The organism is Mucilaginibacter sp. L196 (genome assembly GCF_009765905.1).
GTDB lineage: Bacteria > Bacteroidota > Bacteroidia > Sphingobacteriales > Sphingobacteriaceae > Mucilaginibacter.
The window spans coordinates 394,541-608,172 of record NZ_LMUO01000019.1 but is presented as its reverse complement, the minus strand read 5'-3'; the positions used below and the strand labels follow the sequence as shown (position 1 = coordinate 608,172).

The following is a 213,632-nucleotide window of genomic DNA, read 5'->3' as shown; positions in this document are numbered from 1 at the left end:
GAAATTGCCCGATCCAAATGAACATATCCGCCATCTACATAAACCAATTGCCCGGTTGTATGGCTCGACACCGGTGACAAAAGGAATGCAGCCATATTAGCTATTTCTTCGGATGTAGTCATTCTCTGCTCCAATGGAATTTTTGAAACTATTGATTGAAGTTTTTCTTCTGGATTCGGCAATGTTTCAATCCATCTCTCATAAAGTGGTGTCCAGCATTCAGCTACTATAATCGCATTCACTCTGATGCCATACGGAAGCAATTCAACCGCCCATTCGCGCGTTAAAGCATTCCGTCCACCGTTTGATGCCGCATAGGCAGATGTGCCCCCCTGCCCTGTCTCAGCCGTTTTAGAGCTTATATTGATAATGGAACCCTTTGACTTTTTAAGCCATGGTAAAGCATGATGCGCTATAAGGTAATAATGCACTAGGTTTTTGTGCAGAGATGCCATAAACTTTTCATAGTCTCCATTTTCTAATCCTACGCCATCGTTAACACCTGCATTATTCACCAAGCCATCTATCCTGCCAAATTTATCAGCAATAGCTTTTACCGCGTTTTCACATGAAGCAGGATCAGTTAGCTCAGCAACCACATGATGGGCTTTTCCTCCCACTGCTTCAATAGCTGATACCACTTTAAGGTTATCCAGTTCATTCCTGCCAAAAATTACCGGGATAGCTCCCTCTTTAGCCAGGACTTGTACAATACCCTCGCCTATACCTTTAGCACCGCCGGTAACTATTATTAGCTTATCTTTTAGTTGCAGATCCATATTTTATTTTTTGTAGGCTACCAATTTTTGTGTAGAGGTACCTAATCCATCTATTCCCAATTCTATCACATCGCCCGCTTTAAGATATACCGGTGGCTTCATTCCTAAACCAACCCCTGCAGGTGTACCTGTAGAAATTATATCGCCGGGTAACAACGTCATAAATTTGCTGGTATAAGCAATTACAAAAGGAATATTAAAAATAAAGTTAGCCGTTGTTCCATCCTGCATGGTTTCGCCATTCAACTTAAGCCACAAACGCAGGTTCCCCGGATCTTTAATTTCGTCGGCAGTGGCTATAAAGGGGCCAATGGGTGCAAATGTATCGCAGCCCTTTCCTTTATCCCATGTTCCGCTGCGTTCTATTTGAAACTCACGTTCAGACACATCATTATGCAGCACATAGCCTGCTACATAATCCATCGCATCAGCTTCATCAACATAACTCGCTTTTTTACCTATAACAATTGCAAGTTCCACTTCCCAATCCGTTTTAACCGAATCTTTTGGAATCATAATGTTATCATTTGGCCCAACTATGGCCGTTGTAGACTTCATGAATATAACAGGTTCTGGCGGAGGGGTTGCATTGGTTTCTTTAGCGTGATCTACGTAATTTAAACCAATGCACACAATTTTTGATGGACGACCAATCGGGCTGCCAAGGCGCACATCTTCACTTATTTGCGGTAGACTATTATTGTCTTTTAAAAAAGCTGCTAAACGATTTAAACCGTCAGTTTCAAAAAATTGTTCGTTATAATCTTCTCCAAAGGCAGAGGTATCATAACGTTTATCATTAATAATAACACCTGTTTTCTCTTTACCGGCTTCCCCAAAACGGATCAGTTTCATATTTTATTATTTAATTATAGTTTGGTAACGTCTATAGCTACTGTTTAATTTTATTTTAATTATTTAAAGTTATAAATCCGCCATCAATTGGATAATCGCAGCCAGTCACAAAACCAGCCTCATCTGAACAGAGATACAAGGCTAATGAAGCAACTTCGCTAGGTTTACCCATGCGGCCAATAGGCTGGCTTTTTGATAACTTTTCGAATATCTCTTCTTCTCTGCCAGCATAATTTTGGGCGATGAAGCCATCTACAAATGGTGTGTGTATCCTTGCAGGTGAGATACAGTTACAACGTATATTATGTTGCAAGTAATCACGCGCTACAGACAATGTCATGGCATGGATAGCCCCTTTACTGGTTGAGTACGCGAATCTGTCGGTAATACCCACACTTGCAGCAATAGACGCAGTATTTAATATAACGCCACCATTGTTCACTTTCATTAATGGTACCGCTGCAAAAAGGCAGTTATAAGCGCCTTTTACATTTACATTCATCACCCGGTCAAAATCATCCTGACCCGTAGTTTCTACATTACCAATATGTGCAATACCTGCATTATTGATCAATATATCTATTACACCGATCGAATTAAAAAGATCCACTACATTTTGCTGTTTACTCACATCGCAGGTATAACTAAAGGCTGTTCCTCCTGCTGATTTTATTTCATCGACAGTTGATGCACCGGCTTCCTTATTGAGTTCAATAATATGGACGTTAGCCCCTTGCTGTGCAAACAACAGCGATATAGCCTTCCCAATACCACTTCCCCCGCCTGTAATTACTGCTGATTTGTTTTTTAGACTGAACATATATTTAGAGTATTTCTTTTATAACGTAAATATCTTCTCCATCATTATCCATTTCTCTCCGGGTTTTGATCCCGGTAGACTTTGTTGATATTTCCACATTAAAGTTTCCCAATCCTGCACTTTTTGATTTGACTGATCAAGTGCATTTTTCTTTTCAAAACTAAAATCATTATCAGCCTCAATTATCATGAATAACCGGGTGCTTAAACAATATATCTCCATATTGTTAATACCAGATGATGTAATGCTTGATAATATTTCAGGCCATACATTTTTATGTTGTTGGATATACTCCTCAATTAATTGAGGATCATTTTTCAGATCAAGTGTTAAACAAAATTTCTGCATGTGCTTAGTGCCTGAATACTACTTTTAATGGTTCTTCTTCTTTTCCTTCGCTCGCCGCGTTGACTTTATATCCCTTCCATCCGTACCAAGCCACAACTAAAAAGCAAAATAATGGCACCACGTACGAAATGGAAGTGGAGTATTTATCAGCAACTAAACCCATAGCAACTGGCACTATTGCCCCGCCAACTATCGACATAATTAAAAATGAAGATGCTTTTTTAGTATGATGCCCTAAATCTTTCAGCCCTAAAGCAAAAATGGTTGGGAACATGATCGATTCAAAAAAGAATATCGCTAGTAACGCATAAACAGAAACCCATTCCTTATTTAGTACAACTATTACACAAAGCAAAACGTTGATCAACGCGTAAGCAGTAAGTAATTTATTAGGGGCAAATACTTGCATTAAAGCAGTACCGACAAACCTGCCGACAGTAAATAATATCAAACCAGCAGATAATAATGCTGCCGCTTTAGCATTTTGAATACCGGTATTTGCTTCGGTACAATAGTTTATAAAAAATGCCGCTATACCAACCTGGGCCGCTACATAAAAGAATTGCGCGACTACTCCAAATTTAAAATTGCTGTGTTCAAACAATGGTTTTTTATCCAATTCTTGTGAAGAAACAATCTCACTTTCTTTTATCTCGGGAAGTGATGTTTTTAGGAAAAATCCGGCGATTAATAGTACCACAACCCCAATTACAACATAGATAATCTTAACAGAATCGAGATTACCCGAATGCCCTTTGTCGCCACCAAAGAATAGAAAAATTGCGATGATAGGCCCAAGAAAAGCTCCAACACCGTTGAAACATTGCGAAAGGTTTAACCTGGTTTCAGATGTTTCAGGGCTACCCAAAACTGTTACATAAGGATTGGCTGCTGTTTCAAGGCAAGCTAATCCTGAAGCTAATATAAATAGCGCAACTAAAAAAAAGTTGAAGCTTAATTGCTCAGCAGCGGGATAAAAAAGAAAAGCGCCAATAGCATATAAGCATAGGCCCAGAATAATCCCTTTTTTATACCCGTATTTATTCATGAATATGCCGGCAGGCAAGGCAACTAAAAAGTACGCCCCGAAATAAGCCCCTTGCAATAAAGTAGAACGGGTTTTTGAAATATTAAGTGTTTCCTGAAAATGCTTATTTAAAACATCGAGCAACCCGTAAGCAAAACCCCATAAAAAGAATAGGGATGTAACCAGAATTAAAGGTATAAGGTATTTGTTCCTTGACATATATCAGGTGATAGTGTATGATAGTTTAATATTTGGTATACAAATAAAACAATTCTTTTAGTTTAAATACTCTACGTTATTACCATATCATTATGCAATATTGTAAAAGACGGGGAATTACTTTTTATAAAAGTATAGAATACCAAACATTGAAAAAATCAAAAAAACTGCTCTGGAAAACAACTACAGGAATTTCTGTTTTTAACTGAAGTTCGGGATATAATCTATTGTATTAATTAATTGATAAATAATCAACACAGAAAAATCACTTGATTAGCAACCCTTTGCCAGCAAGTAGTAACTCTTGTGTAATAGCAGTTGTATATGTTCTAATTTCTGCCTGAAAACCATCCACCGAAGCACCAGAGCGGATTTCCTCTAAACGCTTTTCCCAATTACCTGTAAGTTCTGCTTGTGCAATACGATAATCCTTTACTACATTATATACCGCAAGGCCAGTTTGTGTTGGTAAAAGGTTCTTCTTCTCACGCATCACATAGTCTCTTTTTATTAGTGTCTCAATTATCGCGGCCCTTGTTGCCGGGGTTCCTAATCCGCTATCCTTCATGGCATAACGCAACTCCTCGTCATCTATATCCTTACCTGCTGTTTCTAATGCTTTTAGTAAACTGGCCTCATTATACAATGGTTTGGGTTTGGTTTGCTTCTCCAACAAAGTTTTTTCAGTAACAGGCAAATCTTCCCCCTGTTGTACCTTGGGCAATGAGGTGTTTTCTTCTTCTTTCTTTTCTTCATCGGGCTCATTAAAAACGGCCCGCCAGCCGGCAACACCTATAACCGTTCCGCTTGCAAAGAATTTCGCACCCGATTCAACTGTAATTTTGGTGATCTCTTTGATACAATCCTGATGAAAAGCTTCCAACATACGCCCCGCCACCAAATCATAGATCGCTTGTTTATCCGGCGAAAGCTGATAAGGTGATTCGCCGGTAGGCAGTATCGCGTGGTGATCTGTAACTTTTTTTGCATTAACACTGCGCTTATTCAGTTTGGCATCACTCAAAACATTGGCCTGTTTCCCAAATTCCGGATGATCCTTCAACTTTTCAATCAAATTTGGCACTCCCGCAAAAACATCATCCCCAATATAACGGCTACCTGTACGCGGATAGGTAACCAGTTTGCTTTCATATAAATTCTGTAGTAAGGTTAGCGTTTGGTCGGCGGTAAAACCTTTCTTTTTATTTGCCTCCTGTTGCAAGCTGCTCAAATCATGTAAAAGCGGTGGCGGTTCTTTCCGCGGTTTGGCCTCTACATTCAATATGTTTCCCGTAGGCTGCACCTGGTCAACTATTAACTGCGCTTCTTCTTTCGTTTTAAATTTCTCATCGGTAACTGCCTTAAACAACTGCTCATTTTTATCAAGCATAATACTAACCTGGTAAAATGGTTCGGGTACAAAGTTTTTGTTTTCGAGATAACGTGAGCATATCATTGCCAATGTGGGGGTTTGTACCCTACCAAGTGATAACACTGACCTTGTACCTGAAGACAAGCTTAGCGCCTGTGTTGCATTCATACCAACCAGCCAATCTGATTGCGACCTGCAATGCGCGGAATTGAATAAGGTATCATAATCAGATCCCGGCTTTAGATTCCTGAAACCATCCTTAATGGCCTCATCGGTTTGTGAAGATATCCAAAGCCGTTTAAATGGCTTTTTACATTTCAGATAATAATAAATATATCGAAATATCAATTCCCCTTCCCGCCCCGCATCTGTAGCAACAATAATTTCGGTAGCTTCATCAAATAAGTTTTTAATTATATCCAGCTGTTTCCGCACACCGGGGTCTTCGATCATACCATCCTTAGATTTTATTTTGCGGATAGATAGCTTGAATTTCTGTGGTAACATCGGCAAGTTTTGCACGTTCCAACCATAAAAACCATATTCCTGTGGCGGAGCTAGTTGGAGCAGATGACCAAATGCCCAAGTGAAAGTATATCCCTTGCCCTCCATATAACCATCCTTTTTAGTAGTTGCGCCAAATACTTTGGCAATTTCGCGGCCTACAGAAGGTTTTTCGGCAATGATAACTTTCATATGCGCCGAAAGTAGCTATTTACAGTGCGTGCCGCAATGGGTGTGGAAAAGTGTATGGAATCTTATCAATATCAGCGGAATATCCAATGGTTTGTACAAACTAAACAGATTCACTAAGAAGAATAATTCTCCTTAACGCAAAAAAGCCTTCTAATAGTGATTAGAAGGCTTTTACTAGGTGACCTGGGAGAGGATCGAACTCTCGACCCACTGATTAAGAGTCAGTTGCTCTACCGGCTGAGCTACCAAGTCGTTTTTTACCGGGGGTGCAAATAAACAGTTTTTTTTGTAGTTATAAAAGCTAAATCTTAAAATCTAGTTTGCTGGGTATAAAATAAACCAAACGTAATATCAATTATTACACTTGCAACTATTTTAAAATAAACTTTAACTACTTAGTAACTAAGTAATTCAGTTGCATATTTCATTTATAGTTTATAGATTTAATATAATTTCCAATCACCATATTTCTAAACCTCTTTTATGTACCTATATCTTATTATTCTTTTAATACTAACTATTATCGTTGTGGTTGTTGCAAACAAATCACAAATGCTGCGCAATCAGGTTTTTAATCAGAACAACTATGCTAATATTGCGGCCGCCAATAATATTGGAAACCCCAAACCTGCATTTAGCCTTAGCCGAACACAACTTGCTTTTTGGACGGTAATAATAAGCAGCACTTTTATATATGTTGTTATAAATTTTTCTTCGGGCACATCAATTGTAATTCCTAACCTTCCTCCTGTAAATCTGGTACTTTTAGGAATTGCAGCGGGCACAAGTATTGTAGCCAAAGTGATTGATAACAGTCAGAAAGATAATGCAGGCAACTCAATTTCGCAACAGGATTTGCCCTCAAAAGGATTTTTAACCGATATAATTTCTGACGAAAACGGTATAAGCATACATCGGTTACAAAACGTAATATGGACAGCTATTGTAGGGGTTATTTATATATATTACGTGATAATCAATTCCAAAATTCCTGATGGCACTATAATAAACAACGATTTGCTGGGGTTAATGGGCATTAGCGCCGGAACCTATTTAGGCTTAAAAACAACTGAGAATAGCGGAGGTTCGGGTTCCGCAATAATTGCAGCAATATCTACAGTAACTCCTCAGCCTGTTACAACTCCTGCCCCAACAGTAGTCTCAAACAACAATCAAACCGATCCGACAACGTCATCACCGCCAAAGACTACTGAAAAATCAACCTAAATAAATAGTATGAGGATAATAATGACTGTTCATTACATTTATTAACATTTCTTAAAAACATTAAGATTACTTTTAAAGTTGAATAATGTAATATACTTCTATAATATGAAAACCTATCTTGTTCCTATTGATTTCTCAAAAGCTTCAATTAACGCAGCAGAATACGCCGCTGCATTAAGCCATCAAACTAATGTCGGCCATATTATTTTATTAAATGCATATTATGTTTCTATTTATGAAACCAGCTTACCAAGCCCCGACATGGTTTTATTACGTGAAGAAGATATTGAACAAAATGCTGCAGATAGGATAGAAAAATTAACCTCATTAAAACATAAATTAGCTAAACAAGTTAGGCCGGGGGTTGAGATTAGTGTGCATTTAAACCGAACACATCTGTTACGTGCTGTAATTGAAAATTCAATCTCAAAAAACGTTGATCTGATCATTTTAGGAAGCCAGGGAAACAGCAGTAGTGAAGACAGTCATATCGGCAGCCACGTTATTAAAATAGCCAAAGCAAGCCCTATACCAATTATTGTAGTACCTCCCGCTTATACCTTTAAAAAAGTAAGTAGGGTTGTAGTTGCTATCGATTTTAATAAAGTTAAAGATACAGTGCCGCTGGAGGCATTACAACGGTTGCTTGATAAAAAGAAGGCGGAATTAATGGTGGTGAATGTTGATGATAAAGGCAAACATTTACAGGGAGATGCCGAAAGAATGATTGAAGAAACTACGCTGCATAAAATGTTAAAACAATACGATCCGAAATATTTCTTTTTGGAGGATACAGATGTTATTAGTGGAATTCTTCAATTCGCGGCACATAAGGATGCGCAATTGGTTATTGCATTGCCGCATAAGTACAGTTTCTTTCAATCAATTATGCATACAAGCATTTCTCATCAACTAGCCGCAAGTTCGGCAGTGCCGGTATTATTGTTAAAATAATTTGTGTGATACAATAAGTCAAACTAATACAACTCCTTATTCTAATTATTCAAATACCACGGTTTTATTGTTGTAAACAAATACCCTATCCTCAAATACCAATTTAAGTGCTTTTGCCAGTACCGAAGTTTCGATCTCTTTACCAGCCTGAACCATGTCTGCCGCAGTAAAGGAGTGATTTACCGGGATGATTTGCTGCGCGATGATCGGCCCTTCATCCAATTCATTAGAAACAAAGTGAGCAGTAGCGCCAATTAGCTTCACCCCTCTTTCAAAAGCCTGTCGATACGGATTAGCTCCAATAAAAGCAGGTAAAAATGAATGATGGATGTTTATAATCCTCATCGGGAACTTAGCGACAACAGATGGGGATAATATCCGCATAAATTTGGCAAGCACTATATAATCTGTATTGTACTGATCAATTATCGTGGCAACTCTATCTTCAAACTCGTTTTTGCTAATATCTTCGTGCGATACGTGATAAAACGGCATATCAAATCGCTGACATATCTCCTGCAAAATAGCATGGTTTCCAATAACGCATTGCACAGTAGCGCCAAACGTTCCAAAATAGTTGCGTATCAATATATCTGCCAGGCAATGATATTCCTTGCTTACCATTACAATAACCTTTTTACTTGGTTTGGGGTTGATAGATATGATAGCTCCCGGCGGCAATACATCTTTAATATAGGTTTCCAATAATACCTCATCCTTACTATCATCGATATTAAGACGCATGAAAAACAGGTTCTCCGTTTTGTCGACGTGCTCGCGCATGGAGATTATATTAAGTTGATGCTTTGCGAGTATTGCCGATATAGATGCAACCAGGCCAACCTGGTCTTTACATTGAATTACGATGATCATGAATTGCAGATAAAGAATACGGTAAAGATATAAACCTGTGTGTATTTAAAATCAGTATTTTTCAAATACCAAGTAAATAATACTCCCAAAAAAGCCTTTGAAAAATTCAAAGGCTTTTTTGGGAGTATTATTTATCAGTCACCGGATCAGGTGTTGCCGGGCCCGGTATGGCAATTTATTAACAGTAGATTGGGTAAAAGCGATGAATGACGAAAAAGTCAATAGCAAAACCCAACCTATATTGATTTTATTTTTCATTTAATTGATGTTTTAAAGATTAAACACTCGCGTATAGCTCTTCAATTTTTTCGAGGGGAACACCTTTGGTTTCGAACACATACCTGCTCACAAACAACACCATGCTGATATTGATAATACCATAAATACCAAATGTTACCACTGCACCTAATTGAGCTAACATAACAGGAAAGGTTAAGGACACGATGGTATTGGCAACCCAATTACCAAATACCGCGATAGATGTCGCGTTGCCTCGTATTTTATTAGGGAATATCTCGGCGACGTACACCCATAGTACAACACCCCATGTACAGGCAAAACCACCTATATAAACAAATATGGTAGCCAACACAAAGTAATTGTGCAGCATATCAAAGTAAAATAATGCAGCCAGTGTAAACATACACAAGCCCATTATGCATGAGCCTGCAAGTAATAGCTTTTTACGCCCCAACCTATCGATAAGCGGGAATGCCAGCAATGTGAATATTAGATTTACTACACCTGTTAAAACGGTTTGGAATAGCACACTCCCACCCACATGTGTTTTGGCAAATATCAACGGTGCATAATAAAATACGATATTAATACCTGTAAGCTGCGCGATAGACGCGAATACAAGGCCTATTATCACTACTTTTTTGAAGCGAGGCGACAGCACATCCCGTAATGCGGGTTTCTCTTCTGAGGCTATGTTATCACTTACTATTTTAACCTGCGCCTGGCTTTCCTTATCAGAGTAAATTTTGCCGAAGATCTTTTTAGCATCGATTACTTTATTTTGGGATATTAGCCACCTTGGGCTCTCGGGCACCAAAAGCAATAAGAAAAAGAATATTCCAGAAGGTATCACAGCTGCTGCAAGCATATAGCGCCAGTAATCATCCCCTGAAGATAAAAATGAGCTGTTTACGATCAGATAATTGGAGATAAATGATAGCAATATACCCGTTACAATAGCCAGCTGCTGCAACATACCTAGCCTACCCCTGAATGCTGGTGGGGCAACTTCTGAAATATAAATAGGTGCAAGAGTTGATGCCATCCCTATTGCAACACCACCGATCAGGCGATAAATAACCAGTTGCGCGAAACTGCCTGCGATACCACTACCAATAGCCGCAATAACATACAGCACTGATGTTACTATCATCAGGTTTTTACGGCCGTATTTATCGGCCAAATAACCGGCAAATAATGCACCCGGGATACAGCCTATTGAGGCCGCTGCGACCACCAGTCCAAGTTCAGCATCATTAAGATGGAAATAAGGTTTTAAATATTGCAGGGCGCCGGCTATTACTGCCGTATCAAACCCAAATAGTAGCCCCCCTAAGGCGGCTACTATTGATATTAATACTGTGTAACTTTTCATTTATATGATTTAAGTTTATATAAACACGTCAACCATTATGGTTGCTCCATGGTATACAAAAAGTTTATTTGTGTTGGTGTTAAAACGGTATTATATAAATGTACATCATCTATCCAACCTATGAAATAGTTTGCACCATAAAAGCAGGTAAAAACTTATCACTAAATTATTTAAGGAACCAGGGCAAGCATATTTATGTAAATGCTGAAATGCTGTGCAATGAAAAAAGTTACGTATCCATTGATCCTGAAATTGTATTGATTGGCAAAGAGCGGGTAAATAACCTGAACTTATTAATCAACAACCTGCCTGTAAAATGCCGGATGATATTCAGGTTGATTAAAGAGGATGGCTAAAGTACAAAGAAGCTGCCGCGCTGCTTAACATATCTGTTAAAACAGTAGAAAACCAATTGGCAATAGTCTTAAAAAGATAGCTTTAGCCTTGAAGAAAAGTAATTAATAACGCTTATCCTGCTGCCCTCTTCTCGGGCGTTTTCCTTTTACTACCGGCCTTTGGGGTTGGTATACAGGTTTTACGGGCTCGGGCTTGGCATCAGCTACTCTAACAGTAATTTTCCTGTCGTCTATTTCAGCGCCATTTAATGCGGCAATAGCCCTATCGGCACCGGCCTCATCATTCATATGAATAAAACCATAGCCCTGGCTTACACCGGTTTCTTTATCGGTAATAACGGTAACCAGATCAACCAAACCGTGCAAGCTAAACAGCTCCAAAAGTTCCGTTTTATCCATATCACGAGGAAATCCTACAACAAATAGTTTGGTCATATATTAAGCTACAAGGGGTTTAACCAAATTTACCTGACCAATATGGTAGGCTACATGATTAGCACGGCTTAACAACACACTCAGCCTGTTTCTGGATGGATCTTTCTCAAAATCCTCGTCTGTCATGGCGTTGTGGCGCTTAAACCATTCCGTTGCTGGTAAATTTACAAAAAGTTCGTTTAATTCGGCATGTACTGATTGCCAGAAATTTTTCAGTTCAGCTAATGAAGGAAATTCAGCCTTGTCATTATCAGCATTTTTCAGAAAAACTTCATAAAGTTCAGGCTGGGATGCTTTTCCCAAGCCCAAAGTTTCCTTCAGGGCATCATGGTAAGCGGCTAAATGTCCGTATAAATAAATTATCCGGTTTTTGCCTGGCGCTACCACTGTATAAAATTGTTCGTCGGTAAAAGCATTAAACACTTTTTCGGCATGTGCAATTTGGGTATTCCAGCCTGCAAGTCCCATTTTAGCAAAAAGCTGTTGTTGATCCATGCGCAAAGATGTATATACAGAATATTATAGCGATATATTCAAAAGAAATTTACGCATTGCTGACGCTGTACTGATTATTAAGATTCCATGCTCAATAAAGATGCTCCAAGCGTTGATTCCCGGGCAATAATATCAGCAATAGTAGTTTCGGCTAAAATTTTTAAGGTTGCATCCCTAATGTCAATAAACATCGCCCTTATACCGCAGGTAACTTCGTCCTTACATTCGTCACATTTATGGTAAAAATTAAGACTGGCACACGGTACCATAGCTATAGGGCCATCAGTAAGGCGAAGAATTTCCGAAAGATAAATCTCTTTGGGATCTTTATTGAGCGCATATCCCCCACCCGATCCCTTTTTGCTGTATAAAAAGCCGTGATTACGCATTTCGAGCAGAATAGATTCGAGAAATTTTTTGGGTATTCTTTCCAACTCAGCTATCTGAGCAATTTGCATGGGCGGTTTATCTACATTTTTACCCATGATAATAAGAGCCTTAATGGCGTATTTGGTTTTTTTGGACAGCATAAAACAAATTAACTCTCAAAAATAAGAATAATTTGGGAAACAACGAGACTTGTATTATCAGCCCATTAAATATCACGCTAATAACGATATAAGCTTAAATAAAAACACGTTTACCAACAAAGTTTTCCCTGAATTCTTTTGGCGTTAATCCTTTGTTAGCAAATTGATCAAAGTTCAATTTCCGGCTATACTTTCAGGCGTTTACCTGGTTAGGCTTAATTATTTTACCAGTTTATTTTTCTGCCGGATATTTCATTCTTTCACCCGGAGAAAGTGAATTATTCCTATAAGTTAAATTTAAAAATTACAGCTACAAATCATAATTAAAAATAAATATCAAACTGACCCTGATTTGTTGAATTAGCAATTCTCTTTTATATATATTTAGGCAGTATTAAATTATTTTTTGTTTGGGTTATAATATTAATCAGATGTTAATTAATAATTATTAGCAGTAAACATTTCTATTGATTTAGACGTATAACCCAGCAACTTAACCTTCGGGATTTAACTGACTATATAGGGAGATAAATTTAACATTGAAATTTTTTCTAACTTTTCTTTTTTCGTTTTTTTGCCTGTCGAGTTTTGCTAACGTAGGAGTTGGAGAAATTGACAGCGTTAAAAATTTACTGGCAAACTTAGGGGCCACTCCGGATACTTCAGTTATTAATAAACTGAATAAACTGGCTGAAGACTATTTCCGCATAAACCCGGATAGCAGTTATTATTACGGAAACAAAAGCATACAATTATCTAAACAAATAAACTACAGCGCGGGCATTGCAAGCGGGTTGCTGCAGGTAGGGCATGTAAAATATTTTAAAGGCCGTTCTGAAGAAGCTAAACTGGACTTTGATACGGCTATATCTATTTATAAAAAGCTAAAAAATAAAAAGGGGCTTGCCGCCTGTTATGTTTTATATGGCCGTATGTATAATCTGCTTGCAAATTATACACTCGCGCTTTATTACTTAAACTTAGCCCAACAAATTAACATACAAATCAATAATCAGCTAGGGCTTACTGATACTTATAAAAACATAGGTATAGTTTATTACAGTGAGGGCATTATTCCTAAAGCGCTCGATTTTTACTATAAAGGGCTTTTTATAGCACTTAAAAATCATTACAAAGCTTTATCATCTGAAATATACAATGACCTGGGGGTAATACTGCAAAGTACAGAGGTTTACCCAAATGCTTTGGAATATTTTAACAAGGCAATAAAAATTTCTTTACAGATAAACGACCAGCTGGTTATTGGAACCGTTAATGAAAATATTGGTGAAATTTTATTGGCCGAAGGGAAATATACTGATGCAATTATTCATTTAAAAACTGCTTTAATAACAGCCCGTAAACAAGATGATAAAGACGGTTTAGGTTCAATATATACTGATTTAGGCTTATGCTACGGCCATTTAAATAACATTAAAGTAGCCAAAAGTTACTTGGACACCTCATTACAAATTGCAGCTGATTACAAGTTTGTTAATAACCAGGCAAACGCTGTTATTGGACTTGCTACAGTTTATAATCTGCAAAAAGATTACGCCAGCGCCTATAAATATGCCATACAAGGCCATATATATGCTGTTAAACTAGGAGATCTTTCAGTAAGGGCTAAATCTGCCATGCAATTAAACCAAACGCTGGCTGGTTTAGGTAACTTTACACAAGCTTATAAATATCTGCTTGAATATGTCGACTTAAAAAATCAGCTAAAAAGTGACGAAAGTATTCAAAAGCTAACCTCCTATAATTTTGAGTTGAATTTTGCGGCTAAAGAACATCAGGAGCAACAGCAACAACAAGAAAAAGATCTGCTTTACACACAAAGGTTACACAGTCAACGTTTGTTAAACACCATATTTATTATAATAATTATAGGGATGATTGGCACCCTGGTTGTTTATTACAATCAAAAGCGCAAGCAGCAAAAAATAAACTTGATGCTTGAGGAAAAAAACGATGAGGTGCTAAGCCAAAAGGAGAACATTGACGAACAAGCCCATAAACTTAATGAGCTTAATGTTTTAAAAGACAGGCTGATTTCTGTTCTCGCACATGATTTACGTGCGCCATTGAGTACTTTACGTGGTTTATTCGGTTTGCTGCAGGATGATACGATAACACACCAGGAATTGGTTGAAATGATACCGAGTGTGTTAAAAAAGCTTGAGTATACTTCGGATTTTCTTGATACCCTCCTATTTTGGATAAACAGCCAGATGGAAAATTTTGAAAGCTCGGTAAAAAGCTTCTCTATAAAAGATATTGTTGAGTATGAGATGGAGAATTACCAGGAACAAGCTACCTTAAAAGGTATAACCTTGATTGATAATGTTCCTGATAGCACTATGGCCTCGGCAGATCCAAACTCAATCCGCATTGTGATACGCAACCTGATAACTAACGCCATAAAATTCTCGGGCGAAAAAGACACTATCGAAGTTGTAGCATCTACCAATAATGAAATGATTGAGATAAAAGTTAAGGATACCGGGACAGGCATCCCACCCGATAAACTTAAAAAGCTTTTCAAAAGCAAGGTTGATAGCAGTACCGGTACCCATCAGGAATCAGGCACTGGAATGGGTTTACTATTTTGCAAGGATCTGGTTGAAAAATGTAATGGCAAAATATGGGTTACCAGTCAGCAAGACGTTGGTACCGAGTTTTCATTTACTGTACCTGCCTATATCGCTTAACTTATTCTTTGTGATCTGAAATTTTACTTTCAATTCTCCGGTCAGGTATAAACCAGATACAAGCCACAAGAAAGTATAAGCTAAAACTAATACAAGGGTTTACCCACGCCAATAGAATAGCCACGGCATATATAACAATAGATAACCTGCCTTTACGATCATTACCTATCGCCTTAGCAAAAAGCGAATCCGGGCCTTCGTGCTTCTTTAAAATAATCACCAGTATTGCATAAGCTACCGCGCACATAATCAGCGATACGCCATACATGATAGTTGGCCATTTGGTGAAGTTGTTTTCCCCCATCCATTCCGTAACCAATGGCACTACCGAAAGCCAGAATAGCAGGTGCAAATTTGCCCAAAGCGTTGCCCCGTTTACAGATTTTACTGCCTGCATTAAATGGTGATGGTTGTTCCAGTAAATCCCTACATAAATAAAACTGATCACATAGCAAATAAATACCGGGTAAAGTGGAACAAGCGACTGAAGCGTATCATGTTGAGCGCCTGGCATTTTAATCTCTAAAACCATTATGGTGATGATGATGGCTATTACTCCATCACTAAATGCTTCTAAGCGTCCCTTTTCCATAGAACCGAAAATAATAAATATTATGGATATTGTTTAGAACAGCTTATGCCGCAAATATATCTTGAAGCACTTTTTGGGCTGCATTGTATCCGCACATACCATGCACACCTCCACCGGGAGGCGTTGATGCGGAGCAGATGTAAATACCCTTTGCCGATGTTTTATAGGGCGACCAACGCAATGCAGGCCGTGTAAACAGTTGGCCTATATCAATCACCCCGCCATTAATATCCCCGCCGATGTAATTGGGGTTATATTCTTCCATTTGTGCCGGGCTCATGGTATGTTTAGCTAAAATGAGGTCTTTAAAACCAGGTGCAAAACGTTCTATTTGGTTTTCGATGGCGCTGGTCATATCCAACTTCGATCCATTGGGAACATGACAATAGGCCCAGGCAGTATGTTTGCCCTCAGGAGCCCTTGATGGATCAAAAACACTTTGTTGAGCCAACAGCACAAATGGTTTTTCAGGGTGCTGACCATCCCAGGTTTGCTGCTCGGCAAGGGTAATTTCGTCTATAGTATTACCAATATGGATTGTACCAGCCTTTTTGCATTCCTCTGCCATAAAAGGAATCGGGCCATCCAAAGCCCAATCAACCTTAAAAACACCCATGCCATAACGGTAACGTCCTAACTGCCATTTATACAGTGAAGAAAACTTGTGTCCGGCTATTTGCAATATTTGTTTGGGTGATACATCAAACAAAACCGCGTGAGCCGATGGCAGTTGTTCAAGCGATTTTATATAGATATTGGTTTCTATCTTCCCGCCTATCGATATAAAATAAGAGGCTAAAGCATTTGCTATTCGGTTTGATCCGCCCTTTGGAATTGGCCAGCCTTTTAAATGACCATTGGCCATCAAAACTAATGCCGCCGCCGAGGTTGTCATTTTAGATAATGGCTGCATGGAGTGTGCCGCCATACCTGCTAGTAACCCTTTAACTTCTTCGGTTTTAAAACGTTTAGATAGATGCGTGGCGGATGTTAACGCTGATAAACCAAACCCTGCCATAGCAAGCGGATGCTTGGGATAATGTAACGGCCCTAAAGCATCGGCAGCAATAAGTGGCCAATCATCTACTATAGGCTGCATTAGCTTTAAATAAGCTTGTTCATCGCTACCCAATAATTTTGCTGTTTCGGTAATTGATTGTTTAAGTACTGCGGCGGTGCCATTATCAAAAGGGTGCGCAGCAGCAATTTCTGGATAGATATATTCCAATCCATGATCTGCCAGTGGCAGTTGCTGAAAAAATGGTGAACCAGCTGCCAACGGGTGTATCGCTGAACAAATGTCATGTGTAAATCCCGGCAAAGTCAATTCAGCGGATCTAAGGCCTCCTCCTATTTCACTTTTCGCTTCGAGTATTAATACCGATAATCCGTTTTGCTGCAAATAGATAGCCGCAGCCAGTCCGTTAGGTCCGGAGCCAACTATTATCGCATCAAAATCACGCTTTTCAAGCTTCATCAAAATCCCAACTCAAATATTATACCCTGTGATAATCGCTTTTCCAGTTTTTGATTGCTTTTTTAATATCATCCGGCGATAGGTTTTCTGCGATGACACGCTCTACAAGGGGGATCAATTCATCATCAGGCGCAAAACGCAGGGCCGCAATCTGGCGGATAGTAATTTTGCTATCAATAGGTTTACGGGTGAGTATAAAATAACGCAGGCCTTCTTCCGCACGTATGGCTCTGTCCTGTGCTTTTAAAGGAAAGGTGCGTAGAAAGCCCCATATCAAAGCTGCACATACAAACAATAATAAAATGAGTATCGAACTTAAAAGACCACCTTGATCAGCTATATGCCGAAATATATTTATAATAGAAATTATTAAACCGACGATAAGCACACCGCTTAAAACATAATGATACCCGGCCACATAACGACGATGATTGGCGAAATTCTGATCTTCCATAATCAATTATTTGATGCAATATACATTATTAATGTTACCTGTTACGCCACCTAAAATGACATTGCCATTGTTTTAATATTGAACAAAACGGCTAAAATTGAGTTCTACATAAAACAAATCATCATGGCTGACACAAAAATATCATTCAAAAAAACGTTCACTTTAGGTGGCGATCTTACTATAAATCGTTTGGGTTACGGTGCTATGCGTATTACCGGCAAAGGCATTTGGGGGCCGCCTAAGGATCACGATGAATCCATTCGTGTATTGAAACGTGCTGTTGAATTGGGGGTAAATTTCATTGATACTGCTGATAGCTATGGACCACACGTATCCGAAGAATTGATTGCTGAAGCGCTATATCCTTATAAATCAGACCTAGTTATTGGCACCAAAGGCGGTTTGCTTCGTACAGGACCGGATCAATGGCCGGTTGATTCAAGTCCGGAGCATTTGAAAGAAGCGTTGGAGGGTAGTTTAAAACGCCTTAAACTGGATCAGATCGATCTTTATCAATTACATCGTATCGACCCAAAAGTACCTGCTGAAAAAACCTTCGAGTTTTTACAAAAGGTACAAAAAGAGGGTAAGATTAAACATATCGGCTTATCAGAAGTTAGTGTGGACGATATAAAGAAAGCACAACAATTTTTCGAGGTGGTATCGGTACAAAACATGTACAGTGTTGATAACCGCAAATGGGAATCAGTATTGAATTATACCAAGGAAAACAATATTGCCTTTATTCCATGGTTCCCGTTAAACGCTGCTAATGTCGCGAGCCAGGAAAAACTGCAAAAGGTGGCAGATAAGTACAGTGCGACCGTATACCAGGTGGCATTAAGCTGGTTACTGCACCATGCCGATAACATTTTGCTGATTCCGGGAACATCAAGCGTAAAACACCTGGAAGAAAACATGAAAACAATTGATGTACCGCTTACGGCAGAAGACATGCAAGCCATGGAAGGCATCAGCGCTTCATAAAATGTAAAATTTAAAGCGATGGTTAAACCTTTACGATATTGTTTTATCTAACACGAAACAATATTATAAACTTTAACCATTGCTATTATGAAAACACTCAGATCATTTGCGTTTTTAGGTTTGATTGCAGGTGCGCTACTTTCTTGTAACAAGAATAACAGCACTAATAAACCTAACGCTAATTCTACAGATGAAGCTGCTGATTTAGTTGCAGCTTCAGTATCAACCAACACTCAAGGTGCTTTAGATGGTTTTAATGATGTAAGCATTTCATCTGAAACCAGAATAAATATTGATTCTTTATGTGGTACTGTGTGGACAGATAGCGTAAACCGCAGCATACCGCCAGTGCGTGGAGTCACCGATAGCTATTCCTACAAAGCTGATTATAGCTATGCGTTAAATTGTACTAACGGTGTATTTAATAATAGCGCGACCATTACATCCAGTTACAGCGGATCATTCACTGATGCCTCTCTTTCCTCTACATTTTCCGGAAGTTCTAATTTCACAATTGCGGGTTTAGGAAGATCTTTTACCGCATATACCATCAATGGCGAATACAAACGCAGCGGCTCTTTCCAATCACTAACAGATACCAGTTACCACGGCACCCATAGCGTGGATATAACATTTACCAACTTTACATTAGTTAAACCACTTGGCGTTATCAAAAGCGGCAGCACCGCTTCATTTACCATTAGTGGCAGTATGCCATCAAAAGGATCATTTAACTACACCGGTAGCATTGTATTTAATGGCGGCAATAATGCCACTTTAACTATAAATGGCACTGTTTACCTGATAAATCTGGCAACAGGACAGAAAACAAAACAATAGCCCTATTATATTTATATATGAACAAAAACCCCACAACTCTATGTGGGGTTTTTTATTTGCTTTTATACTTCTGCAACACGATAAGGCTTTATATCAATCGTCTCCCATATTTTTTGGGTGATATAAATCTCGCCTTGTTTCCACGCATCAAGCCCCTCCTCGGTTTCAAACTGCAGGATCATTACTGAGCCAATCATTTTGCCTTCTTCGTTCAATATAGCGCCGCCAATAACGTAGTTGCCATTTTCTTTTAAATGCTTGGCGCCATCTAAGTGATGCTGGCGAACAGCCAGCCGGCGATCAAATGTACCTTCATCTGTGTAATCGTATCCTGTAATAATGTACTGATTCATTTTAGGAAGTTTTAGTTATATCCTGAACAAGATAAAATATATTCTGTTTCGTTTATCAAGAAATTGACACTAACCAAAAACAAGTTTTTCGCATCAAATAATAACTGTAAATTTTACATTAAATAATAAAAATATTTACAATATTTGCGATTCATATCTCTCTTTACATTTATGAATGACCAATTAAAACAGGAATTTGCTAAATTTTATAATCAACCTGCTCAAAACGGCTGGTTTTCTCCGGGAAGGGTAAACCTAATAGGCGAACATATTGACTATAATGGCGGCCTTGTAATGCCTTGTGCTATAACGTTTGGCACTTACCTGCTGACATCCCCTAACGAGGATAATGTTTTCCGTTTCAGAAGTACAAATTTTGATAACTTTCTGGAAATACCTGTCCAACAAGATTATAAAAAAGATGGCGAAGGCTGGTATAATTATCCTTTAGGTGTTATTGAACATTTTGTAAAAGCCGGTCACAAACTAGGTGGCCTGGATATGCTTTTTTATGGCGATATACCTATAGGCTCAGGCTTATCTTCTTCTGCATCAATTGAAGTGGTTACTGCCTATGCATTAAATAAACTTTTTAACGCGACTTACTCTAAATTGGATCTTGTTAAGATTGCGAAATCTGTTGAGAACAACTTTATCGGCGTTAATTGCGGTATAATGGACCAATTTGCGGTTGCCTTTGGCGAAAAGGATAAGGCGCTGATGTTAAATTGTGATACACTGGAATATCAGGCTGTGGATAGCAACCTGGGTGATCATGTATTGGCCGTAATCAATACCAATAAACCACGTAAACTGGCAGAATCTAAATATAACGAGCGTGTGCAGGAATGCGCAACAGCTTTAAAGCAACTGCAACAGTTATTGGATATTAATAATTTGTGTGATATTGATACAGATACATTTAAACAATACGAGCATTTAATTACTGATGAAACTGTTAAAAAACGTGCAACACACGTAATTGAAGAAAATGACCGTGTTAAGTTAGCGGCAAAAGCATTAGCGGCTAATAACCTTACTGAATTTGGCAGATTAATGTATGCTTCGCATGATTCATTACGTGACCTTTACGAGGTGAGTGGTAAAGAACTGGATGCTGTAGTAGAATACGCCAAAACAGATAAAAATGTTGCCGGTGCAAGGATGACAGGAGCGGGTTTTGGCGGTTGCGCTATTGCGTTGGTTAAAGCAAAAGCATTTGATGAATTTAGTGCATCCGTTACCCAATATTACACCGACAAAATAGGTTACGCACCATCGGTATACAGCTCGCTGATTGGTGACGGGGTTGGAGTTTTATTTTAAAGGGAGTCAGGAATCAAGATGTTATATTTGCATCGATGACTGAGAACACCAACCACCGTAAGCTTAAACTTGATGAATTGAACCGTGCCTCGATAGACGAGTTTAAAGCACAGGATAAATTGCCGGTTGCCGTAGTATTGGATAATGTGCGCAGTATGAATAATATTGGCTCCATTTTCCGTACTTCGGATGGTTTTGCTGTTGAACAGATTTGCCTTTGCGGGATAACCGCCCAGCCTCCTCATCGCGATATTGAAAAAACTGCATTAGGTGCTACGCAATCCATAGCGTGGACTTATTACGAAACGCCAGTAGCGGCAATTGAACAGCTGCGCAAAGACGGTTATAAAATCATTGCCATTGAGCAGGCCGAAAACAGCCTGATGTTAAACACCTTCATCCCGCAAAAAACTGAAAAATACGCGTTGATCTTCGGTAATGAGGTAAACGGGGTAAGTGATGAGGCGATGGAGCTGATTGACGCTTGTATCGAGATCCCGCAGTTTGGCACTAAGCATTCCTTTAATATTGTAGTTTCAGCGGGTATTGTGCTTTGGGACTTTTTTGTGAAGATGGTTGATTTGCCTGCATAAACTTCTATTCAAAAAAATAATACCAAATCATTTGCGTAACCAAATGGTTACTTATATATTTGTAATCGAACGGTTACTCATATATTATGCGCAGAGATGTTTTCCAGGCTATTGCCGACCCGACCCGACGTGAGATTATAAACTTGATTGCTCATCAATCATTAAATCTTAATGCTATCGCCGATAATTTCCCGGTGAGCAGGCCTGCCATATCCAAGCATATCAAAATTTTAACGGAATGCGGTTTAGTTACCATTACCCAGCAGGGTCGTGAGCATTATTGCGAGGCCAACTTTAAACAGTTTAAAGAAGTATCAGATTGGATAGAACAGTACCGGGTATTCTGGACGGAAAAATTGGATGCTTTGGGTAAATTCCTAGATAAGGACATATCAGACAATAAATCATCTTAAAATCACAAATAAAATGAAAGCAGAACCATTTGTAATAGAAAGAGTGTACAACGCTCCCATCACCAAAGTATGGGAAGCTATTACCGACAACAACAAAATGAAAGAGTGGTATTTTCAATTGGAGGATTTTAAACCTGAAGTTGGTTTTACCTTTACTTTTAATGGAGGATCGAAGGAAAAAACCTACGTCCACCTTTGCGAGGTGACGGAGGTTATCCCCGGCAAAAAGCTTTCCCATAGCTGGAATTACCAAGGTTATACGGGTGGATCATTCGTAACATGGGAGTTATTTGATGAGGGAGATAAAACTCGTTTAAAGTTAACTCATGCCGGTTTGGAAACCTTTCCACAAGACATCAAAGATTTTTCAAGAGAGAGCTTTACAAAAGGTTGGACTCATATTACGGGTACGTCACTGGCTAACTATCTGGAAAAAGTATAATACCACACTACTAGCTTCCCACTTCACTACTGGCTTCAGTCTGCGACTGAAGCCTAACAGATCAAGAAAGTTTATAACTTTCTTGATCTCGCATTTCTTTTCCAAACAATACTTGTGCCTGTGGGTATTATCAGTCACAGACTGACTTTATCTATGGGCTTCAGTTGCAAACTGAAGCCAGTTAGGTTAGGAGATTATTTGGGAAAAAAATAATTAAAAAAAAAGCCGGGCTGCGTATGCGACCCGGCTAGGTTGGTTTATAATTGGTTGGTAAAGGTTCTTATTAAAATACCTGGTCAAATTCGTTAACCGCGTCTTTGCTTTCCAGGGTAGAGTGCCCCATCAGGAACTCGTCTACCTTGCGGGCTGCTTCACGGCCTTCGGATATTGCCCAAACTACCAGTGATTGTCCGCGGCGCATATCGCCTGCAGCAAACACTTTGCTTACGTTGGTGCGGTAGGTTTTATCGTTGGCATTTACGTTTTTGCGTACATCCAGTTCAACACCTAACTTTTTAAGCATGCCTTCGTGCTGTGGGTTAACGAAACCCATGGCAAGGAATACACGCTGACAAGCGATCTCACGCTCAGAGCCTTCAACCTCAGTAAATTTAATCGGGCGACCTAAAACGTCAACTTCCCAGCTTACATCGGTTACTTTAATGGCCCTTAGTTCGCCATTTTCGTCACCCAAAAATTCCTTGGTGTTAATTCCCCAAAAACGATCAGCACCTTCCTCGTGCGAACTGGTCACCTTTAATACCATTGGGTAAGTTGGCCAAGGCATATGCGCGGTACGAGCCTCAGGCGGGCGAAACATCACCTCAAACTGCTTAACTGATGCCGCACCCTGACGATTTGATGTACCCACACAATCTGAACCGGTATCACCCCCACCTATAACTACAACATCTTTACCAGTCGCGAAAATATCTTCGGCCTCAAATTTAGTATCGCTTACACGTTTGTTTTGTTGCTTTAAAAAGTCCATCGCAAAGTGGATGCCTTTAAGCTCCCTGCCCGGGATAGGCAAATCGCGAGGGATAGTTGAACCACCGCTTAAAACTACCGCATCGTGGTTACGTACCACTTCGTCGGCAGCAAGGTTTTTACCAACTTCAACATTGTATTTAAATTCTACGCCGTCTTCTTCCATGATCTTGATACGGCGATCAATAACCCATTTTTCTAATTTAAAATCAGGGATACCATAGCGCAGCAAACCACCCGCTTTGTCATCACGCTCAAAAACAGTAACCGAGTGACCAGCTTTGCTTAATTGCGCGGCAGCAGCTAATCCCGCAGGACCAGAGCCAATCACGGCAACTTTTTTACCTGTTTTTACTAACGGCGCTACCGGCTTAACCAAATTTTTGGCATAAGCTATCTCGATGATATGTTTTTCAATCTCTTCAATAGCTACCGCAGGTTTATTGATACCTAACACGCATGCTGATTCGCATGGTGCAGGGCAAATTCTGCCTGTAAACTCCGGGAAGTTATTGGTTGACGATAATATCTGGTATGCTTCTTCCCAGTTTTTACGATACACAGCATCGTTAAACTCAGGTATGATGTTACCCAGCGGGCAACCTGAATGACAAAACGGTATGCCACAATTCATGCAGCGTGCCGATTGCTGATTCAGCTTTTCATCCGGATATAAGCCAACAAACTCATTATAATTTTTTATACGTTCAGCTACCGGTGCTTTTTGAGGAAGTTCCCTGTCAAACTCCTGAAATCCTGTTACTTTTCCCATATGATTAGCTTACAGCCTGATATTCTAATTTTTCTAAAACTTTTTTATACTCTTTTGGATAAACCTTAACAAACTTGCCTGATGCTTCTTTCCAGCCGTTTAATAGCTCCTGAGCTACTTTACTGTCTGTTAACTGAATGTGTTTGCGTAACAAAGTAAGGATCTCCTCTTCGTCTTTTATTGATAGTGGATCAAGGTCAACCATTTCGGTATTGCAGTTTTCAGCAAACGTACCGTTCGGGTTATAAACCCAGGCAATACCGCCACTCATACCTGCCGCGAAGTTTCTGCCTGTTTGGCCCAAGATCAACGCACGACCACCGGTCATGTATTCGCAACCGTGATCGCCAATACCTTCAACAACTGTTGTAGCACCAGAGTTACGAACCGCGAAACGCTCGCCCGCCATACCGTGGATAAATACCTCGCCCGAAGTAGCTCCATAAAGGGCAACGTTACCTACGATGATGTTATCAGCGGCAGCAAAAGTTGCGTTCTCAGCCGGGTAGATGGCCAATTGAGCACCGGATAAGCCTTTACCTACATAATCATTCGCTTCGCCTTCCAGTTCAAAAGAAATCCCTTTTGTGGTGAAAGCACCGAAACTTTGTCCGGCAGAGCCTTTGAATTTAATGTTGATGGTGTTATCAGGCAATGCTGCTGAACCATATATTTTTGATATTTCGTTTGATAACAAAGTACCTATTGTACGATCGGTATTTTTAACGTCGTAGCTTGCAAATACCGGCGTTTTGTCCTCAAGCGCAGCTTTAGAAGCTTCCAGTAATTTCCAATCCAGTATTTCATCCATGCCGTGGTCTTGTTTTTCGCTGTTATAAAGCGTTAAGCCTTTGGCATTGGTTACCGGGTGCAATAAGCCCGAAAGATCAACTTTCTTAGCTTTCCAGTTAGTCAAATTATCTTTTACTTTCAGGAACTGTACACGACCAACCATTTCGTTAATGGTACGGAAACCTAATTCCGCCATGATTTCGCGTAATTCTTCAGCCATAAACCTGAACAGGTTTACCACGTGCTCCGGTTTACCACTGAACAATTTCCTTAATTCAGGATCTTGCGTAGCAACACCTACCGGGCAGGTATTTAAATGGCATTTACGCATCATGATACATCCGCCGGCAACTAAAGCTGCTGTGGCAACGCCCCATTCTTCGGCACCTAATAATGCTGCGATAGCTAAATCGCGACCGGTTTTAAGCTGACCATCAGTTTGTAGCACTACCCTGCTGCGCAGTTTGTTGCGAACCAGTGTTTGGTGTGCTTCTGACAAACCAAGCTCCCAAGGTAAGCCCGCGTGTTTAACAGAGCTTATCGGTGATGCACCTGTACCGCCATCATAACCTGCTATCAGGATCACATCGGCATGTGCTTTAGCAACACCTGCAGCTATAGTACCTACACCTGCTTTTGATACCAATTTAACATTGATACGTGCGGCACGGTTAGCATTTTTAAGGTCGAATATTAGCTGCGCCAAATCTTCGATAGAATAAATATCGTGGTGTGGTGGCGGCGATATTAAGCCAACACCCGGTGTTGAGTGACGTGTTCTCGCGATCCAGTCATCTACCTTATGACCAGGTAACTGACCACCTTCGCCCGGTTTTGCACCCTGAGCCATTTTAATTTGAAGCTCATCAGCATTGGTCAAATAATTTGAGGTAACCCCAAAACGTGCAGATGCTACTTGTTTAATAGCAGAGCGCATTGAGTCGCCATTCTCCATTATCTGGTAGCGCATTTCATCCTCACCACCTTCGCCGGTATTGCTTTTGCCACCGATGCGGTTCATCGCGATAGCCATGGTGCTGTGTGCCTCATGCGAGATAGAACCGAATGACATGGCGCCTGTTGCAAAACGTTTCATGATGTTTTCAGCCGGTTCAACTTCATCTATGCTGATAGATTCGCGGTGATGGGTAAAATCAAGCAAACCACGGATGGTGAAATGCTTCTCGCCTTGCTCGTTAATTACTTTAGCGTAGGTTTTATAAACGTTATAATCATTGCTGCGTGTAGCATGCTGCAATAAGTGAACGGTAGTCGGGTTAAATAAGTGAGCTTCGCCACGGCGTTTCCATTGGTAGATACCACCTTCGGTTAGCAATTGGTTATCTGCATTTTTAGAGCTTCCAAAACCAATTTTGTGTTTACAAAGTGATTCGCGGGCAATTTCGTCAAGGCCTAAACCTTCGATACGGGTTACCGCACCACAGAAATACTTGTCAACTACAGCTTTATTTAGGCCTAATATTTCGAAAATCTGTGATCCATGATAAGACTGCAATGTTGATATGCCCATTTTTGAGAATATCTTCAACAAGCCATCATTAACAGATTTTACATAGTTCTTTATTAAATATTTTTCATCAAGGCTGGTTTCCAAACTACCATTACGTTTGATGGTTTCGATGGTCGACATAGCCAGATATGGATTGATCGCGGTAGCGCCAAATGCCAATAAACAAGCAAAGTGGTGAACTTCCCAAACGTCCCCTGCTTCAACAACCAAGCCTACTGAACCACGACGCCCCTTTTTGATCAGGTGGTGATGCACGGCAGATACAGCCAATAATGAAGGTATAGGCGCATGCTCAGAATCGATAGCACGATCTGACAGGATCAATACTTCAAATCCATCATCAACCGCATCTTCGGCATAACGGCAAAGGCGCTCGATACCTCTTTGCAGAGATCCCGGCAAGCCATCAGCTTTAAAATAAGTTTGCAATGTTTTAGCATGGAACATGCCAGTATCAATACTACGCAATTTCTCCAGCTGGTTATTTTTTAATATCGGATGTTTGAGCGTTACGCAATGACAATGCATTTTATCTTCATCCAATAAATTGCCGTTGTTACCTATAAAAGTAGCCAAACTCATTACCAAACGCTCACGAATCGGGTCGATAGGCGGGTTAGTAACCTGTGCAAAGTATTGTTTAAAGTAGCTTGATAAATGTTGAGGCCTGTCGGACAGAATCGCCAAAGGCACATCGGTACCCATTGAGCCAATTGGTTCTTTACCATCAAGCGCCATTGGTTTGATTATGGTATCAATATCCTCGCGGCTGTAACCGAATACCTGCTGGTAACGGAAAACTGAATTTGAAGAAAGACTGGCGAAAGCTAAACGTGGCTCAGCCAGATCCTCTAAACGGATCTTATAATTTTCCAGCCAGCGGCCATAAGGTTGGCGTGATGCTATCTGGTGTTTAATTTCATCATCAGTAATGATCTTACCTTTTTCGGTATCGATCAATAACATTTTACCCGGCTGCAAGCGGCCTTTTTTGATAACTGTTGATTCATCGATTGTTAATACACCAGCTTCTGATGCCGCAATTACACGACCATCATTAGTGATTACGTAACGTAAAGGGCGTAAACCATTTCTATCCAACAAAGCACCTACTAATTTACCATCAGTAAAGGTGATTGCGGCTGGGCCATCCCAAGGCTCCATTAAGGTAGCATGATATTCGTAAAATGCTTTCTTAATTGGATCCATTTGCTCGTTACCATCCCATGCTTCAGGAACCAGCATCATCATTACGTGAGGTAATGAGCGGCCAGAGTGAAGCAGGATTTCGATAATGTTATCCAAACAAGCTGAATCTGATTGGTTGTTATCAATTACAGGCAATAACATATCCATTTCTTCAGCAGTGAAGTAATTGGAAGCATAAGATTTTAAGCCTGAATAGAACCAGTTAAGGTTACCTGTTAAGGTATTGATCTCGCCATTGTGGGCTATTAACCTGAAAGGTTGGGCCAACTTCCATGACGGGAAAGTATTGGTTGAGAAACGCGAGTGAATCATGGCAAAGCCAGATGCGATACGCGGATCGGCAAGATCAGCAAAATATTTACGTAGCTGGTAAGTAGTTACCTGCCCCTTATATACTATGGTTTTACAAGAGAAAGAGGTAAAGTAAAAATGCTCCCCTGCTCCCGGTATTGTTTCAGTAATTGTTTTGTTGATATATCTTCTAAGCACATAAAGTTTGCGCTCAAAGTCATCAGCATTAGTAATATTATGCGGCCTTGATACGAAAATCTGCTCACAATCAGGTTCAGCCTGGCGCGCTGTTTCACCAATTACGGATGAATCAACTACCAGCTTACGATAACCTAAATTGTGTAAACCCAGCTTCTCAATCGCATTGCCAATTACAGTGCGACAAGCTTTTTTTAATGCAGAATCCTTGGGGAAAAATATCATACCTACGCCGTACTCGCCGGGTTCAGGTAAGCTCATTTCCAGGTTTGAGCATTCTTCCATCAAAAGCTCATGTGGCAGTTGAATCAAAATACCGGCGCCATCACCGCTATCCGGGTCACATCCGCACGCACCCCTATGCTCCATGTTTTCTAACATGGTTAAAGCGTTATCAATAATCTGGTTGGACTTGTGTCCGTTTATATTGGTTATAAATCCCGTCCCGCAGGAGTCGTGTTCAAATTCTGGCCTATAGAGACCCTGGTGGCTGTCATCTTGGTTCATCGTAAAATTGCCCTTATTAACTCAGGTGTAACCACGAAGATACAAAAACTGAAAAAAAAATTACGATATTTTCTTAATTTTTGGGATAGTATTAAAATAACAGCCCAATAAAATGCAAAAATTTAGAATTTCATAAATTTTAACTCATTCTTATTAAAATTTTCATAATTAAAGATTGCGTTAATAAACAAAATTAAATTTCAATAAGTGCTTATCTAACCAAATTTGAGCCATTTTAAATCGCTGGAATGAGATATAACGTTATTTTATTTGCTTTGGAATACGCTTGCAACATCTAATCAATAAATGGGTTTTAGGAGTTAAAAGCATTGTTAATTTAACATTACTGGTATAAATGAGTTAACAATTAGAAGTTTAGATGCTCATCAGATTGCGATATTAGTAATAGGGAAATTGATTTTAAAACCTGCCGTATATCTTACCCTATCCTCCTCCTTTCCCTATTCTAGGGAAAGGTATCGCACAAGGCCTGCATTTAAAAGAATAAGATTTATTATTAAATACTATTTTTGCGCAAATACAATAAAGCAGATGCCAGAAAAAAATAAAGCAGTTTTTTTAGATCGTGATGGTGTGTTAAACCATGAAATGGGTGACTATATTAAGCGAATGGAAGATTTCCATGTACTTGATAATTTTGAAGCACTTAAAACTTTACAGGATAAAGGTTATATGCTTATAGTAGCTACTAATCAAGGTGGTTTAGCTAAAGGCTGGTATACCGAAGAAGGTTTGGCCGAAATGCATAACGAGCTAAAAAAACAATACAAGGCACATGGTGTTGAGTTTACAGATATTTATTATTGCCCGCATCACCCCGACTTTACCGGCCCCTGCGATTGCCGCAAGCCTAAACCGGGATTGTTATTGAGAGGAATAGCGGAGCACAATATTGATCCGGCGCAATCCTATTTTATTGGTGACAGGGAGCGCGATGTGGAAGCGGGAACAGCCGCAGGTGTAAAAGGAATTTTAATTGACAGTGACCAACCTATAAGTACTATTTTAGATTTGATTGCTTAATAAATGAAGCGACACCCGTATTTAAAAAACCTTGATTCACTTATTGCTGCCGTAATTGGCTTTATCGCGATAAATATATATACCACATATAGCGGTGTAGGCATCTCGCCGGACTCTATTATGTACGCCAGTACTGCGAAGAATATTTGTGAGCATGGCTCATTGCTTACGTTTAATGGCTCGCCGCTGGTTTTTTTTCCGGTGTTTTATCCGTTCTTTTTAAGTATAATTCTGTTTATTTCGAGGGTTGATACGATTGTTGCCACGCCTGTAATCAATGGGTTATTATTTGCCGGGGTGATATTTACCAGCGGATACATCATCTCAAAGTTCAAGTCATTTTCACTTCTATATAAATGGCTCATCCTTATTGGCATTATACTAAGCCCGGGATTGTTGGAGATATATACCTATTTGTGGTCTGAAACACTGTTTATACTGGAGATCATGCTGTTTGTGCTGGCATATTATAATTATATGCAAAAGCATACTATGGCAAGTTTGATTATGGTTAGTGTGCTGATTGCCATAAGTTGCATCACCCGCTATGCCGGGGTTACGTTGATTGGTGCAGGCGGCTTAATGATGTTATTGGACAACCAATTGGTCATCCGTAAAAAAATAGGACATGTTTTGGTGTTTGGGTTTATATCTATATCGCTATTAGTAGGTAACCTTATTTTAAACCGACTATCTACAGGTTTAAGTACAGGTACACGTGAACCTGCCGTAACACCATTAAGTAAGAATTTGTATTACTCAGGTAATGTAATGTGTGATTGGATGGGGTTGCCACATTCGGCTTATCCTTATTCTATATTGATTATTTGTACGCTGTTATTATTTTTGGTAGCACTTATAGTTTGGAAGGCTTTTACAGGGAAGATCAATTCCATCGAAAACATTGTGATCATGTTCGCGGCGTTTTATGGCATTTTTATACCAGTATTGGCAAGTGTATCCCGTTTTGAAACACTTAACAGCAGGTTGTTATCGCCTATGTTCATTTGCTTGTTGATAGGACTTACCAGTTGGGTGCCGGATATGTTACGAAGGTTGAATATTAAGAAACAGATTATTTTCGCTATTCCTTTCGTCGCATTGATACTGTTTTCTGAATATTCTATAGCGATGACTGACTACCAGCGTTATGATGATGAAAACGATTATGGGGTACCGGGATACTCTGATGACGACTGGAATAAATCGCAATTTATTCCATTTTTAAAATCGCATAAAGCTATTTATAAGGCCGGTATACCAATATATACGGATGCTGATGAGGCTGTTTACTTTTTTACGGGAGCAACATCCAAACTACTGCCCCATCGCTATTTTAAAAATACAGTAGACCAGTTTTTTGGGGTGAAACATTATTACCTGATATGGTTTAACGATTTAAATAATCCGGAGTTAATCGGCTTGCAGGATATTGTTAAACGAGAAAAATTGCACCTACTTTACCAGTTTCCGGAAGGTGGGGTTTATGAATATACAGGCGATAGCAAGTAATTTTTTTGTTCGTTGGGTATAATCAGCTACAATCCAGTAAACTAATTTAACCTTTCCTATTTTCTCAACAAATGGAGCAAAATCTGAAAATTTTGTTACTTTTGTATCCCGTACACAAACAATTTGTTCCGACTTAAAAACGGAGCAAAATTTCACTCAGATCATGACTAAATATATATTTGTTACGGGCGGCGTTACCTCGTCGTTAGGGAAAGGCATTATTTCAGCTTCGCTGGCTAAGCTTCTCCAATCTCGCGGTTACCGTGTAACCATTCAAAAGTTCGACCCTTATATTAACATCGATCCCGGAACGCTTAATCCATACGAGCATGGCGAATGTTATGTTACCGAGGATGGTGCCGAAACCGATCTGGATCTTGGCCACTACGAGCGTTTTTTAAACACGCCTACTTCAAAAGCCAACAATATTACCACTGGGCGTATCTATCAAAATGTGATCAACCGTGAGCGTGAAGGTGCATTTTTAGGAAAAACGGTACAGGTAGTTCCGCACATTACCGATGAGATCAAAAGAAACATCAGGATTCTAGGCGAAAGCGGCGAATATGATATCGTGATCACTGAATTAGGTGGTACCGTAGGTGATATTGAGTCGTTACCATACATCGAGGCTGTTCGTCAGTTTAAGTGGGAAGTTGGATCGGGTAATTCAATAGTTATTCACTTAACTTTGATTCCTTTCCTTGCCGCAGCCGGTGAATTAAAAACCAAACCGACACAACACTCTGTTAAAATGTTGTTAGAATACGGCATCCAGCCAGATATTTTGGTTTGCCGTACCGAGCATCACATCAATATGGATATCCGTAAAAAGATAGCCCAGTTTTGTAATGTGAACATCAACGCGGTTATCGAATCGATTGACGCATCAACCATTTATGATGTGCCTTTGTTGATGCTTAAAGAGCAACTGGATAAAACGGTATTAACCAAATTAAAATTATCACACAAACATGAGCCTGATTTAGAAAGCTGGAAAGACTTTTTAGGCAGATTAAAAAACCCTACATCCGAAGTAAAAATCGGCCTGGTGGGTAAATATGTTGAATTACCCGATGCTTACAAATCAATTGTAGAATCATTCATCCACGCAGGTTCAAAAAATGAGTGCAAGGTGAAGGTTGACTACATCCATTCTGAACAATTAACCCCTGAAAACGCGATTGAACGTTTAAAAGGCTTACATGGTGTATTAGTTGCACCGGGCTTTGGCCAGCGTGGTTTTGAGGGTAAAATTGAAGCGATACGTTATGTACGCGAGAATAATATTCCATTCTTTGGTATCTGTTTAGGTATGCAATGCGCGGTTGTTGAGTATGGCCGTAATGTATTAGGCCTGAAGGATGCCAACAGCACCGAAATGAACCCGGACACCCCTCACCCGGTGATCAATATGATGGAAGATCAGAAAAAGGTTGTTAACAAAGGTGGCACTATGCGCTTAGGTTCATATCCATGCGACCTTAAAAAAGGCAGTAAGGCATTGGCAATATACGGCAAGGCACACATTACTGAACGCCACAGACACCGCTTTGAGTTTAACAACACCTACCTGAAAGACTACGAAAATGCCGGGTTAACACCCTCTGGCATCAACCCGGAAAACAATCTGGTAGAGATAGTTGAGTTGAAAAATCACCCATTTTTTGTGGGCGCGCAATTTCACCCAGAATTAAAATCAACAGTTGCTAATCCGCATCCACTTTTTATTAACTTTGTCGCCGCTTCGATGGCTTACGCCAGGAAGAACTAATTACGTTTAATAGATAATGGATAGAAATACATTTACAGGATTATTCCTGATCATGCTGATCGTTTTCGGATCGTTTTATTTAATGAAACCATCTGCAGAGCAAATTAAAAAAGAGCAGTTAGCCCAGCACCAGGATTCAATAAAAAGGCATCAGATAAAAGAGGCCGAAGTTGCAGCAGTAAAAAAAGCAGCGGATACTTCTAAAACCGTTGCACAACAAGCCGATACCTCACATTTAAAGGGTTTTGATGTCGCTACTGTTGGCGCTCAAAAATTTGTGACCATAGAAAATGAGGACCTGCTCATCCAGTTAAGTACTCATGGTGGCAGGATATACTCGGTTCAGTTAAAAAAGTTTAAAACTTTTAACGGCCAGCCATTGGTGCTATTTACTGGCGACCAGAATCGCTTTGGCTTAAACTTTATAGCTGATAATAAGGACATCAATACCAATAACCTTTATTTCACCTCAAGTGCACCACAACTAAGCGTTGCAGCTAAGGATTCAGGTTCGGTTACGATGCGTTTAAGCTACAGCCCTACCCAATACCTGGATTATGTTTACACTTTAAACGGCACCGGTTATAAAGTTGGTTTTACTGTTAAGCAAACAGGATTAGCTAGTGTAATACCTAATAGCAATACCATTAATATCGACTGGTCGGCAAGTTTGCCTAATCAGGAAAAAGATATTGATCAGGAGCGCAGGTACTCTTCCCTTTATTATAAAACAACTGATGGTAATGTTGATGATTTAAGCGCTACAAAAGATGATAGCTTAACGATATCTAATAAAAAGACACAATGGGTATCATTTAAAGCACATTTTTTCTCGAGCGTATTATTAGCAAAGGATGCTTTCAGTAAGGCAAATATTGCTGAAAGTACTGACACAAGCGAGCATAATATCGTTAAGGAAATGAAAACCAGTGTAACGCTTGCACAAAGCAGCAATGGCACTTTCCCCATGAGCTTTTATTTTCAGCCAAACGAGTTCCATAAGCTTCAGGCAGAAGGTTATGGTCTTGAAAAGCAGATAGATTTGGGTTTTGGCCCATTAAAATATATCAATAGGTTTGCCACGTTACCGGTATTTGATTTCTTAAAACAATTCAATTGGAACTACGGTCTTATCATCCTGGCTTTAACTGTGATACTGAAATTGGTTTTATCGCCATTAACTTATAAGTCCTACCTATCTATGGCTAAAATGAGGGTTTTAAAACCTGAGATGGATGAGATAAAAGCTAAAGTTGGTGAAGACAACCCTACCCTTTTACAGCAGGAATATTTAAAGCTCTATAAAAAGGCGGGCGTAAACCCATTAGGTGGTTGTTTGCCATTGCTAATACAGATGCCAATAGTATTTGCATTCTTCCGCTTCTTCCCGAGTTTATTTGAGCTGCGCGGACAGAGCTTTTTGTGGATGCATGATCTTTCGACTTATGATTCGATCGTAACATTCTCACGTATACCTGTACTTGGCGATCACATCAGTTTAATGTGTTTGTTGATGACTATATCAACATTGATATATACTTACTTCAACAACCAGATATCAGGCGCTACCGGGCAAATGAAATACATAGGATACATCACCCCTATCATATTCCTTGCTACGCTGAACAGCTACCCATCAGGCTTGAATTATTACTACTTTTTGGCCAACATGTTAACCTTCTTACAACAATACCTGATCAGGTTTATGGTTGATGATAAGAAAATACATGCCCAGATCCAGGAAAACAAAAAGAAACCTGAAGATAAGACAAAGAAAAAATCAGGTTTTCAGGCCCGTATGGATGAGATGATGAAACAAAAGCAATTGGCACCTGCCAATAAAAAGAAATAGAGATTAGTCCGGAAGTCAGAAAAGACGGAAGACCGAAAGTTAAATAAGTTGAGAGCCTGGCAAATGCCAGGCTTTTTTGTTGATAGGCATTTCTCAACTTACGGACTTTCTGACTTCCGGTCTTTCCGACTTTTTTAAACAAAACACTAAATATATTAGTAAACATTTTATACATTTACCCCCATGTATGCAATTGTGGATATTGAGACGACCGGGGGGCATGCCAGCGCTAATGGCATCACTGAAATTGCTATTTGCATTCACAATGGCAAAAAGGTAATTGAGCGATACGAAACCCTGGTTAATCCGCAGCGCGATATCCCGATCTATATTCGTGCATTAACGGGCATCAGCAATGAAATGGTGAGCGATGCGCCGCTGTTTAAAGATGTAGCGCATGATATTTATCACTTGCTTCACGGTAAAATATTTGTAGCCCATAATGTTAATTTCGATCATTCTTTTGTGCGGCATCATTTGGCTTCGGTTGGATATGATCTGCAATGCAATAAATTATGTACCGTAAGGCTCGGACGTAAAATACTACCGGGATTGCCATCCTATAGCTTAGGCAAATTGTGCCATCATTTAGGTATCGAAAATGGCAACCGCCACCGTGCGGGCGGAGATGCGGAGGCAACGGCAAAATTATTTACCATGTTGTTGCAAAACGACAAAGAGAGCCACATTACCAAAGCATTAAAGCAAAACTCAAAGGAACAGGTATTGCCGCCTAACCTACCCAAGGCTGATATTGAAAAACTACCGATGCTGCCGGGAGTTTACTATTTTCATGATGATAAAGGTAAAGTGATATATGTTGGCAAGGCGAAGAATATCAAGAAACGAGTTTGCAGTCATTTCACGGGCAACAATACCGGGCAGCAACGCCAGGAATTTATGCGGAATATACACCATGTGAGTTTCCAGGAATGTGGTACTGAGCTGGTTGCTTTTGTATTGGAAGCGGTAGAAATTAAACGACTATGGCCTAAATATAACCGCTCACTAAAGCGCTTTGAGCAAAGCTATGCTTTGTATGATTATATAGATCAGCGTGGCTACGTTCGGTTGGCCGTTGATAAACACCATAAATTTCAATTACCTGTTTATACCTGTAATACTTTGTTTGAAGGTTATAGTTTATTGAATAAACTAATAGACACCTTTGAACTTTGCCCTAAACTCTGCTTTATCCAAAAAAATAATGCGGAATGCATTGGGGCACATAAAGAAAACTGTGCCTGCACGGGCAGCATGTCGCCTGATGAATATAACCAGCGGGTAAATTTGGCAATTGAATCATTAAACGAAGCCTTGCCAACTTTCGCTATCCGCGATGAAGGTCGCAGTGCCGATGAGCATAGCTGTATATTGATTGAGAAGGGTCGGTTTTATGGGATGGGCTATGTGTCACACCATTTTAAGGTTGATGACATGCAGCAGCTTAAACAGCATCTTACGGCCTATCCGGGAAATGATTATATCAGGAATATTGTGACGGGTTATGCCAATAAGTTTCCGGAGCGGAAAGTTGTGTTTGCATAGATTTACTAAACTTACGAAGCTTTAAAAACTTCGTAAGTTTGAACAGTTTAAAAAACTTCGATTTGAATTGTGAAGATTAATTCCGAAACCTATTATCACATCTATAACAGAGGAAATAATAAAGCACTTATTTTCTTTGAAGACGATAATTACATCTTTTTTCTTAATCAATTCAAAAAACATGTAGCACCTTTTTGCAATGTGTATTCCTATTGTTTGATGCCTAATCATTTTCATTTTTTTCTAAGAACAAAAGATAAATTATTGTTTGAGAAAGGGATTAAGAATTTCTTTATATCCTATTCAAAAGCTATAAACAAGAGATATAATAGAGTGGGAAGTTTGTTTCAAGGCAGATATAAAGCCTCAGAAATAACATCTAATAATTACTATACTACTATAATCAGTTATATTCATCAAAACCCTATCACGGCTGAGTTAGTTACTAGTATGGAGGAATATAAGTATTCATCTTACCTGGCCTATCTTTCAAAAAAGCAGACCATATTAAATAAACAAGAAGTAATAGATTGGTTTGGAGGATTAGATCAATTTATAAATCATCATAAAATAATGTTGGATGATAAGCAACTGAATAAGCACGACGATTAAACTTACGAAGTTTTTAAAACTTCGTAAGTTTAACTCTGCGCAATGACATTTTTTATATAATCCCTGCCTTTTCCAGTTCCACCTGCATTTCCTGCTGTATTTTCAGGGCTTCGGCACGTGCAGCATCAGCAAAATCTTCGCCGTTGCTAGCGTATATGATGGAGCGGGATGCGTTAACTATCAAACCACAATCTTTGGTCATTCCATATTGGCAAACCTCTTGTAGATTGCCGCCTTGTGCGCCAACTCCTGGTACCAGTAAAAAATTATCGGGGGCGAATTTACGGATATTAGTAAACTCGGTGCTTTTTGTTGCCCCTACTACATACATAATACGATCGGCACCGGCCCAGGTATTGGCTTTTTGGATTACTGATTCATACAATGTACCGTTTTCGGTAGTCAGGTATTGAAAATCTTTGCTACCTATAGACGAAGTTAAAGCAAGTATGATCACCCATTTTCCTTCAAATGCTAGGAATGGCGTAACGCTATCGTTTCCCATGTAAGGTGCTACGGTTATGGCGTCAAAGCTCATGCCGCTGGCTTCTTTATCGAAAAAGGCTTTGGCGTACATGCTTGATGTGTTACCTATATCTCCCCTTTTCGCGTCTATGATGTTTAAAGTTTCAGCAGGAAGATAATTTTCAGTTGCTATAAGGCTTTGCAAACCTTTTAAGCCACGGCTCTCGTAAAAAGCAGCATTGGGTTTGTATGATATGCATAGATCCTTAGTAGCATCTATTATGCGTTTGTTGAATTCAAAAACAGGATCGGGATAGGATTTTAAAAAAGATGGTATCTTATCAATATCCGTATCGAGGCCTACACATAAAAATGATTTCTTTTGTTTTATTTGCTCTATTAGCTGCTGACGGGAGATCATGAACGGGAGGATTATTTATTTAATCATCAAAAAAACTAAAAATTAGCTTAACAGTTATAGGTATATGTAATATTTATTTAAAAAATTTGTAATCTGAAATAAATTGTCTACAATTGCATCGTTTTCCTTTGAATTTTTCTTGCGCTAAAGAAACAATTTAAAAATCCACGTTATATATTTTAGTACATGGTTTTAGATGTTGCATAGCAAATTTGCAGGATAAACTTCTCTCAGATAGATACTTCCGGGTTTAAACTTATAAAACACAGGAAATATTTATTGTTGCAAAACAAATAAACAATAACAATCTTTTTTGAACTATAATCCATCTCATGTCTGATACAATTGAATTGAACGACAAACTCGTTTCGGAGTTGCGCGAAATTGCAAAAAGTTTAGGTATTGCTGAAGCTGATGACCTTAGAAAGGCTCAGCTAGTTACAGCCATAGTTGAGCAGCAAAATCTGATAGAAGCCGCCCGGGCTCAGCAAAGTACTGTTGACAGTAACTATGCACCGAAACAGGATGAAACTACTGCATCAACCCCTGATAAAGGTGACAAAGCCGACAAAGCTGATAAAAACCGTAAAAGAGTACGCACTATAAAAAACTCTAACGAACCACGTGTTGAGGTTCCGTTGGATGATACCAACCTGTTTGATATGCAGGATGATGAGCCACAGCAGGAAGAAGAGCCTGAAGTAGCTCCAGCACCCGTTGCTGAGGCCGAGCCTGAACAAGCGAATCAAAGTGACGAAGCTCCTGCTAAAACAGAAGAAGCAGCGCCTGAAGCACGCCCTCAAAAATTTGAGCGCCGCATCAACCAAAATAATGTGCAGGCTAAAAACCAGGAGCCGGCTATCAATCTTGATTTTGATAACGTTATTATAAACGAAGGTGTGTTGGAAATTATGCCAGATGGCTACGGTTTCCTGCGTTCATCTGATTATAATTACCTTACTTCTCCGGATGATATTTACGTATCGCAATCACAAATAAAATTATTCGGCCTAAAAACCGGCGATACTGTTCGCGGAAGCATCAGGCCACCGAAAGAAGGTGAGAAATATTTCCCTTTGGTACGTGTTGAAGCTATTAACGGCCGTTTACCTGCCGAAGTGCGTGACCGTGTTCCATTTGATCACTTAGTACCGCTTTTCCCATCGGAAAAACTGAGCTTGTTTACTGATCCGGGGAATTATTCAACCCGTATTATGGATCTGTTCTCTCCTATCGGTAAAGGGCAACGTGGTTTGATCGTGGCGCAGCCTAAAACAGGTAAAACCATGTTACTTAAGGATGTGGCTAACGCGATAGCGAAAAACCACCCTGAAGTTTATTTGATCATATTACTGATTGACGAACGCCCTGAGGAGGTAACTGATATGGCACGTAGCGTACGCGCCGAAGTAGTTTCATCAACATTTGATGAGCCTGCTGAACGCCATGTTAAAATTGCCAATATCGTATTGGAGAAAGCTAAACGTATGGTTGAATGCGGCCATGATGTAGTTATCCTGTTGGATTCTATCACCCGCCTTGCACGTGCTTATAATACAGTTGCACCGGCATCAGGTAAAATATTATCGGGTGGTGTTGATGCTAACGCGTTACACAAACCAAAACGTTTCTTCGGTGCGGCACGTAACATTGAGGATGGTGGTTCACTAACTATTATCGCTACCGCTTTAACTGAAACCGGATCGAAAATGGATGAGGTTATTTTTGAAGAATTTAAAGGTACCGGTAATATGGAGCTACAGTTGGATCGTAAATTATCTAACAAACGCATATTCCCTGCTATTGATATTACAGCATCAAGCACCCGCCGTGATGATCTGTTGCTTGATCGCGATACTTTACAGCGCATCTGGATACTACGTAACCACCTGGCTGACATGAACTCACAGGAATCAATGGAGTTTTTACAGGCACAAATAAGAGGTACAAAAACTAACGAAGAGTTTTTGATATCTATGAATTCATAATATTTTTATATTTATGAAGTTATATTTTAATAATAAGTTAACTTATAACTTCATAAATATTTAAAATAATCCTGATACCTTCATACTAAAATGAAGAAGCGAGTGAAAAAGCATCTCCCAAACGCCATTACATGTTGTAACCTCTTCAGTGGTTGTATCGGTATAGTTTTTACGTTTCAGGAAAATCTGATCTATGCTGCTTATGCCATATTTCTGGCTGCTATTTTTGATTTTTTTGATGGATTTGCCTCGCGTGTATTGCAATCATACTCGGGCATAGGTAAAGACCTGGATTCATTAGCTGATATGGTAAGCTTTGGCGTATTGCCATCAGCTATTATGTATGAATTGTTTTTACAGGCCCCTCCTGTTCATAATTTTAGTCCGTACTTAAATTTTATTGCCTTTTTAATACCAGTATTCTCGGCGTTAAGGCTGGCTAAATTTAATGTGGATGCGCGGCAGGCTGAAAGCTTTATTGGCTTACCAACCCCTGCCAATGCTATTCTGATCGCATCTTTCCCGCTTATTATGGAACAGCACAGTAATTTGTCGACATATATTCTCAACTCATACGGGCTTTCTATTTTCACCGTGGTTATGTGTGGCCTTTTAGTAGCGGAATTGCCACTAATGTCGCTCAAATTTAAGAACCGCGATTTCCAGGAGAATATTTATCGTTATTTACTGCTGTTATTTTCGGCTATATTGATACTATTTTTTAAATTCGCGGCAGTTCCGGTGGTGATACTATTTTACATCGGCCTATCAATAATTCAATTCAAAAAACTAACACATGACCAAATTCCAGGCTGAAATAGATGTAATGCCAAAGAAAGAAATTCTTGATCCACAGGGTAAAGCTGTAACAGGAAGCATGAAAAATCTTGGCTTATCCGAAATTCAAAATATTCGTATAGGAAAACACATCTCACTTGAAATTGAGGCTGCTAATGCTGAAATAGCACATGCTAAGGTTGACGAGGCTTGTAAAAATTTACTGGCTAACCTGATAATGGAAAGCTATAGCTTTAAAATAGAGCAGATTTAAAGATTAACTTCTTTTTCTGCTTTAATTTTTTCCAGCAATAATAAGCTGGCATTTATAATTCCGCTTACTTCGTTAAATTTTGCTGTAACTTCTGCAGGGTTAGGGTTTCCTGTTTTGCAGGCATGTTCAATATCCTGAATTATTGCCTGGGAATTAAGCATACCAAAAAAACCAAGGTTCGCTTTTATCTTATGTGCCGCTGCTGATGCAGTGGCCCAGTCCTGTGCTTTTATAGCAGTATCAATTTCCTGCATTATTTGTGGCGACTGATCTAAAAACATTGTAATTGATTCAACGATGAACTCATCGCTGCCATCAGCAATCTCATATAGGAAAGTCAGGTCGATATCGTTATTGTTCTCTGGCATAAAGGTTTACTGTTTCAAAAGTATATTTTTTTTACAATTAAATCATCGTTAAGCTCATTTTTTAGCTGTAAAATAGCTTTCTTAAAACCTGTGTGTTTAAAATTGGGCGCTATCTCGCTCAATGGCTCCAAAGTAAACCTCCTTTTATGCAATTCGGGATGCGGAATTTGTAAATCAACCTCGTCAATTATCGCATCGCCATAAAATAAAATATCAATATCAATAGTTCTTGATCCCCACTTCTCTTCCCTTTTCCTGCCTAAAACAATTTCTATAGCTAATATTTTTTCGAGTATTAAACGGGCCGGCATATCTGTTTGCAGTAATATTACCTGGTTAAGGTAATCAGGAGCATCACTTTTACCCCACGACTCTGTTTCATAAACCGACGATTTATTGGTAATGGGAGCAATTTGCTCCTCAATAAGTTTTATAGCCTGCTGCATAAACAAGTACCTATCGCCCAGGTTGCTGCCTAATAGTAAATAAACATCATTCATGTTGTAACAAATATTATGGACAAAGCTCTTAATATTATACCATATTGAATTAGTAAATTTGCATAGTTACTTACATTTATAATTTTTAATGAAACAATTTTTCAAATATGTACTGGCTACCATTGTCGGACTTGTATTTACCTCAATTATAATAGTGATAATAGGCATTGCCATTATAGCCTCGGCAAGCAGCGATAAAGGTTCGCATGTAGATGCAAACTCAGTATTACATATTTCCTTTAACGGCACTATACCTGAACGTACACCTAATAACCCATTATCCGGATTACCATTTTTAGGTTTAGATGATAATAAAGATGTTGGCTTAAATGATATTTTGGCTGACATTAAAAAGGCTAAAACTGATAACAACATCAAAGGGATATTTTTGGATGAAAGCTACATAGAATCGCAACAGGCCACTGTTGAAGAAATACGTAACGCGCTTATCGACTTTAAAAAATCGGGCAAATTTATTATTGCTTATGCTGAGGTTTATACCCAAAGCTTTTATTACTTAGCGTCCGTAGCTGATAAAGTATACATAAACCCGAAAGGCATATTTGAATTTAAAGGTTTCAGCTCACAAATCACTTTTTTAAAAGGCGCTTTGGATAAATTAGGAATTGAGGCGCAAATTATAAAAGTAGGCACTTACAAAAGCGCAGTTGAACCGCTCTTCCTTACCAAAATGAGCGATGCTAATCGCCTACAGGTTACCTCCTATCTCGGTTCGCTTTACGATCATTTTTTAACCAATATTGGCAAAAGCCGTAATATCAGTAAAGACTCGCTATTTAACTACGCTAATAATTTGGCTATACAATTCCCCGAGGATGCGTTGAAATACAAATTGGTTGACGGTTTAAAATATAAGGACGAAATTTTAGATGAGTTAAGGGCCCGTACTGGAACCGAGAAAAAAGCGACCATACCAAGTATAGAATTAAAAGATTATACCAAGAGTGATGCAGATAAAGCCGACGATAGTAATGATAAAAACAGTTCATCAAAAAACAGGATCGCTATTATTTATGCATCAGGTGAAATAAACGGCGGCGATGGTGATGATAATACTATTGGCTCCGAAAGAATATCAAAGGCTTTGCGCAAAGCAAGGTTAGACAGCAAGGTTAAAGCGGTTGTTTTACGTGTAAATTCACCGGGTGGCAGTTCACTGGCTTCGGATGTGATATGGCGCGAAGTAATGCTGACAAAAAAGGAGAAACCTATTATTGTTTCTATGGGCGATCTGGCTGCCTCAGGCGGTTATTATATATCATGCGCAGCGGATTCTATTTTTGCTGAGCCGAATACCATTACCGGGTCGATAGGTATATTCGCTATTTTACCTAACATGCAGAAGCTGTTTAACGACAAATTGGGCATCACCTTTGATGGTGTGACTACCGGCAAATATGCCGATCTGGGCGATATAAGCAAACCGCTTTCGCCTGATGAGCGTGCTATATTACAAAACCAGGTAAACCATGGCTATGATGATTTCACCAAAGCTGTAGCTGCTGGTCGTCACAAAACACAGGCCTATATTAACAGTATTGGTCAGGGCCGTGTGTGGACAGGCGAACAAGCTATAAAAATTGGCTTAGTTGACCGTTTGGGTAATATTAATGATGCTGTAGCGAGCGCGGCGAAAATGGCTAAGTTGAGTGAGTATAAATTGGTTGAGTATCCGGAGCAAAAAAGCATACTGGATAAATTCGGATCGAGCTTTAATGTAGAAATGAAAACCCGTGCTATTAAATCAGAACTGGGTGATAATTACAAATATTACGAGGAAATTAAAGGTGTAACACAGATGATGCGCACGCCGCAAACCCGATTACCATATGATATTGTGATAAATTAATCAATGTCATTAACTTAAGAGGGACTAAATTCAAAATACTCCGCCCAGACTTCTTCGCCCAACCCTCCCCGGAAGGGAGGGCTTTAAAAAGAGCGAAGTCAAAAGTCTCCCCTACAGGGGGAGATTTAGAGTGGGGCTAAACCAAAATATATTTAGAAAAGCTGCTTTTACGAGCGGCTTTTTTTATTTTTACGGTTACAATTCTCATGGAAAATAAACCAATAGCCCGCAGACTTCGCCTTTTATCACGACTCATGGAACTGCATGAGGTTAATCCGTTTAAAATAAAATCGGTAGCTAATGCGGCGTTTAAGGTTGATAAACTACCCTTTGCTGTAGCCGGAAAAACACTGGCCGAACTGGAAAAAGTTGAAGGCATTGGCAAAAGTACCGCCGCTAAGATCCATGAATTAGTAGAAACCGGTACTATGACCGAACTGGAAGACCTGTTAGCAGATACCCCGGAAGGGGTTGTGGAGATGATGGGCATAAAAGGTATCGGCCCCAAAAAAGTAGCTGTAATATGGAAAGACCTAGGTATTGAAAACACCGGGGAATTATACTATGCCTGTAATGAGAACCGTTTGATTGAGGCTAAGGGTTTCGGGTTAAAAACGCAGGAAGAAATCAGGAAGGCTATTGACTTCAGGATGGCCAGCAATGGTAAATTCCTGTATGCGCAGATAGCACAGGAAGCTAACGACCTGATGGATGAAATTAAAACCGTTTTTGTTGGTGCATTGGTAGAGTTTGCAGGCGAATATCGCAGGCTTTGTGAAATAATAAGCGAACTGGTTATTGTTTTAGGCAGCAGGGATCAGCAATTGGCGTTTGATAGCTTCTCAGCATCCAATATATTACAAAATATAAACCTGAATGGTAATCATATAAACGGTGAACTGGCGAACGGTTTACTGGTTGATATTGTATGTGTTGAGAAACGGGATTTTTATAAAGAGCTTTTCCTGCAAACAGGAAGCGAGGAGCATATTACAGCAGTTTTAGAAAGAACTACCGGCGAAATTGATCAGCCGACGAGTGAGGAACTCGTTTATACGAAAGCGGGGTTGGAATTTATGAAGCCTGAGTTACGTGAGGGTGATACATTTATTGAAAAGGCTGAGAATAATATGCTCCCTCAGCTGATTAGCTATAATGACCTTAAAGGAACTTTGCACAACCATAGTACATGGAGTGATGGCGTAAATACCATTGAGGAGATGGCATTATATTGTCGGGATACTTTAAAATTGGAGTATCTGGGCATGTGCGATCATAGCAAAAGTGCATTCTACGCCAAAGGGTTGAGCATTGAGCGGGTGTTGCAGCAACAGGAAGAGATAGATCATCTGAATAAAAAGCTCGATGGTTTTAAGATATTTAAAGGTATAGAGTCGGATATTTTGAACGATGGCTCGCTGGATTATCCCGATGAGATATTGAAAAAATTTGATTTTATAGTGGCATCTGTACACTCCAACCTAAAAATGGATGAGGAAAAAGCTACCGCGAGAATTATTAAGGCTGTTGAAAATCCATATACTACCATTTTAGGGCACCCAACCGGGAGGTTATTGTTGAGTCGTAAAGGCTATCCTATCAATTACAAAAAAGTAATAGATGCCTGCGCGGCAAATAATGTGATTATTGAGATAAACGCCAACCCATTACGCCTTGATCTGGATTGGCGCTGGCACCAATACGCGCTTGAAAAAGGCGTTTGGCTATCCGTAAATCCTGATGCTCACCGCAATGAGGGCTTTTTAGATATGCATTTTGGAGTATTGGTGGCCCGCAAAGGTGGCTTATCAAAAGACAAGTGTTTAAATGCGCTATCGCTCCCGGCGATAATACAGGTTTTTGAAAAGAAAAGAGGCTAAATCCGGAAGCGGCAGAATAAAATAAACCATTACCTTTGCAACTATGATTAGTGCGCAATGCAACCGTATTTTTGAGCAGGTAGTTTCTGATTATCATCAGTACAACGAGATTTTCAAGGTAATTGATTCCTCATATGCTACCGGTACAATAGACCACATTTTATATACCAAATGCTGGATTGATACCGCCCAATGGCATATGGAAGATGAGATACGTAACCCAAATATCGATTCATCTGAAGTGATAAAATGGAAACGCAGTATTGATAAATCCAACCAAGACCGCACGGATATTGTAGAAGTGATAGACTCGTACTTTCACGATAAGTTCAAGGATATTGTAGCGTTGCCAACGGCAAAGATCAATACTGAGAGCCCTGCCTGGGCTATTGACAGGCTATCTATTTTAGCGCTGAAGGTTTACCATATGCAGGAAGAAAGCATCCGCAGTGATGCCAGCGAATACCATTTATTGCAATGCAGCGAGAAGCTATCGGTGTTGTTACAGCAGCAGGTTGACCTATCATTAGCTATTGATGAGCTATTGGAAGACATTGAAAAGGGTGAGAAATACATGAAGGTATACCGCCAAATGAAGATGTATAACGACCCCAATTTGAACCCGGTTTTGTACAATAACAAGAAATAATGCCGGGGCCGAAGCATATACTGGTGTCGCGTTTCTCGTCGATGGGCGATGTGGCGATGACAGTACCTGTTGTAAAAGCACTTTTGGATCAAAACCCTGATATTGAAATCACCTATGTATCTAGGCCGCAGTTTGCGGGTTTCTTTAAAAACATCCCTCGTTTAACATATTTTCCTGCCAACTTAGATAAGGAATTTAAAGGATTTGGTGGGATAATAAAGCTATACAATCAGCTTAAAAAGCAAGGAAAATTTACCGGTTTTGCTGATTTGCATGGTAGTTTGCGGACTAAAGTATTGCGCAGATTATTCAGGCTTGCAGGTGTGTCTTATGCCTATATTAATAAAGGCAGGGAAGAAAAAAAGCTACTGACACGTTTTCCAAACAAGGTGCTTAAACCCTTAAAGCGTACTACTGAACGTTATGCGGATGTATTTCGAGAGCTTGGTTTTTCGTTATCGCTGAACTATGAATTGGTTAAGGACTTGAGGCCTTTAACAGAAGATATTCCTAAAATCATCGGCAATAAAACTAAAACATGGATTGGGATAAGTCCGTTTGCTAAGCATACCGGGAAAATCTTTCCGTTGGAAAAGATGGAAGATGTAATCAGTGAATTGAAGAAACAGGATGTTACTGTTTTTTTGTTCGGCGGATCGGATTCGGAGTTGGCAATTTGTAATGAGTGGGCGGGGAAATATGAGCATGTTATTTCGGTTGTAAGGCAATTGAATATTGAACAGGAGCTTGCACTCATCAGTCAGCTTGATGTGATGTTGAGTATGGATTCAGCGGGAATGCATATGGCTTCGCTTGTGGGTACACCAGCAGTTTCTATATGGGGCGCAACACATCATTATGCGGGATTCCTGGGTTATGGGCAATCAGAAGATGATATTGTGGCTGATAGTATTGAATGCAGGCCGTGTTCTGTATATGGCGATAAACCTTGTTTCAGAGGGGATTATGCTTGTTTACATCGCATCGAAACAAAAACAGTGATTGAGCACTTAAGTAAGTATACCACAAAGCCATGAAGAGATTATTGCTGATACGCCATGCGAAAGCCGAACATGAAAACAAGTATTCAGATTTTGAACGACCTCTGACAGAAAAAGGTATGGAGGATGCTACTATAATGGCCCAACGGCTTGTTGCTGAAGACATTAAACCAGCACTAATTATAGCCAGCCCCGCCCTGCGTACGCATACTACCGCCAACATATTTTCGGAGCATCTTTTAAGTCACGAGATTGAAACGGATAAAAAGATATATGATGCCAGTGAGAATACTTTGCTGCATATTATCAACCACTTACCTGAGGATCGTGATTTTGTGGCGATAGTTGGCCATAACCCTGGAATCAGTCAGATATTGTATTATTTAACCGGTAAAATTAAAGATGTACCTACCTGCGCAGTCGCTTTAATTGAGTTTGACGAGGAAGAATGGCAAGCACTAAGTATGGAAATGGGCGAGTTAACTTATTATGACGAACCCAACCGCTAACCGTTGATTTTATTGATTACGCGGATTGCGTTGATTAATTTTCTTTTTAATATCAATCAACGAAATCCGCGTAATCACATAAATCAACTGTCTTAGTTCACTAAATACGTTTTTCCGGGTAGCGATCGGATATAGCCTTGCATCTCCATATTGAGTAAAGTCATTGCTAACTGGCTCATCGGGATATTGGCTTTTATGGTCAGATCATCAATCGCTAAAGGGGATTTATGCTGGCGGATGAGGTCAAAAATCATCAATTCCTCTGTCGATAAATCTATGGGTAAGGTTAATTGCTGGTCTAAACCTGATGAATTCTCTGCTTTTTCCCATCCTAAACTGTTGGCCAAATCAGCTGGATTGGTCAAAATAGCTGCTTTGTTATGGCGGATCAGGAAATTACAACCTTCGGAAAATTCATCGCCTACCCTGCCAGGGAATGTAAATACATCACGATTATAGGAGTTAGCGATTTCCGCGGTAATTAATGCACCACCTTTTACACTTGCTTCAATAACAACAGTAGCATCGGCCATACCGGCAACTATGCGGTTACGCTGCGGGAAGTTTTCCCTGTCGGGGATAGTGCCTGAGGGATATTCTGTTAATAAGCCGCCATTTTCTATCATCTTTTCAGCGATTATCCGGTTTTGGCTGGGGTATAATTTATCAAGACCATGCGCCAGTACCCCTATTGTCGGCACATTCAATTTAACACATTCTTTATGGGCGCAAACATCAATACCATAGGCTAAACCACTTACAATTAATACGTTGTATGGCTGCAATTCCTCTACAAGCTGCTGGCATAGTTGTTTACCATATTCGGTGGCGTTGCGGGTACCAACTACGCTAATGATACGCTGGTTGTTTAAATCGGCATTCCCTTTGGAGAATAGTAAAACCGGTGAGTCATTACAGATCTTCAGTCGTTTTGGATAGCGTGGATCGGTATAAAAAATCACATCTATACCATTTTTCTCTATAAATTTCAGTTCTGCTTCGGCTTGTCGCATGGCATCATCCAGGTTGAGTAGTTCGAATGTTTTTGGGCCGATACCGGGCACGCCCAGCAATTTACCTTTCGGTACGGTGAATATTCGTTCGGCACTACCAAAATGGCTAATCATTGATTTTGCTATTGTTGGGCCAACATTTTTTAAATAAGTAAGGGCAACCTGGTGAAGTATAGACATAAGGAATAAGTACCCCTAAAATAGAAAATCCTATCTATTTAACAGTAAAAAATAAAAAACTATAAAAATAGTTTGTAAACTATAAATATAGTTAATACCTTTATTAAACTATAAAGATAGTTTACATGAAAATAAAAGAGCTTACTAAAGCAGAAGAGCAAGTAATGCAGATACTTTGGCAACTAAATGAGGCTATTGTAAAAGATATAATTGAGCAAATACCCGAACCGAAACCGGCATATAACACGGTATCAACCGTGGTAAGGGTATTGGAGGGTAAGGGATTTGCGGATCATAAAGCCTACGGGAATTCGCACGTATACTTCCCTATCATCAGCGAAGCGGAGTATAAAAAATTCACTTTTGATAAAATGATGAATAGCTATTTCAACAACTCCTACAAAAGCCTGGTATCGTTTATTGCCGATGAAAAGAAGCTGGATATAAATGAACTGGATGAATTAACCAAGCTAATTGATAACCTTAAAATCAAAAACAAATGAACTGGCTGCATTATTTACTAGAGGCAAATTTATACCTGGCTGTATTTTATGCCCTATACTACCTGTTTTTAAGGAACGATACCCATTACGCGTTGAGCCGAATTTACTTGTTGGCAACCTCCGTAATTTCCTTTGTTATTCCTTTGCTGCAACTGGGATTTTTGAAATCTGCTGAGCCAAAACCAATAGCTATTACCCTAATCCCTTTGCCGCAGTCTGCCGTAATTCATTATACTAATGCGCCTGTTGAAGTTGTTCATTTTACCTGGCAAGACGGGTTAATTGGGGCCTATTTTTTAGGTGTTGCTGTATTGCTTATTATATTTTCGATAAAAATTTATCAATTATTTAAGTTGACGAGAGCGTCAAATGCTGAGACAGATGCTTCTTATAAATTGATCTATGTTGATGATTCAAACACCGCTTTTTCCTTTTTCAACTTTCTTTTTATCGGCACAAAAGCAAGCGGAGCTGATACTATTATTCAGCACGAGTTGGTACATATCCGGCAAAAACACTCAGTCGACATTATTTTTATTGAGCTTCTGAAAATTGTTAACTGGTTTAATCCGTTCATCTACCTACTTCAGGCCAGCTTAAAAGCCTTACATGAATATATCGCCGATGAGCAAACCGCTACGGAAGGAAACGATGTAATAGCCTACTCTACATTCCTGGTTAACAATGCTTACGGGCTTGGCGGATCATCAATTACGCATTCATTTTTCAATTATAACCTATTAAAAAAGAGGATCATTATGTTAAACCAACAACGTTCGGGTAATTTAGCAAGGCTAAAATACCTGCTGGCTATCCCGGTTTGCGCCGGTTTGCTTTGCGCATCAACACTGGCTTTTAGTAAAAGTTATGGTTTGGTAGATATTGCCCCGGCAATGAAAACCGACACACCTAAACATGTACATTTTATGGCCAACAATAATGTTATTAATTACAATTATACCTATACAACCACTAAAGGATATCATGTGGTCGAAGCTATCCACAATAGCAATGGTGGCGGTGGTATATCTAAAAAGGTAATTATAACTGATAAAGACGGCAGTAAACACACTTATTATGATGAAAAAATTTCAACTGATGAGCGTAAAATGTTGCTTGACAAATACGGTTATAAATTTCCAAGCGGAAAACTGATGAATGTAAAACTTTTGCCCCCGCCTCCTCCTGTGCCAACTCCACCGGGAAAAAACATCAAGCTTGCACCGCCGCCACCGCCTGCTCCTGTGCAACCTAAAGCAGAAAACCGTCCGCATGCGCCATCGCTATTGAAAAATTTTACGCTTGTGCGTCCTGGTGCAAATAAACTACCGCCCCCGCCACCAACCGTTGCGCCCATTAAAACGACAAAGCTTCTGCTGGCCTGGCCGTCAATCCCCGGTTTCTTCACAAAATCAGAAAAAGGCTGTTAGCCAGGGTGACTTCCTGACTTTGTCAGAATTCTACTTCCTTTGTTAGTGTCCTCACTAACAAACCACACCTTCTCAATTTGTTAGTGAGGACACTAACAAAGGAAAAAAAGTAATATATCACTAATGCGCAAAGTTGTGTAATTTATGCTAGCAGGAAACTAACATACAAGTAAAATAAGCAGATAAAACGACTAAGCTTTTACGTAGATAACCTGCTTGGTTTCGAAAAACTCCTCCTCGAAGTAATTTTTGAGGTGATATTGCTGAACGGCTAAACCCGATTCGGCAATTTCTTCTTCAAGATCTCCCCCTTTTAAATAAAGGATACCGTTAGGTAATGTATTTTTTGATTGATTACTGAATTTTCCTTTTACCCAAGGATAAAATTCCTTTAACCTTGTAACCGCGCGCGATACTACAAAATCGAATTTCTCATCAACTTGCTCGGCCCGTAAATGCTCCGCTTTAAGGTTTTGGAGGCCAAGCGCTGAGGCTACTTCCTTAACTACCTTTATTTTTTTGCCGATAGAATCGACCAAAAAAAACTGTGTTTCGGGAAATAAAATAGCCAATGGTATACCGGGGAAACCACCGCCGGTACCTACATCAAGCACATTTTCGCCAGGCAAAAAGTTCATCACTTTAGCAATACCAAGTGAATGCAGTATGTGGCGTTCATAAAGCTGGTCAATATCCTTCCGCGAAATAACGTTGATCTGATTATTCCAAAAGTTGTACAACCCGGGCAATTGCTCAAACTGCTGCTGTTGCTGCGGGGTAATATCGGGGAAATATTTTAGGAGAATATTAGATGTCATCCCTATTTAAACGATTAAGGATGTTTCCTAATAAATAACGAGCCCTGAATAATTGCGCTTTCACGGTGCCCAAAGGCAAGTCAAGCTGCTGGGCGATCTCCTCGTAAGATAATTCATCAAAGTATCTCAGTGTGATCAGGTTGCGGTAACGTAACGGTAAGTTTTCTATCAATAATTTTAACTCTTCAGTTTGTTGTTTTTTGATAGATGTTTCTTCCGGATTGAGCACATCAGCTTTAATCTGCAAAGTTTTATCCTCGCCATCATCATCCATCATACCATGTATGGAGGTTGTGTTAAGCTTCTTTTTACGGATAAAATCGATACAATTGTTAGTAGCCACGCGGAAAAGCCAGGTACTAAAGGCATAATCCGGTTGGTATTTTTCCAGCTTTTCAAAGGCTTTGGCAAAGGTTTCAACAGTAAGGTCCATAGCGTCCTCCTTGTTGTTAACCATTTTTAATACCATAAAATAGATAGAATCTTTGTAGCGATGCATCAGGTCGGCATAGGCTTTTTGGTTGCCTTCGCGCGCCTTCACCACCAGGTGAAAATCATTCTTCGCGTTCTCGGTAAAGTTTGCGTTTATTTCCATTGGGTGGTCTTAATAAAAGTGGCTAGTAGTCCGAATGTGTTTATATATATGTAATAACAAAAATCAAGCACGGGCAAGTACCACAGTAAATCATTGGATTCCAGCTTCTTAAAAGTTTTGCTATAAATCACTATTTGCAGTATCAGCCTGAATATAAATACCCCCAAAACAAGCATGGGCTCGAAGCTAAATATAAGGCATATAATCAGTAAAACATAAAACAAATAGCCGCTAATCGCATCAATACTCAGCATTCTGCGGTGCTCATTTTTGTAATATTTACCTACCCCAAAGTGGCGTCTTTTTTGTTTATACCATGATGACAAGGTGCTTTTGGCATCGGTATAAGTAAAGGCTTCGGGGTGTAATTCAATCGTTGTATTATCTTCTGTGGCGTGTTGATTCACAAATAAATCATCATCACCGGCTATCAAATGCATGTGCGAAGCGAAACCTTTGGCACTAAAAAATAGGGACTTGGTATAAGCTAAATTACGCCCAACGCCCATGTAAGGATTGCCATTTAGCGCGGCTGAGAAATAATTAATAGCAGCTTTCACAGCTTCAAACCTGATAAGAGAGTTCAAAAAAGCCTTACGCTTATTATAAGGTGCGTAACCTAAAACAATTTGCGCGGATGGGCTAAAATTCGCGGCCATGCGGGTTATCCAGTTAGCCGACCCGGGCATACAATCAGCATCGGTAAATAACAAATGCTCATTTTTTGCAGCCTTAATACCGAGGGTTAATGCAAACTTTTTACCGGTTTTAAAACGATCATGCTCGGTAATAGTAACCACTTTCAAATGGGGATATTTCTCCTGAAAAACCTCTAATACGGTATCGGATGAATCGTGAGAGCAGTCGTTTATTACCACAACCTCGTAGTCGGGATAATTCTGCTCCAGGATAAATGGCAGGTAATGTTGTAGGTTTTTCGCCTCGTTTCGGGCACTGATAATTACCGAAACGGGGATAGTTACGGGCAGCAAATCCTCCAGCGGTTTATACCCGGCAAGCCTACTATAATTGTTAACCAGATAATACAGCTGAATAATAAAACAGAACTGAAAAAGCAGAAATAAGGCTTCCTTTATATACGTTTCCAAACAATGATACAATAAGCAACAAATTTGTTAAAAATCAGTGGATTTATAGTGTTTATAAGTGGGTTAAGTTTCCACAATTGGAGGATTGTATGAACCGTGGTTAAACGGATTGGGGGATTTGCTTGATTTTAGCTTTTTTTCAATTGGTTTATAATGAGCATTGTACTGATGCCGCTCGTATAATTACTCACCCGGTCTTTGCTTCGCTCGACCACCCTCTCTCCGGCAAGCCGGAAAGAGGGTAAAAAAAGTCCCTCCTAATTTACTAGTATTGGATTAAAGCTTATAAGAGAACGGAAAATGCGATATGATTTTATCAGCGGGAATGCCCTTATTACTAGTTAGAGAATAGTTGATTGAAGCATAATTTTTGGTACATCTTAGATCAAAAAAATGGTAAAAACGAGTAAAAAATGGCCAAGAATGAACGAAAAACAGTCATTTTTGAGTGTTTTTGGGTCGAAAATCTGCTGTTTTTGGGATAAAATACGGGTAATTTGACATGTAAAACCGCCCTTTTTAGTACTATTTTGGACATTTTTTGGCCTAAAAGTGTACCAACTGTACCAGGTGTTTCATGCGTACCATGGTACAGTACGACCCAATATGCCCGGCGTACATCCACAAATTTGCACATTCGCACATCCTGATAAATTTGTTAATTTTGCATACTTACATGAAATTTAATTTAACAGCCCAGGATCCGCATTCAAAAGCCCGCGCGGGTGAGATCACTACCGATCACGGAACCATACAAACACCTATTTTTATGCCTGTTGGTACCGCAGGTACCGTAAAAGCCGTTCATCAGCACGAGCTAAAGAACGATATTAAGGCGCAAATTATATTAGGAAACACCTATCATTTATACTTAAGACCAGGACTTAATACCATTGAGCAAGCCGGTGGTCTGCATAAATTTAATGGCTGGGATGGCCCTATTTTAACCGATAGCGGCGGCTACCAGGTGTATTCGCTCACCGAAGTACGTAAAATAAAGGAGGAAGGCGTTACTTTTCGCTCGCATATTGATGGCTCAAAACACTTGTTTACACCTGAGAATGTGATGGATATACAACGCACCATTGGCGCGGACATTATCATGGCATTTGATGAATGCACGCCCTACCCTTGCGACTATAACTACGCCAAACGCTCTATAGAAATGACCCATCGCTGGCTTAAACGCTGCTGTGATAGGTTTGACAGCACTGAACCTAAATACGGTTATAGTCAGACTTTTTTTCCTATAGTACAGGGCTCGGTTTATAAAGATTTGAGGGTGAGATCGGCAGAAGTTATCGCTTCATTTGAGCGTGAGGGCAATGCTATAGGCGGACTTTCAGTGGGTGAACCCGCTGAAGAAATGTACGCCATGACAGAAATTGTGTGCAATATATTACCGGAGCAAAAACCACGTTATTTGATGGGTGTAGGCACACCTATAAATATTTTAGAGAATATTGCGTTAGGTATTGATATGTTTGACTGCGTAATGCCTACCCGCAATGCCCGCAATGGCATGTTGTTTACCAAAAACGGCATTATCAATATTAAAAACGAGAAGTGGAAGAACGATTTTTCGCCAATTGAAGCTGATAGTGACCTGTTTGCAGATAAAGCATATACAAAAGCTTATTTAAGGCACCTGATACATAGCGGCGAAATGCTTGGCGCGCAAATAGCTACCTTACACAACCTACACTTTTACCTGTGGCTGGTGCAGGAAGCACGTGAAAAGATAATAAGCGGCGAGTTTTACAACTGGAAGCAGGTAATGGTAAAAAGGTTGGGCGAAAGGTTGTAGCCCCCCACCCAACCCTCCCCGGTAGGGAGGGCTATTAAAAAAATCACAATAAAGTCTCCCCTACCGGGGGAGATTTAGAGGGGGTTTATGAAGGAATTATATAACAGATACGTTAAAGTTATTGATAGATATATCATCAATAAATACCTGGGTACATTCGTGTTTACCCTGGGTATGTTTATAGTAATATCTGTTGTGTTTGATATATCTGAACACCTTGATAATTTTCTTTCCAAACACGCTACCTTATACCAAATAGCGTTCCAATATTACGCCGGGTTTATACCATTTTACATCAACATGTTATCACCCCTTATTAACTTTTTGGCGGTAATTTTCTTTACCGCGAAGATGGCTAACCAAACAGAAATCGTTCCGATACTGAGTGGAAAAGCCAGTTTTAATCGTTTTTTAAGGCCCTATTTTATTGCCGCTACACTCATATTTATCGTATCATTTTTTGCCAATGTTTACCTTATTCCTTATACCAATAAGTTAAAAATTGACTTTGAAAACTCACACGGATTCAACGGCGACCAGGACCCTACCAAGAGCCAGGTGCATTTAAAATTAGATGCTCATACCTTCGTTTACCTGGAATCATACCAACAGGATGTACATACCGGGTACACCTTTATTATGGAAAAATTCAATGGTGATGAGCTTAGAGAAAAGCTTTATGCCCCAACCATTGTATATGATTCTGTTAAAAGAAAGTGGGATATGAACAACTGTACCATACGTTACGTGAACGGTTTACATGAGCGCCAATTAACGGGCGTAACTAAAGATACGACACTGGATATGATACCAAGCGACTTTAATGTATTACATGACGATAGCTATGATGCAATGAGTTTAAAGACATTAAACATAGCCATAGCCAAAGAAAAAATACGCGGATCTGGGGTTTTAAATAACATGCTGTATCAAAAATACAGGCGTTTTATTTATCCTTTTTCAACGTTCGTATTGATGCTTATTGGCGTCGCATTATCATCACAAAAGGTGCGTGGTGGTATAGGTTTACCGTTGGGCATAGGTATAATATTGTGTTTTTCGTTTATTATAGTAGATAAATTCGCCTTTGTTTTTGCCGAAAAAGGCACTATGTCGTCACTAATGGCGGCATTCATACCTAACATACTATTTGGCTTATTAGGCTTATATTTGCTGTATAAAGCGCCTAAATAATGCCCGAAAATGTTACCACTACAGGTATAGATAAAAACCTTTTAATACTTCATTTTACTGTTTTCATCTGGGGATTTACCAGTATTCTGGGTAAATTAATCACCATAGAGGCTGTACAACTGGTGTGGTATAGGGTTGTAATAGCCGCTATTTCATTGTTTTTATATTTCAAATTCAACAAAAATACCATCAAAGTTGATAGAAGCACGTTGTTAAAACTGATGTTCACGGGTGCACTGGTAGGCGGCCACTGGATATTATTTTTCGCTGCTATCAAGGTTTCTACCGTCTCGGTAACATTAGTTTGCCTGTCATCCATTACACTTTTCACCGCCATATTTGAGCCAATAATTAATAAAAACCGCATCTCCAAACTCGAGATAATAGCTGGTATTTTTATTGTTGTTGGGATATTACTAATATTTAAATTTGAAACACAATACACTAAGGGCATTATATTAGGTTTACTTAGCGCTATATGCGCAAGCCTTTTCTCTATCATAAACGCGCGGCAGGTAAAGCAAATAGAAGCACCTGTTATTGCTTTTTACGAGCTTTCAGGTGCCTTTGTATGGATCACAGTGTACCTGTTTTTCACTCACGGATTCGGTCAGGGTATGGTTTTGCAGAACTCAGATATAGGCTATTTATTGATCCTTGGCACCATATGCACCTCACTTGCCTACGTTGCCGGGGTATCAGTAATGAAAGAATTTTCGGCATTCAAGGTAGCGCTTATCACCAACCTCGAACCGGTATATGGCATCATCCTGGCCTTTATTTTTTTTGGCGAATTGCATAAATTAAAGCCTGGTTTCTGGCTTGGCGCAATGGTAATTTTGTCTACTATCTTTCTTTATCCTGTAGCCCAAAAGCAAATCACAAAACGCAAGGCACGTTAATTCCTATCTTTCCTGCATTAATTTTCCGGCTCTAAATCCTTCCACTTATTTAATAATGTATGCGGACCCCCTAATAGGGGATAAGAAATCCGTATACATCCGGCGCATTTTAAGCGTCCCTAAGCGCTTCATTTCACTAGCATAGGTTTATAACCATCCCACTCAAAACAATCGATTCAAGGTCAATTATAAAAAAAAGTTAGTGTATCGAAATCCAATAGCACTAACAGCTTTATTTTTAGCTAAATCAGGCTAAATTTCCATTAAAAAAAAATAAACAAAATACAAAAAGTCTAATACCTAAATAACATATAACACTTAAAATCAGTATATATACAAACTACAATGAAATAAAATATTGAACAAAAATAACATATCGTAAAAATCAAATTACTATTATTTTTAGCAAACGCCATTCAAATTACTATTTATATATAATAAAATACTAATAATCAACATTTTAAATAATATAAATTAAAGTTTAAGTACACATCATAGAATTTGACCAAACCAATCAACCAAAGTGTATTGAAATCAAATAATGAAGAAATGGTTAAATTGACGGCATGGAGAAAAAAATCTATACAAACAAAAAATGGATTCAAATTCGATCATTTTTTTTCAAATCAGTTTTTGGAATTCCACTCGTTCAATTACTATTCAGCCGACCACCGCCATCTATCAGTCAATATCACCAATCGACATTTTGCAACAATGACGCCTCATTAATCAAAAGGAGAATTATTTAACAGGATTATTTTTCAGGAAAAGAGCAGGCTTGATTAAAAAAACACATTTTTAAAACACCATTAAAAAAGCGGATATTGTAAATAATAGAACATCAAAAAATCATGAGAATAAAAACCATCGTTGTAATCCTTATCACGGTAATGCTCACCATTGTGTTGATGCAAAATACCGAGCCTGTAACCTTTTCATTTTTGTGGGCAACTTTCCGAATGTCAAAACTGGTTATGATGGCCGCCGTCGGTGTCGTCGCGTTTATTTTAGGCGTTTTAGTCGGCAGGCCTTCACGGGTAAAAAAACTGGGCGGAACTTTTATTGAAGGCGAACATCAACGCGAAGACCCTAATACACTAAGCGACGAGGACAAGGAATATATAAACTAACATCATGGAAAAGAAAATAGGATTTATCGGACTTGGTAATATGGGCATGCCCATGGCAAAAAACCTGATAGAAGCGGGTTATCATTTACAGGTTTACAACCGCACTACATCAAAGGCGGAGGAGCTGAACGCGTCATCTATCACCATTTGCAAAACACCGGCGCAAGCTGCCGACGGTGTAAAAATATTGATCACCATGCTTTCGGAAGATGAAGTGCTTAAAGAGACCGTTAGCGGCGAGAATGGCATTTTAACAACCTTCACAGCTGGTGCGGTGCATATCTCTACGAGCACCATCGCCCCAGATACCTCTGAGGAGCTCTATAAGCTTCACAAAAATTCCGGCAGCACTTATGTCGCCTCGCCCGTATTTGGCCGCCCTGACGCAGCCGCAGCGAGGAAATTATTTATCTGCATCTCCGGCGATCTGGAAGCCAAAGAAATTGCCAAACCAGTTTTGGAATGCCTAGGCCAGCGCATCATTGATTTCGGCGAAAAAGTAAGCGGCGCCAACGTGGTTAAAGTAGCGGGTAATTTCATGATCACCGCATCAATGGAGATGATGGCAGAGGCCTACACCCTTGCCGAAAAAAACGGCTTAGATCGTGCGCAGGTGGCCGACTTTTTTGGCACTACACTTTTCAGCGCGCCGATCTTTCAGAACTATGGCAGGCTCATCGCTAACAAACAGTTTCAACCTGTAGGCTTCAAAACCAAACTGGGTTTTAAAGACGCCCGCCTTACCCTCAAAATTGCGCAGGCAAGCCTCACCCCTATGCCAACCGCAATGTTGGTTCATAACAGGCTTCAATCAGCAGTAGCCAAAGGTTGGGGCGAGAGTGATTGGGTGGAAGGCGTATCCCGCGGCGTTAGTGAGGATGCGGGCGTTTGATTTTAGATTTACGATTTCGGATTTAAATTTCACAAATCCGAAATCGTAATTCTCAATTCCGAAATCAAAAATCTAAATATCATAAAACACCTGGTTCTCATCTTCCAGGTGCGACAGGTCGGGTGTATTTTCAAATATCCCAAAAACGGATGCTCCGCTCCCGCTCATGCTGGCGAACAATGCGCCAGCTTCGTAAAGAGCAGCCTTCACGCCGCGTATCATAATATGGTTTTTAAATATCGATTCCTCGAAATCATTTTTGATATGCTTTCTCCACTGGGCAACCGGCAGGTCTATCAATTCATACAAAGTGGTTTTAATGGGCGAAGGTTTCACCCCACGATAAGCTTCAGCCGTCGACACCTGCGTAGGTGGCATCACCAGTACGATTTTATATTTCGACAGATCGAGTTTGATCGATTCAAATTCATCGCCCAGCTCAAAAGCAAACACAGGCTTGCTCTCAACAAAAAAAGCGCAATCAGCACCAAGCTTGCGGGCGTAGTCCTGTATTTGGTCAACACTCAATTTTAAATCAAATTGCTGATTCATCAGTTTAATAAAAAATGCAGCGTCACTTGATCCGCCGCCCAGCCCTGCGCCTATCGGGATATTTTTATGCAGATGGATTTTTACCGGCGATATATTATGATCCTTTTTCAGCAAGTGGTAAGCCTTGATGCAAAGGTTATCCCCCAACCTACCCGGTATCTCCAAACCTGACGATTCAAAGCTCAACTCATCAGCCGGGATGATCTCGAGCACATCGTTTATCTTTACCGGGTAAAAAACAGTTTCAAGGTTATGATAGCCATCGGCGCGGCGTTCAATCACATTCAAGCCGATATTTATTTTAGCGTTCGGGAAAATTACCATACAAAAGATTAACAACGGCATGTATTTTTGCACATCCGTAGGATGGTAAAATTAGAATATTTTTATTTGTATAGGATAATAAGTGGGCGAGGTATTTAAAGATGCTTATCATAATCACTCATTCACCCAATCACTCATTCACTCAATAACATGAAACAATACCTGGATTTAATGCGCCATGTGATGGATACCGGCACGCAAAAACATGATCGCACCGGAACGGGGACGATAAGCGTATTCGGATACCAAATGCGGTTTAACCTACAAGACGGCTTCCCATTGGTAACCACCAAAAAGCTGCACCTTAAATCCATCATACATGAGCTCATATGGTTTTTAAGCGGTGATACCAATATTGCTTACCTAAAAGAAAACGGCGTGCGCATATGGGACGAATGGGCGGATGCTGACGGCAACCTCGGCCCGGTATATGGTTACCAATGGCGGTCGTGGCCTACACCCGATGGCGGCCACATCGATCAGATTAGCCAGGTGGTAAACCAAATCAAAAACAATCCTGATTCCCGCCGCATGATCGTATCGGCATGGAACGTTGCCGATGTTAACCAGATGGCGCTCCCCCCTTGCCACAGCCTGTTCCAGTTTTATGTGCTCGATGGTAAATTGTCATGTCAGCTATATCAGCGCAGTGCCGATATATTTTTGGGCGTACCTTTCAACATCGCGTCCTACGCATTACTTACTATGATGATGACCCAGGTATGTGGCCTGCAGTACGGCGATTTCATCCATACATTCGGCGATGCACACATCTACAACAACCATCTTGAACAAGCCAAGCTGCAATTAAGTCGCGATCCAAGGCCATTACCCACCATGAAGATCAATCCGGATGTTAAGGATATATTCTCCTTCAAATACGAAGATTTCACTTTGGAAAGTTATGACCCACATCCGCACATAAAGGGTATTGTCGCGATTTGATTTAATCATTGTGTCATTAGGTCATTGAGTCATTATGAGCAATCGTATAGAAGATTTAGAGATTTACAATTTGTCTGAAACTTTCTCTAATACAATTTGGGATTTAGTATTGTCTTGGGATTATTTCGCAAAAGATACTATCGGAAAACAACTGGTTCGGTCCGCGGACTCGATAGGTGCGAACATTGCAGAAGGTTTTGGAAGATACCATTATAAAGAAAACAAAAACTTCTGCTACTTTAGCAGAGGCTCGATTATTGAAACCAAAAGCTGGTTAAAAAAAGCACAAACAAGAAATCTAATCGAGGACGACATTTACCAAGTGTTAATTCAACAATTAGAAACTATTCATCACAAGTTAAATATTTACATAAAATACATTGGCAAGGCAAGCATTGGAATGACCCAATGACCCAATGACCCAATGACCCAATGACCCAATGACCCAATGACAGTATCCATCATAGTCGCCATAGGCGAGAACCACGCCATCGGTAAAAACAACCAACTGTTATGGCATATGCCTAACGACCTTAAACATTTTAAGGACATCACCTCAGGCCGGACCATCATTATGGGGCGCAAAACTTTTGATTCTGTTGGCAAGCCGCTGCCACGCCGCAGAAACATAGTGGTAACACGCCAGGACATTACTATTCCCGGCTGCGAGGTGGTTAAATCTATCGAAGATGGATTAGCTTTGTGCAAAGGCGAAGATGAGGTATTCATTGGTGGTGGTGCCGAGATATACAAACTAGCAATGCATCTTACCGATCGCATATACCTTACCATAATCCACAAAAGCTTTGATGCTGACACATTCTTCCCTGAGATAGACAAATCGGAATGGAAAGAAGTTAAACGGGAAGACTTCGAACCGGACGAGAAAAACCCGCTTCCGTATTCATTCATTACATTAGAACGGCTGTAACATTTTTTGTCATTTTTTTGTTTTAATTTAAAATTCCTTGATAGCGAAATTTTATTAGATTTGCCGTCTATTTTAAAAAGGCTTATAAACTAAATAATTACATATATAATTTAAGATGCAAGGTAAAGGGGTTGTTAAATTTTTCGCCATATTGCTGGCGGTGGTGTGTTTGTACCAGCTTTCATTTACATGGGTAACACGCAAAGTTGAAAGTGATGCAAAAGCTTACGCAAAAGGCGATTTGTCTAAAGAAAAGGAATATCTGGATTCTATGTCCACTATTCCGGTATATCCGATATTAGGTCACGATTACCAATACTGCAAAAATAACGAGTTAGCTTTAGGTCTCGACCTTGAAGGTGGTATGAGCGTTACCATGCAGATCTCGTTAAAAGAACTGGTACAAAAATTATCAGACAAAAATCCTGATCCTGCATTTAACCAGGCATTGAACAATGCCGAAGCTGACACTAAAACCAGCCAAAATGATTTCATATCGCTATTTGTAAGTGAATATGAAAAATTAAACCCTAACGGCAAGTTAGCTGCTATCTTTTCAACCAGAGACAACCAGTCGCACATCAAATTTGATGCTTCAAATGCGGAAGTTGAAACTTATTTGAAAGATCAGGGTAAAGCAGCGGTTAAACAATCATACACGGTTTTAAATACCCGTATCGATCAGTTTGGTGTAACTTCACCTACCATCCAGTTACAGGAAGGCTCAAACCGTATCCTTATCGAATTACCGGGTGTAAAAGATGAAGAGCGTGTTCGGAAGCTGTTAAGCGGTACTGCTAAATTGGAGTTTTATCAAACTTTTGAAAACGCCCAGGCTTATCAGGTACTAGCAGGCGTAAACAAAATATTAGCCGACACCAAAAAATCTGCTGCCGCTGCTGATACAACTAAATCGCTTGCTAATAACACATCTGCTAAAAAAGATACTACTGCTGCTCCTGCTAAAGGCGGCTTATCTTTATTAAATAAAGTTCAAAAAACTGCAGGTAAAGATACTTCTGGCCTGGCAGGTAAAAGTAAGTTAGCCGAGCAAAATCCTTTATTCGCTATTCTTGCTCCTGTTACTTACCAGGATCAAACAGGCCAGCAAAAACTTAGGCCGGGCCCAACCGTTGGCTGGTGTGCAATAAAAGATACTGCAACCGTGAATGCTTATTTAAACAATCCGGCAGTAAAATCGGCTATCCCAAGCAACATGAAATTTTTATGGGGCGTAAAACCGATTGATAAAACAAAAATATTTGAATTATACGCTATTAAATTAGTAGGTGCCGATGGCGCTGTACTTTCAGGCGATGTAATTAATGATGCCCGTGCAGATGTTGACCAAAAAGGCAGCCCTGACGTGGTAATGGACATGAATTCACAAGGTGCGCAGAAATGGGCAACTGTTACACGTGAAGCATCAGCTGATCCAAATAACAAACAGTCTATCGCTATTGTACTGGATAACAATGTTTATTCAGCCCCTACTGTTCAGGATGAAATTTCAGGTGGTACCTCTTCTATCTCAGGTAACTTTACTGTAGAGGATACAAAAGATTTAGCCAACATATTAAAAGCTGGCCGTTTACCTGCTCCTGCGCGTATAGTTGACGAAAGTGTGGTAGGCCCGTCATTAGGTCAGGAAGCTATCAATGCTGGTTTATTATCAGAAGGTTTAGGCTTACTGGTAGTATTGGTATTCATGGTTGCTTACTACAATCGTGCGGGTACAGTTGCGGTAGTTGCGGTAATTGTAAACATGTTCTTCCTGATGGGTGTACTTACAGGTTTACATGCGGTATTAACCATGCCGGGTGTTGCAGGTATCGTATTAACATTAGGTATAGCGGTAGATGCTAACGTATTGATCTATGAGCGTGTCCGCGAGGAAATGGCTTTAGGAAAATCTGTTCGTATTGCTATCTCCGATGGCTTTAAGCATGCTTTATCATCAATTCTCGATTCAAACATCAGTACATTCTTAACTGGTTTAATCCTGTTCATATTTGGTTCAGGCCCTATCCAGGGTTTCGCAACCACCTTGATGATCGGTATCATAACTTCATTGTTCTGTTCATTATTAATCTCAAGGTTAATATTTGAATGGATGCTTACTAAAGGCTGGGATATTAAATTCTCAAACCCATGGAGCTCACATACTTTCAAAAATGCTAATTACGCATTCGTGAAAAACCGTTTCAAATTCTATGCATTCTCTGGCTTATTTATCATTGCCGGTTTAATTTCTATGGCAACCCGCGGGTTTAATTATGGTGTTGATTTTGAAGGTGGCCGCTCTTATGTAGTTCGTTTTGAAAACAAGAACGTTACTACCGAAGATGTACACAGCGCGATTGATGCAACATTGGGTCGTGGTAGCGAAATAAAAACCTTTGGCTCTGATATCAGTATCACTACAACCTACCTGATCGACGATACTTCAGCAAATGCTGAGAACAAAGTAAAAAGCACTTTGATCACTGCATTAAATGCATCGCCATCAACCCACGTAGCGAAGGATGGCATTTTAAGCTCACATAAAGTAAGTGCTACCATTGCCGATGAGTTGAAGAAATCAGCTATCTGGACCGTTGTATTCGCTATATTAATTATATCAGCATACATCCTGGTTAGGTTCCGCAAATGGCAGTTCAGTTTAGGTGCGATGATTGCAACAGCGCATGATGCATTAATGGTACTATCCTTCTTCTCTTTATTTAAGGATGTGCTTCCGTTCTCGCTTGATATTGACCAGGCTTTTATAGCGGCCATATTAACAGTTATCGGTTACTCAATTAATGATACCGTGGTGGTGTTTGACAGGATACGTGAATTCCTTGAATTACACCATTCAAAAACTGATGATCCGAAAACAGTTATCAACAACGCGATTAACAATACATTGAGCCGTACAATTATTACCGCTTTAACAGTATTCTTCGTATTGATAATATTATTCGTATTCGGCGGTGAGGTTATTAGAGGATTCTCATTCGCTTTATTGATTGGTGTATGTTTTGGTACATACTCGTCAATCTGTATTGCTACCCCGGTAATCGTAGACTTTGGAAAGAAAGACTTGAGATAACATAACAACTCATATTTTAAAAGGCTCCAAAGAACATTTGGAGCCTTTTTTGTTTATAATATAATCTGATTTTAAATAGCGTACCATGAACACTACAGACCAATCAAAATTCCCATTAGTTGTAATAGTTGGCGGAGGCTTTGGTGGGCTTGAAGTTGCCCTGAGGCTTAAGGATGCACCTGTAGAGATATTAATGCTCGACAAACATAATTACCATACTTTTCAGCCTTTGTTGTACCAGGTGGCTTTAGGTAGCCTCGAATCAGAATCCATCGCGTTCTCTTTTCGCAAAAACTTCAGCGGTCAAAAAAACTTCCGTTTTCGCATTGCCGAGGTAAAAAAAGTGAATGCGGAAAAGAACACTATTGAAACCACTATTGGCGAAATAGCCTATGATTATTTGGTGATAGCAACCGGTTCAACAACAAATTTCTTTGGGAATAAGGATGTGGAGCATTATGCCATGCCGATGAAATCAATTCCCGAAGCATTGAATCTTCGTTATTTGATATTTCAGCATTTAGAGGACGCCGTTTTAAAAAAGGTAAAAGAAGAACGCATACCCTATCTCACCTTTGTTTTGGTGGGTGCAGGCCCTACCGGTGTTGAACTGGCAGGCGCTATCGCGGAGTTCCGTAATCATGTACTGGAACAGGACTACCCCGAGCTTAAAAAAGAAGACGTTAAAATATACCTCGCCGACTTTTTACCAAGAGTTTTAGGCCCAATGTCGGAGCAGGCATCAAGCGCCGCGCATGATTACCTGCAAAGTTTAGGTGTCGAACTTTTATTAAACGCGAAAGTGGAAAGCTACGACGGCCATCAAATAACTTTTGAGGGCGGAAAGGTGATTGAAACTAAAAATGTGATTTGGTCGGCGGGTGTAACGGGCGTAGTACCTCATGGTATTGATAAAAATATATTGGAGCGCGGTAACCGCATCCGTATCGATAATATTTGCCGCGTAGACGGCTCATCAAATATATTTGCCATTGGTGACGTAGCTGCTATGATAACCCCCGAAACCCCAAAAGGACATCCTGGCGTAGCACAGGTAGCTATACAAATGGGCGATAATGTGGGTAAAAACATAATTCATTTAGTGAGAGGCGAAGCAACAGAACCATTTAAATATAACGATAAAGGCTCATTAGCCACCATAGGCCGCAATAAAGCAGTGGCTGATTTGGGCAAGATTAAATTCCAGGGATTTTTTGCGTGGCTGGTATGGATATTTGTGCATTTATTCTCGCTCCTGGGCACACGCAACAAGCTTATTGTATTTTTAAACTGGATAGGCAATTATATGACCTACAATGGCGGTAGTAGGCTGATTATACGTAGATTTGTGCGGGGTGAAGTTAAATACAATGCTGAAGAAGTAACCAAAGGTGAATAATACTGACCAAACTATAAAAATTACCGAGTGCCCGCGTGATGCCATGCAGGGCATCCATGACTTTATTCCTACCAACGTTAAAGCCGAATACATTAATTTATTATTGCAAGTTGGTTTTGATACCATTGATTTTGGCAGCTTTGTATCATCAAAAGCAATACCCCAAATGCAGGATACTGTCGAGGTATTAAAAAAACTCGACCTAAGCGCTACGCGATCCAAACTATTAGCCATCATAGCCAACTATCGCGGTGCTGAAGACGCGGCACAACACGATGAAATAACGTTCCTAGGTTATCCATTTTCCATTTCTGAGACATTCCAACAGCGGAATGCCAATACATCAATAGCTGATGCCTTTGATACCGTAAAACGCATCAATGAGCTTTGTTCTGTTAAGAATAAGGAATTATTGGTATACCTTTCAATGGGTTTTGGTAACCCTTACGGTGATGAATGGAATGTGGAGATCGTGCAAAAATGGACAGAGAAATTAGTTGGGGAAGGAATCAATATTATTGCTTTATCTGATACCGTTGGCGTGGCAACACCTGCGCAGACCAACGAAATTTACGCGGCCTTATGTAATACATTCCTGGATACTGAATTTGGGCTTCACCTGCATGCCACCCCGGATAATTGGCAACCAAAGATTGAGGCAGCCTATAATAGTGGCTGTAAACGCTTTGATGCTGCACTTAAAGGATACGGCGGCTGCCCAATGGCTAAAGACGAGCTTACAGGCAACATCGCTACAGAAAACCTAATATCATACCTCCAATCAAAAAAAGAGTCTCTAGGGCTTGATCTCGGCAAATTTGGCGAAGCGATGATGTTTGCTGATCAGGTTTTTAAATAGGCTGAGAAGATGTCTAAAAACGTTTAAATGTCTTTTTTAGATAAACAAAAAACAAAGCGTCATTGCAAGCCACGAAGCAATCTCTACATAGGCAAGACGATTAGAGAGGTATTGAACCTGTAGAGCAGCTCTATAAAGTATAGAGATTCCTTCGTTCCTCGCAATGACGACACTTCTATTATTTTAGATAGCTTCTTAGAATTAACAAATATTAACACCCATTTCTAATTTTCATTCATAGCTTTATTAAATCAAATTCCTATTCATGAAAAAAGCGATATTCACCCTGCTGATTCTTTTTGCTTTCGGCAAATGCTTTGCCCAGGGTACAGGCTATTCGCTGCCGCTGCCGGAAAAATGGAAATCAGAAACTATCCCTTTCCCTATCGGCTTTGCGCCAAGCATCCCTTATCAAGGCATCGAAGAACTCCGCTTTACACCCGGCTGGGGTGATGCAACCAGCAATGAATATTGGACCTATACCTTTTTATGGTTTGTTGACGGTTCGCCACAAGTAAATGCAGGTCTTTTAAACACCTATCTGACAAGCTATTTTGATGGGCTATATCACAGCAACAATAAATCTTCTCCAGATAGCACCGGATTCACAAAAACAGCTATTGAAAAGGTAGCAGCTGTAACAGGAGACCAGGAAACCTATTCAGGCAAAATATCAACACTGAACTTTTTAACAAAAAAACCAATTTTGCTTTTCACAACGATTCATATTCAAAACTACACCAATGCCAAAGCATCAGCGCTGTTCTTTGAGATCTCGCCCAAACCTTATAAAAACCCGGTATGGCAGGAGTTAGATAGCATTGTACAAGGCTTCCAAATACAACAGTAATTAGGTTTTACTGCTTCACCATTTTATAATGTCTTATACCTGCCTCGGTAAACTCCAGGCCTTCCTTTACAAAGCCAAATTTCTCATATAAGCTCACCGCATCCAACTGCGAATTCAGATAGATGTATTCAGCATCTTTTGGCAAATCATCTAAAACAGTCTTCACCATTTGCTGCCCTACACCCATTCCTCTAAAATCGTTCAACACCGCGAAACGCTCCAGTTTATAACCATTCTCGGTTTTACGCCAGCGGCAAGCACCCACAGGTACGCCATCAATCGTAGCCAAAAAGTGAATTGACTCATCCTCGTTAGCGTATTCCAACTCAGCAGGACAATTTTGTCCATCCACAAAAACCTCATGGCGTATAGCATGAACAATCTTCAGCCTCTCAACATCACTTACTTTATTTACTTCCACATTTTTACTTGTCGGCATGATATATAATTTCCTTTCAACAAAAAAGCGCTAATGTTTATCACATTAGCGCTTTCAAATATAATTATCAGCAATTATAATTTGCTGGTAGCATCAATACAATTTAAATCAGCAAACGCTTCAGTAAGCCTTTTTACAAAGTTCTCTTCGCCCTTACGTAACCAAACGCGTGGATCATAGTATTTTTTGTTTGGAGAATCCTCGCCTGTCGGGTTACCGATTTGGGTTTGCAGGTAGCCTTCGTTAGCCTGGTAAAAATCTTTAATACCTTCCCAGTATGCCCATTGCATATCAGTATCAATATTCATTTTTATAGCGCCATAAGAGATCGCCTCACGAATTTCTTCCTGAGTTGAACCTGATCCACCATGGAATACAAAGTTGATAGGCTTTTCAGCAGCAAGGTTAAATTTCTTCTTCACATACTCCTGTGAGTTATGTAAAATAACTGGTTGTAACTTAACGTTACCTGGCTTATAAACACCGTGCACGTTACCAAAAGCAGCCGCAACTGTAAAACGAGGGCTAACTTTAGATAATTCTTCGTATGAGTAAGCAACATCCTCAGGCTGAGTGTATAAACGTGAGCTGTCAACATCAGAGTTGTCAACACCATCTTCTTCACCGCCGGTTACACCTAATTCAATTTCTAAGGTCATACCTAATTTAGCCATGCGGGCTAAATATTTGGCAGATATTTCAATATTTTCTTCGATTGGCTCTTCAGAAAGATCCAACATATGTGATGAAAATAAAGGTTTGCCTGTTTTAGCGAAGAATTTTTCGCCAGCATCTAACAAACCATCTATCCAGGGTAATAATTTTTTAGCGCAATGGTCAGTGTGTAATATTACAGCAATACCATAATGCTCAGCCAATAAATGCACATGCTCAGCAGCTGATGTAGCGCCTAATATACAGGCCTGTAATTTTGAGTTATCTAATGATTTACCTGCATAAAATTGCGCTCCACCGTGCGACAATTGAATAATAACAGGCGATTTAACCGCCGCTGCGGTTTCCATCACAGCGTTTATAGTGTTTGTACCTATAACGTTAACAGCTGGCAACGCGAACTGGTGTTTTTTAGCTGCTTCAAATAGCTCCTGCACCTGATCTCCGTGCAATACGCCTTTATAATTTTTTAAGTCCATTTACTTTGTTTTGGGCCTCGAAGTTATAAAAATTTTGAATATACGGTATCGATTTTTTAGATATAGCTGCTTCGATATTAGATTTTTGGGGCAAAATTGATAAAAACTATAGAATTTAGATATATTTTGCCATAAATGTAGTTTTTCAGGCTAAAACGCTCCAATTTATGTTCAGGATGTAAATTATCAAAAATCCTATATCTAAATAAAAATTCGTTTCTTTGCATCATATTGAAAGAGCTTGATATTGATATGGCCTGGTTTAAACGCGAGATAAAAGGAATAATTACGACCACTGAGGAAAAGAAGGAAGCACCGGACGGGATATGGAATAAATGCCCTGAATGCAAAAAACCCCTTCACTACTCTGAGCAGGTTGAAAATCAATACGTTTGTCACTACTGCGGTTACCATTTAAGAATAGGATCAAAGGAATACTTCTCCATCCTGTTTGATAATAATGAGTTTACTGAACTATTTAATAACCTGCAATCCGGCGACCCGCTGCAGTTTGAGGATACCAAAAAATATACCGACAGGATTAAAGAAACCATGAAGAAAACTGGTTTAAAGGATGCTATACGCTCAGCAACCGGCAAAATGAATGGCGAAGACCTTGTTATAGCCTGTATGGATTTCAACTTCATCGGTGGTTCAATGGGATCTGTTGTTGGTGAAAAGATCGCGAGATCTATCGACTACAGTATCGCAAATAAAATCCCGTTTTTGATGATCTCAAAATCAGGTGGTGCCCGTATGATGGAGGCAGCTTATTCGTTAATGCAAATGGCTAAAACATCAGCTAAACTAGCTTTATTGTCACAAGCTAAAATACCTTACATATCCTTATTAACCGACCCTACTACCGGGGGTGTAACTGCATCATACGCTATGCTGGGCGATATTAACATTGCCGAGCCAGGTTCATTAATTGGATTTGCAGGCCCGCGTGTTATAAAGGAAACGATCAAAAAAGACCTCCCTAAAGGATTCCAGACTGCTGAATTTGTACAGGAACACGGCTTTTTAGACTTTATTGTTGATAGAAGAGAAATGAAAGAGAAACTGTCATCATTCTTAAAAATGATAGCGGCTTAAAAAAATATCATCCAACAAAAAGAGGCTGTTCTTAATAGAACAGCCTCTTTTTGTTTAGAGGAATTTCAGGCAACTGACCTGCTTATATTTTCAATCCTCCAAAAATGCTGAACAACATAACGCTTAGTACTATAGCGGTAATGATGATGTAAAGCCTGTCTTTCTCCAAAATAAAACCAACCAAGGAAAAGGCAATACGAAGTATGGGAGTAGCTATCAATATCACCACCCCCGCCTGAACAATACCTTTTGCCTCACCCGCCCCAATACCTTTAACTATTTGCGAAAAGCTGGTGTATCCGGCACTTTCGCCCAAAAAGATATGATACGGAGGAATAGCTCCCTGCCCTTGCTGAACCAAATACAAGATGCCTCCTATTAAAACGATAAGACTGGCAATTACTACGCCATATCTCAATTGTAAACCGATGATTTGTTCAATATCTGCATCGGCCAAAAAACTTTTGCTGATTACTTTTTTCATTTCTTTTTATTTTAATAAGATTAAAATTTGTGATTATAACCGTTAAATATCATCTCAGCAGCTACAAAAGTTATGGCGACGCAAAATATATACTTCAATACTTTAGGATCCATGCGGGTTAGTAGTTTTGATCCGGTAAATGCACCGCCTAAAACGCCCAGCATCACCGGGAAAGCTATCCCTGCATCCATATAACCTCTTTGCAGATAAACTACCGCGCTGGCTGCCGCTGTAACCCCTATCATAAAATTACTGGTAGTAGTACTCACCTTAAAAGGGATGTGCATGGTTGAATCCATAGCCAATACTTTTAAAGCACCCGAACCAATACCCAACAAACCTGATAGAACCCCTGCAAGCGCCATGATCGAAAAGCCTGCGCCTACATTTTTTAGCTTGTAGCTTACTTCGCCATCCTTGGTTGGATAGCTGCTATTTAGCTTCAATTTATAGGATAAGGGACTACCTTCGGTGCTAACTTCCTGGTTCTTTTTACGAATGGTCATAGCGGCTGAGAACAAGAGGATTGCACCAAACAGTATAGCAATAGTATTAGTTGGCGTATAAACCGCTATTACGGCCCCTCCTACAGCGCCTATGGTAGTAGCTATTTCCAAAAACATACCTAAGCGGATATTGGTAATTCCCTCCTTAACATACGCGCTTGCTGCTCCTGATGAATTCGCGATAGAAGCAAGCAGCGCAGCACCTATGGCGTAGCGAATATCTACGTGAAACACTAATGTTAATAAGGGGATTACAACAACGCCGCCACCAAGGCCGGTAAGCGAGCCAACTAAACCTGCCAGATAAGCGCCTGCAAGCAATATTAATGTGAATGTGAGTATAGTCATGATATATTAATAGTTATTATCCAATATTTCTTTGATGATGGTTTGAGCCTGTTTGATTTTTTGTGCCCTGATGGTTTTATACAAAGCCTCATGCAAATGGTGGCTCATGGCGAAATGACTTACACCTTTAACTTCGCGTTTCGAGAAGAAGTCACGAATAGTTAAGGTAAAGCTTTGATACAGGTCGGCCAATACGGTATTTAGCGAAGCCCTAGCAATGGACATATGGAAAGCAATATCAGCTTCGATACAGGCGTTGTGGTGCTCAGATAGAATGGCTAGTCGCCTATTCTCCAGGCAACGTTCTATCTCATCAATATGGGCTATGGAGTGATTTTCGACAGCAAGTTTCACAATCTCGGTTTCGAGTAACTTTCGTACCACGTTGATCTCATCAAAATCAGCATTCTTTAGCCGCTGATCAATGGTTTGTTCACTAACTGCTGAGTTAACAATAGTACCAAAGCCTTGCTGAACTATCAATATGCCCGATGTTGCCAGCGTTTTAATAGCCTCCCTTATGGTTGATCGCCCTACACCATATAGTTTCATCAGTTCGGGCTCAGCGGGTATCTTTTCATTTATTTTATAGGTACCGCTTGTTATATCCGCCCTAATTTGGTTTACAATACGATCACCAAGTTTTTCTTTAACGTTCATATCATCTTATTTAATGATACAAACATATGATGTTTATTAAACAAAACATCATATGTTTAAAGAATTATTTTCAGTTTGACAATAACCTTACAAATTGAGGACTTAAGAAGAAGTTATTAAACTATCGTCATTGCGAGGTACGAAGCAATCTCTATACTTTACAGAGCAGCCCTACAAGTTCAATCCCTTTCTAATTGCCTTGCCTATGTAGAGATTGCTTCGTTCCTCGCAATGACACCTTGATTTTGTGTTTATCTAAAATGATTAAAACACAAAAAGGCCCTGATTTCTCAGAGCCTTTTCTATTACCGGTGTTGTGAGCAAATGGGATATGTGATCCCGGTTTAGCCGGTAACTATAACATAGGTCTTCTAGTGCTTTTTCCAACAGATTTGTCCGCATGTTTCTTACGTAATGCCCTTAATGTGCTGGCACCATTATCAATACTACCTTCAGCGCCTATAGTTCCCGAGCTCATCTCGTTGTTATAGTCGTTGCTGTGGGTGTGCGCTTTTGTTTCGCCATCGTTTCCCGAGATTTTGTTTTCGCTTTTCATAGTTGTAATAGATTATAGATTGTTTTCTGTTCCTGGTTCATGGCCTATCATACGGCCTGTAGTACGGCCATTAGGGCGACTAACAAAATCTGTTTCTGCGGGGCCAACTGCCGGAAACTCCTTTTTATTTGGAGGAGTAACATCATTTTTTTCACTATATGACGCATCACTACCTTCTGCTGGTTCAGAAAATTCATTCTCGTGCGGATAGATTGTTTTGTCTTTTTCCGGCTGCTTTCTCTCAGGGGCCTGACCAGGTTTGATATTTTTACTCTTTTCCATGATTGGTATTTATTGTGCAGATACATTTACAACATCTGCGGCTTTTATAACTTAATTATTAACTGATAACTAACTAAAAGCCATTACCATGCCAACAATTTAACCAACCAGGGGGAAATTAAATTCAATACACTAAGGTACCTATTTTACAACAAGTTACAATTAAATAAAAAAAAACTTTCTACAAATAATATTAAGCGCTAACCAAACACAACTCGCGTACTTTGGCTACTGTATAGTCTATCTCCTCTTTTGTAGTGTTTTTTGAAAAGGAAAATCTTACAGACGGCCTTGATGGGCTCGCGCCGATTGCGGTAAGCACATGTGATCCAATATCGCTACCTGAACTACAGGCACTTCCTCCGGATGCAGAAATCCCGGCAATGTCCAAGTTGAACAGTAACATATCAGCCATTTCCATTTCAGGAAAGGAAACGTTTAAAACAGTATATAAACTTTTATCTGGGTCTATCTCGCCATTAAATTCAATACCGGTGATACTTTCCTTCAACTGGTCGATCATATAGGTTTTTAAGCCTTGTATGTGCTGCTGGTGCTGCTCCATCTCGGCATAAGCCATATCCAAAGCTTTAGCCAGTCCAACAATGCCATAGATATTTTCGGTACCACCACGCATATTACGTTCCTGAGCGCCGCCGTAAATAAGTGGTTTAATTTTTATACGGTGATTGATATGTAAAAACCCTACACCTTTTGGCCCATGCAGCTTATGTGCTGAACAAACTACGAAGTGAGCCTTTAACTTACTTAAATCATGCTTGTAGTGCCCCATAGTTTGCACGGTATCACAATGATAAATGGCGTTATAAGTCTCGCACAAATCACCAATACGTTCTATGTCTGACAAAGTACCTATCTCATTATTAGCATGCATTATAGATACGAAGCTACGTTCGTTATCCTTCAATAAAGTTTCAAGATGTTCGTAGTCGATATTACCTTTTGAATCAAGATTGACAAAGCTGAGTTTAATAACACCAGTTTTTTCAAGCGCTTCAAAAGTATGTATAACCGCATGGTGCTCGATACGGCTGGTAATGGCATGTTTAATATTATGATCAACAATACCACATCTGATAGCCATATTATCAGCCTCAGTACCGCTCGAAGTAAAGAATATCTCCGATGGTGATGTACCCAGCAAATTAGCAACCGTTTTGCGTGAACGTTCAATAAGCGTACGGGCTTCACGGCCATGTGAATGGATTGATGATGGGTTACCATAGGTATTTTCCATCACTTTAAACATTTCCTTCATCACTTCCGGGTCTAACGGAGTAGTTGCAGCATTATCTAAGTAAACACGCATAGTTCTTATTTGTGAATGAGTGATTTAGTGAATGAGTGATTTATTTTATTTGTTTGATACTGACTTACGTGCAGTTGAAACAACTTTTAATATTTCATTAGCTTCATTCATTAAACCGTTTATCTCACCCGGTTTTACAATATTGGAGTCAATTAAAATTTCCATCCAAAAACACTTTCGTCAGCTTCTTCTACAACGATGGAAAGTTTAGAATGAAACTCTGCCTGTGATCTTGCCCGGCAGGCAGCCCGGTAATTTGAACCAACCGAAGAAGAGCATCTTAATAACTGTCGGCCTATTATTTTTGCTTCTTCGGTTTTGGGTAATGATCTAAATAAATCTATATTATCAACAACAAATTTCTTAGTTCTCTTTCTAAAGTATTCAGCAAATTCGGATTTTTCCATTCTTTCCATAAAGTGAATATAATTTATTCACCCATAAATAAAAAATCACTCATTCGCTAAATCAGTCCATCACTCAATAAGTAATATTTCTTTTATATCGGCAATAATCTTGTTTGCCAGGCTATTCGCCACCGTTTCCGAGCTTGCTTCCGAATAAATACGGATAATCGGCTCAGTGTTCGATTTGCGCAAATGTACCCATTCTTTATCAAATTCTATTTTCAAACCATCAATAGTGCTATGAGGTTGATTTTTATATTTCTCTTCAACCTTTAACAATAGCGCATCAATATCCATCTCGGGTGTAAGCGTTATTTTGTTTTTTGAGATGAAATAGTTAGGGTATGATGCTCTTAAAGCAGATACTGTTTTGCCCGATTTAGCCAAATGCGTTAAAAATAAAGCGATACCAGCCAAAGCATCACGTCCGTAATGTAATTCAGGATAAATCACCCCGCCATTACCTTCGCCGCCTATAACCGCATTGGTTTCTTTCATTTTGTTAACCACGTTCACCTCCCCAACTGCCGCCGCGTTGTATTCACCACCTGCCTTCTCTGTAACATCACGCAAGGCACGGGTTGATGATAGATTTGATACCGTATTGCCTTTATTATGCTTCAGCACATAATCAGCCACGGCAACCAATGTATATTCTTCGCCAAACATGCTGCCATCTTCACAAACAAAACAAAGACGATCAACATCTGGGTCAACCGCAATCCCTATATCGGCACGTTTGCTTAATACTTCTTTTGATAACGCCACCAAATTCTCAGGTAAAGGCTCCGGATTATGCGGAAACTTACCATCCGGCTCACAATACAATTCATGCACCGTTTTAACGCCCAATGCCTTTAATAAAGCCGGTACAAATATCCCTCCTGTGGAGTTAACGCAATCTATAACCACCTTAAAGTCGGCTGCGGCTATAGCTTTAACATCAACCAATGGCAAAGCCAGTATTACATCTATGTGTTTTTGCAGATAGCTATCATCCAACACCACTTTACCCAAATCATCTACTGCGGCATAGTTAAAATCACTATTTTCAGCAATTTCGAGTACGGCCTGGCCATCAGCATCGCTGATAAACTCGCCGTTACTATTTAATAATTTAAGTGCATTCCATTGTTTTGGGTTATGGCTTGCAGTAATGATGATACCACCAGCAGCCTCTTCAGCAGGAACCGCTATCTCAACCGTTGGTGTGGTTGATAAACCCAGATCAACCACATCAATACCTAAACCTTGTAAAGTACCTACAACCAAATTATTCACCATACTGCCCGATATACGTGCATCACGACCAATAACTATCTTTTTAAGTCCGGATTGTTGAATGGCCCAGGTACCAAATGCCGAAGTGAACTTTACAATATCCACGGGTGTTAAACCATCGCCCGCCGCACCGCCTATGGTGCCCCTAATGCCCGAAATTGATTTTATGAGTGTCAAAGCTGTTGTATTATTTTGATGCAAAATTAAAACAATTAACCAATAGCCACTCCATTTATTGGTTATATTTGGCAATATAAATTATGCCCGAGCAGCTTTTACAATTCGATCGTCATCTGTTCCATATCATAAATTATGGTATGACCAATCCTTTTTTTGATTGGATAATGCCATGGCTGCGTAACCCTAAATCATGGATACCGCTTTATATATTCATTGTGTTTTTTTGTTTGTGGAGGTATAGAAAGAAAGGTATCATCATTATTGTATTGATAGCCTGCTCAGCGGGTTTTGCTGATTTTACCAGTGCAAGTATAGTGAAACCATTGGTGCACAGATTGCGGCCGTGCCGAGATCCAATCACGTCATTGACCGATGTCGAACGTATAAGCTGCGGCTCAGGCTACAGTTTCCCGTCTACTCATGCCACCGATCATTTTGCCATGGCCATTTTTATAATATTGGTATTTTGTATGCGTTGGCGCTGGATTTGTTTTTGGGGGATACTTTGGGCAGGGAGCATTAGCTTTGCCCAAATTTACGTAGGCGTACATTACCCGATTGATGTTTTTTGCGGCGCACTATATGGCGCTTCTGTGGGGTGGTTGTTTTATACTTTATTTAAAAAGCTTCAGCTTAGATTCCCGGAATGGGTGCCAGTAATTTAACCCCTCAATTTATCTAAAAGATCACTTAATTTACCTGCTTCTTCTTCGGTAAGGTTATTTTTAATAAGGTCTTTGGTCTTAAATTCAACCTCTATTTTGGATAATACTTCGAGGCCCTTATCACTAATACGAATATCAACAGCCCTACGGTCGCAAGTATTGGTACATCGCGAAACAAGTTCCTTTTGAACCAAACGGTCAACAATACGTGATGCATCCGACATTTTATCCAACATACGCTCTTTAAGTAAATTTACTGTAGCGGGTTTTGGATACTGCCCCCTTAATATACGCAAGATATTAAACTGCTGCATAGTAAGATTGAACTTATCAAACTCACCACGTAAATGATTACTAAGCCAGTTCTGGGTATAATTTATATTAATTACCGCTTTTTGGTAATTATCCTCAAACTTAGTGCTTTGTATTTCTTCTTCTATTCGCATCGCCTATGTTAAATACAAATATCCTTATTATTTTTTAATTTGTTCGTCCTCTTCAGTTTTTCCGTATTTCCATGGGCAGTGCAGGCATTTGTTTTTGCAACAATAGCCCCGCTTTAAATGGTACGCTTCGGTAAAAACGAAATTACCATCCTCGTTAATATAATAATCAATATTTTCCTCGAGCATCAATTCAATAATTTCACAACAATATCATTCCCAAAGTGTTCTTTCAAATGCTTTCCGTTGCCATGTAATGTCCATAATTGTTTGGGTTCAACTTGTTTTACAGCCTCCAGAATGTCATTCCAATCCACATGATCTGATATAAACAACGTATCATTCAAATTCACCTGCAAATTCTTCCACCCCGAAGCAAACAGGCGCTTCACCCCTTTTGCATTAATATAGCTATCAAACGTAAAAGGCGGCACAATATATACATACTCCTTTTGCTCCTTCATCAATTTACGGCCATACATCTGGTATTTACCCGGCGAATAACCTAGTTTTTCATAAATAGAGTTTATAGGCATAATGCGATGATGCACCAATATCGTTTTCTGTGGGGCATGTTCATTAATCATCTGTATCAACCGCTGGCTTTTACCCAAACCATAAGCACCTAGTAAGATATTGATCTTAATATCATTCAGTTTTTTGATCTCTTCCACAGGGTCGGGGTGCAACACCTCCGGGTCAGCAAAAGTACTTTCGGTAATCAGTACATCGGCCTTAACCCACTCAATTGGCTCACAGGTAGCGTCAGGCTGTATCTTATAATCGCCCGTATAAAGATATTTTACGCCCCCGTATTCCATTAATACCTGCGCAGAACCCAATATATGCCCCGCCGATATTAAAGTAACTGTAACGCCGCTAATATCAAACGATTGATGATAAGGTATTATATTAAAAACCTTAGCTGAGTTTTTGCCATAACGCAGCTGCATAAAAGCAGCAGTAGCTTCAGTACAAAACACTTCGTTATTCCCGCTAACCGCATGATCAGCATGAGCATGTGATATTACTGCCTTTTCTACTGGTTGTTTAGGATCGAGATAGAAATCGCCGTATTTACAGTAAATGCCGTTTATATTGATAGAAAGAAAATCGTCTTTGATATTCATTACTAAGTAGTAATTAACCAACCGTAGGTTGATTAAAATTTAATTTTTACACCTCTTTCCGCCACAGGCGAAGAGAGGTCGACCAGCGAAGCGTGGTCGGGTGAGTTAATTCTGCAACTCGATAAACTGCTCATGCAAAGCCAGCACTTGTGGTATTACCAGCTCTGTATTATCGTTCTTTATAGCATAATCAGCAAGCTGCAATTTCTTCTCTTCAGAAAACTGCCTTGCCTCTCTGTTTAGTATCTCATCTCTACTTAGCCCGTCACGCAACATCACGCGTGCTATACGCAATTCCAATGGCGCTGTAACCATAATGCTTTTGTCGCACATTTTATAGGAGCTGCTTTCAAACAGCAATGCAGCTTCTTTTAGCACATAGGGCGCGCTTTTAAATTGGGGTACCCAATTGTCAAAAGCTCTAAAAACTGCAGGATGTACAATAGCATTCAGTTTATTTAGTTCCGCTTCGTTATTAAAAACTATACCTGCTATATGCTTGCGGTTTAGTGAACCATCTTCAAAATACGATTGCTCACCAAAGGCCTGTTTAAGTTCAGCAATTAGAATAGCATCATTAACCATTACTTTTTTAGCCTCATCATCAGCATAAAAAACAGGGATGCCCAATACTTCAAATATTTTGCTCACCGTAGTTTTGCCACTACCTATGTTACCGGTTATACCTACTTTTAGCATTTATTTTTTTACTATAAAATCAATATTCTGTGGTTCTACGCTTATTACTTTGCAAAATGGCGGTACCCGGGTAAGTTTTACCGGCAAGGTACTATAACCTTGATTTTTCCATAAGTTTAGATCAGCCTCGGCCTCAAAAAAATCTTCATCAGTTTCTGCATACCTTCGTAACGATGTCATAAATGTAACCGTTACCTTTTCCGGAAAAACCTTCACATTGTAAAAGTCGCTGTTGTTAATCAGCTTCACAGGTATTTCAAGGGTTTTCTCTGTAAATTCATCTACAGGAAAAACCACATCCACCGCTTTAGGATATATGGTGATATTACCCTCGTTAACAGGCTGCAAATTTAATCTGGTGCGAACAGTTTCGTTAACTTTTTTCACGATGAGCGAATCAGTGTCCCATTCAGTTATGTTATTCAACCTATCGGTAGGGCCAACAATAGTGATATATGATGGCTTCAAAATAGGGTTATTTGCCTGTGAAAATTGCTGTTGATAGGTAACATCGTTCAATAACTTTATAGGCACCCTTTTCACCATCCGGTTTAAAAAGTCAAAATAAAGTGTATCGGGATTAAATGATACCACATCATGATTTACTTCGCCATCAGCAATTTGCATTTCCTGAGAGCTCAGCACTACATAATTCCCTGTATTTAAAGGCCTCAGATCTACAACTAAACTATTGCTGCTATAATGCATCATGGCATAAAGCATTTGCCATCCGGTGCCTCTAATTGTGATATCAACCGTATCTGATTGCAGGGAGTGAAATGCTCTTTTTTGGGGAGTATTTTTATAACTCAGCACACGTTTAACCGTGTAATTATAAGGGTTTGATAATGTAATACATAACCACGCCAACGCAGCCAATACCAGGCATGTAAAAAATGCCGATAAGCGCCTTTGTTCTGTTGCCGATAGTTTTATGATTGCCATTTATTACAAATGTTAAAAGGTAAAAGTTGAAAGTTAAAAGCTATCTAACGCTTTAATCTCCATCTTTTACCTTTTATATTTTTTTATTTGAATGTTGCTTTCAACGTTGAACATCCAACTCTTTAACTTAAACTAAGCCTTTGGCGGTGTGTTTAATGCCTTTGAAGCATCTAACGATATAGCCGATTTATCATAACGGGTTTTGTGGCCGCTTTCATGCTCAATTAAAAAAGTAGTATCACCAACTTCGGCTATTTTACCATGTGCGCCTGCAGTGGTAACTACCTTATCACCTTTTTTTAAATCGTTAACAAAGTTTTTTTGATCTTTTTGTTTTTTAACCTGCGGACGGATCATAAAGAAGTAAAATACTACTACGATCAATACCAACATTACAATTTGCTGTGTAGCCATGATTATTTTATATTATTTTTTTGTTTTAATGTGAGTTTATAAACTATTTCTTTTCCACAACTTCACCTACCAGGTGCACAACCGTTTGCGCCGGGTTGGTGTTAGCGCTAATGGTTACCATCTTATCCTGCAAGCCACTTTTACCTGTACTGTTAAATACAACTGTTATTTGAGCACTTTGCCCTGGTGCAACCGGGGTTTTTGGCCAGTTTGGCGTAGTACAGCCGCAGCTTGCCACCGCGCTGGTAATAATTAATGGCGATTTACCGGTATTGGTAAATTTAAAATTGTATGTCACCTTATCACCACGGTTTATTTTACCAAAGTCGTACGATGATTTATCAAAATTCATCACCGGGGCATTGGCTTGCATTGCTGAACCTGTACTGCCTGATGCACCCGCCTCTGTCGTTTGCGCTGCTGCTGAATCGGCAGTTTTAGCGGTTTTGGCTGATTGGTTGCAGGCTGATAAAAACATCCCCGCAGCAAGTATGCTTAAAATAACTTTTTTCATGTTGTTTATTCTATTAAACCTCTTCCTATTTTTTTAATTTTTTGCTGAGCTTTTAGTTCAATTAAAATCTTGTCCAAGATACCGTTTAAAAACGAATTACTTTTAGGTGTACTAAATTCCTTTGATATTTCCAGGTATTCATTAATTGTAACCTTTACCGGCACCGATGTAAAGTTAATAAATTCGGTAATAGCCATCTTCATTAGTAAAGTGTCCATCATAGCAATACGTTCCGGCTCCCAGTTCTGGGTCTTTTCAGCTATCATGGTCTGATATTCTTTATCATGTTTGATATTTTGCTCAAACAAGGTCACAATAAACTCTCTGTCCTCTTCCCAGTTTCCGGTAATTTCGGCCAGTTTGTTTTCTTTGGCATCTTCAGAAGTAAAGTTTTTAAAGGTTTTGGCTATCAAAGCCTGCAATACATCTTTATCAACCGGCCAAAAAATAAATTTATCTTCAAAAACCTGTTCGGCTAATGATGATTTTAAAATAACTTTCTTGAAAATAAATTTGATGATGTCCTTATCAGTCTGGATGGTATCACCTATGTGTTTCAGGTATTCCGCATACTCAGGAGAGTTTTTAAGGATGATGAAAAGCGTTTTTGTAAGCTCGGGTTCAAAGGTCCATTCTACCTTGTATTTTTTTGCTGAAACAAGGTACTCTTTGTTATCATTTAACGTGGTGATGAACCGGTTGCTTAATATTTTAAGATCGGGGTTTTTGTCTTCTTCGGTTTTGATGTGTTTGTTCGATCGCTCAATAGCGTCAATCTCGGCGTAATTAGCTACTTCCGAAATTAATGATAGCATCCAAATATACATTTCGTATACCTTGTCGATACTTTGCAGCAGGTTTTTTTCCTGGGCCTTGATATCCCCGCCTGTCTGATGAAAGGCATATAATGCCTGTAATACTTTTACCCGTAGGTGCCTTCTGTTTAACATAATTGTAAGAACGATTTGTTGCCGGTTACATCCCGGCGGGTTATTATTAATTTATTAGTATGACGATTTTACTTTTTTAATGTCCGCGATTCTTTTCTCAGCAATTTTATTCGCTGCTTCTATTGATGAAATGTTTTCGGCTTTAGAAAGTTTTAAAACATTTCGGGTTGCTTCATAAATATTTTCAGTTAGCTGCATAGTGCGCTTTTTGGTAAAGCCCATTAGCTCTGAATAACAATTAATTAGGCCTCCTGCATTAATTACGTAATCAGGTGCAAATAAAATTCCTTTTTCGCGCAGCATTTGCCCGTGTACCTGCTCATCCTCTAACTGGTTATTAGCCGATCCGGCTATAATAGCGCAATTAAGCTTGTTGATGGTTTGCGTATTTACCGTTGCCCCCATGGCGCACGGCGAATAAATATCAGCATCAATATCAAAAATATTATTGTGTGCTATAGCTTCTGCACCATACTTTTTGGCAACTTGCCTTAACAGGTCTTCGTTAATATCACTAATGTAAACTTTCGCTTTTTCGTCGCGCAGTATCTTCACCAAATTTTCACCCACATGCCCAATGCCCTGCACAATAACCGTTTTACCGGCCAGGCTATCATTGCCATAGAGCTCCTTTACAGCGGCTTTCATTCCCATAAAAACACCTAATGCTGCTACCGGAGCCGGGTCGCCGCTACCACCTATACTCTCAGGCATGCCGGTAACATACTGGGTCTCCATGCGTATGTACTCCATATCCCTGGGGTTGGTACCAACATCTTCGGCCGTGATAAACTCACCGTTCTGATTTTTAATAAACCTGCCAAATTTACGCAGCAAAGCTTCATTTTTATCCCGATGAGAATCACCAATAATAATCGCTTTGCCCCCACCCAGGTTTAAACCATTGATGGATGCTTTATAAGTCATGGCTTTTGATAGCCTTAACACATCACTTAAAGCTTCAGCTTCAGACTTATAAGCCCACATACGTGTGCCACCCAAAGCAGGGCCCAATGTAGTATCATGAATAGCAATGATTGCCCTTAGCCCCGTATCCGGGTCGCTGCAAAACACAATTTTCTTGTGTCCCAAGGCCTCCAACTGGCTAAATATCGATTCGGTTGAGTTTTGAAGAGGCATTTTATTAAGCATAAGGCTTCCCTGCAAAAGTAGATGTTTTTTTCGGTGTAGCAAAATGGAATACTTGTTCATTATGGATAACTGCAATAAAAACAAGCATAAAATATGATCATTCCATGAACTATCACCCATTAACTATGAACCAAATAATCTATTTTTGTAGAGGCTATGAAACATCTCGCATACCTCAATAAGTTTCTTCTTAAATATCGCTGGCGGTTAATACCGGGTATACTTTTCGTGGTGATATCCAATATATTCAGTGTGTTGCTTGCTCCTGTTGTGCGTATGGCTTTTGATATGGTAGCCGACAATATCAGCATCTACGAGCTTTTTAATGGGTTTAACAGGCAGGCTATCATCTATAAAATATTTGGCTCAGGTTTATTGTTATTTGGCTTAGTGGTACTGGGTTTATCATTGGTACGTGGCTTATTCCTGTTTTTCATGCGGCAGACCATCATCCTTATGTCGCGCCATATTGAATATGATCTTAAAAACGAGATATATGCTCATTACCAGGTGTTGTCGCTTGCCTTCTATCGCCGCCACAACACCGGCGATTTAATGAACCGCGTAACCGAGGATGTTTCCCGCGTACGCATGTACCTGGGCCCGGGGATTATGTATAGTTTAAATACCATCATCCTGTTTGTAATGGTTATTTATCTGATGCTAACAGTTAACACCCGTTTGGCTATATTCTCCATATTACCATTACCAATATTGGTGTTGATTATATTTTATATCAACAATGTCATCAACTTTCGCAGCGAGAAGATACAGGAGCGTTTGTCTATTCTATCCAGCTTTGTGCAGGAAAACTTCTCGGGCATCAGGGTAATAAAATCATATGTTCGCGAAAATTACGTCCGCAAGAACTTTGCAGCAGAAAGCGAACATTATAAAGGACACTCCATGGCACTGGTAAAAGTGCAGGCCTTGTTCTACCCTACCATGCTCTTATTAGTGGGTATCAGTAACGTAATTATTATTTATGTTGGAGGTGTAGAGGTAATGAAAGGCAATATAAGCGCCGGAAATGTTGCTGAATTTATTGTGTACCTTAATATGCTTACCTTCCCTGTAATGTCATTAGGCTGGGTAACCTCACTCATTCAGCGTGCATCGGCATCGCAAAAACGCATTAACGAATTTCTGTACGAGCAACCCGAGATTGTATCGCCAAAGGTTCCTAAAGAAAACATCAGCGGTAGAATCACTTTTGATAACGTTTCCTTTATTTATCCTGATACTGGTATACAAGCTTTGAAGTCAGTATCATTCACGATCAACCCCGGCGAAATGGTGGCTATTATCGGGCGCACAGGTTCAGGTAAATCAACTATTGCCAATTTATTGATGCGCATGTACGATACCACAGGCGGCGAGGTGTTGATTGATGGCAAACCACTCCCCCAATACAATCTGGAAGGCTATCGCTCCCAGATTGGTTTTGTCCCACAGGAAGTTTTTCTATTTTCAGATACTATTGCCAACAATATTGCTTTTAGTGCCGATGTTTGGGATATGCCGGTTGTTGAGCAAGCCGCGAAAGATGCCGCCGTTTACAAAAACATCATGGAGCTGGAAAAAGGCTTCGAGACATTAATTGGTGAACGTGGCGTTACGCTCTCTGGCGGACAAAAACAGCGTGTATCTATTGCCCGAGCCATTGTAAAGCATCCGCAAATATTAGTGTTTGATGATTGCCTCTCGGCAGTTGATACCCGCACCGAAGAAGAGATATTAAACAACCTGGGCAATGTAATGAAGGGCAAAACCAGCATTATTATAGCTCACCGTATATCAACCATAAAAAATGCCGATAAGATTTTAGTAATGGATAACGGCCAGATCATAGAACAAGGCAACCATGAATACCTGATGCAGCAAAAAGGCACCTACTTTGAGCTTTACGAAAAGCAATTATTGGAAGAAGAAGAAAATGCCTGATGAAATAATTCGTGAGTGGATTTTATCAAATTATTTGCTTACTTAGTAGCACGTATTTATATTAAACCTTTTGCCAATTATGAAAAAAGTATCAATACTTATATTGTTATTAGTCCCCTTATTAACCAAAGCTCAAAAAATAACATCATATAAAGCGGCTAACGGCATCACCTATCATTTAAATGATACAGTTAGGCTCGGTAAAGGGTCAGGCAATAACGGTTCATTTTTATATATTGAGCAAAGGGGCATCCCGTTTCCTTCCCCCCATCCATCACCCGGTTTACCCAAAGCGTTTACCAATAGCGGTGTAATAATCAAAAACATCATAAAAGACCACTTAAATGGCATAGACAAATACCTGTTTATAGTGGGTGCAGGTGGCCCATTTCGTTTCTCTGTTTATATCGACGATGCGATTCTGGCCTGTGAGGTTGTACCATGCCAGGCTAGCACCCCCACTCCATCCGGATCTGTTGCCGATGAAATTAAAAAGTTAAAGGAATTACTTGATTCGGGAGCATTAACCCAGGCAGAATTTGATGCGCAAAAAAAGAAACTTTTAAACGAGTAATTAGCATATACTCCCGAAAAAATAACAAAACATTAAAATATTCGAAATAAACCCATACTTAAATCACAATATTATTTACATAAATACTTGTAGATTGAAATTTTATTTATATTTATGCCAATCAAAACTAATTACAATTGATTTTATATGGGAGACTTTGACAACAGAGAACGTGAAGAGGTATTTTCAAAGAAGGTAAGAGCAGGTAAAAGAACTTATTTTTTTGATGTAAAAGCGACACGATCAAACGATTATTATGTTACTATTACCGAAAGCAAAAAGCGTTTAGAGGACGGCGTTTTCATTAAACACAAGATCTTTTTATATAAAGAAGATTTCGAGAAGTTTGCCGAAGGATTAAAAGAAACAATTGAATATATAAAAGACAATCAGGAAGTAGTAGAGAAACGCTATGAATTTAGCGAAACCCCTGAGGCGGCAAAAACATCAGCCGATGAAGACTTCTCTTTCGAAATATAGGCCCAAACTAAACTTATTATAATTTATGTAACCTCCTGCTGTAATAGCAGGAGGTTTTTTGTTTAGATATTATCTTCTCATTGAGGCCGCTCCGATACCAACTATCAGCATAATAATAAAAACCAGTATATCTAAAGCTAGCAAAACGATTGTAGTGATGCCAATAAGCTTAAAATATGATTTAAGATTTTCAAATGCATTGGTTGCTGTTAGCGTATCATTCAACGCAGTAGCTTTTTTAATTCTTGCGGCAAACTTGCCCAAATAAAATGCGACAAAAAAGCTATATACGGCAAATGCAATAAAAATGAACCTCATTACAGTTAAACTCGCGCTCATCATACTACTTACCATTCCAGCTTGCGGCCCTGCGAATTGTTCTTGGGCTGCAGTAATTGTTGAAAATATTACACCGACAAACAATACAATTAAAATGATGAAGCCGGTAGAAATATAGCCTAAAATGCTGAAAAAATTGGCCCACCTGCCAATTGTATGCAGATAATATTTAGCTACTTCGCCTAAAATTAACCCCGGTTTAGGTTGTTCCGGTAATGGTTGTTCTGGTGTTTCTGTTGTTTCCATTGTGAAAGGGTTTGTTTTCAACTAAATTAATAATTAAAAACAAAACACCACAACTTATTTACTTATCAGGTCGGTAGCACTAACAGTATTAAAATTCACCTGAATTTTTCAAATTACAAGGTGATTTTTTCTGTTATCTTTGCGCCCGAAAAGAATAGAACAATATAAGTGTTAGGAGATTTTGATACTTGATACTAACTACTTGATACTAAAACAAAAATATGGGACTACAATGTGGTATAGTAGGTTTACCAAACGTGGGTAAATCAACACTTTTTAATAGCTTATCAAACGCTAAGGCGCAAGCGGCAAACTTTCCTTTTTGTACAATTGAACCAAATATTGGTGTAATAACCGTACCCGATGAACGTTTGACTAAATTAACCGAAATAGTAAATCCCAAAAGCATTGTACCCAATGTTATTGAGATTGTTGATATAGCAGGCCTTGTTAAAGGTGCAAGCAAAGGCGAAGGCTTAGGTAATCAGTTCTTAGCCAACATACGCTCAACCAATGCCATTATACACGTATTGCGCTGTTTTGATAATGATAATGTGATCCACGTAGATGGCTCGGTTAATCCTATCCGCGATAAAGAAATCATTGATACAGAACTTCAATTAAAAGATCTGGACTCGATAGAAAAGAAAATACAGAAAGTTGAAAAGGCAGCCAAAGTTGGTAACGATAAAGAAGCAAAAAAAACTTTTGATGTTTTAACCATATACAAAAATCATTTGCTATCAGGCAAATCTGCCCGTACGGCACCAGTTGCCGAAGAGGATCAGGAGTATATTGCCGATATATGGTTGTTAACAGCCAAACCGGTAATGTACGTATGTAACGTTGCCGAAGGCGATGTAAATACCGGCAATGCATATGTTGAACGTGTTAAAGAAGCAGTGAAGGATGAAAATGCCCAGGTGTTGGTCATCTCAGCACAAATCGAATCTGAAATAGCTGAGCTGGAATCATACGAAGAGCGCCAAATGTTTTTAGATGATTTAGGCTTAACCGAATCAGGTGTAAATAAACTGATTAAATCGGCTTACAGCCTGCTTAACCTGGCTACTTACTTTACTGCCGGTGTGCAGGAGGTTCGTGCATGGACTATCACTAAAGGTTTTACAGCGCCGCAAGCTGCCGGTGTAATTCATACCGACTTTGAAAAAGGATTTATCCGGGCCGAAGTAATTAAGTACGAAGATTTTGTAAAATTCAACGGATCAGAAGCTGTTATTAAAGAAAACGGAAAACTATCTGTTGAAGGCAAAACTTATGTTGTTGAAGATGGCGACATTATGCACTTCAGATTTAACGTATAAAGTCCAATCAATCTAAAATTTGATTAAAGTAATGTACTTACCTAACTTAAACTAAAGTCAGGTAAGTACATTATTGACAACTGCATTAATAGCGAACCATAATGCCGGAACCGAAATAAAAATATCCGATTAAATCTTTCGGTTTTCCACCAACATCCTTTGTGTATAGGCCAAATGAAGGCGTTAAAATTGTGGATCCATAACTTTGCACTTTCAATTCAATTGAATCTTTTTTCGTATCTTCTCCACTAAATATACTTCTATCTGAAGGATTCCCTAGACTGTAAATACTTGCAGTATAGGCGCGACTATCAGACGTTATTACGGAGCTAAATGAAACTATATCGCCTGGCTCTGCTTCAAACTCCAGGCTCCAGCTTTTCTGGCCCCTTACAATGCCACGAGAGCCGGTGCAGGTCATAGACGCTCTACCCGACGCTATTACAGTTGCATTTTGTTTGTCCCTAATTGGGTCTGGGTAGTCCATTTCGAGCATATCCAAATTAATATAGGTTGCAATTTGAATTAAGACGATGCCTTTTGTTGTTAAATCCATTGTGATAAGGTTTGTTTTCTACCTACTCTATTTTTGGCTTTTCGGCTTAGGCCATGTCATTATTAAATTTTGACAATACCAATCTCGCTAAAAAAAACGGATTCCATGCAATACATTATTCAAGAAAGCTTATTACATCAAAACATCTGAATGCGGAATTATCGGCTCACTTTAGTTATAATAATATTATTATTGATGCTGTAGCCTATAATTCGTAAAGCAGGTCTATAAATACTTTACCAATTTTCTATATTTGCGCAACATTGCTCCCGTAGTTCAACGGATAGAATTATGGTTTCCGGTACCATCGATATGAGTTCGAATCTCGTCGGGAGCACTTAACAAGACAATCTTTTTCGATTGTCTTGTTTTTTACACCTACAACTTGCTAATTAATAATTAGTTATCCGTGCACTTTGGATCAAAACCTTAGTTCGAACCTTTTTATTTAGGCTGAATTTAGAACATCAATCATTTAAGCTACGATTTTACGGTTCGAGTTTCTTCAGGTCTTTTAACCTGCTGTTCTTATAACCCTTTGTAAGTAAATAAAGGAAGCTTAAAATGCGTTTAAGCTAATTCCAACTACAATATAAGTAAAAAGGCATCCGGATTTAAGTTTCGGATGCCTTTTTTATTGAGTTTATTACTGCACTTTGTAGCGGTAAACCTGCCGGGCAATGTTGCCATCAACATCAATTCCTTCAATAATTACCCGGTAAGTACCTTTGCTATATCAGCGGAATATCCAGTTAAGCACCTTATCTTTCACAAAAACACATGATTTGCATGCAAAAATCTAATTACTTAGTAAATTACAACCATTACTATACTCTTTAATTATTAATATATTTTAATGCCCAATCATCTTATTCACATCGGTTTCCCCAAAACCGGATCCACATTTTTACAGGAATGGTTTAGTTTACACCCTCAAATGCATTATTCACCCAACGGGTTAGCCGGGTTTTATAATACATATGAAATTTCACGTTTAGCTGCCGATCAAAAAGGTCGGGATATTAAATATTTTGTAACAAGCGGCGAAGAATTATCCATACCAAGCCTTGTTTCAGGTACGACTATTAATAGCGGCGAACAGAACTTAGCTGATTTAATATCTAAAGAACAGGCTCAAAAAAATGTTTGTGAAATATTAAGTTCGCTATATCCCGATGGCAAAATTTTAATTATCACCCGGGGGTTTAAAGAAATTATAACATCAGGTTATTCAGAATATATAAGGCATGGCGGAACTTTAAGTATAAAGGATTTTACTAAAGTTGGATTTACTGAAGATGGCGGGGGATTAAATTATTCGTTATTAATAGATATATATGAAAAGGCTTTCGGAAAACAAAATGTAATCGTATTGCCTTACGAGCTACTGCGGGATGACCAGGCGCAATTTTTATCAATTATCGAGGATCGTTTAAATATGTTACCTGCTAAAATCTCTATTGGCAAGGTACATGAGTCCTTGTCAGCCTTGGAAATATATTGGTATCCCCGGATATCTTCAATAATTTCACGAAGCTTGTCTCCTTTTGGAAAAAGAGTATACAATGCTGGTTTTCGAAAGTATGGGAAGTGGTTACTTTATAATAATAATAAGTTAAAAAAAACCGCTAAACTATTAGATAGAGTTAAACCAGGACGCACATTTAACTCTGAAGATATTTCTCCGGAATTACTAAAGTATTACAGAAGAAACAATGATGCCGGAAAATGCGCTGCACATTTGCGTGATAATCCATTGTATGTGCAGTATTTTTCAGAATACTTGCTTGATTAGCTATCAAGGTCAGTTTCCTGATGTTAAACAAGATAGCGTTACTTAATATATTGAATAAAACGGCGGAATGTATTAATTGTAAAAACCTCATTAAAAGTTAGGTACATTATTTTATGGAATACAATAATGTGTAATAACAATAGTATCCAGCCATAAGGTTGATGAATAGCAATGTAAAGTAATACTGATATAGGGAAAAATACTTGATAGTATTCGTTCATTAAAACCCGGTAATTTTTTTTTTCATTAAGGATTATAATAATCACGCGGGTTTTATACAGCCTGTAGCGCAATAAAGCATAGCTTACGTATAGCAGTAAAAATGCTGTTATAAACGCATTCTTAATAATTATAAGCATTAGCGCCAATGCCGCCAATTCAATGATTATTAATAATTTCGCCTTGATTTTAAAGCTGTTGGGCTCAATTTTACTTGCATAGGTGTTTACACCCGCAGCTATATCTTTTTGGCGGTCATCAAACTGATGTGATAGTATCCCACGCAGACCCAGCATTAATGCCCATATAGCTACAGTTGTAAACCATAGCCAATTTACAGGCTTTGCCATGAAGTGATAAAGTGATGCGATGATGAGGCAACTTGGAAAAAGATGAGCTCCGCAGGCATCAGCAAATACACCCCATATGCCTTTAGTTTTTAAGCGTACAGGTGGTATTGAATAAAGACTGAATGCTACCCACGACATAATGTACAGGCATAACGATATCTTATCAGAATAAAAAGCACACATAAATATCCCGCCGGTTATCACACAAAATGCGGCAAGAGCTAAGCGGGTGGATAATGAGAGGTTAGCCATATAATTGCTTTTACCTGCGGCATGGTCATGTTTTATGTCTGTGATATCATTTATAATACTTACATAGGCAGCCCCAATTATGAGTGACGTTAGCAATATCAATACCCAATAACCGATCTGAAAAAAATTCACGTTGATAATTAGCATTGTGGCATAAGCTATTGCCAGGAAAAGGGACAGCTTATATCCCCACCAATCTTGAACCCGTGATATTTTTCTAATGTTCAAATAAGTAAACATTTAATCTATGCACGATGGCATTAACTGTTGCTGTAATTCAGAAATGTTTATTAATTCTAATGTGTTTTGTTTTTTTCCTTCAATGTATTTACCCAATATTTTCTTCGCCTTTTTAGTAGACATTTTATACAATACAGCAAATAATAAAAAAGGGGCAAAACTAAACGCGCGTTTAAACATAGTAATACTCTCCGCTACATTAACTCTATTAATCATCCGGTTTATTGTATATCTATAAATATTGCGCGCAATTATAAATTTCACCTCTTTTATTTCTTTTTTGGTGAGCCTATCGCTGTAAATCTCTATAATTTTATTAAAGTCTTTGATATAAAGCTGCTCAAGCACTTCAAAATAATTCCGTCCATCATATATATTCTTTCCATCTATATGTTTAAACCATAAACGTTGCAAAGTAAACGCAGCTTTACATTCCCTTTTCAATATTATATCTAATAATAAGCACCAATCATCAGCTATATGGAGATCCTCATTCCAGCCTGTTATTATTGATGAACGACGAATAACAAGTGATGATGAGGGTGACGGGCATGCATTAATATATAGTTGCCTTAATTCTGTATTGGATAGCATTACCCAGCCGTTTTTGCTTTTTTTTAAATAGGGAGTTAACAAACCTGAAGTTTTAAAAAAATCGAAGCCCTGGTTTTTATTAATAACCTGTACCCAATTGGTAAATACAAAATCAAATTCTTCCTGTTCCAATATTGATAGGCAGGTTTCCAGAAACGTAGGGTTCCACGTATCGTCAGAGTCCAACGAAGCTACATACTTTCCTTTAGCATGTTTTAAGCCAGTATTTCGAGCTTTACCCTGCCCACTATGAGGTTGTAAGAGATATTCAATTCCATAAAAGCTTTTAACAAGTTCTTCGGTATTATCTTCTGAACCATCGTCCACAACTATAAGCTGTATGTTAGTGTAAGTTTGGTTAAGTACGCTTTCAATGGCCTTGCTCAGTATTGATGCGCGATTATACGTTGGGATAATAACAGATATTAAAGGTATAGGGCTAACAGTATACATTAAATTATAGTTTCTGTATATATTGATATTCTGCACCGATTGTGCTTCTCAATATATCGGGTTTGTTACAAATGGCAACGGTACTAAAATAGCTAAAAAAAACATTTTTCCTACAGGATTTAGTAAGTAAAGTACTAATTGAAATCAATAAGAGTGATCACTTTTTTAATAAATTCAGCCTCGGGGCAAAGAGAGATAGTTTTAGTAATATGATTAGCCGCTGCTAAACCCATTGCTTGCCAATTATGGCGATTTTTCCAGGCCTTTTCCATTGCTTCATCAAAATCATCCTCATTAGCATGGCCGATATATCCTGTTACACCATCTTGTATAATTTCAGCATTTCCGCCAGCTTTACTTGCAATAACGGGCCTGCCTGCTGCCATGGCCTCAACTATGGCAAGCGGTAATCCTTCGCTACGCGATGGTTGTATAAAAGCATGGTGTTGTTTACAAACGGTGGTTATATCATCTACAAAACCAGTAAATTTAACGTTTTTTATATCGAGTAACCTGGCCATATCTTTTAAGCCAGCTTCATCAATACCACTGCCTATAAATGAAATAGAGATATTTCGTTCCCGCCATTTGGGTTTGGTCATAATCCTCAATAAAATGTCCTGTCCTTTGTCAAGTATAAATAAGCGGCCAACACAGGCTAAGCGTATCCCGTTGGTATCATCCGGATAGGGTTCAACAGCTTTAACTTTATTTGGATTTTGGATTACTGACGCATTATTAAACCTGAAGCCAAACTGCTCTTCTGTTAAAACTAGGTTATGTTTTGATACAAAAAAGCAATGTAATGCATTTTTAAATGCATTAGCCATATGCGCCCTGTCGTTTTTACGCGGCCAGTAAAAGTCAACAGCCTTTTGTGATATAATTATGTATGGGATATTTTGCAGCAGGCACAGCGCCGCGTACATTAATCCATCAAAATTTATCCCCTGCGATACAATAACCAGGTTGGGCTGGCTATTGATAAGTTTTTTTGTGAAAGCATGGACAGTTTTTGGGAAATCCCTTTTTCCTGCCGCACCCCTTGCAATTCTTTTTAACTTATCGCGCAAACGGGTGGCGTATGTTTTTTTTATGACCGGTTGTTTTAATTCTATTAAATCAACACCAGTATTTGCCAGCTTAATAAACTCAGGGTGCTGAAAGTTTATTGTATTTTTATAAACTGTAACAGCATAATTTGCCTCAATAAAGTAAGCAATACTTTTACCCCACAATTCTTCCGAGCCGCCCCAATCTTCGTCACAACTGGTTACGATAGCAATTTTTTTCTTTTTAAAGTCGATATGATCTTGCTCAGTTTTCATAATTATTACTTTGCGCAAACTGCTTTTTGGTTTTTTTGAACAAATTGGCATAATCGCCATCCATTTCAATAAGTTGCTGATGTGTACCCGCCTGCGTTACTTGCCCGTCGGTCATTACATAAATATAATCAGCATGCTGCACAGCCGACAGGCGGTGACTGATAATCAAAGCACCCCTGTTACCGATATTATCCCTTAAAGTTTCAAATAGTTCTTTTTCTGATTTTGCATCCAAAGCGCTGGTGGCTTCATCTAAAATAATAAATTTTGACGGGCTGTATATTGCACGCGCAATAGCCAGCTTTTGCCATTGCCCAATACTTATTTCACGCCCATTTTCAAACAGGCGCCCCATTATAGTTTCATATTTATCAGGGAACTTATCGATATAAGCATTTGCGCCCGAGGCCTCGGCTGCTTTGGAAATCTCACCCACATTGCAGGTATCATCAATATTACCAAATCGTATATTATCGGCTGCACTCACATTATATTTTCCAAAATCCTGGAAAACAGTGCTCACGCACTTACGGTAATTAGCGCTGTCAAAATTACGGATATCAATTTCACCTAATTGGATGCTGCCGGCAGTGGGGTCATATAAACGGCAAAGCATTTTAATCAATGTGGTTTTCCCTGCCCCATTTAAACCCACAATAGCTGTTAGCTTACCGGCAGGTATAATTAAATTGATGTTAGTAAGAGCAGGAGATGTTGAATGCGGGTAAGTAAAAGACATATTCTTAACTTCCAGTGTCATGCCATCACTAACCGGCACCGATACCGGATTATTAGTTTCGATAAGGTTTGACCTGAGATCAAATAGTTTAAAAAGATGTGTTAAAAATATGTTATCCTGATAAAGTTTTGATACTCCAGACGATATATTCTGTAATATATTAAACAGTTGAGGGAACATCACCAAAAACAAAGTAATTTCGCCCACACTTATTTTGCCTAAAAAAGCATTGTAACATACATATCCAATACATGAAAAGAAAGCTATAGTAGCAATAGAATCAGTAATTGCGCTATTGATTGCACCACGCTTAACAATCTGCATCCTTTCTTCCAATAGGCCCAGTCTGATTTTCAGATATTTGGTTTTAAGGTAATTACCCAAGCCAAAACCACGTATCTCTTTGGCTAAGGTATCGCCTACAATTAATGAGCTTATGTATGATGCCTGCCGCTCAAAAGGTGTTTGCACTAAGCGCCTGGCGTGTAGTTGTTTAGCAAGGCGTAAACGTACTATAAAAGCAGGGATAAGGAATAATATCAATAGCGGAATGAGCCCCCAATTTATAACCGTGATAATATAACTTAATGTTAAAAGCATTGCTGCATTTTTTATAACACCTAAAAATGTAGTGACAATACCTACAGGGCGGTCAGCGCCTGCGTCCTTTGCTCTTTTCAGGGTATCAAAGTAGTCGGGGCTTTCATAAAAAGCGAGATCGAGTTCAACAGCACAACCATGAATTTTATCGTCAATATGCTCATTTACTCTTGCCCCCTGTAGTTCACTTATATACGCTGAAAATGATTTGGTGAGCATAAAAAGCAGCGCAGTAATAAAATTGAATATAAAGTAATGCCTTATTGCCCCATCCTTATCAGTACCATGAATTGAAATATGGGATATAGCGTTAATTAATTGCTTGAACGCAAAAGCAGAAAGCAAAAAGAAAATATTCTCAACAAATATCAAGAATAAAGTTAATGCAGTTAAGGCCGGGGTAAGTGACCATATCAGCCTTAATGTTTTACTGAAATTTAAGTTTTTAATTATCTCATTTAATCGTTTAGTTTCGGACATGTGCTAATCAGCGATAGTTTAAATAAGATAAATTTTTTATTCGAAATACTTTTCAATATAAGAATAGCAGTTAGTTATTACCAGATAAATCCCGGTATCTGCTTAAGGCTTCTAGGCAAAAAGCAGTTGTAATTTCTTCCGAGCCAAAATATAAATACATATTACCTGCATAATAATGTGCCCAACGCTCCCAGCTGCCATTTGTATTTTGGGCCTTTATTATAAACTGTATTGCTTTATTTAACACCGGAGACTGGTGGTGAAAATTTTGTAAAACACAAGCGCCTAAAGCTGTATTAAATAAATTTCCGCCAAGGCAACCACTGTCCTCAGCTTGGGAAATTATCCTGTCAATGATTGGCTGGCGTATAGGTTCCAGCTTGGTGATGCCTTTGTAGTAATTGCGCGAGAATAAATGGTAAATAACAAACGGGTTATAATACCATTTATCGCAAGTTGCTTCGCGATTCTCTAAAATGGCAGTATTAATTGCGGTTATTATGGGTTGTGTTTCCGGTATGTCGCCTAAATACGATAACACATTCGCATTTATACCTAAATCATTGTCAGCATAATTGCAGGAGGTTTTATTCCAGAATATAGTATGTTCAACCGGACTTAAAAAAACATGTGAGGCTATCCTAAGAAAACGCTTGTTATAGGTCGTCGCCAGGCGCGGCACTATCCAGGTATAAAACAGCCCCTTTTTATCCCGGTTAGCAAGCAATATTTTAGCGGTGACCTTATCACCTGAGTAGCCACCAAGCGCATCCAGAACAGCTGACGCTGCCAGTGAAGTGCTATCAACATCAAAAGGGACAATGTTGTATAAATGATGATAATTAGCACAAAAATTCCATACTCCATAATAAAGCTGCCCGTATAAAAAGTCGGCTGCTTTGGAGATGATCTTTTTTACTTTATCATTTTTTGAAAGAAAAGTTAGCGAGTGGCAGGTGAAGGAAGTGGCGTAAGTGATGCTATAGTTTACGCAATCGGTTTTTAAATCTTCGCTGGTAGAAAAATAGTTAATAATCTCGCCGTTGTGTAACTGGTGCTCTTCCAAAAAATCAATTCCTTTGGCAATACTATTATCAATAGGTGAATAACCTTCAGTCATGTAAATTCAAGATCTTTGTTAAATCAATATGTGGGCAATAAAAGTAACTAAAATTATAAACGTACACCTTTTTTTATTGCTAAAGCAATTGGCCAAAATTTAAAAGGCCTCAAATCTTTAGATTAAAGGCTTGCTGATTTTTTTAAGTAGCAGGATGCTGCTTCTTCCGGTAAAATAGGGATGCAGGTTGATTTCCCAATACCGTAAAATGATCTACTATGATTTCGGTGGTATATTTTTTGATGCCCTGTTTATCTTCAAAAAAGCGGGCCCTGAACTTGCCTCCCAGGTAGATTAATTGTCCTTTGCTTAGTAGCTTACCGGCAGTTTCAGCAAGCCCCTGCCACATGACAATATTATACCATTCAGTAATTTCCGTTTTAAGATTATGCTTTGAAATCGTTTCCATCGTCGTCAGGCGAAATGAGGCGACATTCACTTCCCCGGCGATTTTACGCAAATCCGGATGTTTCCCCAAATAAAGTCGAACCACTTAATAGAGGGTATGAGAATTTTAACTACGATCAGTTAACAGGTTCGAGGCCCGTTTGGGAGGGCTCGACCAATATTAAAAAGCATTTTTTTTAGATTTGTGAAGGTGAGCCTTTTGAAATCATACTTTCAGGTTTTCGATTCGCTATGGCTACAAAAATCTACATTAAATTATTCAAATAGCTGTAAACTCCTTTATCAATTTGTCGTAAATTCTACAACATCCGAAGTGGAGGTATTGTTGTTACTATCGCGGGTAGCGATTTTCCAATAATAGGTGGCGTTTGAATTTATCACTACATTGCTTATCCCCTGCGTTGTGACGTGGCTTTTATAGAGCGGGGGCGATGCCGTCAGTCCCAAATATACATCATAATCCACGATATCATTATCGACAGCCCCGCCTTTCCAGTTTAATGTAATTTCGCCGGATGGTGGCACAGCAATGTTCTGTCCAGTTACCGGACTTAAATTATCAGCAGGAAAAGGCGCATACGTGGTTACTCCCGCCCCCGAATTATAAAATTTCCAGGTGTCGCTTTTTGCGGTGCTGCTGCTTTGATTAGACTTAGACACAACATACCATGAATAAGGTGTGTTTCGACTGACTTGTATATCAGCGCTGTTACTTCCTGTGTTTGTAGCCAGCGTATCGCCTGTCAGCAAATTTTTTGTAACAACCACATAACTGTCGGAGTTAAGGCCGTTGTTCCATTGAAACTGAATCGTGCTCTGCGATGCGGAAATAACTGTACCTGACACACAAATCGCGTTCTGCGCCGGGAAGACTAATGCAGCGGCCTTTGGAGACGGTGGTGTGGGTGATATATTGTCTGAATTTTTGCCGCCGCCGCAGCCCGCCATTACTAACCCAAGTCCTAATATTAAAAAAAAGTATCTCATTATTTTACAACTTTAAATACAACTAATGTGGAATTAAGATTAAGTGTTAGCACATAAGCACCGATCATTAAATTAGATACATCCACTTGCAATTTGCCATCGTTATTTATGGTCTCCTTGTTATAAACTATTCTGCCAAATGAGTTAGTAATTTTTACCCCAACAGTTGGTACCTTACTGCCCCCCAGGTCGATATTCAACATATTGGTAAATGGCACCGGGTAAACAGCGATAACATTCATGTCAATCACCTTTTGAATTACGCCTTGGCACTTCTTGTCGGTGTAAATTTGCATTTGATTGGCGACGTTATTTAGCGGCAGGTTCACTTGGTTAGCATTAGTTTGGTACATTTTTCCATTAAGGTTAATGTAATAGATATTAGCCCCTGCCAAATCTATCGTCACTGTCCGTGAGGTTTGATTTACAACTGAATATGCCGAAAGTAATTTCGGTTCAGTTACAGTTACCGAGTAACACCGCTGAAAAGTACTATTCCCAGATATACCTATACATACATTATATGCACCTGTATCAAGGCTATTGATAGTCAGGCTATCGGTAAATGTAAGGCTCTTGTTAAACCCTCCCGGGCCGGTCACTATAACAGTATAGTTTAACGCCTCCTGAGCTTTAATGCCGATGGAACCATTTGCACTGCCACGGCACGATGCACTGGTAACAGAAACCGCAAAATTGCTGCCAGGTAATACCACATTCTTATTCTGAATAACAACATTCAAAACAGATGTTTTTTGCAAATCCATAACATTGCATTTTGAAATCCATACCAGTAAGTGGTCGCGGCAAAATCTGCAAAACCATTTTCCCAACCCAGCGTTTCCAGGCTATAACGGAATGATTTCTTAAAAGGCACTGCGTCCAGGTTTCTTGTACGAGTAAAGGTGTTGTACCCATACGAGTCTGGATTATCTGCTCGCGGCGCATTTGCAAACGGTGTTTGATACAATACTACGGGTGCCCAAAAAGTGTTGTAATAATCTTTCGTGCCAGTGCCATACTCGTCTGGAAAACTGGAATTATCAACCCATAACTTTTGATCGCCCTCCCCATACCATTTATGCATATGGTTGTAAACTGCAAAGGTATCGCCAATAAAAACCCCCTTACCGACTATGCTGTTGAAATTCCAATCTGTTGGCCTATCCGCCTCACTCTGTTTAATGGCTACATTATTTTCGTTTCTCCAGTCCGCATGAAAATACATTGTATTCTTGTCCCACCTATATTTGGCAATTACCGCTTTTACTGCAATAATGACTTTACCGATACCTGTATAATAATGGTTATTTTGGCGGAATTACTGTAGGGCATTACCCAATTACAATTCAGCGTGCTATCTTTACCGAACGATACCAACTTTTTAATGGATGACCACCAACCCCGCTTCCGAAGAAATCCCCCAACGGACACCAAACAGTCTGTTTTCCATCAAATTCAATTTTGAGAATTGTTGATCGTAGTGCCTGTTCATAATTTTCATTTGTGTCTTTTTGTAACTTAATAATAAGATAGCGAATGGCCGCATTCCCAATGGGCAAATTCATAGCTGATTCCGTATTAGGCAGAATTGTCTTATTTATCACGGTTTGCGCACCTTTTACTATGGTATCAGGATGTAACAATTTGTAATTAACAACTGATTGTATTTTTAAGTGCTTTTAGATCACTGGTTTTAAATGTTTTTACGCTTGTGCCTTTTTTGTAGATTCGATAGTTAATCTGGTAGTATCTGTGTACGAATCTTCCTGATTCCTGGGCATAGCGTATTCCCATCTTTGCCCTACGTCTGATGGTAAATAATTACTGGTTCGCCATCATTGTATTTAAAGGCGCGATTCATAAAAATCATAGGGTCTGATGTATCTTATTTCCGGACTTTTAAATCTTCAGCAACGGCTGGAATTATTTTTTTGATAACAGGCGGGTATAAATTGATCAGAATTTCTTCTCATCATCAAGCAAGCAAATATCTCCGTATTCAGAAACTCCATACTCCGAGCGCGTTTTTGCATCCCGCTCTGCAAATTTTTTATTTGTCTTCTTTTTGGGTCCAATTAAAGGCACAATCAGAACAGCGGCAAGTAAAAACATATAAAAGGTTGTCGAAATCATATAAAATTTATTAAAAGCGCTAATATTTTATCACAAACTCTGATTTTTACTTATTTAAAGAATTTTTTGACCAGTATTTTAATAAAAAATGCTTGTTTTCAATAAAATTAAATCAAATACACGCAATTACCGACATACATTTTAAATTCTAAGGTTTTTTTAAGTTTTCACATTAATTATACATCTATTTTAGCCATTGTTCAACGAAAACTTAAAAAAGGCTTAATAAATAATCACTCATTTTAACACACTTAAACTAAAATTTTAAACATGAAAAAACTTATACCTTTTGGCATTCTTATTATTGTTGTAATACTTGCCCTCTTATTTCCCGCTGCTAACCTGACACCGACCAAAGTCCCGTTCGATAAGGCGGATACAGCATGGTTGCTTATTTCTACAGCCCTGGTATTATTAATGACTCCCGGCCTGGCGTTCTTTTATGGCGGCATGGTTAGTAAGAAAAATGTAATCTCAACTATGCTTCAAAGTTTCGTTTGTATGGGGCTGATTACCATTATCTGGGTGGTATTTGGTTTCAGCCTCGCCTTTGGCACTGACGTCGGCGGCCTGGGGCTTATTGGAAACCCCAAGTCGTTTTTTATGATGCAAAACACATTGGGTGTAGCATGGGGTTCTATTCCTGTGATACTTTTTGCGATGTTTCAGTTAAAATTTGCCGTTATCACACCCGCATTAATTACTGGCGCTTTTGCTGAACGTATCCGTTTCAATTCATATCTTATCTTCATTGCTCTCTTTAGCATATTTATTTATACTCCACTTGCCCATGCCACATGGCATGCTGATGGTTTGTTCTATAAAATGGGAGTACTTGATTTTGCCGGTGGAACCGTTGTCCATATGTCTGCCGGCTGGGCTGCCCTGGCATCTGCCTTATACTTAAAGAAACGTTATGCAGCGGAGGCTCCTCATACACCAGCCCGTATCAGTTACGTGATATTAGGAACGGGTTTACTTTGGTTCGGGTGGTTCGGATTTAATGCGGGTTCCGCGTTAGGCTCTACCGAATTGGCAGCTACTGCTTTGGCTACTACCACTACGGCTTCCGCTGCCGCTGCTATGGCTTGGATATTCTTTGATGTATTAAGAGGAAAAAAACCATCTGCTTTAGGTGCTTGTATTGGCGCGGTGGTAGGTTTAGTCGCAATTACTCCTGCTGCGGGTTTTGTAACCGTATCAAGTTCTTTAATAATTGGCATAGTTTCGGCAGTAGTAAGTAACCTGGTTGTGATCTGGCGCTCAAAAACCAGCATTGATGACACTTTGGATGTTTTTCCTTGTCACGGTGTTGGTGGTATGATGGGAATGTTGCTTACCGGCATATTTGCTACCAAAAGTGTAAACAGTGCAGGGACGGACGGCTTATTTTATGGAGATACTTCTTTGTTTGGTAAACACTTAGTCGCCTTGGTTGCTGTTTCAGTTTTTGCATTTTTCGGGTCACTTCTCCTGCTTAAGCTGACCGATTTGATTAGTCCACTGCGTGTAACTCCAGAGGAAGAACTCATAGGTCTCGATGTAAGTCAACATGATGAAGAACTGTAGTTCACCTGCTAAACGAACCACATATCAGAAACAAGCCGGATGCATTTTTTGCAAGATACCGGCAAATAAAATATCTTATTATCCAACAACCTCACTAAAAAAAGCAAACAATGGCAACAAAACTCGAATACATCTGGCTTGACGGCTACAAACCGACACAAAGCCTTCGTAGCAAAACAAAAATCGTTGAAAATTTTAACGGCAAAGTAGAAGATCTGGAAAATTGGAGCTTTGATGGTTCTTCAACCGAACAGGCGCCAGGTGGTTCGTCAGACTGTATATTAAAACCAGTATTTGTTGTTCCTGATCCGCAAAGGAAAAGGGCTTACTTAGTAATGTGCGAAGTATTGGATTCTAAAGGGCAGCCGCATGAGTCAAACGGCCGTGCGCTTATCCAGGATGATGACAATGATTTTTGGTTTGGCTTTGAGCAGGAATATTTCCTATGGGATCCTGCAACCAACAAACCCCTTGGTTTTCCGGCTGGTGGTTACCCAGGCCCGCAAGGCCCTTACTACTGTTCCATTGGCACCAAGAATGCTTACGGCCGAGAAATAGTTGAAGAGCACCTGGATACTTGTTTGGAAGCGGGTTTGAACGTTGAAGGTATCAATGCTGAGGTTGCCGCCGGACAGTGGGAATTTCAAATATTTTCAAAAGGCGCTAAAGAAGCCGGCGATCAGATCTGGGTTGCACGTTACCTGTTGGAAAGAATAGGTGAAAAACATGGAGTTTCAATTAACTGGCATTGTAAACCGCTTGGTCAATTAGACTGGAACGGGTCCGGTATGCATGCTAACTTCTCAAATACATTATTACGTACAGCAAACAGCAAAGCTAAACTTGAAGCTGTGTGCGAGGCTTTCCGCCCCGCAGTTGCTGAGTGTATAGCTGTTTACGGTGCTGATAACAACATGCGCCTAACGGGTAAACACGAAACTGCTTCTATCACCGATTTTAGCTATGGTGTATCTGATCGTGGTGCTTCTATCCGTATTCCTCTTTACGCGGTAGATCATGGCTGGAGCGGTTACCTTGAAGATCGTCGTCCAAATTCAGCTGCTGACCCATACAAAGTAGCTGCCGTCATCATCAAAACCGTTAAATCAGCTAAAGAATGATCGTTCAATAAATCCGCAGTGATAATAAAGCCGGCCCGATGAGGCAGGAAAAGCAGCAGCAGGTAAAGCTTTGAAATTAACATTACTTAATAAACCGGGGTTATTGCCTTGTGATGATCTTCGAGGGGCTATTTCCTAGAGTATGGATTTTTAGCTTTGCCCGAAGAACCTCCGCCCTATGGCGGAGGTTCTTGTTGCTTATAGAACGGAATGTTTCTTATATTCACAGAACGGGGTTAACATTAATAGCTTTATCAACTTATGTACAAGATTTTGCTTTTGGAAGACGATTATAAAATGGCTAACGAAGTGAAAATATATCTCGATAGCCAAGATCTTTTATGTGACATTGTATATGATGGGGGACTGTTTTTTAAGCATTTGCAAATTGAAAGCTATGATCTTTATGTACTTGATGTAAATGTCCCCCTGCTAAACGGCATCGAAGTATGTAAAAAGGTAAGAATGACCAATAAGTCAAAACCAATTCTTATATTAACCGCTTACAGTGATGTTGAAAATAAAATTATTGCATTTGACTCCGGAGCTGATGACTACCTGGTAAAACCCTTTTACCTGAAAGAGTTGTTGGCCCGTATAAAGGCATTATTACGGCGAAGCTATCCGCGGGAAAATGGTATGCCCACGGTTATTATTGATGATCTGATCATTTATACGGGTGAAATGAAAGTGACCAGAGCCGGGGCACTTATAAAGCTTACCCCAAAGGAGTATAAACTGATTGAATTACTGGCCCTGGCCGAAGGCAAACCGGTTTCCAAGCAAACCATTGCCACCAAAGTTTGGGGCATTAATTTTGAAACCGGCACCAACACCATTGAAGTATATATGAATTACTTGCGCAATAAAGTTGATAAAGGGCATACAAAAGCACTGCTGCATACCCGCGCCGGATTTGGTTATTATCTTAAATGAATTTAAAACAACGGTTCTCCTTCATCTTTAGCTGCCTGTTCTCCATAGTGCTGGCTACAGTTACCTTTACCGTATATAATCTTTTTTCCCATTTCAGGCAGGATGAATTTACCGCCCGTCTTGCTGAAAAAGCAGAAACCACTGCTAAGCTGCTTATCCAGGTTAAGGAAGTTGATTACAATATGCAAAAGATTATCGACCGCAATACCATTAATGATCTGTATAATGAAAAAACCCAGGTATACGATGGCAACAAAAAGCTGATATACAACAGCAGTGATACGGCAAAGTTTTATTGGTCGGCCGCCGAACTTGAAACCATTAAGGTTAAACACCGTGTATTTGAAAAAAGAGGGCACGAAGTACTATTAGGCCTGTATAATGTTATCGATAACAAAGCTTACTATGTAGTTATATCAGCCGAAGACAGCTTTGATAAAAACTTGAATTATTTAAGATTTCTATTGCTTGGAGCATTTTTGATAGGAACAATAATAGTATGGGTGTTATCATTTAGCCTAAGCAAAAAAGCGCTTAAGCCTCTCGACAATTTCAGCAAAAAAATACAAGGGATAACTGACGGCAACTTGAAGGTCAGGCTATCACAAACAGATGAAGAGGACGAGATGAATACATTAGCGCATTCTTTTAACCAAATGATGGACAGGATCAATAATGCCTACAACAGGCAGCGGGAATTTACAAATAATGCCTCGCACGAACTCCGGACACCACTGGCCCGTATTTCTGCCCAGATAGAAAATCTTTCACGCAAGAAGCGTCTCGATTCCGCAACTAAAGCTAATCTAAAAAACATATTTCAGGATACTTTCCAGCTTTCAGAAGTTATAAGTTCGCTGCTGGCCATTGCCGATATAAACAGCAGGGAGCATCGCCTTTCTTTTGCAAGTCTGCGGCTTGATGAAGTTGTTTTTTCAAGCGCTGCCGTGCTTTCAGGTATGTATCCTGATTTCAGATTGAAATTTGAAATAGAAAACAATACTGCTGAGGAAACTGATCTTGAAATTGCAGGCGATGAAACGCTGTTAAAAATAGCAATAACCAATCTGTTTAAAAATGCCTATATTTATTCGGATAACCGCGTAGCGGAATGTATAATAATTCAGCACGATAAACAAATTAAACTTATTATTACCAATAGTGGCGAAACGCCTGATGTTAAAGATACAGCCACCCTTTTTACGGCTTTTTACAGAGGAAGTAACATTGGCAATGTAGAAGGCAGCGGTATTGGACTGGGAATAGTGAAGCGTATTATAGAATATCATAATGCCACGATAGCGTACTCTATTGTTGATGACAATACTAGTCAGATAATAATTGTCTTTATGTCATAGCGGTTGAACTAGCAAGATGGTCTGCTGATGTCCGCAATCATTTTTAAACCATTTCAGCACGAAGAGATTGTTAATGACCTTTTGGGTAAAATGAAAAGAGATTTCGCGTTTAAGAGCGATTTGATCTCGCGGGATAATCCATTATTGACTTCATAAATACTAACTTATTATAATACACATCCCATCACACTTATAACACCGCTTATCTTAACGCAAATCCGGGCGTGAGAATGACAGGTTTACGTTAAGTCAAGCAGCCGCATTGTGCTGTCAAGCTGTTTCGGATGGCGCAGGAGAATCTGCGTAACAACCGCCGGCAGAGCCGTTACCTCCTACACGAAATTATTCCGATCATCAATAAGCGTGGATATTCCGGGTGGCTGGCCAGCCTATTCCGTACGCTATAGAACATCTATTTGTGTTGACTATCTGGAAAAATTGGCATTAACAGTCAATAAATTAATAGGATCACAGTGTTCCGGAATTGTCTATTTGTAATTCCGGAATGATGTAATCAATGACGCCGGAATATCCATTGGAAGTTAGAGGATGATTTTTTTTATCGGCAAAAGTGCAAAAATTATAGAAAGTATCCCTGCAATAATACCAAGGAGCACAGAGAGCGCTGTTCCGTTAAAGCCGTAATGATCGGGGATATTTATTTGCACGCATAGCGTAATCGTTAAAACAACAATTAATGTAGCCACGCCATTAATAGCCGCCATAGTAAACATGAATTTATTTTTTGTAAAACGATCAGGTAGCTCCAATATAGTATCATCTCGCTGAGAAAAAACAACAATTCTTTTTAAAATATCATAGGTAATGATAAAGGGCAACAGCAATGCCATAGGTAGTAAAAATCTAGCAAAACAATACTTGCCCTGGAACAAATAAACGGTATTCATACTTCTAAGAGTAAGGTATGGGATACAGCTATTGAAAATGATATTTGGGAAAATATACCGAAGAAGATTCTTCCTTATAAATTTCCTGAACGTAATATCATCTTTATGTTGTTTAAGCATAAAACACTATATCTTCCTTTAACAATAATTGTGATACCTTATCCTTTATAGCTTCGGCCTCTGCTTCATTTAAAAAGCTATTGTTTGAACAAATTACAAAGTCCATTTGTCCTTTAAATGTAGATATCACGGCAGTATTGGCATTCCTCCACGGCATTGATACATTGGGGCTGTAAATAGTCTCTACTTCGAAAGAATCATATTGTTCCTGAATGTTTAATCTCCCCATATTTGAAAGGGTAATATCGTGACTGCCTTCAGTTGATTTTAAAAGCTTTATCATCCCTTTTACCGAACCTTGAAAATACTCGCTCATTGCCAGTAATTCATAAACTTCCATCGCCGCTATTTTACTGTCCAAATCGCTCTTTAACTTTTTTGCTTTCGACCAAAAATCTATTTCGCCATATTTATCAATCGTAAGTTCGGTAATAGGGGCAAATGCAAACATATTGTCGTCTTTTATCTCTTTGATAAATCTTCGTATGTCAACCGGGCAAATTACCTTGCCATGTGCTTTGCCTCCTTTTATTTCTTTAAATGCTTCTAAAAAGGCAACACATAAAGCAGCATGCACCGTTACTCCATTAACTTTACACTTAACCATTAACCCCGACGTTTCTTCGGTATTTAATTTCCAGTGAAGCATATAGTTATCACCCAATGGCTTTTTAACACGGGTGGGCTTGAAAAGAAAAAACAATTTTGCCAAACCCGAAAATAACAGGGCCTTAAAAATTTGTTTGCCGTTGGCGGTAAATGATGCTGAAACTAATTCCTTTACCGAATTAAAAAAAGGATAACCGGCTAATTCTTTTTCCGGATGATCTAATAACAAGAGCAGTTCACCCATTAATGATGCAAAAGATGTTCCGTCACTAATACAATGCGCACAAGTTAATAACAGGTCTGATACGTTTTCACCTTTTATCCAAACAATTCTGATCAGTGGTTTATTTTCATCAATAAATAAATCCGCCAATTCTGCTTTAGACTGAATTTTCCAATCATCATCATTATTCCTTTCAACTAACCTTACCGAAATTTCGGCAATGTTATCATTCAAAACAAAATATGGGATTCCCTTTTTATCTTCTTTAATTGTTGTTCGCAATAAATAATGCTTCTGCTGTATTTTATGTAATGCGTTACGTAATAGCCCTTCCGAAAAATCACCCCGTATTTTAACAGTAAACACACAATTAAGTGGCGTATATTCGTCAACATACATTATCCTTTCGCCAACAATTAATTTTCTTCTCATATCAAACCGCGCATTTTAAATAGCAAGTTGTGTTGAAATTATTTCTATTATTTTGTCTTTTATAGCTAAAGCGTCAACATACGGAACATACCCTTCGCTTACTATAAAAGTAAAATCCATTATCTCTTTATAGGTAGAAGTAAGTAAGGTAGTTGTATTGCCTAAGGGCCCAATTACTGATGGGCTAAATATGGTTTCTATTGTAAAGGATTTATACTCGTAAGGAATATTTATCCTTCCCAAATTTGAAAACATACAATCGTTGCTTGATTTGGATTTTTTTAATAGCCTGGTAAAGTTATGCAGGGCAGGATGCGCATTTTCCATTGCCATGAGGGTGCTGTAAGGATTTAATTTTTCGGTTTTCCGACTAATTTTCGTCTGAATTTTTTTGGCGTTGGTGAAAAAATCGAGCCCTTTATCAAGCGAAACGACTAACATTAAGCCAAATGCAAAAGTGTCATCCTTTTTTAATTGAGGCATAAACCTGCGAATATTTACCGGACATGAAATTTTATTGCAAAATTGTTCTTTCCTTACTGTCTTAAATGCAGTTAACACAGCCATACACAATGCTGTATTTACAGTAACGCCTTTTGATTTGCATTTACTAAATAACCTGCTGCTCAATTCTTTATCAAACTGCCAGTTGATGATATGATTATCCCCCTTTATATGCGGTTTCTTATTTACGGGTAGTAATTTCAGTCCAACTATTGCTAATGCTCCAATCATTTTTGCTTTTATAATATTCCATTTGTTTTTGAGTACATCTGCCGGTATTATATCTTCAACACTTAAAATATCATGCGGATCACCAATATCTGAATCCGGGTTATACAATAGCCGTAACAAATCATTTAAAATGGACATTGCACCTTCGCCATCACAAAAACAATGGTGCATAACCAAAAGTAATTCGGAAACTTCTGGTCCTTTTACCCAAACCAGTCGCATTAGCGGGGAGTCGCCGGTATCAAATGCCTTCGACCATTCCTTTACAGATTCGACTTGCCAATCATCGTCCGTTATACGGTCCATAATTCTGACAGAAATTTCGTCAACCTCGTTTTTGACTATAAACCAAGGCATGCCATGTTCGTCATTTTCAACTACAGCCCTTAATAAAGCGTGCTTTTGTTGTAATCTTTTAAGCGCGCAGGGCAAATATTCAACAGGAAAAACTCCTCTTATTTTTACAGGAAGCACTAGATTAAAAGGTTCAGTTCCGTCTCCGTGAAGCATACGCTCAGCAAATAGCAATTTTCTTTTCATGGTATTAATCAAAAGATGCTACCATTTGCGCCCTATTTGAAAACTCTTCAAGCAATTGTACCGCCCGGTCATTACCCCCTGCTTTTATAAATGTTTCCTGCACATTTTGCGCTGCGCTTTTATATTTCGGATTAGCCAACAATTCAAATACAGCATTTCTCATATCCACTGTACGTAGCCGTTTATAGCGAATTTTTATGCCACAACCTGCGTTTTCAATCAGTTTAGCAGTATGAAAATGATCATAGGCAATTGGTGTGATAAGCATAGGTAAGCCGTTCATAAAAGTGTCATTAACGGTATTAAAACCACCATGACATATCACCACATCCATTTCGGGCATTAATTCTGCCTGAGGAACAAAGCCATTAACTATAAAGTTATCCGGCCATTGTTCAAAAATATCAGGGTTGGTTGCTGCTATTATTGTAAGTTCTGTACCTGCAAAGGCATCAATAAGTTTTTGAAAAAACTCTTTCCTTATATCAACCAATAAAGTACCCAACGAAACAAAAACTTTAGGTGTTGTTACTATTTTCAGGCGTTCCCAATCAAAAGCAGCGTTATTTGGCCTACCTTTTACCGGGCCAACAAATTTCATGTGTGGCATAGGATCAGTAATACCGGCAAACTCCTGCGAAGTAAAAACGATATTCATCTTATTTGAATGAATCACTATTTCATCACCATATACACCAAACTCCTGCTGCAATCCTTTAACCAGATTTTGCTGCCATTCAAATATTTTAGGGGTGCTTTCGGCACTGTTGCCCATAACATCAGGCGGAACAGGTGTTGTTGTTACACAAGGTATCCCTTTAATATGAGCGCATAATGCACCAGCAAAGGTTATACAGTCATTCACAATTACATTGGGTTTCCAATCGTCAACTACCTTACCCAAACTATTCATCATTATGCGGGCAATTGGTATATAGGTTTCTTCCAGGGCAAGTTTCATTACTTCGGGGCCCGAACAAGCGGGGCCATCATCCTGGCGCTTTAGTATTTTTTGGAGCTCTTCCTGGTGTTCAAGTAAATCAGTTTCAGAATATATATATTCTCCGCCTGCCGGTATATGTTTATCTGCCAAAGGTGTTATACCAAACCATTTAACATTATGCCCGCGCGCAATTAAACTGGCACCTATACTAAGCGTAGGGCTTACATGACCAAAAAATGGAGGTACAACAAATAAAAATTTCGACATATATTTTTAATTATTTAATAATTGTATTGATTTATTAACACTCAACTTTACCAATAGCCCTGCTGCATGTGCAGTGCCCCCGGCGGCAGTGAAAGATGCACCTATTTGTTTCGATGCATCTTTATAAATGGTATTATTTAAAATTTCGCTCATTGCATCTTCAAGGTGATTGGCTTTAAAGCGATTAAAGTTTAATCTTAAACCTGCCCCGACTCTGACTACTCTGCCGGCCACGTGAGATTGATCATAAGCAATTGGAATAACCACCATTGGTAAGCCGTTTAACAGGGCCTCACATACCGTATTATGTCCGCCGTGGCATACAATTGCATCAAGATGCGGGAGTAGTTCTAATTGCGGAACATGGCGCTGCACTATGAAATTTGAAGGCCATAAATCAACTAAGTCAGGATCGGCAACTACAATTACGACCAGGTGTTTTTCTCCAAAGGCTTCGATAACTTTTTTAAAGAAGTCTTTCTTATGCTCATGAGCAAAAGTCGTCCCGATGCTTACCAGTATTTTAGGCCGGCCTTCCATTAGCTCTAATTTGCCCCAATCAAATGCAATTTTGTCTTTTCTTTCATGTATCACAGGCCCAACAAATACATAGTTGTCTGGCAATGTCATTTCACCAAAAAATGCTTTCGATGTAAGCACCAGGGTCATTAGGTTTGAACAGGCGATAGAGCCGTCTCCTTCAATACCCAATTCTTTTTGAAGGGATACTATTTGCTTCACCTCCCATTCATGAACCTTTGGTAGCTCATCCATCACTTTTATAGCAGCAGGTGCCGTAACAGAAGTAACATAAGGGATATTTTTATTAACCGCCGCTATAGCCCCTGCAAACATTTGATGATCGGTGATAATTAAATCGGGTTTATACTGGTGGAGCAAATTCAAAATACCTTCATAACTATAGCGATTAAGCGGTATAAATACGTCCTCGTATAAAAACTTAATACTATCTATACCATAAACTATTTTTTTGGTGATAATATCGAGGTATTTTTCACTATCCTGCTTTTGCTGATCATTTTCTGCATATTGTATTAACAGCAGTCTGGCTCCCTCAGGAAGTTTTGTCTGTAAAGAACTATCCAGACTAATCCAAGCTACCTCATGCCCAAGCTGCAACAATACTGTTCCGATGCTTATGGTTGGATTAATATGGCCCGTTAAGGGCGGAACTATAAATACAAATTTTGCCATATTACTACAGGGGGCTTAATATTGCTTGTTTTAAAAACGAGTCCATTTTATTTGCAACAATTACCGGTTCTTGTATGGGGATATTATGATCACCGTTCAACTCCAATAATTGTGAATGCTTCAGCTTTTTTTCCAGTTGTTTACCAGCATCCAGGCAATTGGAGCTGGCTCCATAAATCAATAGTGTTTCTTTGGATACCTTAAGCAGTTCCTCTGCTTTAAAAAAATCACGTTCAATCAGCATATCACTTTTTATAGTGGTTTCATGAAATAGATATTCATACATACGATGATTGCGCTCCATTTGCCGTTTTCCCATTTTAACTTTGGTGGTATCCGTAAAATTTTCAACATAGTGTTCTAAAAACTCCTTGTTGTAATCGTCAATAATATCCCGGGTTTTATCATCGTCAGGATCCGGGGCTTCTATTAGCACCAGTTTTTTTACTTTATCCGGATAACGGATGGCCATTTTTAAAGCAATCAACCCGCCAAAACTGTACCCAACTACATGCACAGAAGATAGTTGCAAACTATTGAGCAAATCCAGCACGTCATCTGTCATACTATTCAGGTCGTATCCGTGGGTTACCCTTTCGCTCATACCATGACTTTTCAGATCATACATCACCACATGAAAATGCCTGGCCAAAATGGGTGCAATATTAAAATAGTAAACAGAAAGATTGCTAAACATGCCATGAATTAACAGTACGGTTTCCCGGCCTTCTTTATTCAATTCCTGTATATGTACCTTTCTGTTATTTATATTAATTATTGGCATTCTTCAATGTAATTAACAATTGTGCCTAAATCAAGGTTGATTAATTGGTCAAGATCCATGTTTGACAACCAGCCGGTAAAATCAATCTGATCGCCGAAGTGTGCCTTTATTTTTTCTGAGAACGACACAATTTCAATACTATCCATTTCAAGATCTTTGGTAAAAGAGCTTTCCATCGTGATATCCATTTCTTCAACAAACTCCTCGCCTATTACCTCTGTAATAAACTGTTTCATCAAATCAAATATCTCATCGTTATTTAGCTTTGCTGCTGCTATATTGTCCATCCTATTATATAATTTTTATGTTTGATTGTTTTTATTGTGATTCCGTTTATGCTTAAATCATCCCCAATAATTGATTCTACTGTATACGCTTTAGGGTTGCCCTGCAAACCTTTTCCCAAATACTTGCCGTAAGCCTCTTTAGCCACCCAAAACCGGGTTGCCCATTCATCTTTGTTTTTATCTGCCAGTAAGTCTTGTTCACTTACTGAAAACACCATTTCAAAAAAGCCTTCGCTACGGGTTTCAATACGTTCAATATCAATGCCGACTGACTTATCATATTGTGCAATACCCACTGCATCGGTTCCTTTGTGAGCGATAGATATATGAATATCTTTGGTCATGCCACCATCCGGGTAAGGCTTGCCAACTTCGCTGGCTTTGATCTCAAATTCTATCGGAAAGCAGGGTTGCTCCTTTGTTTTTTTCAGCAGATTTCTAACTGCATCTTTCACCGCCACCCGGCTAATGATCCATTCTTTTCGCTTATTGGGCAACAAGGAGTTGTGATGCTTCTTCTCGCCCTGATTAAAATATCTTTTTAGTATAAAATCCCATGAAACTACACGGCTATACGCATTATGAAACATAAATACCCCAGGTGCAATTTCTTCAGATAAGCAATTATTTAAAGGCGACATGGATACTTTCCACAAAGCTTCATCAATTTCAAGCCGCCTGTTTTGCCAGCCGGTTATAATGGCCCATACCTGCCCGTTCCGTTTCATCATAAAATCAGCCGTGGCAAATTCATCGTTCAGTTCGGTAAGTACACAAGTGCATTCAAATTCACCAGCCTGATCTTTAAAATCAGTGAAAAATTCTATTTCCTGAATTTTCACGGGGAAAGCTATACGGTCCTTAGTAAGCGTAAGCTGCAGCCATAAGCCAAATAGTTGCCCAGCATTATCCAGCAGTGATCCTTTGCCTACACCGCCCTCAATAATACCGGTAATGCCTTTTTCACCAACTGCTACTATTTTTTTTATCCCTTGATAACCAGGGCCATGAAACATATGTTCTTCATATATCTGCTCACTGGTTTTGCTTATATCTAATAATTCCCCCGTATCGAAATTTTGCGCCCATATTTTAGCATATTGATTGGCTAATACTAACTCAGCATTGGCAAAACGCTCTAAGTTTAAATAAACTACTTGCTGGCTTTTCCATTCGCCGGCAATTGTTTCTCTGAATGGTTTGGCTACATTCATCCATTGAAACACTTTAACATTCATAATCTTTTGTACCAATTCCCCCGGTGCCTGTTCTGCTGCAGTTTCAGCAAACAACTCAAAAATCATAGTCATCGGTATAACCGGGTCCATATCATCAACATTAGGCCAGTTTTTGGGCTGCCGCAGTAATGAATGATCAACCAGATAAGGGCAATTATGTAACGTAATATCTAACTCCTTAAAAAATGGCACCCTTACTGCATGTTCGGGTTTTACAGGTACAAGTGGCTTTGCAGGCTGCACTAATCTGTTTTGGAATAACTGAAGCAATTCTGTTTGCATATCAATCATTTCTGCTACATTATCATTGAAAGCTTGCATCACCGGGTGTGCAGCGTCCTGCAACAGCACTTCTTTTCTATTAATATTTAAAGGTTGTTTTAAAGTTAAATCTTTGATACTTGTAAGGTTGCCTATCAAAGGCGACCCAAGTTGAAGCATAATTCCGTTTTTAACAGGTGCACGGGCGTTTCCATACCCCATTAAGTTTAAACTTATTTCTTTACCTTCAATAAATAAAGCAGCGAGCACGCGCTGTAATTGTGCCATACCCCCGCGTATCGGAACACTGGAGGATACCGCGTTATAATCTTTACCCCGTAAAGTATCATCAATAAATCCAATTAATCCTCCTGAACCAACCTGTATAAACACCCTCGCTCCTTCGTGGTAAAGCCGCTCGGTAAGCTCGCGGAAGCGTACCGGCTTTAACAGGTGCTCAACACTTAACTGCCTTATGGCTTCAAAACCTTCGGGGTAAAGCTCTAAAGTGGTGGCAGACCATAGCGGAAATTTAGTTTTCCGGAACTGTATATTACTCATACCTTCTAATATCACATCCAGCTTATCAGCTATAAAAGGCGAATGAAACCCCGATTGAAAAGGTAAAACCTGATGAAATACCTGCTGCGCTTTTAAAATCGGGATCAGCCTGGCAATTGCCGTAGTATCTCCGCAAAGAATCACCTGCTGCGGGCAATTATCATTTGAGAGGTATAAATTTTGAATATCTTTAATGATGGGATTAAGCTTGTCAAGACCGCATCCTACGGCAATAAACCGCGAATCTTTTAAATCAAAAGTTTCAGGGTTAAGGTAATTTAACAAGTTTAATACCGAAGATTCTTCAGCCAACTCCGATGATCTGGCAGCTAACCATTCTCCAAGACTATGCCCCGCGTTCATGTCAGGCAGAACGCCCATTTTTTTAAGAGCGATATCTAATACGCTACTTTTATTTAATATGCCTAATGCTTCATGTAATAAACTTTCGCCTTTAGTTTTTTCATCCTGCGGAATGTTAAAATGCGCTATTACACTTTCAACCTCGCCCCCGGCCAAGCCGTCAAGACCCGGAAATACAAATGCTATTTTACCGCCGTTTATTAAAAGAGGCTTGTTCGTGTACCAAATATCCTGTTTATTACGCCATGGCATATTTTTAGCAGCTATTTTAGCCGCCTTTTTAAGTCTTTCGGGAGTGGGGTCAAATATGGCAATACGATATTTTCCGTCGCCCTTTTCCTGATCATTTGATTCTATAGCAGTTATCAGCGCTTCATTACTATCGCGGGCAAGCAATAAAACAGCATCTGTTTTATTAGCAACAACAGGCTGTAGTTTTTCAGAATTATAACCTTCGAGCACTACGTGTGCATTGATACCTCCAAAGCCAAAAGCATTAACCCCTGCAACCCTGGGTAAGCCACAGGTACTCCAAACTTGAGCATTTTGTACAGGTTCAAAATGAGTGTTCTTCATTTGCTGCAATGGCTCATTACAATGCAATGTGGGAGGAAGAGTATCATGATACAATGCCAATGATGTTTTAATTAGCCCTGCAATGCCTGAAGCTGGCATCGCGTGCCCAATATTGGACTTTACACTGCCAATACCCGCTTTTGGCAATAGTTCATTACTACCAAAAACTTGTAATAACGTTTCTAATTCTGTTTTATCTCCTAAAGGTGTTCCTGTGCCATGTGCTTCAATGTATCCTATTTTACCGGTAGAGATCCCCGCGTTTTCCCAAGCTTGTTTAATTGCTTTAACCTGCCCTTTTACAGACGGGCTCATTACGCTGTTGCCGCTACCATCACTACTTACACCAATTCCTTTTACTACGGCATAAATTCTATCACCATCAGCAATAGCATCTTCTACTCGCTTTAATACTACAAAGCCACATCCTTCACCAATAATTAATCCATCGGCGTGTTCATCAAAAGGTTTTATTTCCCCTTTTTTTGATAGTGCCCCTAATTGGGTGAATATGCTCCAAAAAGCAGCGTTTTGCCCAACATGTACCCCTCCGGCTACAATCATATTACACCTGTTGCTGTTTAATTCTTGAACAGCATGATCAATAGCAATTAATGAACTGGCACAGGCTGCATCAAGCGTATAGGCTATGCCACCCATATTTAGCCTGTTTGCTACTAAAGACGCAACTAAATTGGGAATAAGCCCCATAGCTGTGTCGGGCCCAAAACGGCCTTTACGTATTTGAAAGTCTTTCTTTACTTTTTCAATTTCCGATTCAGTTAAATGCGGCAAAGCAGCTTTTAAAATCATCGCGATTTGCTCGCCAGTACGGATGATTTCGATTGCACGCGTAGCTCCGGGACCTGCATAATTTCCTTTACCAATAATAATTCCGGCTTTTTCAAGAGATCTGTTTTTTTCAAATACACCCGCATCTTCCAATGCGTTATATACCAGGCTCAGGGTTAATAATTGGTCGGGTTCCATACCTTCAACAGCTACAGGTAATATTCCAAAGTGCGCAGGATTAAACTCAAAATCAGGAATAAAACCACCCCTATTACAGTAAAAACGATCGACACCAGACGAACCCTGATCAAAATAAATTTCGTCAATTCTTTCCGCAGGAACTACTTTGATAGAATCAACCTTATTGATAATATTTTGCCAAAAGGCATCTTTGTCCGCGGCACCCGGAAAAATGCATGACATTCCAACAATGGCTATATCTGTTTTCTTCATTTACTACCAGTTATTGCCTGCCATAATTAATACCTGGTTCTCTTTTCCATATTTAAGCTCATTCATGAACGTTTCCATGCCGACCTCTAATGGGATTAATGCAATACCTCTTTTTTCGTATTCTTTTTCCAGAGATAAAGAAACCATTCCGGCACCCTTCCATGGGCCCCAGTTAATGGACATTACTTTTCCTTTGATTTTATTTTTCAAAGCCCAGGCATATTTATCCATTACGCTGTTTGCAGCTGCATAGTCTGTTTGCCCGCGGTTACCATATACCGAAGCTATACTTGAAAAGAGGATCACAAATTGTGTTTCAGGCCGCAATTGCTCTGCAAGCACGCGTAGCGGGGTAACCTTAGTATCAAAAACCCTTTTAAATGATTCCAGACTTTTACTATGGAATAATTTATCCTCTAGTACCCCGGCTCCATGCACTACGCCATCTATGCGGCCGTAGTCTTTATATACACTGCTAATAAATTTACCCAATTCATCTTCATCCCGTAGATCAAGTGAAGTATAAGAAACTGTTGAACCATCCATTTCCAAAGCCCTAATACTTTGCAGTACCTGATTGCTTTTAAAAATTCTTACGGTTTCCTTTTCAATTTCTGCCGGTGTTTTAATATCTCCTTGTTTTATTAAATAGGTCCTGATCTCATCTTTTGTTTCCAGGAAGGACAGATGTCCAAGATCATTTTCCCGAGGATGCGGCGAACGGCCAACAAGAATATACTTACATGGATAATCTTTGGCAAAGTGTATCATTAGTTTTGAGGTGATACCCTGTGCACCGCCAAATACTAGCACAACGGCTTCCTTATCTAATTTAAGATGAGATTCTTCGCCCCCTGCTATTAGTTGCGATGGGATTAATGCACGGGTTTGCCTGCTACCATCGGTATAAATAATCTCTGAAGGATGATCGGGATTTAACACTTCTTTTAAAGTAATATCAGCGATGTCATTAACAGGCAACTTTGCAGGTAAAATAATTATTCTGAATTTGGTATTTTCATACTCTTTATCAAGGCTTTTAATTAAACCTGAATATCCCTGAATGTTCCGCAACAAGCTGATATCGGTCTCATCATGCATGTGTCCACTGGTATCGGATATAAAATACACCAGTTTTATCGCCTCAAAATCAAGCTGCTTAATCATCGATATATAATCCATGATATTTGCTTTAGCTGGTGAATTAAACATATTTAGTATAATCAAACCCTGGTATCCCTGCAGGTTATCATTTACAGCTACAATATCAACCATTGCTCCATGCCCCTCAAATAATGTTTTTATGGCTTTGGCCTGCAAGCCGCCGTCATTAGTAATTGCAAGTCGTAAACCATTAAGTTCATTAACAGCCGAATTAGTTATTTTAGAGGGAGTAAGCTCAAAACGAAGCCTGGATAAATTCCCAATTAAATTAGGGTTTACTGTGTTTTCATGAGTAATTCTATTTGCCTCTGTAATGGGTTCTGCGTTTGCACTACTTATTTCCGAAATCCAGTTTGTTAATTCATTAAGCGTTTTAATAGCTGCCAGTTTTTCCATTAAATCGTCACCACCACTATTGCCTTTATTGAATCCTATTTTTGCATTTAAATCGCCAATAATCTCCATCCGTTTAATAGAGTCAATGCTTAAATCGGCTTCCAGATCAAGATCAAAGCCTAACATGTCCTGCGGATAACCAGTTTTTTCGCTAACGATAAGCAGCACAAATGATTTAATATCTTCCAATGAATATTTTAACACATTGCCCTGTGAGTTATTTTCGGGTATTTCGGTAATATTTGCAGGTTCGGCCGGGATTGCATTCTCATTTATCCAGTTTGCTAAACCGTTTAAAGTTTTAATGCCAGCCAATTGCTCCATAAAGGCATCTTCATTTTTACCGGCATTGTTAAAGCCTCCAAGTTGATTACGCAGAGCACCAATAATTTCCATCCGCTTAATAGAGTCAATGCTCAAATCGGCTTCCAGGTCCATTTCCATCCCAATCATGTCTTTAGGATAACCTGTTTTATCGCTTATAATATCCGTCAGCACCAGCTTAATATCAATTTGCACTACCTGTGTTTTGTTAATAACAATTGGTTGTTGTTCAATTTTAACCGGCTCTTGTTGATAAACAACCTGGCCAGGGTGAGCCGGTGGCGGTGTATACGATAGTGGCGAATATGGTTGGAATGCAAGAGCGCTTGCGGTTACGTTACTGCCCAAAAACGTGAGCATTACATCCCGCTGTGCCTGTATAAGCATCTTCATACTATGAAGATATTCCTGCATCATGGTTTCTGTACTATTGTTTGAAACCGATAGCGGGGCTGTTTTTGCCTCTTTTTCTTTCATTTTAATTGGGGTTATGATAGGTAATGCGCCATAAGCAGGCAGCTTTCCAACTGATGGAATAGCATGTTGACCATTAACCAGCCAAACAGTTGGACTTTTTTTATATTTAGCGGGTTCATCCAGATCTAAGAACCTTGCACCACGTCCTTCAAAAAGCTTTTCAAGATTAATATTACGGCCCGTGGCCATATATTTAGCTATAGTGCATAATAGATGTGATATTTTGTTATGGCCGTTATCCTCTGCAAACAATAAAACTTCATCTTTGCCAAGGCAGGCTTTTGTTAGGGCGGTTAACACTTTACCAGGGCCAACCTCAATAAAAATCCGGGCACCATCCTCGTACATTTTTCTTACCTGCTCAACAAACTTTACAGGTTCTATTAAATGATCAGTAAGCCTTTCTTTAATTTCTTTGGCATTTACCGGGTAATGGGTTGTGGTTGTATTTGACCAAACTGGTAAGGTTAAATCATTAAACTCAACCTCATTTAATACTTTTTTATAATTTTCTTTCGATTTGACAACTAACGGACTATGAAAAGCACATGCTACTTCTAATTGCCTGCAGGAAATTTTATTAGCTTTAAGTGTTTCGCTAAATTTTTTAATTGCATTGGTTTTACCGGCAAGTACCAGTTGAGTTGGTGAATTATGGTTTACAAAATAAATATCATCCAGTCCGGCAATTAGTTTAAGCAATTCTTCTTCCTTGCAATTCACTGCAATCATTGCTCCGGTATCTTCTCCTTCTACTGCATCTAAAATTGCCTTGGCTCTTTGCTCACTTAAAAACACCAGCTCATCTTCGTTAAATGCCCCCGCAAAGCATAATGCAGGCAGCTCTCCGTAGCTGTGACCTGCAACCATATCTGGTTCAATACCCAAGTCCTTCAATAAATTTGCAATCGCTAAATCAACAATACCCAAAATAGGTTGAGCCATGCGGGTATCTTTTATATTTTCCTTCTGCGTTTTTAGCGATACTTCATCAAATACGGTATTAGGAAAAAGTACCTGTTGATAATCCTCCCTGTTTTTTAATAGTTTACGCATAGCCGGGAACATGACAAAAAGATCTCTTGCCATGTTTATGCGCTGACTCCCCTGTCCCGGAAACATAAAAGCAACCTTACCTTCTACTTTTTTGGTAAAATAGGTATCCTTGCTTTCAACCCCGGCCAAAACAAGGTCAATTTTCATAACCAAATCTTCGGGTCTGTCGGCTACAATTACCAACTGTACCGTTTTATTATTGCCGGTAGCTAAACTATATGCTATATCTTTTAAATCAATGCTATCATTATCATCGAGTAGTGATTTTACGTTGATTAACATAACTTTAGCTTCTTCAAAAGAAGCACCCTTAAATACGAAGAGCTCTGATGGCCATGATTTCAATACCGGATATTGATCAGAAAGCTGATGATCACTTTCAATTACCGCGTGGAAATTTGTCCCGCCAAAGCCAAAGGCGCTTATCCCTGCATAGCGTTTTTCATCCGTCCACAAACCTGCTTCGGTATGAAAAGCAAAGGGACTTTTCACACTATCATAATAACTGTTAGGTGTTTTTAAATTAATTGTTGGCGGTTTTACGCCATAGTAAGCTGCTAATGTTGCCTTAATCATTCCGGCTAAACCCGCAGCGCATTTGGTATGCCCAATCTGCGTTTTTACAGATCCAAGATGTGTTTGTGCTGCGATAGCGCCAGATTGGTTTAGCATGTCTGTTAAAGCACTCAATTCGGTTTTGTCGCCAACTACAGTACCTGTTCCATGTGCTTCAACCAACCCAAGTACCGAAGCTGAAATACCAGCCTGCTCATAAGCACGTTCCAATGCTTTTATCTGGCCAGATTTACGCGGCGCGGTTAATCCCAGGCTTTTACCATCACTTGACCCACCTATACCTTTTATTACCGAATAAATAGTATCGCCATCCCTTAGTGCATCGGCATGTCTTTTCAATACCATTATAGCTACACCTTCACCCAATGCTATACCATCAGCCGCAGCATCGAAAGTGGCACATCTCCCTTTACGGGAGAGCGCATGGGTACTTGAAAACATCAGGTAATCGTTGATGCCATTATGCAGATCGGCACCACCTGCCAGTACCATATCTGATTTTTCTAAAAATAATTCTTGGCAGGCCAAATCAATAGCCGCTATTGATGAAGCACATGCGGCATCTACCGTATAATTACGGCCACCAAGATTTAAGCGGTTAGCAATTCGACCAGAAATGACATTTGCCAATATTCCCGGGAAAGAATCTTCAGTCATTTTGGGGAGTGCGGCGTCCAGTTCTTCAGGCATCTCGCCAAATACTTGTTTATAATAACACCTGAAACTATAATTATTGGCAAGGTCATTACCGCCTTCGGCGCCAATAATTACTGAAACATTTTCGGCATTAAAGCCACCATCCTTATAACCTGCATTTTCCATAGCCTGCCTGGCAACCATGAGGCTTAATAATTGGGTAGGCTCAATAGCGGCTAATGATTGCGGAGGGATGCCATATTCTAAAGGATCAAAATCAATTGTAGGGATAAAGCCACCCCATTTTGAATGTGACATATCACCCGCTTTTGATTCGGGGTCATAATATAATTCTTTGTTCCATCGTTCGTCAGGTACTTCTGTAACTGAATCTTGCCCTAACACGATATTGCGCCAATATTCATCAATGTTTTTAGCTCCTGGAAAGATACAGGCCATACCAATGATAGCCACATCCAATGATTTTTGATGCGCTTCGGGCAAGGGGGGCAACACTGCATCTTTTATATAATTGTAATTTTCTATTGCTACCTCTTTGTGCAGATCAGCCATAGAAATAACTTTATTACACATAGCAGCGGCCTGCCCTATCATGTACATCCCTAAATGCAGCTGGTCCTGCTCATTAACTATTACCAGTTCGTCGCCTTTCCGTTCTATTCCTTTTGCAGCCATCCTCAGTCGGCCTACATTCAGTTTTTCCAGTTCAGCCCATATTTCTTTTTTTTCAATTCCCTGCTTCTGAAGACTCTTTTTTTCTTCATTGAAAAATGTCACAAAAGGAGAATTCAAACACCTGGTTTCATGCCCGGGCGCTGTCTCAAGCAACACTGTATCGCCAGATAATATAGCCTGCTCCTGAAATTTACTTAAAATGGCACCCGAGTTTACTGCCTCCTTTGTATATAAATAAGATGTACCCATCAGCACGCCGATTTTTACGCCCTTTACAGCTAAAGGGGCTGTCATAACTGCAATAAATGCAGAAGAAAGTGCATCATGTATCCCTCCTGCAAAAAAAACGCTGATTTGTTCCGGATCTTTTTCCTGAAGTAACCGTTCAATTTGTCTTTCCCAAAGCACCATACTTGATAATGGGCCTACGTGGCCACCACATTCGCGGCCTTCAAAAACAAACCGCTTGGCCCCTTCTTTTAAAAACATATCAAGTAACGATACCGAAGGCACGTGCAAAAAAGTTTTTATACCTATTTTTTCAAGTTGGTTGGCTTGTGAAGGCCTGCCGCCTGCAATTAAAACTACAGGAGGCATCTCTTCCTTTATATAGTTTAACTGCTCATCACGCAGTTCCTGCGGCGCAAAACCAAGTATCCCAACTCCCCATGTTTTATTTCCGGCCAACCTTTTAGTTTCCTTTATCAGTTCTTTCGCGCGTTCGCCTTTTAACAAGGATAAGGCTATAAATGGCAGAGCACCGGCCTCGCCAACAGCATTGGCAAAAGGGGCAACATCACTAACTCTGGTCATTGGTCCCTGGGCAATGGGATAGGTAATATTTAAATCTTTTGCCAAAGCATTATTGGCACTGATTATATTTAATGATTTAGCCTGCCTTAAATGACCATGTATAGCTTCATGTATTCCGAATATGAGCTTATCTAATTTTTTATAGCGGTTTACAAGGTCAATTGATATTGCAATATCCTGACCCAATGGCAGGTAGCTCTTATCCAGGTCAAAATCATTAAAATACTTTTTAAGGACTTTTTCAGAAACATTTTCATCAAGCACCGGAGAATTAGGGCGTACTAATACACGGCAGTTAGCAATCACTTTGGTTTCATTGCCGCTTAGTTTTTCACACACCTGTTTTATAGCTTTAGGAGCCGTACACTCCGGAAACAGCGCCAACTGGCTATCTAATACAACGCCTTTAGCTCCGGAACTAATTACTGCAGCTGCAGTGTGTACACCTATACCACCCTGAACATATACATCAATATTCTTAACTTCTTTAATAATGCGTTGAAATAGGATATAAGAAGATTCGTATGCAACTTTACCGGCACCTTCATTACCTTTTACAATTATTCCATCAGCACCAAGGGCCGCAGCTTTTTTGGCTTCGCCCAAACTATGTACCTGGTAAAATACCTTTATTCCTTTATTAAATTTCACATTGATACCAAAAGGAATAATTACCAATTTCACCTTTTCCGGAAGCTCAATATTTATAAAATCGGCTGAAGCAAAGCAAACACCAAAGTCATCAGGGCAATTCTTAGTTAGCTTTTCGAGCTCAAAGATTGCTTTGATTTTGGATCTTCCCAGATGGAGTACCGGAAAAGCCTTTGCATTTGACAAGGCCATAGCGAGCATTGCGCAAGGAGCCTCAAAAGGAGTAATTCCAATTATTGCAGTTGTTTTCATATGTGGTAGATTATAGGGTATTAAAAATTATGCTTTAACATTCACAATAATTCCTTTATAAAAAGGCAAAAGATGTGGTTTTTAATTTTTTCCACACTTTATAAAATAAATGTTAACTTTTAAGCATAGTTATTTTAAATTAAAATTAACAAAAGCCTACTTATAGTGCATTTATCGTAAATATAAAGCAAATTCTTTTAAAAAATGAAAATACTTAACAAAAAGAACAAAAAAAATAAACTAAAAGTTACAATAAGAATACTGAATAAGAATTAACAACTTGCTTTTAGGTATTTGTCTCGAATCCGGCAAACTCTCCGCTTATTCTAGTAAGAGCCTTTGTGACGTAAACGGTAACTGCTTATGAACCGCTTGCTCTTATCTAAAAGATGGCAGATAGTCTAACGGGGCTAGCATCAGTAGCATTTGTGATAAAACGCAGCCCAAATACCATAATTACAGCAGGTTGGCTTGGCTTTGTTGACAGAGCTTCAATTTCTCCGATTTTACCCACATTCACTTTACAAGAGAGCTTCGAAAATTCACCCTGGAGGCTTAATATTGTTCTGCCACAAAGGTTGATGATAAAACGATCATTGTTTAAAAATGCACAGCTTTCATTAGGCAGTAAACTAATCAACAATGCATTTTATGTAAACCCCAATCAGCCAATCCTGCCGGATACTTATGAATATAATCAATTGGGTATAGTATACGATCCGGGCAATTTTTGAACAGCTGCTTGGTAAAAGGCTGATCCTTTCGTTCAGAGCTGGGATTGAAAATACCTTTTATGGCAAATTAGCCTCAAGAAACACACCCATTTCAAATTATGTATACAAAAACTCACAAGGCGCAACTGGCTATTTTAATGTAGGTATTTCATTTGACCCATTTAAAATTAATAAGCCGCATAAGTTAAATTAAATTAATCGATGAACACAACAAAGGACAGCCCTCGCCTATAGTTGTTCACTTAACGGATTAACATCACAGGTTTTATTGGGTCCACCAATGCCAATTTAGACTCAAAGAACCATAAGTGCGCCTCTTCAGAAATTAGCTACCTCTTTTAGCTGTTTTATAAAATAGTTCGTAAAGTGTATTATTGGGGCACTTAACGGACGGCTAAAATTAGCCGTCTCGTTTTTCCATACCTACAATCTACTAATTTACAATAAGTTAAACCCAATTTTAGGGCAACGAAACTTAGTTCGAACTTTTTTATGGCTTTTAGGCTGAATTGAGAATATCTACCTTCAAATCATTTAAGCTACGATTTTACCGTTCGAGTCTAATAGATCATAGTCTAATCATCTATTAGATATGCAGATCTGAATATTACTATAGAGCGGTGAAAGTAAAGCTGTGGATAATTATTTCTACCTGGCTATTGTTCGTTGGAGTAGTACCTTGAAACAACCATAAATTCATGTGAACGGGCATTGCCAACGTGCTAATGGAATTCGGCGGATTACTACATGTTGCGGAGGTAATTTGATTGGTGTCACCACTTGGGAAACCGCCGAGCTCCTGAAAATAAACTGATGTCGCGCTATTGCGTTTGAAACGTTGGGTAGTATAGGTTCCTGTTAATGATGTGTTATAGGTTGTATGCCAATCACTAGGGCTGGTTACGGTTTGAGCGGGATAAATAGTAAAATTGGTATTATTAGCTGTGCTGCTCCCGAATTTCGAATACTCAATATCCATTTCATCTCTGCCATCTACACCTGAGTAATTAAACATGCCGAAAACTACATTTTTATCCAGCGTATCGATGCGACCTTCAACATCCCACTGATAGGTACCATAGCCAAAACTTTGTGTACTGATTACTTCGGCACAATACCATGCTCCGTTAACTTTTGTTAATTTTAAATGCAGGTAACCATTGGTATCTACAAAGGCGTTCGAACTGGTCCAATTATTAGGTCCAGGGCCCGCGGTTCCCGTCCCAGAATCTTTTATTGTCCAGGTATAGCCGCTAAAAGTGAGCGTTGTAGTTCCCGAAAATGGCTTTGTGGTTGTATCATTATTAAGTACAAGCTTAGTTGAATTGCTATCCTTTTTACAGGCTAACAATGATAGCAATAGTGCAGGCAAGAATACGTAAATGATTTTTTTCATGATTTGATGATAATTATTGGTTAAACACTTACCCAAAGCTATCATTGCAATCATTTTTACATGTTCCAGTAGTCCGCATTACGTGTAATGGAGTTCATTAACAAATTAAATTATGAATAGATGAGCGTTGTTACTTAATTGTCCCGCTTTATACTGCACAAAAAGCTACCATTTAAAAGAGAGGGTTTGTTGTACTTAAAAACTTCTCCATCAGGCTGGCCCATAAATGCACCACTATAAACGGCTATAGCATGCCCCGCCGCAATATCCCACTCCATAGTTGGGCCGTGCCTGTAATAAACATGAGCATTCCCTTCGGCAATCATGCAAAATTTCAATGAGCTTCCAACAGCAATGGTTCTTGAGATATCGAATTTAGCCAACAAATCAACCTCCTCAGTTGACGAATGTGTCCTGCTGCCTACTGCAATCCATTCTTTTACATTTGAGGCAACTATTAGCGGTTGTATTTCGGTGTTATTTGTTATTTTCCAGCTGCCGATATATTCTGCCCCATAGTATAATACGCCAGTAACCGGCACATATATTACCCCTAAAACAGGTGCATCTTTATATATCAAAGCTATATTTACCGTAAACTCGCCGTTACGTTTTAAAAATTCTTTAGTGCCATCAAGCGGGTCAACGCACCAATAATATTCCCAACCTTTACGCTCATCATAAGCTATATCCTTTCCTTCCTCTGATAATAATGGTATGTTGGGCGTAAGCTCGGCAAGCCTTTCGCTTATAATTTTATGCGAAGCGGAATCGGCAGCAGTAAGCGGCGATTCATCCTCCTTGAAGGATACTTGTATATTTTCAGATGCTCCGTTATAAATTTTCAATATGCCGGCCCCTGCACGTTTTGCAATATCTAATACTTTATCAATATCAATTTTATCCCCACTTCTTAATTCAAATATCATGTGCTTATTAATATATTATGTCTTATTAAACTTAAACAACGTTTAATTTATGCTAAAACGCGTTCCTTAATTTCCTTTAATAGTTGTTCCTGAGGTTTTCTTTTTTCAATATCATGTTCCTTGGCATTAAGCTGACATTCTTTTTTAAGATCGGTATTTTCACTTCTATAACGCTCAATATTATCAGCAGAGATCAACCCTTTATCCGGCGCAGGTGAATGAAGCGTGTAACCCAATTTAGTTAATGTATCGCCTGCTATTAACTCAAAAATATCTAAATCATTTTTTTCGAAGCTTTTTAAATAGTTGCCTGTATTGTTAGTCATAATCGGCTTTTCCAGGTTCTTCCACATTTCTCCGGAGGCGGCCGTTATTTTGGATGTTTGCGAGGTGTAATATTGCAACATATTTTCACTAAACGTAATGTTTAAAAAATTGCAAAGCTCTTGTATTGTCTTTTCCGGATTTTGAATTAAGCTCTCGTAATTTAATGAGAAGAACCGATCTGCGGGTATAGTGCCTCTTAATTTAAGACATTCTTCCTGGTCCTGTTTCCATTGCTTGGCTAAAAAATAAATATGCTTTTCACCCACAATAGCTTTTTTAAATGAAGCTGCTACATCCCGGCCGTCACGATATAAGTAAATATATTTTTTGATTGATCCATGAGTTTCAAGCTCAGAGGAAAAATAAACGTTATTCATGCTTTTACAACACCACATTGTTGCATTTTTCCATTCGGCAGCTGTTTCATAAATAAGCTTATTCAATTCAAACAGTGAATTATTTGTTGATCTTGAAATGATCTCATCTTTATTAAATACAACACCATCCCAGGGTACAGGGTTTGCATTTACGTAGTCAACCACATCACTAACCAGGCGGTTATAATTCTCCCGATCGCTTAAGGGCTCATACAGATTTAACAATGGCCTGAAATTAACTAATACATGCGCGGGGTGTGGTGAAACAATATCGGGTGACTGATCCAAAATAACCCTTAATAAATTTGATCCCGACCGTTGGGTCCCGATCATCTGTATACCGTGAATAGCTTTCATATTGAAATTGGGAAAAAAGTTAAACAAACGCCTACAACCAGCGAGGCCAGAATTAAATAAACAGGACTTACTTTATATTTTAAGCTGATAAAAAAAGTTAAAGCGCATATAATTATTATGCTGATATTAAATGGAACTGCGTGTAAAAGTTTGCCTGTCGATGCGACAATTAATCCTACCACAACAGGCTTGATGCCAGCCATTGAATTACGTAACCAGGTGCGCTCTTTATGAACAGCAAATATTTTTGATACCATAACCATTAAAATTGCCGAGGGGGCAAATGTGGCAACAAGTGCAGCTATAGCACCGGCAAAGCCAGTTAGCTTATAGCCAATAAATACCGAACTCACTAAAATTGGCCCAGGGGTAAGCTGGCTAAACGCTATACAGTCCAGAAACTCCTGGCTGGTTATCCATTTTAAGTTGCCAACTAACATCGACTGCATAATGGGTATCATCACATACCCACCACCAAACAGTGATAAGCTGATTCCTGAGAATACCAGGCTGATTTTCAAATAAATATTTTGAAAAAATTGATTAAGGTTAAAAATGTAACTTAGTTCAATCACCCCTAGTAGCAATGTCGCAATTTTCATTTTCCAGTTAAATAATAACTTTGATCCGACTTTAGACTCATTGCCCGTAACCCTTAAAGGGCCATGAAGCTTTAAATAATATCCGGCTAAGCCACCTAGCGCTATTAGCCCAAGCGTTGCCAAATAACTATTTAAGAATATGATGAGTATGAAAGAAACAATGCTTAATACATTTTTAATCAAACTTCCTTGTACATCTTTTTTATAGATCTGAACGCCTGTGGTTAATATAATGCCGCTTACCGTGCCGGTAGTATAAAACAATACCTGATTCCAATGCGATTTATACCCGTAATTAAAGTAGCACCAGGATAAAATAAGCATGGTTACCGTTGCCGGCAATAATACAGCTATTACTGCTATAAAAGCCCCCATTTTATTTTTCGTATGATAGCCTACATAGGCTACTATACTTACAGCAAGCGGGCCCGGAAGCAAGCTGGCTATACTAATACCATCCGTAATAACATCAGGTTCAATTACCTGGTCTTTTTCAACCAGTTCACGCTGTATCATGGCTACTAATGCCATATAACCGCCGAAGGACACCAGCCCTATTTTTAAAAATTTAAGGAATAGATACCTCAGCGTTACGGGCTGCTTAATAGTTATCGGGTAATTAGAACTTAGTATTTGCATTAATAAAAGGTTTGTTTTTTAAAAATCCTTTAGCTTCTTCAATTCTATATGGATCACCGGCTAAATTCACTTTCCACAATATTTTACCCCGCATATCAGTGATCAAAAAAACTTTCGGATCCGTCATACAGAACAAGATCTTATTATGATAGAATGTGGTTTCGTTTCCCTTTGTCGATGAAAAATATTCTTTCGCTAGTGGCACACTAAATTTTTCGGTTGCTTTCTTTTTCGCGGTATCAATAGTAAAAGAGAGGGCCCTGCTTTGTTTACGCTTGCTTCCATTATCAAGCATAGTTATCAAACCTTGCCCATCTATTTGTACTGAATGTTGCCCACTAAACATATAAGCGGTATCAATTTTAAAATCACCCTTTTCGCCCAGCTTCCATAAAACTCTCCCGCTTGGATATTCAACCTTCCATACCTGGCTTAAATCCCTAAAGGAGATCAAGAAATTACCGTCTTTGTCTTTAAAAAGCGAATTGGAGTGTACCCAATCTTTTTTTGATTTTAAAATCTTCGGATCAGTTAAAGGATTTAAATGATCAAGTATCGACCATTCCCATATCTTCTTATTGGCCTTATTAAATACTACAATGCCGTCGCCATGTACTGTATCTTTTTTTGCCCCGCCAACGGTAGACAGATCAAACAATTTAGCAGTAAATGTTAAAGCATAAATGTCATCTTCTTTATCAAACCTCACTTCATGATGTACCATTTTATCCATATCGCCCTGCCCCACTTTCAAGTGCCGCAACACCTTACCGTTCAAATCCATTTCGTATATTTCATCTCCGCCCGATGAGGGAATTTTTTCTGATCCTACGATACAAAGTATGGTCCCCTTTTCTGTCCAGTGAGATACTTTTACTCCCTTTTTAAATGGCTGGTACCAAACAATGTTTCCTTTGCTATTGATGATAACTAATGAGCCCGGCTCGGTTAAAATCTGGCTAAGAAAATATTTATTGTGTACTTCAGATTCAAATTTGGCATCTACCGATTCCAGGTCAAAATAGGGGGTTGCATGATAAATAAGTTGTGTTTGAAAATCGTGGGGTTTGCTCAAGTAGTTACTATACTTATTATATGCAATTGCCTGAAAACGGTAGTTCGACTCTGCCTCTGTATTCGTAATACTGATTGTATCAACACTGTTTGGGCCGCTTACATTAGTATATAAGGTATCTGTGGATCCGAGTTTCCAATACTTGAGGCAGGTTTTGGCATCTACATTACAGGTAACAACAACCTGAAATCTTAATCGATTCCCCGGCAGATTCATCAATTGAATATTTTTTATCCTGACCTGCGAAAAATAGCCTGTAATTGTATCACAGCCTGAGGTTACCCCCCCCGTCAGAATTATTAAAAGAATAATGGTAAGTCCTGATCTATATTTTTTCATCCGTAATTAATTCCCATTTTTTTTAAAACTAACATACCGGAAGATCCCCTTCCGGTATATATAGGTAAACACTACTAAACTAATGCACCAAAAAATGAAGCATAGTACCTTGATTATTTATTATTGATATCTTCCCTTATTAATGTCCGGACTTAAGGACGTATTACTTTGTATTTCTACTTGCGGATAAGGATAATGCAAATAATTAACACTGGAAGAATACGTATTTTGGTTACGGAGCAGAGGCACAACATTTGCCTTAAATTCAGATAATGGATCGGCTCCATTGGTTTCACTATTACCCCAACGGAATAGATCTTCTAACCTGCGGCCTTCCATAAAAAACTCCTTATTTCGTTCTGCAAAAATCTCTACCCTAAGTGAGGCTTTGGTATAATTTGCAAGTGTGATATTTGGCAGATTTGCGCGGGTACGTATCTGGTTGATCAGATCAATTGATTCCTGGGTTGGGCCATTTAACTCGTTCAATGCTTCGGCACGGTATAGGATTACATCAGCGTATCTGATTATACTTACATTATTAAATCCTGCATAGTTATAATTATTGGTTGCCGGATATTTTAGATTATACACATAAGTTGATAGTACCGTATCAGGGCCTGAACCACCCACACCACCATATTGCGTCGGCACACTCATAATTTGGCCATATATAGTTTTGTAGATACCTGTCAGCAAATTTCTACGGGCGTCATTTTTGTCAAATATTGAATAGAATTGCAGGTTAATTGGGAAATTTCCGTAACCACGATTTAAATCCCATGGTGTGGAGTTGATACCAAAGCTGTTCGAGTTTATGCCATAAGCTCCTGGTTGACTTGATGATTTTAACACAAAAATAAATTCGTTATCTGACCTATTGGTAGTATCGAACAAGGCAACGATTCCTCCTTCGGACATGGGCTTGATCCGATAAGCTCCGGATGTAATCACCTGCTCTGCCTCATCAGCAGCTTTCTGCCATTGCCCCTGCCTCATGTAAAGGCGGGTTAACAATGATTTTGCAGCACCACTTGTAGCACGTGCCACCTGGGACACAGGGTAGCTTACCGGCAAATTCGCGGCTGCAAATTGCAAATCAGTAACCATTGCAGCCTCTACATCAGCTTGTTTGGCAAGCTTAGGATTTAGATCAGCTGCTGTAAATTGTGAAGAAGGTTTCAATATTAAAGGAACATCGCCCCAAAGTTCAGTTGCATCATAATAAGCCAAAGCCCTTAGAAATCTAACTTCACCCAAATTTTGATTTTTTATCGCATTGCTTGAACCGTTAGTCGTATAATTAATATTGTTAATCAAAGCCTCAGATTCATTTGCCCTGGACACCATTTTAAAAATACTTATCCATACATCATTAATAACCGAATTTGTAGGATTGTAAGTTAACTGATCCAGTTCTATCCCCTGGCGCGAGGTTATGGTTGTGGTCACCACATCTGCAGGGTATTCATACAACCAATATAAATATCCTGCATAGTAACCATATCCCCCGTTGTCTTTTAATGCCGCATATGTACCAATAACTGCATCATAACCATCAGATGGTAAGGTTAATTTACTGGCATCAAATACCGAGTAAGTTTCATCGTTCAGCCCCTTTTTGCAGGCGAAAATGGTTAACACAATAATGGCTGTTAGTAGTGTTAACCTGTAGTATATCTTTTTCATTTGATTTTATATTTAAAATTTAGAAAGTAAGCTTAGCACCTAATAAATACATCCTTGTTACAGGGTATGCGTTAAAGTCTATACCCCTACCTCCGTTTTGATTTTGCTGGGTGGCATCAACCAAGTTTCCTACTTCAGGATCAAGGCCTGTATATTTTGTAAACGTGAATAAATTCTGTGCATTAGCAAAGATATTTAACCCTGCAAGCCCGATGTGTTTAACCATTGATACCGGAAAGCTATACGATAGGTTAACATTTTTTATACGGATGTAATCAGAGCTTTCAACATATTTAGAATTAACCCAGCCTCCATATGGATTACCATAAAATCCTGTTGATGGTAACGTACCTGATGTATTAGTTGGCGACCAAACCTGCGAAGGAACAGTAGCAAGTGTATTTCCCTGAGATAATGGATATTCAAGATCTTCTTTTTGAAGATTTAAAAGTTTACCACCTGTTTGGGCCTGGGTAAGTATATCTAATTGAAAATGTTTATAAGTAAATGTATTAGTGAAACCGTAAAACATATCAGGCACTCCTGTACCTAATATTACCCTGTCATTAGCGTCAATTATGCCATCATGATTTACATCTACAAATTTAGGTTCACCCGGAGTAGAATTCTTCTGTGTTGTTTTTAATACTGGGTCATTTTCCTGAACTATGCCAGCATATTCATAACCGTAAATGGCATCAATAGGTTGACCTACACGCAGAATAAAAGGACTCTCAAAATCAGCGGCACCATCGGGCTTCATGCTGCCCACGTAAATATCTGAATTATTGGAACCAAGTGATAATACCTTGTTTTTATTGTAAGAGAAGGTAAGTGTACTGTTCCATTTAAATTTACCGTCAATATTTACGGTTTGCAAAGTAAATTCAAACCCCTTATTTTCAACGCTACCATCATTGCCAAACTGCGACTGGAAACCGGTGGATGGCGCTATACTACGATCCAATAAAAGATTGGTTGTTTGTTTATTATAGTAATCAGCTTCTAATATCAAACGGTCCTTGAAAAATCCAACATCCAGTCCAATATCCAGAGATGCAGTTTGTTCCCATTTAAGATTTGGATTTGCCAGGTTATTTATCGCAATGCCACTTACCTGATCAACCCCATCTAAAGTATATTTGGTGGTATTATCAGACGCGAAGTTAACAGCAGTAAGCCCTGAGTTGATCCTATCATTACCTGTAATACCATAACTAACACGCAACTTACCTGTCGACAATAAGTTCAGGTTTTCAACAGCATCTTCATGGTCAAACCGCCAGGCAAAAGCTCCCGATGGGAAATAGCCCAACTTATTATTAGCGCCGAATACCGATGAACCATCTATCCGGTAGGTTCCTGTAAAAATGTATCTGCTTTTGTAATCATAATCAATACGGCTGAACCAACTCTTTCGCTTGATCTCACTTTTGCCAGAAGCAGCAGTGAATTGTTGTGCCGTACCCAGGTTATTATACCCTAGTTCATTACTACTAAAATTGGTTGCGGTAAGATCATCCTCATTATAGATATAAGTTTGTTGATTATATCCCGCAAGTAATTTAAAGTTATGTTCTTTCCATTTGTAACTATAGGTAGCAGTTGGATTAAAGATCAATTCCGTTTCATCAATATTGGTGACTGTTGCCAAACCATTTGAGGCAATCCCTGCGGGTACAGTTGAAGGTGCAAAGTATAATATCTTTGATGAATTAATATCGGTTCCTTGATCTGATTGTATGACTAAGTTCTTGACTGGCTCATATTTAAATGAAAAATAAGCATTCGTTCTGTAGTTAGTATTTCCCCTGTCTGTGGCCGCTATAAAATGGAGCGGGTTCTGAGCATCCAGCTGGATGTTATCATCTCCGAAGTTTGATGCAGGGTTGGCTCTAAGTACTTGTTTTAAAAATCCGTTAATGGATGAGGGCGCCAATGGAAGGTCATTTTGATCGCCATAATAGCCAAATACCCTTGCCGACATGGTGAATTTGTCACCAACCTTTTGATCCACGTTAACCCTTGCTCCTACACGCTGGTATCTCGAATCAATTACAATACCTTCCTGATTCAAGTAGTCTAAACTGGCATATACCGAAGTAAATGCTGAGCCGCCGGTAAAGCTTAGTGTATTGTCCGATGTCTTAGCCAAGCGGAATAACTGGCTTTGCCAATCCGTGCCGGACAGAAGGCCTGTCTTTAACGAATCTAACCGCCCCGGCGAATAAGGTGCAGTACTACCTTCAGCAACGAACAGCGTATTAAGCCTTGTTGCATTTTGATACGGCCCGGCCAAATCATAGCGGTTGATTACTTTTTGATAACCAACAGAGCTATTTGCTGTAATAAAACCCTTTTTGTTTTTGCCGCTTTTTGTAGTAACCAATATAACACCATTGGCTCCCCTTGCCCCATATATTGCCGTAGATGCCGCATCCTTTAATATGGAGATAGAGGCAATATCGTCCGGACTAATGGTAAATCCTATACCATCATTAGTCGGAAAACCGTCAATAACATATAATGGTTCGCTATCTGCGTTTATTGAATTCGTTCCGCGGATCCTAATGGTTAATGGAGCTCCGGGTGTTCCATTATTCTGAGTAACCTGAACACCTGCCGCTTTGCCAGTTAACATGTTGGCCACAGATAACGAAGATTTATTAAGGTCCTCCGCATTTAACGTTACCGCGGATCCTGCAAAAGTACTTTTATTTTTGCTGCCATATCCCACTACCACTACTTCGTCCAATGCCTTTGCATCTTTTTGCATAACAATGGTGTTTTTTTTAGCATCAGTAGCTTTAACCTGTTGGTTCAGATACCCGATATAATGAAATATAAGAATGGCATTACTGTGTGTAGTGATTTGAAACTGCCCATTAATACCGGTAACAGTTCCATTAGTTGTGCCCATTTCGACTACAGAAACTCCGGGAAGTATTTCAGAATCAGTTGTGGTAACAGTTCCTGAAATTTGTATTGATTGTGCTTTTGCCGAATTAAAAGTCATTGATAAAAAGAGAATTGCCATAGCAATACACCTTAACGGTAATGATAGGTAATCTCTAATAGTTTGAGTAAATTTTCTTTTCATATAGTTTGGTTTGAGTATAGTTTAATTGATTTAGTTGAAAGGCGGTTAACCGCCTTTCATTAGGGTTTCTTTATTATTCATTGTCCTATTAGTTTACATCATTAGGTTCGTGAAATGGCGTTATTTTCACCCAATCCACATACATATAATCACTTATAAAATCCGCTTTTTTGATCCAGTTAGGGAACCATATTCCGATATTAAAATTACTGGCATGAGTGGGAATATGCTCATAGGAAGTATACATCAATTTATTATCGTAATAATATTCAATACGTGGTTTTTCACCATTGCCACCGGTATGCCAGTCAAACCGATAAAGGTGAAATTGGCCATCTATCTGGTTTCCGAAGTACATATCCTTGGTATAATACTGATCTTCATGCACGCCTGTCCAATTGGTTAGCAGGCCATAATGCAGATCAGAACTATCAGGACCGTATGGCGGTTTATTATGGCCGGGAAATTCAAAATCAATTTCATGGTTGTAATCATCGCTTTCATTGTAAAAAGTCCAAAAGGCAGATAACGCACCCGGGCGCGGGCAAAGTTTTGCTTTAACTTCAAAGCTTCCTGATGCAAACCGATGTATAGTGGTAATGGCGCCGCCTACTTTAGTATTTTGACCGTGCCCCTTAATTGGGCCTCCATAATAATCGCCTAATGCGCGAATTTTTAAGTGCCCGTTTTTAACTATAACATTTTCGGGTACCACGCCACCTTGGGTACCCTTGGCCGGGTTCTCTCCCCATTTGGTATCATTGATATGCCAAATAGTGGTATCTATTGATGATTTAAAATCATCATAAAATACCTGTGCGCGGGTGGTAGATGATAAAAGAAGAAGCGTAAATAAAAGAAGTGTAAAATTCCTGAACATAATAATGTGTTAATGATTTGATAAAATTAGATAATAGGATATACGACTCCGTTCCAATAATCCTATTTACATGTAATCCCGTCCATAAATGATAATTTAAGAAAACATTTGTTTAAATTCATACATCAAACATTTGTAATCCACATGTTTTAGAGGCTTTATTATAGCGCTTGTATTGAATTTGCAGATAATTATTAAATATTTAGATTGATTATGCGGGCTTGTAGATACTTACTATTGCTTTTCCTATTTTCCGTTAATCCCAAAAGCTATTCACAAAGCCATAGTCCAAAGTTTGAGCAGATAAGCATTGATGATGGTTTATCCCAAAGTACCGTAAGATGCATTTTCCAGGACAGGAAGGGGTTTATGTGGTTTGGCACCAAAGATGGGTTGAACAGATATGATGGTTACAAATTTACTATTTATAGGAAAAACCCTTTAAATGAAAACAGCCTTGCCTCAAACGACATAAAGAGCATTGTGGACGACAAAGAAGGCAACTTATGGATAGCGACCTGGGATGGAGGATTAAATTGCTACGACCCAAAAGCCGACAAGTTTACACGCTATCTTAAAAAAAATGGAACAAATAGCATAGCCAGTAATTTTTTAGAGAGCCTTTGCCGCGATGATAACGACAACATATGGATAGGAACTGCTGACAATGGCCTTGACTATTTCAACACCAAGACCAAACAGTTTACTAACTATAATTTCGGAAAATCCGATTTTGGAAGTATAAGTAGCAATAGCATTTCGGCAATTTTTGAGGATAGTAAGAAGACTATTTGGGTAGGCACAACCGATGGCCTTAATATGTACGACAAAAAAACAAACACTTTCAAAAGGTTTGTTAATAACCCAAAAGATCCGCGGAGTATATCTGACAACCATATTAAATTTATTTATGAAGATAAAAACCACCATTTATGGGTAGGCACTTATGGCGGCGGGCTTAACGAATTAGATTTAAGCACAGGTGATTTCAGAAATTATAAAAAGGCCAACAGTAAACTAAGCAGCGACGCCCTTATAGGTATAGCGGCAGATTACCAGGGAAATTTGTGGATCGGCACTGAAAACGGTGGGTTGAATATTTTTGATCCTATTAAGCGATCGTTTACTGTATTTAATAATATTTACAACGATGCCACAAGTATAAGCAGTAACACCATTAACGCTATAGTTAAGGATACTAAAGGCAATATGTGGTTAGGAACTTTAAATGGCGGTATCAACCTACTACAAAGAGATAATGAAAATTTTGCACATTACAAGCATGAGCAAGGAACAAATAGCCTGGTTAACAATATAGTTAATTGTATTTACGAAGACTCGAAACTTAATCTTTGGATAGGGACTGATGGCGGTGGTGTAGATTTATTTGACAGAAAAACAAAGCACTTTCAAAATTTGAGACACGAGAAAGGAAATACTAATAGTTTATCCGGGGATTATATTTTATCGGTTTGTGAAGATAAGGATGGTAATATATGGATAGGCAGCTGGGGAGAAGGTATAAGTGTTTATAATCCAATTTCAAAAACGCTTCGGTTTTTTAAAAATGACATTGCCAACCCGGGTAGTTTAAACAGCAACTATGCTTTTTATATTTTCAAAGATAGCCAGAGCAGAATGTGGGTTGGCACATATGGCGGTGGTGTCGATCTGTATGATGCCGCGACTAACAAATTTATACATCATATTCATAACGATAAGATTGCGGAAAGTATTAGCAGCAATAATATTTTAACAATAAATGAAGATGATAATCATAATATTTTAATTGGGACTGATGGTGCCGGCTTATCAGTTTTAAATCCTAATACAGGCAAATGCACATTCTATAAAGATTTGGAATCAAAAAATGGGTTGAGCAACAATAGTATCAGTTCTATTTATCAGGATAAGAAAAACAACATATGGCTATCAACTAACGATGGCCTTGATGAGGTGGATGAAATAACAGGTAAAGTAACCTGTTATTTCATGGAAAACGGCCTGCCAAGTAATTTAGTCGCCAGTGTACTGGGCGATAATAAAAACAACATTTGGGTTGCTACTGATAATGGACTATCCAAATTTAACTTAAATAATAAATCCATTAAAAATTATAACCGTTCGGATGGCTTACAGGCAAATGAGTTTAAATATTCCAGGTGCCTAAGTAAAACCGGACAGATGTATTTTGGCGGCATAAATGGGTTTAATGAATTCCGCCCAGACTCCATAGCTGATCTGAGTTTTGATCCGCCAATTATTTTTACGGATTTTGAAATATTCAATAAACACGTTGACATTAGCCAGGATACCAAGAAAGGCTACCCTTTAAATGTAAGCTTACCCTATAACCCTGAAATTGAACTATCCTATAAGCAATCTGTAATCACCTTTGAGTTTGCCTCACTTAACTATGTAAATAAAGAGAAAAAGCAGTATGCCTATATATTACAGGGTTTTGATAACCAATGGCATTACCTGGGTACAAAAAACAATGTCACCTATACAAATCTGGATCCAGGGAGTTACACGCTAAAAGTAAAAGGCCTTAATAATACTGGCACTTTCTCAACCAAAGTTTCCCAAATCCAGATTACTGTCAATCCTCCTTTTTGGAAAACCTGGTGGTTTGAGGGATTGATGATTATTTTAATAGTGGCGATTGTTATCGGCATATTTTACATCAGGGTAAGATCTATCAAAATACAAAATAAAATACTGGAAGCTAAAGTTACCCGGCGCACCCAGGAGCTAAAAGAAGCTAATTTGATTTTAACAGAAAATAACAACCAAATAAGAATACAAAACGAAAAACTGGAAATCTATAATAAAGAAATAGTTGATAAATCAAATAAAATCCTCGATCAGCAGGAACATATTATCATTCAGAATACCAAGCTGGAACATACCGTTAGCGAACTAGAAAAAAGTAACCAAACAAAAAACAGATTCCTATCTATTCTTGCTCATGATCTTCGTAACCCGATAACAGCCATAGCAGGTATCGCTAAAAATTTGAAAATGCAAATGCCGCAGGTTACTAAACAGGAAATTGGAAAATATATTTCAATTATAAGCGACAGTTCTAAATCCGTTCTTGATTTATTGTTAAACCTTTTGGAATGGGCCAAAACGCAAAATGAAACCTTAACCAGTAATCCTGAGTCTGTAAATCTTCATGAACTTGTTATTTCAAACCAAGTTTTAATGGAGCAATTGTTACGAAATAAGAATATCTATCTAACAATTAATGTTCCTCAATATCACATCTTATTTGCTGATAAGAAGATGATTGATACCGTATTGAGGAACCTTTTGAGCAATAGCATTAAGTTCACACCACCGTTTGGGCAAATCAGTATAGAATCAAAAGAAATCAACAACAAAATTATAATCACTTTTTACGATACTGGCCTGGGAATGACGGACGAACAGGTAAGCAATCTATTTAACATTGAAACAGCTGCATCTTCGCCTGGTTCAAACGGAGAGCCGGGCTCAGGTTTGGGTATGGTCATTATTAAAGAATTTGTTGAGGCCAACCATGGAAGTGTAACTGTTGCCAGCAAGGTAAACGAGGGTTCCATTTTCACTATTCAGTTGCCAAAAGGTGACAGTCCCAGCTCCCTAGGAGAGTTTGATAATACAGGCGTTGCTAATACAATTGCTTATGAAGATTCTACCGGTGAGAAGGTTAATGATCAGAAAAGACTTAAGCTACAAGGAAAGCGTCTATTGTTTATCGATGACAATGCTGATATAAGAGCCTATCTAAAACTTATTCTTTCATCAACATTTGAAATAATGGAAGCAGAAAATGGGCGTGAAGGTATAAAAGCCGCGATAGATTTTCAACCCGACATTATTATCACAGATATGCTTATGCCGGTAATGAACGGACTGGAATTCTGCAAAACGATTAAGTTAAATCCTTTAACAAGTCATATACCAGTTATTTTGCTTACCAGTCAGACCGATAGTGACAGTCAATTGCAAGGTTACGAAGCAGGCGTAGATGCTTATTTAGTCAAGCCACTTAATCAACAAATTTTGCATCAGGTGATTTACAACCTTATAATAAGCACGATAAATAGCAGGTCAAAGTTTATTAGCTCTGAGCATATATATCCTGACAATCTAACTTACAATGCAAGAGATAAAGATTTCCTTGACAAGATAATTGCTTATATAGAACAAAACATCGCACAGCCGAATTTGGATCACAAAAAAATATCCGAGGTCGCGGCTATGAGCCGTACTATTTTATATGCTAAAATAAAATCACTTACTGGCCAGGGCGTTCATGAATTCATACAGTCAATCAGAGTAAAAAAGGGGTTACAATTATTGATGGAAGGCCGTTTAAATATCAATCAGGTTTCTTACGAAATTGGATTTAATACACCATCCTATTTTTCAAAATGCTTTTTAAAACAATTTGGAGCATCTCCAAAAGATTATCTCTCTCGATTGCAAAAATTATCAAACGAATAATGATTTTCAATTTTAATAAAAAACATCATTCGTGGTGTTTCTGATGAAGATAAATCAATTTATAATGTCCGTAAGAACAGATATCCAAAGTAGTGTCCCATCAGAGTTTTTTTTACATAAACTCATATAAATCACCGGATAGCGGGCGCAAATAATTTACCTCGGTAGTCAATCAAATCTACGCAAGAACTAAAGATGTCAATTACTTTGTGGATTATTGGGGATTCTGGGGATTTTACCAGTCTATTTCGTGCGCTTTAGAACACATAGCTGTGTTGACTATCCGGAAAATTGGTATTTAATAGCCAATAAATTAATATGATCAAAATGTTCCGGAATTGTCCATTTGTAATTCCGGAATGATGTGATCAATGACCATGGAATGACCACCCGTGGTGATAAAACTGACAAAAACACAAAATAAAATCAGGCACCTTCCAATACCTGATTTTAATTTAACTGACCTAAAGAACGAAGAAAGATTTTTTGCGCCCTCTGGACTTACCGGTGCTGAAGTGTCATTCAATTTAAGAAGCATCCTCGATCCGCTTAACTTGTTTTTCGTGTTTTGAAGCACCGGAACCAGAGCCGAAGCGATAGGAGAAAGTGAACGTAGCTCTGGAGCGTATTTCGTGTAGTTCAAAATTGAGCAACAGGTCATTGCTGCTTGTTAAAAATGCCACCTTCCGGCTGTTGAAAATGTCATTTGCATTAAAACTCAACGAAGCCCTGTCTCCGGCGAGGGTATACTTTGCAGCGGCGTCCATTCCAAAATCTGCGCGATTTCTATCCTGCAGAAGCATATCCTGTGCGCGATAATCTGCGCGGATTTGGAATGATAATCTTTGTATGGGTGTTATATTACTGGTGATGTTTGCATTCCAACTGATCCCGTTGTTGGCCGTTATACCATATTGTGGAGCTGCAGCATTATCCCGGTCAAAGATATTTGCATTGGCCGTTAAGTCCCACCCTTTTAGCAGGTCAAAATGGCCAATCAACTCCAACCCGGTAGTAATTGAATATTTAAAATTTTCAGGTATCGTGGTTGTTTCATCATTAACCGGGTCGGTTTCAATATGTTGAATTACATTATGGATCGTGTTATTATAGACACCGGAAGTAAAGGATATATTCTGCCAGGTTTTATTGTAATTTAATTCCAGGTCAGTAACGCTTTCCGGTAATAAACCCGGGTTACCCTTGTTGTAATTTGACGGGTCGGAAAAATCGATTGTGGAATTGACTTCCCTTACCGATGGTCTCGAAATCCGCTTGGTAAAGGTGAACTGCAATTGGCTGTTGTTTTCAAGCTGTTCGGTGAGCAGCACACTTGGGTATATTCCTTTGACGGGTACTTTTACCGGGGCGGCAAATAACATATTATTTGCGTTATAACTCATAAAGGTAGCGTCAAGGTGACTATCTTCTCCTCTTACACCTGCCTGGTAGCTGAAATTGCCGATCTGGTCCTTATAGTTCAAATAAACGGCGTTAACCTGGCTATTGCTGCTAAAAAAATCGGTAAACGCATAAAGCGGAGTTTCGCCCGTATTTAAAACGTTATAGGCATATTGGTCATTATTTCCGAGGGTAATCTGGCTGCGGTAACCGGCCGAAAATTGTCTTGATTTGCCTACCGGTAAAACATAATCAGCCTGTATATTGTAATTAGTGGCCTTATGCCTGGTATCACTTATTAGCGGTGTATCAATATTGGGTGATTGCACGCCATTAATAGGGTTGTAGCGGGTTGTATATTGTTCATAATCCCTGAAACTGCCGTATGCGTAGGCGAAGTTGAGCGTAAGTTCCTCTTTAGGTTTCTTAAATCGCCTGTTGTAGTCGAGGTCAAACTCATAACTGTTGCCATTATTATTTACGGTATTAAAGCGGTTGTAGGACTCAAGAGGTGCATCATCGGCAGAATAGTTAGTAACATTTATTGACCCATCCTGATGCATATTACGCGAATTAAAACTGGCGGATATACCCAATGTGCTCTCGGGCGTAAGTGAATAATCAATGCCGGCTTTTACAAACTGTATTTTGTTCCGGGTAACGGACGGAAAGGTTTCATTGGAATGCACAACGGTGTCAGCCGATTTTAAATAAGTAACAAGCTGTGTCCCGGTGCTGAAAGTATTTCCATTCTTTAGGCTATAATTACCGTAAATATTTACTTTCCCGCTTTGGTAACTCAGGCTGGCATCGCCGTTATAATTATCGCGGGTGCCGCCGCCAATATCTACGGAGGCGTTTAATCCTGGCCTGCTGTTCTTTTTTAGAATAATATTAATAACACCCTCGCCATTAGCGTCATAATTAGCCGGGGGATTAGGGATCACTTCTATGCTTTCGATTGCACTGGCCGGTATTGATTGAAGTATCTGGGTAATATCGCCATTTGCAATTATGGAAGGCTTTCCATCAACAAGGACTTTAACATTGGTAGATCCGCGGAGACTTACATTACCGTTGCCATCAATTTGCAGGGTTGGCACGTTCCGCAGCAAATCCGCCGCATTCCCTCCCTTGCTTACCAGGCTCTGATTAACTGAAAATACCTTTTTACTGTCGACATTTTGTAGTGCCTCCTTTTGGGCAGTGATAACGACCTCTTTTAGTAAGCTACTCTTTGATGTGCTCATTAGCAGCGTGCCTAAATTTAAATTGCCGGTTGCGGGGTTGATCAATATATTTTCTTTGAAGATATTATTGTAGCCAACATAACTTACCCCAAGGCTAAACGTCCCGCCAGGCACATTTTCAAGCACGAAATGACCGCTTGTATCGGTTTGAATTTCTTTAACAGGGGCTTTGATTTGCTGATTTAATAAAGCTATCGTGGCAAACGGGATAGGCTCATGCGTAAGCGAATCAGCTAGCGTTCCGGATATTTTTATACTTTGCTGACTATATCCCCTAGCAGCAATCAGCATGAGTAAACCGATTGCTGCCATTTTTAATTGAAGTAATTTCATGAGCTGGTTTTTGATGGTTAAAGGTGTCTCAACAACTTGAAACCTTGTAATTGTCGATGATGATGCTTACCCAATTAGCGCATCCGGCTGAAAACAGATACGCGAAAACATTCGGCCCCTTAGCTAAAACAACACTTCCGCTGGCGGAATTACGCCTTTTAAACGCAGGTAAATGGTGGTTTGACCCCGTTGATGGGTTTGATGTTCAAATGCCTTACCGAATAATCCGCTTCTGGTAATGTCATGCCTGCCAAACTTTGTGGTTTCCTGCATTTGATCGGGCGTCATATTTTGGAGTGTGCTTATTACCCAATCGTAGCTATCCATTACCGTTTTTATGGTAGCTTCCTTCGTCGGTGACACTGTTTTTTCATTAAGATTATGAGTTGCAAGTGTTTCACCAATAGGGTTTGGTTTATCACTTGCGACAGTAGCAAAGACATAATTGGCATCAGCCAAATGAAGCATTTGCTGCGCAAAAGAGCGAATCTCCGGTGTTGGTTTAAAACCGTAACCCTCTTCGGGCATAGCATCCAGGTAGGCTTTAGTGTACATTTTTGCCCGTTGCCATTCGGTTATCATTTGTGGTTGCGTAAATTGAGCGAATACTGAACTGCTAACAAAAATTAATGCCAGGACTGTAAACAACAGTGTTACTTTTTTCATGATTGCGTTATTTATGAGGTGGTTAGATAATTTAATTTTCATGTTTTGATTTTTGATGATCAAAGGTGTTTTTTACAAACCGGCTTCAATAATCTATTCGACTAGGTTACTTTTATTTCCAACAGGGACTGGTGTTTATTCGACGCTTGGGCTTTTCGGGGGTTTTTACTTAATTATCTTAATTTACAGGGTAATTGCAGAGAATAATGGCCCAACGGTATAAAATAGCGTACGAAGAAGTAAAAGGTTACTATTTTTGAATATGAAGATATGGAGGCAGGCACTCAGTACTACTCAACTCCAGGTGTTTATATGGACAGCCGTGTTGTTGCTGATATTTTTTTCACTGCTGCCGATGAATGGTTTGCTGGAATCAGTCATAGTCACGGTAGTCAACGCAACATCATATGCAATCATTATTTACGGGAATATCCTGCTCTTATATCCGGTATTTTATCAAAAGAGAAGGTTCGTATGGTACGGTATTTCAGTAGCATTCTTTTTAATTTTAACAGGAATGCTAAAGGGTTACGCGGGCTTTATCCTTCTACAATATTTTCGGTTGACAAAATCAACCCAGGTAGATTTGCTTAATTTACTGGCTTATGTTCCCGGGCTCATCCTGATCTATGTTCTCAGCCTGGTTTTTCGCATTGCCATCGCCTATTTCACTTTAAAACAACAGACAGAGGAAATTATTTTGCAAAAAAGCCAAGCCGAACTTAATTTACTCAAATCGCAGGTTCAGCCGCACTTTCTTTTTAACGCGCTGAACAACATTTATTACAGGGTTTATAAAGTTGATCCACCGTCGGCCGGTCTGATAGAACGTCTGTCGGATATAATGCGTTATTTTGTAGATGAAAGTCCAAAAGAAGTAGTGCCGGTGTCGACAGAAGTGGCATTTATAGAAAACTATATGGAGCTTGAAAGGATCCGTATCCGGCACGGTGCCGATATTAAGTTTGAGAAAGATTATAACCCGGAACTCCGCATCCCGCCCATGCTGCTCATGACCTTTGTAGAAAACATTTTCAAACATGGGATCGACAAATCACGGAAACAAAACCGGGTAACGATTTCGCTGGTCCAGCAGAATGATTTTTTGCTTTTTAAAACCAGTAACCATAAGGGCGATCCGGAACCTGGCGATCAACCAGGTGGGTTTGGGATCGTTAACTTAACCAAAAGGCTCTGGATGTTGTACGGAGACAAATTTGAACTGACTATTGATGACGAAGGAGAATTATTCACCGCGTTTTTAAAAATTCCGCTTTAATGAATTTAAGCTGCATAATTATTGATGATGAGCCTGACGCCGTCGACCTGATGGAACTGCTGATAAAGCAAAGTACAACCTGGGTACTGAAAGCGAAATGTTATGATGCCCTGGAAGCGCTGGCATTTTTAAAAATGAACCAGGTTGATTTTATTTTTCTCGATATAAACATGCCAAAGCTTACAGGCATGGAGCTCGCAACGTTATTGCCGCCCCGCACCAAAATTGTTTTCACCACAGCTTATTCCGAATATGCTGTTGAAAGCTATTCTTTTCAGACCATCGACTATTTGCTTAAGCCCATTACTTTAAAGCGATTTCTGGCATCAGTCGAAAAAATAGAGCAGCATTTTTTAAAACCCGGGCCGGAATACCTGCCAAATGCTGAACAGTGCCCGGAATTTTTTTTCGTAAAATCCGGAAAAACATTAAGGAAGATTTTATTAAAGGACATCCTGTATTTTGAAGGAGAGAAGGATTACGTAAGGCTGGCGACAGGCCAGGAACAGATGCTGATATACCGCCGCCTAAAGGACGTGGAAGAGCAGCTTACATCCCCGTTTATGAGGGTACACAACTCTTATATCATCAACTATGAACAGCTTAGTAAGATTGAGGATAACCATATTTATATCGCTGATAAACGCATACCTGTTAGTGAAAAATTTAGGGAGCGGTTTATGGAAGTTATTAATAAAAATAAGTTTTAATTAGAGCGAGAATAATGGAGCCATGCGAACAACCACCCGCCTTACAACCTTTGAAGATATACCGCAGCTAAATGCAATGATAGCGTTGTCTGTGTATGGTTTGAGCGCTGCAGTACGCTCCGGACTATACATTTTTTTTAAATCTTCTCTGGGCTGTTTAAACGATGTGATTTTTTTCAAATCATTGATGAATTAGTTCGAGAATCGTACCAGCGGGATCACCAATATCGATTTAGACTCAAAGAACCATAAATGCACCTTTTCAGAAATTAGCTAACTCTTTTAGCCATTAAAAAAAACAATTCGTAAAGTGTCTTGTCGGGAGCACTTAACGGGACGGCTAAAATTAGCAGTCTCGTTTTTTCACACCTACAATCTGGACATTCCGGAGCCATTGATCACCTCATTCCGAAAACTACAAACAGGTATTTCCAGAATACTTTGACCACATCAACCTCTTGAGTGTTAATTGCGATCTTCTAATTACCTACACAACTCAGTGCTCTAAAGCGCACAGAATAGCCTGGTCGAGGCCGCCGTAATATCCTGTACAAGGCAGGATTATCAAATATTTTATTGTAATCCGGCTTTGTACACGAGGTAAAAGCAATGGAAAGTAATAGCAAAAAGAAGTAAACGTCGTTTCGTAAAATATGAGTTATTAGTTATTTGAGAATATAGGTCTTTTTGTCTACCCCAACACCTGTTATGATTAACGATTTCCATTGCTTGGGTAATTTGCTTTTTACTTGTTTTATGCCTTCTGGGGTGATATCCAAACCACCAAAGCCCATTAATAAGCTTTGAATGATGCCACCTGCCCCCGTAGCAAAATAAGGATTTGTACCACCTTTAGTTTCAGCAATAACCCTGAACGGAGGATTTAAATTTGGCTGATAAGCATCATTAAAGAAATGATAAGCTTTATCGCCATCACCCAAACGGGCATATAGTAAAGCAAAAATCCCCTGTGTCATGGCAGGCGTGCCAGCGTTAGGTATGCGGGTGTCATAATACTCCAGGTCTTTTTTAACTTGTGCGGCATCGGTTATAGTATGTAACGGATATGCCAGGAGGTTCACGTCAGCTTGCTTAATACCTTCGCCGTTATAACTGTCAAATTCCCTGGTAACACCGTTTGGCAATTTTGATAACGGGATATTTTGCGCAACCAGGTCCCATTCTGCATCAGGTTTAATACCAAGTAATTTAGCCGCCGCAATAGCATCATTCAAATTTTCGATAGCTGCCGCGTTGGTAAAGGCATCGTTATCGATATTCTCCGCCCATTCATCAGCGGCTACCACGTCTTTAATATCATAATGCCCCACACCGTTGCGCTCAACCCTGCTAGCCCAAAAATCTGCGGTTGCGGATAGAATCGGCCAGCCTTTTTCAAGCAGCCATTGCTTATCCTGAGTTACACAGAAATAGTTCCATGCCGCAAGTGCTACATCAGCTGTAATATGGTGTTCAAGAGGCCCGCTTAAGGCCCAAACCGGGGTTTCTTCTACCCCCTTATCAGCGCTTTCCCATGGGTACATGGCGCCTTTGTAGCCACGTGTGAATGCGTTTTGTTTAGCCGCATCCAGGCGCTGAAAGCGGTATTCTATTAATGATTTTGCAATCTCCGGATGTAAAACCAATAATGCAGGAAACATCCACAAATCGGCATCCCAAAATACATGACCGTTATAACCCAAGCCAGATAGCCCCATTGGCGATGGCGACAAGGCCGTGCCAGCACGGGAAAATGAGTATAAGTGATACAGCATGCTATGAACATCCTGCTGCGCCTGCGGATCACCTTCAATTTTAATATCACTACGCCAAAGGGTATCCCATGCCTTATTGTGATTTTTAATCAAACGATCCATTCCTTCCAACTTGGCGAATATGGTTAAACGTTCAGCCTGGTTTAACGGATCGGCATCATGAGCAGAAGTAATGGATGAACCTGCAACACCATACCGGTAGGTTTGCCCGGCAGCAATGGTTTTGCTAAACTTCATCAGATGCATATTGCTATCCCACATTTCGTGGATGATACGCGGTTCGGCACCATGCGGCTCGCTAAATAAAAAAGTATTGGAAGCGCATAGTTGCAATTTGCCTGTCGGGCTTTTGGCTGTCGAGGTGAGCAAGCTCAGCGTTACGTGCGGCCTGTCTATCTCGTTATAATAATTCTCAACTTCTTTTAAATCATCTGGCGCTTCCAAAATGCTTGCCGCCGTTACGTTTATTGGTCTTTTCGCAGTGATTTCAACATCCATCAACACCGTAAAGGGTAACTGACGTAGGGAATAGTAAGTGTACTTTATCGTTGCCTCATCGCCATAATCAAAGCTAGTGGTAAAGGCAGCATGCTGCATATCCAACTGCTGTTTAAAATTACTGATGTTTGTGGCGTTGATGCGTGTACCATTTATTTCAAGGTACATGTTAAGCAAATTAAAACTGTTCAGGAAATTACTTACCCGTCCCCTTCCATATAAATCATAAGCACCTGCAAGCACCACATTTTTCACCTTAAATGGTTCGGGCGATGACACAACACCAATCATCCCGTTAGCTACGGTGACCCCATAGTAATTCGCTGGATCAATTTTATCAGCTTTTATTATCCATTGATCCTGGGCGTATAAGGTAGTCTCGCAACAGAATAATAGGCCAAGCAATACTAATTTTAATTTATTCACTATCAATTATTTTGTGATTTACTGATCATTATAAAATGGGATACATTAAGCGAAATTCAACCTCGCTATCATCTCTTACAGGTAAATTACTTACAAACACCTCATCAGGAGAAGACATTGCATGAAGGTATCTATCCTGGATGTATCTTCCCATTGCGGCAAAGGCCTTTTGTTTTTCGTTGTATTTCCCTTTAAAATCTGTTAGTAATACTTTTGTAGGGGGTATTTGCATGTACAAAAACCTGCTGTCGGTTGTAATCTTCTTATTAACAGGAATGCCTATCGTTATTTGTATTGAGTCTCCGGCTTTAGGGATGTATTGTACCATAACCTGGCCTGCCTGTATTAATTGCTTAGATAAAATATAATTGTGCAACTGGTTTTGCATAACAGAAGTTTCGGTATAAATTTCTTTCTTAAAAACGGTTTCTCTCTTTACTATAACTTTCCTTTCCTTTAAAAGAACTGATGTTATAGCATAGCCATAAAATGATTTTGTATCTTCCATATATTTCTTAAAATCAAATATGGCTGTCTTTCTTAAATCATCCTTTTCTAATGCCTGTATAAAATATTTTATGATGTTACTTTTAAACGTAGCTATTACAGTAGTAGTTAATATGTTAGCACCAGGAATAATTATATAGCTATAATTAAAATCATTGCCATTTATAACCCTCTTTACCAAAATATTGCCGCTGTACTGCGTCTTTACATCAAAATACCCATTTGGTATGCTAAGTTTGAAGCCTTTTAAAGTATTATTCAGTTTGCATAAAAGAGAATCATTACTAACTGCCTTATTTATATCTGGGTTCCATTTTTCCCAGCTTTCAGCTTTACTCAATTGTTGGTAACAATTAAAATATGAAGCATTAATTTTTACAGCAACTTGTTTGTTAAAGGGAATTAAACCAATGATAATAATTATTATAAACAGCAATAAAACGATGGTCAATATTCTTTTCATACAAAAAGGGTAATCCCCGGTAAAATCCGAAACTAATTAAATTTATAGTTATAAAGATCATTAAACAATAATGGAACAGTTAAAAAGCTGTTCCATTATTGACAGATCAATAAAAGTGTAATTCTTAATAACCTGGGTTTTGCTTCAACAAAGGATTAGTAGCCATTTGTATACTTGGTATAGGGAATAAAAATGTATGCTGATCAGCATCAGCGCTTTTATTTGGTACACGTGCACCAGTATAATAAGGCGTTCCGGTTGCTTTTTCAAACCTGATCAAGTCATTCCTTCTCCAACCTTCCCATGCAAACTCATGCCCGCGTTCCATCAACAATTGATCAAGTGTTATAGTTGTAACGGGTGGTAGTCCTGCCCTTGCCCTTATTAAATTCACGTTGGTTACAGCAGTTGCCCCATCCCCCATCTCCAAAGCAGCTTCGGCCGACATCATGTAAGCATCTGCAAGGCGGAATCGAACACCATCATTACTGGTACCCGCGCTGCCGGTACCTGGTTGCGGTTGATATTTGAGACTGCGTGCCCCTGCATAAACAAAGCTATCGGCAGGATTACTTAACTGAAGCACATACTTGCTAAATATAGCACCCGCTATAGGCGCACCTGCTGCTGTATATTGCTGGCCAATTGCCCACATTTGGGTACGTTTATCAGCTGCAGCAAATGAATCGTAAAAAGCAGTTGGTGCACAAAAACCATTATAAGGCTGGCCGGTTAAGTTATAAGTTAACTGATTATTATAGTTAAGCGTGTACATCTCAATCACATTGCCCGGTATTGAAGGAAAGTTGAATGGAATAACAAAAATGTTTTCAGTTGAACTTTTATTGGTATAAGTAAAATTATCGAAGAAATTTGGCTGTAAAGTATATTGACCGGATGCAATAACCATGTCTGCATATTTTTTAGCATTAGCCCAATCAGCCGTACCTGTATATACCTGTGCATTTAAATATAGCTTGGCCAATAGCATATAACCACCCCATTGATTAAAACGCCCATAGTTGGCCGGAGTAGTTATACCGCTCTCTGCAGATAATAAAGGAATGTTAGCCTGTAAATTAGCTACCAGGTATTTGTAAATGGCAGCCTGGTTTTGCGGAGCTAAATTCGGCGATCCGCCATAAGTGGTTATCAAAGGGATATTGCCATACAAATCCATCATTAAAAATATGCTGTAATCCCTTAAAACATTAATTTCTGCTATAACAGCCGCATTGTTTGCCGGTTGGGTTGGTAAGTTGGTCAAAAAATTTATAACGAAATTAGCTTTGGTTATGCAATTTGTAAGGTCTGTCCAACCTCCAACATCATCTCCGTTCAACTCATCAACAGCATGTAACCATAACTCCTGGTGTTCACCACCATCATACCAGTTATTACCGCGAGTAGGAATGATCATTTCATCGGTCGTAACCTCATTTAATTGGAACACGCTTTCTGTTTGTAATGGCGTTAAGGCAGCATAAGCCGACTCTACTACTGCGTTTATTTGTGCAGGTGAAGTGGAATAAGTAGCGGCAAGGCCAGAACTGTAAGTATCCTGCGGCAGTTTTTTGCACGATTGGATAAGCGCACTGCTGGTTATGAGTAATCCAAGCAGGCTCAATATTTTTATATTCTTCATCTATTTTAAATTTAACTGTTACTATTACTTAAATGAAACATTAGTGCCAAATGTAAATGACCTAACCGGAGGATAATATGCATAACCTCCATAGTCGGCATCTATATAGTTTTGATTAGGACTAGTTGACGAAGCAACATTCACTTCAGGATCAAGCCCTCTATATTTGGTAATTGTAAATAAGTTGTTGGTTGCAACATAAATCCTTAAAGTATTAAACCCTTTAATATGGCTAAAGGTGTAGCCTAACGAAGCATTATCCAACTTTAAGTAAGATGCGCCTTCCAACCACCTATCTGAAGCTACCGGCCCGCTAGTTACGCCGTTGGTTAAGGCCGCTTGAGTGGTATTGGTTCCAGGTAAACGGGTTACAGTTTCATAATCTAACAAAGTATTATTAAATATTTTTTGTCCGTAAACTCCGCGTAAAAAGAAGCTTAAATTCCAGTTTTTGTAACTAAAACTATTGTTTATTCCATAGTTAAATTTGGGGCTTGGATCAATATAATGGCTTGGAGGCACACCACCTGTCTCTGCCGCCCATTGAGCAACAGTTTTTCCGTCAAATTCTTCAACACCCTGTGCATTTACACCTGTATAGTGAGGAAGGTAAAATACATATGGCGCATATCCGGGTACAAAACGGGTTATTGGGTTTGAACTTAAACCCTGTCCCTGTGCCAAGCCAACATTTATAAATGGTGTATTTATTGCTGTCCCATCAAGCGTACCTGATAAACTTTGTATCCTGGTTTTTAGGAAATTTATATTTCCAGAAGCTGTCCACTTAAGGCCATCTCCTGTTAATATCTGGCCGGTAAGTTGAAGTTCAAATCCTTTATTGGTTAACGAACCAATATTCGCCTCGGTTGTAGGGTATATATTAGGTGGTTGGGGCACTGATACAGCAAATAGCAGGTCAGTAGTCTTATCATTGTAATAGTTCATATTACCTGATAGCCTATCATTAAATAAAGAGAAATCAAGCCCTACATTACGGCCTATCCTCTTTTCCCAGCTTAAATCAGGGTTAGGGTTTTGCAGAGGAGTAACAAATGGCAAATAACCACCTGAAGCACCGCTGTAATATTGAGTATTATTGGTACCAGTAGGCGGCCCAACCAGCGCTAAATTTGTATAAGGCCCAACACCATTGGCATTACCTGTTTCGCCCAATCCGGCTCTTATTTTCAAATCGTTTATCCAGTCAACGTTGCTTAACAAATCGCGTTTTAATCGATAGGCTAAATCAAATGCCGGGAAATATCCTGTTTGATGACCGGAGCTAAACTTACTCGACATATCACTTCTGATAGAGGCGGTAGCATAAAAACGACTATCGTAATTATAATTTATACGTGCAAGGTAGGATTGTATCTCGTATTTATCCTTGTATGAACCTATCGGCACAGCTACAGGTGATGAACCGGTGCCCAGATTATTGTCCAGACTTAAAGGATTAAGCAAGCCCTGCGCCGAAGCAAAAAAGTAATCAGTATAGAAAACGTTATATTCATCAACGAGGGTTGCGCTAAGGGAATTTTTACCAAAATGGGTATCATAATTAAGATGAATATCCCCTTTGTAAGAATTTGTATTAGTTGTAGTATCAGAAGCCTGGCTGAGATTTTGTTGCGTTGTGAAAGATGGAATAAACAAGTGTGTTTGTACATTATTACGGCTTGTTGCACCTGTTGCACCCAATACAAGCCCCGGAACAATGGTATAATTAATTGTAGAATTTATATTTGTCAGATACTCATTGTGTCGATCATAAGTATCTGTTAAATATTCAACAGGGTTATAGGCCTGGTAACCGGCACCAAAATCGTTAAACGAACCATTTGCAAGCCTGACAGGAATGGTTGGCAACGCGTTAAACACGTAACCGATATCCGAATAATTCACCAGAGAGCGGTTTGTATTAACATTTGATATCCCTAATGTAATATCCAGTTTATTGTTCAGGGCCTTTTCTTCGCCATTAAACCGTACGCCTAATTGTTGCTTACCGCTATTAATAATGACACCTTGCTCATTCTGATAATTCAATGATGCCCTATAATTGAAACCATCCGAACCGCCGGATATGGCCAGGTTATTGCTGTTTGTAAATGCTGTACGATTAATGGCCTTTTGCCAGTTAGTGTTAACGTTGTCTGATTCTCCTTGCCCGGTTTGAGGGTTTGCCTTTGCCTCCGGTGTGGCAAGATATTCGGGTGTAGTTAACAGATCATAGTATTTGCTCTGGGTTCCTGTGCTTACATAGCCATTATAGTCAACAGTCGTTCTGCCGGCTTTACCCTTTTTAGTCGTTACAATAATTACACCGTTGGCGCCGCGCGAACCATAAATTGAGGTAGCTGACGCATCTTTTAATATATCATAGGATTCAATGTCGCCGGGGGCGATATTCTGGAACTCCTGGGCATTATCTAACGGCACGCCGTCAACAACAAATAGCGGAGATTGATCGCCGCTAACCGATGTCTGGCCCCTTAAACGAATAGAAGAAGCCTGGTTAGGGTCGCCGCCGCCTGTAGTGATCACCACGCCAGCAACTTTACCCTTGATTTGGTCAAGCGGGTCAACTATACTTCCCTGATTGAAATCTTTTGACGAGACGTTTGCCACGGCTCCTGTAAGATCTTTTTTACGTTGTGTACCATAACCAACACTCACCACAACAACTTCATTCAGGTTAGATGAGGAGGATTCAAGCTTAATGGAAACTGGTACTCCGCTGGCAGCAGTGATCTCCTGGGCGGTGTAACCAATATAGGACACCACCAGGATTGTGGTTGATTCAGGAACTGAAAGTTTAAACGTACCATTTGTATTGGTGGTTATTCCAAAATTTGTTCCTTTTGCTAAAACAGATACTCCCGTAAGAGGAGAACCATCTTTAGCATCGGTAACCTTGCCCGAAACTACTTTATTTTGAGCCATTGCTGGCAGAGTAAAGAAGAAACATAAAATGGCAAAGTAACTTACATTAAGTAAAAATTTTAGTTGCATAATTTTAGGTTTGAGATTTAATTGGCTTAATAAATTGAATTATTAAATTCAATAACAGTAAATAAAAATGATTTATAAATTGCTGGTTAATCCGGCATACTACTTAAAATAATTTAAGATTTTTAAGGTGGTGTGTATTTGTTTTTCGGTGATTTAAGCATCGGTGTTAATTTGATATAGGTTTATATAAATACAGGCAAACCGGCACATACCTAAAACGGCACACAGGTTTTAAATGACAAACTGCTTGCAACAATGCACACTTGTTGTCAGGTCATTAATAGTTATTTATTCTTTATTTGGTTTATAAGCTCGTAAGCGTGGGATCAATATCACTACAATAATAAATTCAATACTTTGGTAGCAGGCTTATTGATCCTTGTACAAAGGAATAGGTAGCTAGGGGTATTACATATTTTTTTATTAAAAATTTAAAAAAATATTGCTATTTTTTAATATAAGTATCTAATAAACAAATGCTTAAAAAACAAGCACTTATAAAAAATATAAACTTAATTTAATATTTTTTTACATTGTTTTTCTTTTTCAAGAATGCTTTTGGGCTCGATGGATGCATTAGATCAGTAAACATTACGAAACAGGTGAGGGTTTACACTTTATTTAAAACATCAACTGCTTTTATATCCATTATACGATTATCAAATTCATCTCCTTGTACCAAAGCTTTGGCCTTTATACGCATTTTGTAAACGTAAATTGTATTTACAGAATACTCCAAAATGGCAGCCACGGTTTCATTATCATTAATGCCCAATCGCATTAGTGCAAATATTCTTAAATCGGTTGTTAATACTTCGTTCTCTTTTGGCCATATTTGATCCTCCTTTTTTAATAACGAATTAAACTGAATAACGAATTTTGGGAATATTTTAATAAACACATGATCGAAGGTGTAAAACAAGGAATCTCTTTCCTTTTTGATATTGATCTCGTTCATGGAGATTAACAAATCCTCGTATCTTTTGGTAAAAACCTTCTTTTCTACATTACGTTTGATCTTCTCTAACTTTAAGATGTAGGTTGATATCAGGTTAAAAAAGTAACCAATGTATTCTTCTTTAATATGGGCATCTTCTAAAAGCTTATCATTAGTTTTCTCAAGCTGGGCATTCTTGTCTCTAATAATATTTTCTTTAACCTTCAGCTTTTTCAGCTGGATAAATACAATAAATGAAATAGCTACAATTAACAACACTACAACCAGCATCAATAAAAGATAAATTACCAATCGGCTCTTTTCTTTTTCCATGTTGATGTTAATAGTTGCAGCTACCGTAGGCAATACTGCTGCAATTTTTATTTCTCGTAAACGTGCTCCATAATATTGAGCATCGCTCAACGCATACTCAATAAGCAGATAGGCATCGTTAACATCACCCTCTTTATATAACTGTTCGCCAAGTTTAAAGGCAGCCAGTGTTTCTTTGGTCGATGAACGAATATCATTAATTGCTGCAACTTCTAAAAGATATCGACGCTCCTCGGCTTGCTCGGGCCGGGTATAAAAAAAACTTAAACCTGTTGCAGCCATTGCCCGCTGATGATAGGTAAGCGGATAATACTTCAACAATTTGATCAAATAAATTGATGGTTGGGAAATATCCCCTGAAGTGATCTGTTGATTGCTCCGGGTTACATATTGATCATAGCTATCTTTTTTACAAAGCCTAAGTGCGGAATCAATGTATTTTAATGATAAAGCATTGTCTCCCGGTGTAAAATATTTATTGGCGTTATAGTTGGCAAGGTCTGAATAAAGCCTCGCTTTTAAAGTGTAATATTCAATTTTGGTACTATCATTCACCACATGGATATTTACCTGGCTTAAACAGTTAAAGCTTTCATTAAACATACCCGCCGAAAGCAGTATAAAACCATACTTAATTTTGGTATCGTTAATTTTCACTGGATCATTTAATAAATGGCTTATACTCTCCAGCTTACGTGTATAAACATATGCCGAATCAAACTGGTAAACTTTGTACTCTTCATACAATTTACTGTCTATCTTGTATTGCGAAAGAATGTCGGTAGCGGCTACGTGGGATAGTAAAGTCCTGAGCTTATTTATCTGCGTCTCCTTTTGGTCATCATATATCTTTCTGTGTGCGATTTCTGATTTTAGAACGGCTAAAAGACTATCTGTTCTTGCTGAAGCAAAAATATTAAAATAGCAAAACACCAGGAATAGTGCAAGTAAAAGTTTCCTCATACATTGGTTTTTAATGATTGGTTTATAAAGCTACACTTTATAAAATATAGTTATAGTCAATATCCGCTATTTAGCGATCAATTCTAAATTTGGTTTTAATTAAGCAACCGATACTGCCGCAGAAACTACTAATACAACACTCAATTTTATAGTATCCCATACCCCCCCGCAGGTATATTTCCTTCCAATATTATGTAAGGGTTCCTCATCATACTTGCCCAAGATACGCCCATGCCCAAATCATGGGTATAAAAAAAGCGATCCGCCCTTATAAAAGGGTGGATCGCTTTAGAATGACATCCCTATTTTCAATAAAAATTGTAGACTTGCTTACGATTTTATCTTTAATACTATTGTATTTTAAGTACCGCAGCCTGATAGGGCTTAAGTGTAACTTGTTTCCCATTAATTATTAATGATCCATCCGAATAATTATTGATCATTTGTTTACTTCCTTTTACATTAAATCCAATATTCGTAATTGAAATATGCTGGTGGAAGTTTAGTAAAACCAGATATTTATCATGATTCAATGTCCTGGTATAAGCATAAACATCAGGATTAGCTTTGTCTATCAGATCATATCTGCCGTACACAAAAGCGAGGTCACTTTTTCTAAGTTTGACGATCCGTTTAAAGTAGTTTAATACCGAATTGCTATCCTTTTCTTCCGCCTCTACGTTAATGCTAATGTAATTAGGGTTAACCTTTATCCATGGCGTACCTGTAGTAAATCCGGCATTTTCAGAACTATTCCATTGGAAAGGTGTACGGCTGTTATCTCGGGCTGATATTTTTTGCGCTTCTATAAATTCATTCAAATCGCCGCCATTATTTTTAACCTGTTTGTACATATTGATGGATTCGATATCGCGATAATCCTCAATCTTATCAAACTTAATGTTGCTCATACCCAGCTCATCACCGAAATAATAGTACGGTGTAGCACGCATGGTCATTAAAAATGTAGTCAGCATTTTGGATGATAGCTCACGGTATTCTGGTACATCATTACCCCAGCGAGTAACCATGCGTGGTTGGTCGTGATTACCCAAATAGATTGTACCCCAACCTTTATATTCAAAAATGCTATCCCATTTAGAGTATATCTGTTTAAACTTAATTAGACTGTAACCGTGTGGATCCATCTTTTTAAATCTATTGGGTATATAGCCTAAGTTTACCCCTTCAAAATGATATAACATATTTAACTCATGCCTGTCGGCATCTACAAATTTGTGCGCTGTGGCAGCAGTAACGCCAGCTCCTTCGGCAACACTCATTACGTTGTATTTACTCAGTACCTGGGCGTTCACTTCCTTTAAGTAATCGTGTAAATGCGGGCCGCTTGCCATGTACTGATCCCAGCCGCCATTGTAGTTTTCATCCAGATCCTTTTTAGTGATAACCGGGAAGTTTATATCCTTTGCAATAAAAGGTATCACATCCATACGGAAACCATCCACACCCTTATCCAGCCAAAACCTCATCAAGCTGTAAACCTCTTGCCTTACTTTAGGGTTTTCCCAATTTAAGTCCGGTTGTTTATAGCTGAAATAGTGCAAGTAGTAAGCATTGGTCAGCGAATCATACCTCCAGCCACTTCCATCCACTTCAAAAGCACCTGGCCTAAATGGTGGTTTTCCTTTTTCGGCAGGCCACCAATGATAGTAATCGCGGTATGGGTTAGTACGCGAGCTGCGGCTTTGTTTAAACCATTCGTGCTCATCGCTGGTATGATTAACCACCAGATCGAGCACCAATTTAATCCCTCTTTCGTGTAATCCTTTTAACAGGGCATCAAAATCATCCATCGTCCCGAATTCCTTCATTACCGAACGGTAATCACTAATATCGTAACCATTATCTGCGTTTGGCGAGCCATACATTGGGTTCAGCCATATCACATCAACACCAAGGCTTTTGATATAATCCAGCTTGGATATAATGCCTTTTAAATCACCAATACCATCGTTATTACTATCCTTAAAACTGCGGGGATATATTTGGTAAACAACGGCTTCTTTCCACCATTTACGGTTGTTATTGGTTACAGCTTGCGTTTGTGCATAACTGCTATTGGCTAAAACACAGCACATCAACAGCACGGTTAACAAGTAGGATAATCGTTTTCTCATAATGGGATTTCAGTATTGTACTATTAATTTGGTTATTAATTCATTTGATAAACAATAGCCTCATAAGGCCTTAAATGGTTTTGGTTGATTGGCGTGGTATAGTTTTGTATTAAAACCTTTGCTTTTGATAAGTCAATACCGCTTGTTACCGTTGCATCTTTAGCAGTAAAGTTTAACAACACCAGCATTTTTTTACCGTCAAGTTCACGGGTATAGGCATATACATTGGGGTTATCCGCATCTACCAAATTATACTTACCGTAAACCAACACCAGGTTAACCTTACGCAATGAAACCATCTTACGGAAGTAACTCAGGCAGCTATTTGGGTCCTTATCTTCGTCGGCAGCATTTATGGTGGTGTAGTTGGGGTTAACCTTTATCCAGGGCGTCCCCATGGTAAAGCCTGCATTTTCCGAACTATCCCATTGGAATGGGGTACGACTATTATCGCGCGATCTTACTCTCAGCTCTTGCATGTAGTGTTGCACGTCGCCGCCGGTATTAACTACATGTTTATACCCGTTTAGGGCGGCAACATCGCGATAATCCTTAATATCCGTAAACCCTATGTTAGTCATTCCCAATTCATCGCCGTTGTAATAATACGGCGTGCCACGCATGGTCATTAAAAACGTTGTCAGCATTTTGGATGACAAATCCCTAAACCCCGGACTATCGTTCCCAAAATTGCTTACCATACGGGGATTATCATGATTGGCCATAAAGATTGCCAGCCAACCTTTATCTTCAAAATCTTTGTCCCATTTGGTGTAAACCTGCTTCAAATCCAGCAAAGTATAACCGCCGGGTTTATTGGTAATATCTACGCCTTCAAAATGGTAAGCCATATTCAGTTCATGTCGATCGGCATCGACCAGGTTATGGGCATCTTCCAGTGTACTGCCAGCACCTTCGGCAACAGTCATAATATCGTATTTGCTGAACACATTGGTATTCATTTCTTTTATATAATCATGCAAATGAGGCCCCATGCCATAATATTTGTTGATATTTTTTTCATATCCCGGAGGAAACACCGGAAACGTGGTATCCTTGGCTACATATTGAAAAGCGTCCATACGGAAACCATCTATACCCTTATCCAGCCAAAACTTCATAATATCATCAACCTCGGTGCGCACTTTTGGGTTCTCCCAATTTAAATCGGGTTGTTTACGCGAGAAGTAATGCAGGTAATAGGAGTTGGTTAATGAATCGTATTTCCAGGCATCGCTGTTTATATCAAAAAAGCTGTAACGCGGGGTTGGTTTACCTTTTTCTGCAGGCCACCAATGGTAATAATCGCGATATGGGTTTGTGCGCGAGCTACGGCTTTGTTTAAACCACTCATGCTCATCGCTCGAGTGATTTACTACCAGATCCATCACCAGTTTGATGTGCCTGTCATGCAATCCTTTAAGTAATGCATCAAAATCAGCCATGGTACCGAAAACATCCATAATATTGCGATAGTTGCTAATGTCGTAGCCGTTATCATCATTAGGCGAACTGTAAATGGGGTTAAGCCACACTACAGTAACACCCAGGCTTTTTATATAGTCAAGTTTGGATATAATACCTTTTAAATCACCAATACCATCATTGTTACTATCCTTAAAACTGCGCGGGTAAATTTGGTAAACCACCGCTTCTTTCCACCACTTACGGTCGATGGTGTCGGTATGCGACTGAACGGCTTGAGCAAAGGCCATTTTGCAACAGATAAGGGATAGTAGAATAAAAATGGGTAATGATTTTTTCATTGACTAAGCAATTAATTAGATGGGGTTAAGTATAAGTTGACTGGGGGTTGCTGATAATGATCAAGCAGATTGAGTAGTACGCCGTTCGTCCAGCCGAAACCATCCTGCAAAGGGTATTCGCCGCCACCGGCCTTTATGTTGGTATCAACCACGTTATATTTTTCCATTAATTTACCGGTTGAGTTAAACACATCAACATTAGTTTTCATCCAACGTTGGGCAATGGTAGTGGCTAGTGCTTTCTTATGGTAATTGTTTAATCCTTTTATCGCCATGTATTGCAAAGGTGCCCAGGCATTGGGGTTATCCCATTGCTGCCCCGAACGATTTATGGTGGTAACCAGGCCGCCAGATTTTAAAAACTTTGCTTTTAATACGGCTGTTTCCCTATCAGCCTGTTGCGGGGTAGCAATCTCAAACTCCAGCGGGAACACACCAGTCAGTGTTAAGTTTGGCGTTGTGTGTTTAAGCTTCCAATCGTAATCCATAAACCAGCCCTTACTTTCGCTCCAGCAATATTTTAATATGGCTTTTTTGCGTTTGAATGCTTTATTACGATACACCAAATACTCCCCGTTATTGCCCTGCAACTGGTATGATTTGGCGATCGTCAGCTCCAAATGATATAATAAACAATTCAAATCCACTGGTACAATATCTGTTGTGCGGATAGATTCCAGCTTACCAGTTTCATCAAACCAGCGAGTACTGAAATCCCAACCTGATTCGGCGGCTGCGCGAACATTACGGTAGAAATCACCGGGTGCTTGTTTAGTTAATTTAGCGGCATCCACATCTCTTTTGAAGGATTCTTCGCGGGGCAGATTTGATTCGTCCCAATATCGGTTCAATATCTCGCCGCCGGGCATTTTAACTGAATTAAAAGCGGCCTGCCCGACTTGCAAACTATCGGCACCACGCATCCAGAATTTATATTCTTTAATTAGTTCGGGTTGATATTTGGTAAGTACAGCGTTGCCATCATCCTTAGCCAGTAATTCCACCATCATGGCGAAAAACGGTGGTTGTGAGCGGGTTAAATAATAAGTCCGGGTACCGTTAGGTATAAAACCGTATTTGTCTATCAGGTAAGCAAAGTTATTGATCAAGCCTTGAATTAACTCCGTTTTGTGACTTTCCTGCAACCCAAGCATGGTGAAATAGGAATCCCAATAATATATCTCGCGGAATCGGCCGCCGGGAATTATAAAATCATAAGGCAGTGGTAGCAACGACGAGTACATTGGTGCTGTATCTCCCTTGCGCGATAATATTTGCCACAAGGTATCTATGTGTTTGCGAATGCCAGCTGAAATATCTGTTTTAAAAGAATTAATTGGCGGTGCCGGAATGGCAAAATTATCATTCACAAATTGCGTCAGATCAAAGCCGGGTTTATCTTTTTGATCATTGTAATCTTTGATAATTAACTCTGGGTTACGGTTCGGATTGGCGTCTACAAAAGTTTTACTGTCCGGAAATATATTAGATAACTGGACGGCCTCGAACAAGCCGGGGAACAATTGCCTTGGCGTAGAAATTTGCGAGGAAGCAAAATTACAGGCACACAACAATTGCAGAAATAGAAAATATTTTTTGATCATATAGACAGTAATAGGCTATGGCAGTATCAACAAATTTATTTTACTATAAAACGTCATAAGGCTCCACGAGTTTGCTCTACTATTGATATCTTCAAATGAAAACTTACAGCCCTCCTTTGATCGCTTGTCCGTTCTAATAAATTAATTGGTTTATAATAGCTTGTATGTGATACGTTGCTCTTACAAAGTAAAAGGTACCATATACCATTAACAATTTATATAATAAAAATATAACGAAAAAGTCACCTTATAAAACCTAATGACCTGATAATAAAATATTAAGAAAAATGAAACACGTTTCATATATAACTTTTATTCGGTGGCATTTTAGATAATATCTCAACAAATAGTCTTTTTTAATCGATTTTTAATGTTTTAGGAGAGTCAAAACATTTCAGCTTAAGTTGGGGTAAAAGGAGTAAAAATAGCGGACATGGATATAGCCGGTCTTATTCGCTATTTGGTTTATATCCCATCCGTATAGTTTTTTAAAATACCAATCTGAATCACTTATATTTTATAAGATAGTCATTCAATGAAAATCCAGGCAAAAGGTTGATGCCTTGAACTACCGATTCGGCATTAATGGTAGCGCCTGCTTTGTTGGTATGCGTATGATCAATCGAAAAAAAACTTTTCACTTTATCCGGACCGATCACATTGTATTTTTCGCCTGTTGCGTTTTTTAATAATAATACCATATCCAAAGATCAGACGATAATTCGGAGTTATCCCAGGCAAAACCACCTACATCATACCGCCAGCTGTGCCTGTCCTGGTCATAGGTATGCATAAAACCCCCATAGTTCCAGTAACCATACCAATTATGAAAATCGGTTTGCTTTTGGTAATACTCAAAATAAGATTCCAGCTGTTGTTCGATAGCAGCTTTTGGCGGTACAGAGCGGTCCTCTACGGTCCAATTACCACCAAATACATGTTGTTGCTCCAAATAAGTATGGTCGCAAATTAGCGTGGCCGGCTCCTGAATGTTATGTGCAATGTATAATAACTCATCGCGAGTTGGTGTAGCCGCCAATGCTTTCAGCACAATTTCGCTGGTTCGTGCCACGCCATGCGGCGTTCCAAAACCATGCTCATAATCTTCATACGTAATATCCAATCCTTCACGCTGCAGCTCGTAAGTATCCTGCCCCATTCCGTTATGATAAAAGCGCAAATCCATCGCTTGTGCATTTGGTGCCCATAGCCACAAATTAATTCTACCTGTAGCTGTTGCAGCGTCGCGGATATCCAATTGAGCCGGAAAGCTCTGCCAGAAATTGCGGATTCCGGCAGCTAAACCACCTTGGGGTGTACCCAGGTAGACGGTACCTAATGCACGCTCACCACGACCGGATGCCAACCAGCTATAACCTGATGCGGTGCGTTTCTTTATACTGAAACCTGTTGATTCTCCTTGAAATAAAGTATAATCACCAAAGGCAGGTATATATTTTAGATGCCCCGCTATCTCAGGTGGAAACTGATTCACCGGGACAGTTGCTTTACCATTCAGCTGCGCTTCTTTAATTTGTTTATCGGGATCTCTGCGCAAACCGGTTAGGCCTCTTACTGCTTCAGCAAACATCCCGTTGTGCGCGCTGTTTACAAAACGAATATGCCGGTTATGCAATTCATCGTTCAGGGGGACATCAAAAGAAATGCCTACGCCTTTTATAAACTGTTTTTTTTCATCAGCATCATAAATAAGGGTATGTAGCAAACGTATTTCGTCACTATTTGCGTAAAAATATAATCGGATAACATAGGGTAGCAAAGTAACCCCTTGACCAATATGTGTTCCTGTTATTTTTACAATTGCTCTCAGCGGACCATTTTGCTCGACAGTAATTGAGTCTATTGATCCTTGCAACTCATGCTTGTTGGTGATTTCAATATCATCGTCATCTGGTTGATCCTGTATCAATAAGATGAGCCGACCTTCTGTTGCAATAGGTTTATTATTTATACTAATATTTTCTATTAGTACCTTACCCTTTCTATTGATGGTACAAGTAATTTTACCTGTGTTTATCAAAATTGAGTCAGTAGACTCCTTGATGATCACTTCTTCCTGATGAGGAACAGTTTTTCCTGCCACAACAGTATAATCACTATTTACAGAAAGTCCCGCGGCGGCGGCGTGTCCGGTCCATTTCAGGCTTCCGTCAGGCCAGTAAGCTAATGGCCAGCTTTGTAATGCTTTTTTTTCTCCAACGGCATCTGTCAAATAAAAGTCACTTCCGCGTTTTAGTTTTCCCTTAGGCCATGGCATGCCCCAAGTTAATCCGGTAGCAGGCCCTCCGCCTTTTTCTATCCAAAATAATTTGGCACTTAAGCCCGGATTATCTAAAGAGGCAAAATCTAATGATTTGTTTTTTATTATTAAAGGCGTACCAGCCAGTACTATCGAATTTTTTAAAAATTTTCTGCGCGAAAAATCGAACATGTCATTCATATCCATACTCTGATCAATAACTTCATATAAGCAATCATGCTCCTATACAAGTGTATTCAAAGTGTATATTCCCCCAAAAGCATTTAAAATATTAAGTCATTAATTAGGGATCATAAGATAGCTAACTAAAATTTTATAATGTTCCTGCAGCCCGATACAGTGATTGTGTGTATCGGATAGAAGAAATAGGTCAGTGACCATTACCACCGTAATGATGATAATCGATAGTGTCTCGTTTATTCTTAATGACTCAAGCCCCCATCGTAAATAGATTTATAGCTTATGGAGTAAATAAGCCTACGATGTCCCGCATCATAATCCTGTAAATTAATTACGCTAAACTGTAAACTTAAAAATCAAGTCAAGGGTAAATTTGTATATATATTAAATGATTCAACATGGCAGTAATAACAAATATATTATCACAACTGGCCCATATGATATGGGACATCTACTGGGGGCTGGCGCTGGGCTTTATCTTGTCATCATTGATACGGACTTTTGTGTCTACGGAAAGTATATCCGCCAGGTTAGGTAAAAATTCTATAACGGCCCTTAGTCTTTCTACCTTTTTCGGCGCTATATCGTCTTCCTGTTCTTATGCTGCTGCATCAATGGCAAGAACATTAATGATCAAAGGTGCTACCTGGTCTAATGCGGTTGCTTTTATGGTGGCCAGTACCAATTTAGTTTTTGAGATATTCATCGTGATCGTATCACTATTAGGCTGGGCGTTCTTTGGCGGAGAAGTAATTGGCGGTTTATTTTTTATTATTGTATCGGCCATATTGATCAGCAGATTTTTTCCGGCAAAAGTAAAGAGCGAAGCCCAGGAACACATAACGACACCTGACGCTAAAAATTCAGACGATCCCAATGCACATCACCAAATGGAAAAATCATGCTGTCATCATGATATGAAAATGGATGATGCTAAAACACATAAGGACAGAGCCAATTTTTCAGCCAACCTGAAAACAGCCAGCGGCCATTATTATATGGATGTAACGATGGTGGGTAAGGATATCCTGATCGGCCTGTTCGTATCAGCTATTTTAATGGTATTGGTGCCTGATGCCTTTTGGAAGGGTTTATTTTTAAGTGGCAATAGTACATTGCCGCACTTCGTCGTATTAAGCTGGAACGCTATCGTAGGGATATTCATTGCTATTATAGCATTTGTCTGCTCAGTAGGCAATATCGTGATGGCAGCCGTATTATGGCAGGGTGGCATCTCCTTTGGAGGGGTGATCGCTTTTATTCTTTCAGATTTGGTAACCATACCCATGCTGATGGTGTTCCGTAAATATTATGGTAACAAAACGATGTGGTACTTATTGATCATTTTAATAGTAAGTATTTTCTTGACTTCCTTGTTTCTGGATTATTTGTTTGCGGCCCTGCACTGGATACCAAAAGCACATACCGGCGGTATGAAAATGACAGGCCATCATTTTAGCTGGAACTATCAAACCTGGCTGAATATGTTCTTTATTCCTTTATCCCTGATCTATTTTTATTGGGGCAAGAAAAGCATGAAATAATGCTAAATTTGGGAAAGAAGATTTCATGCTGCTACATATTAAAAACATGGTCTGCGACCGTTGCCAGATGATTGTCCGGCAGCAGTTGGAAAGCCTGGGCTTCACCGTTAAACAAGTCGCTTTGGGTCAAGCAGAAATTACACCTGAGCCTGACGAAGAACAATTGCAACTCATCTCTGCGGCCCTAAAAGTTCCGGGGTTTGAATTGATCAATAAAGAAACGGATAAAACAGTGGAAGCAATCAAAAATGCTGTTATTGAGCTGGTGCACCATTCCGATCTGTCCGAACTCAATATATCTTTTTCCGATCTGATCGCAAAACGTATTGGAAAGGATTATGCGTATTTAAGTCGCTTATTTTCCAACGCACAGGATACAACTATTGAGCGTTTTATTATCGAGCAAAAAGTAGAAAAGATAAAAGAGCTGATGGAGTATGGCGAGTTGAACCTGAATGAAATTGCTTACCAAATGGGTTATAGTAGCAGTGCGCATTTGTCTACACAGTTTAAAAGCGCTACCGGAATAACCCCCAGCCAGTTTAAAGTGTCGAAAAAAGGGGGCAGAAAAGCGATTGACAAGATTTGATCTTATGCAATAGGATATAAATTTTTAACGGAATTATATAAAAGTTGCTGCGCGGACTCCTGGTATCTTAGCAGCAGATTAAATAAATAATATGGTGTCGCAATATTTTAAGCGATAAACGTTTTAATAAAAGCATGAAATATATAGCTGTTTTCTTCATCTTGAATGTATTGCTGTTATCCTCAATTACAGGAATGGCAAAAATTTCTCATGAAACGGCATCTTGTTGTGCAGCAAAAATGAAAAATGATTGCTGTAAACAGCAAAAACATAGTTCAGATAACGATTGCGCAAAAGGTAATTGTAATGCGATGTTATCCTGTAGCACCTGTGGGTTTTTAATAATTTCACCTATTTCTCTTTCACTGGTTATTATCGATTTAAATACTCAAACCGCTCATCCCTTTATTACTGGCGAGTTATCCGATTACCAGGATAATGACTGGAACCCTCCGAAAGCTTAATAATTCAATTTTGATGCAGGTCAGTTTATGACCGTATTATTCGTTAATTATTAATCTTTAAACTCAAAATCATGAAAAAGTTTCTTTTCATCACCATGGCGATGTTATTATCTGCTATATCTATTACTTATGCCAATACGCCTTGTTGCAACAGCAAAATGAACCACTGTTCAACCTGTGTAAAGGGTTGCGGGCCAAACTGCAAGGACTATTGCAGCAAAACCTGCAAGGCAGATGGCAATTGTAAGACGAATGTAAATTGTAATTAATAATAAGCCGCCTCTTAGCCGGGGCGGTTTTATAACCTACTTGCTGGCATAAAACGTATATTTTTTTTTACCTTCGACTAATGAAACGCACCGCGCTCATCTTATTAACGGCTATCTACATCGTATCCTGCATAGGTATGAGTGTTAACCGTTTTTATTGCTGCGGTAAACTTGCTTCAATTAGCTATAGTTTAGGTGCCACTGAGAATGGTGACAAACCCGCAAAACAGCATAAGTGTTGCGATCAGCAAAAACAAAGTTTCAAGGTAAGAGACAGCCATTTTAGCACTGCTTCTTTTTCTCTGAATCATCCTTTGTCGGCTATTATCCCATCGTTCATCAGCCAAGCTAATGAACCTATTATCGGCGTATTACATACTAAAATAGTTTATAAGGGGAATGCTCCACCCGGACATTCGGATATTTCTGTCTATACCCTTAACTGCACTTACCGGATCTGATCCGTCGATTTCTTATTAGCCATTACATCCTGTATCGGCTAACCTATAATTTTCAATTCATCATCTTAATTTATAATCATGCATTGGGCTTGCCTTATGCTATTTATTCATTCTTTAATTTAAAAATCCATGAAAAAAGTAACACTGATGGCTATAGCCATTTTGTTTTCCGGCATGACTGCATTTGCAGCCCATTCAACCAATCCGGTAACAGACACCACTAAAACTAAAAAAGCGAAAACTACTAAAATAATTTACACTTGCCCCATGCACACGGATGTGGTGAGTTACAAACCCGGTAAATGCCCTAAACCTGGCTGCGGTATGACGCTGGTAAAAAAGAGCGATCTGAAAGCGAAACCGGCAGAAAAAATGAAAATGTAATTCATTTCAGCTCCGTCTACCAACTGGCAGATGGAGCTGATTAAACCACCTGTTAAGATGATTAATCAACTTATTTCCCTGTCCTTAAAAAACAGGTATATTGTTTTGCTGATAGCGGTTGCCCTTTTTGCATGGGGTGCTTATGCCGTAAGTATAAACCCGATAGATGCTATCCCCGACCTATCGGATAACCAGGTGATCGTATTCACCGAATGGCAGGGCCGCAGCCCACAGATTATGGAAGACCAAGTTACTTACCCATTGGTAAGTAATTTACAGGGTATCCCAAAAGTAAAAGCCATCCGGGCTACATCTATGTTTGGGATGAGCTTTGTTTATATAGTTTTTGAGGATAATGTAGATCTTTATTGGGCAAGGAGCCGGGTGTTGGAAAGGTTAAACTATGCCCAGCGTTTATTACCCGAAGGTATAACTCCCTCACTCGGGCCGGATGCAACAGGTGTAGGCCAGGTTTTCTGGTACACGCTTAACGCGAAAGGTCTCGATCTTGGCGAACAACGCGCTTTGCAGGATTGGTATGTGAAATTGGGTTTGCAAACGGTTCCCGGTGTGAGCGAAGTCGCCTCATTCGGCGGTTTTGAAAAGCAGTATCAGGTGACCATCGACCCGCACAAGCTCAATTATTATAACATTCCCTTGTCGCAGGTACTCAAATCCATCAAAAGTAATAACAACGATGTCGGTGGTAGAAAATTTGAGATGAACGGTACGGGCTATATTGTTCGTGGCTTGGGCTATATTAAAAGTTTAGCCGATGTAGAAAACATCCCTATCGGCGTAATCAACTCCATCCCGGTTAAAATTAAAGACGTGGCTACCGTACAAATGGGCGGTGATGAACGCTTAGGGATATTTGATCGGAACGGCAACGGAGAAGCCGTTGGCGGCATCGTGGTAATGCGCTATGGCGAAAATGCAGATAAGGTAATTCATGCTGTAAAGGATAAAATGGCCGATATTCAAAAAGGTTTGCCAGCAGGTGTCAGTTTTAATATCGCTTATGATCGCAGCGAATTGATTGAAAACGCGATGAACTCCGTTAAGCATACGCTCATCGAGGAAATGATCACGGTATCAATTATTGTCATCCTGTTCCTGTTTAGCTGGCGCAGTGCTTTAAGTATTATCATTCAAATACCCATTACCATAGCTGCAAGCTTCATTCTGCTGAATGCCTTTGGCATCAGCTCCAATATCATGTCATTAACGGGTATCGCTTTAGCTATCGGGGTAATAGTAGATAATGGGATAGTAATGGTAGAAAATTCGCATAGAAACTTATCTATCGCACAACAAAAAGAAAAATTATGACCACAGCAGAAAGAATCAAAATCATAGAAGCCTCCTGTAAGCAAGTTGGGCGCGGCGTATTCTTCTCAACGCTGATCATCATTGCCTCATTCCTGCCGGTATTTTTACTGGAGGGGCAGGAGGGCAAATTATTCGGCCCATTGGCCTGGACAAAAACATTCATACTGGCTATCGATGCTATTCTTGCGGTAACATTAGCTCCCGTACTGATCTCCTTTTTCCTGAAAGGGGAATTAAGGACGGACGACCACAACCCGCTGAACCGGGGACTGGAAAAGATTTACCGTCCTATATTAAACTGGTGCGTAACCTGGCGAAAAACAACACTCATCATCAATATAGTTGCCTTGCTCATCAGCATCCCGTTGTTGCTTTCTTTAGGCAGCGAGTTTATGCCGCCATTAGACGAAGGTACGATCCTGTTTATGCCCGTAACCCAGCCAGATGTTTCTAACGCCGAAGCCAAGCAGCTTTTACAAGTGCAGGACAAGATCATCAAAAGCGTACCCGAAGTAGCCAACGTTTTAGGAAAAGCCGGACGCGCCAATACTGCTACCGACAATTCACCCATCAGCATGACGGAAACCATCATACTGCTAAAGCCCAAAGACGAATGGCGTAAGGGGCTGAAAAAGGAAGATATTATTAATGAGTTGAATGCGAAGCTGCAAATCCCCGGTGTGGTAAACGGCTGGACACAGCCGATCATCAACCGCATTAATATGCTTTCTACCGGTATCCGCACCGATGTGGGGTTAAAGATTTATGGTCAGAATTTAGATACCATCAATGCTTTGGCCAACCAAATGAAGCAGGCTTTAACGGGTATAAATGGTGTGAAAGATCTATATGTTGACCCGATTACCGGCGGTAAGTATTTGGACATTCAGGTAAACAAAGATGCTATAGGAAGATATGGTTTGAGTGTAGATGATGTAAACGAAGTGGTAGAAAGCGCTTTGGGCGGTATCAATTTAACAACCACCATCGAAGGCAGGCAGCGTTTCAGTGTGAATGCACGTTTGGCGCAGGATTATCGCAATAACCTGGATGCGATCAAACGAACTTTGGTGCAAACGCCTAATAACGGCCCAATCCCTTTATCATCAGTAGCTGATATCAAAATCAGCGATGGTCCGGCCATGATCCAATCGGAAAACGCCCTACTTCGGGGAACCGTATTATTCAATGTGCGTGATCGCGATTTGGGCAGTACAGTTAAGGAAGCACAGGACAAACTGAATAGCATGGTTAAAACGCTTCCAAAAGGTTATTATATTGAATGGAGCGGCCAGTATGAGAATTTAATACGGGCAGAACATACCTTAAAGTTAATACTGCCAATTGTGCTCATTATTATTTTCGCTTGCCTGTATTTTGCTTTTCATTCTATAAGAGAAGCATTTTTTAGTCTGATCTCTATTCCTTTTGCTCTTATCGGCGGGGCTTATATGGTTTATTTCTTTGGGGTGCATCTATCTGTCGCGGTAGCCGTTGGTTTTATCGCGCTGTTTGGTATAGCGGTAGAAACGGGTATTGTGATGGTGATTTATTTGAATGATGCCATGCAGCAATTGGTCGCTTTAAAAAGTAATTCCAAAGAAACGATAACCAAAGAAGATCTGCGGGTTTATGTAATGAACGGTGCAGTAAAACGACTGCGACCAAAACTCATGACCGTTTGCGTTGCCTTGTTTGGTTTGGTGCCGGTGCTTTGGGCGACCGGTACAGGCAGCGATGTGATGCTTCCGATTGTATTACCGATGATCGGTGGTGTATTAACTTCTTCCACACATATTTTATTGGTTACCCCGCTCATCTTTTTAATGGTTAAGGAATACGAGCTAAAAAAACATGGCAAGTTGGAAGTTTTGGAGGTAAATGAATAATGAAAACAAGAAATCAAATTATAGTTACCGCACTTATTTGCTTTGTTGGCTTATCAGCAAAAGCACAACGCTTGCCGTTGGATACCGTGCTTGCACGGGTTTCCGCAAATCCGGAATTGCTGTCATATGATGCGAAGATCAGTGCACAGGATGCGTATGCAACAGGGGCAAAAAATTTAGATGCGCCAAAGATCAGTGCAGGGCAGTACCAGGTCCCCTACCAGTTTAGCCCGAATGGTGGCTCGTTTATGATCAGTGGCGAACAAATGTTCACCAACCCGGCAAAGCTAAAGGCAAAGCAAGATTATATGAAAGGCCTATCCAAAGTAACCGAAACCGATAAAGATTATGTAAAAAACCAGTTGATAGCCCAAGCGAAGCAATCCTATTACGAGCGGGTAATGCTGGAAAAGAAACTGGCCTTATTGCAAAATACGCAAAGTCTGTTGGAATATATGTTGAAGGATGCGAATATCCGGCTGACCTATGGAAAAGAAAAGTTGCCAAATATTTACAAAGCCAAAGCAGACCTATTTGAACTGGATAACACCCGTGAGCAAATCAATAACGAGATCAGCCAAAAGAATATCATGCTTAATACGCTGATGAATCAGGATAAACAAACGGCCTTTATGGTAGATACCAATATCGTTTTAAAAGATTACGAAACGGCAATAACCGATACAACCAATCTCGCCAATGCCCGCAGTGACATTAAAGGAATTAATCGAAATATTGAATTGCAGCAATTAAATGCCCAAATGGAATACAGCAAGCGTAAACCGGATTTTGGTATACAGGCCGCTCACATGATCAGCTACGGCGGCTATGCCAACCAGTATATATTAATGGCTTCTGTCACCATCCCCATCGTTCCCTGGGCATCTAAAGAATACAAAGCCAACCTGAAAGGAATTCGCTATGAAGTGGAAGAATTACAACAGAAAAGAGTAGATATACTGAATCAGGCTGAGGGGCAGTTAGCCGGGTTGAGAACGGATATAAGCAGCAAAAAAAGGCAGATCAATAACTATCAGCAAAACATCATCCCTGCTTTGCAAAACAGTTATAAAACAGCCTTGCTCGCTTATGACCAGAATACCGGCGATTTACCATCCGTATTAAATGGCATTAAGGATTTACAAACAGCCCGAATGGAAGCGTTAGACCGCTTACAAGAATTATTAACCTTACAGGTGGCTTATGAAAAAGAAAATGAAAGGAATTAAAATCATCCTTATAGGGATTCTTGGGATTGTGATGCTGTTGAGTGCTTGCTCCGACCCTAAACAAGCACCGATTGTAGCAACTGCCAAAAATGCTATAAAATATACCTGCCCAATGCACCCACAGATATTGGAAGATCATCCGGGAAGTTGCCCAATATGTGGTATGACCCTGGTTAAAAAATCAGGCCAGGCCAGTGAGGGTGCAGGTATCAGTTTGAATACCGTTTTACAACCTGTTAATTCTTCTGTTATATCGGGTGTTAACGCCATTACACCTGAACAAAAGCAGATACCAACGACTGTTTCAGCAAATGGATATTTAGATTTTGATACACGCACCTTTAATAATATCGCGTCCCGTTTTTCAGGTCGTATTGAAAAATTATATATTAAATATGCTTTCCAGGAAATCCATCAGGGACAACGCATTTTTGATATTTACAGCCCCGATATGGTTACCGCACAGCAGGATTTGATTTTTATCAACAAAAACTCTCCACAGGAAACCGGGTTGATTAATGCTGCCCGGCAGAAATTGTTATTGCTTGGCATGACTTCGGCGGAAGTAAACCAGGTAATTAAAACGGGCAAACCATATTACAGCTTACCGGTCTACAGCCCTTACGAGGGCCATGTACATGATATGCCTCATACACAAATGGAAAATCCTGCCGATGCAAGTCCACCATCGGATTTCGCAAACAATCTTCCGTTATCTGTTAAAGAGGGTATGTATGTTGACAAAGGACAAACACTTTTTAACGTGGTCAACCCGCATATGCTTTGGGCTATCATCAAAATTGATCCCTCATCAGTTTCCGCCATAAAATTAAACCAGCCGGTTAAAATCACCCTGCCAGACTTACCAGGAAAGAACTTATACGGAAAGGTGAACTTTATTGAACCCACTTTACAAAACGGCGATAAAACAACCAGCATCCGGGTTTATTTAGATAATATGGATCACGATTTGAAGGTAAACAGCCTTATTAAAGCGGAAATAAAATCCGGGTCAGCTGAGGGTTTATGGATACCCCGGTCTGCATTGGTTGATTTGGGCAGGACACAAATCGTTTGGATGAAAAGGGGTGCAGCATACGTAGCCCACCAGGTCAATACCGGAACTACAAATGGTAACGAGGTGCAAATTACCAAAGGGTTATCCGTAACGGATAGCCTGGCATCCAATGCGCAATATTTAACAGATAGTGAAAGCTTTATTAAGACACAAGGAAATGAATAAGATCAAAATATTGATATTGCTGTTTACATTAGGATTTGTAGCATGCAAGCAAAAGTCGCAGAGTTTAACGGCGAAGACTACAGGTAAAGCCTATTATACTTGTTCTATGCACCCGCAAATACATGAGGAACACCCCGGTAATTGCCCGATCTGTGGCATGAAACTGATTAAAGTGGAGCTTACTGGCGATAATAATACAGCCTCAGATAAGATCACTTTAACCGCTACACAATTGCAGCTTGCGGCCATTCAAACAGATACAGTACGGGAAGAAAATACCGGTGTTGAAAAAACACTAAGCGGAACGGTAACTACGGATGAAAATAAAACAGAAGAATTAAGCGCAAGAATAGCGGGTCGGATACAGCAATTATTTGTACGAACCACCGGCGAAAAACTAGCCATTGGCCAACCGGTTTATTCTATTTATAGCGAAGATTTACAGGAGTCGGAAAAAGAATATTTGTTAGCGAAGCAACAACAAAAAGTGCTGCATAATCCTGATGTAGATTATCAACAATTGATAAATACTGCCGAAAACAAATTAAAGCTATGGGGGCTGTCATCAGCACAGATCAAGAACTTAGCTGCTACCGGTAAAGTATCGGCGACAACAACTATTTTAAGTAATATTAGTGGAACAGTAAGCGATATAAGTATTCATGAGGGGGGCTACGTTACGGAAGGAATGTCAATCCTGAAAACACAAGCCTTAAATAGCCTATGGATAGAGGCACAACTCTACGCCAACGAAACAGGAAATTATAAAGAAAATGACCGTGTAAGTGTCGCCTTTCCTGATCTGGGTGGCCAGGTCATTAATGGTAAAGTAGCATTTATCAATCCTGAATTATCAGATGCCTCTAAAGTAGATTTAATAAGGGTGAGCATCCCCAATCCGCAAGGACTGATCCGGCCTGGAATGCTGGCTTATATTTCCATTGGCGGAACGGGTAATCATTCGTTAGCTGTACCCGCATCAGCAATCCTGATGGATAGCAATGGCAGTAAAGTATGGGTCAAAAATAGAGATGGAAGCTTTTCACCAAAGATGATCCAAACAGGCCCGCGCAATGGAAATTTTGTGCCGATATTGTCAGGGCTAATTGCCGGAGATATCGTAGTAACAAATGGCGCTTATTTATTGAACAGCGAATCGATTTTCAAAAATGGGAATGATCAAATGGCCGGGATGAAAATGTAAATCAGATGAGCGGAAAAATCCAATTACAGTCCATCCTCATCTGTCCGAATTGCGGCTTTAAAAAAGAAGAAATGATGGCGACAAATGCATGTCAGTATTTTTATGAATGTAAAAATTATAGGACGAATTTAAAACGGCCCATAGAGGATTGTTGCGTATTTTGCAATTACGGACCGGTAAAACACCATTCTTTACAAGCAGGCAATTTATGTTGCAATTAATAGTTGTGGTTTTTAGAGGAATACAAATGACCTTTACGATATCGTAAGAGCCGTTTGTACACCTGACTGTGCGCTTCTCGAACCATTTTATGGATGATTTAAGGTTGCTGGCAACAATTGGATAAGAGGAAATTGATTATGTAATGTATTAAAGTGAAGCCCTCTTATTATAATAAAAAGGGGCCTCGATTTTGGAGTTTGATTGATTCAGAATCATATTTGCCGCAACCTTTCCCATATATTGAAAATCGGTTGATATGGTTGTTATACCGTTTAACAGAATTTTTTTAATTGGTGTTTCATTATATGAGATAACCCCAATGTCTGAGCCCGCCTGTAACCTCGTGGTGGTTAGTTCTTCCAGCAATTTCACCAAATCATCTTCCATCAATATAATATAAACATCTCCTTTTTCCAATAAATTGTTTTCTATTTCGTTGACAACATCATACGAAAAGCCATATTGCTGGCAAAACTTTCGGAATCCATAGATAATCTCTTTTGGAAAGTAACTCCTTGAGGGAAAAATGAGTTTCAGCTTTTCATATTTACTCAACTCATTTACAGCCTGCTCAAGTGCATGATAAATATCTTTTTCAGAATTCTCATAAACAGCGCCATAGTCGCCTGCTAAACCTGGAATCAGCTTATCTAATAGCAAAAGCTTTTCCTTTGGAATTGTATCAATAATTTCATAATTACGTTCATCCATGCAAAAAAAATGCGGCATGATAACGTAATGGGTATAATTATCTCTTTGATTTAAAAGTAGCTTTTTAAACAAATGCCAGTCATTGTTATAGATATAAAAGTCAACGTTGACATCTATACCTAATGTTGAAACCAAAGAATCATAAATAATTTTTTTATTGGCACTCAACTTATTGAACAAAAGAAACACTTTTAATTTCTGCTTGAATTCGGTACTACTGATGTAGTAACCCTTCCCGGGAGTGGAAGCGATCACTCCCATGTTTTTCAGGTGGCGGTACCCTTTTTCGACCGTATCCCGACCAATATTGAATTGAAAGCTCATTTTATTTATTGATGGTAAGACCGCATTTTTTTTAGCTGCACCAATTTCAACAGACCTTATAATTGAGTTAGCCAATTGTAAATATTTCGGGGTCGACGAGTATTCGCTAACGTTAATGTGTTCTAAAAGTGAATTTGGTTTCATTTAACTGTTCAATAGCAAGTGCGATAAATCATTATTTTTAACATGCACATATGAAAACAAAATCAGTGAATTCTAACCTGCCGTGCTCTTAACCTGTTCAAAACATCCTTTGTAAGTTCTCCCATTTAACCTTCCATTTTCCATTTTTAGGAAAACCAGGGTTAGTGGTTTTGCAACCGTCCCATCCTGCACACATCAGTGCCATCGCCGTTAGCAGCCCACCGTTTCCAGGAAGATAAATACGCAATCGTGCATCTTGATAGTTATGGCCGTTTGGCAGATAAGTATTGGTCTGAATGGGCATAAAAAGTGCATCAATAGCCTTATCAGGCAAGCCAAGCCGGGTTGCTGCCATTGCCGTCATCGGAAAATCCCATCCCCAGGTATCCTTCCAGTCCCAGGTTTTCCATATAAGGTCAAATGTTTTTTTCATTACAGCAATATCCAGCCTTTTATTATATGGCAACATTCCGTAAGCAGCAAGTACTGAAGGATGGTCAGATTCGAGATGTGGGTTGTTGTAACAGTCCGGTGAACTTTCAGTGGTAAGGTATACCCCATTTTTTTGCGGCAATGCAGAAAGTTTCTTTAATATCTCAGCGTATTTTTTGTTCGGGGCAAGTCCGAGTCTTTTTCTCCATTGCTGCGCCGTGGATAAAGCCCAATACCAGTACTGCAGTTCATAAGTTGGGTTATAAGTCTCCTCCGGATTATATCGCTCCTGTGCTGCAATAATACCTTTGCCTAAAACGTAACGGTCATGCGCTTTATCGAAGAATGGAAACGATGCCATAAAATCGGCAGTTGCAAATACGAGGTTTTTATAACGATTTAAAATTGCCCGGTTATGATGCGTGCGATATACCGCTTCTGCGAATGTTATCAAATGCGGCTCTTGCCAAATCAGAAAAGCGCCGACAGATGAAGGGCTTTCGTTTCCGTCCGGGTCGGTCATTTTCTGCCATCGTGCGCCTTCATAACCCTGTCTTTTTGCAATTTCTTCAGCTTTGGTCTTTACATGAAAATACCAGTTCATGCTTCTTTCCAGTAATTCCGGCCTACCCCATAAAGCAAATTGAAGGCTGTGCCAATAATGCATTTCAAGATGAGGCTTGCCATACCAGCTATTGTAGGTAAGCCCTGTTTCCTGAGGAGGTAAATCGCCAGCCTCCTGAATCCGAAGCAAATATTGCGAAAGTACAATCCGCCGCTCCAGTTCATTTGCTCGCGGATCCGTGCTGCCCGAAAAATCTACTGCGCCACCATTTATCCAAAATTTCGACCATTGTTCCCTGTTATTTAACCGGGTAGCGGTAAAATCCGGTATAGCCAATGGCGCTTTTTGGGCCGTGAACAAGCAGCTGAACTGAAAGTGATCACTGGCAGAACCCGGTGTCAGTAGAAACTGATGTACAGCAGTATTGCGAACTGAAGCATTACCTTTCCAACCAAACTTAACGTAATACCGGGTTGTATCTAACTGGTGATAAACAAGAGCTCCGCTGTTTGAGGTGTTTATGATCCCTGAAGAATGTTTTTCCGGACTTTTCCAATTATCGCCATAGTCTGCAAATTCGTTAGTGGGATATGGAAATCTCAAAGTAACTTTTAAGCGTCCTTTTTTGAGTAAGGCTGACCTGACATCAACTGCCACAAGGTCCATTTCCTGGTGAACATCCGTCCATACATCAACGGCATTACCTTCTACAGTAAAATGGCTTCTGATTTCCCCTGTCCACGGGTCAAGCGTCTGTTGAATATCTTTAATATCTTCAATGGTTGCAACTGAGCCATTTTTTTTAATAATTTCAAAGCCAAGGCCTCCCAGTTGTAACCGGTGTACATTTTGCCGGAACCAGTCAGATGCATCTTTATTACGTGCCGGCGAATGCCATTGAACAGCATATGTGCCGCTATGATTATTAAATTCATATTTTTTTAAAGCCTCTTCAAATTTATAGCCTGCCGTATCCCTGAAGCTGTGCCATCCCCATTGAGATTGTGTCCCTAAGGGGATTCCTTTATCGTAATGCTCCGGGAAACTTTGTAATCCGGTTACATCAACCGTAAATGCGAAACGGCCATTGCCTAATGACAGGGCAGATAGAGGATTGGTTGAGTTTACAATAACATTATGCCGTTCTACCAATGCCTTACGGTCAATTTTATTTTTATGTTGTGCAATTGCCGGAACAATGAATAAAATGTTGCAGAGGAGCAGTGTATATTTTTGAAAGAAGACTTTTTTCATTGATCTATTAAAATTTTTTAGCTATTTAGGAGATGTGCTGTACCTCCTTCATGTTTTTTTTAAAACCAGATTAGTTTGTTTCTCTGAAAAGATATCAGCAGCCAAAAGGCTCAAGTTTTACAAAAAGAGGGACCGTACCGATATTCTAAAGAAGGACAATATTTATCTGGCATTACCTTCTGTTGGTACCTGAAGCTTGGAATTATCTGTGGTAGAGATAACAACATTATTCCATTGCCAGTTATTTGCAAATTCAATGTCGCCCGCTGTCGCAGCCGCAATGGTAATATTATTAAAATGAAAATTATTTAATCCTGACTGATCCAGCCCGATTGCGTTAATCGCTTTTTTTGCTCCTGTAACTTTAACATTATCCACATATACATCTTTAAAGTGCGGAATTCCACGTTCTACCGGTTCAACTTTGGTGAGCATCTTTTTCCAGTGTGGCGGAATATTGTCAAGGGTATATCCTTCGGGTAGTTTTGAGTAACTGTAGCTTGGATTCCAGTTCATTGTGAATTGAAACGCAGTACCAACGCCATTCATCACAACGTTCTGAAAATGGATATCTTCAATAGTACCACCCCTTGTTGTGGCCGATTTGATATTTAATCCATTACCGGTCCCATTGCTTTCGAGATCTGTTGCCAGCACATGCCTTATACCGCCAGACGTTTCACTCCCTAAAGTAAGCAATCCCCCACCCTTTCGAGCGATGCATTTGCGAATCAAAATATATTCAGTAGGCTTATTCACGCGCAGACCATCCCAATCCCGTCCTGCTTTCAAACAGAAATCGTCATCATTGCAGTCGATATCACAATTCTGCACAAGTATATAAGTAGACGAATCAATATCAACACCATCGGTGCTCGGGCCATGTCCGTCAATATTATTACGTACAGTAATCCCGTCAACGGTAACCTGGTTTGAGTACAATAACTGCACTGTCCAAAAACCTGCCTGTTGCAGGGTTACCTGCCTGATTGTAATATCGCTTGAATTGGATACCAGTAATGTGCGCGGCCTCTTGGCATCATAATCTACAATCCACCGCAAACCTTTTGGATCATATTCCTTACGCATATTCCAGTATTTATCCCAAAATACTTTCCCCTGTGCGTTAATTATTCCATTACCACTTACTGCTGCATTTTTTTGGCCGATGATATTGATTAGTGCAGCTGGCCAACGCATTTCGATGCCTGCAACACGCGTATCGATTTCCGGATAATCACCCAGATTCTGACTGCCTAAAATCTCAACGTTTTTAGGAATATCCAGCACAACCCCGCTTTTTATAAAAATAGATCCTGTAAGGTATTTACCGGGTTTAAATGTTACCACACCGCCCCCGGCGGCGAAACACTTGTCTATTGCTTTTTGTATGGCGCCGGTGGCTAAAGTTTTACCATCATTGGCTGCGCCGAATTCATTTACTTCAATTGTTCGTTTTTCTGAAGGATAAGTTTTTGCACCAACCTTATTAACCCATGAGGGTTCATCCGCTTTTGCAATTGAAACTACCAACCAAATAAATACAGGTAATAATCGGAATTTTATCATTTTATTATAAACGTTATGATGCATTAAATCCTAAATAAACATATTGAAGAAAGAAGTGAGCAGAGAAAAACATTCCGCCCACTTCTATTTATAATTAATATGCTGGTTGCTGTTCTCCTTTTAAACCCGGATCAACATCAATAATGGTTTGTGCTATTGGTAATATTTCTGACTTATCCTTTTGTAAACCACGGAATAAACCGGTAACCAGCGCAGCATTAGCACTTAAAGCACCTTGTGAATTCAATATTGAGCCATTGTACATATTTACCACCACATAACCCGCTTTAACATAATTGGTTGAATCTGTTGGTGTCATGGTAGCGAATCCGGTGTAAGAAATTGCTACTACCGGGTCGGGATAACCTGTGGCAATTGTTCTTTTGTAAATTCTGTATTTATCGATATTAGCATAGGCATTCACATGGTTAGCCATATCTATCAGGTTTTGTTTTGTTTGCGTAAGTGTTTCAAACATTATGCCCCAACGTTCAAGGTCATAACGGCGCAATGACTCAAAACCAAATTCAAGCTTGCGCTCCAAAATAATAGCATTGCGGAAACCCTGGTAAGTAGTTGGTGTTGTACCTATCAATGCTGCATTACCACCAAAAGCACGAGTGCGTACTTGTTGAAAGGCATTTGTCGCATCGCCTGTCGGCCCGTTATTTAACTCGTTTAACGCTTCTGCATACATTAGTAATATATCAGAATAACGAAGCTCAACCCAATCGATATTACGTTTATTAACTGCAACGCCTCCTGAAGTCCCCCAGTTACCCCTGTATTTACCAATAGTATTGCCTGAATAGGTATTCATATCATGCCCATTGTCGGAATTAACGCCATAATTGCATATGGTTACGTCGCGGCGGGTATCACCAGGTGCAAAGTCATAATAATACGTTGGCGTTGCAGCCATAGCGGGCTGGCTCTTACCAAAAATACTACTTGGGTGCATATAAATACCATTAGTATAACCTACAGCTGCACCGTTGTCATTGGCTCCCCATTGGCCAAACTCAAGCATTGACTCATTATCGTAAAGCCCCTGATCCACATCTTGCCATACAGTTGCATAATTTGGTAACAGATTGTTCTCTCCATGCTGTATTACTTGCTGGCAAGCATCTGCTGCTATTTGATATAGTGCTTTGATACGAGTGGGATCAGAGCGTTGAGCAATTACCAGTGATGATTGCGCATACGTTTTCAAATCCCAGCGCAGGGAATACCCTGCTGCATACAGGCTCATACGGGCCAAAATCCCCAAAGCGGATTGTTTGGTAAAGCGCTCAGGAGTAGGCACCATGCCAGCGCTTTTCCACGGCAACAAGCCTACTGCCGTTTGCAGGTCTGCAATACAACCGTCATAAACTACGTCACGGCTGGTTCTTGATGAGGAGAATTGGCCGGTTACCGTTGCTGATTGAGTGCTATAAGGTACATCGCCAAAAATACGGATCAATGTCAAATAATCGTTCGCGCGGATGGCGTAAGCCTCACCCAGCAGCATATTTAGCCTTGGCTGATCAGCCGCGGCCACCGTCATTCCTTTAATACCTGCAATTGCTAAATTGGCATGTTCAATACTTGCATACATGGCCGTATAGGTATTGGTTGGGACTAAAGTGGGGTCAAGTACATAGTTACTAACCTCGTTCTTACTGTTGGTTGGCGATTCTGTTGACATACACTCGTCGGTTCCCATACCAAATTGATAATACTCTTCCGTATCAAAGGTTTGAGCGTAACAGCCCACTACTGCTTCTTCTGCACGGGCTATATTTTCGAAAACAGTTTCGTTATCATATAATGTTGCTGAAGGTTTTGCCAAAAACTTTTTGCAAGAATTAAGTGATATGGAGATAACTGTTATTGATGTTAATACTAATATCTTTTTCATGACTTTTTAAATAACTGATTTAAAATGTAACATTTAGGCCAAAGACAACACTCTTTACACGCGGATAGGCTGAATCGTCAATACCAGGTTGCAGAAGCGTAGAAGATGACGAAGTGGCGGAAACTTCCGGGTCATACCCTTTATAACCGGTAAAGGTGTACACGTTATCAAGCGTGCAGTAAAGGCGGGCCCTTTTCATCTTTATTTTATTTGCCCATCTTGCAGGAAGCGTATATCCTAATGTTATCGTGCTTAAACGCAAGTAACTTCCATTCTGAAGATAATAGTTATTGGCATCACTGATCGCAATGACGTTATCCGAGCTCAAACTCCAAAGCTGGTTCGGATTGCTCTGATTCGGATTCAGCTGGGCAAGGCGGCTTAAATTAGTAGTTACCTGGCCAGTGTTAGGATCAATTAAAGTATACCGGCCATTCATTACACTAAGTACATTTTCATTTGGCAAATAAGGGCCCATAAAGCGCTGCGCGTTCATGTTAAATATTTTGTTGCCGTATGAAAAATCAACAAATATGGTGCAATCAAAACCCTTATAATTAAACGTATTGGTCATACCACCGGTAAATTTCGGTTCTGCACTTCCAATAATTGTACGGTCTGCAGTAGACCATACCGGGGTACCATTAGCGTCGGTTTGTCCTGCTGTTGTTTTGTACATGATATCGCCCGGTTTAACGTTTGCAGGATTAACAGATTTTGCATACGGAATGCCCGGTTTAAGTGTGTAAGTACCATTTGCATTCTGTGTAAAGTCGTTGGTAGTGTAAACACCCGCGTATTGGTATCCGTAAAACTGCCCTAGCGGCTGACCCGTTTTTACTAAAAAGTCTATCCTGCTACCATAGTCACTTATAAAAGAAGAAGCACCACCATTACCGTATATCTGTAAAACTTTGGAACGGTTGAAGGACATGTTATAGCTGGTTTTCCAACGAAAATCACCTTTGTTGAGGTTATTGCTTGTAAGGACAAATTCTAAACCTTTATTTGCAATGGCGCCAATATTCTGGTATTGGTTTGTATAGCCGGATGCGGGATTAAGCTGATTATCTATCAGTAAGTTGTCTGACTTGTTATTGTAAACATCAACCGTTAGGTTAAAACGGCCCTTTAGCAGTCCAATATCCAAACCGATATTTGTAGATGCGGTTTTTTCCCATTTAACATTTGGATTTCCTGCTGTATTGCCTGGAACCAATGTATTAAAATAATTATTATTTATGGCATAAGTACTTGCACCATAACCTGTTGTATAATGATAAGCACCAATATTATCGTTACCTGCGGTACCATAACCAACACGCAGTTTCATATCGCTGATAACAGACTGATTTTTCATGAAATCTTCATCAGAGATACGCCATGCACCAGCTACAGACGGGAAGTACCCCCATTTGTTATCGGGTCCAAAATTACTGGAACCATCGGCCCTTAGGGTTACATTAAGAATGTACTTGTCTTTATAATTATAGGACGCACGCCCAAAGAATGAAGCCAGCGAATTGTAGCTTAAGCCAGAACCATAAGTATTTTTTGCACCTCCGGTAGCTTCGCCCACATTATTAAGTCCAAAGTTATCGGCCGGAAAATCATAATAGGTGTTGTTAAGATTTTGCGATTGAGAGTAATCGGTTTCCTGACCCACCAATACAGTAATGTCATGATTATGGAAGTTGTGATTCCAGTTCAGCGTATTTGTGATCTGCCAGGTGAAGTTTTCACTGGTGTTTTCGGAACCATAAGGGCCGCCATCGTTTCTGGCTGTTATAGTTTGCCCAGAGTCAAAGTAGTCGGCCCTGGTCTGATCCCAGTTGTAACTGCCTAAACTGTGAAATTTAAAATCTTTGGTAATTGCCCATTCCACACCACCATTAACTGTGAACAGACGATCAAAAGTAGTTTGGGCGATCGAATTGTTCATAATAGTTGGGTTATAAATATCATACTGAGAATTCAATGCCTGGAAGTTTTGGCTTACATCTGTATTGATAAGTTGCTGATCGGTATACCTTACACCACCTGTAGGCGGCTGCAACAGTGTTTCCTTTAATGTACCACCCAGTGAGCCACCACCATCTACACGTGTATCCTGAAAGCTGGTGTTGAAATCTATATGCAGATTTTTATAAACTTCATGGTTCAATTTTAAACGCACACCGTTACGCAGATAATTATGTTTGGAAAGTATCCCGTCTTCCTCTGTATTGTTATAGCTAATCAGCATTAAGGTTTTATCCGTACCGCTGGAAATACTAAAATTATGGTTCATGCTGGGTGCTGTGCTACCGAAAACCAATTTTTGCCAGTCGATTCCCGGCTTATTGTACGTGCTGTTAATATAACTGTAAACCGAACTGCCAAAGGTTGGTGAGGTTACATCACCACCAAAGTAAGAGGCCCATTGAGGTTGGATCCCCTGAAGGGTTTGTAACTCATATTGATACTTGGTGTAATCAAGCTCATTCATCATTGGCAGTGTTTTGCCCAGGGTTTCAAAACCATAGTAGCCATTATATGAAATTTCCGTTTTGCCGGATTTGGCAGATTTTGTTGTGATAAGAATTACACCATTTGAACCACGCGCACCATAAATTGATGTGGCCGAAGCATCCTTCAATATATCGATGGTCGCAATATCATTGATATCTATCACGCGAAGAGCATCCTGCATTTGAAATCCGTCAACAATGTACAGCGGATCACCACCTTGTGTTATACTACTACCGCCACGTATAACTATGTTACTGGCAGCTCCCGGCGCTCCGCTCTGGGTAATTACACTTACGCCTGCCGCTTTACCTGTTAGTGCCTGCGCCGCTGTAGTAACAGGTGCAAGTTCCAGGTCCTGCGCACTTACCGACACGGAAGCCCCCGTAACATCTTTACGTTTAACAGTAGCATAACCAATGGCCACCACCTCATCCAGGTTGTTCGAAACGGCTTCCATTTGTACATTTAATACCAAGTTCTCGGGCACCGCTAACGCTACGGTTTTGTAACCAACAGAGCTAAAGGCGAGTATGACCGAACCTGTCGCAGGAAGTTTAAGCGTGTACTTACCATTGGCGTCCGTTTGGGTACTGCCAATGCCACCTTTTATACGCACTGTTGTACCTGGCAGGGAGCCAAGTCCCTTTTCGGTTACGGTTCCCGTAACCGTCCTGGTCTGTGCATTGCCTATGCCAGGCAAACAGGCCAGAATTACAATAATTAATAGATAAAGATTCCTCATAAAATAAATTAATTGGTTAAGGATTTATGGAAGTGCTGGTTATGCAGTTCCGGGTACATTTACTTTTCGGATATTATATTGGGAATAATCATTGGCTACCGGCAACCATACACGGGAACCTGTATTTTTCTTCGGACAATCACATTTTTACAAGACTATTTAAATAAATCTCAAGGTTACTATAACCACTCGCGTTCACCGCTTGCGCATCAGCAGGATCATTAGGATTAAGATGGTTGGAGATTTCCCAATCGTCAGGTACACCGTCTCCATCCTGATCTTTCAGATTGGTGCGTACTTCAATCACCTCTGGCTGACCACCAGCTTCAACCACACTGTTAATGATCTTACCAGCTTTACCTAAGCTGGTAACATAGCCCAGAATACGGTTATCTATCGCATCCCGGTTTAACGAAGCGCCAGCTTGTGCGATCACTATTTTATAAGCATCTTTAGGTGTACCGATCTTTACATCGTTTGCTGTGAGCAAGGTAGGCTGGCTGAGCAGCGTGGCTTTTTCTTTTACAAACTCTTCGGTAGTAATGGCACGGCCATTCAGTATTCCGTCCTTATTCATGTCCACCATATTATCATGTTGATAAACGTGGTCAGTAGCCGTAAACATGGCCAAAAAATTATTACTTGAGTTTGGTCCGGCTATAAAATAGTTTCCTGCAATATCCTGGTAATGATCTTCAGCCGAGTGGCCTCCTACCAAACCGCTCACTCCCCAGTTATATATAACATTGTTTACATACTCAATCTTCGCCTTAGCTTTCGGGTTGCGGCTCTGATTGTCGGCCCATAAACAGTGATGTATGGTAACAAACCGTGGGTTCTCAAGCAGTGCGCCAAACCGCTGCGGGTTTATACCGTCAGCCACCATGCAATATTGCAGGGTTACATTGGTACTGTTTTTTATGTGAAGATTGTCCCAGCGGCCCCACTCGATCGAAATGTGATCCAGTATCAATTTATCAAGACTATCCGCTACTACTACACAGGCCCCCCGCGGCATGTTGTCGCTGCCGCGAAAACGCATATAACGAACAATACTGTTACTGCTAAAAGAAACACTATTGCCATAAACGGTAATGCCGGCACCCGGCGCCGTTTGTCCGGCAATGGTAATATCAGGTGCAACTTTTATCTTTTCGTTTATTTTAATCACTCCCGAAACATCAAAGATGACGGTGCGCTTGGGTTGGCTAACAGCATCGCGAAAAGAGCCGTTGCCAGAATCATTGAGATTGGTTACTTTATAAACGTTACCACCACGGGCGCCAGAGGCAAACCGGCCGAAACCTTCTGCCCCCGGAAAGGATAACTGTTGGCCAAAAGCGGCAAATGAAAAGAAAGAAATAAATGATAATAAATAAATGTGCTTCATAAATCAATAGTTGCTCGTGATTTGAAAAATCCAGAATAGAATGTGTTCATATCTTGTCAAAACAATGCTTTTGTTTTTGATCAAGTCTAATGTCGGCGCACCGGGTACCGGCATACCAATAGCATATGCCTGATAAAAAGGGAAACAGTATTTCCTCATAATTACTTAGTTAATTGGTTTATAAAAGATTGTATCAGGTGCCACCAGCGCGGTACCCGAATCATAATTGGTTAAGGGCAAACCTAATTAAAAAGAGAAAACAGGGGTTTCAAAAATTGACGAAAAGTTTTCATTTTTTGACGAAAAACATCGATTTTACATCAAAAACCTCACTTTTTGGCTACCGGTGGCTATCGCAAGGTTACACGGTTGTCTCCTTTATTTTTTTTAAATATGCGGAGGGCGATAATTTATATTTCTCCTTGAAGCAAGTACTGAAATAAGCCAGACTATTAAATCCAGCCATATAACCGGCCTCTGAGATGGTGTACATACCGGTATCAAGCAATTGCTTACTACGTTTGATCCGTAATTCACGGACAAATTCGACAGGGCTTAAAGAAGTAAGACTTTTCAACTTTTTATAAAAGGTGGTCCTGCCCATACCAATGCCAGCCGCTACTTCATCAATATTAAAATTCGGATCAGTCATTTTATCTTCTACAAGCTTAATAACATCTTTCAAAAATTCTTCATCCTTTGATGTAGTGATTAAATTTTCCGGTTCATAAGTAAAAACTGCCTTGTCAGCTATACCAGCAATTTTTTCAAATAATCGTTTTCTTGATTTGAGTAAATTATCAATTGAAGCAATCAGCACTTTATTATTGAATGGCTTGGTCATATAGATGTCGGCGCCATATTTCAGGCCCTCAATACGGCTTTCAACTGATGACTTTGCGGTAAGCAATATCAGCGGAACGTGGCTGGTAAGCGAATCATTTTTTAGCTCATCCAGCATCTGTATACCGTCCATTCGCGGCATTAAGACATCGCTGATAATAAGGTCGGGGAATGATTCTCTCGCCATTGCCAATCCTTCCAACCCATCCTGAGCAATTTGAATGCGATAGTTCTCCGCGAGTTTCATGCTAAGGAACGATCTTAGGTCCGGGTTATCTTCCACAATTAATACCAGAGGAACCTCTGTTGAATGATTGGTTTTAATATCCAAAAATGAATTATCAAATTCATTGGCATCAGGATGAACGTAGTTGGGGGCATCTGTTGCATGAGCATACATCAGCTCTTCCTTATTATAATGTAAATATCCGGGTTTAAGTGTTAAAATGAGCGTTAAACCGCCATATTCGTTTAGTTCAGCATGTAAACTACCCTTATGACTCAGCGCTAAACCTTTAGCCAATGCAAGGCCAATACCGGTTCCTTTCAGGTGATTCTCTTTATTATAATTATCTTCGTGATATATTTCGAATATCTCTTTTAATTTTTCGGGCGGCACTCCTTTACCCTGGTCAACTACTCTTACTTCAACAGCGGTTGCAGAAGCAGTGATGTCAACATGCACAAGTTTTCCAGACGGCGAAAACTTAAAGGCATTTGAGAGCAGATTATACAGTATAATTTCAAGTTTTTCCTCATCAAACCAAGCCTTTATTACCGGATGATTGCTGGAAACATCGAATAAAATGTTTTTTTCTGCGGCAATTGTTGCGAAACAATCACCCACATTATGAGCAAGGGCCACCACATCACTTTCCGTTATTTTTAGTTGGATTTTTCCACTTTGTACCTTCCTGAAATCGAGCAACTGGTTGGTAAAACGCATCATCCGGCTTACATTGCGGTTGATTACTTTAAAATATTGCTCATTTTTTTCCGATAATCCTTCAACCTCGGCCAGCTCCTGCAAGGGGCCTGCAATAAGTGTTAACGGTGTTCGTAGTTCATGAGAAACGTTAGTAAAAAAAGCCAGTTTAATCTCCGTCAGTTTGCGTTCTATCTGTACTTTATTTCGGAGCCTGATCATCGTTACTATGATATTCCTGGCTATCAACCCGATGATGATTGCCAGTATAACATAAGATATCTTAGCCCATATGGTTAAGTAATACGGTGGTTTAACAATAATCTGAAGGCTCTTTTCAGGTTGATTGCTAAAAAGCTCGTTATTAACGCCTTTAACATAAAAAGTATAGGTGCCCGGCGGGATATTTGTGTAAGTTGCTTTTTGCTGATCGTTAACGTTATGCCAATCGGTGTCAAAACCAGCCAATTTGTAAGAATAGGCAGCCTCCTTCTCGGCACGATAATCGAGCACTGCGTAATCTATACTAATTACATTTTGATCATGGCTTAACGTAAGTGTCCGGGTTTCATTTATGGCATATTTTAAAGGCGAGTGCTCATCACCTGGCAACACCTCTTTGTAATATAGTTGCAAATGCGTTAATGCCATGTTTGCGTTTAACTTCTTGCGGGTAATATCCTGTGGTTTAAACGAGATGTATCCGGTAGTGCACCCAAAGTATAGGCTTCCGTCATTTGCAGTGAAACAAGTTGATTCTGAAAACTGTGCATCCGGCAGCCCGTCGAACGAATCATAATTTTGAAATGACTGGCTTAAGGGATTAAATTTTGACAACCCGCCTGCAGTTGCTATCCAAAGATTACCGTCTTGATCACCGGTTAAACTCAGGACGACATCATTTGATAAGCCATTATCCACAGTATAGGATTTAAATCTCGCCTTGTTAATATCACCATTCGGTATAGTGGCAAGATCCAAACCACCCCCAAAAGTTCCTATCCACATACGCCCCTTATGATCCATATAAATATGCTGTACACTATTGTTGGACAGGCTATATAGATCACCAGGCTTTTTTTGGTAAAAGATAAATCGAAAACTTCCATTTATATCATCATTAACTATCAGCAATCCTGAATTGGTGGCAGCCCATATATTGCCGCTATTGTCTTCGCAAAGATATCTCACCCCTTTTGCCCAATTGTATGGATAGTTATGAAAAGTGTTATTGTAGTTATTGAAAATAACAGTATTCCCGGATTGGGTAAGAAGGTTAAGGCCCCCTCCCAAAGTCGCGATCCATATCCTGTGTTTATGGTCCTCAATAACAGAATAAACATCGTCATTACTCAGGCTGTTTATATCATTAACATTATGCCTGAAATTTTGAAGAATATAGCTTTTTTTTGTTTTGTCTTTCGGAGTAGCTTTAAACAACCCGTTTCCCTTTGTTGCCAGCCAGATATTGCCTCGAGTATCCTCCAGAAGATCGTAAACATTCCCAATCTGATTGCCACCACTGGCAAAAACGTTCACCCGTTTTGTATGATCGAATACATATAATCCACCCGCCTTCGTACAAGCCCATAGCCGCCCCTCATGATCTTTCATCATCGCCCTCACCTCATTCGCAGATCTGTTACCGGAATTTGCTGTTAAGGATGTCTGTTTAAACTTATCACCTAACGAAATTATTTTATTAACACCACCGTCTTTTCCGCTTACCCATATAACTCCCCTTTTGTCAATGTAAAAGTAATTGACAACATTTGAGAACTTTTGTTCGGAGCTGTTAGGTTTATCAAACAGATATTCAATCTTGTCATCAACATCATTATAATACCCGAAACCACCCCCTTTCATGCTTACCCATACAGTTCCTCCCGGATCGGTTTCCACGTTAAACTGACGGCTTGTGCTGGAAAAATCGCGCTGTTGTTCATAGTACTTCCAGGCTTTTGTTTGCCGGTTGTATCTAACAACGCCATTTTCTTTAGGTTCAATCCATATATTACCACTTTTGTCTTCCGTTGCAGACAAGTAAGCATTGTTAGCGCTCTCCGGTATCAGCTCAGCTTTTAGCAGGGCAGTATCGAAAAAATAAATACCTTTTCCTTCTGTAGATATATACAGGATACCATTTTGTGATTTGCAAATGTCATTCAGGCGAGTATTTGTAACAGGTATTGTGGTTATCTTACGGTTGGTGTAATCTAACTTCAAAAGCCGTCCGTCCTGCGTGCCAAAATATAAGCACTGTCCGTCCATCGTTTCACTGGAGAATCCGCATATTGGAAAAAGCCGTTCAGTCGTCACATCGTTGGTAAATGATGGAATATTTTCACTGCCATTCCTTTTAAGGCAGTTTATACCTTTATCCGTTCCTACCCATATCCGGTTATTGGGGCCAAAGCCAATAAAGTTCACGAAGTCGCCCTTTAAGCTTTCAGAACCAACTTTGTTTGAACTGAAATAGACTACGCCAGGATGACCGTAAGTATCAGTATAAGCATAATACATGCCCTGATTTTTGGTAAGTAACCAAACCCCATTAACAGGATCGACAATGACTCGATCTATGATTACATGGGTCGGAAATAACTTTTTATTTGTACTATCAGCGATAGCACAAAAACGCTCCGTTTTTTTATCAAAGTGGCATATCTGGTAATCAAATGTTTGAATCCATAAATAACCTTTCTGATCTTCTACAATATAACGGATCTTATTGGTTTTTAATGGTGAGCGGTCGCCTGGCCGACTTTTGTACACCACGAAATTGTGCCCGTCAAAACGATTGATGCCATCAAAGGTGCCAAACCACATAAACCCCTCGCGATCACGCATTATACATAAGACGCCGTTATGTGATAATCCGTCCTTTGTTGAGTAATGTACAACGTTGAATTTATGCTGTGCATGAGCTTGCCTGCAAAAAAGTGAAAACAATAAAGAACCTGTTAGAATGGTCAATAGTCTTATGCTCATTTTTTTTTCCTCATATTGATAAAACTGACTGACATCAGCTCATCCGTGCTCAGCGCCTGGACATAACTGACTTTGCAAAATAAAATGGTTTACAGTTACTAGCGATTAAACGTCGCAATGGTACTGCAATTTAGTAAAAAACCGCTTGTATAGCTATCCTGAAGTATCCCGATAATTAAAAATCTGAAAAAAATATATGCGTGAAATTTATTTAAACAATTAATGTATGCCTGCCAATGGCATACTATCTTAACAAGATAAACGGGGCTAAAAGATTCTTTAATTCGCGTTTACAGTGAGGCACGTTTAATGTAGTAAAAAGGATTTTCAATATGCTCTTTTGAGTTAGTCATCACCATATTTGCAGCAGTACTGCCCATAAATTTAAAATCCGTAGAAATTGTAGCAATACCGTGAAGCAGAATTTTTTTAAGGCGGGTTTCGTTGTATGATATAACGCCCACATCCTTACCAAGCACAAGCTCCATAGCAGTAACCCGTTCAAGCAAAGTCACCAGGTCATCTTCCAACAAGTTGATAAACACTTCACCCTTACTAATCGGCGCGGAAGCTGCATCATTTAAAACCTGATGATTAAATGCGTATTGACGGCAAAACAACTCGAAACCTTTAATTATTTGTACAGGATAATAGCTCTTATCGGGAAAAATAAGTTTAATGGTGTGGTAGTTGCTTAGTTGTTCCCTGGCCTGGTTAAGTGCATGATAGATGTCTTTTTCAAAATTTTCATATACGGCAGCGTATTCTCCGGTTAACCCGGATACTTTTTTGTCGATCAGGATCAGTTTATCCTTCGGGATAGTATTGAGCAGTTCAATAATGCTGTGTTCGTTTTCCTCCCCTTCAATAAAATGCGGAATAATCACATAATGCGAATAATCATCCCTGCGCTCAAGGAGCAGCTTTTTAAAGAGTTTAAAATCGTTATTGTAAACATAAAAATCAATGGCAGCATCATTACCCAGCGCATCTGCAAAGGCATCGTAAATAATTTTTTTATGCGCGCTAAGCTTGTTAAACAACAGAAAAATTCTGAGCTTCTGTATGAAGTTGATATTAGTAATAAAATATCCCCTGCCGGGTACCGAACTAATCAAACCGAGTTTCTTAAGATGCCGGTAACCTTTTTCGGCCGTGTCGCGGGAAATATCCAAATGGTAGCTCAATTCATTAATTGACGGCAGAAGATAATTTGCAGCTATTTTTCCGGCTTCAACTGCCTGCACGATGCTATTTACCAATTGCAGATATTTTGGCGTAGCGGCATATTCATCAATAGAAATAAAATCAAAAAATAATTCGGATTTCATCGGGCTGAAGTAATTACCTGACTAATTTATATTATAAAATCAAATCATCGCTAATCTATTGTCAGCAATTCATATTTCACCGATGACTGTTCCTGAAACCGGTTAAGATTTAAGCCTATTTGGCCAATCTGTAAACTTCGCTTCCCGCCAGTAAAAAGCATCCTAATCCATAATCTTCAAAATCAGGAATTTTATCATAACCTAATGGCTGGCCATCCTTAGGCTCCTTTCCCGTCCCCTGCACATAGCCCAGCATTCCATCAGGATGCAGGCAATCGTTTGCCAAAGCATTCCAGGCCTTAGCAACTACGGGGTGGTATGTCTTTTCATCCAATATCTTATGATTAATACCCCAGGCTATACCGTAGGTAAACAATGCGGTGCCCGTCAGTTCCTTACCTCCAAAATGCGTGGAGTCCATTAAACTCACATTCCAGAATCCATCCTTCCGTTGTAGCGGAATCAGTGCAGCAATCATTTCTTTATAGGTTTGCAAATATTCCGCTCTGTGGGGGCCATCCTCCGGCATGGTTTCCAATACTTTCACCAAAGCGGCCAATACCCACCCGTTTCCCCTCGCCCAGTAACAGCTAGCCCCGTTCGGTTCCTTATAGGGCGGAACAAAGTCCTTATCCCTCCACCACAAATGTTCCGTTTTGTTGTACAAGCCGTTACCACCATGTACATTTTTACTGTAATTGTAAATATCGAACATTTTTTCATAGTAGCGGTTATCGTTGGTTATGGCCCCCAACTTTGCGAAAACCGGCATTGCCATTTGTAACGCATCCACCCAATTCCAGTCGTCTTTTTTATCGCTGTTAACCATCATATCAATACATTCCTTAATGCCACTCAGCCTTTCCGATTTCTTATCAATAACATAAAGGTCAAGATATGTTTGGCCGCAACACTGATTATCAGCGTTTCTTGTATTGGCCTTATCGCGGGGTTGCCATTGGTGCTTTTGCGCCCAGTCGACCGCGTAATTATAGAATGTCCATTTCGCATCTATCTTGTAAAGGCTCATCAGTCCTTCGTAATAAACGGCCCGCGTCCACAGATTACTGGTGCGCGTTATGCCCTTTACCGTTACACCCAGCCCCGGATCAGGCCATTTCTTCATAAAGTAATCGTTGGCCAATTCCATTGCCTTCAAAATTTTGCGGTGTCCTGGTAGCTTTTGCTGCGCAAGCCCGGTAAGCGTTATGCCCGAGACGCAGGCAACAGTTAGTATTAGTGCTGTTAAATATTTTAGCTTCATCATTGATCTATCATGGGTTTAGTTTTAACAAAGGTACCAGTTCTACCAAACCTTCAATTCCTGAAGGTTTCGGATTCCATTTAGCAGCGGTGAATAATCCGTCCGGCCCACGGTTTTCAGGGAAATGCGCCGGAAAGTTTGTATTGTAAAATACCTTATAAGGGATATTTCCCCTATCCATTTGGATGATTCTGTTAGCCATCAAATTAGCTACACGAACTTCAAGTTTATTTTGCGCAAGTAAAGATGAAACGGGAATATTAACGGTATATACAGGCCCCAGCAATGTAGCCAGCTTTTTGCCATTCAGGAACACCTCGGCGTTCTCGTGCACTTTTTGAAACCGGAGCTGCCATGCCGCCGCGGTACCTTTGGGTTTTGCAAAAACAATATTATAACTCGCCGTTCCCGAAAAGAACTTATATACATCTCCGCCAAACTCGGTCCATGATTTGAGGTCTTCCATTTGAACTGGAGGTGGTAATATCGAACCGCCATCTATAAAATGTATTTTCCATTGTCCTTTAACAGGTACTGCCGCACCTCCTACCTTGTAATAGGTGTAAGCTGCACCTGCAATCGCAACCGGCGAAGCACTCAAAAGGCAACTCTCACCCTGATGAAGTTGAAGATATACTTTTGTTCCTGCCTTGATTTTTCGGATAGCGGCGAGACCCGCCTTTTGGTTCATTGGATCGTAAACTGCTACAGAAGCCGCACCTGTATTAATTGTTACCCAGCCATCAAAGTCTTTATCTCCATTGTTGACAATGAAATAAAGTGTTTTGGTTCCTATTTTCCGTCTTACAAATGCTAATCCATTATCTGTTAACGTTTCCCGCCTGGTTTTTGCTGCGGATAGCAACTGATCGATATCATCACCAATCATCACAGTACCTTTGCCTATGCTGGCTACTTTTACACCATTATTTTTGTCAATAAAGTTTAAGGAGGAAATGAGCTGCTTAAATTTTGCTTCACGGTCCTGTAAATTGCCTAAACCCGGAACTTCTGATGGAAGCTTCTTATAAATAAGTACATTGGCCCCGCCTTTTGCAAGTGCAATTAGCTTATCGAGCGTAGCAAGATCAATAACCTTGCAAGCGGGCAATACAATTGTTTTATAATGGCGATCACCTTCGGTAACCAGAGCATTGCCTGACAATTTTATTTGCTGTACCTGTTTGTCAGAAATGAAGTCGAAGGTATAACCCTTTTCCAGCATTTTTGAAGAAGTTTCCTCAAAACCGGTGCCTTTGAAATCCGGTTTCATACCATCATAATGCTTTAGCAGGGAACGGCCTGGTTCAGAAAAGCTATCATACAGTGGATAATAGATTAGAACATCATTATCAGAAATTCCCTGTTGCAAGAATGACTGGCAACGGGCAATATAGTTGTTCAGCGTAGGGAAGTCATGCCAGAAGGGATTGGTTGGCGAAAAATGGACCGCGGCGTAAAATAACCAGCCTGGCCAGGCCGCGTCTTGCGGCGAGTAGGCAATTCCGTGGTAAAAAATGTGGTTTACGCCACCAATAAAATACTTATCAATCGCCTGTTTAACGTCACCTAATGAAGAGAGGAAGTGATCATTTAACCATGTCGCCGATTCAGACGAAGCCAGCGGTTTGCCCATTACATCGGCAGCCGAAGTCGCAAATTTAAATCGCAGGATCTCGGTGCCCTCTGTTTCCGGAATATCAACGGCCGCGTACAGATCGAGAATATTGGCAGGAGAACCATGGGACTGGTTTCGGATCAGCTTATGCTGCGCACGCCCCCAGGCATGCCAGGGGCGCGTGAAGTTATCCAGCACCAGTTCCGATATCGTTTCCCTGTAGTCGGTTATTACCCGTTTGTTGGTTTCTTCATCGCTCTTACCCAACAGTGCCGGTAAAAAGTTTCGCAAGTCATACCCGCGGCGTTTCTGAAACTCGTCAAAAAACTCCGGTGTAGTGTTGGCCTGCCCACGGGCATCATCCACTTCATAGGAATCGTTGAAGTATGCACGGATACCGCTTACATCATAGCCTTTAAACGCCTCATTAAAGCGGTGCAAGTAATCCTCAATGGCTTTTCTTGAAAAATGATCGATAGCATATCCTTCACCTCCCGGCGCTGCCCTTTCCACCATTTTGCCATGCCAACCCTGAAACATGGCATACAACTGCCAGTCACTTCCCTGGGGGGCTGTCCAGTGCAGCTTATCATCTGCGCCAACTTTATCCGTTAAATTAACAGCATGGCCATTATTGTCATAAGCCATCAACACTTTCAGTGGGATATTTTTTTCAAACCGAACCTGGTCAAGCGCCATCAGCTGCAGGTTTTTATTCGCGCTTACCGGCTCGATAAGCTGGGTGATAGGTACTTCCTGGCCGTCTGCCCTTACCAATGGCTGCTGAGTGAACACTACGGAGTCGGTCAGTTCAGTTCCGCCTTTAATTTCAAAAGTTTTCCAGAACATTTCCTTGCTGGCATCTTCGTTGGTTACCCAAGGGCCGCCAAATGGCCAGCCGGTGGCATTTGCCATATCAATGCCCATATTAAGACGTTTGGCTTCATTAAGCGTAAATTGAAACATACTCATCCACTCGGGTGATAAATATGGGATGAACTCGCTTTCGTGGCCTTTTACTCCATAAATCGGCGTCACTTCCAAACCACCGATACCGGCTTTTTGGTATTCATTCATATTCCACGAAAGCCCTTTCTTGTTTACAGCGCTACCTTCCCACCACCAGCGCGCCCATGGTTTATTGAGTGTAGTTATTTTGGGCCAGGTTATCTGGGCAAACAACGCCTGGTAACTCATGCAAAGTGCTAAAACAACGAATATTTTTGCTGTTATTTTTGATGACATACATAGTATATTAACTGTAAAAGTTAGTGTTTGGCAATTTCAACCGCATATATCTGCTCGCTCTCTTCAAAGTTTGCACGGAAGATGATCCACTTTTCATCCGGCGAAAAATGAACATTAGGCTCCAGTTTGTAATGATGATTTTTCATATTGACCAGCTTTTCGGATACAAAATGATCTCCGTCCGGGTGGAACAGATAAATCCACATGCCATCAGGGGCCTTGGCTACCTGCTTAGGATCTCCCCCATCGCCTGCGAATAAATTTTCAGCTTTGTTTACGTTGAAATGGATCGACCACTCATTGCGCTGCATTTGATATACCCGGTCTTCTTTCCCTGTATGCATATTGATAGCTGACAAAAAGAAGGTTTGCCCTTTGGGTTTTTGCAGGTCGAACCACTCATGGCGGCCACGTGGAGAAAAAAACTCATGGCCGGCAATTTCATTCACCATAGTACGTTTATGCATCAGCTTTGCCTCTCCTGTTTGTATGTTGATGTTCCATATACGATCGTTTTTTTCCCAGGGTCCTTCATGGCAAAATGATAGCAGGTTTGGATCGGTAGGGGAAAAAAGAAGATGGTTAGTCCATTCGTTTTCCCGGTGTATCTCTTTCATCTCCCTTGTCTTGGTATTGATCACGTAAAGGGTATGTTCTATGTGCGCATCATAAATACGGTTAAAATAATCATGTTTCTCGGGATATTTTGTATATATCTCGCGTTCCTGGTCGCCGGTTGCCATTACACATGCCAAATAAGTACCATCGGCATTTACTGTACTTACACGTCCGTTAAACCCTGCGGGGAAAGTATAGATAAATCTTGTGTTACGGGTATCGGCGTTTACGGCAAAAACACTGTCGCCGCACTGGTAAAAAGCTTCGCGCGTTTTTGCGCAAACCATCTCACCTGATACATGATAACGGCTGGTTAGCTGCGTACTCTTCATAGTGCTGAGATTCATTACAAAAAGCTGCGTTCCAGCATCGGTGCTCCCATAAAAAACCATTAGATCGCCTTCACCTTTTGACGGCAGAAAGCAGGGATTGTTGAAGTAAAAACTACTGTTAGTGCCTTCACGACGCGACAAACGTATCAATTTATGGCCTGTATCTTTATCAATCCACTCCAGTGGCATGAGTTTGCCTCCTGTTTCCATTACTTCCTGAGCTTTAACCTTACTGATACACCAGGGCAATAATGTAAGAGCCAGTAATAAATAGAATTGTTTTCTCATATACAGTCGGATTTTATTTAATTGATAAGTTAAATTTTAATTGCTATATCCGTCAAAATTACAACCGGAACCGTGAAGTTTATTCGTCCCTTTTTAAAATCAGGCATTAATATAATACATCGGAATTACTGTTTAATTGGTAGGCTAAAATTAAAACACAAAACGTTTTCGCCTATCCTGCACTGTCCTGTACCCGGTGGAAGTGGATAGATACAGGACAGTGCAGGATAGGCGAAAACCGTTGTTCAGCGTATATTTGATGTATTAGTTTCCAGATAACTAAAATATAAACCATTTATATCCTGCCAGTGAGATCGATTCATAAAACTCAACAATTGCTCATCAGCTGCTGCCTGCTGAGCCTGATGCTTTGCTTTTTGACCAATTGTAAGTCGCAAAAACTGTTATCGTCACAAGGCTTTGCCCCAAAAGGCGGAAATTTGCCTATTCTTGAACTGCCTCCACCTGCGCCAATGCCGAAAATCCCCGACCCGCTGCCGGTTAATTCGGTAGCACTTGGTGATACTGCAGGCGTAAAGGAAGTTAAGATGGATTTCCCCATGGCATCGGGGCCGTTTCAACCTACTTGGAAATCTATCGGCGAAAATTATCAGGAAAGTGCCATTAGCTGGTTACGCGAAGCTAAGTTTGGCATCTGGGTACACTTCGGGCCGCAGTCTGCCGGTATGAGCGGCGATTGGTTTGCCCGTAAAATGTATATTAAAGGTACAACCGCTTATGAAAATCACCTCAAAAAATACGGCTCCCCGGTAGATTCGGGCTACAAAGAAGTGCTTCGCGACTGGAATCCCAGGAAACTCAATCCTGAGAAATATGTTAAACTTTACCATCGTATTGGCGCAAGGTTCCTGCTTATACAAGGTGTCCATCATGACAATTTTGATTTGTGGGATTCAAAATACCAACCCTGGAATGCTGTGAACATCGGCCCGCATAAAGACTTGCTTGCTTTGTGGGCAAAAGCGGCAAAGAAAGAAGGTATGCATTTTGGTATCGCCTTTCATCACGAGTATAGCTGGTGGTGGTTTCAATCTGCATTCCGAACTGACAGCGCCGACAGAATGTTTGATGGCCGCCTTACGTTAGCGGATGGCAAGGGCAAATGGTGGGAAGGCTATGATCCAAAGCTGCTTTACGGTATTAACCTGAGGGAGTATAAAGGTATGGACGAATTTCAATATCGCCCGGATGAAGGTATTTTCACCAGGCATCTCGATTATGCAAAATGGTACGCAGACCGCTGGGCCTTGCGGATATTGGATGCGGTTAATAAATACGATCCCGATTTCATTTATACCGATGGCGACAGTTCTCAACCATTTAGTGGATGGAGAACTGGCACAGGCTTCAAATCCGACGCCGATGAACGCATGATCGCGTCGTACTTTAACCTCGAATTGGCACGTCATGGCAAGCAGGATGTATTTAGTATCACCAAGTTTTTTCCTGCCGGGCAAAAAGGAATTGTGACGACGTTTGAGGGGCGTTACCCCCGTACAATCAAAACAGATCAACCATGGCTCGGTGAGAATGCTGTCGGTGACTGGTTTTATAGACCAGATATTATCTACGATGCGCGATTTGTGATCCATTGCCTTTTAGAGTATGTGTGCAGAGACGGGGCTTACGCAGTGAACATACCAATTAGGCCGGATGGTTCACTGGAACCGGCTTGTATAGAAATGCTTAATGACATCGGAGATTGGATGAAAGTGAACGGCAGCGCCATATACGGCAGTAAAGCATGGGTTAAAGAAGGTGAAGGGAAAGATGGAAAAATCCACATGATACCTGCCGGTAGTTTGAGCGCTAAACAAGCAGCATTTCAATACGAACCTGAAGATATTCGTTTTACCGTGGGTAAAGACGGCAAATTGAATGTATTTACAATGATGGTTCCTCCATCAGGTTCAAAAATCACCGTACATTCTTTGAAAAAGGGCGGGGATTATGATAAACCTATTTCGTCTGTAAAACTGCTGGGGTACAATGGTAATATCCAGTGGTCACAAACCGAAGATGGATTGATCATCACTCTTCCTGCTACGGATAAATTTAAAACGGCTCTCTGTTTTTCGATCAACTGATGGCTGATAACAAAAGTTATTTTTAGCAACTTTCTATCTCCCCGGTTGTTAAAAAATTGCTGTTAATCAGATAGATATTTTTTTTAACACTTTGGTTAATTTAATAAACACCAAGTAAACAAACTAAATTAGTTTGCCTACCTGGTGTTGGTGTGTATATTAAGTTTTTAGTTTTTAATAAGTTGAACAGACGTAACTGCCCAATATTGGTTACCTGTTGTCATGGTGGCTAAAAAGCCTAAAGAAACCGCTCCCTGCTGTGTTACGGTAAACGGAAGGTTTAGATTTTGAAAACCAGTGTACGCCAAGGAACTTGAAATATTACTTACGTCAGGAAGGGTGGCTCCCGTTGCCACCACAATATAAACCGGATCAATCGATCCATTAGTAGCTATTACAATTTGAAAAATATAGTTTCCTGCCGGGAGGGTAGTGGTTTGATAAATTTTCCCATTTTGAATAGCGGCTGTTCCGCTCCATCCCATTTCCATAACCAATGACCCTCCATTGTCATTAGCATACCCCCCATATCCCCAATGATTTATAACACTCGGGCTTGTAATCCAGCCAGCTAGCGTCCCCCACCTGCCACCACTATTATCAAAAGTTGCACTTTTAAAAGGGTTACCTGTATTTGTTAAATAAAGGCTGGTTACATCAGCTTTTACGCTGTGAGTTTGATATGCAACGTAAAATGTATCAATTGCTGTAGGATTGGGCAGGTATGATGTACGATAGCTAATAGTATTACCTACTTTAAAATTTGGTAATGATGTTGTTAAGCCCGTTGGAACAGATGTAACCAGCGTATCATGTGCTTTACCGTTATTATCTGAATACTTGATTTCCATATTTATTATACCTGCAGCTGTATTCACATCAGCCCAGGTGATCAATGCTGAACCGTCGGACTGTATTCCGGCATCCACTATTGCCCTATTTGTGAGAGAACTTTGATATAAGTCCCCATATACATTTGCTGAAAGAGTTACAGGAATAGAGATATGGCCCTGCGCGTCATAAGTTCTTATCTCAAAACTCATAAGCCCTTCGGGCAAATTGGGGATAATTACTTTAGCTGTATCTACGCTATTTGTTCGTTTAACAGGTACTTCTATTGAATCTTGCCTGCTGTTCCAAAATACCTTGTATTTTACAATTGATGGATCGGCGGTAAAAAGCCCTGTAATCTTCACTCTGTTTTTTCCGGAGAAAGCCTGCACAGAATCCAATTTCGCAGGGTAAATTATCGCTCCCCCTTTCATATATATATTTTTATAATTATCCATTTTAGTGCAGGCGCTTATTATTAACACCAGCAATGTAACTATATAGCAAACTGTAATTTTATACCGTTTCATTTGTTTAATTATTTAATTATCATTTATCAATAAAATCAGTAATACTAAATGCTTCTCCATCTACTTTTAAACTGTCATATGGAAATTCCGCAATTACTAATTACCCCATAGTGTAAACTCACATATACTCATAAAGTAAGATCCCTGCCAGTTCTGCAAGTTTCTTATCCGTACATAGCGGTAAGCGGATTGCCCTACAGGAAAATCAAATGGCCAGCCATTAGTTGCCAAGGTAATATCAGCTGCGGTTTCAGTACCATAAGGAGATCCGGATGGTTTTACCACATCACAGGTTAATAATTTAGTCCAGGTGGCATCATAAGCACCACTTGCATTTGGGTTATTAGATCCCCAAATTTCAAAACTCTGTGGATCACCTTTAACATAATACCCATACCCCGGTTCATAAAAAGGATTCATTAGTAACCGGCTAAATTTGTGTGCTGCTCCCAAATCTATAGTTATTGTTTGCGGAGTGATGGAAGTTTCTACAGTAAAAAAAACATCGGGCCAGGCGCCATTAAAGTTACCATCCCACATATTTTTTGCGTCAGTAGTGCCCGGAGAAAGAATCGTACAATCATTTGGCAATGGAAAGTAGCTCCAGGCAGATTTTGGCAACATCTGTTCAAATAAAGGTGTAAGTGTTACAAATAATGTATCCGAATAATTTAGCCATCTGTCTCTTACCACGAAAGCATATTTCCTTGTTATTGCAGGCAGTCCTCTCACTTCGCTTGTGATAACAGGGCTGTTGCTATATATAATATCAATTGTTTGCTCCCATTTCCCATTACCCGCAGTATCTACCAAAGGAATAATGTCTAAGTTTTCTTGTGTAGGATTATTACAAGTAAGATTAAACCCGCCAAAAGTAGCCTCAACACTCAGCGATCTGCGAGCCAAATTAATAGCCGGTGTTAAAGGGTTTACAGTTACAGTAACCGGGGCCGAAGCTACTTCGCTGGAGTTTACAGCATACAATTGCACTGTATGCGCTAAAGTATCTCCAAATCCAACTACGGTTAGGGTATTGGTGTAATGAGACGCTTTTACCTCAGCGGTATGCCCAGATGATGTTTGATAAACCGCTTTCACGTAAAGCAGGTCATTATTTCCTGGCAATGAGTAAGTTAATGTTGCCTTTCCATTTAGGTTCACTACAGTTACGTTAGATACAACACCTGGCGGATTTGTATCTGTAATCTCCGCTTTGTTTAATATATCCTGTTTACAACCTATTGCAATTATTATTAAATAGAAAGTCATACACAAAAGACACCTTAGTTTTATTGTTTTCATTTTTTTAATATTTTGTGATTTAAAATATATGTCAACTGGTATTTTTACCAGTTAGGATTCTGTACTAGATTTGGATTCACAAGTAAATCCTGATCTTCTATTGGCCATAAATAGTCGCGCGGAGTAACAAAAAATCTCGTATTAAGCGTAATTTCACGGTAATATAGGTCAGGGGTTTTTCCACTTACAGTCCAACCTGTTACATTGCCTGCAAGTTCCTGAGCGGCCGTTTTCCATCGTAACAAATCCCAGTAGCGTTGACCTTCAAAACAAAGCTCAATGCTTCGCTCCCTTTGAATGATGACCCGCATACCAGCCTGGGTTGTATATTTAGTGGGGTTTGTACTAAAATTTCCCCACGAAGTTTGTACTGATTGTAAACCTGCCCTTGCTCTTACCTGATTAACGTAGTTATATACATCGGAACCGGGTCCTTGTGCTTCATTTAAAGCTTCGGCATATAACAGATATATATCAGCGAGGCGTATTTCGGGCCATGGATAATTAACACTTTGATAAGGGTTGTTATACTCGAAATGCCAATTAAGAACCTTTTTCATATACATGCCCGACGGAGTTACTGTTCCGCCTGTACTTATTTCAGTATTACGAAGCATCAAATAAAATGTATTTTCGTCGGTTAGTGACGGGCTGTTAGCCATATACCAAATACCCCTGTCAAAGCCTAAATCCGCATAATATCTGGGTTCTCTGTCAAAATTTAACCTTGCTGTTGTTTCACCTTCTTTAATATTAAACCGCTCAGCATGGGTTGCCACCCGTAGTGTAGCTATATTGGTAAAATCAAGCGTTTTATCCTCATCAATCGGAACACCATTTTGAGTGTAAAACATTTTCGCCATTTTTATAGTAGGTCCTATTAAGGGGTCACCCTGAGCTCCAGATCCGTAATTAAAATCAAATTCGCCTTTACCGGCCATCTGTATAAAATTGGTATTATTGTTTGTTGTTAATCCCCATATTAATTCACTGTTCCATGGTTCGCTCATTGCGTTTCTAATACTCATTTCCGTCATCGTAGTGTCGCTAAGATGATTTGTTTGTGCAGGGAAAGTATATAGCTTAATATTTGCTGTGGCGCATAAATCTATAGCCGCTTTACATGCGGCGGCGGCCCGCTGCCATTTGGCTACACTGTACGAAGGATTAAAGAGTGCCACACCATCTGCATTTTTGAAAGAACTGTAGTCGGAATTGCCATTAAATAAAGGACTTGCCGCTGTTGCTAATAATCGTGCTTTTAAGCTTAAAGCGATGGGACTTGTAATACGCCCCAATTCATTAGTTGTATTGGTTATGGTTAAAGGCAGCTTGGCGGCAGCAACATCAAGCAAATTTGAGATGTAATTCACCACACTATCTACTGATTGACGCTTAACATGCATCTGATCTAATGAAGCGCTAATTGGTAAATTTTTATCAATTATAGGAATTGGACCATAAGCCCTAAACATCATAAAATGATAATATGCTTTAAGAAACTGAACTTCGGCAATCCATCTGGTCCTGGTGTCAATATCAAGGTCGGGTACTTCGCTTGGGTTGCTCACATTATCCAAAAACACATTACAATCCCTTATTGCTTTATAATTTGCATTTGCCCCCCGCGTACCGTCCATATAGTTAGCTATCGGATTTGACGTATTCTGTCCGCCGAAGTCTAGTTGCATTACATCGCTAATATTTACTAGAGAAGGGTCGTTATCCGTAAAAAAAACCTCATCGCCAGCCGATATACCTGGATTAAATGTGGGATTTTCGTTGTTTGGTATGTAAGAATAACAGGTAAACAAATATTTTTCGGCCTCTATTTTTGATGCGAAAGCATTAGCTATTGTAGCCACATTATCAGGCACTACATTCAAATATGATTTTTTGCAGGAAGTGCCAAACAGTGGTGAAAGTATAAATATGAAAATTATACCACACCTGGGCCGGCCAAACAATACCCTATGTTTTTTGTAACCGAACAGCATTTTCTCAATGCCGTTACTATTAGTTTTATTACAGTTCATATAACTTAATTTTTTTTATTAAAACTTAAAATCCTATCATTATACCTATATTGAATACCTTTTGCACTGGATATCCCAATCCTGAAGCCCCCATTTCTGGGTCCCATAGTTTAAATACACTCATGGTTAATAAATTTGTGCCATTTACATAAACACGCCCGCTGCGTAAACCCAGTTTCTTTAAAAGTGGATCAGGAACATTATACCCGATTTCTGCTGATTTTAATCGTATAAAAGATCCGTCTTCCAACCACCAGGTTGATGCTTGGCTATTATTTGCGTTAATGTTAGGATCTAACCGTGGCCAGAAAGCGTATGAGTTTTGGTTGGCTTCGGACCAATGGCTATCAGCAATAGCCTTTAGTAAGCCATTCTGGCTGCCTCCATTAAGATAAAAAGGGGTAATATTGGCTGGGTTAATAAGAAATGATGATCTGGCTGAGCCTTGAAAAAACGAACTAATATCAAAGTTTTTGTACCCTATCGAGAAGCCAAACCCATATATAATTTCGGGTGTAGTGGGATAACCGATAGGCACAATATCCTCATTGGTAATTTTTCCATCTCCATTTATATCCCTGTATTTAATATCTCCGCCCAGAACGTTGCCAAATTGCGCAGGAGAATTATTAACCTCCTGTTGATCAATAAACAGTCTTTCTGCAACAAGGCCATATATCTGATCAGCTGAGTTACCTATCTGCGATAAATATTTTTCGTTCGCCGGATATTGAGGTTCCAAATCTGCTATCACCTTGCTCACTTGATAAGTAAAGGTTCCGCGTGTTTGTATCCATAAAGAATTGTTAAATGATTTAGAGTAATTTAAAGTAACCTCTGCACCCTTACCGTAATTAATACCGGTATTGGACTGAAGATTTGCCTGCAGCCCCATAGACGAAGGTATGGTAGTTGTTATATCGCCTGTCAACAATATATTACTGACATATTTTTGGTATGCATCTACCGATATAGTCAAGTCATGAAAAAGCGTCAAATCCAATCCAATATTGGTTTGTTTTGTTAGTTCCCATGTGATGTTATCGTTTTCATATTGGCTTGTAGATACTGTAGGCCTGCTGTAAGTAAAATTTGTACCAAAGTTTCCGGTAGACCCGCCATTTAAATTCACATTTGATAAATAGAAGAAACGCTCGTTTGCGGTACCAATATTATCGTTACCTGACAAGCCATACGTAAACCTAAACTTAAGCTGATTAATGGTACCTAGGAATGGTTTAAAGAATTTTTCGTTAGATACTATCCATCCGCCTCCAATTGAAGGAAAGAAACCAAACCGGTGATTGGCTGCAAAACGCTCAGAACCTGTATACCCGAAATCATATTCAAACAAGTAACGATTATCATATCCATACGTAAACCTACCTGAAACCCCTTCGTTACGCGCCGGTAAAGACGTTACTAAATCTGGGGCGTTGCCTGTCACATAATCACTGATTGTTCCAATCAACAAACCACCTACACTATGTACTTTATTAAACACCCTGGAATAATTAATAGCTGCTTCTCCATAAGTATTGCTATTAACAGTAGCGGCTCCGGGATTGTAAGTCAGATATTCTGTTGGTGTTACACCCGGGGCCCCGGCCAACCCTGTATTAAGCTGGGTTAAACCGGTAAATACCCCGTTTATTGAGTTAGCCTGGTAGTAATAAGGACTAACGCTACGGGAAACTGAGAAATCTGCATATCGTGTTGTGTAGGCCATCATCCGGGCAGACAAACCTGGCGTAATAGCATCAAGCTTTTGCTTTAAACTGAACTGTGCTGTTAATGTGCTTGTGGTTTCTGCTTGATAACCCGAAAGAGATTCTGCATAAGGGTTGTTATATAAATTGCTACTGGTTCCAATAAACGCGTTTCCAAACAACGGGTGATTTGAGTACGGTAATAAACTGGCAGGATAAACAGCAGGAAAAGCTACAGGATTGCTCCATAAAGCATCATTATATACAGCCGTGCCGCCACCAATAGGGCCAGAATAATCATCAAATTGCCCCTTAAGGCTTATAAGTGCCTCTGTTGTTTTTGTGAGACTTAAAGTAACATTTGACAAAAGAGAATATGATTGCAGCTTAATGTTGTTACTGAACCCATTTAGGGAGTTATCTTTCAAATTGCCATTATCAAGGTTATACGTCATTGCTATATAATACTTTGACTTATCTGTACCTCCGCTGGCATTCAAATTAACTCTTTCATTATTAGTTTGATTTTTTATTAATTCCTGTATCCAATTATTATTAGGGTACAATAATGGGTTATCCCCATTAGCCGTATGATCAATTTTATTTTGAGAATATGGCAATGAAGCAAGCGGATTTCTTGTAAGTGCAGCCTCATTGGCAAGTGTCATGTAGGTAATATTATCCGCTAACCCAATATTCTTGGTATTGGCAGACGTGGAATTCTCTATTCGGAAATTTAATTTCATTTTTCCAACTATCCCTGTCTTGGTATTTATCAATATAACACCATTTGCACCTCTTGCGCCATATACCGATGTGGCGGTCGCATCCTTAAGTATTGAGAAACCTGCAATATCATCGGGTTGCAATCTGGCAAGATCAGTAGCAGTAGATTCAATCCCATCAATTAAAATAAGAGGGGTACTGTTTGTTGAACCAATATTCCTGATAAAAAACGAGGCATTGTCTTTGCCAGGCTCACCACTCCGCTGATAGGAAATGATCCCGGCTAATTGCCCTGCCAACATGGTAGTAAGGTTGCTGGTAGGGCCTTTCAAATCTTTTGGATCAATAGTCGTAATGGCACTAATCATCGTTGTTTTCTTCTGGGTACCATAAGCTACTACCGCTATTTCGTCCAGATTACTTTCTTTTGCTACCATTTTCACATTAATAACTGTTCGCCCGTTTACCGCTATTCCCTGGGTATCAAAGCCTACGTAGGTAAACACAAGCGTATCTTTTACACCCTGTATATTTATCGTATACTTCCCATCTACATCTGTAACAGTACCACCTAGTGAACCTTTCAACTTAATTGATACACCAACAAGCGTCTCGCCTTTTTCATCGGTTACAATTCCTTGTACTTTCTGGATATTGGAAAAGGTATTAACAGCTTTAATTTCCTCATTACGTTTTAGAACAATCGTTTGCTGAAAAATTTTGTAAGTAATATGTTCGTTTTTAAGGCACTCATTAAGTGCTTCTTCAATACTTACATTACTTACTTCAATATTTATTTTTTCAGTTCCGGACAAATTGAGCTTGTCATAGAGAAAATGATAGCCGCTTTGCTTTTCAATTGATCGTAAAACGCCCTCAATAGATGTGTTTTTTTCATGAATTGTTATATTTTGGCTATAACCTTTGGCCGTTACATGCACAAGGGTTACAACTAATAAAAAAGCAGCTATTCTCATAACCAATAATATTTTGGATAGTGCACGCCATATCACAGGCGTGCCATTAGAATTAAAATTCATATTTTTGTAATGTTTGGGTTAAACGTTAGCTTTTAATTACTAGAATGTGATTGTTGGGCAACCCAGATATTAGCCGGGAAAGCGCGGCAAACGTTTCCCGGTTTTTTCTTTAAGTACGGCTTATAAACTTTAAGCTGAGTTTTATAAATTGTAGCTGATTGCCCTTTGATATTTATTGGAGGTTTCGTATTTTTCTTCTCATTTTAGGGTGTTTTAGGTGAACAATTGGTTAGTTATTAATTGGTTGTTGTATTAAGGTTGGATATTCTCTTCCTATGTTGTTTATATTAACAAGTAATGGTCCTATCCATTAATTATCATTGCATTTCAATTTGTTATAATGATATTTTTTCCCTCTATTCTGGAATTAAGTCCTGTATATTTTAACATATTTAATAATTCAGAGGCTTTAACATTGCGCGAAATTTTACCGGTATATTGCCTCGCACAAATTTTGCCCTCGTAACTTATAGTTACATTATACCATCTGCCCAACTGGCGCATAATAGATTCAACATCAGCATCTTTAAACTGAAATAATCCATTTTTCCAGGCAGTTTCCTCATTCACATCCACATCATCGGTTACCTGTAGCTGCCCTTTTTCATTCAATAAAGCTTGTTCTCCGGGTTTTAAAATATCGCTGGTTTTTCCACTTGTTATTTTTACTGAACCTTCAAGCAGCGTTGTTTTCATTAAAGTTTCATCATCATAGGCCATTATATTGAAATGGGTTCCCAAAACTTCAACTTCTGCTCTGTTTGATTTTACTATAAAAGGCATTGAAGCATTTTTAGCCACTTCAAAATATGCTTCTCCTGTAATTTCAACCAGTCTTTTTTTTCCATTAAAAAAAGTAGGGTATTTTATGGAAGATGCTGCATTAAGCCAAACTTTGCTACCATCGGGCAGTACTACCTGATACTGCCCCCCACGGGGTGTTGAAATGGTATTGGTTACCGGAGTTGCAGCCTGCTCATTAGGATCAGCGCTGTAAACAAGTTGCCCATTTTTAGTTTTATTAATTATGCTGTTACCTTGTTTTGCTAAAACACCATTATGGGCAGTATCCAATATAATGGATGAACCATTTGCCAGTGTTAATGTCGCTTTGTTGCCTCCTGGCATAACATCATGTAATAACTTTGCTGTAATTATTTGAGGTTTGTTCACCTTGTTTTGCAGGTAGAACCCAATGCCTATAAAAAAGAGAACAGCTGCAGCCGTTGCAAATTTTCGCCATACAAACATTTTCTTTATAGGTAGCGTATTAAACACTTTGTTTTTAGCGGTTCTGGTATGCAATATCCTATTAAGTATATCCTCGCTCTGTGAGGGGTCAAATAGAGGTTTTGTAACTTGCAAATCGTCCCATGCCTGCCGAATGAAAAAAGTTAATTGCTCATCATCAGATGTTTGCAACAACTTAAATAATTCATCTACCTCATCTTGAGTAGCTGTTTTCTCAAAATAAAGATTAAATAAATAAATCAGCCTTGTATCTATTCTATTCATAGCAATACATTTAATACCTTAATTTTTGAGGTTTATAATGGCTTGGCAGCCTTACGATAGATAAGACACAAGGAGGGGTAAAAAAGGGGGTATTGATTTAAAAAAAATCAGAAAAGTAATAAAAGGGCAAACAAAATCATGGTTTTATCCATGTTTGCATGTACATGAGTTGTTATTGAGGCAATTGCAATCTGGAGGTATTTTTTGACGGTTTCGCGTGAGAGGCTTAGTTGTTTGGCTATTTCTGCATATTTAAGATGTTCGTGACGACTAAGCAAATAAACCTTTTGCTGTTGCGGAGGTAAATGATCAATAGCTTCATCCAACAAGCCATAATATCTGTCAGCTTTTTCTTCTTCAGTTATTGTAAATCCGTTTATAGAACTTTCTTCCCATTCTTGCTGATATGCGCGTTCATTTATAAGTTTCCTTAAACAATTTAAAGCATGATTTTTAGAAACCACAAAAAGATAAGCTTTGAAATTTCTTACACCGGTTAACGTTTCACGGTTCTCCCATATTTTTAGAAATACATCTTGTACTATTTCTTCAGATAGTTCCATAGAATCAGTTAAACGGAAAATGTATGTACCTAACTGATGATTGTATGTTGTAAATAATTGCCGGAATGCATCCTCATTACTCAGCGCTACCTGCTGTAAAAGTTCACATTCTGGAAAAGCGTCAAAATCGGGTATTACAGGCATTAATTAGATTGGTTCATAAAGCTTGATGTATTAATGCATAGCACAGGCTTCACGTTGTGGTTTTCACTCAACTTGAAAAGTAAAACTGGTCAATTACCCTTCCAGACTATAACGATCCGAAAATACAATGTTGAAAAAAAAAAGAAAGGGGGGTACGGGATCAAAGAGGGGGGATAACTCGATCAAATGCATATTATCCATCTGTTTTTTAATGCATAATCAGAATTACATAAGAATTATCAGTAATGAATCAATCAGGCTGTTATTAATTAACTCAAGGTTCTTAATTATGCATATTCCTTAATAAGGCGGCGTTCACACTGTCTTTTCTTGTTGCATTTGATTTTCGATAAACCTTTAAGAATATCTTGTCAGTTTCCATTAATTTATCCTCAATCTCATAATTCGTATAAGCAGAATCTGCAAATATTTCGCTTTCAGCAGGGAGTTCCAAAGGCAACTTCTTTAAGGCCAATGAATCATGTTCACTACCAGCAACAAAGCCAAACTCAACCGGAATACCGTCTTTTAGTATAGATATTCCGGAGCCATTGAACACCTTAGTCCGAAAATTCAAAAAAGCGCTCCCGGCTCTTTCCGGGATGCGCCTATCTAATTAACTATTAAACTAATTTATAAAGAACAAAGAGTGTTTTTAGCCCCCGTAACGGCGGTTCTTTGATGTTTGCATGATTACGGCAAATACAAACACCATGATAAATATATAACCTAAGGTAATTGCATTCATCTCTGATCTTTTCTCTTGTATTTGAAAGTAAACAGACCATCAAGCTCATCTTTTCCTTTCATTCGATTGCTGATCATTTTTATAATAACAACTATCGCAATTAAGGAAGTCAGAGATATCCCAATAAAAAATATGATATCCATAAAACAATAGGTATTTACTATAATGACGAATTTATTTAACACTAAGCGCCTCTATAATTCTATCATTCAAATCCAATAAGTGGCTTCTGGTCATTTCATCTTTAACAAATGGAAGATCCGCTTTGATCAACTTTTGCTGGTAATGTAATTGTGATTTGATTACTGATGACATATCACTGGATTGAGATTTTAATGGCGCATTATCTAATTGCGAGGGTGGCCCATTTGGACTATCCGCAGCGCCCAAATAAGGCATTACTGCAGAAGGCTTAATTATACTGATCAAATTTTCAACATAGCTTTTTTGCAGGTTACGCCTGTAAACATCTATAGGCTGGTGGGTATACAGTTCCTTATCAATCGCATGGTTCAAGTCCTTAAAAAACTCAGTAATGGTATAAACATCTTTATCACCGCTTGCCTCTGCCTCAATCATCCTGGTCATACGGTATTTTCCAATTAAATATTGTATCACTCCTTCCTGGCGTTCAGCTGTGATG

General features: G+C 39.5%; 170 protein-coding genes, 2 tRNA genes and 2 pseudogenes. 68 read left to right on the top strand and 106 right to left on the bottom strand.

Annotated elements, in window-relative coordinates:
• The 7 genes from GSQ74_RS19045 to GSQ74_RS19015 form a co-directional block, all read right to left on the bottom strand.
• Positions 1-779, bottom strand: a 779-nt coding sequence (locus GSQ74_RS19045) for an SDR family oxidoreductase (protein WP_158996497.1), incomplete at its 3' end; no start/stop codon positions are given.
• Positions 780-782: 3 nt separating this feature from the next.
• The gene (locus tag GSQ74_RS19040) at positions 783-1,634 is read right to left on the bottom strand and encodes a fumarylacetoacetate hydrolase family protein (RefSeq protein WP_158995799.1); all 852 of its coding nucleotides are present in this window, start codon (positions 1,632-1,634) and stop codon (positions 783-785) included.
• A gap of 55 nt (positions 1,635-1,689) precedes the next feature.
• The gene (locus tag GSQ74_RS19035; protein ID WP_158995798.1) at positions 1,690-2,454 is read right to left on the bottom strand and encodes an SDR family NAD(P)-dependent oxidoreductase; all 765 of its coding nucleotides are present in this window, start codon (positions 2,452-2,454) and stop codon (positions 1,690-1,692) included.
• A gap of 18 nt (positions 2,455-2,472) precedes the next feature.
• Positions 2,473-2,802, bottom strand: coding sequence for an L-rhamnose mutarotase (locus tag GSQ74_RS19030; RefSeq protein WP_158995797.1), 330 nt, complete (start codon positions 2,800-2,802; stop codon positions 2,473-2,475).
• Between the two features lie 4 nt (positions 2,803-2,806).
• Positions 2,807-4,048: a sugar MFS transporter gene (locus tag GSQ74_RS19025; protein ID WP_158995796.1), complete on the bottom strand. Its 1,242-nt coding sequence runs from the start codon at positions 4,046-4,048 to the stop codon at positions 2,807-2,809.
• 265 nt (positions 4,049-4,313) lie between these two features.
• Positions 4,314-6,116, bottom strand: a complete 1,803-nt coding sequence (locus tag GSQ74_RS19020; RefSeq protein ID WP_158995795.1) for a DNA topoisomerase 3 — start codon at positions 6,114-6,116, stop codon at positions 4,314-4,316.
• A 179-nt stretch (positions 6,117-6,295) separates the two neighbouring features.
• Positions 6,296-6,368 (bottom strand) — tRNA-Lys (locus GSQ74_RS19015).
• A gap of 300 nt (positions 6,369-6,668) precedes the next feature.
• On the opposite strand from GSQ74_RS19015, the gene GSQ74_RS19010 reads away from it, so the two are divergent.
• Both GSQ74_RS19010 and GSQ74_RS19005 read left to right on the top strand, forming a co-directional pair.
• Entirely contained in the window at positions 6,669-7,343 is a 675-nt protein-coding gene (locus tag GSQ74_RS19010) for a hypothetical protein (protein WP_158995794.1), read from the top strand.
• A gap of 105 nt (positions 7,344-7,448) precedes the next feature.
• Positions 7,449-8,297: a universal stress protein gene (locus tag GSQ74_RS19005; protein WP_158995793.1), complete on the top strand. Its 849-nt coding sequence runs from the start codon at positions 7,449-7,451 to the stop codon at positions 8,295-8,297.
• A 45-nt stretch (positions 8,298-8,342) separates the two neighbouring features.
• Here the strand turns inward: GSQ74_RS19005 and purU are convergent, their stop codons facing one another.
• Complete coding sequence (purU, locus tag GSQ74_RS19000) at positions 8,343-9,170, bottom strand: formyltetrahydrofolate deformylase (protein ID WP_158995792.1); 828 nt, start codon at positions 9,168-9,170, stop codon at positions 8,343-8,345.
• A 277-nt stretch (positions 9,171-9,447) separates the two neighbouring features.
• Complete coding sequence (locus tag GSQ74_RS18995; protein WP_158995791.1) at positions 9,448-10,785, bottom strand: sugar porter family MFS transporter; 1,338 nt, start codon at positions 10,783-10,785, stop codon at positions 9,448-9,450.
• A 98-nt stretch (positions 10,786-10,883) separates the two neighbouring features.
• Here GSQ74_RS18995 and GSQ74_RS18990 point away from each other — a divergent pair, with 98 nt between their 5' ends.
• The gene (locus GSQ74_RS18990) at positions 10,884-11,141 is read left to right on the top strand and encodes a hypothetical protein (protein ID WP_158995790.1); all 258 of its coding nucleotides are present in this window, start codon (positions 10,884-10,886) and stop codon (positions 11,139-11,141) included.
• A 102-nt stretch (positions 11,142-11,243) separates the two neighbouring features.
• On the opposite strand, the gene GSQ74_RS18985 is transcribed toward GSQ74_RS18990, so the two are convergent.
• The 3 genes from GSQ74_RS18985 to GSQ74_RS18975 all read right to left on the bottom strand — a co-directional run bounded on the left by GSQ74_RS18985 (position 11,244) and on the right by GSQ74_RS18975 (position 12,601).
• Positions 11,244-11,576, bottom strand: coding sequence for an RNA-binding protein (locus GSQ74_RS18985; protein ID WP_158995789.1), 333 nt, complete (start codon positions 11,574-11,576; stop codon positions 11,244-11,246).
• Between the two features lie 3 nt (positions 11,577-11,579).
• Positions 11,580-12,071, bottom strand: coding sequence for a DinB family protein (locus tag GSQ74_RS18980; protein ID WP_158995788.1), 492 nt, complete (start codon positions 12,069-12,071; stop codon positions 11,580-11,582).
• A 77-nt stretch (positions 12,072-12,148) separates the two neighbouring features.
• Complete coding sequence (locus GSQ74_RS18975) at positions 12,149-12,601, bottom strand: Rrf2 family transcriptional regulator (RefSeq protein ID WP_158995787.1); 453 nt, start codon at positions 12,599-12,601, stop codon at positions 12,149-12,151.
• 539 nt (positions 12,602-13,140) lie between these two features.
• Between GSQ74_RS18975 and GSQ74_RS18970 the strand changes: the two genes are divergently transcribed.
• Positions 13,141-15,315 carry a tetratricopeptide repeat-containing sensor histidine kinase gene (locus tag GSQ74_RS18970; protein ID WP_158995786.1) on the top strand — a complete coding sequence of 725 codons (2,175 nt, stop codon included), beginning with the start codon at positions 13,141-13,143 and terminating at the stop codon, positions 15,313-15,315.
• Position 15,316: 1 nt separating this feature from the next.
• Here GSQ74_RS18970 and GSQ74_RS18965 read toward each other — a convergent pair whose 3' ends face one another.
• The 3 genes from GSQ74_RS18965 to GSQ74_RS18955 are packed head-to-tail and all read right to left on the bottom strand — an operon-like array spanning position 15,317 to position 17,838.
• Complete coding sequence (locus GSQ74_RS18965) at positions 15,317-15,907, bottom strand: TMEM175 family protein (protein WP_158995785.1); 591 nt, start codon at positions 15,905-15,907, stop codon at positions 15,317-15,319.
• Positions 15,908-15,950: 43 nt separating this feature from the next.
• Positions 15,951-17,384, bottom strand: a complete 1,434-nt coding sequence (locus GSQ74_RS18960) for an NAD(P)/FAD-dependent oxidoreductase (protein ID WP_158995784.1) — start codon at positions 17,382-17,384, stop codon at positions 15,951-15,953.
• Between the two features lie 19 nt (positions 17,385-17,403).
• Entirely contained in the window at positions 17,404-17,838 is a 435-nt protein-coding gene (locus GSQ74_RS18955; protein WP_158995783.1) for a DUF6526 family protein, read from the bottom strand.
• A gap of 123 nt (positions 17,839-17,961) precedes the next feature.
• Between GSQ74_RS18955 and GSQ74_RS18950 the strand changes: the two genes are divergently transcribed.
• Together GSQ74_RS18950 and GSQ74_RS18945 are read left to right on the top strand one after the other, a co-directional pair.
• Positions 17,962-18,825, top strand: a complete 864-nt coding sequence (locus GSQ74_RS18950) for an aldo/keto reductase (RefSeq protein WP_158995782.1) — start codon at positions 17,962-17,964, stop codon at positions 18,823-18,825.
• A gap of 87 nt (positions 18,826-18,912) precedes the next feature.
• The gene (locus tag GSQ74_RS18945; RefSeq protein WP_158995781.1) at positions 18,913-19,665 is read left to right on the top strand and encodes a hypothetical protein; all 753 of its coding nucleotides are present in this window, start codon (positions 18,913-18,915) and stop codon (positions 19,663-19,665) included.
• A 62-nt stretch (positions 19,666-19,727) separates the two neighbouring features.
• Here GSQ74_RS18945 and GSQ74_RS18940 read toward each other — a convergent pair whose 3' ends face one another.
• Entirely contained in the window at positions 19,728-20,018 is a 291-nt protein-coding gene (locus GSQ74_RS18940; protein ID WP_158995780.1) for a YciI family protein, read from the bottom strand.
• A 171-nt stretch (positions 20,019-20,189) separates the two neighbouring features.
• Between GSQ74_RS18940 and GSQ74_RS18935 the strand changes: the two genes are divergently transcribed.
• From GSQ74_RS18935 to GSQ74_RS18920, 4 genes are all read left to right on the top strand, one after another.
• Positions 20,190-21,344, top strand: coding sequence for a galactokinase (locus tag GSQ74_RS18935; protein ID WP_158995779.1), 1,155 nt, complete (start codon positions 20,190-20,192; stop codon positions 21,342-21,344).
• A 35-nt stretch (positions 21,345-21,379) separates the two neighbouring features.
• Complete coding sequence (locus tag GSQ74_RS18930) at positions 21,380-21,937, top strand: RNA methyltransferase (RefSeq protein ID WP_158995778.1); 558 nt, start codon at positions 21,380-21,382, stop codon at positions 21,935-21,937.
• Between the two features lie 86 nt (positions 21,938-22,023).
• Complete coding sequence (locus GSQ74_RS18925; RefSeq protein WP_158995777.1) at positions 22,024-22,350, top strand: helix-turn-helix transcriptional regulator; 327 nt, start codon at positions 22,024-22,026, stop codon at positions 22,348-22,350.
• Positions 22,351-22,363: 13 nt separating this feature from the next.
• Complete coding sequence (locus GSQ74_RS18920; RefSeq protein ID WP_158995776.1) at positions 22,364-22,792, top strand: SRPBCC domain-containing protein; 429 nt, start codon at positions 22,364-22,366, stop codon at positions 22,790-22,792.
• 283 nt (positions 22,793-23,075) lie between these two features.
• Here the strand turns inward: GSQ74_RS18920 and GSQ74_RS18915 are convergent, their stop codons facing one another.
• Positions 23,076-24,554, bottom strand: a complete 1,479-nt coding sequence (locus tag GSQ74_RS18915; RefSeq protein ID WP_158995775.1) for a glutamate synthase subunit beta — start codon at positions 24,552-24,554, stop codon at positions 23,076-23,078.
• Between the two features lie 4 nt (positions 24,555-24,558).
• The gene (gene gltB / locus GSQ74_RS18910) at positions 24,559-29,082 is read right to left on the bottom strand and encodes a glutamate synthase large subunit (RefSeq protein ID WP_158995774.1); all 4,524 of its coding nucleotides are present in this window, start codon (positions 29,080-29,082) and stop codon (positions 24,559-24,561) included.
• A gap of 552 nt (positions 29,083-29,634) precedes the next feature.
• On the opposite strand from gltB, the gene GSQ74_RS18905 reads away from it, so the two are divergent.
• The 7 genes and pseudogenes from GSQ74_RS18905 to GSQ74_RS22795 all read left to right on the top strand — a co-directional run bounded on the left by GSQ74_RS18905 (position 29,635) and on the right by GSQ74_RS22795 (position 37,424).
• Complete coding sequence (locus GSQ74_RS18905) at positions 29,635-30,126, top strand: HAD-IIIA family hydrolase (protein WP_158995773.1); 492 nt, start codon at positions 29,635-29,637, stop codon at positions 30,124-30,126.
• A gap of 3 nt (positions 30,127-30,129) precedes the next feature.
• The gene (locus GSQ74_RS18900; RefSeq protein WP_158995772.1) at positions 30,130-31,638 is read left to right on the top strand and encodes a hypothetical protein; all 1,509 of its coding nucleotides are present in this window, start codon (positions 30,130-30,132) and stop codon (positions 31,636-31,638) included.
• Between the two features lie 163 nt (positions 31,639-31,801).
• Entirely contained in the window at positions 31,802-33,412 is a 1,611-nt protein-coding gene (locus GSQ74_RS18895) for a CTP synthase (protein WP_158995771.1), read from the top strand.
• A 16-nt stretch (positions 33,413-33,428) separates the two neighbouring features.
• Positions 33,429-35,264 carry a membrane protein insertase YidC gene (gene yidC, locus GSQ74_RS18890; protein ID WP_158995770.1) on the top strand — a complete coding sequence of 612 codons (1,836 nt, stop codon included), beginning with the start codon at positions 33,429-33,431 and terminating at the stop codon, positions 35,262-35,264.
• A gap of 183 nt (positions 35,265-35,447) precedes the next feature.
• Positions 35,448-36,812, top strand: coding sequence for an exonuclease domain-containing protein (locus GSQ74_RS18885; protein WP_158995769.1), 1,365 nt, complete (start codon positions 35,448-35,450; stop codon positions 36,810-36,812).
• A gap of 69 nt (positions 36,813-36,881) precedes the next feature.
• Positions 36,882-37,223, top strand: a pseudogene (locus GSQ74_RS23030) (transposase); the annotation flags it as partial.
• A 39-nt stretch (positions 37,224-37,262) separates the two neighbouring features.
• Positions 37,263-37,424 (top strand): hypothetical protein, encoded by a 162-nt coding sequence (locus GSQ74_RS22795; RefSeq protein WP_254060924.1) that lies wholly within the window; start codon positions 37,263-37,265, stop codon positions 37,422-37,424.
• A gap of 52 nt (positions 37,425-37,476) precedes the next feature.
• Here the strand turns inward: GSQ74_RS22795 and pyrF are convergent, their stop codons facing one another.
• Positions 37,477-38,307: an orotidine-5'-phosphate decarboxylase gene (gene pyrF / locus GSQ74_RS18875; RefSeq protein WP_158996495.1), complete on the bottom strand. Its 831-nt coding sequence runs from the start codon at positions 38,305-38,307 to the stop codon at positions 37,477-37,479.
• A gap of 335 nt (positions 38,308-38,642) precedes the next feature.
• Here pyrF and rho point away from each other — a divergent pair, with 335 nt between their 5' ends.
• From rho to purS, 3 genes are all read left to right on the top strand, one after another.
• Entirely contained in the window at positions 38,643-40,298 is a 1,656-nt protein-coding gene (gene rho / locus GSQ74_RS18870; protein WP_158995767.1) for a transcription termination factor Rho, read from the top strand.
• Positions 40,299-40,388: 90 nt separating this feature from the next.
• Complete coding sequence (gene pssA, locus GSQ74_RS18865) at positions 40,389-41,114, top strand: CDP-diacylglycerol--serine O-phosphatidyltransferase (protein ID WP_158995766.1); 726 nt, start codon at positions 40,389-40,391, stop codon at positions 41,112-41,114.
• Positions 41,095-41,349 carry a phosphoribosylformylglycinamidine synthase subunit PurS gene (gene purS, locus GSQ74_RS18860; RefSeq protein WP_158995765.1) on the top strand — a complete coding sequence of 85 codons (255 nt, stop codon included), beginning with the start codon at positions 41,095-41,097 and terminating at the stop codon, positions 41,347-41,349. Before pssA ends, purS begins: the two co-directional genes overlap by 20 nt.
• On the opposite strand, the gene GSQ74_RS18855 is transcribed toward purS, so the two are convergent.
• Both GSQ74_RS18855 and folK read right to left on the bottom strand, forming a co-directional pair.
• Complete coding sequence (locus tag GSQ74_RS18855; protein WP_158995764.1) at positions 41,346-41,717, bottom strand: Hpt domain-containing protein; 372 nt, start codon at positions 41,715-41,717, stop codon at positions 41,346-41,348. The genes purS and GSQ74_RS18855 overlap by 4 nt on opposite strands.
• Positions 41,718-41,731: 14 nt before the next feature.
• The gene (gene folK / locus GSQ74_RS18850; protein WP_158995763.1) at positions 41,732-42,217 is read right to left on the bottom strand and encodes a 2-amino-4-hydroxy-6-hydroxymethyldihydropteridine diphosphokinase; all 486 of its coding nucleotides are present in this window, start codon (positions 42,215-42,217) and stop codon (positions 41,732-41,734) included.
• A gap of 88 nt (positions 42,218-42,305) precedes the next feature.
• Between folK and sppA the strand changes: the two genes are divergently transcribed.
• The 5 genes from sppA to GSQ74_RS18825 all read left to right on the top strand — a co-directional run bounded on the left by sppA (position 42,306) and on the right by GSQ74_RS18825 (position 48,126).
• Entirely contained in the window at positions 42,306-44,087 is a 1,782-nt protein-coding gene (sppA, locus tag GSQ74_RS18845) for a signal peptide peptidase SppA (protein WP_158995762.1), read from the top strand.
• Positions 44,088-44,293: 206 nt separating this feature from the next.
• Positions 44,294-45,967 (top strand): DNA polymerase/3'-5' exonuclease PolX, encoded by a 1,674-nt coding sequence (locus tag GSQ74_RS18840; RefSeq protein WP_158995761.1) that lies wholly within the window; start codon positions 44,294-44,296, stop codon positions 45,965-45,967.
• A 43-nt stretch (positions 45,968-46,010) separates the two neighbouring features.
• A complete protein-coding gene (locus GSQ74_RS18835) occupies positions 46,011-46,616 on the top strand; it encodes a DUF4254 domain-containing protein (RefSeq protein WP_158995760.1) in 606 nt (201 codons plus the stop codon).
• On the top strand, positions 46,616-47,653 hold the full coding sequence (locus tag GSQ74_RS18830; RefSeq protein WP_254060923.1) for a glycosyltransferase family 9 protein: 1,038 nt from the start codon (positions 46,616-46,618) through the stop codon (positions 47,651-47,653). The genes GSQ74_RS18835 and GSQ74_RS18830 overlap by 1 nt, the downstream gene beginning before the upstream one ends.
• On the top strand, positions 47,650-48,126 hold the full coding sequence (locus GSQ74_RS18825; protein WP_158995759.1) for a histidine phosphatase family protein: 477 nt from the start codon (positions 47,650-47,652) through the stop codon (positions 48,124-48,126). The genes GSQ74_RS18830 and GSQ74_RS18825 overlap by 4 nt, the downstream gene beginning before the upstream one ends.
• A gap of 92 nt (positions 48,127-48,218) precedes the next feature.
• Here GSQ74_RS18825 and dprA read toward each other — a convergent pair whose 3' ends face one another.
• Positions 48,219-49,319: a DNA-processing protein DprA gene (gene dprA, locus GSQ74_RS18820; RefSeq protein ID WP_158995758.1), complete on the bottom strand. Its 1,101-nt coding sequence runs from the start codon at positions 49,317-49,319 to the stop codon at positions 48,219-48,221.
• Positions 49,320-49,444: 125 nt separating this feature from the next.
• On the opposite strand from dprA, the gene GSQ74_RS18815 reads away from it, so the two are divergent.
• Together GSQ74_RS18815 and GSQ74_RS18810 are read left to right on the top strand one after the other, a co-directional pair.
• On the top strand, positions 49,445-49,822 hold the full coding sequence (locus tag GSQ74_RS18815; protein ID WP_158995757.1) for a BlaI/MecI/CopY family transcriptional regulator: 378 nt from the start codon (positions 49,445-49,447) through the stop codon (positions 49,820-49,822).
• Positions 49,819-51,252, top strand: a complete 1,434-nt coding sequence (locus GSQ74_RS18810) for a M56 family metallopeptidase (protein WP_158995756.1) — start codon at positions 49,819-49,821, stop codon at positions 51,250-51,252. The genes GSQ74_RS18815 and GSQ74_RS18810 overlap by 4 nt, the downstream gene beginning before the upstream one ends.
• 191 nt (positions 51,253-51,443) lie before the next feature.
• Here GSQ74_RS18810 and rsmG read toward each other — a convergent pair whose 3' ends face one another.
• The 3 genes from rsmG to GSQ74_RS18795 are packed head-to-tail and all read right to left on the bottom strand — an operon-like array spanning position 51,444 to position 53,774.
• Positions 51,444-52,070, bottom strand: a complete 627-nt coding sequence (rsmG, locus tag GSQ74_RS18805; protein WP_158995755.1) for a 16S rRNA (guanine(527)-N(7))-methyltransferase RsmG — start codon at positions 52,068-52,070, stop codon at positions 51,444-51,446.
• Positions 52,060-52,665 (bottom strand): RNA polymerase sigma factor, encoded by a 606-nt coding sequence (locus tag GSQ74_RS18800; RefSeq protein ID WP_158995754.1) that lies wholly within the window; start codon positions 52,663-52,665, stop codon positions 52,060-52,062. The genes rsmG and GSQ74_RS18800 overlap by 11 nt, the downstream gene beginning before the upstream one ends.
• Entirely contained in the window at positions 52,656-53,774 is a 1,119-nt protein-coding gene (locus GSQ74_RS18795) for a glycosyltransferase (protein WP_254060922.1), read from the bottom strand. Before GSQ74_RS18795 ends, GSQ74_RS18800 begins: the two co-directional genes overlap by 10 nt.
• Positions 53,775-54,450: 676 nt before the next feature.
• On the opposite strand from GSQ74_RS18795, the gene tgt reads away from it, so the two are divergent.
• The 5 genes from tgt to GSQ74_RS18770 all read left to right on the top strand — a co-directional run bounded on the left by tgt (position 54,451) and on the right by GSQ74_RS18770 (position 59,699).
• Positions 54,451-55,581, top strand: a complete 1,131-nt coding sequence (gene tgt / locus GSQ74_RS18790; protein WP_158995753.1) for a tRNA guanosine(34) transglycosylase Tgt — start codon at positions 54,451-54,453, stop codon at positions 55,579-55,581.
• An 87-nt stretch (positions 55,582-55,668) separates the two neighbouring features.
• Positions 55,669-56,775: an LptF/LptG family permease gene (locus tag GSQ74_RS18785; protein WP_158995752.1), complete on the top strand. Its 1,107-nt coding sequence runs from the start codon at positions 55,669-55,671 to the stop codon at positions 56,773-56,775.
• Positions 56,775-57,677 carry a DMT family transporter gene (locus tag GSQ74_RS18780; protein WP_158995751.1) on the top strand — a complete coding sequence of 301 codons (903 nt, stop codon included), beginning with the start codon at positions 56,775-56,777 and terminating at the stop codon, positions 57,675-57,677. Before GSQ74_RS18785 ends, GSQ74_RS18780 begins: the two co-directional genes overlap by 1 nt.
• A gap of 851 nt (positions 57,678-58,528) precedes the next feature.
• Positions 58,529-58,807, top strand: coding sequence for a LapA family protein (locus GSQ74_RS18775; protein WP_158995750.1), 279 nt, complete (start codon positions 58,529-58,531; stop codon positions 58,805-58,807).
• A 4-nt stretch (positions 58,808-58,811) separates the two neighbouring features.
• The gene (locus GSQ74_RS18770; protein WP_158995749.1) at positions 58,812-59,699 is read left to right on the top strand and encodes an NAD(P)-dependent oxidoreductase; all 888 of its coding nucleotides are present in this window, start codon (positions 58,812-58,814) and stop codon (positions 59,697-59,699) included.
• Between the two features lie 72 nt (positions 59,700-59,771).
• Here GSQ74_RS18770 and ispE read toward each other — a convergent pair whose 3' ends face one another.
• Entirely contained in the window at positions 59,772-60,575 is an 804-nt protein-coding gene (gene ispE / locus GSQ74_RS18765; RefSeq protein WP_158996489.1) for a 4-(cytidine 5'-diphospho)-2-C-methyl-D-erythritol kinase, read from the bottom strand.
• A gap of 150 nt (positions 60,576-60,725) precedes the next feature.
• Between ispE and GSQ74_RS18760 the strand changes: the two genes are divergently transcribed.
• The 7 genes from GSQ74_RS18760 (at position 60,726) to GSQ74_RS18730 (ending at position 68,653) form a co-directional block, all read left to right on the top strand.
• On the top strand, positions 60,726-61,520 hold the full coding sequence (locus GSQ74_RS18760; RefSeq protein WP_158995748.1) for a thymidylate synthase: 795 nt from the start codon (positions 60,726-60,728) through the stop codon (positions 61,518-61,520).
• 34 nt (positions 61,521-61,554) lie between these two features.
• Complete coding sequence (locus GSQ74_RS18755; RefSeq protein WP_158995747.1) at positions 61,555-61,932, top strand: four helix bundle protein; 378 nt, start codon at positions 61,555-61,557, stop codon at positions 61,930-61,932.
• Positions 61,933-61,968: 36 nt separating this feature from the next.
• Positions 61,969-62,451: a dihydrofolate reductase gene (locus tag GSQ74_RS18750; protein ID WP_158995746.1), complete on the top strand. Its 483-nt coding sequence runs from the start codon at positions 61,969-61,971 to the stop codon at positions 62,449-62,451.
• 115 nt (positions 62,452-62,566) lie between these two features.
• On the top strand, positions 62,567-65,545 hold the full coding sequence (gene secDF / locus GSQ74_RS18745; RefSeq protein WP_158995745.1) for a protein translocase subunit SecDF: 2,979 nt from the start codon (positions 62,567-62,569) through the stop codon (positions 65,543-65,545).
• A gap of 85 nt (positions 65,546-65,630) precedes the next feature.
• On the top strand, positions 65,631-66,944 hold the full coding sequence (locus tag GSQ74_RS18740) for an NAD(P)/FAD-dependent oxidoreductase (RefSeq protein ID WP_158995744.1): 1,314 nt from the start codon (positions 65,631-65,633) through the stop codon (positions 66,942-66,944).
• Entirely contained in the window at positions 66,937-67,803 is an 867-nt protein-coding gene (locus GSQ74_RS18735) for a hydroxymethylglutaryl-CoA lyase (RefSeq protein ID WP_254060921.1), read from the top strand. Before GSQ74_RS18740 ends, GSQ74_RS18735 begins: the two co-directional genes overlap by 8 nt.
• A gap of 265 nt (positions 67,804-68,068) precedes the next feature.
• Positions 68,069-68,653: a hypothetical protein gene (locus GSQ74_RS18730; RefSeq protein WP_158995743.1), complete on the top strand. Its 585-nt coding sequence runs from the start codon at positions 68,069-68,071 to the stop codon at positions 68,651-68,653.
• 7 nt (positions 68,654-68,660) lie between these two features.
• Here GSQ74_RS18730 and GSQ74_RS18725 read toward each other — a convergent pair whose 3' ends face one another.
• Entirely contained in the window at positions 68,661-69,092 is a 432-nt protein-coding gene (locus GSQ74_RS18725; RefSeq protein WP_158995742.1) for a GNAT family N-acetyltransferase, read from the bottom strand.
• A gap of 74 nt (positions 69,093-69,166) precedes the next feature.
• Complete coding sequence (gene fbaA / locus GSQ74_RS18720; protein WP_158995741.1) at positions 69,167-70,246, bottom strand: class II fructose-bisphosphate aldolase; 1,080 nt, start codon at positions 70,244-70,246, stop codon at positions 69,167-69,169.
• Between the two features lie 252 nt (positions 70,247-70,498).
• Between fbaA and accD the strand changes: the two genes are divergently transcribed.
• Positions 70,499-71,344, top strand: a complete 846-nt coding sequence (gene accD, locus GSQ74_RS18715; protein ID WP_158995740.1) for an acetyl-CoA carboxylase, carboxyltransferase subunit beta — start codon at positions 70,499-70,501, stop codon at positions 71,342-71,344.
• An 82-nt stretch (positions 71,345-71,426) separates the two neighbouring features.
• On the opposite strand, the gene GSQ74_RS18710 is transcribed toward accD, so the two are convergent.
• The 8 genes from GSQ74_RS18710 to glmM form a co-directional block, all read right to left on the bottom strand.
• The gene (locus GSQ74_RS18710; RefSeq protein WP_158995739.1) at positions 71,427-71,828 is read right to left on the bottom strand and encodes a DUF1634 domain-containing protein; all 402 of its coding nucleotides are present in this window, start codon (positions 71,826-71,828) and stop codon (positions 71,427-71,429) included.
• A 20-nt stretch (positions 71,829-71,848) separates the two neighbouring features.
• Positions 71,849-72,682: a sulfite exporter TauE/SafE family protein gene (locus GSQ74_RS18705; RefSeq protein ID WP_158995738.1), complete on the bottom strand. Its 834-nt coding sequence runs from the start codon at positions 72,680-72,682 to the stop codon at positions 71,849-71,851.
• A gap of 6 nt (positions 72,683-72,688) precedes the next feature.
• Entirely contained in the window at positions 72,689-73,342 is a 654-nt protein-coding gene (locus GSQ74_RS18700) for a FadR/GntR family transcriptional regulator (protein ID WP_158995737.1), read from the bottom strand.
• 355 nt (positions 73,343-73,697) lie between these two features.
• Positions 73,698-73,898 carry a hypothetical protein gene (locus tag GSQ74_RS18695; protein ID WP_158995736.1) on the bottom strand — a complete coding sequence of 67 codons (201 nt, stop codon included), beginning with the start codon at positions 73,896-73,898 and terminating at the stop codon, positions 73,698-73,700.
• Positions 73,899-73,910: 12 nt separating this feature from the next.
• The gene (locus GSQ74_RS18690) at positions 73,911-74,180 is read right to left on the bottom strand and encodes a hypothetical protein (RefSeq protein WP_158995735.1); all 270 of its coding nucleotides are present in this window, start codon (positions 74,178-74,180) and stop codon (positions 73,911-73,913) included.
• 193 nt (positions 74,181-74,373) lie between these two features.
• On the bottom strand, positions 74,374-75,510 hold the full coding sequence (locus GSQ74_RS18685) for a cysteine desulfurase family protein (RefSeq protein WP_158995734.1): 1,137 nt from the start codon (positions 75,508-75,510) through the stop codon (positions 74,374-74,376).
• A 152-nt stretch (positions 75,511-75,662) separates the two neighbouring features.
• Positions 75,663-75,926: a four helix bundle protein gene (locus GSQ74_RS18680; protein ID WP_216846784.1), complete on the bottom strand. Its 264-nt coding sequence runs from the start codon at positions 75,924-75,926 to the stop codon at positions 75,663-75,665.
• A 60-nt stretch (positions 75,927-75,986) separates the two neighbouring features.
• Positions 75,987-77,375 (bottom strand): phosphoglucosamine mutase, encoded by a 1,389-nt coding sequence (gene glmM / locus GSQ74_RS18675; protein ID WP_158995733.1) that lies wholly within the window; start codon positions 77,373-77,375, stop codon positions 75,987-75,989.
• Between the two features lie 83 nt (positions 77,376-77,458).
• Here glmM and GSQ74_RS18670 point away from each other — a divergent pair, with 83 nt between their 5' ends.
• The gene (locus tag GSQ74_RS18670) at positions 77,459-78,043 is read left to right on the top strand and encodes a phosphatase PAP2 family protein (protein ID WP_158995732.1); all 585 of its coding nucleotides are present in this window, start codon (positions 77,459-77,461) and stop codon (positions 78,041-78,043) included.
• Here the strand turns inward: GSQ74_RS18670 and GSQ74_RS18665 are convergent.
• The 9 genes from GSQ74_RS18665 to GSQ74_RS18625 form a co-directional block, all read right to left on the bottom strand.
• A complete protein-coding gene (locus GSQ74_RS18665) occupies positions 78,040-78,489 on the bottom strand; it encodes a MarR family winged helix-turn-helix transcriptional regulator (protein WP_158995731.1) in 450 nt (149 codons plus the stop codon). The two genes, GSQ74_RS18670 and GSQ74_RS18665, sit on opposite strands and share 4 nt — an antisense overlap.
• A 27-nt stretch (positions 78,490-78,516) precedes the next feature.
• Positions 78,517-78,675, bottom strand: a complete 159-nt coding sequence (locus tag GSQ74_RS18660; RefSeq protein WP_158995730.1) for a DUF5522 domain-containing protein — start codon at positions 78,673-78,675, stop codon at positions 78,517-78,519.
• Complete coding sequence (locus GSQ74_RS18655; protein WP_158995729.1) at positions 78,675-79,616, bottom strand: MBL fold metallo-hydrolase; 942 nt, start codon at positions 79,614-79,616, stop codon at positions 78,675-78,677. The genes GSQ74_RS18660 and GSQ74_RS18655 overlap by 1 nt, the downstream gene beginning before the upstream one ends.
• Before the next feature lie 105 nt (positions 79,617-79,721).
• On the bottom strand, positions 79,722-80,315 hold the full coding sequence (coaE, locus tag GSQ74_RS18650) for a dephospho-CoA kinase (protein ID WP_158995728.1): 594 nt from the start codon (positions 80,313-80,315) through the stop codon (positions 79,722-79,724).
• A complete protein-coding gene (locus GSQ74_RS18645) occupies positions 80,316-81,260 on the bottom strand; it encodes a YbbR-like domain-containing protein (protein WP_158995727.1) in 945 nt (314 codons plus the stop codon).
• Positions 81,261-81,392: 132 nt separating this feature from the next.
• A complete protein-coding gene (gene yajC, locus GSQ74_RS18640) occupies positions 81,393-81,674 on the bottom strand; it encodes a preprotein translocase subunit YajC (RefSeq protein ID WP_158995726.1) in 282 nt (93 codons plus the stop codon).
• Between the two features lie 43 nt (positions 81,675-81,717).
• Positions 81,718-82,188, bottom strand: coding sequence for a DUF1573 domain-containing protein (locus tag GSQ74_RS18635; protein ID WP_158995725.1), 471 nt, complete (start codon positions 82,186-82,188; stop codon positions 81,718-81,720).
• 5 nt (positions 82,189-82,193) lie between these two features.
• On the bottom strand, positions 82,194-83,138 hold the full coding sequence (nusB, locus tag GSQ74_RS18630) for a transcription antitermination factor NusB (protein ID WP_158995724.1): 945 nt from the start codon (positions 83,136-83,138) through the stop codon (positions 82,194-82,196).
• A gap of 54 nt (positions 83,139-83,192) precedes the next feature.
• Positions 83,193-84,278: a Glu/Leu/Phe/Val dehydrogenase gene (locus tag GSQ74_RS18625; RefSeq protein ID WP_158995723.1), complete on the bottom strand. Its 1,086-nt coding sequence runs from the start codon at positions 84,276-84,278 to the stop codon at positions 83,193-83,195.
• Between the two features lie 168 nt (positions 84,279-84,446).
• Between GSQ74_RS18625 and GSQ74_RS18620 the strand changes: the two genes are divergently transcribed.
• The 3 genes from GSQ74_RS18620 to GSQ74_RS18610 all read left to right on the top strand — a co-directional run bounded on the left by GSQ74_RS18620 (position 84,447) and on the right by GSQ74_RS18610 (position 87,288).
• Complete coding sequence (locus tag GSQ74_RS18620) at positions 84,447-86,234, top strand: ABC transporter ATP-binding protein (protein ID WP_158995722.1); 1,788 nt, start codon at positions 84,447-84,449, stop codon at positions 86,232-86,234.
• Between the two features lie 79 nt (positions 86,235-86,313).
• Positions 86,314-86,808: an SHOCT domain-containing protein gene (locus tag GSQ74_RS18615; protein ID WP_158995721.1), complete on the top strand. Its 495-nt coding sequence runs from the start codon at positions 86,314-86,316 to the stop codon at positions 86,806-86,808.
• Between the two features lie 147 nt (positions 86,809-86,955).
• Positions 86,956-87,288, top strand: a complete 333-nt coding sequence (locus GSQ74_RS18610; RefSeq protein ID WP_158995720.1) for a DUF3276 family protein — start codon at positions 86,956-86,958, stop codon at positions 87,286-87,288.
• A gap of 69 nt (positions 87,289-87,357) precedes the next feature.
• Here the strand turns inward: GSQ74_RS18610 and GSQ74_RS18605 are convergent, their stop codons facing one another.
• On the bottom strand, positions 87,358-87,873 hold the full coding sequence (locus GSQ74_RS18605; RefSeq protein WP_158995719.1) for a DUF5362 family protein: 516 nt from the start codon (positions 87,871-87,873) through the stop codon (positions 87,358-87,360).
• A gap of 221 nt (positions 87,874-88,094) precedes the next feature.
• On the opposite strand from GSQ74_RS18605, the gene ychF reads away from it, so the two are divergent.
• Positions 88,095-89,198 (top strand): redox-regulated ATPase YchF, encoded by a 1,104-nt coding sequence (gene ychF / locus GSQ74_RS18600; RefSeq protein WP_158995718.1) that lies wholly within the window; start codon positions 88,095-88,097, stop codon positions 89,196-89,198.
• Positions 89,199-89,283: 85 nt separating this feature from the next.
• Here the strand turns inward: ychF and GSQ74_RS18595 are convergent, their stop codons facing one another.
• Positions 89,284-89,754 carry an AidA/PixA family protein gene (locus GSQ74_RS18595; RefSeq protein ID WP_158995717.1) on the bottom strand — a complete coding sequence of 157 codons (471 nt, stop codon included), beginning with the start codon at positions 89,752-89,754 and terminating at the stop codon, positions 89,284-89,286.
• A 265-nt stretch (positions 89,755-90,019) separates the two neighbouring features.
• Here GSQ74_RS18595 and GSQ74_RS18590 point away from each other — a divergent pair.
• Both GSQ74_RS18590 and GSQ74_RS18580 read left to right on the top strand, forming a co-directional pair.
• Positions 90,020-90,091, top strand: a tRNA-Arg gene (locus tag GSQ74_RS18590).
• Positions 90,092-90,610: 519 nt separating this feature from the next.
• Entirely contained in the window at positions 90,611-91,549 is a 939-nt protein-coding gene (locus GSQ74_RS18580; protein WP_158995715.1) for a hypothetical protein, read from the top strand.
• A 38-nt stretch (positions 91,550-91,587) separates the two neighbouring features.
• Here GSQ74_RS18580 and GSQ74_RS18575 read toward each other — a convergent pair whose 3' ends face one another.
• The 11 genes from GSQ74_RS18575 to GSQ74_RS18525 form a co-directional block, all read right to left on the bottom strand.
• Positions 91,588-92,610 (bottom strand): UbiA family prenyltransferase, encoded by a 1,023-nt coding sequence (locus GSQ74_RS18575; protein ID WP_371724633.1) that lies wholly within the window; start codon positions 92,608-92,610, stop codon positions 91,588-91,590.
• Positions 92,611-93,657, bottom strand: a complete 1,047-nt coding sequence (locus tag GSQ74_RS18570) for a glycosyltransferase family 2 protein (RefSeq protein WP_158995713.1) — start codon at positions 93,655-93,657, stop codon at positions 92,611-92,613.
• A 134-nt stretch (positions 93,658-93,791) separates the two neighbouring features.
• A complete protein-coding gene (locus GSQ74_RS18565; RefSeq protein WP_158995712.1) occupies positions 93,792-94,985 on the bottom strand; it encodes a glycosyltransferase family 4 protein in 1,194 nt (397 codons plus the stop codon).
• Positions 94,975-96,804 carry an ABC transporter ATP-binding protein gene (locus tag GSQ74_RS18560; RefSeq protein ID WP_158995711.1) on the bottom strand — a complete coding sequence of 610 codons (1,830 nt, stop codon included), beginning with the start codon at positions 96,802-96,804 and terminating at the stop codon, positions 94,975-94,977. Before GSQ74_RS18560 ends, GSQ74_RS18565 begins: the two co-directional genes overlap by 11 nt.
• A gap of 70 nt (positions 96,805-96,874) precedes the next feature.
• A complete protein-coding gene (locus GSQ74_RS18555) occupies positions 96,875-97,924 on the bottom strand; it encodes a hypothetical protein (protein WP_158995710.1) in 1,050 nt (349 codons plus the stop codon).
• 142 nt (positions 97,925-98,066) lie between these two features.
• Positions 98,067-98,417: a single-stranded DNA-binding protein gene (locus tag GSQ74_RS18550; protein WP_256366312.1), complete on the bottom strand. Its 351-nt coding sequence runs from the start codon at positions 98,415-98,417 to the stop codon at positions 98,067-98,069.
• A 197-nt stretch (positions 98,418-98,614) separates the two neighbouring features.
• Complete coding sequence (locus GSQ74_RS18545) at positions 98,615-99,319, bottom strand: hypothetical protein (RefSeq protein WP_158995708.1); 705 nt, start codon at positions 99,317-99,319, stop codon at positions 98,615-98,617.
• Complete coding sequence (locus tag GSQ74_RS18540; protein ID WP_158995707.1) at positions 99,319-100,086, bottom strand: T9SS type A sorting domain-containing protein; 768 nt, start codon at positions 100,084-100,086, stop codon at positions 99,319-99,321. Before GSQ74_RS18540 ends, GSQ74_RS18545 begins: the two co-directional genes overlap by 1 nt.
• A complete protein-coding gene (locus GSQ74_RS18535) occupies positions 100,059-100,577 on the bottom strand; it encodes a DUF2961 domain-containing protein (RefSeq protein WP_256366321.1) in 519 nt (172 codons plus the stop codon). Before GSQ74_RS18535 ends, GSQ74_RS18540 begins: the two co-directional genes overlap by 28 nt.
• A 91-nt stretch (positions 100,578-100,668) precedes the next feature.
• On the bottom strand, positions 100,669-100,887 hold the full coding sequence (locus GSQ74_RS18530; RefSeq protein WP_158995705.1) for a DUF2961 domain-containing protein: 219 nt from the start codon (positions 100,885-100,887) through the stop codon (positions 100,669-100,671).
• A gap of 391 nt (positions 100,888-101,278) precedes the next feature.
• Positions 101,279-101,455 (bottom strand): hypothetical protein, encoded by a 177-nt coding sequence (locus GSQ74_RS18525; protein ID WP_158995704.1) that lies wholly within the window; start codon positions 101,453-101,455, stop codon positions 101,279-101,281.
• A gap of 270 nt (positions 101,456-101,725) precedes the next feature.
• Here GSQ74_RS18525 and GSQ74_RS18520 point away from each other — a divergent pair, with 270 nt between their 5' ends.
• The 4 genes from GSQ74_RS18520 (at position 101,726) to GSQ74_RS18505 (ending at position 106,439) form a co-directional block, all read left to right on the top strand.
• On the top strand, positions 101,726-103,024 hold the full coding sequence (locus tag GSQ74_RS18520) for an ammonium transporter (RefSeq protein WP_158995703.1): 1,299 nt from the start codon (positions 101,726-101,728) through the stop codon (positions 103,022-103,024).
• A 110-nt stretch (positions 103,025-103,134) separates the two neighbouring features.
• The gene (locus GSQ74_RS18515; RefSeq protein ID WP_158995702.1) at positions 103,135-104,145 is read left to right on the top strand and encodes a glutamine synthetase beta-grasp domain-containing protein; all 1,011 of its coding nucleotides are present in this window, start codon (positions 103,135-103,137) and stop codon (positions 104,143-104,145) included.
• Positions 104,146-104,406: 261 nt separating this feature from the next.
• The gene (locus tag GSQ74_RS18510; protein ID WP_158995701.1) at positions 104,407-105,081 is read left to right on the top strand and encodes a response regulator transcription factor; all 675 of its coding nucleotides are present in this window, start codon (positions 104,407-104,409) and stop codon (positions 105,079-105,081) included.
• Positions 105,078-106,439 carry a HAMP domain-containing sensor histidine kinase gene (locus tag GSQ74_RS18505; RefSeq protein ID WP_158995700.1) on the top strand — a complete coding sequence of 454 codons (1,362 nt, stop codon included), beginning with the start codon at positions 105,078-105,080 and terminating at the stop codon, positions 106,437-106,439. The genes GSQ74_RS18510 and GSQ74_RS18505 overlap by 4 nt, the downstream gene beginning before the upstream one ends.
• 542 nt (positions 106,440-106,981) lie before the next feature.
• On the opposite strand, the gene GSQ74_RS18500 is transcribed toward GSQ74_RS18505, so the two are convergent.
• The 9 genes from GSQ74_RS18500 to GSQ74_RS18460 all read right to left on the bottom strand — a co-directional run bounded on the left by GSQ74_RS18500 (position 106,982) and on the right by GSQ74_RS18460 (position 124,787).
• A complete protein-coding gene (locus GSQ74_RS18500) occupies positions 106,982-107,347 on the bottom strand; it encodes a hypothetical protein (protein ID WP_158995699.1) in 366 nt (121 codons plus the stop codon).
• Between the two features lie 112 nt (positions 107,348-107,459).
• Entirely contained in the window at positions 107,460-108,731 is a 1,272-nt protein-coding gene (locus GSQ74_RS18495) for a condensation domain-containing protein (RefSeq protein ID WP_158995698.1), read from the bottom strand.
• Positions 108,732-108,746: 15 nt separating this feature from the next.
• A complete protein-coding gene (locus tag GSQ74_RS18490) occupies positions 108,747-110,006 on the bottom strand; it encodes a condensation domain-containing protein (protein WP_158995697.1) in 1,260 nt (419 codons plus the stop codon).
• Positions 110,007-110,010: 4 nt separating this feature from the next.
• Positions 110,011-111,216 carry a glycosyltransferase gene (locus GSQ74_RS18485; protein ID WP_158995696.1) on the bottom strand — a complete coding sequence of 402 codons (1,206 nt, stop codon included), beginning with the start codon at positions 111,214-111,216 and terminating at the stop codon, positions 110,011-110,013.
• A gap of 6 nt (positions 111,217-111,222) precedes the next feature.
• On the bottom strand, positions 111,223-112,431 hold the full coding sequence (locus GSQ74_RS18480; protein WP_158995695.1) for a glycosyltransferase: 1,209 nt from the start codon (positions 112,429-112,431) through the stop codon (positions 111,223-111,225).
• Between the two features lie 4 nt (positions 112,432-112,435).
• Positions 112,436-113,215: an alpha/beta fold hydrolase gene (locus GSQ74_RS18475; protein WP_158995694.1), complete on the bottom strand. Its 780-nt coding sequence runs from the start codon at positions 113,213-113,215 to the stop codon at positions 112,436-112,438.
• Positions 113,206-113,502 (bottom strand): acyl carrier protein, encoded by a 297-nt coding sequence (locus GSQ74_RS18470; protein ID WP_158995693.1) that lies wholly within the window; start codon positions 113,500-113,502, stop codon positions 113,206-113,208. The genes GSQ74_RS18475 and GSQ74_RS18470 overlap by 10 nt, the downstream gene beginning before the upstream one ends.
• The gene (locus GSQ74_RS18465) at positions 113,490-117,746 is read right to left on the bottom strand and encodes a type I polyketide synthase (RefSeq protein ID WP_158995692.1); all 4,257 of its coding nucleotides are present in this window, start codon (positions 117,744-117,746) and stop codon (positions 113,490-113,492) included. Before GSQ74_RS18465 ends, GSQ74_RS18470 begins: the two co-directional genes overlap by 13 nt.
• 3 nt (positions 117,747-117,749) lie before the next feature.
• Positions 117,750-124,787: a type I polyketide synthase gene (locus GSQ74_RS18460; RefSeq protein WP_158995691.1), complete on the bottom strand. Its 7,038-nt coding sequence runs from the start codon at positions 124,785-124,787 to the stop codon at positions 117,750-117,752.
• A 389-nt stretch (positions 124,788-125,176) separates the two neighbouring features.
• On the opposite strand from GSQ74_RS18460, the gene GSQ74_RS18455 reads away from it, so the two are divergent.
• Positions 125,177-125,521: a hypothetical protein gene (locus tag GSQ74_RS18455; RefSeq protein WP_158995690.1), complete on the top strand. Its 345-nt coding sequence runs from the start codon at positions 125,177-125,179 to the stop codon at positions 125,519-125,521.
• Positions 125,522-126,131: 610 nt separating this feature from the next.
• Here GSQ74_RS18455 and GSQ74_RS18450 read toward each other — a convergent pair.
• The 8 genes from GSQ74_RS18450 to GSQ74_RS18415 form a co-directional block, all read right to left on the bottom strand.
• Positions 126,132-126,917 (bottom strand): hypothetical protein, encoded by a 786-nt coding sequence (locus tag GSQ74_RS18450; RefSeq protein WP_158995689.1) that lies wholly within the window; start codon positions 126,915-126,917, stop codon positions 126,132-126,134.
• Between the two features lie 134 nt (positions 126,918-127,051).
• Positions 127,052-127,846: a 3'(2'),5'-bisphosphate nucleotidase CysQ gene (gene cysQ, locus GSQ74_RS18445; RefSeq protein WP_158995688.1), complete on the bottom strand. Its 795-nt coding sequence runs from the start codon at positions 127,844-127,846 to the stop codon at positions 127,052-127,054.
• Between the two features lie 47 nt (positions 127,847-127,893).
• The gene (locus GSQ74_RS18440; protein ID WP_158995687.1) at positions 127,894-128,907 is read right to left on the bottom strand and encodes a sulfotransferase; all 1,014 of its coding nucleotides are present in this window, start codon (positions 128,905-128,907) and stop codon (positions 127,894-127,896) included.
• Positions 128,904-130,148 carry a chromate efflux transporter gene (gene chrA, locus GSQ74_RS18435; protein WP_158995686.1) on the bottom strand — a complete coding sequence of 415 codons (1,245 nt, stop codon included), beginning with the start codon at positions 130,146-130,148 and terminating at the stop codon, positions 128,904-128,906. The genes GSQ74_RS18440 and chrA overlap by 4 nt, the downstream gene beginning before the upstream one ends.
• The gene (locus GSQ74_RS18430; protein ID WP_158995685.1) at positions 130,129-131,562 is read right to left on the bottom strand and encodes an aryl-sulfate sulfotransferase; all 1,434 of its coding nucleotides are present in this window, start codon (positions 131,560-131,562) and stop codon (positions 130,129-130,131) included. Before GSQ74_RS18430 ends, chrA begins: the two co-directional genes overlap by 20 nt.
• A gap of 120 nt (positions 131,563-131,682) precedes the next feature.
• Positions 131,683-133,251, bottom strand: coding sequence for a RagB/SusD family nutrient uptake outer membrane protein (locus tag GSQ74_RS18425; RefSeq protein ID WP_158995684.1), 1,569 nt, complete (start codon positions 133,249-133,251; stop codon positions 131,683-131,685).
• A gap of 19 nt (positions 133,252-133,270) precedes the next feature.
• Positions 133,271-136,351 carry a TonB-dependent receptor gene (locus tag GSQ74_RS18420; protein ID WP_158995683.1) on the bottom strand — a complete coding sequence of 1,027 codons (3,081 nt, stop codon included), beginning with the start codon at positions 136,349-136,351 and terminating at the stop codon, positions 133,271-133,273.
• Between the two features lie 88 nt (positions 136,352-136,439).
• Positions 136,440-137,231, bottom strand: coding sequence for a glycoside hydrolase family 16 protein (locus GSQ74_RS18415; RefSeq protein WP_158995682.1), 792 nt, complete (start codon positions 137,229-137,231; stop codon positions 136,440-136,442).
• Positions 137,232-137,468: 237 nt separating this feature from the next.
• On the opposite strand from GSQ74_RS18415, the gene GSQ74_RS18410 reads away from it, so the two are divergent.
• Positions 137,469-141,728, top strand: coding sequence for a hybrid sensor histidine kinase/response regulator transcription factor (locus tag GSQ74_RS18410; RefSeq protein WP_158995681.1), 4,260 nt, complete (start codon positions 137,469-137,471; stop codon positions 141,726-141,728).
• 527 nt (positions 141,729-142,255) lie between these two features.
• On the opposite strand, the gene GSQ74_RS18405 is transcribed toward GSQ74_RS18410, so the two are convergent.
• Positions 142,256-144,712, bottom strand: a complete 2,457-nt coding sequence (locus GSQ74_RS18405) for a TonB-dependent receptor domain-containing protein (protein WP_158995680.1) — start codon at positions 144,710-144,712, stop codon at positions 142,256-142,258.
• Between the two features lie 123 nt (positions 144,713-144,835).
• Positions 144,836-145,378, bottom strand: a complete 543-nt coding sequence (locus GSQ74_RS18400; RefSeq protein WP_158995679.1) for a DinB family protein — start codon at positions 145,376-145,378, stop codon at positions 144,836-144,838.
• 262 nt (positions 145,379-145,640) lie between these two features.
• Between GSQ74_RS18400 and GSQ74_RS18395 the strand changes: the two genes are divergently transcribed.
• Positions 145,641-146,657 (top strand): sensor histidine kinase, encoded by a 1,017-nt coding sequence (locus GSQ74_RS18395; RefSeq protein ID WP_158995678.1) that lies wholly within the window; start codon positions 145,641-145,643, stop codon positions 146,655-146,657.
• Positions 146,657-147,367, top strand: coding sequence for a LytTR family DNA-binding domain-containing protein (locus tag GSQ74_RS18390; RefSeq protein ID WP_158995677.1), 711 nt, complete (start codon positions 146,657-146,659; stop codon positions 147,365-147,367). The genes GSQ74_RS18395 and GSQ74_RS18390 overlap by 1 nt, the downstream gene beginning before the upstream one ends.
• Before the next feature lie 665 nt (positions 147,368-148,032).
• Here GSQ74_RS18390 and GSQ74_RS18385 read toward each other — a convergent pair.
• The 10 genes from GSQ74_RS18385 to GSQ74_RS18340 form a co-directional block, all read right to left on the bottom strand.
• Positions 148,033-150,066, bottom strand: a complete 2,034-nt coding sequence (locus GSQ74_RS18385) for a glycoside hydrolase family 65 protein (RefSeq protein ID WP_254060920.1) — start codon at positions 150,064-150,066, stop codon at positions 148,033-148,035.
• A gap of 28 nt (positions 150,067-150,094) precedes the next feature.
• A complete protein-coding gene (locus GSQ74_RS18380) occupies positions 150,095-151,036 on the bottom strand; it encodes a hypothetical protein (RefSeq protein ID WP_158995676.1) in 942 nt (313 codons plus the stop codon).
• A 124-nt stretch (positions 151,037-151,160) separates the two neighbouring features.
• A complete protein-coding gene (locus GSQ74_RS18375) occupies positions 151,161-152,681 on the bottom strand; it encodes a RagB/SusD family nutrient uptake outer membrane protein (RefSeq protein ID WP_158995675.1) in 1,521 nt (506 codons plus the stop codon).
• A 24-nt stretch (positions 152,682-152,705) separates the two neighbouring features.
• Positions 152,706-155,699: a SusC/RagA family TonB-linked outer membrane protein gene (locus tag GSQ74_RS18370; protein ID WP_158995674.1), complete on the bottom strand. Its 2,994-nt coding sequence runs from the start codon at positions 155,697-155,699 to the stop codon at positions 152,706-152,708.
• A gap of 610 nt (positions 155,700-156,309) precedes the next feature.
• On the bottom strand, positions 156,310-157,932 hold the full coding sequence (locus GSQ74_RS18365) for a DUF6377 domain-containing protein (RefSeq protein WP_158995673.1): 1,623 nt from the start codon (positions 157,930-157,932) through the stop codon (positions 156,310-156,312).
• Positions 157,933-158,282: 350 nt separating this feature from the next.
• Positions 158,283-160,070, bottom strand: coding sequence for an alpha-glucosidase (locus GSQ74_RS18360; RefSeq protein WP_254060919.1), 1,788 nt, complete (start codon positions 160,068-160,070; stop codon positions 158,283-158,285).
• 35 nt (positions 160,071-160,105) lie between these two features.
• Complete coding sequence (locus tag GSQ74_RS18355) at positions 160,106-161,785, bottom strand: alpha-glucosidase (RefSeq protein WP_254060918.1); 1,680 nt, start codon at positions 161,783-161,785, stop codon at positions 160,106-160,108.
• Between the two features lie 62 nt (positions 161,786-161,847).
• Positions 161,848-163,440 (bottom strand): alpha,alpha-trehalase TreF, encoded by a 1,593-nt coding sequence (gene treF / locus GSQ74_RS18350; RefSeq protein ID WP_158995671.1) that lies wholly within the window; start codon positions 163,438-163,440, stop codon positions 161,848-161,850.
• Positions 163,441-163,946: 506 nt separating this feature from the next.
• On the bottom strand, positions 163,947-164,141 hold the full coding sequence (locus tag GSQ74_RS18345; protein WP_158995670.1) for a hypothetical protein: 195 nt from the start codon (positions 164,139-164,141) through the stop codon (positions 163,947-163,949).
• Positions 164,126-165,907: a hypothetical protein gene (locus tag GSQ74_RS18340; protein WP_158995669.1), complete on the bottom strand. Its 1,782-nt coding sequence runs from the start codon at positions 165,905-165,907 to the stop codon at positions 164,126-164,128. Before GSQ74_RS18340 ends, GSQ74_RS18345 begins: the two co-directional genes overlap by 16 nt.
• Before the next feature lie 392 nt (positions 165,908-166,299).
• Between GSQ74_RS18340 and GSQ74_RS18335 the strand changes: the two genes are divergently transcribed.
• The 12 genes from GSQ74_RS18335 (at position 166,300) to GSQ74_RS22935 (ending at position 176,730) form a co-directional block, all read left to right on the top strand.
• Positions 166,300-167,445, top strand: a complete 1,146-nt coding sequence (locus tag GSQ74_RS18335) for a permease (RefSeq protein ID WP_158995668.1) — start codon at positions 166,300-166,302, stop codon at positions 167,443-167,445.
• Between the two features lie 25 nt (positions 167,446-167,470).
• A complete protein-coding gene (locus tag GSQ74_RS18330) occupies positions 167,471-168,034 on the top strand; it encodes an AraC family transcriptional regulator (RefSeq protein WP_158995667.1) in 564 nt (187 codons plus the stop codon).
• Positions 168,035-168,168: 134 nt separating this feature from the next.
• Positions 168,169-168,498, top strand: a complete 330-nt coding sequence (locus GSQ74_RS18325; protein ID WP_158995666.1) for a hypothetical protein — start codon at positions 168,169-168,171, stop codon at positions 168,496-168,498.
• 71 nt (positions 168,499-168,569) lie between these two features.
• Positions 168,570-168,767, top strand: a complete 198-nt coding sequence (locus GSQ74_RS18320; protein ID WP_158995665.1) for a hypothetical protein — start codon at positions 168,570-168,572, stop codon at positions 168,765-168,767.
• Positions 168,768-168,847: 80 nt separating this feature from the next.
• On the top strand, positions 168,848-169,228 hold the full coding sequence (locus GSQ74_RS18315; RefSeq protein WP_158995664.1) for a hypothetical protein: 381 nt from the start codon (positions 168,848-168,850) through the stop codon (positions 169,226-169,228).
• Positions 169,229-169,357: 129 nt separating this feature from the next.
• A complete protein-coding gene (locus GSQ74_RS18310) occupies positions 169,358-169,612 on the top strand; it encodes a heavy metal-binding domain-containing protein (RefSeq protein WP_216846781.1) in 255 nt (84 codons plus the stop codon).
• Positions 169,613-169,669: 57 nt separating this feature from the next.
• Entirely contained in the window at positions 169,670-170,944 is a 1,275-nt protein-coding gene (locus tag GSQ74_RS18305; RefSeq protein ID WP_158995663.1) for an efflux RND transporter permease subunit, read from the top strand.
• A complete protein-coding gene (locus GSQ74_RS18300) occupies positions 170,941-172,833 on the top strand; it encodes an efflux RND transporter permease subunit (RefSeq protein WP_158995662.1) in 1,893 nt (630 codons plus the stop codon). Before GSQ74_RS18305 ends, GSQ74_RS18300 begins: the two co-directional genes overlap by 4 nt.
• Positions 172,833-174,062 (top strand): TolC family protein, encoded by a 1,230-nt coding sequence (locus GSQ74_RS18295; RefSeq protein ID WP_158995661.1) that lies wholly within the window; start codon positions 172,833-172,835, stop codon positions 174,060-174,062. Before GSQ74_RS18300 ends, GSQ74_RS18295 begins: the two co-directional genes overlap by 1 nt.
• Complete coding sequence (locus GSQ74_RS18290; protein WP_158995660.1) at positions 174,037-175,305, top strand: HlyD family efflux transporter periplasmic adaptor subunit; 1,269 nt, start codon at positions 174,037-174,039, stop codon at positions 175,303-175,305. The genes GSQ74_RS18295 and GSQ74_RS18290 overlap by 26 nt, the downstream gene beginning before the upstream one ends.
• The gene (locus GSQ74_RS18285; protein WP_158995659.1) at positions 175,298-176,509 is read left to right on the top strand and encodes an efflux RND transporter periplasmic adaptor subunit; all 1,212 of its coding nucleotides are present in this window, start codon (positions 175,298-175,300) and stop codon (positions 176,507-176,509) included. Before GSQ74_RS18290 ends, GSQ74_RS18285 begins: the two co-directional genes overlap by 8 nt.
• 5 nt (positions 176,510-176,514) lie before the next feature.
• On the top strand, positions 176,515-176,730 hold the full coding sequence (locus GSQ74_RS22935; protein ID WP_305777733.1) for a GDCCVxC domain-containing (seleno)protein: 216 nt from the start codon (positions 176,515-176,517) through the stop codon (positions 176,728-176,730).
• Between the two features lie 148 nt (positions 176,731-176,878).
• Here the strand turns inward: GSQ74_RS22935 and GSQ74_RS18280 are convergent, their stop codons facing one another.
• The 11 genes from GSQ74_RS18280 to GSQ74_RS18230 all read right to left on the bottom strand — a co-directional run bounded on the left by GSQ74_RS18280 (position 176,879) and on the right by GSQ74_RS18230 (position 199,737).
• Positions 176,879-177,910, bottom strand: coding sequence for a substrate-binding domain-containing protein (locus GSQ74_RS18280; protein ID WP_158995658.1), 1,032 nt, complete (start codon positions 177,908-177,910; stop codon positions 176,879-176,881).
• 97 nt (positions 177,911-178,007) lie between these two features.
• Positions 178,008-180,161: a hypothetical protein gene (locus tag GSQ74_RS18275; protein ID WP_216846780.1), complete on the bottom strand. Its 2,154-nt coding sequence runs from the start codon at positions 180,159-180,161 to the stop codon at positions 178,008-178,010.
• A 162-nt stretch (positions 180,162-180,323) separates the two neighbouring features.
• Positions 180,324-181,730, bottom strand: a complete 1,407-nt coding sequence (locus GSQ74_RS18270) for a glycoside hydrolase family 28 protein (RefSeq protein WP_158995657.1) — start codon at positions 181,728-181,730, stop codon at positions 180,324-180,326.
• Between the two features lie 94 nt (positions 181,731-181,824).
• Positions 181,825-183,636 (bottom strand): RagB/SusD family nutrient uptake outer membrane protein, encoded by a 1,812-nt coding sequence (locus GSQ74_RS18265; protein ID WP_158995656.1) that lies wholly within the window; start codon positions 183,634-183,636, stop codon positions 181,825-181,827.
• A 19-nt stretch (positions 183,637-183,655) separates the two neighbouring features.
• The gene (locus tag GSQ74_RS18260; RefSeq protein ID WP_158995655.1) at positions 183,656-186,889 is read right to left on the bottom strand and encodes a TonB-dependent receptor; all 3,234 of its coding nucleotides are present in this window, start codon (positions 186,887-186,889) and stop codon (positions 183,656-183,658) included.
• A 139-nt stretch (positions 186,890-187,028) separates the two neighbouring features.
• A complete protein-coding gene (locus GSQ74_RS18255) occupies positions 187,029-188,279 on the bottom strand; it encodes a polysaccharide lyase family 1 protein (protein WP_158995654.1) in 1,251 nt (416 codons plus the stop codon).
• A 361-nt stretch (positions 188,280-188,640) separates the two neighbouring features.
• Complete coding sequence (locus tag GSQ74_RS18250) at positions 188,641-193,038, bottom strand: hybrid sensor histidine kinase/response regulator transcription factor (protein WP_158995653.1); 4,398 nt, start codon at positions 193,036-193,038, stop codon at positions 188,641-188,643.
• Positions 193,039-193,328: 290 nt separating this feature from the next.
• Positions 193,329-194,369 (bottom strand): GntR family transcriptional regulator, encoded by a 1,041-nt coding sequence (locus GSQ74_RS18245; RefSeq protein ID WP_158995652.1) that lies wholly within the window; start codon positions 194,367-194,369, stop codon positions 193,329-193,331.
• 115 nt (positions 194,370-194,484) lie between these two features.
• The gene (locus tag GSQ74_RS18240) at positions 194,485-195,636 is read right to left on the bottom strand and encodes a glycoside hydrolase family 88 protein (RefSeq protein ID WP_158995651.1); all 1,152 of its coding nucleotides are present in this window, start codon (positions 195,634-195,636) and stop codon (positions 194,485-194,487) included.
• Between the two features lie 7 nt (positions 195,637-195,643).
• Positions 195,644-198,496: a glycosyl hydrolase gene (locus GSQ74_RS18235; RefSeq protein ID WP_216846779.1), complete on the bottom strand. Its 2,853-nt coding sequence runs from the start codon at positions 198,494-198,496 to the stop codon at positions 195,644-195,646.
• Positions 198,497-198,519: 23 nt separating this feature from the next.
• Entirely contained in the window at positions 198,520-199,737 is a 1,218-nt protein-coding gene (locus GSQ74_RS18230; protein ID WP_158995650.1) for an oligogalacturonate lyase family protein, read from the bottom strand.
• A gap of 308 nt (positions 199,738-200,045) precedes the next feature.
• Between GSQ74_RS18230 and GSQ74_RS18225 the strand changes: the two genes are divergently transcribed.
• Positions 200,046-201,845, top strand: a complete 1,800-nt coding sequence (locus tag GSQ74_RS18225) for an alpha-L-fucosidase (protein WP_158995649.1) — start codon at positions 200,046-200,048, stop codon at positions 201,843-201,845.
• 167 nt (positions 201,846-202,012) lie between these two features.
• Here GSQ74_RS18225 and GSQ74_RS18220 read toward each other — a convergent pair whose 3' ends face one another.
• From GSQ74_RS18220 to GSQ74_RS18185, 8 genes and pseudogenes are all read right to left on the bottom strand, one after another.
• The gene (locus tag GSQ74_RS18220) at positions 202,013-203,206 is read right to left on the bottom strand and encodes a DUF4998 domain-containing protein (protein WP_158995648.1); all 1,194 of its coding nucleotides are present in this window, start codon (positions 203,204-203,206) and stop codon (positions 202,013-202,015) included.
• Positions 203,207-203,302: 96 nt separating this feature from the next.
• The gene (locus GSQ74_RS18215) at positions 203,303-204,508 is read right to left on the bottom strand and encodes a DUF5000 domain-containing lipoprotein (RefSeq protein ID WP_158995647.1); all 1,206 of its coding nucleotides are present in this window, start codon (positions 204,506-204,508) and stop codon (positions 203,303-203,305) included.
• Positions 204,509-204,552: 44 nt separating this feature from the next.
• On the bottom strand, positions 204,553-206,544 hold the full coding sequence (locus GSQ74_RS18210) for a RagB/SusD family nutrient uptake outer membrane protein (RefSeq protein WP_216846778.1): 1,992 nt from the start codon (positions 206,542-206,544) through the stop codon (positions 204,553-204,555).
• A 25-nt stretch (positions 206,545-206,569) separates the two neighbouring features.
• Complete coding sequence (locus GSQ74_RS18205) at positions 206,570-210,019, bottom strand: TonB-dependent receptor (protein WP_158995646.1); 3,450 nt, start codon at positions 210,017-210,019, stop codon at positions 206,570-206,572.
• Between the two features lie 327 nt (positions 210,020-210,346).
• Positions 210,347-211,534: a FecR family protein gene (locus GSQ74_RS18200; RefSeq protein ID WP_158995645.1), complete on the bottom strand. Its 1,188-nt coding sequence runs from the start codon at positions 211,532-211,534 to the stop codon at positions 210,347-210,349.
• Positions 211,535-211,641: 107 nt separating this feature from the next.
• The gene (locus tag GSQ74_RS18195) at positions 211,642-212,241 is read right to left on the bottom strand and encodes an RNA polymerase sigma-70 factor (RefSeq protein ID WP_158995644.1); all 600 of its coding nucleotides are present in this window, start codon (positions 212,239-212,241) and stop codon (positions 211,642-211,644) included.
• A 283-nt stretch (positions 212,242-212,524) separates the two neighbouring features.
• Positions 212,525-212,818, bottom strand: coding sequence for a hypothetical protein (locus GSQ74_RS18190; protein ID WP_216846777.1), 294 nt, complete (start codon positions 212,816-212,818; stop codon positions 212,525-212,527).
• A 345-nt stretch (positions 212,819-213,163) separates the two neighbouring features.
• Positions 213,164-213,632 (bottom strand): annotated as a pseudogene (locus GSQ74_RS18185) (hypothetical protein); the annotation flags it as partial.

Coding starts and splice junctions, on each gene's coding strand:
- GSQ74_RS18245 (WP_158995652.1), bottom strand. CDS start 194,369: ATGAAATCCGAATTATTTTTTGATTTTATTTCTATTGATGAATATGCC.
- GSQ74_RS18980 (WP_158995788.1), bottom strand. CDS start 12,071: ATGGATCAACAACAGCTTTTTGCTAAAATGGGACTTGCAGGCTGGAAT.
- fbaA (WP_158995741.1), bottom strand. CDS start 70,246: ATGGACTTAAAAAATTATAAAGGCGTATTGCACGGAGATCAGGTGCAG.
- GSQ74_RS18830 (WP_254060923.1), top strand. CDS start 46,616: ATGCCGGGGCCGAAGCATATACTGGTGTCGCGTTTCTCGTCGATGGGC.
- GSQ74_RS18730 (WP_158995743.1), top strand. CDS start 68,069: ATGAAAAAAGCGATATTCACCCTGCTGATTCTTTTTGCTTTCGGCAAA.
- chrA (WP_158995686.1), bottom strand. CDS start 130,148: ATGCAAATACTAAGTTCTAATTACCCGATAACTATTAAGCAGCCCGTA.
- GSQ74_RS18480 (WP_158995695.1), bottom strand. CDS start 112,431: ATGGCAAAATTTGTATTTATAGTTCCGCCCTTAACGGGCCATATTAAT.
- GSQ74_RS18210 (WP_216846778.1), bottom strand. CDS start 206,544: ATGAACTGTAATAAAACTAATAGTAACGGCATTGAGAAAATGCTGTTC.
- GSQ74_RS18785 (WP_158995752.1), top strand. CDS start 55,669: ATGAAGGAATTATATAACAGATACGTTAAAGTTATTGATAGATATATC.
- GSQ74_RS18930 (WP_158995778.1), top strand. CDS start 21,380: ATGACTGAGAACACCAACCACCGTAAGCTTAAACTTGATGAATTGAAC.
- GSQ74_RS19020 (WP_158995795.1), bottom strand. CDS start 6,116: ATGAAAGTTATCATTGCCGAAAAACCTTCTGTAGGCCGCGAAATTGCC.
- GSQ74_RS18595 (WP_158995717.1), bottom strand. CDS start 89,754: ATGGATTTAACAACAAAAGGCATCGTCTTAATTCAAATTGCAACCTAT.
- GSQ74_RS19040 (WP_158995799.1), bottom strand. CDS start 1,634: ATGAAACTGATCCGTTTTGGGGAAGCCGGTAAAGAGAAAACAGGTGTT.
- GSQ74_RS18660 (WP_158995730.1), bottom strand. CDS start 78,675: ATGCTCGAGGAAAATATTGATTATTATATTAACGAGGATGGTAATTTC.
- GSQ74_RS18270 (WP_158995657.1), bottom strand. CDS start 181,730: ATGATAAAATTCCGATTATTACCTGTATTTATTTGGTTGGTAGTTTCA.
- GSQ74_RS18290 (WP_158995660.1), top strand. CDS start 174,037: ATGAAAAAGAAAATGAAAGGAATTAAAATCATCCTTATAGGGATTCTT.
- GSQ74_RS18915 (WP_158995775.1), bottom strand. CDS start 24,554: ATGGGAAAAGTAACAGGATTTCAGGAGTTTGACAGGGAACTTCCTCAA.
- GSQ74_RS18230 (WP_158995650.1), bottom strand. CDS start 199,737: ATGAGAAAACAATTCTATTTATTACTGGCTCTTACATTATTGCCCTGG.
- GSQ74_RS18815 (WP_158995757.1), top strand. CDS start 49,445: ATGAAAATAAAAGAGCTTACTAAAGCAGAAGAGCAAGTAATGCAGATA.
- GSQ74_RS18990 (WP_158995790.1), top strand. CDS start 10,884: ATGTACATCATCTATCCAACCTATGAAATAGTTTGCACCATAAAAGCA.
- GSQ74_RS18540 (WP_158995707.1), bottom strand. CDS start 100,086: ATGGATTTGCAAAAAACATCTGTTTTGAATGTTGTTATTCAGAATAAG.
- GSQ74_RS18195 (WP_158995644.1), bottom strand. CDS start 212,241: ATGCCTGTAATACCCGATTTTGACGCTTTTCCAGAATGTGAACTTTTA.
- GSQ74_RS18260 (WP_158995655.1), bottom strand. CDS start 186,889: ATGAGGAATCTTTATCTATTAATTATTGTAATTCTGGCCTGTTTGCCT.
- GSQ74_RS18835 (WP_158995760.1), top strand. CDS start 46,011: ATGATTAGTGCGCAATGCAACCGTATTTTTGAGCAGGTAGTTTCTGAT.
- GSQ74_RS18780 (WP_158995751.1), top strand. CDS start 56,775: ATGCCCGAAAATGTTACCACTACAGGTATAGATAAAAACCTTTTAATA.
- GSQ74_RS18490 (WP_158995697.1), bottom strand. CDS start 110,006: ATGAAAAGAAAATTGCTATTTGCTGAGCGTATGCTTCACGGAGACGGA.
- GSQ74_RS18900 (WP_158995772.1), top strand. CDS start 30,130: ATGAAGCGACACCCGTATTTAAAAAACCTTGATTCACTTATTGCTGCC.
- GSQ74_RS18310 (WP_216846781.1), top strand. CDS start 169,358: ATGAAAAAAGTAACACTGATGGCTATAGCCATTTTGTTTTCCGGCATG.
- GSQ74_RS18750 (WP_158995746.1), top strand. CDS start 61,969: ATGACAGTATCCATCATAGTCGCCATAGGCGAGAACCACGCCATCGGT.
- GSQ74_RS18430 (WP_158995685.1), bottom strand. CDS start 131,562: ATGAAAAAATATAGATCAGGACTTACCATTATTCTTTTAATAATTCTG.
- accD (WP_158995740.1), top strand. CDS start 70,499: ATGGCCTGGTTTAAACGCGAGATAAAAGGAATAATTACGACCACTGAG.
- GSQ74_RS18235 (WP_216846779.1), bottom strand. CDS start 198,496: ATGTCATCAAAAATAACAGCAAAAATATTCGTTGTTTTAGCACTTTGC.
- GSQ74_RS18740 (WP_158995744.1), top strand. CDS start 65,631: ATGAACACTACAGACCAATCAAAATTCCCATTAGTTGTAATAGTTGGC.
- GSQ74_RS18315 (WP_158995664.1), top strand. CDS start 168,848: ATGAAACGCACCGCGCTCATCTTATTAACGGCTATCTACATCGTATCC.
- GSQ74_RS18205 (WP_158995646.1), bottom strand. CDS start 210,019: ATGAATTTTAATTCTAATGGCACGCCTGTGATATGGCGTGCACTATCC.
- GSQ74_RS18460 (WP_158995691.1), bottom strand. CDS start 124,787: ATGAAAACAACTGCAATAATTGGAATTACTCCTTTTGAGGCTCCTTGC.
- GSQ74_RS18415 (WP_158995682.1), bottom strand. CDS start 137,231: ATGTTCAGGAATTTTACACTTCTTTTATTTACGCTTCTTCTTTTATCA.
- GSQ74_RS18200 (WP_158995645.1), bottom strand. CDS start 211,534: ATGAATAGAATAGATACAAGGCTGATTTATTTATTTAATCTTTATTTT.
- GSQ74_RS18960 (WP_158995784.1), bottom strand. CDS start 17,384: ATGAAGCTTGAAAAGCGTGATTTTGATGCGATAATAGTTGGCTCCGGA.
- GSQ74_RS18985 (WP_158995789.1), bottom strand. CDS start 11,576: ATGACCAAACTATTTGTTGTAGGATTTCCTCGTGATATGGATAAAACG.
- GSQ74_RS18525 (WP_158995704.1), bottom strand. CDS start 101,455: ATGATTTCGACAACCTTTTATATGTTTTTACTTGCCGCTGTTCTGATT.
- GSQ74_RS18635 (WP_158995725.1), bottom strand. CDS start 82,188: ATGAAAAAAGTTATTTTAAGCATACTTGCTGCGGGGATGTTTTTATCA.
- GSQ74_RS18390 (WP_158995677.1), top strand. CDS start 146,657: ATGAATTTAAGCTGCATAATTATTGATGATGAGCCTGACGCCGTCGAC.
- coaE (WP_158995728.1), bottom strand. CDS start 80,315: ATGCTAAAAGTAGGTATAACCGGTAACATAGGTAGTGGCAAAACTACG.
- GSQ74_RS18920 (WP_158995776.1), top strand. CDS start 22,364: ATGAAAGCAGAACCATTTGTAATAGAAAGAGTGTACAACGCTCCCATC.
- GSQ74_RS18700 (WP_158995737.1), bottom strand. CDS start 73,342: ATGAACGTTAAAGAAAAACTTGGTGATCGTATTGTAAACCAAATTAGG.
- nusB (WP_158995724.1), bottom strand. CDS start 83,138: ATGTTAAACAGAAGGCACCTACGGGTAAAAGTATTACAGGCATTATAT.
- GSQ74_RS18340 (WP_158995669.1), bottom strand. CDS start 165,907: ATGGATATGAATGACATGTTCGATTTTTCGCGCAGAAAATTTTTAAAA.
- GSQ74_RS18855 (WP_158995764.1), bottom strand. CDS start 41,717: ATGCCAGAGAACAATAACGATATCGACCTGACTTTCCTATATGAGATT.
- GSQ74_RS18885 (WP_158995769.1), top strand. CDS start 35,448: ATGTATGCAATTGTGGATATTGAGACGACCGGGGGGCATGCCAGCGCT.
- GSQ74_RS18710 (WP_158995739.1), bottom strand. CDS start 71,828: ATGAAAAAAGTAATCAGCAAAAGTTTTTTGGCCGATGCAGATATTGAA.
- GSQ74_RS18810 (WP_158995756.1), top strand. CDS start 49,819: ATGAACTGGCTGCATTATTTACTAGAGGCAAATTTATACCTGGCTGTA.
- GSQ74_RS18665 (WP_158995731.1), bottom strand. CDS start 78,489: ATGCGAATAGAAGAAGAAATACAAAGCACTAAGTTTGAGGATAATTAC.
- GSQ74_RS18300 (WP_158995662.1), top strand. CDS start 170,941: ATGACCACAGCAGAAAGAATCAAAATCATAGAAGCCTCCTGTAAGCAA.
- GSQ74_RS18755 (WP_158995747.1), top strand. CDS start 61,555: ATGAGCAATCGTATAGAAGATTTAGAGATTTACAATTTGTCTGAAACT.
- GSQ74_RS18965 (WP_158995785.1), bottom strand. CDS start 15,907: ATGGAAAAGGGACGCTTAGAAGCATTTAGTGATGGAGTAATAGCCATC.
- GSQ74_RS18680 (WP_216846784.1), bottom strand. CDS start 75,926: ATGGAAAGAATGGAAAAATCCGAATTTGCTGAATACTTTAGAAAGAGA.
- GSQ74_RS18320 (WP_158995665.1), top strand. CDS start 168,570: ATGAAAAAGTTTCTTTTCATCACCATGGCGATGTTATTATCTGCTATA.
- dprA (WP_158995758.1), bottom strand. CDS start 49,319: ATGTCTATACTTCACCAGGTTGCCCTTACTTATTTAAAAAATGTTGGC.
- GSQ74_RS18935 (WP_158995779.1), top strand. CDS start 20,190: ATGAATGACCAATTAAAACAGGAATTTGCTAAATTTTATAATCAACCT.
- GSQ74_RS18840 (WP_158995761.1), top strand. CDS start 44,294: ATGGAAAATAAACCAATAGCCCGCAGACTTCGCCTTTTATCACGACTC.
- GSQ74_RS18565 (WP_158995712.1), bottom strand. CDS start 94,985: ATGAAAACTGAGCAAGATCATATCGACTTTAAAAAGAAAAAAATTGCT.
- GSQ74_RS18895 (WP_158995771.1), top strand. CDS start 31,802: ATGACTAAATATATATTTGTTACGGGCGGCGTTACCTCGTCGTTAGGG.
- GSQ74_RS18470 (WP_158995693.1), bottom strand. CDS start 113,502: ATGGACAATATAGCAGCAGCAAAGCTAAATAACGATGAGATATTTGAT.
- GSQ74_RS18405 (WP_158995680.1), bottom strand. CDS start 144,712: ATGAAATTACTTCAATTAAAAATGGCAGCAATCGGTTTACTCATGCTG.
- pssA (WP_158995766.1), top strand. CDS start 40,389: ATGAAGAAGCGAGTGAAAAAGCATCTCCCAAACGCCATTACATGTTGT.
- GSQ74_RS18500 (WP_158995699.1), bottom strand. CDS start 107,347: ATGAATACCGTTTATTTGTTCCAGGGCAAGTATTGTTTTGCTAGATTT.
- GSQ74_RS18365 (WP_158995673.1), bottom strand. CDS start 157,932: ATGAGGAAACTTTTACTTGCACTATTCCTGGTGTTTTGCTATTTTAAT.
- GSQ74_RS18520 (WP_158995703.1), top strand. CDS start 101,726: ATGAAAAAACTTATACCTTTTGGCATTCTTATTATTGTTGTAATACTT.
- GSQ74_RS18560 (WP_158995711.1), bottom strand. CDS start 96,804: ATGTCCGAAACTAAACGATTAAATGAGATAATTAAAAACTTAAATTTC.
- rho (WP_158995767.1), top strand. CDS start 38,643: ATGTCTGATACAATTGAATTGAACGACAAACTCGTTTCGGAGTTGCGC.
- GSQ74_RS18510 (WP_158995701.1), top strand. CDS start 104,407: ATGTACAAGATTTTGCTTTTGGAAGACGATTATAAAATGGCTAACGAA.
- GSQ74_RS18455 (WP_158995690.1), top strand. CDS start 125,177: ATGGCAGATAGTCTAACGGGGCTAGCATCAGTAGCATTTGTGATAAAA.
- gltB (WP_158995774.1), bottom strand. CDS start 29,082: ATGAACCAAGATGACAGCCACCAGGGTCTCTATAGGCCAGAATTTGAA.
- GSQ74_RS18555 (WP_158995710.1), bottom strand. CDS start 97,924: ATGACTGAAGGTTATTCACCTATTGATAATAGTATTGCCAAAGGAATT.
- GSQ74_RS18280 (WP_158995658.1), bottom strand. CDS start 177,910: ATGAAACCAAATTCACTTTTAGAACACATTAACGTTAGCGAATACTCG.
- GSQ74_RS19005 (WP_158995793.1), top strand. CDS start 7,449: ATGAAAACCTATCTTGTTCCTATTGATTTCTCAAAAGCTTCAATTAAC.
- GSQ74_RS18625 (WP_158995723.1), bottom strand. CDS start 84,278: ATGCCTCTTCAAAACTCAACCGAATCGATATTTAGCCAGTTGGAGGCC.
- GSQ74_RS18505 (WP_158995700.1), top strand. CDS start 105,078: ATGAATTTAAAACAACGGTTCTCCTTCATCTTTAGCTGCCTGTTCTCC.
- GSQ74_RS18265 (WP_158995656.1), bottom strand. CDS start 183,636: ATGAAAAAGATATTAGTATTAACATCAATAACAGTTATCTCCATATCA.
- GSQ74_RS18620 (WP_158995722.1), top strand. CDS start 84,447: ATGAAACATCTCGCATACCTCAATAAGTTTCTTCTTAAATATCGCTGG.
- GSQ74_RS19035 (WP_158995798.1), bottom strand. CDS start 2,454: ATGTTCAGTCTAAAAAACAAATCAGCAGTAATTACAGGCGGGGGAAGT.
- sppA (WP_158995762.1), top strand. CDS start 42,306: ATGAAACAATTTTTCAAATATGTACTGGCTACCATTGTCGGACTTGTA.
- GSQ74_RS18485 (WP_158995696.1), bottom strand. CDS start 111,216: ATGTCGAAATTTTTATTTGTTGTACCTCCATTTTTTGGTCATGTAAGC.
- GSQ74_RS18220 (WP_158995648.1), bottom strand. CDS start 203,206: ATGAAACGGTATAAAATTACAGTTTGCTATATAGTTACATTGCTGGTG.
- GSQ74_RS18345 (WP_158995670.1), bottom strand. CDS start 164,141: ATGGTATTATTATTAAAAAACGCAACAGGCGAAAAATACAATGTGATC.
- GSQ74_RS18285 (WP_158995659.1), top strand. CDS start 175,298: ATGAATAAGATCAAAATATTGATATTGCTGTTTACATTAGGATTTGTA.
- GSQ74_RS18400 (WP_158995679.1), bottom strand. CDS start 145,378: ATGAAAAAAGTAACACTGTTGTTTACAGTCCTGGCATTAATTTTTGTT.
- purU (WP_158995792.1), bottom strand. CDS start 9,170: ATGATCATCGTAATTCAATGTAAAGACCAGGTTGGCCTGGTTGCATCT.
- yidC (WP_158995770.1), top strand. CDS start 33,429: ATGGATAGAAATACATTTACAGGATTATTCCTGATCATGCTGATCGTT.
- GSQ74_RS18295 (WP_158995661.1), top strand. CDS start 172,833: ATGAAAACAAGAAATCAAATTATAGTTACCGCACTTATTTGCTTTGTT.
- GSQ74_RS18945 (WP_158995781.1), top strand. CDS start 18,913: ATGAAAACACTCAGATCATTTGCGTTTTTAGGTTTGATTGCAGGTGCG.
- GSQ74_RS18240 (WP_158995651.1), bottom strand. CDS start 195,636: ATGATGAAGCTAAAATATTTAACAGCACTAATACTAACTGTTGCCTGC.
- GSQ74_RS18515 (WP_158995702.1), top strand. CDS start 103,135: ATGGCAACAAAACTCGAATACATCTGGCTTGACGGCTACAAACCGACA.
- GSQ74_RS18615 (WP_158995721.1), top strand. CDS start 86,314: ATGAAAAAAGTATCAATACTTATATTGTTATTAGTCCCCTTATTAACC.
- GSQ74_RS18610 (WP_158995720.1), top strand. CDS start 86,956: ATGGGAGACTTTGACAACAGAGAACGTGAAGAGGTATTTTCAAAGAAG.
- GSQ74_RS18305 (WP_158995663.1), top strand. CDS start 169,670: ATGATTAATCAACTTATTTCCCTGTCCTTAAAAAACAGGTATATTGTT.
- yajC (WP_158995726.1), bottom strand. CDS start 81,674: ATGGCTACACAGCAAATTGTAATGTTGGTATTGATCGTAGTAGTATTT.
- rsmG (WP_158995755.1), bottom strand. CDS start 52,070: ATGACATCTAATATTCTCCTAAAATATTTCCCCGATATTACCCCGCAG.
- GSQ74_RS18450 (WP_158995689.1), bottom strand. CDS start 126,917: ATGAAAAAAATCATTTACGTATTCTTGCCTGCACTATTGCTATCATTG.
- ispE (WP_158996489.1), bottom strand. CDS start 60,575: ATGGTAATTTTCCCGAACGCTAAAATAAATATCGGCTTGAATGTGATT.
- GSQ74_RS18370 (WP_158995674.1), bottom strand. CDS start 155,699: ATGCAACTAAAATTTTTACTTAATGTAAGTTACTTTGCCATTTTATGT.
- GSQ74_RS22795 (WP_254060924.1), top strand. CDS start 37,263: ATGGAGGAATATAAGTATTCATCTTACCTGGCCTATCTTTCAAAAAAG.
- GSQ74_RS18360 (WP_254060919.1), bottom strand. CDS start 160,070: ATGAGAAAACGATTATCCTACTTGTTAACCGTGCTGTTGATGTGCTGT.
- GSQ74_RS18975 (WP_158995787.1), bottom strand. CDS start 12,601: ATGCTGTCCAAAAAAACCAAATACGCCATTAAGGCTCTTATTATCATG.
- GSQ74_RS18395 (WP_158995678.1), top strand. CDS start 145,641: ATGAAGATATGGAGGCAGGCACTCAGTACTACTCAACTCCAGGTGTTT.
- GSQ74_RS18570 (WP_158995713.1), bottom strand. CDS start 93,657: ATGTATACTGTTAGCCCTATACCTTTAATATCTGTTATTATCCCAACG.
- GSQ74_RS18250 (WP_158995653.1), bottom strand. CDS start 193,038: ATGAGCATAAGACTATTGACCATTCTAACAGGTTCTTTATTGTTTTCA.
- cysQ (WP_158995688.1), bottom strand. CDS start 127,846: ATGATATTTGAATTAAGAAGTGGGGATAAAATTGATATTGATAAAGTA.
- GSQ74_RS18940 (WP_158995780.1), bottom strand. CDS start 20,018: ATGAATCAGTACATTATTACAGGATACGATTACACAGATGAAGGTACA.
- GSQ74_RS22935 (WP_305777733.1), top strand. CDS start 176,515: ATGAGCGGAAAAATCCAATTACAGTCCATCCTCATCTGTCCGAATTGC.
- GSQ74_RS18760 (WP_158995748.1), top strand. CDS start 60,726: ATGAAACAATACCTGGATTTAATGCGCCATGTGATGGATACCGGCACG.
- GSQ74_RS18770 (WP_158995749.1), top strand. CDS start 58,812: ATGGAAAAGAAAATAGGATTTATCGGACTTGGTAATATGGGCATGCCC.
- GSQ74_RS18605 (WP_158995719.1), bottom strand. CDS start 87,873: ATGGAAACAACAGAAACACCAGAACAACCATTACCGGAACAACCTAAA.
- GSQ74_RS18725 (WP_158995742.1), bottom strand. CDS start 69,092: ATGCCGACAAGTAAAAATGTGGAAGTAAATAAAGTAAGTGATGTTGAG.
- tgt (WP_158995753.1), top strand. CDS start 54,451: ATGAAATTTAATTTAACAGCCCAGGATCCGCATTCAAAAGCCCGCGCG.
- GSQ74_RS18950 (WP_158995782.1), top strand. CDS start 17,962: ATGGCTGACACAAAAATATCATTCAAAAAAACGTTCACTTTAGGTGGC.
- GSQ74_RS18995 (WP_158995791.1), bottom strand. CDS start 10,785: ATGAAAAGTTACACAGTATTAATATCAATAGTAGCCGCCTTAGGGGGG.
- GSQ74_RS19030 (WP_158995797.1), bottom strand. CDS start 2,802: ATGCAGAAATTTTGTTTAACACTTGATCTGAAAAATGATCCTCAATTA.
- GSQ74_RS18705 (WP_158995738.1), bottom strand. CDS start 72,682: ATGACTATACTCACATTCACATTAATATTGCTTGCAGGCGCTTATCTG.
- GSQ74_RS18355 (WP_254060918.1), bottom strand. CDS start 161,785: ATGGCCTTTGCTCAAGCCGTTCAGTCGCATACCGACACCATCGACCGT.
- GSQ74_RS18475 (WP_158995694.1), bottom strand. CDS start 113,215: ATGCCAATAATTAATATAAATAACAGAAAGGTACATATACAGGAATTG.
- GSQ74_RS18670 (WP_158995732.1), top strand. CDS start 77,459: ATGCCCGAGCAGCTTTTACAATTCGATCGTCATCTGTTCCATATCATA.
- purS (WP_158995765.1), top strand. CDS start 41,095: ATGACCAAATTCCAGGCTGAAATAGATGTAATGCCAAAGAAAGAAATT.
- GSQ74_RS18545 (WP_158995708.1), bottom strand. CDS start 99,319: ATGAGATACTTTTTTTTAATATTAGGACTTGGGTTAGTAATGGCGGGC.
- GSQ74_RS18215 (WP_158995647.1), bottom strand. CDS start 204,508: ATGAAAACAATAAAACTAAGGTGTCTTTTGTGTATGACTTTCTATTTA.
- GSQ74_RS18440 (WP_158995687.1), bottom strand. CDS start 128,907: ATGAAAGCTATTCACGGTATACAGATGATCGGGACCCAACGGTCGGGA.
- GSQ74_RS18330 (WP_158995667.1), top strand. CDS start 167,471: ATGCTGCTACATATTAAAAACATGGTCTGCGACCGTTGCCAGATGATT.
- GSQ74_RS18825 (WP_158995759.1), top strand. CDS start 47,650: ATGAAGAGATTATTGCTGATACGCCATGCGAAAGCCGAACATGAAAAC.
- GSQ74_RS18645 (WP_158995727.1), bottom strand. CDS start 81,260: ATGGCAATCATAAAACTATCGGCAACAGAACAAAGGCGCTTATCGGCA.
- GSQ74_RS18925 (WP_158995777.1), top strand. CDS start 22,024: ATGCGCAGAGATGTTTTCCAGGCTATTGCCGACCCGACCCGACGTGAG.
- GSQ74_RS18255 (WP_158995654.1), bottom strand. CDS start 188,279: ATGAAGCACATTTATTTATTATCATTTATTTCTTTCTTTTCATTTGCC.
- folK (WP_158995763.1), bottom strand. CDS start 42,217: ATGAATGATGTTTATTTACTATTAGGCAGCAACCTGGGCGATAGGTAC.
- GSQ74_RS18775 (WP_158995750.1), top strand. CDS start 58,529: ATGAGAATAAAAACCATCGTTGTAATCCTTATCACGGTAATGCTCACC.
- GSQ74_RS18335 (WP_158995668.1), top strand. CDS start 166,300: ATGGCAGTAATAACAAATATATTATCACAACTGGCCCATATGATATGG.
- GSQ74_RS18495 (WP_158995698.1), bottom strand. CDS start 108,731: ATGAGAAGAAAATTAATTGTTGGCGAAAGGATAATGTATGTTGACGAA.
- GSQ74_RS18530 (WP_158995705.1), bottom strand. CDS start 100,887: ATGAATTTGCCCATTGGGAATGCGGCCATTCGCTATCTTATTATTAAG.
- GSQ74_RS18905 (WP_158995773.1), top strand. CDS start 29,635: ATGCCAGAAAAAAATAAAGCAGTTTTTTTAGATCGTGATGGTGTGTTA.
- GSQ74_RS18580 (WP_158995715.1), top strand. CDS start 90,611: ATGCCCAATCATCTTATTCACATCGGTTTCCCCAAAACCGGATCCACA.
- GSQ74_RS18380 (WP_158995676.1), bottom strand. CDS start 151,036: ATGAAAAGAATATTGACCATCGTTTTATTGCTGTTTATAATAATTATT.
- GSQ74_RS18275 (WP_216846780.1), bottom strand. CDS start 180,161: ATGAAAAAAGTCTTCTTTCAAAAATATACACTGCTCCTCTGCAACATT.
- GSQ74_RS18425 (WP_158995684.1), bottom strand. CDS start 133,251: ATGAAAAAGATATACTACAGGTTAACACTACTAACAGCCATTATTGTG.
- GSQ74_RS19010 (WP_158995794.1), top strand. CDS start 6,669: ATGCTGCGCAATCAGGTTTTTAATCAGAACAACTATGCTAATATTGCG.
- GSQ74_RS18955 (WP_158995783.1), bottom strand. CDS start 17,838: ATGGAAGATCAGAATTTCGCCAATCATCGTCGTTATGTGGCCGGGTAT.
- GSQ74_RS19025 (WP_158995796.1), bottom strand. CDS start 4,048: ATGTCAAGGAACAAATACCTTATACCTTTAATTCTGGTTACATCCCTA.
- GSQ74_RS18800 (WP_158995754.1), bottom strand. CDS start 52,665: ATGGAAATAAACGCAAACTTTACCGAGAACGCGAAGAATGATTTTCAC.
- GSQ74_RS18465 (WP_158995692.1), bottom strand. CDS start 117,746: ATGAAGAAAACAGATATAGCCATTGTTGGAATGTCATGCATTTTTCCG.
- GSQ74_RS18325 (WP_158995666.1), top strand. CDS start 168,169: ATGAAATATATAGCTGTTTTCTTCATCTTGAATGTATTGCTGTTATCC.
- GSQ74_RS18655 (WP_158995729.1), bottom strand. CDS start 79,616: ATGAATATCAAAGACGATTTTCTTTCTATCAATATAAACGGCATTTAC.
- treF (WP_158995671.1), bottom strand. CDS start 163,440: ATGATCAAAAAATATTTTCTATTTCTGCAATTGTTGTGTGCCTGTAAT.
- GSQ74_RS18575 (WP_371724633.1), bottom strand. CDS start 92,610: ATGTTTACTTATTTGAACATTAGAAAAATATCACGGGTTCAAGATTGG.
- GSQ74_RS18690 (WP_158995735.1), bottom strand. CDS start 74,180: ATGGAAAAGAGTAAAAATATCAAACCTGGTCAGGCCCCTGAGAGAAAG.
- GSQ74_RS18420 (WP_158995683.1), bottom strand. CDS start 136,351: ATGAAAAGAAAATTTACTCAAACTATTAGAGATTACCTATCATTACCG.
- secDF (WP_158995745.1), top strand. CDS start 62,567: ATGCAAGGTAAAGGGGTTGTTAAATTTTTCGCCATATTGCTGGCGGTG.
- GSQ74_RS18375 (WP_158995675.1), bottom strand. CDS start 152,681: ATGAAGAATATAAAAATATTGAGCCTGCTTGGATTACTCATAACCAGC.
- GSQ74_RS18695 (WP_158995736.1), bottom strand. CDS start 73,898: ATGAAAAGCGAAAACAAAATCTCGGGAAACGATGGCGAAACAAAAGCG.
- GSQ74_RS18685 (WP_158995734.1), bottom strand. CDS start 75,510: ATGCGTGTTTACTTAGATAATGCTGCAACTACTCCGTTAGACCCGGAA.
- ychF (WP_158995718.1), top strand. CDS start 88,095: ATGGGACTACAATGTGGTATAGTAGGTTTACCAAACGTGGGTAAATCA.